The 226,223-nt window shown below is 70.8% G+C and carries 209 protein-coding genes, 1 tRNA gene and 2 pseudogenes (1 of these 212 running past the window's edge); 104 read left to right on the top strand and 108 right to left on the bottom strand.

The genetic code is table 11. The features are described from left to right. Together glp and galU are read right to left on the bottom strand one after the other, a co-directional pair. On the bottom strand, positions 1-501 hold the start of the coding sequence (gene glp / locus IQ210_RS23355) for a molybdotransferase-like divisome protein Glp (RefSeq protein WP_194081036.1). 822 nt of this gene lie to the left of the window's left edge; only the first 501 of its 1,323 coding nucleotides appear in the window; its start codon is at positions 499-501; its stop codon lies beyond the left edge, outside the window. 5 nt (positions 502-506) lie between these two features. Then, positions 507-1,409: a UTP--glucose-1-phosphate uridylyltransferase GalU gene (galU, locus tag IQ210_RS23350; protein ID WP_194081035.1), complete on the bottom strand. Its 903-nt coding sequence runs from the start codon at positions 1,407-1,409 to the stop codon at positions 507-509. A gap of 132 nt (positions 1,410-1,541) precedes the next feature. On the opposite strand from galU, the gene IQ210_RS23345 reads away from it, so the two are divergent. Continuing rightward, positions 1,542-2,141, top strand: a complete 600-nt coding sequence (locus tag IQ210_RS23345; protein ID WP_194081034.1) for a 5-formyltetrahydrofolate cyclo-ligase — start codon at positions 1,542-1,544, stop codon at positions 2,139-2,141. 130 nt (positions 2,142-2,271) lie between these two features. Here the strand turns inward: IQ210_RS23345 and IQ210_RS23340 are convergent, their stop codons facing one another. Continuing rightward, complete coding sequence (locus tag IQ210_RS23340) at positions 2,272-5,028, bottom strand: penicillin acylase family protein (protein WP_194081033.1); 2,757 nt, start codon at positions 5,026-5,028, stop codon at positions 2,272-2,274. Between the two features lie 242 nt (positions 5,029-5,270). Between IQ210_RS23340 and IQ210_RS23335 the strand changes: the two genes are divergently transcribed. From IQ210_RS23335 to mscL, 6 genes are all read left to right on the top strand, one after another. Next, the gene (locus IQ210_RS23335; protein ID WP_194081032.1) at positions 5,271-6,806 is read left to right on the top strand and encodes a potassium/proton antiporter; all 1,536 of its coding nucleotides are present in this window, start codon (positions 5,271-5,273) and stop codon (positions 6,804-6,806) included. A 352-nt stretch (positions 6,807-7,158) separates the two neighbouring features. Continuing rightward, a complete protein-coding gene (locus IQ210_RS23330; protein WP_194081031.1) occupies positions 7,159-8,451 on the top strand; it encodes an MFS transporter in 1,293 nt (430 codons plus the stop codon). 68 nt (positions 8,452-8,519) lie between these two features. Beyond that, positions 8,520-8,834 (top strand): FmdB family zinc ribbon protein, encoded by a 315-nt coding sequence (locus IQ210_RS23325; protein ID WP_194081030.1) that lies wholly within the window; start codon positions 8,520-8,522, stop codon positions 8,832-8,834. A 102-nt stretch (positions 8,835-8,936) separates the two neighbouring features. After that, positions 8,937-9,770 carry an S-methyl-5'-thioadenosine phosphorylase gene (locus IQ210_RS23320; RefSeq protein ID WP_194081029.1) on the top strand — a complete coding sequence of 278 codons (834 nt, stop codon included), beginning with the start codon at positions 8,937-8,939 and terminating at the stop codon, positions 9,768-9,770. A gap of 153 nt (positions 9,771-9,923) precedes the next feature. Then, positions 9,924-10,460, top strand: a complete 537-nt coding sequence (locus tag IQ210_RS23315; RefSeq protein WP_194081028.1) for a hypothetical protein — start codon at positions 9,924-9,926, stop codon at positions 10,458-10,460. Positions 10,461-10,598: 138 nt separating this feature from the next. After that, complete coding sequence (gene mscL / locus IQ210_RS23310) at positions 10,599-11,072, top strand: large conductance mechanosensitive channel protein MscL (protein ID WP_194081027.1); 474 nt, start codon at positions 10,599-10,601, stop codon at positions 11,070-11,072. Between the two features lie 46 nt (positions 11,073-11,118). Here mscL and IQ210_RS23305 read toward each other — a convergent pair whose 3' ends face one another. The 3 genes from IQ210_RS23305 to pflB are packed head-to-tail and all read right to left on the bottom strand — an operon-like array spanning position 11,119 to position 14,500. After that, positions 11,119-11,295, bottom strand: coding sequence for a hypothetical protein (locus IQ210_RS23305; RefSeq protein ID WP_097265274.1), 177 nt, complete (start codon positions 11,293-11,295; stop codon positions 11,119-11,121). Positions 11,296-11,353: 58 nt separating this feature from the next. Beyond that, a complete protein-coding gene (gene pflA, locus IQ210_RS23300; RefSeq protein ID WP_194081026.1) occupies positions 11,354-12,190 on the bottom strand; it encodes a pyruvate formate-lyase-activating protein in 837 nt (278 codons plus the stop codon). A gap of 12 nt (positions 12,191-12,202) precedes the next feature. Beyond that, a complete protein-coding gene (gene pflB, locus IQ210_RS23295; RefSeq protein WP_194081025.1) occupies positions 12,203-14,500 on the bottom strand; it encodes a formate C-acetyltransferase in 2,298 nt (765 codons plus the stop codon). Between the two features lie 228 nt (positions 14,501-14,728). On the opposite strand from pflB, the gene IQ210_RS23290 reads away from it, so the two are divergent. From IQ210_RS23290 to IQ210_RS23275, 4 genes are all read left to right on the top strand, one after another. After that, complete coding sequence (locus tag IQ210_RS23290) at positions 14,729-15,967, top strand: low temperature requirement protein A (RefSeq protein WP_194081024.1); 1,239 nt, start codon at positions 14,729-14,731, stop codon at positions 15,965-15,967. Between the two features lie 82 nt (positions 15,968-16,049). Beyond that, the gene (locus IQ210_RS23285) at positions 16,050-17,081 is read left to right on the top strand and encodes a P1 family peptidase (protein WP_194081023.1); all 1,032 of its coding nucleotides are present in this window, start codon (positions 16,050-16,052) and stop codon (positions 17,079-17,081) included. A 242-nt stretch (positions 17,082-17,323) separates the two neighbouring features. Continuing rightward, positions 17,324-18,541 (top strand): L,D-transpeptidase, encoded by a 1,218-nt coding sequence (locus IQ210_RS23280; protein ID WP_194081220.1) that lies wholly within the window; start codon positions 17,324-17,326, stop codon positions 18,539-18,541. Positions 18,542-18,798: 257 nt separating this feature from the next. After that, positions 18,799-19,545: a DUF6227 family protein gene (locus IQ210_RS23275; RefSeq protein ID WP_194081022.1), complete on the top strand. Its 747-nt coding sequence runs from the start codon at positions 18,799-18,801 to the stop codon at positions 19,543-19,545. A gap of 46 nt (positions 19,546-19,591) precedes the next feature. Here the strand turns inward: IQ210_RS23275 and IQ210_RS23270 are convergent, their stop codons facing one another. The 5 genes from IQ210_RS23270 to IQ210_RS23250 form a co-directional block, all read right to left on the bottom strand. After that, positions 19,592-19,843 (bottom strand): hypothetical protein, encoded by a 252-nt coding sequence (locus IQ210_RS23270; RefSeq protein WP_194081021.1) that lies wholly within the window; start codon positions 19,841-19,843, stop codon positions 19,592-19,594. A gap of 179 nt (positions 19,844-20,022) precedes the next feature. After that, a complete protein-coding gene (locus IQ210_RS23265) occupies positions 20,023-22,233 on the bottom strand; it encodes a PTS fructose transporter subunit IIABC (protein ID WP_194081020.1) in 2,211 nt (736 codons plus the stop codon). Positions 22,234-22,666: 433 nt separating this feature from the next. Continuing rightward, the gene (gene pfkB, locus IQ210_RS23260) at positions 22,667-23,614 is read right to left on the bottom strand and encodes a 1-phosphofructokinase (RefSeq protein ID WP_194081019.1); all 948 of its coding nucleotides are present in this window, start codon (positions 23,612-23,614) and stop codon (positions 22,667-22,669) included. Further along, entirely contained in the window at positions 23,611-24,372 is a 762-nt protein-coding gene (locus IQ210_RS23255) for a DeoR/GlpR family DNA-binding transcription regulator (RefSeq protein ID WP_194081018.1), read from the bottom strand. Before IQ210_RS23255 ends, pfkB begins: the two co-directional genes overlap by 4 nt. A gap of 253 nt (positions 24,373-24,625) precedes the next feature. Next, a complete protein-coding gene (locus tag IQ210_RS23250; RefSeq protein ID WP_194081017.1) occupies positions 24,626-26,155 on the bottom strand; it encodes an MFS transporter in 1,530 nt (509 codons plus the stop codon). Between the two features lie 62 nt (positions 26,156-26,217). Between IQ210_RS23250 and IQ210_RS23245 the strand changes: the two genes are divergently transcribed. After that, positions 26,218-27,183 (top strand): helix-turn-helix transcriptional regulator, encoded by a 966-nt coding sequence (locus IQ210_RS23245; protein ID WP_194081016.1) that lies wholly within the window; start codon positions 26,218-26,220, stop codon positions 27,181-27,183. A gap of 201 nt (positions 27,184-27,384) precedes the next feature. Here the strand turns inward: IQ210_RS23245 and IQ210_RS23240 are convergent, their stop codons facing one another. From IQ210_RS23240 to IQ210_RS23230, 3 genes are all read right to left on the bottom strand, one after another. Next, a complete protein-coding gene (locus IQ210_RS23240; RefSeq protein WP_194081015.1) occupies positions 27,385-28,005 on the bottom strand; it encodes a TetR/AcrR family transcriptional regulator in 621 nt (206 codons plus the stop codon). Positions 28,006-28,514: 509 nt separating this feature from the next. Continuing rightward, entirely contained in the window at positions 28,515-29,513 is a 999-nt protein-coding gene (locus IQ210_RS23235) for a sigma-70 family RNA polymerase sigma factor (protein WP_194081014.1), read from the bottom strand. A gap of 465 nt (positions 29,514-29,978) precedes the next feature. Beyond that, positions 29,979-30,794 carry a dioxygenase family protein gene (locus IQ210_RS23230; protein WP_407699716.1) on the bottom strand — a complete coding sequence of 272 codons (816 nt, stop codon included), beginning with the start codon at positions 30,792-30,794 and terminating at the stop codon, positions 29,979-29,981. 133 nt (positions 30,795-30,927) lie between these two features. Here IQ210_RS23230 and IQ210_RS23225 point away from each other — a divergent pair, with 133 nt between their 5' ends. Next, on the top strand, positions 30,928-31,419 hold the full coding sequence (locus IQ210_RS23225; RefSeq protein ID WP_194081013.1) for a MarR family winged helix-turn-helix transcriptional regulator: 492 nt from the start codon (positions 30,928-30,930) through the stop codon (positions 31,417-31,419). Positions 31,420-31,513: 94 nt separating this feature from the next. On the opposite strand, the gene IQ210_RS23220 is transcribed toward IQ210_RS23225, so the two are convergent. Both IQ210_RS23220 and IQ210_RS23215 read right to left on the bottom strand, forming a co-directional pair. Continuing rightward, entirely contained in the window at positions 31,514-33,055 is a 1,542-nt protein-coding gene (locus IQ210_RS23220) for an MFS transporter (protein ID WP_194081012.1), read from the bottom strand. 122 nt (positions 33,056-33,177) lie between these two features. Next, on the bottom strand, positions 33,178-33,819 hold the full coding sequence (locus tag IQ210_RS23215; protein WP_194081011.1) for a TetR/AcrR family transcriptional regulator: 642 nt from the start codon (positions 33,817-33,819) through the stop codon (positions 33,178-33,180). 268 nt (positions 33,820-34,087) lie between these two features. On the opposite strand from IQ210_RS23215, the gene IQ210_RS23210 reads away from it, so the two are divergent. The 6 genes and pseudogenes from IQ210_RS23210 (at position 34,088) to IQ210_RS23190 (ending at position 39,645) form a co-directional block, all read left to right on the top strand. Continuing rightward, positions 34,088-35,368: a M6 family metalloprotease domain-containing protein gene (locus tag IQ210_RS23210; RefSeq protein ID WP_194081010.1), complete on the top strand. Its 1,281-nt coding sequence runs from the start codon at positions 34,088-34,090 to the stop codon at positions 35,366-35,368. A 234-nt stretch (positions 35,369-35,602) separates the two neighbouring features. After that, the gene (locus IQ210_RS23205) at positions 35,603-37,294 is read left to right on the top strand and encodes an IclR family transcriptional regulator domain-containing protein (RefSeq protein ID WP_194081009.1); all 1,692 of its coding nucleotides are present in this window, start codon (positions 35,603-35,605) and stop codon (positions 37,292-37,294) included. Between the two features lie 357 nt (positions 37,295-37,651). After that, positions 37,652-38,116 carry a hypothetical protein gene (locus IQ210_RS23200; protein WP_194081008.1) on the top strand — a complete coding sequence of 155 codons (465 nt, stop codon included), beginning with the start codon at positions 37,652-37,654 and terminating at the stop codon, positions 38,114-38,116. A 30-nt stretch (positions 38,117-38,146) separates the two neighbouring features. Continuing rightward, a complete protein-coding gene (locus IQ210_RS23195; protein ID WP_194081007.1) occupies positions 38,147-38,611 on the top strand; it encodes a hypothetical protein in 465 nt (154 codons plus the stop codon). An 82-nt stretch (positions 38,612-38,693) separates the two neighbouring features. Then, positions 38,694-38,963, top strand: a pseudogene (locus tag IQ210_RS48630) (hypothetical protein); the annotation flags it as partial. 181 nt (positions 38,964-39,144) lie between these two features. Next, positions 39,145-39,645 (top strand): hypothetical protein, encoded by a 501-nt coding sequence (locus tag IQ210_RS23190; protein ID WP_194081006.1) that lies wholly within the window; start codon positions 39,145-39,147, stop codon positions 39,643-39,645. A 15-nt stretch (positions 39,646-39,660) separates the two neighbouring features. Here IQ210_RS23190 and IQ210_RS23185 read toward each other — a convergent pair whose 3' ends face one another. From IQ210_RS23185 to IQ210_RS23170, 4 genes are read right to left on the bottom strand one after another with little or no spacing between them, the layout of a single operon-like run. Next, entirely contained in the window at positions 39,661-40,023 is a 363-nt protein-coding gene (locus IQ210_RS23185; RefSeq protein ID WP_194081005.1) for a hypothetical protein, read from the bottom strand. Further along, positions 40,020-40,799: a hypothetical protein gene (locus IQ210_RS23180; RefSeq protein ID WP_194081004.1), complete on the bottom strand. Its 780-nt coding sequence runs from the start codon at positions 40,797-40,799 to the stop codon at positions 40,020-40,022. The genes IQ210_RS23185 and IQ210_RS23180 overlap by 4 nt, the downstream gene beginning before the upstream one ends. Continuing rightward, positions 40,796-42,820, bottom strand: a complete 2,025-nt coding sequence (locus IQ210_RS23175) for a hypothetical protein (RefSeq protein WP_228048214.1) — start codon at positions 42,818-42,820, stop codon at positions 40,796-40,798. Before IQ210_RS23175 ends, IQ210_RS23180 begins: the two co-directional genes overlap by 4 nt. Beyond that, positions 42,817-43,254, bottom strand: coding sequence for a hypothetical protein (locus IQ210_RS23170; protein ID WP_194081003.1), 438 nt, complete (start codon positions 43,252-43,254; stop codon positions 42,817-42,819). Before IQ210_RS23170 ends, IQ210_RS23175 begins: the two co-directional genes overlap by 4 nt. A gap of 202 nt (positions 43,255-43,456) precedes the next feature. Here IQ210_RS23170 and IQ210_RS23165 point away from each other — a divergent pair, with 202 nt between their 5' ends. Both IQ210_RS23165 and IQ210_RS23160 read left to right on the top strand, forming a co-directional pair. Continuing rightward, positions 43,457-44,341, top strand: a complete 885-nt coding sequence (locus tag IQ210_RS23165) for a DNA-processing protein DprA (RefSeq protein WP_194081002.1) — start codon at positions 43,457-43,459, stop codon at positions 44,339-44,341. Between the two features lie 12 nt (positions 44,342-44,353). Further along, the gene (locus IQ210_RS23160; protein WP_194081001.1) at positions 44,354-45,109 is read left to right on the top strand and encodes a hypothetical protein; all 756 of its coding nucleotides are present in this window, start codon (positions 44,354-44,356) and stop codon (positions 45,107-45,109) included. Between the two features lie 12 nt (positions 45,110-45,121). On the opposite strand, the gene IQ210_RS23155 is transcribed toward IQ210_RS23160, so the two are convergent. Both IQ210_RS23155 and IQ210_RS23150 read right to left on the bottom strand, forming a co-directional pair. After that, positions 45,122-45,463, bottom strand: a complete 342-nt coding sequence (locus IQ210_RS23155; RefSeq protein WP_194081000.1) for a helix-turn-helix domain-containing protein — start codon at positions 45,461-45,463, stop codon at positions 45,122-45,124. 389 nt (positions 45,464-45,852) lie between these two features. Continuing rightward, positions 45,853-46,182, bottom strand: coding sequence for a hypothetical protein (locus IQ210_RS23150; protein ID WP_194080999.1), 330 nt, complete (start codon positions 46,180-46,182; stop codon positions 45,853-45,855). 69 nt (positions 46,183-46,251) lie between these two features. On the opposite strand from IQ210_RS23150, the gene IQ210_RS23145 reads away from it, so the two are divergent. From IQ210_RS23145 to IQ210_RS23130, 4 genes are all read left to right on the top strand, one after another. Then, positions 46,252-46,449, top strand: coding sequence for a hypothetical protein (locus tag IQ210_RS23145; RefSeq protein ID WP_194080998.1), 198 nt, complete (start codon positions 46,252-46,254; stop codon positions 46,447-46,449). 191 nt (positions 46,450-46,640) lie between these two features. Next, entirely contained in the window at positions 46,641-47,330 is a 690-nt protein-coding gene (locus IQ210_RS23140) for a helix-turn-helix domain-containing protein (protein WP_194080997.1), read from the top strand. Between the two features lie 324 nt (positions 47,331-47,654). Further along, a complete protein-coding gene (locus tag IQ210_RS23135) occupies positions 47,655-48,602 on the top strand; it encodes an integrase (RefSeq protein ID WP_194080996.1) in 948 nt (315 codons plus the stop codon). Then, a complete protein-coding gene (locus IQ210_RS23130; protein WP_194080995.1) occupies positions 48,595-50,085 on the top strand; it encodes a hypothetical protein in 1,491 nt (496 codons plus the stop codon). Before IQ210_RS23135 ends, IQ210_RS23130 begins: the two co-directional genes overlap by 8 nt. A 187-nt stretch (positions 50,086-50,272) precedes the next feature. Here the strand turns inward: IQ210_RS23130 and IQ210_RS23125 are convergent, their stop codons facing one another. Beyond that, positions 50,273-51,067 (bottom strand): alpha/beta fold hydrolase, encoded by a 795-nt coding sequence (locus IQ210_RS23125; protein ID WP_194080994.1) that lies wholly within the window; start codon positions 51,065-51,067, stop codon positions 50,273-50,275. 158 nt (positions 51,068-51,225) lie between these two features. On the opposite strand from IQ210_RS23125, the gene IQ210_RS23120 reads away from it, so the two are divergent. Further along, a complete protein-coding gene (locus IQ210_RS23120) occupies positions 51,226-51,855 on the top strand; it encodes a TetR/AcrR family transcriptional regulator (RefSeq protein ID WP_194080993.1) in 630 nt (209 codons plus the stop codon). Here IQ210_RS23120 and IQ210_RS23115 read toward each other — a convergent pair. From IQ210_RS23115 to IQ210_RS23105, 3 genes are all read right to left on the bottom strand, one after another. Next, the gene (locus tag IQ210_RS23115; RefSeq protein ID WP_194080992.1) at positions 51,842-53,038 is read right to left on the bottom strand and encodes an SMP-30/gluconolactonase/LRE family protein; all 1,197 of its coding nucleotides are present in this window, start codon (positions 53,036-53,038) and stop codon (positions 51,842-51,844) included. The two genes, IQ210_RS23120 and IQ210_RS23115, sit on opposite strands and share 14 nt — an antisense overlap. Further along, on the bottom strand, positions 53,035-53,190 hold the full coding sequence (locus tag IQ210_RS47275) for a hypothetical protein (protein ID WP_322656544.1): 156 nt from the start codon (positions 53,188-53,190) through the stop codon (positions 53,035-53,037). The genes IQ210_RS23115 and IQ210_RS47275 overlap by 4 nt, the downstream gene beginning before the upstream one ends. Positions 53,191-53,396: 206 nt before the next feature. Next, entirely contained in the window at positions 53,397-54,929 is a 1,533-nt protein-coding gene (locus IQ210_RS23105; protein ID WP_194080991.1) for an aldehyde dehydrogenase family protein, read from the bottom strand. A gap of 305 nt (positions 54,930-55,234) precedes the next feature. Between IQ210_RS23105 and IQ210_RS23100 the strand changes: the two genes are divergently transcribed. Beyond that, the gene (locus tag IQ210_RS23100; RefSeq protein ID WP_194080990.1) at positions 55,235-55,690 is read left to right on the top strand and encodes a MarR family winged helix-turn-helix transcriptional regulator; all 456 of its coding nucleotides are present in this window, start codon (positions 55,235-55,237) and stop codon (positions 55,688-55,690) included. A 66-nt stretch (positions 55,691-55,756) separates the two neighbouring features. Here IQ210_RS23100 and IQ210_RS23095 read toward each other — a convergent pair whose 3' ends face one another. After that, positions 55,757-56,269 carry a MarR family winged helix-turn-helix transcriptional regulator gene (locus tag IQ210_RS23095; protein ID WP_228048213.1) on the bottom strand — a complete coding sequence of 171 codons (513 nt, stop codon included), beginning with the start codon at positions 56,267-56,269 and terminating at the stop codon, positions 55,757-55,759. A gap of 102 nt (positions 56,270-56,371) precedes the next feature. On the opposite strand from IQ210_RS23095, the gene IQ210_RS23090 reads away from it, so the two are divergent. The 9 genes from IQ210_RS23090 to IQ210_RS23050 all read left to right on the top strand — a co-directional run bounded on the left by IQ210_RS23090 (position 56,372) and on the right by IQ210_RS23050 (position 63,697). After that, the gene (locus tag IQ210_RS23090; RefSeq protein WP_322656541.1) at positions 56,372-57,424 is read left to right on the top strand and encodes an ABC transporter permease; all 1,053 of its coding nucleotides are present in this window, start codon (positions 56,372-56,374) and stop codon (positions 57,422-57,424) included. Positions 57,425-57,713: 289 nt separating this feature from the next. Then, positions 57,714-58,169: a MarR family winged helix-turn-helix transcriptional regulator gene (locus tag IQ210_RS23085; protein ID WP_194080988.1), complete on the top strand. Its 456-nt coding sequence runs from the start codon at positions 57,714-57,716 to the stop codon at positions 58,167-58,169. 175 nt (positions 58,170-58,344) lie between these two features. After that, the gene (locus IQ210_RS23080) at positions 58,345-59,256 is read left to right on the top strand and encodes an alpha/beta hydrolase (RefSeq protein WP_194080987.1); all 912 of its coding nucleotides are present in this window, start codon (positions 58,345-58,347) and stop codon (positions 59,254-59,256) included. A 36-nt stretch (positions 59,257-59,292) separates the two neighbouring features. Further along, positions 59,293-59,892 carry a flavodoxin family protein gene (locus tag IQ210_RS23075; protein ID WP_194080986.1) on the top strand — a complete coding sequence of 200 codons (600 nt, stop codon included), beginning with the start codon at positions 59,293-59,295 and terminating at the stop codon, positions 59,890-59,892. A 49-nt stretch (positions 59,893-59,941) separates the two neighbouring features. Next, a complete protein-coding gene (locus tag IQ210_RS23070; protein ID WP_194080985.1) occupies positions 59,942-60,331 on the top strand; it encodes a nuclear transport factor 2 family protein in 390 nt (129 codons plus the stop codon). 26 nt (positions 60,332-60,357) lie between these two features. Continuing rightward, positions 60,358-61,056, top strand: a complete 699-nt coding sequence (locus IQ210_RS23065) for a type 1 glutamine amidotransferase domain-containing protein (RefSeq protein ID WP_194080984.1) — start codon at positions 60,358-60,360, stop codon at positions 61,054-61,056. 150 nt (positions 61,057-61,206) lie between these two features. Next, a complete protein-coding gene (locus IQ210_RS23060; RefSeq protein WP_194080983.1) occupies positions 61,207-61,650 on the top strand; it encodes a PPOX class F420-dependent oxidoreductase in 444 nt (147 codons plus the stop codon). 97 nt (positions 61,651-61,747) lie between these two features. Continuing rightward, positions 61,748-62,617 carry a helix-turn-helix domain-containing protein gene (locus IQ210_RS23055; RefSeq protein WP_194080982.1) on the top strand — a complete coding sequence of 290 codons (870 nt, stop codon included), beginning with the start codon at positions 61,748-61,750 and terminating at the stop codon, positions 62,615-62,617. Positions 62,618-62,764: 147 nt separating this feature from the next. Continuing rightward, a complete protein-coding gene (locus IQ210_RS23050; RefSeq protein WP_194080981.1) occupies positions 62,765-63,697 on the top strand; it encodes a quinone oxidoreductase family protein in 933 nt (310 codons plus the stop codon). A 354-nt stretch (positions 63,698-64,051) separates the two neighbouring features. Here IQ210_RS23050 and IQ210_RS23045 read toward each other — a convergent pair whose 3' ends face one another. From IQ210_RS23045 to IQ210_RS23020, 6 genes are all read right to left on the bottom strand, one after another. Then, positions 64,052-64,717, bottom strand: coding sequence for a TetR/AcrR family transcriptional regulator (locus IQ210_RS23045; protein WP_194080980.1), 666 nt, complete (start codon positions 64,715-64,717; stop codon positions 64,052-64,054). Between the two features lie 16 nt (positions 64,718-64,733). Next, entirely contained in the window at positions 64,734-65,492 is a 759-nt protein-coding gene (locus IQ210_RS23040) for an SDR family NAD(P)-dependent oxidoreductase (RefSeq protein WP_194080979.1), read from the bottom strand. A gap of 266 nt (positions 65,493-65,758) precedes the next feature. Next, positions 65,759-66,721 (bottom strand): SDR family NAD(P)-dependent oxidoreductase, encoded by a 963-nt coding sequence (locus IQ210_RS23035; RefSeq protein ID WP_194080978.1) that lies wholly within the window; start codon positions 66,719-66,721, stop codon positions 65,759-65,761. A 57-nt stretch (positions 66,722-66,778) separates the two neighbouring features. Beyond that, positions 66,779-68,017, bottom strand: coding sequence for an MFS transporter (locus tag IQ210_RS23030; RefSeq protein ID WP_228048212.1), 1,239 nt, complete (start codon positions 68,015-68,017; stop codon positions 66,779-66,781). 112 nt (positions 68,018-68,129) lie between these two features. Beyond that, entirely contained in the window at positions 68,130-69,524 is a 1,395-nt protein-coding gene (zwf, locus tag IQ210_RS23025) for a glucose-6-phosphate dehydrogenase (RefSeq protein ID WP_194080977.1), read from the bottom strand. 40 nt (positions 69,525-69,564) lie between these two features. Then, on the bottom strand, positions 69,565-70,830 hold the full coding sequence (locus IQ210_RS23020; protein WP_194080976.1) for an MFS transporter: 1,266 nt from the start codon (positions 70,828-70,830) through the stop codon (positions 69,565-69,567). 234 nt (positions 70,831-71,064) lie between these two features. Between IQ210_RS23020 and IQ210_RS23015 the strand changes: the two genes are divergently transcribed. Next, complete coding sequence (locus IQ210_RS23015; RefSeq protein WP_194080975.1) at positions 71,065-73,113, top strand: MDR family MFS transporter; 2,049 nt, start codon at positions 71,065-71,067, stop codon at positions 73,111-73,113. A 63-nt stretch (positions 73,114-73,176) separates the two neighbouring features. Here the strand turns inward: IQ210_RS23015 and IQ210_RS23010 are convergent, their stop codons facing one another. Together IQ210_RS23010 and IQ210_RS23005 are read right to left on the bottom strand one after the other, a co-directional pair. Beyond that, positions 73,177-74,046, bottom strand: coding sequence for a helix-turn-helix domain-containing protein (locus IQ210_RS23010; protein WP_194080974.1), 870 nt, complete (start codon positions 74,044-74,046; stop codon positions 73,177-73,179). 98 nt (positions 74,047-74,144) lie between these two features. After that, positions 74,145-75,023, bottom strand: coding sequence for a helix-turn-helix domain-containing protein (locus IQ210_RS23005; RefSeq protein ID WP_194080973.1), 879 nt, complete (start codon positions 75,021-75,023; stop codon positions 74,145-74,147). Positions 75,024-75,326: 303 nt separating this feature from the next. On the opposite strand from IQ210_RS23005, the gene IQ210_RS23000 reads away from it, so the two are divergent. The 7 genes from IQ210_RS23000 (at position 75,327) to IQ210_RS22965 (ending at position 81,424) form a co-directional block, all read left to right on the top strand. Further along, the gene (locus tag IQ210_RS23000) at positions 75,327-75,659 is read left to right on the top strand and encodes a carboxymuconolactone decarboxylase family protein (protein WP_194080972.1); all 333 of its coding nucleotides are present in this window, start codon (positions 75,327-75,329) and stop codon (positions 75,657-75,659) included. A gap of 253 nt (positions 75,660-75,912) precedes the next feature. Then, a complete protein-coding gene (locus tag IQ210_RS22990; RefSeq protein ID WP_194080971.1) occupies positions 75,913-76,929 on the top strand; it encodes a zinc-dependent alcohol dehydrogenase family protein in 1,017 nt (338 codons plus the stop codon). Next, complete coding sequence (locus IQ210_RS22985; protein ID WP_194080970.1) at positions 76,926-77,378, top strand: nuclear transport factor 2 family protein; 453 nt, start codon at positions 76,926-76,928, stop codon at positions 77,376-77,378. Before IQ210_RS22990 ends, IQ210_RS22985 begins: the two co-directional genes overlap by 4 nt. Further along, positions 77,375-77,746 (top strand): DUF2255 family protein, encoded by a 372-nt coding sequence (locus tag IQ210_RS22980; protein WP_194080969.1) that lies wholly within the window; start codon positions 77,375-77,377, stop codon positions 77,744-77,746. The genes IQ210_RS22985 and IQ210_RS22980 overlap by 4 nt, the downstream gene beginning before the upstream one ends. A gap of 67 nt (positions 77,747-77,813) precedes the next feature. Then, complete coding sequence (locus IQ210_RS22975; RefSeq protein ID WP_194080968.1) at positions 77,814-79,400, top strand: Na+/H+ antiporter; 1,587 nt, start codon at positions 77,814-77,816, stop codon at positions 79,398-79,400. A gap of 55 nt (positions 79,401-79,455) precedes the next feature. Then, the gene (locus IQ210_RS22970) at positions 79,456-80,418 is read left to right on the top strand and encodes an amidohydrolase family protein (RefSeq protein WP_194080967.1); all 963 of its coding nucleotides are present in this window, start codon (positions 79,456-79,458) and stop codon (positions 80,416-80,418) included. A 19-nt stretch (positions 80,419-80,437) separates the two neighbouring features. Then, a complete protein-coding gene (locus tag IQ210_RS22965) occupies positions 80,438-81,424 on the top strand; it encodes an aldo/keto reductase (RefSeq protein WP_194080966.1) in 987 nt (328 codons plus the stop codon). Between the two features lie 8 nt (positions 81,425-81,432). On the opposite strand, the gene IQ210_RS22960 is transcribed toward IQ210_RS22965, so the two are convergent. Next, the gene (locus tag IQ210_RS22960) at positions 81,433-82,338 is read right to left on the bottom strand and encodes an NADP-dependent oxidoreductase (protein ID WP_194080965.1); all 906 of its coding nucleotides are present in this window, start codon (positions 82,336-82,338) and stop codon (positions 81,433-81,435) included. Between the two features lie 467 nt (positions 82,339-82,805). On the opposite strand from IQ210_RS22960, the gene IQ210_RS48255 reads away from it, so the two are divergent. The 3 genes from IQ210_RS48255 (at position 82,806) to IQ210_RS22945 (ending at position 85,114) form a co-directional block, all read left to right on the top strand. After that, positions 82,806-84,083, top strand: a complete 1,278-nt coding sequence (locus IQ210_RS48255; RefSeq protein ID WP_194080964.1) for a helix-turn-helix transcriptional regulator — start codon at positions 82,806-82,808, stop codon at positions 84,081-84,083. A gap of 110 nt (positions 84,084-84,193) precedes the next feature. Continuing rightward, positions 84,194-84,568: an antibiotic biosynthesis monooxygenase family protein gene (locus IQ210_RS22950; RefSeq protein ID WP_194080963.1), complete on the top strand. Its 375-nt coding sequence runs from the start codon at positions 84,194-84,196 to the stop codon at positions 84,566-84,568. 45 nt (positions 84,569-84,613) lie between these two features. Next, positions 84,614-85,114 carry a hypothetical protein gene (locus IQ210_RS22945; protein WP_194080962.1) on the top strand — a complete coding sequence of 167 codons (501 nt, stop codon included), beginning with the start codon at positions 84,614-84,616 and terminating at the stop codon, positions 85,112-85,114. Positions 85,115-85,191: 77 nt separating this feature from the next. Here the strand turns inward: IQ210_RS22945 and IQ210_RS22940 are convergent, their stop codons facing one another. Further along, entirely contained in the window at positions 85,192-85,548 is a 357-nt protein-coding gene (locus IQ210_RS22940) for a hypothetical protein (RefSeq protein ID WP_194080961.1), read from the bottom strand. 174 nt (positions 85,549-85,722) lie between these two features. Between IQ210_RS22940 and IQ210_RS22935 the strand changes: the two genes are divergently transcribed. Together IQ210_RS22935 and IQ210_RS22930 are read left to right on the top strand one after the other, a co-directional pair. Next, entirely contained in the window at positions 85,723-86,934 is a 1,212-nt protein-coding gene (locus IQ210_RS22935) for a helix-turn-helix transcriptional regulator (protein ID WP_194080960.1), read from the top strand. Positions 86,935-87,091: 157 nt separating this feature from the next. Continuing rightward, positions 87,092-88,216: a glycosyltransferase gene (locus IQ210_RS22930; RefSeq protein ID WP_194080959.1), complete on the top strand. Its 1,125-nt coding sequence runs from the start codon at positions 87,092-87,094 to the stop codon at positions 88,214-88,216. A 49-nt stretch (positions 88,217-88,265) separates the two neighbouring features. On the opposite strand, the pseudogene IQ210_RS22925 reads toward IQ210_RS22930, so the two are convergent. Both IQ210_RS22925 and IQ210_RS22920 read right to left on the bottom strand, forming a co-directional pair. Further along, positions 88,266-91,402: pseudogene (locus tag IQ210_RS22925) on the bottom strand (amidohydrolase family protein). A gap of 409 nt (positions 91,403-91,811) precedes the next feature. Next, entirely contained in the window at positions 91,812-92,855 is a 1,044-nt protein-coding gene (locus tag IQ210_RS22920) for an alpha/beta hydrolase (protein WP_194080958.1), read from the bottom strand. A 1,226-nt stretch (positions 92,856-94,081) separates the two neighbouring features. Here IQ210_RS22920 and IQ210_RS22915 point away from each other — a divergent pair. Then, a tRNA-Arg gene (locus tag IQ210_RS22915) sits at positions 94,082-94,154 on the top strand. A gap of 66 nt (positions 94,155-94,220) precedes the next feature. Here the strand turns inward: IQ210_RS22915 and IQ210_RS22910 are convergent. From IQ210_RS22910 to IQ210_RS22895, 4 genes are all read right to left on the bottom strand, one after another. Then, positions 94,221-95,315 carry a substrate-binding domain-containing protein gene (locus IQ210_RS22910; RefSeq protein ID WP_194080957.1) on the bottom strand — a complete coding sequence of 365 codons (1,095 nt, stop codon included), beginning with the start codon at positions 95,313-95,315 and terminating at the stop codon, positions 94,221-94,223. 471 nt (positions 95,316-95,786) lie between these two features. After that, positions 95,787-96,683, bottom strand: coding sequence for a hypothetical protein (locus tag IQ210_RS22905; RefSeq protein ID WP_194080956.1), 897 nt, complete (start codon positions 96,681-96,683; stop codon positions 95,787-95,789). Between the two features lie 404 nt (positions 96,684-97,087). Next, positions 97,088-98,035 (bottom strand): sigma-70 family RNA polymerase sigma factor, encoded by a 948-nt coding sequence (locus IQ210_RS22900; protein WP_194080955.1) that lies wholly within the window; start codon positions 98,033-98,035, stop codon positions 97,088-97,090. Then, entirely contained in the window at positions 98,032-98,265 is a 234-nt protein-coding gene (locus tag IQ210_RS22895) for a hypothetical protein (protein WP_194081236.1), read from the bottom strand. The genes IQ210_RS22900 and IQ210_RS22895 overlap by 4 nt, the downstream gene beginning before the upstream one ends. Positions 98,266-98,875: 610 nt before the next feature. On the opposite strand from IQ210_RS22895, the gene IQ210_RS22890 reads away from it, so the two are divergent. Both IQ210_RS22890 and IQ210_RS22885 read left to right on the top strand, forming a co-directional pair. Beyond that, positions 98,876-99,571, top strand: a complete 696-nt coding sequence (locus IQ210_RS22890; protein ID WP_194080954.1) for a glycoside hydrolase family 11 protein — start codon at positions 98,876-98,878, stop codon at positions 99,569-99,571. Between the two features lie 64 nt (positions 99,572-99,635). Beyond that, a complete protein-coding gene (locus tag IQ210_RS22885; RefSeq protein WP_228048211.1) occupies positions 99,636-100,559 on the top strand; it encodes a polysaccharide deacetylase family protein in 924 nt (307 codons plus the stop codon). A 57-nt stretch (positions 100,560-100,616) separates the two neighbouring features. On the opposite strand, the gene IQ210_RS22880 is transcribed toward IQ210_RS22885, so the two are convergent. Genes IQ210_RS22880 through IQ210_RS22870 form a run of 3 tightly spaced genes read right to left on the bottom strand, consistent with a single transcriptional unit; the run spans position 100,617 to position 101,849 of the window. Then, a complete protein-coding gene (locus tag IQ210_RS22880; RefSeq protein ID WP_194080952.1) occupies positions 100,617-101,000 on the bottom strand; it encodes a peptidase inhibitor family I36 protein in 384 nt (127 codons plus the stop codon). Between the two features lie 13 nt (positions 101,001-101,013). Continuing rightward, a complete protein-coding gene (locus tag IQ210_RS22875) occupies positions 101,014-101,484 on the bottom strand; it encodes a hypothetical protein (RefSeq protein WP_194080951.1) in 471 nt (156 codons plus the stop codon). After that, a complete protein-coding gene (locus tag IQ210_RS22870) occupies positions 101,481-101,849 on the bottom strand; it encodes a hypothetical protein (protein WP_194080950.1) in 369 nt (122 codons plus the stop codon). The genes IQ210_RS22875 and IQ210_RS22870 overlap by 4 nt, the downstream gene beginning before the upstream one ends. Before the next feature lie 129 nt (positions 101,850-101,978). Between IQ210_RS22870 and IQ210_RS22865 the strand changes: the two genes are divergently transcribed. Then, positions 101,979-102,200 (top strand): S1 domain-containing protein, encoded by a 222-nt coding sequence (locus IQ210_RS22865; protein WP_194080949.1) that lies wholly within the window; start codon positions 101,979-101,981, stop codon positions 102,198-102,200. Here the strand turns inward: IQ210_RS22865 and IQ210_RS22860 are convergent. After that, positions 102,154-103,392, bottom strand: a complete 1,239-nt coding sequence (locus IQ210_RS22860; protein WP_194080948.1) for a DegT/DnrJ/EryC1/StrS family aminotransferase — start codon at positions 103,390-103,392, stop codon at positions 102,154-102,156. The genes IQ210_RS22865 and IQ210_RS22860 overlap by 47 nt on opposite strands. A 48-nt stretch (positions 103,393-103,440) precedes the next feature. Beyond that, the gene (locus IQ210_RS22855) at positions 103,441-104,556 is read right to left on the bottom strand and encodes a GNAT family N-acetyltransferase (protein ID WP_194080947.1); all 1,116 of its coding nucleotides are present in this window, start codon (positions 104,554-104,556) and stop codon (positions 103,441-103,443) included. Between the two features lie 271 nt (positions 104,557-104,827). Between IQ210_RS22855 and IQ210_RS22850 the strand changes: the two genes are divergently transcribed. After that, positions 104,828-106,765 (top strand): tetratricopeptide repeat protein, encoded by a 1,938-nt coding sequence (locus tag IQ210_RS22850; RefSeq protein WP_194080946.1) that lies wholly within the window; start codon positions 104,828-104,830, stop codon positions 106,763-106,765. 4 nt (positions 106,766-106,769) lie between these two features. Then, the gene (locus IQ210_RS22845) at positions 106,770-107,237 is read left to right on the top strand and encodes a MarR family winged helix-turn-helix transcriptional regulator (protein WP_194080945.1); all 468 of its coding nucleotides are present in this window, start codon (positions 106,770-106,772) and stop codon (positions 107,235-107,237) included. On the opposite strand, the gene IQ210_RS22840 is transcribed toward IQ210_RS22845, so the two are convergent. Continuing rightward, positions 107,212-108,408: an MFS transporter gene (locus IQ210_RS22840; RefSeq protein ID WP_194080944.1), complete on the bottom strand. Its 1,197-nt coding sequence runs from the start codon at positions 108,406-108,408 to the stop codon at positions 107,212-107,214. The genes IQ210_RS22845 and IQ210_RS22840 overlap by 26 nt on opposite strands. Before the next feature lie 80 nt (positions 108,409-108,488). Here IQ210_RS22840 and IQ210_RS22835 point away from each other — a divergent pair, with 80 nt between their 5' ends. The 3 genes from IQ210_RS22835 to IQ210_RS22825 all read left to right on the top strand — a co-directional run bounded on the left by IQ210_RS22835 (position 108,489) and on the right by IQ210_RS22825 (position 111,003). Beyond that, entirely contained in the window at positions 108,489-109,484 is a 996-nt protein-coding gene (locus tag IQ210_RS22835; RefSeq protein ID WP_194080943.1) for an ArsR/SmtB family transcription factor, read from the top strand. A gap of 57 nt (positions 109,485-109,541) precedes the next feature. Continuing rightward, on the top strand, positions 109,542-110,048 hold the full coding sequence (locus IQ210_RS22830; protein WP_194080942.1) for a glutathione peroxidase: 507 nt from the start codon (positions 109,542-109,544) through the stop codon (positions 110,046-110,048). A 103-nt stretch (positions 110,049-110,151) separates the two neighbouring features. Beyond that, positions 110,152-111,003: a MerR family transcriptional regulator gene (locus IQ210_RS22825; protein WP_407699715.1), complete on the top strand. Its 852-nt coding sequence runs from the start codon at positions 110,152-110,154 to the stop codon at positions 111,001-111,003. Between the two features lie 6 nt (positions 111,004-111,009). Here the strand turns inward: IQ210_RS22825 and IQ210_RS22820 are convergent, their stop codons facing one another. Next, the gene (locus IQ210_RS22820; RefSeq protein ID WP_194080940.1) at positions 111,010-112,902 is read right to left on the bottom strand and encodes an MFS transporter; all 1,893 of its coding nucleotides are present in this window, start codon (positions 112,900-112,902) and stop codon (positions 111,010-111,012) included. A 172-nt stretch (positions 112,903-113,074) separates the two neighbouring features. Then, positions 113,075-116,035 carry a D-alanyl-D-alanine carboxypeptidase gene (locus IQ210_RS22815; RefSeq protein ID WP_322656522.1) on the bottom strand — a complete coding sequence of 987 codons (2,961 nt, stop codon included), beginning with the start codon at positions 116,033-116,035 and terminating at the stop codon, positions 113,075-113,077. A 269-nt stretch (positions 116,036-116,304) separates the two neighbouring features. Here IQ210_RS22815 and IQ210_RS22810 point away from each other — a divergent pair, with 269 nt between their 5' ends. From IQ210_RS22810 to IQ210_RS22800, 3 genes are all read left to right on the top strand, one after another. Next, positions 116,305-117,063 (top strand): GOLPH3/VPS74 family protein, encoded by a 759-nt coding sequence (locus tag IQ210_RS22810; RefSeq protein ID WP_194080938.1) that lies wholly within the window; start codon positions 116,305-116,307, stop codon positions 117,061-117,063. 332 nt (positions 117,064-117,395) lie between these two features. After that, positions 117,396-118,253, top strand: coding sequence for a helix-turn-helix domain-containing protein (locus IQ210_RS22805; RefSeq protein ID WP_194080937.1), 858 nt, complete (start codon positions 117,396-117,398; stop codon positions 118,251-118,253). Between the two features lie 241 nt (positions 118,254-118,494). Further along, the gene (locus IQ210_RS22800; RefSeq protein WP_059196003.1) at positions 118,495-118,686 is read left to right on the top strand and encodes a DUF397 domain-containing protein; all 192 of its coding nucleotides are present in this window, start codon (positions 118,495-118,497) and stop codon (positions 118,684-118,686) included. A gap of 128 nt (positions 118,687-118,814) precedes the next feature. On the opposite strand, the gene IQ210_RS22795 is transcribed toward IQ210_RS22800, so the two are convergent. Further along, the gene (locus IQ210_RS22795) at positions 118,815-119,654 is read right to left on the bottom strand and encodes a hypothetical protein (RefSeq protein WP_194080936.1); all 840 of its coding nucleotides are present in this window, start codon (positions 119,652-119,654) and stop codon (positions 118,815-118,817) included. Positions 119,655-119,743: 89 nt separating this feature from the next. Here IQ210_RS22795 and IQ210_RS22790 point away from each other — a divergent pair, with 89 nt between their 5' ends. Continuing rightward, positions 119,744-120,532, top strand: coding sequence for an SDR family oxidoreductase (locus IQ210_RS22790; RefSeq protein WP_194080935.1), 789 nt, complete (start codon positions 119,744-119,746; stop codon positions 120,530-120,532). Positions 120,533-120,659: 127 nt separating this feature from the next. Beyond that, on the top strand, positions 120,660-122,201 hold the full coding sequence (locus IQ210_RS22785) for a sodium:solute symporter family protein (RefSeq protein WP_194080934.1): 1,542 nt from the start codon (positions 120,660-120,662) through the stop codon (positions 122,199-122,201). Between the two features lie 248 nt (positions 122,202-122,449). Here the strand turns inward: IQ210_RS22785 and IQ210_RS22780 are convergent, their stop codons facing one another. Beyond that, positions 122,450-123,565 (bottom strand): ADP-ribosylglycohydrolase family protein, encoded by a 1,116-nt coding sequence (locus IQ210_RS22780; RefSeq protein ID WP_194080933.1) that lies wholly within the window; start codon positions 123,563-123,565, stop codon positions 122,450-122,452. Between the two features lie 136 nt (positions 123,566-123,701). Next, positions 123,702-124,340, bottom strand: coding sequence for a nucleotidyltransferase domain-containing protein (locus IQ210_RS22775; RefSeq protein ID WP_194080932.1), 639 nt, complete (start codon positions 124,338-124,340; stop codon positions 123,702-123,704). An 87-nt stretch (positions 124,341-124,427) separates the two neighbouring features. On the opposite strand from IQ210_RS22775, the gene IQ210_RS22770 reads away from it, so the two are divergent. Next, a complete protein-coding gene (locus IQ210_RS22770) occupies positions 124,428-124,934 on the top strand; it encodes a DUF2165 domain-containing protein (protein ID WP_194080931.1) in 507 nt (168 codons plus the stop codon). A gap of 1 nt (position 124,935) precedes the next feature. Here the strand turns inward: IQ210_RS22770 and IQ210_RS22765 are convergent, their stop codons facing one another. From IQ210_RS22765 to IQ210_RS22750, 4 genes are all read right to left on the bottom strand, one after another. Next, positions 124,936-125,475 carry a DUF4760 domain-containing protein gene (locus IQ210_RS22765; protein ID WP_194080930.1) on the bottom strand — a complete coding sequence of 180 codons (540 nt, stop codon included), beginning with the start codon at positions 125,473-125,475 and terminating at the stop codon, positions 124,936-124,938. A 47-nt stretch (positions 125,476-125,522) separates the two neighbouring features. After that, entirely contained in the window at positions 125,523-126,086 is a 564-nt protein-coding gene (locus IQ210_RS22760; protein ID WP_194081215.1) for a hypothetical protein, read from the bottom strand. Positions 126,087-126,166: 80 nt separating this feature from the next. Then, a complete protein-coding gene (locus IQ210_RS22755; protein WP_194080929.1) occupies positions 126,167-128,758 on the bottom strand; it encodes a bifunctional FO biosynthesis protein CofGH in 2,592 nt (863 codons plus the stop codon). An 80-nt stretch (positions 128,759-128,838) separates the two neighbouring features. Then, positions 128,839-129,672, bottom strand: a complete 834-nt coding sequence (locus IQ210_RS22750; protein ID WP_194080928.1) for an LLM class F420-dependent oxidoreductase — start codon at positions 129,670-129,672, stop codon at positions 128,839-128,841. Positions 129,673-129,803: 131 nt separating this feature from the next. Between IQ210_RS22750 and IQ210_RS22745 the strand changes: the two genes are divergently transcribed. Next, on the top strand, positions 129,804-131,303 hold the full coding sequence (locus tag IQ210_RS22745; RefSeq protein WP_194080927.1) for a CehA/McbA family metallohydrolase: 1,500 nt from the start codon (positions 129,804-129,806) through the stop codon (positions 131,301-131,303). Between the two features lie 25 nt (positions 131,304-131,328). Further along, positions 131,329-132,198, top strand: coding sequence for a YwqG family protein (locus IQ210_RS22740; protein WP_194080926.1), 870 nt, complete (start codon positions 131,329-131,331; stop codon positions 132,196-132,198). 6 nt (positions 132,199-132,204) lie between these two features. Here the strand turns inward: IQ210_RS22740 and IQ210_RS47935 are convergent, their stop codons facing one another. Together IQ210_RS47935 and IQ210_RS22730 are read right to left on the bottom strand one after the other, a co-directional pair. Further along, positions 132,205-132,702 (bottom strand): protease inhibitor I42 family protein, encoded by a 498-nt coding sequence (locus IQ210_RS47935; protein WP_194080925.1) that lies wholly within the window; start codon positions 132,700-132,702, stop codon positions 132,205-132,207. Positions 132,703-132,831: 129 nt separating this feature from the next. Continuing rightward, positions 132,832-133,656: an endonuclease/exonuclease/phosphatase family protein gene (locus IQ210_RS22730; RefSeq protein ID WP_194081214.1), complete on the bottom strand. Its 825-nt coding sequence runs from the start codon at positions 133,654-133,656 to the stop codon at positions 132,832-132,834. A gap of 37 nt (positions 133,657-133,693) precedes the next feature. Between IQ210_RS22730 and IQ210_RS22725 the strand changes: the two genes are divergently transcribed. Next, positions 133,694-134,086, top strand: a complete 393-nt coding sequence (locus IQ210_RS22725) for a nitroreductase/quinone reductase family protein (RefSeq protein WP_194080924.1) — start codon at positions 133,694-133,696, stop codon at positions 134,084-134,086. Between the two features lie 17 nt (positions 134,087-134,103). Here the strand turns inward: IQ210_RS22725 and IQ210_RS22720 are convergent, their stop codons facing one another. Together IQ210_RS22720 and IQ210_RS22715 are read right to left on the bottom strand one after the other, a co-directional pair. Next, positions 134,104-134,523, bottom strand: coding sequence for a DUF4267 domain-containing protein (locus IQ210_RS22720; protein WP_194080923.1), 420 nt, complete (start codon positions 134,521-134,523; stop codon positions 134,104-134,106). Between the two features lie 39 nt (positions 134,524-134,562). Beyond that, positions 134,563-135,009 carry a DUF1772 domain-containing protein gene (locus IQ210_RS22715; RefSeq protein ID WP_194080922.1) on the bottom strand — a complete coding sequence of 149 codons (447 nt, stop codon included), beginning with the start codon at positions 135,007-135,009 and terminating at the stop codon, positions 134,563-134,565. 116 nt (positions 135,010-135,125) lie between these two features. Here IQ210_RS22715 and IQ210_RS22710 point away from each other — a divergent pair, with 116 nt between their 5' ends. Both IQ210_RS22710 and IQ210_RS22705 read left to right on the top strand, forming a co-directional pair. Beyond that, positions 135,126-135,704: a TetR/AcrR family transcriptional regulator gene (locus IQ210_RS22710; protein WP_194080921.1), complete on the top strand. Its 579-nt coding sequence runs from the start codon at positions 135,126-135,128 to the stop codon at positions 135,702-135,704. 98 nt (positions 135,705-135,802) lie between these two features. Then, complete coding sequence (locus IQ210_RS22705) at positions 135,803-136,294, top strand: SDR family NAD(P)-dependent oxidoreductase (protein ID WP_194080920.1); 492 nt, start codon at positions 135,803-135,805, stop codon at positions 136,292-136,294. Positions 136,295-136,388: 94 nt separating this feature from the next. Here IQ210_RS22705 and IQ210_RS22700 read toward each other — a convergent pair whose 3' ends face one another. The 6 genes from IQ210_RS22700 to IQ210_RS22675 all read right to left on the bottom strand — a co-directional run bounded on the left by IQ210_RS22700 (position 136,389) and on the right by IQ210_RS22675 (position 143,638). Then, the gene (locus IQ210_RS22700) at positions 136,389-136,619 is read right to left on the bottom strand and encodes a ferredoxin (RefSeq protein WP_194080919.1); all 231 of its coding nucleotides are present in this window, start codon (positions 136,617-136,619) and stop codon (positions 136,389-136,391) included. Beyond that, complete coding sequence (locus IQ210_RS22695) at positions 136,616-138,871, bottom strand: MMPL family transporter (protein ID WP_194080918.1); 2,256 nt, start codon at positions 138,869-138,871, stop codon at positions 136,616-136,618. Before IQ210_RS22695 ends, IQ210_RS22700 begins: the two co-directional genes overlap by 4 nt. A 250-nt stretch (positions 138,872-139,121) precedes the next feature. Continuing rightward, positions 139,122-140,015 (bottom strand): SDR family NAD(P)-dependent oxidoreductase, encoded by an 894-nt coding sequence (locus tag IQ210_RS22690; protein ID WP_194080917.1) that lies wholly within the window; start codon positions 140,013-140,015, stop codon positions 139,122-139,124. 40 nt (positions 140,016-140,055) lie between these two features. Continuing rightward, on the bottom strand, positions 140,056-141,045 hold the full coding sequence (locus IQ210_RS22685; RefSeq protein ID WP_228048209.1) for an aldo/keto reductase: 990 nt from the start codon (positions 141,043-141,045) through the stop codon (positions 140,056-140,058). 136 nt (positions 141,046-141,181) lie between these two features. Next, positions 141,182-142,396: an MFS transporter gene (locus IQ210_RS22680; RefSeq protein WP_194080916.1), complete on the bottom strand. Its 1,215-nt coding sequence runs from the start codon at positions 142,394-142,396 to the stop codon at positions 141,182-141,184. Positions 142,397-142,414: 18 nt separating this feature from the next. After that, complete coding sequence (locus tag IQ210_RS22675) at positions 142,415-143,638, bottom strand: cytochrome P450 (protein ID WP_194080915.1); 1,224 nt, start codon at positions 143,636-143,638, stop codon at positions 142,415-142,417. A gap of 36 nt (positions 143,639-143,674) precedes the next feature. Between IQ210_RS22675 and IQ210_RS22670 the strand changes: the two genes are divergently transcribed. Next, positions 143,675-144,613: a helix-turn-helix transcriptional regulator gene (locus IQ210_RS22670; protein WP_322656512.1), complete on the top strand. Its 939-nt coding sequence runs from the start codon at positions 143,675-143,677 to the stop codon at positions 144,611-144,613. A 3-nt stretch (positions 144,614-144,616) separates the two neighbouring features. On the opposite strand, the gene IQ210_RS22665 is transcribed toward IQ210_RS22670, so the two are convergent. After that, the gene (locus tag IQ210_RS22665; RefSeq protein ID WP_194080913.1) at positions 144,617-145,483 is read right to left on the bottom strand and encodes an SDR family NAD(P)-dependent oxidoreductase; all 867 of its coding nucleotides are present in this window, start codon (positions 145,481-145,483) and stop codon (positions 144,617-144,619) included. A gap of 210 nt (positions 145,484-145,693) precedes the next feature. Here IQ210_RS22665 and IQ210_RS22660 point away from each other — a divergent pair, with 210 nt between their 5' ends. The 7 genes from IQ210_RS22660 to IQ210_RS22630 all read left to right on the top strand — a co-directional run bounded on the left by IQ210_RS22660 (position 145,694) and on the right by IQ210_RS22630 (position 153,183). After that, positions 145,694-146,689, top strand: coding sequence for a phosphotriesterase family protein (locus IQ210_RS22660; protein ID WP_194080912.1), 996 nt, complete (start codon positions 145,694-145,696; stop codon positions 146,687-146,689). A 9-nt stretch (positions 146,690-146,698) separates the two neighbouring features. After that, positions 146,699-147,058: a cupin domain-containing protein gene (locus IQ210_RS22655; protein ID WP_194080911.1), complete on the top strand. Its 360-nt coding sequence runs from the start codon at positions 146,699-146,701 to the stop codon at positions 147,056-147,058. After that, a complete protein-coding gene (locus IQ210_RS22650; protein WP_194080910.1) occupies positions 147,055-147,744 on the top strand; it encodes an HAD family hydrolase in 690 nt (229 codons plus the stop codon). The genes IQ210_RS22655 and IQ210_RS22650 overlap by 4 nt, the downstream gene beginning before the upstream one ends. Further along, entirely contained in the window at positions 147,741-149,378 is a 1,638-nt protein-coding gene (locus IQ210_RS22645) for an FAD-dependent monooxygenase (RefSeq protein WP_194080909.1), read from the top strand. Before IQ210_RS22650 ends, IQ210_RS22645 begins: the two co-directional genes overlap by 4 nt. 47 nt (positions 149,379-149,425) lie before the next feature. Continuing rightward, complete coding sequence (locus IQ210_RS22640; RefSeq protein ID WP_194080908.1) at positions 149,426-150,463, top strand: ScbA/BarX family gamma-butyrolactone biosynthesis protein; 1,038 nt, start codon at positions 149,426-149,428, stop codon at positions 150,461-150,463. Continuing rightward, positions 150,460-151,491, top strand: coding sequence for an NAD-dependent epimerase/dehydratase family protein (locus tag IQ210_RS22635; protein ID WP_194080907.1), 1,032 nt, complete (start codon positions 150,460-150,462; stop codon positions 151,489-151,491). The genes IQ210_RS22640 and IQ210_RS22635 overlap by 4 nt, the downstream gene beginning before the upstream one ends. A 93-nt stretch (positions 151,492-151,584) precedes the next feature. Next, positions 151,585-153,183 carry an FAD-binding oxidoreductase gene (locus IQ210_RS22630; RefSeq protein WP_194080906.1) on the top strand — a complete coding sequence of 533 codons (1,599 nt, stop codon included), beginning with the start codon at positions 151,585-151,587 and terminating at the stop codon, positions 153,181-153,183. Positions 153,184-153,207: 24 nt separating this feature from the next. On the opposite strand, the gene IQ210_RS22625 is transcribed toward IQ210_RS22630, so the two are convergent. The 6 genes from IQ210_RS22625 to IQ210_RS22600 form a co-directional block, all read right to left on the bottom strand. Then, positions 153,208-154,689 carry an aldehyde dehydrogenase family protein gene (locus tag IQ210_RS22625; RefSeq protein ID WP_322656507.1) on the bottom strand — a complete coding sequence of 494 codons (1,482 nt, stop codon included), beginning with the start codon at positions 154,687-154,689 and terminating at the stop codon, positions 153,208-153,210. Further along, the gene (locus tag IQ210_RS22620) at positions 154,686-156,410 is read right to left on the bottom strand and encodes an N-acyl-D-amino-acid deacylase family protein (protein ID WP_194080905.1); all 1,725 of its coding nucleotides are present in this window, start codon (positions 156,408-156,410) and stop codon (positions 154,686-154,688) included. Before IQ210_RS22620 ends, IQ210_RS22625 begins: the two co-directional genes overlap by 4 nt. Before the next feature lie 97 nt (positions 156,411-156,507). Then, positions 156,508-157,626: an LLM class flavin-dependent oxidoreductase gene (locus IQ210_RS22615; protein ID WP_194080904.1), complete on the bottom strand. Its 1,119-nt coding sequence runs from the start codon at positions 157,624-157,626 to the stop codon at positions 156,508-156,510. 87 nt (positions 157,627-157,713) lie between these two features. Next, entirely contained in the window at positions 157,714-158,484 is a 771-nt protein-coding gene (locus IQ210_RS22610) for an SDR family NAD(P)-dependent oxidoreductase (RefSeq protein ID WP_194080903.1), read from the bottom strand. 11 nt (positions 158,485-158,495) lie between these two features. Further along, the gene (locus tag IQ210_RS22605; RefSeq protein ID WP_194080902.1) at positions 158,496-159,413 is read right to left on the bottom strand and encodes an LLM class F420-dependent oxidoreductase; all 918 of its coding nucleotides are present in this window, start codon (positions 159,411-159,413) and stop codon (positions 158,496-158,498) included. After that, positions 159,410-160,651 carry an amidohydrolase family protein gene (locus IQ210_RS22600; protein WP_194080901.1) on the bottom strand — a complete coding sequence of 414 codons (1,242 nt, stop codon included), beginning with the start codon at positions 160,649-160,651 and terminating at the stop codon, positions 159,410-159,412. Before IQ210_RS22600 ends, IQ210_RS22605 begins: the two co-directional genes overlap by 4 nt. A 207-nt stretch (positions 160,652-160,858) precedes the next feature. On the opposite strand from IQ210_RS22600, the gene IQ210_RS22595 reads away from it, so the two are divergent. The 4 genes from IQ210_RS22595 to IQ210_RS22580 all read left to right on the top strand — a co-directional run bounded on the left by IQ210_RS22595 (position 160,859) and on the right by IQ210_RS22580 (position 165,694). Continuing rightward, positions 160,859-163,819 (top strand): AfsR/SARP family transcriptional regulator, encoded by a 2,961-nt coding sequence (locus IQ210_RS22595; RefSeq protein ID WP_194080900.1) that lies wholly within the window; start codon positions 160,859-160,861, stop codon positions 163,817-163,819. A gap of 204 nt (positions 163,820-164,023) precedes the next feature. After that, positions 164,024-164,236: a hypothetical protein gene (locus tag IQ210_RS22590; protein WP_194080899.1), complete on the top strand. Its 213-nt coding sequence runs from the start codon at positions 164,024-164,026 to the stop codon at positions 164,234-164,236. Between the two features lie 179 nt (positions 164,237-164,415). Beyond that, positions 164,416-164,562, top strand: a complete 147-nt coding sequence (locus IQ210_RS22585) for a hypothetical protein (protein WP_194080898.1) — start codon at positions 164,416-164,418, stop codon at positions 164,560-164,562. Between the two features lie 193 nt (positions 164,563-164,755). Further along, positions 164,756-165,694: a hypothetical protein gene (locus tag IQ210_RS22580; RefSeq protein WP_194080897.1), complete on the top strand. Its 939-nt coding sequence runs from the start codon at positions 164,756-164,758 to the stop codon at positions 165,692-165,694. A 74-nt stretch (positions 165,695-165,768) separates the two neighbouring features. Here the strand turns inward: IQ210_RS22580 and IQ210_RS22575 are convergent, their stop codons facing one another. Next, a complete protein-coding gene (locus tag IQ210_RS22575) occupies positions 165,769-167,340 on the bottom strand; it encodes a FadD3 family acyl-CoA ligase (RefSeq protein ID WP_194080896.1) in 1,572 nt (523 codons plus the stop codon). Positions 167,341-167,435: 95 nt separating this feature from the next. Between IQ210_RS22575 and IQ210_RS22570 the strand changes: the two genes are divergently transcribed. From IQ210_RS22570 to IQ210_RS22560, 3 genes are read left to right on the top strand one after another with little or no spacing between them, the layout of a single operon-like run. Beyond that, positions 167,436-168,590, top strand: coding sequence for a lipid-transfer protein (locus IQ210_RS22570; RefSeq protein WP_194080895.1), 1,155 nt, complete (start codon positions 167,436-167,438; stop codon positions 168,588-168,590). Positions 168,591-168,594: 4 nt separating this feature from the next. Further along, positions 168,595-169,014, top strand: a complete 420-nt coding sequence (locus tag IQ210_RS22565; protein WP_194080894.1) for a Zn-ribbon domain-containing OB-fold protein — start codon at positions 168,595-168,597, stop codon at positions 169,012-169,014. Then, positions 169,011-169,781 (top strand): enoyl-CoA hydratase/isomerase family protein, encoded by a 771-nt coding sequence (locus IQ210_RS22560; RefSeq protein ID WP_194080893.1) that lies wholly within the window; start codon positions 169,011-169,013, stop codon positions 169,779-169,781. The genes IQ210_RS22565 and IQ210_RS22560 overlap by 4 nt, the downstream gene beginning before the upstream one ends. On the opposite strand, the gene IQ210_RS22555 is transcribed toward IQ210_RS22560, so the two are convergent. The 3 genes from IQ210_RS22555 to IQ210_RS22545 all read right to left on the bottom strand — a co-directional run bounded on the left by IQ210_RS22555 (position 169,768) and on the right by IQ210_RS22545 (position 173,699). Continuing rightward, positions 169,768-170,262, bottom strand: a complete 495-nt coding sequence (locus IQ210_RS22555) for a hypothetical protein (protein WP_194080892.1) — start codon at positions 170,260-170,262, stop codon at positions 169,768-169,770. The genes IQ210_RS22560 and IQ210_RS22555 overlap by 14 nt on opposite strands. Before the next feature lie 199 nt (positions 170,263-170,461). Further along, the gene (locus IQ210_RS22550) at positions 170,462-172,801 is read right to left on the bottom strand and encodes an outer membrane protein assembly factor BamB family protein (protein WP_194080891.1); all 2,340 of its coding nucleotides are present in this window, start codon (positions 172,799-172,801) and stop codon (positions 170,462-170,464) included. A 169-nt stretch (positions 172,802-172,970) separates the two neighbouring features. Then, on the bottom strand, positions 172,971-173,699 hold the full coding sequence (locus IQ210_RS22545) for a VOC family protein (RefSeq protein ID WP_194080890.1): 729 nt from the start codon (positions 173,697-173,699) through the stop codon (positions 172,971-172,973). A gap of 123 nt (positions 173,700-173,822) precedes the next feature. On the opposite strand from IQ210_RS22545, the gene IQ210_RS22540 reads away from it, so the two are divergent. After that, entirely contained in the window at positions 173,823-174,470 is a 648-nt protein-coding gene (locus IQ210_RS22540; protein WP_228048206.1) for a TetR family transcriptional regulator, read from the top strand. Positions 174,471-174,557: 87 nt separating this feature from the next. Here IQ210_RS22540 and IQ210_RS22535 read toward each other — a convergent pair whose 3' ends face one another. Next, positions 174,558-175,010: an Lrp/AsnC family transcriptional regulator gene (locus IQ210_RS22535; protein WP_194080889.1), complete on the bottom strand. Its 453-nt coding sequence runs from the start codon at positions 175,008-175,010 to the stop codon at positions 174,558-174,560. 82 nt (positions 175,011-175,092) lie between these two features. On the opposite strand from IQ210_RS22535, the gene IQ210_RS22530 reads away from it, so the two are divergent. Further along, positions 175,093-175,698: a LysE family translocator gene (locus tag IQ210_RS22530; RefSeq protein ID WP_194080888.1), complete on the top strand. Its 606-nt coding sequence runs from the start codon at positions 175,093-175,095 to the stop codon at positions 175,696-175,698. Here IQ210_RS22530 and IQ210_RS22525 read toward each other — a convergent pair whose 3' ends face one another. Further along, positions 175,699-176,166, bottom strand: coding sequence for a nitroreductase/quinone reductase family protein (locus IQ210_RS22525; RefSeq protein ID WP_194080887.1), 468 nt, complete (start codon positions 176,164-176,166; stop codon positions 175,699-175,701). Further along, entirely contained in the window at positions 176,163-177,392 is a 1,230-nt protein-coding gene (locus IQ210_RS22520) for an acyl-CoA dehydrogenase family protein (protein ID WP_194080886.1), read from the bottom strand. Before IQ210_RS22520 ends, IQ210_RS22525 begins: the two co-directional genes overlap by 4 nt. Positions 177,393-177,490: 98 nt before the next feature. On the opposite strand from IQ210_RS22520, the gene IQ210_RS22515 reads away from it, so the two are divergent. Next, complete coding sequence (locus IQ210_RS22515; RefSeq protein ID WP_194081210.1) at positions 177,491-178,642, top strand: thiolase C-terminal domain-containing protein; 1,152 nt, start codon at positions 177,491-177,493, stop codon at positions 178,640-178,642. A 12-nt stretch (positions 178,643-178,654) separates the two neighbouring features. On the opposite strand, the gene IQ210_RS22510 is transcribed toward IQ210_RS22515, so the two are convergent. Next, the gene (locus tag IQ210_RS22510; RefSeq protein WP_194080885.1) at positions 178,655-179,077 is read right to left on the bottom strand and encodes a hypothetical protein; all 423 of its coding nucleotides are present in this window, start codon (positions 179,075-179,077) and stop codon (positions 178,655-178,657) included. Positions 179,078-179,131: 54 nt separating this feature from the next. After that, positions 179,132-180,478, bottom strand: a complete 1,347-nt coding sequence (locus IQ210_RS22505; protein WP_228048205.1) for a COG1361 family protein — start codon at positions 180,476-180,478, stop codon at positions 179,132-179,134. A gap of 113 nt (positions 180,479-180,591) precedes the next feature. Here IQ210_RS22505 and IQ210_RS22500 point away from each other — a divergent pair, with 113 nt between their 5' ends. After that, on the top strand, positions 180,592-181,257 hold the full coding sequence (locus tag IQ210_RS22500) for a pyridoxine/pyridoxamine 5'-phosphate oxidase (protein WP_194080884.1): 666 nt from the start codon (positions 180,592-180,594) through the stop codon (positions 181,255-181,257). Here IQ210_RS22500 and IQ210_RS22495 read toward each other — a convergent pair. Genes IQ210_RS22495 through IQ210_RS22475 form a run of 5 tightly spaced genes read right to left on the bottom strand, consistent with a single transcriptional unit; the run spans position 181,209 to position 184,330 of the window. Continuing rightward, entirely contained in the window at positions 181,209-182,120 is a 912-nt protein-coding gene (locus IQ210_RS22495; RefSeq protein ID WP_194080883.1) for a GNAT family N-acetyltransferase, read from the bottom strand. The genes IQ210_RS22500 and IQ210_RS22495 overlap by 49 nt on opposite strands. Continuing rightward, on the bottom strand, positions 182,117-182,719 hold the full coding sequence (locus tag IQ210_RS22490) for a hypothetical protein (protein WP_194080882.1): 603 nt from the start codon (positions 182,717-182,719) through the stop codon (positions 182,117-182,119). Before IQ210_RS22490 ends, IQ210_RS22495 begins: the two co-directional genes overlap by 4 nt. After that, positions 182,716-183,444 carry a GNAT family N-acetyltransferase gene (locus IQ210_RS22485; RefSeq protein ID WP_194080881.1) on the bottom strand — a complete coding sequence of 243 codons (729 nt, stop codon included), beginning with the start codon at positions 183,442-183,444 and terminating at the stop codon, positions 182,716-182,718. Before IQ210_RS22485 ends, IQ210_RS22490 begins: the two co-directional genes overlap by 4 nt. Before the next feature lie 44 nt (positions 183,445-183,488). Beyond that, positions 183,489-183,884, bottom strand: a complete 396-nt coding sequence (locus tag IQ210_RS22480; RefSeq protein WP_194080880.1) for a Zn-ribbon domain-containing OB-fold protein — start codon at positions 183,882-183,884, stop codon at positions 183,489-183,491. Next, entirely contained in the window at positions 183,884-184,330 is a 447-nt protein-coding gene (locus IQ210_RS22475) for a DoxX family membrane protein (protein WP_194080879.1), read from the bottom strand. Before IQ210_RS22475 ends, IQ210_RS22480 begins: the two co-directional genes overlap by 1 nt. Before the next feature lie 213 nt (positions 184,331-184,543). Here IQ210_RS22475 and IQ210_RS22470 point away from each other — a divergent pair, with 213 nt between their 5' ends. The 5 genes from IQ210_RS22470 to IQ210_RS22450 all read left to right on the top strand — a co-directional run bounded on the left by IQ210_RS22470 (position 184,544) and on the right by IQ210_RS22450 (position 192,348). Continuing rightward, a complete protein-coding gene (locus tag IQ210_RS22470; RefSeq protein ID WP_194081208.1) occupies positions 184,544-186,142 on the top strand; it encodes a subtype B tannase in 1,599 nt (532 codons plus the stop codon). Positions 186,143-186,377: 235 nt separating this feature from the next. After that, positions 186,378-187,589: a flavin-containing monooxygenase gene (locus IQ210_RS22465; protein WP_194080878.1), complete on the top strand. Its 1,212-nt coding sequence runs from the start codon at positions 186,378-186,380 to the stop codon at positions 187,587-187,589. 172 nt (positions 187,590-187,761) lie between these two features. Then, entirely contained in the window at positions 187,762-189,231 is a 1,470-nt protein-coding gene (locus IQ210_RS22460; RefSeq protein ID WP_194080877.1) for a flavin monoamine oxidase family protein, read from the top strand. Positions 189,232-189,337: 106 nt separating this feature from the next. Beyond that, positions 189,338-191,563 (top strand): acetate--CoA ligase family protein, encoded by a 2,226-nt coding sequence (locus IQ210_RS22455; RefSeq protein WP_194080876.1) that lies wholly within the window; start codon positions 189,338-189,340, stop codon positions 191,561-191,563. Further along, positions 191,554-192,348 (top strand): enoyl-CoA hydratase/isomerase family protein, encoded by a 795-nt coding sequence (locus IQ210_RS22450; protein WP_194080875.1) that lies wholly within the window; start codon positions 191,554-191,556, stop codon positions 192,346-192,348. Before IQ210_RS22455 ends, IQ210_RS22450 begins: the two co-directional genes overlap by 10 nt. Positions 192,349-192,354: 6 nt before the next feature. Here IQ210_RS22450 and IQ210_RS22445 read toward each other — a convergent pair whose 3' ends face one another. Then, entirely contained in the window at positions 192,355-193,284 is a 930-nt protein-coding gene (locus tag IQ210_RS22445) for a hypothetical protein (RefSeq protein ID WP_194080874.1), read from the bottom strand. An 81-nt stretch (positions 193,285-193,365) separates the two neighbouring features. Here IQ210_RS22445 and IQ210_RS22440 point away from each other — a divergent pair, with 81 nt between their 5' ends. Then, the gene (locus IQ210_RS22440) at positions 193,366-193,962 is read left to right on the top strand and encodes a flavin reductase family protein (RefSeq protein WP_194080873.1); all 597 of its coding nucleotides are present in this window, start codon (positions 193,366-193,368) and stop codon (positions 193,960-193,962) included. A gap of 8 nt (positions 193,963-193,970) precedes the next feature. Here IQ210_RS22440 and IQ210_RS22435 read toward each other — a convergent pair whose 3' ends face one another. After that, positions 193,971-195,296: an MFS transporter gene (locus IQ210_RS22435; RefSeq protein WP_228048204.1), complete on the bottom strand. Its 1,326-nt coding sequence runs from the start codon at positions 195,294-195,296 to the stop codon at positions 193,971-193,973. A gap of 59 nt (positions 195,297-195,355) precedes the next feature. On the opposite strand from IQ210_RS22435, the gene IQ210_RS22430 reads away from it, so the two are divergent. Next, positions 195,356-196,399, top strand: a complete 1,044-nt coding sequence (locus tag IQ210_RS22430) for a GlxA family transcriptional regulator (RefSeq protein WP_194080871.1) — start codon at positions 195,356-195,358, stop codon at positions 196,397-196,399. Here the strand turns inward: IQ210_RS22430 and IQ210_RS22425 are convergent. From IQ210_RS22425 to IQ210_RS22410, 4 genes are all read right to left on the bottom strand, one after another. Further along, positions 196,307-197,575 (bottom strand): MFS transporter, encoded by a 1,269-nt coding sequence (locus tag IQ210_RS22425; RefSeq protein ID WP_194080870.1) that lies wholly within the window; start codon positions 197,573-197,575, stop codon positions 196,307-196,309. The two genes, IQ210_RS22430 and IQ210_RS22425, sit on opposite strands and share 93 nt — an antisense overlap. A 121-nt stretch (positions 197,576-197,696) precedes the next feature. Continuing rightward, a complete protein-coding gene (locus tag IQ210_RS22420; protein ID WP_194080869.1) occupies positions 197,697-198,746 on the bottom strand; it encodes a Zn-dependent alcohol dehydrogenase in 1,050 nt (349 codons plus the stop codon). Further along, positions 198,746-199,894 carry an acyl-CoA dehydrogenase family protein gene (locus tag IQ210_RS22415; RefSeq protein WP_194080868.1) on the bottom strand — a complete coding sequence of 383 codons (1,149 nt, stop codon included), beginning with the start codon at positions 199,892-199,894 and terminating at the stop codon, positions 198,746-198,748. Before IQ210_RS22415 ends, IQ210_RS22420 begins: the two co-directional genes overlap by 1 nt. 135 nt (positions 199,895-200,029) lie before the next feature. Then, positions 200,030-200,941: an SDR family oxidoreductase gene (locus IQ210_RS22410; RefSeq protein ID WP_194080867.1), complete on the bottom strand. Its 912-nt coding sequence runs from the start codon at positions 200,939-200,941 to the stop codon at positions 200,030-200,032. A gap of 85 nt (positions 200,942-201,026) precedes the next feature. On the opposite strand from IQ210_RS22410, the gene IQ210_RS22405 reads away from it, so the two are divergent. Beyond that, positions 201,027-201,953, top strand: a complete 927-nt coding sequence (locus IQ210_RS22405; RefSeq protein ID WP_194080866.1) for a cyclase family protein — start codon at positions 201,027-201,029, stop codon at positions 201,951-201,953. 344 nt (positions 201,954-202,297) lie between these two features. Here IQ210_RS22405 and IQ210_RS22400 read toward each other — a convergent pair whose 3' ends face one another. The 4 genes from IQ210_RS22400 to IQ210_RS22385 all read right to left on the bottom strand — a co-directional run bounded on the left by IQ210_RS22400 (position 202,298) and on the right by IQ210_RS22385 (position 206,504). Next, positions 202,298-202,771: an ATP-binding protein gene (locus tag IQ210_RS22400; protein WP_194081207.1), complete on the bottom strand. Its 474-nt coding sequence runs from the start codon at positions 202,769-202,771 to the stop codon at positions 202,298-202,300. A gap of 508 nt (positions 202,772-203,279) precedes the next feature. Further along, a complete protein-coding gene (locus IQ210_RS22395; protein WP_194080865.1) occupies positions 203,280-204,170 on the bottom strand; it encodes an acyl-CoA dehydrogenase family protein in 891 nt (296 codons plus the stop codon). Positions 204,171-204,174: 4 nt separating this feature from the next. Further along, positions 204,175-205,308, bottom strand: coding sequence for an acyl-CoA dehydrogenase family protein (locus tag IQ210_RS22390; RefSeq protein ID WP_194080864.1), 1,134 nt, complete (start codon positions 205,306-205,308; stop codon positions 204,175-204,177). Next, on the bottom strand, positions 205,308-206,504 hold the full coding sequence (locus tag IQ210_RS22385) for an amidohydrolase family protein (RefSeq protein WP_194080863.1): 1,197 nt from the start codon (positions 206,502-206,504) through the stop codon (positions 205,308-205,310). Before IQ210_RS22385 ends, IQ210_RS22390 begins: the two co-directional genes overlap by 1 nt. A gap of 60 nt (positions 206,505-206,564) precedes the next feature. On the opposite strand from IQ210_RS22385, the gene IQ210_RS22380 reads away from it, so the two are divergent. Next, positions 206,565-208,121, top strand: coding sequence for a class I adenylate-forming enzyme family protein (locus tag IQ210_RS22380; protein ID WP_228048202.1), 1,557 nt, complete (start codon positions 206,565-206,567; stop codon positions 208,119-208,121). On the opposite strand, the gene IQ210_RS22375 is transcribed toward IQ210_RS22380, so the two are convergent. After that, positions 208,105-208,617, bottom strand: coding sequence for an EF-hand domain-containing protein (locus tag IQ210_RS22375; RefSeq protein ID WP_194080861.1), 513 nt, complete (start codon positions 208,615-208,617; stop codon positions 208,105-208,107). The genes IQ210_RS22380 and IQ210_RS22375 overlap by 17 nt on opposite strands. A gap of 188 nt (positions 208,618-208,805) precedes the next feature. Beyond that, positions 208,806-209,186 (bottom strand): STAS domain-containing protein, encoded by a 381-nt coding sequence (locus tag IQ210_RS22370; protein WP_194080860.1) that lies wholly within the window; start codon positions 209,184-209,186, stop codon positions 208,806-208,808. Between the two features lie 330 nt (positions 209,187-209,516). Here IQ210_RS22370 and IQ210_RS22365 point away from each other — a divergent pair, with 330 nt between their 5' ends. Both IQ210_RS22365 and IQ210_RS22360 read left to right on the top strand, forming a co-directional pair. Further along, positions 209,517-210,098 (top strand): sigma-70 family RNA polymerase sigma factor, encoded by a 582-nt coding sequence (locus IQ210_RS22365; protein WP_194080859.1) that lies wholly within the window; start codon positions 209,517-209,519, stop codon positions 210,096-210,098. Further along, positions 210,095-211,510, top strand: coding sequence for a maleylpyruvate isomerase N-terminal domain-containing protein (locus IQ210_RS22360; protein WP_194080858.1), 1,416 nt, complete (start codon positions 210,095-210,097; stop codon positions 211,508-211,510). Before IQ210_RS22365 ends, IQ210_RS22360 begins: the two co-directional genes overlap by 4 nt. 167 nt (positions 211,511-211,677) lie before the next feature. Here the strand turns inward: IQ210_RS22360 and purU are convergent, their stop codons facing one another. Together purU and IQ210_RS22350 are read right to left on the bottom strand one after the other, a co-directional pair. Further along, complete coding sequence (gene purU, locus IQ210_RS22355; RefSeq protein ID WP_194080857.1) at positions 211,678-212,559, bottom strand: formyltetrahydrofolate deformylase; 882 nt, start codon at positions 212,557-212,559, stop codon at positions 211,678-211,680. 46 nt (positions 212,560-212,605) lie between these two features. Further along, a complete protein-coding gene (locus IQ210_RS22350) occupies positions 212,606-213,106 on the bottom strand; it encodes an SCO4402 family protein (RefSeq protein WP_079310506.1) in 501 nt (166 codons plus the stop codon). 117 nt (positions 213,107-213,223) lie between these two features. Here IQ210_RS22350 and IQ210_RS22345 point away from each other — a divergent pair, with 117 nt between their 5' ends. Beyond that, complete coding sequence (locus IQ210_RS22345; RefSeq protein ID WP_194080856.1) at positions 213,224-214,531, top strand: ABC transporter substrate-binding protein; 1,308 nt, start codon at positions 213,224-213,226, stop codon at positions 214,529-214,531. A gap of 10 nt (positions 214,532-214,541) precedes the next feature. On the opposite strand, the gene IQ210_RS22340 is transcribed toward IQ210_RS22345, so the two are convergent. Continuing rightward, entirely contained in the window at positions 214,542-216,308 is a 1,767-nt protein-coding gene (locus tag IQ210_RS22340) for a hypothetical protein (protein ID WP_194080855.1), read from the bottom strand. 202 nt (positions 216,309-216,510) lie between these two features. Next, a complete protein-coding gene (locus tag IQ210_RS22335; RefSeq protein ID WP_194080854.1) occupies positions 216,511-217,896 on the bottom strand; it encodes a transcriptional regulator in 1,386 nt (461 codons plus the stop codon). 284 nt (positions 217,897-218,180) lie between these two features. Between IQ210_RS22335 and IQ210_RS22330 the strand changes: the two genes are divergently transcribed. From IQ210_RS22330 to IQ210_RS22320, 3 genes are read left to right on the top strand one after another with little or no spacing between them, the layout of a single operon-like run. After that, on the top strand, positions 218,181-218,843 hold the full coding sequence (locus IQ210_RS22330; RefSeq protein WP_194080853.1) for a bifunctional DNA primase/polymerase: 663 nt from the start codon (positions 218,181-218,183) through the stop codon (positions 218,841-218,843). A gap of 41 nt (positions 218,844-218,884) precedes the next feature. After that, positions 218,885-219,658, top strand: coding sequence for an ABC transporter ATP-binding protein (locus tag IQ210_RS22325; protein WP_194080852.1), 774 nt, complete (start codon positions 218,885-218,887; stop codon positions 219,656-219,658). Further along, a complete protein-coding gene (locus IQ210_RS22320) occupies positions 219,655-221,247 on the top strand; it encodes a transporter (protein WP_194080851.1) in 1,593 nt (530 codons plus the stop codon). The genes IQ210_RS22325 and IQ210_RS22320 overlap by 4 nt, the downstream gene beginning before the upstream one ends. A gap of 92 nt (positions 221,248-221,339) precedes the next feature. Here IQ210_RS22320 and IQ210_RS22315 read toward each other — a convergent pair whose 3' ends face one another. Together IQ210_RS22315 and IQ210_RS22310 are read right to left on the bottom strand one after the other, a co-directional pair. Beyond that, entirely contained in the window at positions 221,340-222,284 is a 945-nt protein-coding gene (locus IQ210_RS22315) for an alpha/beta fold hydrolase (RefSeq protein WP_194080850.1), read from the bottom strand. 579 nt (positions 222,285-222,863) lie between these two features. Beyond that, the gene (locus tag IQ210_RS22310; protein ID WP_004000347.1) at positions 222,864-223,556 is read right to left on the bottom strand and encodes a metal-dependent transcriptional regulator; all 693 of its coding nucleotides are present in this window, start codon (positions 223,554-223,556) and stop codon (positions 222,864-222,866) included. Between the two features lie 239 nt (positions 223,557-223,795). Between IQ210_RS22310 and IQ210_RS22305 the strand changes: the two genes are divergently transcribed. After that, positions 223,796-224,551: an SIS domain-containing protein gene (locus IQ210_RS22305; RefSeq protein WP_194080849.1), complete on the top strand. Its 756-nt coding sequence runs from the start codon at positions 223,796-223,798 to the stop codon at positions 224,549-224,551. Positions 224,552-224,665: 114 nt separating this feature from the next. On the opposite strand, the gene IQ210_RS22300 is transcribed toward IQ210_RS22305, so the two are convergent. Next, entirely contained in the window at positions 224,666-226,072 is a 1,407-nt protein-coding gene (locus IQ210_RS22300) for a PAS domain-containing protein (protein WP_194080848.1), read from the bottom strand. Between the last annotated feature and the right edge of the window lie 151 nt (positions 226,073-226,223).

The raw sequence follows: 226,223 nt of genomic DNA, 5'->3' as shown, positions 1-226,223 counted from the left end.
GCGTACGTGCGCGCGTGCCTCGGCGGGCCGGTACACGTGCACGTGCCCTTCGGCGCCCTCGGGGGCCAGCGCGCGGGCGCGCATCCCGGTCACGGGCCCCTCGCCGAGGCCCCCGTCGGTCCATTCCACCGGTACGACGGTTTCGGCGCCGGGTGGCAGGGGGGCGCCGGTCATGATGCGGGCGGCCTGGCCGGGGCCCACGTGGAGCAGCTCGGCCTGGCCCGCCGCGACGTCCCCGACGACGTCCAGGACGGCGGGGAACTCCTCGCTCGCGCCCGCGACATCCGCGACCCTCACCGCGTACCCGTCCATGGAGCTGTTGTCGAACGGCGGCAGTGAGACCGGCACCGTGACGTCCTCGACCAGGACGCAGCCCTGGGCGTCGAGGAGTTGCAGCTCGATGGGTTCGAGGGGGCGGACGGTCGCGAGGATGTCCTCCAGGTGTTCGTCCACCGACCAGAGGTGGTCCTGGCCGGTGGTGCGGGGCGCGGCGCTGCTCAACGTTGCTACATCTCCTCGGCTACGTAACTGCGAAGCCAGGTCCGGAAGTCCGGGCCCAGGTCTTCACGTTCGCACGCGAGTCTGACAATGGCACGCAGATAGTCGCCACGGTCGCCGGTGTCATAGCGGCGGCCCTTGAAGACGACGCCGTGCACGGGGCCGCCGACCTTCTCGTCCGCCGCGAGCTGCTGGAGGGCGTCGGTGAGCTGGATCTCGCCGCCGCGGCCGGGCTCGGTCTTGCGGAGTATGTCGAAGATGTGCGGGTCGAGGACGTAGCGGCCGATGATCGCGTAGTTGGACGGGGCGTCGGCCGGGGCGGGCTTCTCGACCAGGTCGTGGACCTTGACGACGTCACCGTCGTCGGTCGGGTCGACGGCGGCGCAGCCGTAGAGGTGGATCTGCTCGGGAGCGACCTCCATGAGGGCGATGACGCTGCCGCCGTGCTGCTCCTGCACCTCGACCATCCGCTTGAGCAGCGGGTCGCGCGGGTCGATCAGGTCGTCGCCGAGGAGGACGGCGAAAGGCTCGTGCCCCACGTGCGGGGCCGCGCACAGCACGGCGTGGCCGAGGCCCTTGGGGTCGCCCTGGCGGACGTAGTGCATCGTCGCGAGGTCGCTGGACTCCTGCACCTTCGCGAGCCGGCTGGCGTCGCCCTTCTTCTGAAGGGCGGATTCCAGCTCGTAGTTGCGGTCGAAGTGGTCCTCGAGGGGCCGCTTGTTGCGGCCGGTGACCATGAGGACGTCGTCGAGGCCCGCGGAGACGGCCTCCTCGACCACGTACTGGATCGCCGGCTTGTCGACGACCGGCAGCATCTCCTTGGGAGTGGCCTTGGTGGCCGGCAGGAACCGGGTGCCGAGGCCTGCTGCTGGGATGACAGCCTTGCTGATCCGAGGGTGCGACTGAGTCATGCCCGCAACCTTATCCGGTGCCTTTGCAGGGAATCTGAGGCTCCGGTTAATTAGCTCTGATATGAGCGTATTGAAAGGATACGGGAGCGACCTTTGAGTCACATCGGACGTCCTGACGAGCCTGACAAGCGAATGTTGCGGCGAGAGTTCCTCTCGGTGAGAAGCAGGTTGACGGCCGATGACCTGCGGGGAACGGCGACCGCGCTGGCGGAGCGGGCGCTCGAGCTGCCCGAGCTGGCGCGGGCGCGCACGGTGGCGGCGTACGTCTCGGTGGGGAGCGAGCCCGGCACGCTCGCGCTGCTGGACGCGCTGCGCGCGCGGGGCGTGCACGTCCTGCTCCCCGCGCTCCTGCCCGACAACGACCTGGACTGGGGCGCGTACGCGGGCGAGGGCTCTCTCGCCCGCGTCCGGCACGGCGGGAAGATGGCCCTCTTCGAGCCCGCGGGCGAACGCCTGGGCCCCGACGCCGTCACCGCCGCCGACGTGGTGCTGCTGCCGGGCCTCGCGGTCGACGCGCGCGGCATGCGGCTGGGGCGTGGCGGAGGGTCGTACGACCGCGTGCTCGCGCGTCTGGAGCGTGCGGGTGCGCATCCCGCGCTGGTGGTGCTGCTCTACGACTCCGAAGTCGTCGAGCGCGTCCCGGAGGAGGCGCACGACCAGCCGGTGGACGCGGTGGTGACGCCGTCGGGCGTGCGCCGTTTTCGTGGTGAGGCGCGGGCCGCGGATCGCTGAACGCCCAGGGGGCGTACGGCGGTTGCTTCACGCCCCGTGCGCGTGCGTCCCGCCCGGCGTGCGCGAAGGGCCCCTCCACACGCGCGTGGAGGGGCCCTTCGGTTGTTCGCGTTCAGCGCGCTTCAGCGGTTCACGGCTTGAGCACCAGGGTGTCGCTCGTGCTCTTGTCGACCGCGTCCTTCGTGAAGGACCAGTCCAGCAGCTCGCCCTTGACCCACTTGCTCGTCTGGTCGGTGTAGTGGGCGCTGTAGGCGTGCCCGGAGGCGCCGGTGAGGTTGATCCACTTCGACTTGTCGAGGTCGCCGAGGTTGACCACCATCCGCATCGACGGCACCCAGACGACGCCGTAGCCGCCGGCGGCGTTCCAGCCGGTCGCGTTGACCGTGGCCTCGCCGCCGCTGAGCTTCCAGGGGCCGCGGTTGAGGATGTACTGGATGATCCCGGGGCCCTCGGTGCCGAGGGTCTGGTTCTTCAGGAACAGGCGGTGCAGCCGGCCCCAGCTCCAGGTGTCGATGTCCTTGCCGAGCTTGGCCGTCAGCTCCCAGCGGGCGTCGATCATGGCGCGCTTGAACAACTGGTCCCGGTTGGTGGCCGCGGGGCGGTCCCCGACGCCCTTCGGCGTCTTCCACCAGTCGCTCTTCTCGTCATCCATGAGGTTGCGCACCACCTCGAACCAGCGGTCGCCGCCGTCCGGCTGCGCCTGGTCGGGATCGCGCTGGCCGCACTCGCGGACCTCGGTCTCCTCGTCCACCGGGCCGGTGCTGTCGGCCTTCTCGACCCACAGGCACTGGCCCTCGACGCGGAGCTCCTTGGGCAGCTTGTTGCCGAAGGCGAGCTTGAGGATGTTGCGCCAGACCGCGTTGAAGTAGGCGGCGGCCGCGGAGTCGGCGTCCTGGGTGTAGTCCCAGCCCTCCAGCAGCTTCTGCGCCTCGCGGACGTCCTTGTCGTCGATGTCGATCTTCAGCAGCGTAGGCACGAGGAGCTTGGCGATCTCGCTGCTGTTGTCGACCTGCATCTGCCGCATGTCGTCGGTGGAGATCTTGCCGCCGTCGTCGATCTTCGACTGGATCAGGTCGGTGATCCGCTGGCTGCGGGTGCCGTAGCCCCAGTCCGTGGTGAGCGTGTAGGGGTACTTGTCCGGGTCGATCACGGCCTGGTTGGCGGTGACGATGTAGCCGCGCGACGGGTTGTACTCGTAGGGCAGTTCGTCCTGCTGGATCCAGCCGGTCCAGCGGTACTTGGAGTCCCAACCGGGCTGCGGAATCGAGCCGTCGACGCCCTTCGCGCGCGTGGGGATCCTGCCGGGCAGCGTGTAGCCGATGTTCTTGCTGTCGGCGTAGACCAGGTTCTGCGACGGCACCTCGAAGAGGGCGGCCGCGGCCCGGAAGTCGTTCCAGTTCGCCGCCTTGTCCATGGCGAAGACGGCGTCCATGGTGGTGCCCGCCTGGAGGGCGGTCCAGCGCAGGGCGATGCCGTAGCCGTCGCCGCGATCGGGTGCGGCGGCGTCGACGGTGGCCTTCTTGCCGACCTTGACGAGTTCGTCGTCGCGGTCGGAGAGCAGGGGGCCGTTGTTTGTCTCGCGGACGACGATCGTCTTGGACTTGCCGCCGGCGACCTTGATGGTCTCCTCGCGCGTGGTGAACGGCACCGTCTTGCCGTCGTACAGGTAGCCGTTGCCGCTGAGCTTCTCCAGGTAGAGGTCGGTGACGTCCACACCGGAGTTGGTCATGCCCCAGGCGATGTTCGCGTTGTGGCCGATGACGACGCCGGGCATGCCCGCGAAGGTGTAACCGCTCACGTCGTACTGGCACTTGCTGGAGACGGTGCGGCAGTGCAGGCCCATCTGGTACCAGACGGACGGCAGCGAGGCCGACAGGTGCGGGTCGTTGGCCAGCAGCGGGCTGCCGGTGATCGTGTACTTGCCGGCGACGACCCAGGCGTTGGAGCCGATGCCGTTGCCGTTCACGCCGACGGCCGCGGGGACGTCGTCGAGGACGTCCTGGAGGCCCGCCAGCTGGCTCTGGAGGGCCGTGGAGGCCGAGGAGGTGCCGCTGGTGCCCGTCGCACCGCTCGTGGAGCCTGAGGCGGATGTGGAGCCGCCCTGCTCGAACGTCTGGGTGAGCTCGTCGTACTGGCCCTCCTGGACGATCGCCTTGTTGCGGCTGTACGGGTAGTCCGGGTACAGGTCGGCGATCTGCTTGGGGCCGAGGCGGCTGGTCATCAGGGCGCGGTCGATCTCGTCCTGCATGTTGCCGCGCAGGTCCCAGGCCATCGCCTTCAGCCAGGAGATCGAGTCGACGGGCGTCCACTGCTCGGGCTTGTAGTCGTTGGTGAAGCCGAGGGCGGCGTACTCGAGGGAGATCTCCTTGCCGTCCTTGCCCTCGAGGTAGGCGTTGACTCCCTTGGCGTATGCCTGGAGGTACTTCTTGGTGGAGGCCGACAGCTTGGTGTCGTACTCCTTCTTCGCGATGCGGTCCCAGCCCAGGGTGCGCAGGAACTCGTCGTTGTCGACCTGCCCCTTGCCGAACATCTCCGACAGGCGCCCGGACGTCATGTGGCGGCGCACGTCCATCTCGTAGAACCGGTCCTGCGCCTGGACGTAGCCCTGCGCCATGAACAGGTCCTCGTCGGTGGAGGCGTAGATCTGCGGGATGCCGTAGCTGTCGCGCTTCACGTCGACGGGTCCGGATAGGCCCTCGAGCGAGATCGAGCCCTTGGTCTGCGGCAAGGAGGCGCGGACGGTGCTGATGGACCAGTACGCCCCGTACGCGATGCCCCCGATGATGGCCAATACCAGGACGAGGACGATCAGACGGGCTTTGCGCCCCTTTTTCCTGCCGGACTTGCCGGGCTTCTGACCCGATGAGGCGGTGGTGTTGGGGGGCATCGCTGTCCTTGCTGTCCTAACGCGAGCGGCAGGGCGGGCTGTCCTTTTGAATGAGCGCTGGAGCAACCATAGGCGCAGGGCCCGACGCCACTTGACGCGGAGTCGGCAACCCGAATGGCCGGGCGTTCGATCTTGCCTTGAGGAGTGTCAAGAAATCGTCAAGAGTTAGGTAAGGTAACGAAGTACTTGGGTGCGGAGACCCGCCGCTTCGTGTCCTATGTACGTGAGCCCACGCGCGCGTGATGCCCGTGGGCCAGGGAAGGGAACAGCCGCTGACCGTCCACGACCTCAACCAGCTCCTGCTCGTCTGCTCGCTCGTCCTGCTCGTCGCCGTCGCAGCGGTCCGGATCTCCTCGCGCAGCGGGCTCCCCAGCCTGCTCGTCTACCTGGGCATCGGCATCGCCATGGGCCAGGACGGCATCGGCGACATCAAGTTCGACAACGCCGAACTGACCCAGGTCATCGGATACGCGGCCCTGGTCGTGATCCTGGCCGAGGGTGGCCTGGGCACGAAGTGGAAGGAGATCAAGCCGGCGCTGCCCGCCGCGTCCGCGCTGGCACTGGGCGGGGTCGCGGTGAGCGTCGGGGTCACGGCGACGGCCGCGCACTACCTGATCGGCCTCGAGTGGCGGCAGGCGCTGATCATCGGGGCGGTGGTGTCCTCCACGGACGCGGCGGCGGTCTTCTCGGTCCTGCGGAAGATCCCCCTCCCCGCGCGCGTGACGGGCACGCTGGAGGCCGAGTCCGGCTTCAACGACGCCCCTGTCGTCATCCTCGTCGTCGCCTTCTCCACCGCGGGACCCGTGGAGCACTGGTACGTGCTGATCGGCGAGATAGCCCTGGAGCTGGCCATCGGCGCGGCCATAGGTCTGGCGGTCGGCTGGCTGGGCTCCTGGGGGCTCAGGCACGTGGCCCTGCCCGCCTCCGGTCTCTATCCGATCGCCGTCATGGCGATCGCCGTGACGGCGTACGCGGCGGGCGCGCTGGCGCACGGCAGCGGCTTCCTCGGCGTCTACCTCGCCTCCATGGTGATGGGCAACGCCAAGCTCCCGCACTGGCCCGCCACGCGCGGTTTCGCCGACGGGCTCGGCTGGATCGCCCAGATCGGCATGTTCGTCCTGCTCGGCCTGCTCGTCACCCCGCACGAACTCGGCGACGACGTGTGGCCGGCGCTCGTCATCGGGCTCGTGCTGACCATGGTCGCGCGCCCGCTCAGCGTCGTGCTCTGCCTGGTGCCGTTCCGGGTGCCGTGGCAGGAGCAGACCCTGATGTCCTGGGCCGGGCTGCGCGGCGCCGTGCCCATCATCCTGGCGACCATCCCCATGGTGAACGGCGTCGACGGCAGCCGCCGCATCTTCAACATCGTCTTCGTCCTGGTCGTCGTCTACACCCTGGTCCAGGGGCCGACGCTCCCCTGGCTCGCCCGCAAGCTGCGGCTGGGCCAGGATGCCGAGGCCGCCGACCTCGGCATCGAGTCGGCGCCCCTGGAGCGGCTGCGCGGGCATCTGCTGTCCGTCGCGATCCCCGAGGCGTCGAAGATGCACGGCGTCGAGGTCAACGAGCTGCGACTGCCGGCCGGGGCCGCCGTCACCCTCGTCGTCCGCGATGGAAAATCGTTCGTTCCACTGCCCACCACAGTGCTGCGCCGCGGGGACGAACTGCTCGTGGTCACCACGGACCCGGTCCGGGACGCGGCGGAGAAGCGCCTGCGTGCCGTGGGGCACGGGGGCAAGCTGGCCGGCTGGCTGGGCGCGAACGGCGCGGCGCCGGGGCGCTGACGGGGTCGGGGCGCGGCTGGGCGTGCGCGGGGCGCCCGGACAGGGCGTGCGCGACCCGCTTCCGGCGCACCCCCTGCCATTAAGGGCGTGTTTCGCACAGTTCACACCCTTCTTAATCGCAGGTGAACGCCGTCCATGGTGCTCGTTTTCACAGGAGCATCAGCTGTTGATCCCTGTACGATGAAGGCGCACCCTGATCGAACCAACTCTGCCTGACGCAGAGCTGGCGCGACCGTATGGCGGCCGGGACACCCTCGCAGTGGGCGCCGGTATCTACCGCAGTTCCGCGCATGAGGACAGCTCTCGGCGCCCCCGCACGGGCGCGCTACCAGGCGGCAGAAAGGCACGGGCCGTGGCATCCACGGTCACCACCGAGCCGTCGAAGGACTCGTCGGCTTCCTCCCGCCCCGGATACGGGCAGCTGCTGCGCACGCGCGGCGCCTGGACGTTCCTGCTTCCCGGCTTCGCGGCGCGGCAGCCGTTCGCGATGCTGACGATCTCCATCGTGCTGCTCGTGCAGCACACCACCGGCTCGTACGGCGCGGCGGGCGCCGCGGCTGCTGTCACCGGTGTCTCCATGGCGCTGTTCGCGCCCTACAGCGGCCGTCTCGCCGACCGCTACGGCCAGCGCACGGTGCTGATCCCCGGCGTGCTGGTGCACGCGCTGTCGGGTCTGACCCTGACGGCGCTCGCGCTCTCCCACGCGCCCCTGTGGGCGCTGTTCATCGCCGCCGTGCCCACGGGCGCCTCGGTGCCCCAGATCGGCCCCATGGTGCGCGCCCGCTGGGGCGTGAAGCTCCAGGGCTCTCCCCTCATGAGCACCGCGGCGGCCTTCGAGTCGGTCACGGACGAGCTGACCTTCGTCGTCGGCCCGCTGCTGGCCACCGCCCTGTGCACGGCCGTCGACCCGGCCGCGGGCCTGATGACGGAGGCCGCGCTGACCCTGATCGGCGGTCTGCTGTTCGCCGCGCAGAAGGGCACGCAGCCCCAGGTCGCGGTGGACGGGCACGCGCGCGTGGAGCACGCCTCCGCGTTGCGCGTCCCCGGCGTGCGCGTGCTGATCGTGGCGTTCCTGGGGATCGGTTCCGTCTTCGGCGGCATGCAGGTCTCGCTGGCCGCGTTCACCGAGTCGATCGGCGAGCCGGGTCTGAACGGTGTCCTGTACGGCGTCTTCGCCGCGGGCAACATGCTCTCCGGCATCGCGTGCGGCGCCATCGCGTGGAAGGTCGCCCCGCAGCGGCGCCTGGTGGTCGGATACGTGGCGCTCGCGCTGACCGCGTCCGGCCTGTGGGCCGCGCACTCCGTGCTCGCGCTGGCCGGGCTCGGCCTTCTGGTCGGCATGTCCATTGCGCCCGCACTGATCACCGGCTACACGCTGGTCGAGAGCCTGGTGCCCGCCGATGCCCGGACCGAGGCCTTCACCTGGCTGACCGGAGCGGTGGCGCTCGGCCAGGCCGGTGCCGTCACGGTCGCCGGGCAGCTGGAGGACCGCTTCTGGGACGGTGCAGGATTCCTGGTCCCGATGGTCGGCACACTGCTCGCCCTGGCGACGCTTCTGACCCTGCGTTCACGGCTCGTGGCGCGCCCCCGGAGCCGTACGGTCGCACGTGGCGTCGGTCACCGCGTGCCGGTGACGGTGGACTGATCCTCAGGAATACGTCACTATGGACCGTCGTTAGCACTCATTGAGTGAGAGTGCCAGGAGGAAGACAAGTGCCGACCTACCAGTACCAGTGCACCGAGTGCGGCGAGGGCCTCGAGGCGGTGCAGAAGTTCACCGACGACGCCCTGACCGAGTGCCCCAACTGCGGTGGCCGCCTGAAGAAGGTGTTCTCCGCGGTCGGCATTGTCTTCAAGGGCTCCGGCTTCTACCGCAACGACAGCCGCGGCTCCTCGTCGAGCAGCTCGCCGGCGTCGTCGTCGAAGTCGACGTCCACCACGTCGTCCTCGTCCACCTCGACGTCGTCGTCCTCGGACTCGAAGTCGTCGAGCAGCGGCACCTCCTCCAGCAGCAGCTCCGCCGCTTAAGGACTCGCGCTCGCGGGACCCTGTCGTCGTACGACGGCGGGGTCCTCGGTGTTTTCCTGAGCCCGGTCCGGCCCGCTGACCGGGGCGGCTACTGTGCTGGTCATGGCGAACGCAGAGATCGGCGTAATCGGCGGCTCGGGCTTCTACTCGTTCCTCGACGACGTGACCGAGATCCAGGTGGACACCCCCTACGGGCCGCCCAGCGACTCCCTCTTCCTCGGTGACGTGGCGGGCCGACGCGTCGCGTTCCTGCCCCGGCACGGACGCGGCCACCACCTTCCGCCGCACCGGATCAACTACCGCGCCAATCTGTGGGCCCTGCGGTCGGTGGGCGCCCGCCAGATCCTCGGGCCCTGCGCCGTGGGCGGGCTGCGCCCCGAGTACGGGCCCGGCACGCTGCTCGTGCCGGATCAGCTGGTCGACCGTACGAAGTCCCGGGCGGGAACGTACTTCGACGGGCTCCCGCTGCCCGACGGCAATGTGCCCAACGTGGTGCATGTGTCGCTGGCCGACCCGTACTGCCCCGTCGGCAGGACCGCGGCGCTGAAGGCGGCGCGCGGGCGGGACTGGGAAGCCGTGGACGGCGGGACGCTGGTCGTGATCGAGGGGCCGCGTTTCTCGACCCGTGCCGAATCGTTGTGGCACCAGGCACAGGGCTGGTCGGTGGTGGGCATGACCGGCCATCCCGAGGCGGCGCTCGCCCGTGAACTCGAGCTCTGCTACACCTCGTTGACGCTGGTCACGGACCTCGACGCGGGCGCCGAGACCGGTGAGGGCGTCTCGCACGACGAGGTGCTGCGGGTCTTCGCGGCCAACGTCGACCGGCTGCGGGGCGTGCTGTTCGACGCGGTGGCCGCACTGCCGGCGAACGAGGAGCGGGACTGCCTGTGCACAACGGCCCTCGGCGGGATGGATCCGGGCTTCGAACTGCCCTGACGCAGCATGGGCAGTAGATCTGAAGGGCGGAACTGCCCGTTCGGGTGAGGGAGTTGTCCACAACCAGTCGGTCGTCCACCTGTCTCGGCGGGATTCGGCGCGAGGCCTCATCGTGGCCTTGCAAACCGGTCCCTCGTCACAGGTGGTGGTCCCGTGTCCTTCGCTCCCTCTCCTTCTCCTCTTGTCCCGCGCCCGCCGGGCACCGATGCCCCCGCCACGTGCGAGGTGCCGCACTTCGCTCCCGTGCGGGTGCGGGGCGGGCGTTATCAACTGGCCAGGCTCGTACGGCATCGCAGGCGGGCCATCGCGGCGGGCCTCGCCGTCACGGCCGCCGCACTGCTGGCCGTCGGCCCGGACGAGGCGGACGGGGCGCGCGGTCACCCGTCGGCCGCGCCGGTACGGGAACAGCGCGCCGTCGAGATGGTGACGGCGCCGGTGCGGATCGCCGACGGGGCCACGGTTCTGCTGTTGCGGCCGGGCGACCGGGTCGACGTGATCGCCGCCGAGTCGACGGCGACGGGCGGTGACGCGCGGGTGATCGCGCGCGGGGCGCGGGTGAAGAAGGTGCCGGAGCCGCTGGAAGGCGCTGCCGAGAGCGGGGCCCTGGTCGTGCTCTCGGTGCCGCGGCCCGTCGCGGCACGCCTCGCGGGCGCGAGCGCGACGGCACGGCTGGCGGTGACGCTGTGTTGAGCCATGCGATCCGGCTGTTGCGCGGATTTCTGTCAAGTCGCCCTTTCGAGCTACCCAATTGGACAGGGTCACCGCACGTTGACGTAGGTTGCGGAGCTGTTTGTTCCACAACCTGTGCGTGCGAGGAGAGTCCCCTAGGTGAGCGAGAAGAAGCCGAACGTCTGGGATGGCTTCAAAGCCTTCCTGATGCGCGGGAACGTCGTCGACCTGGCCGTCGCGGTGGTCATCGGCGCGGCCTTCACCAACATCGTCAACTCGGTGGTGAAGGGCGTGATCAACCCGCTGGTCGGGGCGATCGGGACCAAGAACCTCGACAGCTACAGCTCGTGCCTGAAGGACCCGTGCAAGGTGACCGCGGACGGGACCGTGGTGAGCGGCATCCCGATCAGGTGGGGCACCGTGCTCGGCGCGACGCTGAGCTTCGTGATCACCGCGGCGGTCGTGTACTTCCTGATGGTGCTGCCGATGTCGAAGTACCTGGCGCGTCAGGAGGCCCGCAGGAAGGCCAAGGAGGGGACGCACGAGATCATCGAGGTCACCGAGCTGGAAGTCCTCAAGGAGATCCGCGACGCGCTGGTCGCACAGCGCGGCTCGGGCCACGACGAGCGGTAGCCGCCGCCACGGCCGGCCGGCTGTGGCGGGCTGTGCAACGAACGGCTCAGAGGTGGTGGGGCGGCTTCTCGTCGAGGAAGCGCTTCAGGTCCGCCGCGCCGTCCGTGCCGGGGCGTTCGCCCCAGCCGCGGTCCGTGTCGTCCGAGGACTGCTGGTCCAGCGGGTCGTCGAAGATCAGCGACGGCTTGGGGGCGCGCGGCTCGGGGTCGGGGGCGGTGCTCATGCGTCCAGGGTACGGCCCCGGCGGCCGCCGCCCTGGCCGGTCCGGTCCCCTTACGGGGTCACACCGCGTACAGCCCGTGGGCCTCGAAGACGCCCCTGGCCGAGGTGACCTGCTCCGGGGTGGGGCAGGGGGTGTCGTGCAGGCCGAAGGGCCGGCCCAGTGCCTGCCACTTGGCCTCGCCCAGCTTGTGGAAGGGCAGGACGTCGACGCGGCTGACGTTGCCGAGCGAGGCGGCGAATGCGGCGACACCGGCGATGTTGTCGGGTGCGTCGGTGAGGCCGGGCACCAGGACGAAGCGGACGTGGACCGCCTTGCCGAGGTCGGCCAGGCGCCGCGCGAAGTCCAGGGTGGGGTCGAGCGGGCGGCCGGTGACCTTGCGGTAGGTGGCACGGTCCCAGGACTTGATGTCGAGCAGGACCAAGTCGGTGTCGCGCAGCAGGGCGTCGGTGGCCCGGACGCCGAGGAAGCCGGAGGTGTCCAGGGCGGTGTGCAGGCCGAGTTCGTGCTTGAAGCGGTGCAGCAGCTCGCCCGTGAAGACGGGCTGGAGCAGCGGCTCTCCCCCGCTGACGGTGGCACCGCCGCCGGCCGCCGCGATGAACCGCGTGTACTTGCCGGCCTCGGCGACCACGTCGTCGGCGGTGGTGCGCTTGCCGTCGCGCATCCGCCAGGTGTCGGGGTTGTGGCAGTACAGGCAGGTCAGGGGGCAGCCGGACAGGAACGTGACGAACCGGGTGCCGGGGCCGTCGACACCGGTCGACAGGTCCCACGAGTGGACCGAGCCGACCACCGGGCGCCGCGTCGCCGCGGCGGCGGGGGTGGCGGGGGTGGTCGCCGCGGCGCAGGCGCCGCCGCCCGGCGCCGGCGTGGTCGGCGCGGGCGGAAGAAGCGTGGTCATCGCCCTGCTCCCTTAAAGCGATCCGTGGAAGGTGCGGTTGATGACGTCGAGTTGCTGCTCGCGCGTGAGGCGGATGAAGTTGACCGCGTATCCGGAGACCCGGATGGTCAGTTGCGGGTACATCTCGGGGTGCTCCATCGCGTCCTCGAGGGTCGCCTTGTCGAGCACGTTGACGTTCATGTGGAAGCCGCCGCTCGCCATGTAGCCGTCCAGGACGCCAGAGAGGTTGGCGACGCGCTCCTCGGGGGCGCGGCCCAGGGCGTCCGGGGTGATGGTGTTGGTCAGCGAGATGCCGTCCTCCGCGTCGTCGTACGGAAGCTTGGCGACGGAGAGGGCCGAGGCGATGTACCCGTGTTCGTCGCGGCCGTTCATGGGGTTGGCGCCGGGCGCGAAGGGGGCGCCCGCGCGGCGGCCGTCGGGAGTGTGGCCGGTCTTCTTGCCGTAGACGACGTTCGAGGTGATCGTCAGCACCGACTGGGTGTGCACGGCGTCGCGGTACGTCGGGTGGCGGCGGACCTTCTCCATGAACTCGTGGACGATCCAGCGGGCGAGCTCGTCGGCCCGGTCGTCGTTGTTGCCGTACGCCGGGTAGTCGCCCTCGACGACGTAGTCGACGGCGAGGCCCGTTTCGTCCCGGACGACCTTCACGCGTGCGTGCCGAATCGCGGACAGGGAGTCGGCGGCGACGGACAGGCCGGCGATGCCGCAGGCCATGGTGCGCAGGATCTCCCGGTCGTGCAGGGCCATTTCGAGGCGCTCGTAGGCGTACTTGTCGTGCATGTAGTGGATGACGTTGAGCGCGTGGACGTACGTCTTGGCGAGCCAGCCGAGCATGGCGTCGTAGCGGGCGAGGACGGTGTCGTAGTCGAGGTACTCGTCGGTGATGGGCTCGAAGCCCTCGACGACCGGCTTGCCGGAGACCTCGTCGCGGCCGCCGTTGATGGCGTACAGCAGCGCCTTGGCGACGTTCACGCGGGCGCCGAAGAACTGCATCTGCTTGCCCATGGCCATCGCGGAGACGCAGCAGGCGATGGCGGTGTCGTCACCGTACTTGGGGCGCATGAGGTCGTCGGACTCGAACTGCAGGGCGCTGGTGTCGATGGCGACCTGGGCGGCGAACGACTTGAAGGCCTCGGGCAGGCGCGGGGACCAGAAGACGGTGAGGTTGGGTTCGGGGGCGGGGCCGAGGTTGTAGAGGGTGTTGAGGGCGCGGAAGGTGGTGCGGGTGACCAGGGGGCGCCCGTCCTCGCCGAGGCCCGCCATGGACCAGGTGACCCAGGTGGGGTCGCCGGAGTAGAGCTCGTTGTACTCGGGGGTGCGCAGGAAGCGCACGATGCGGAGCTTGATGACGAAGTCGTCGATGAGTTCCTGGGCCTCGGTCTCGGTGAGCAGGCCGCGTTCGATGTCCCGCTGGAGGTAGATGTCGAGGAAGGCGTCGATGCGGCCGATCGACATGGCGGCACCGTTCTGCTCCTTGACGGCCGCGAGGTAGGCGAAGTAGAGCCACTGGACGGCCTCGCGGCCGGTGCGGGCGGGGCCGGAGATGTCGTGGCCGTAGGAGAGGGCCATGGCCTTGAGTTCTTCGAGGGCGCGGATCTGCTCGGCGACTTCCTCGCGTTCCTGGATCACCTCCGCACTCGGCCACTCGACTTCGAGTGCGCTTTTGTCCGCTCGCTTCGCGACGATGAGCCGGTCGACGCCGTAGAGGGCGACGCGGCGGTAGTCGCCGATGATGCGACCGCGGCCGTAGGCGTCCGGCAGGCCGGTGATGATGCCGGAGGAGCGGCAGGCGCGGATCTCGGGGGTGTAGGCGTCGAAGACGCCGTCGTTGTGGGTCTTGCGGAACTTGGTGTAGATCTCCCGGACGGCCGGGTCGGCCTCGTACCCGTAGGCGTTGAGGGCGCCCTCGACCATGCGCCAGCCGCCGTTGGGCATGATGGCGCGCTTGAGCGGGGCGTCGGTCTGGAGGCCGACGATCAGGTCGAGGTCGGGGTCGATCCAGCCGGGCGCGAAGGCGTCGATGCGGGACGGGGTGCTGACGTCGACGTCGTGGATGCCGCGCGCGATCTCCTCGGGGAACATCGCGAGGAGCTTGTTCCACACCTTGGTGGTGCGCTCGGTGGGGCCGGTGAGGAAGGAGGCGTCGCCCTCGTAGGGGGCGTAGTTGCTCTGGACGAAGTCGCGGACGGCGATGGCGTCGCGCCACAGGCCGCCGCGGAAGCCGGCCCAGGCGTCCGCCGGCGCCGGCGTGGGCTGGGCCGCCTCTTCGGTGGGAGTGACGGTCGTGGTCTCCGCAGGGGTGGCAGTCATGGCCCGCACCTTCCACATCGCTTCGTCGGTACGGCTCCATTGCACGCCCGTGCGGGCGGCTCCGCGGCCCGCGTTGGTCCCGATCTGCGGGACCAACGTCCCGACGCCGCCCAGCCCAGGAGGCGGCCGGGCTGGCTGACCTGGCGTTTTCGCCGGGCCTTTGGACCTCCGCCCGCTTGTGAATCCGTTCACAAGAATTTCTGGCCGGTATCTGGTCTGCTTGGACGCATGACGTCCAGTTCGACTCCGCCCAAGGCGCCCTCCGAAGCGCACACAAGCCGGAGCCCCTTGCGCAGGCTCAGCGCCCGCGGGCGCGACGAGGCGCATCGGGTCGCCTCGCCCCTGGAGCTCTTCTTCGACCTCTGCTTCGTCGTGGCCATCGCCCAGGCCGGCGTGCAACTGGTGCACTCCGTCGCCGAGGGGCACGCAGGCGAGGGCATCCTCAACTACGCGATGGTCTTCTTCGCCATCTGGTGGGCCTGGATGAACTTCTCCTGGTTCGCCTCGGCGTACGACAACGACGACGTCCTCTACCGGGTCGTCACCCTGGTCCAGATCGCCGGCGTGCTGGTGCTCGCGGCGGGGGTGTCCCGAGCCTTCGAGGACCACGAGTTCCTGGCCGTCTGGCTGGGCTATGTGATCATGCGGCTCGCCATGTCCACGCAGTGGATACGCGTGGCCATGTCCACCGAGGGCGCGGAACGGACGATGGCCCTGCGGTACGCCGGCGGCGTGCTGCTCTGCATGGTCGGCTGGCTGGGCCTCGTGGTCCTGCCCGAGGAGGCCCGGCCCTGGGTGTTCCTCGTGATGGCCATAGTCGAGATGTGCGTGCCGGTGTACGCGGAGAAGGACTTCAGCTCGTCCTGGCATCCGCACCACATCTCCGAGCGGTACGGGCTGTTCACGATCATCGTGCTCGGCGAGACGATCGCCGCGGCCACGGTCGCCGTGAAGTCGGCCGTCGACGAGAACGACGCGCTCGGCGAGCTGCTGCCGATCGCCACGGGCGGGCTGCTGATCGTGTTCGCGGCGTGGTGGATCTACTTCGTCGTGCCGATCCACGGCAGGCTGCGCACCAACAAGCAGGCGTTCCTGTGGGGCTACGGCCACTACCTGATCTTCGCCTCGGCCGCCGCGATCGGTGCCGGGCTGGAGGTGGCGGTCGAGCAGGCGGTCGGCAAGGCGCACATCTCGACGCTGGCCGCGTCGGCGGCCGTGACGTTGCCGACGGCGCTGTATCTCCTCACCGTCTGGGCCTTGCACTCGCGCTACTTCAAGGTGGGCACCGCGCAGCAGCTGGTGCTGCCGGTCACGGCGCTGCTGGTCATCGCCTGCACGTTCCTGGGCGACTGGGCGGTCCTCGCGGCCGGCATCGTCTCGGCGCTCGCGGTGGCGACGGGGACGACGCTGACGGCGCGCATGGTGGCTCGGGAGCGCCGAGAGGCGGCAGCGGCACCGGCCGGGTGATGTGCCGGTGCCGACGGCGGCGTTGGTGCCGGGTGCCGCGCGGATGGGCCTGTGCCGGTGCGGCCTGGACGAGACTGGTGGCATGACAGTTGACGCTCTGACAGACGTCGCCGGTGTGCGCGTGGGACACGCGACGCGCACCGGCGACGGTTGGCTGACCGGCACCACCGTGGTGCTCGCCCCGGAGGGCGGCGCCGTCGCCGCCGTGGATGTGCGCGGGGGCGGGCCCGGCACCAAGGAGACCGACGCCCTTGACCCGCGCAACGTCGTGCAGAAGGTCGATGCGATCGTCCTGACGGGCGGCAGCGCGTACGGGCTCGACGCGGCGACCGGCGTGATGGCGTGGCTGGAGGGGCAGGGGCGCGGGGTGCGAGTCGGGGTGGATCCGGCGCACGTCGTCCCCGTCGTACCGGCCGCCTGCGTCTTCGATCTCGGGCGGGGTGGTGACTTCCGGGCGAGGCCGGATGCGGCGCTGGGGCGGGCGGCGGTGGAGGCGGCCGCGGCGAGCGCGCCCGGGGCGCGCGTACGGGAAGGGGGCGTGGGCGCGGGTACGGGCGCCGCTGTCGGGCCGATGAAGGGTGGGATCGGCAGCGCGAGCGTCGTGCTCGGGTCGGGGATCACGGTCGCCGCGCTGGTGGTGGCGAACGCGGCGGGGTCCGTGACGGATCCGGAAACGGGCGTTCTGTACGGGGAGTTGTTCGAGGGGCGCGTGAACTACCCGGAGGCGCACGTCCACGAGGCCGCGCGCCGGCGCCTTGCCGAGACCGCGGCGAAGCACGCGCCTCCCCCGCTGAACACCACCCTCGCGGTCGTCGCCACCGACGCGGACCTGTCGAAGGCGCAGGCGCAGAAGCTCGCAGGCACGGCACACGACGGCATCGCGCGCGCCGTGCGGCCGGTCCACCTCCTGAACGACGGCGACACCGTGTTCAGTCTGGCGACGGGGCAGCGCGCGCTCGACGCCGAGCACCCCCTGGCGCTGAACGAACTCCTCGCGGCGAGCGCCGACATGGTGACGCGTGCGATCGTGCGCGCCGTGCGTGCGGCCGAGTCGGTGAACGGGCCGGGTGGGGAGTGGTTGTCGTACGGGGAGTTGTACGGGGGGCGGCGGTGACGGGGCGCCCAAGCCGCAGGGGGTGAGGGGGCCGCGCGGGAGCGGGGGCGCGAAAACGGGTGATGAGGGGGCACGGGCGCGCACCCTCCTGCCTCGGGGTGGCTCATTTCGTGTGGGGATTGTCCCGGTTGTGTCACGTGATGGCGTTCACCACGGTCGCAGGGAACCCGACCGGCCATGGATGCGCTCTTTCTCCACGGACTGGAGCGGATCACGCACATCACATGAACCGGGAGCAGCTCGTGACAACGCCGGACATAGCAACGCGGCGCGCACTGGGGGCCTGTGCCGTCCTGGCGGTCGGCGCCCTCACCCTGACCGCCTGTGGCGGCGGCGCCGACGGCAAGAACGACGGCAAGGGCGCCGGGGACTCCCCGAAGACGTCGGCGGCCAAGATCGTCATCTCGGCGAAGGACGGTTCGACGGGCGCGTCGATCAACACCACGGGGGTGAAGGTCAGCGGGGGTGCGCTGACCGGCGTGAAGATGAAGGTGGCGGGGACGGGGCAGGACGTGCCGGGCACGCTCGCCGCGGGCGGGGGGAGTTGGACGCCGAAGGAGCAGTTGGAGCGGGGCACGAAGTACGAGATATCGGCGACCGCGAAGGACGCCGACGGTCGTGCCGCCTCCGCGGACTCGACGTTCACCACGGTCAGCAAGGCGAACAGCTTCGTCGGGACGTACACGCCGGACGGCGGTACGACGGTGGGGGTCGGGATGCCGGTGTCGTTCAGCTTCGACAAGGCGATCAGCGACAAGAAGGCCGTGCAGTCGCACATCACGGTCTCCTCCAGCAGTGGGCAGCAGGTGGTCGGGCACTGGTTCGGGTCGCAGCGGCTCGACTTCCGGCCGCAGGAGTACTGGAAGGCCGGCTCCAAGGTCACGATGAAGATCGACCTGGACGGCGTGAAGGGCGCGAACGGCGTCGTCGGGGTGCAGAAGAAGACCGTCACCTTCACGATCGGGCGGTCGCAGGTCTCCACGGTCGACGTGAACACGCAGACCATGACGGTCGTGCGTGACGGCAAGACCCTCAAGTCGGTGCCCATCTCGGCGGGCAGCGCGGAGTTCACCACGTACAACGGGCAGATGGTGATCTCGGAGAAGTTCCCGAAGCTGCGGATGGACAGCCGGACGGTCGGGCTCGACAACGCCTACGACATCCCGGACGTCCCGCACGCGATGCGTCTGACGCAGTCGGGGACGTTCATCCACGGCAACTACTGGTACAACAAGGCCAATCCGCCCTTCGGCCAGACCGGCACCAGCCACGGGTGCGTGGGGTTGCAGGACGTGCAGGGCGGCTCGGGGGCGACGAACGCCAAGTGGTTCTACGACAACTCCATCCTCGGCGACGTCGTGATCGTCAAGAACTCCCCCGACAAGACGGTGGCGCCGGACAACGGGCTCAACGGCTGGAACCTGTCGTGGGGCGAGTGGACCGCGGGAAGCGCCGCGTGAGTTCGTGCGCGGGTGCGGTGTGAGCGCCGGCGAGGCGTACGGGCGCCCCTCGGGCGCCCAAGCGCCCTGCGGCTGCGACAGGGCGCCAAGTAGCTTCTGACCGGCGGGTTTTGACGGATCTTCGGGCCGCGTGGGAACTTCTCACGCGGCCCGGGCGTTTTCTGTGCGCACGTTTTCTCGGTTCCCGGACATGATGTCCGACCGAGGGGCTACGGTATGCACCCACAAGGTGACATGCAGCAACGCCGGGAGAAACCTTGAGCGTTCCGTACGAGACGGCAGCGTACGAGCCACGCGAGTCGCCCGAGTCTCCGGAGGAGCACCTCGCGCGGCTCCTCGGCCGCGCGCTGAACTCCTTCGAGCTGCCCGACGAGGTGATACAGCGCCTCGACTGCGCGCTGGCGCACGACAGCTCGCTGCACTCCGCGCACCACAGCGCTGGGCTGCACCGCGAGACGTACCGCCACGCCTGGCTGCTCGCCGACGGTTCCGCGCTCACGCTCTGGGAGCTCGTCCACAACACCGCGCCGGGCAGCGACCCGCAGCACGAGGTGTACGTCGACGAGGAGGAGCTGCGCGCGGCCACGGCCCGGCTGCCGTTGCCCGCGGACACCCCCGACTTCGAGCTCCCGGTGACGGTGCAGCTGTCGCCGATCCCCGTGCCCCGGCACGCGTACGTGCCCGACGACTCCGCGGACCACGCGCGCCGGCTCCTGCGCCGCGCGGAGAACCCGGACCGGCCGGGCGCGGAGACGGCGGCGCTGCTGGCGAACGCGTTCGCGCACCAGATCACGCAGGCGTTCGGGCGGCCGTGCCGCGCGGGGCGTATCGGGCTGTGCTTCTCGCTCTACGAGCACGCGTTCCTGCTGCGCGACGGCGAGGAGATCTCCCTGTGGGAGGTCGAGCACACGGCCACGCCCGACGGGCGGCACATGTGCGAGGTGTACGTCTCCGAGGACGCCGCCCGGGACGCGATGGAGCGGCGGGCAGCGCGCGTCTCGTGACGCGCGCCGGCGTGCCGAGCGGGTGAACGCTGGGGCCGCTCGGGTGTCAGCGGCCGTCGCTGAGCTGTCGTACCAGGCCCGCGAAGGCGTCCCGCTCCGCCGGGGTCAGCTGGACGGACTCCAGGTCGGGGCCGGTCTGCCGCTGGTACGGAAGGCCTCGGAGGGTGTGGGCGGACCCCCACAGGGCGGCCTCGCGGCCGCGGCGCAGGACTCGGGTCAGGCCGATCGCCCAGACGACGGTCGCCAGGGCGAGGACGGCCATGCCCGTCAGCTGGAAGATCGAGACGTGCTCAGGCATGCGCCCCAGTAGACACCACAGTCCGGGACTTTGGTCCCGGACCGTGACGTATCTCGCAGGTGCCGTGAACAACTCACAGCGACCGAAAGGGACATGCGCGTGGTCTCGAACGGCTGCGGTCGGCCGCAGCCCCGTCCCGCCAGGGCTGCGGCCGACCGCCGTCGGCGCCGGTGCCTCCGTTACGCCGCCACCGGCTGCTTCTGCTCGGCCGCCGGAGCGGACGCGGGGTCGTCGGAGGCGGGGGCCGCGCCTTCCGGGGCCGTCTTGCGCAGGCCCTTGAGGAGGATCACCAGGCCCGCCGTGACTGCTGTACCGACCGCGATGGCCAGCAGGTAGAGGAACGGCTTGCCGATGAGGAAGGTGACCCAGATGCCGCCGTGCGGGGCGCGCAGGGTGGAGCCGAAGGCCATGGTCAGCGCGCCGGTGACCGCGCCGCCCGCCATGGAGGCGGGGATGACGCGCAGCGGGTCGGCCGCGGCGAACGGGATGGCGCCCTCGGAGATGAAGGAGGCGCCGAGGACCCAGGCCGCCTTGCCGTTCTCGCGCTCGGCCGGGGTGAACAGCTTCTTGCGGACGGTGGTGGCGAGGGCCATACCCAGCGGGGGCACCATGCCGGCGGCCATCACGGCGGCCATGACCTTCATGGCGGAGTCGCTCGGGTCCTGTACGGCGATGCCGGCGGTGGCGAAGGCGTAGGCGACCTTGTTGACCGGGCCGCCCAGGTCGAAGCACATCATCAGGCCGAGGAGGATGCCGAGCAGGATGGCGTTGGTGCCGGAGAGGCCGTTGAGCCAGTCCGTCATCGCCTTCTGGGCCTCGGCGATCGGCTTGCCGATCACGATGAACATCAGGAAGCCGACGACGATCGACGAGATCAGCGGGATCACCACCACCGGCATGATACCGCGCAGCACCGGTGGGATCTTGACCTTCTGGATGGCGAGGACGACACCACCGGCAAGCAGACCGGCGACCAGACCGCCGAGGAAGCCGGCGGCGATGTTGACGGAGATCATGCCGCCGACGAAGCCGGGCACGAGGCCGGGGCGGTCCGCCATGCCGTAGGCGATGTAGCCGGCGAGGACAGGGATCAGGAAGCCGAAGGCGACGCCGCCGATCTGAAAGAGCAGGGCGCCCCAGCTGTCGACCTGGCCCCAGTCGAAGTGCTCCATGACCGGCTTGGCCTCGTTGATCTGGTAGCCGCCGATCGCGAAGCCGAGGGCGATCAGCAGACCGCCCGCCGCGACGAACGGGACCATGTAGCTCACGCCGGTCATCAGCCACTTGCGGAGCTTGGTGCCGTAGCCGTCGCCGGCGTCGCCCGCGCGCTCGACCGGCGTGGAGCCGGTCCCGGGGGCGCCCGTGACCTCGCCGCGCGCCGCCTTCCCGCGCACCTCGGTGATGAGCTCGGCGGGGCGGTTGATGCCCGCCTTCACGCCGACGTCGACGGTCGGCTTGCCGGCGAAGCGGTCCTTGTCGCGTACGGGGACGTCGTGGGCGAAGATCACGCCGTCCGCCGCCTCGATGACGGCCGGGTCGAGCCGGGTGAAGCCGGCCGAGCCCTGCGTCTCGACGACGAGTTCGACGCCCGCCTCGCGGCCCGCGTTCTCCAGGGACTCGGCCGCCATGTAGGTGTGGGCGATGCCGGTCGGGCAGGAGGTGACGGCGACGATACGGAAGGGGCGCGCAGCGGCGGCGTCCGCCCCCATCGCGTCCGTGGCGCCCGGCGCCGGAGCGGTCGTGCCGCCCGGCGCCGGGGCCGCGGTTCCCGTGGCGGTGTCGGCGGAGGCCGCCCCCGACACCGCCACGGAGTTCGAAGAGGCGCTCGCGGGGGCGCCCGCGGCGACCTTCGCGCCCTCGGCGGCGCTGCTCGCACCCGCCGAGGCACCCGCCGAGGCGCCCGCGGAAGCGCCAGCCGTGTCAGCCACGCCGGACGCGTCCGCCCCCGGCGCGTCCCCGCGAATGAGCGCCGCCGCGGCCGCCGCGTCGCCGACCGCGCGCAGCGCGTCGGTGAACTCCGTGTTCATCAGCTGCCGCGCCAGCGACGACAGGATCGTCAGGTGGGCGTCGTCGGCGCCGGCCGGCGCGGCGATGAGGAAGATCAGGTCGGCGGGGCCGTCCGCCGCGCCGAAGTCGATCCCGGCGGCGCTGCGTCCGAAGGCGAGCGTCGGCTCGGTGACGTGGGCGCTGCGGCAGTGCGGGATGCCGATGCCGCCGTCGAGGCCGGTGGGCATCTGGGCCTCGCGGGCGGCCACGTCGGCGAGGAAGCCGTCCAGGTCGGTCACCCGGCCCAGGGCCACCATGCGCTCGGCGAGGGCGCGCGCCGCCGCTTCTTTGGTTTCGGCGGACAGGTCGAGATCGACCAGGTCCGCGGTGATCATGTCGCTCATCGCGGGCTCCTTCGCACGCGTATCGCCCGGGGAGTGGAGTGGGCGGGGGCGGGGACAGAGGTGGGGACGGGGGTGCGGTGGGGGGTCATGGGGGTGAGCTCGGGGGTGAAATCGAGGGTGAGCTCGGGGGTGGTGGGGGCGAGGCCGGGGAAGCCTCGCCCCCAGCGGGCGGCAGGGCGGCTCAGGTGGCCCTGCCTCCCGCAGGCCGCGACGAGCAACGGGGAGCCTCGCCGCTTCATGGCCGGTCCACTGGGGAGTGCCGGGGGCGTGGACGACGCCGAGTGAGCCGAGCCGGGCGCCGTCACCGCCGTAGAAGCAGAGGCGGAGCCGCGAACCGCCGGCGCCTTCGCTTCCGGCGCCCTCACTGCCGCAGAAGCAGCGACGGAGCCTCGCGCCCCCGGCGCCCTCACCGTCGTAGGAGCGAAGCCGTTCGTCATGACACCGGCTCCTTGAGTACGCGGTCCGTCGGTACCTCCGCCGTCACCGTCACCGCGGCCGGGTCCAGGTCGGACGGGGTCGGCATGACGCTGCCGGGGAGTTGTACGGCGGCGGCGCCGTGGGCGACCGCCGAGGCGAGGGCCTCCGGGCCGCTGCCGCCCGCGATCAGGAATCCGGCCAGGGACGAGTCTCCGGCGCCGACATTGCTGCGGACGGCGTCCACCTTCGCGCTGCCGAACCACGTGCCCGAGCCGTCCACGAGCAGCTGCCCGTCAGCACCCAGGCTCGCGAGCACGGCGCGTGCGCCCATCTCGCGCAACTCCTCGGCCGCCTTCACCGCGTCGCCCACCGTGGACAGGGGGCGCCCGACGGCTTCCGCGAGCTCCTCGGCGTTCGGCTTCACCACGTCGGGGCGTTCGCGCAGCGCCTCCAGGAGCGCACGCCCCGAGGTGTCCAGCGCGATCCGCGCGCCCCCGGCGTGCGCCCGCGCGACCACATCGGCGTACCACGACGGCGCGAGCCCCCGCGGCAGGCTCCCGCAGCACGCGATCCAGTCCGCGTCCCGCGACTGCGCCCGCACCGTCTCCAGGAGCAGCTCCTGCTCCTCCGCCGACAGTTCGGGGCCCGGCGCGTTGATCTTCGTGAGTACGCCGTCGGACTCGGCCAGCGCGATGTTGGAGCGGGTGGCGCCCGCAACCGGGACCGGCGCGACCTCGATGCCCTGCGCGTCGAGCAGATCCGCCACGAGCGCCCCCGGCGCACCACCCAGGGGCAGGACCGCGACCGTGCGCCGGCCCGCGGCCGCCACGGCGCGCGAGACGTTCACGCCCTTGCCGCCCGGGTCCATGCGTTCGCCGGTGGCGCGGATGACCTCGCCGCGCTCCAGGGAAGGGACCTCGTAGGTGCGGTCCAGGGACGGGTTCGGGGTGACGGTGAGGATCATGCGCGCACTACTTCCGTGCCGCCGCGCTCGATGGCGGTGGCGTCTTCGGGGCTCAGCCCGCTGTCGGTGATCAGCAGGTCCACGTCGCTCAGGTCGCCGAAGCGGGCGAAGTGCTCCTGGCCGTGCTTGGAGGAGTCGGCGAGCAGCACGACCCGGCGGGCGGCGGCGATCGCCGCGCGCTTCACCGCGGCCTCGGCGAGGTCGGGGGTGGTCAGGCCATGGTCGGCGGAGAAGCCGTTGGCTGCCACAAAGAGGACATCTGCCCGGATCTCGCCGTACGCGCGGAGCGCCCAGGCGTCGACGGCGGCGCGCGTGCGGTGTCGTACGCGCCCCCCGACGAGGTGGAGCTGGATGCCGGGGTGGTCCGCGAGGCGGGCCGCGATCGGCAGGCTGTGCGTGACGACGGTGAGCGCGGCCTCCAGCGGGATGGCGCCGGCCAGGCGGGCGACCGTGGTGCCGGCGTCGAGGATCAGGGTGCCCTCGGTCGGCAGTTCGGCGACGGCCGCCTTGGCGATGTGGTCCTTCTCGTCGGCCGCCGTCGACTCGCGCTCGGCGAGGTCCGGCTCGAAGTCGAGGCGCCCGGCCGGAATCGCACCGCCGTGCACCCGGCGCAGCAGGCCGGCGCGGTCGAGGGCCTTGAGGTCCCGGCGGATCGTCTCCGCGGTGACCTGGAACTCCTCGGCCAGCGACACCACGTCCACTCGCCCGCCGTCACGCGCGAGCCGGAGGATCTCCTGCTGCCGCTCCGGTGCGTACATGTCCGCTCGCCTCCGACTCGATGTCCGGCCGTTTCCGACCGGTGCCCGAACTTGTGGTTTCGCCTGGAGGCTACGCCCGGATTTCCGGAAAGTAAACAGGTTCGGGCCTCATTCGGGCATGAACGGACTTCCGGCCTGGTGAAGGCGTACGAAGGACCCGCAGCAGACATGCGGAAGGCCCGGCGCACCCAAGGCGCCGGGCCTTTCTCCACCTTCTCGGGTCAGAGGGTCAGAGGGGTAGAGGGTCAGAGGGTCAGACGAGCTCCGGCTGCTTCTCGCCCGTGCTCGCCGGCTCCTCCCCCGCCCCCTCCAGATGCTGCGCCCCCCGCTTGGGCAGCGCGAACATCAGCAGGAAGATCAGGGCCATGATCGCGGCGACCCAGCCGAGGGCGTGCTGGAAGGCGTCCACGAAGACCGGGCCCACCTGCTCGCGGCGCAGCACGTCCGGGATCTCGTTGAAGAAGACGACCGAGACCAGGCCGAGCCCGAGCGCGTTGCCCATCTGCTGCACGGTGTTGATGAGGCCGGACGCCGAGCCCGCGTGCTCGCGCGGTACGCCCGAGAGCACCATGTCCGTCAGCGGGGCGAAGATCAGGCCCATGCCGAGGCCCATCACGATCAGCGGGAGGGCCATCTGCCAGGGGGCGATGGCGGTGCCGTACCGGCCGGCCTCCCAGAGGTAGAGCAGGACGCCCGCGGCCATGGTCAGCGCGCCGGACTGCAGGACCGTACGGCCTCCCACGCGCGGGACCAGCTTCTGCACCGACAGGCCCGCCGCCGTGGAGACGGCGATCGAGAACGGCACCCCGGTCAGGCCCGCCTTGAGCGGCCGCCAGCCCAGTCCGACCTGCATGTACAGCGTCCACACCAGGAAGAAGATGCCGAGACCGATACCGAAGACGGTCTGGACGGCGACGCCCGCCGCGAAGCTCTTCACGCGGAACAGGGAGAGCTCGATGAGCGGGGAGCCGTCGCGGGCCGTCTTGCGCTTCTCGTACGTCACCAGCGCGGCGAGGACGACGAGCGCGCCGGCCATCGACACGTACCCCCACAGCGGCCAGCCCAGCTCACGGCCGCGGGTCAGCGGGTAGAGCAGCATGAGCAGGCCCAGGGTCACGAGGGCGACGCCGACCAGGTCGAGCTTCAGGGCGCGCGGCGCCTTGGACTCGGTGATGTACCGGCTGCCGAGGATCAGGCCCGCGATCCCGACCGGGAGGTTGATGAGGAAGATCGGGCGCCACTCCAGGCCGAAGAGGTTCCACTCCGTCAGCAGCGCGCCGAGCAGCGGGCCGGACACCGCGCCCAGACCGACGATCGCGCCGAACAGGCCGAAGACCTTGCCGCGCTCCTCCGCCGGGAACGTCGCGTGCACGATCGACAGCACCTGCGGCACCATCAGCGCCGCCATGCCGCCCTGCAGGAACCGGGAGGCGACCAGCATCTCCGGGTTCGCGGCGAGGCCGCACAGCGCGGAGGCGAGGGTGAAGCCGCCGATGCCGATGAGGAACAGCCGCTTGCGGCCGTGGATGTCTCCGAGGCGTCCGCCGGTGATCAGACCGGCGGCGAAGGCGAGGGCGTAGCCGGCCGTTATCCACTGGATCTGGCTGACGCTCGCGCCCGCCTCGGCCTGGATGGACGGGATGGCGATGTTGACGATCGTGACGTCGACGAGGTCCATGAAGGCCGCGGTCATCACGATCGCGAGGGCGAACCAGCGACGCCGGTCGGGCGTGGACGCGGAAGGCGGAGAGAGCGGTGAAACCACGGTTTCGGTGGAGGTCATGTGCTCAAGCTACGACCGCATTAGGTCAGATCGTGTCCTAGATCTACGGCATCCTCGAACTCATGACGACGGATACTCCGGCCCGGCTTCTCCAGCTCCTCTCCCTCCTCCAGACCCCGCGGGAATGGCCCGGCGGCGAGCTCGCCGACCGGCTCGGGGTGTCCCGCCGTACCGTGCGGCGGGACATCGACCGGCTGCGGGAGCTGGGCTATCCCGTGCAGGCCAGCAAGGGGTCCGACGGCGGGTACCGGCTCGTCGCGGGCAAGGCGATGCCGCCGCTCGTCCTCGACGACGAGGAGGCGGTCGCCATCGCGGTCGGGCTGCGGGCGGGCGCCGGGCACGCGGTCGAGGGGGTCGACGAGGCGTCGGTGCGGGCGCTGGCCAAGCTGGAGCAGGTGCTGCCGTCCCGGCTGCGGCACCGGGTCTCCACGCTCCAGGCCGCGACGACTGCGCTGACCAGCGGGGACGGGGCGAGCATCGCGCCCGAGACGCTGACGGTCATGGCGTCGACCGTCGCGGGGCACGAGCGGCTGCGGTTCGGTTACCGCACGAAGGACGGGACCGGGTCGCGGCGGGTCGTGGAGCCGTATCGGCTGGTCTCCACCGGGCGGCGGTGGTACCTCGTCGCGTACGACCTCGATCGCGAGGACTGGCGTACGTTCCGGGTCGACCGGGTGAGCGAGCCGTTCGCGACGGGGGCGCGGTTCGCTCCGCGGGAGTTGCCGACGGGGAGTGCGGCGGAGTATCTGCGGCAGTCGATGTACCGGCGGCAGGAGACGTACGAGTTCGCCGTCACGTTCGCTGCTTCGGCGGAGGTGGTCGGGGCGCGGGTGCCGGGGTGGGTGGGGGTGCCGGAGGCGGTGGCTGAGGGGCGTTGCCGGTTGCGGGGGGAGTCGGGGGACGCGGTGGAGTGGCTGGCGATCCGGCTTGCGATGACGGGCGTTGACTTCACTGTGGAATCGCCGGAGGAACTGGTGGAGTGCGTACGGGGGTTGGGGGAGCGGTTGGTTCGGGCTGCGGGTGGGTGAGGTGTACGACGGCGGGTGCTGGTGCGGGTTGCCAGGTGCCCGGGGTGGGGGCTGGGCGGGGGCGGGTTTTCGCTCGCCCGCGCTGGCGGGGTGCCGCTGCGCCCACCCGTGCCGCCCCAGCGGCACGACTGCCCGCAGCTACGCATGGAGGCGGTGCGGCTGCACGCCCAGCCGCGTGGCGACACAGGTGCCCGACCGCTGCTACGCCCCCTCCCACGGAAACCCCTCCAACACCCCCAGATTCCGCAACGCCAACCCCGCCGGGCCCCCCGGTCCGCTCGTCCTCGCGTCGTCGGCCACCCATGCCTCCACCGCCGTCCGCACCGCCGCGCTCGCCACCGCCGCGGCGAAGCGCAGCTCGGCGGTGACGACGGGAGCGGCAACGTTGTCGGCACCGTCAGGACCCCGCCCCACCCGCTCCCCTCGCACCCGCTCCCCCAGCACCTCCCCCAACACCCGCTCCGAATCCCGGCACACCTCCGCCCACACCTTCCCCAGCGCCGGGCTGGAGTCCGCCAGGCGGATCAGCGTGCGGACCCATTCCCAGGACGCGGCGGAGACCCCGACGCCCGGTGTCAGCGTGTGCCGTACCGCGTGTTCCAGGGCCTCCGGCACGGACAGTTCCGCCGGTGCCTCCCGTACCGCTTCCGCCCAGCGCTGGGCGCCTGCCGCGTAGAGCGGGGCGACGGCCTCCTCCTTCGTCGCGAAGTAGCGGTAGAAGGTGCGCGGCGCGATGCCCGCGGCCTGGGCGATGTCCTCGGCGCGTGTGGCACGCAGCCCGCGGCTGACGAAGAGCCCCGCCGCCGCCCTGGCGATGTCCATCCGCGTCTCGGCTTTTCGCCGCTCGGTCAGCGAGCCCGGAGCGGGACGAGAGGCGGAACGGGAGGTGGAACGGGAAGTGGAACGCGGTGCTGGGGTGGGGCTGCTCACATCGGCAGGCTATGCCCATGTGACACAATCTGCCATCCGGCGGGCCACCCCGGGGTTCAGGTACGGGGTGACCCGCCGTCCAGCATGCCCTGCCGTCGGCCGGCCTGCGCTCCCGGGGTTCCGCGAACCCCGTGGGCGAACAAAGGCAGAGCCGGACCCCAGCGCCCGGGGGGAGGGCGCCGGAGTCCGGCTCTCGGGAGAGTCCCGGCGCCGGGGGGAGTGCGTCGGGACTTGGCTCTTGAAGCGACTTGGCTCTTGAAGCGCGGACGCTTGGCCGAAGCTTGTTTCACATGTTCGAACTCATGGGCCCTGAAAGGTTGTTCCCAGGCCCCCGCCCGTTGAAGCGGCCCAACTCCGCCATGTTCGCGCCGCCTTGCGGCACCCGGCGTACGCGGGGAGCCTTACGCGGCCGCGTCGAAGCCGGTGTCGCGGGCCAGCTTCTTCAGTTCCAGCAGGGCGTGCTTCTCGATCTGGCGGATGCGCTCGCGCGTCAGGCCGTGCTCCTTGCCGACCTCGGTGAGCGTGCGCTCCCGGCCGTCCTCGATGCCGTACCGCATCTTGATGATGGACGCCGTGCGCTGGTCGAGGCGGCCGATCAGGCCGTCCAGTTCCTCGCTGCGCAGCAGCGTCAGGACGGACTGCTCGGGCGACACCGCGGAGGTGTCCTCCAGAAGGTCGCCGAACTGGGTGTCGCCGTCGTCGTCGATCGACATGTTCAGCGAGACCGGGTCGCGGGCCCAGTCCAGGACGTCCGTCACGCGCTCGGGCGTGGAGCCCAGCTCCTGCGCGATCTCGGCGGGCTCCGGGTCGCGGCCGTTCTCCCGGTTGAACTCGCGCTGGACACGGCGGATGCGGCCGAGTTCCTCGACGAGGTGGACGGGGAGCCGGATCGTGCGCGACTGGTCGGCTATCGAGCGGGTGATCGCCTGCCGGATCCACCAGGTCGCGTACGTCGAGAACTTGAAGCCCTTGCGGTAGTCGAACTTCTCCACCGCGCGCACCAGGCCCGCGTTGCCCTCCTGGATCAGGTCGAGCAGGGGGAGGCCGCTGCGGGGGTAGCGGCGGGCCACCGCGACCACCAGGCGGAGGTTGGACCGGATGAAGATGTCCTTGGCCCGCTCGGCCTCGGCGACCAGCGCCTCGAGCTCCTCACGGGTGGCGTCCGCCTTGGACTCCTCGTACCCGTCGAGGACCTGCCGCGCGAACACACCCGCTTCGATCATCTGGGACAGCTCGACTTCCTTGGCGGCGTCGAGCAGCGGCGTGCGCGCGATCTCGTCGAGATACATGCCGACCAGGTCGCGGTCGGCGATCTCGCCGGCGTGGGCGCGAACGCTGCGTGCCTTGTCGACGGCCTCGCCGGAGGCGGACTGACGACGGGCGACGGCACGGGTTGCCATGCGTGTGCTCCCTTGCGATGTGGGCTGGCGGGTGGTCCTTGGAGGCCTGGTCCCGATGCGGTCCGACACTGTCCGGTCCGGACTCTCCTCGGGTGCCCTGCTTCCGATGGAAACAACGACTGGAATCAGGACAGAATTCCCAACCCGTCCCCCTATTTTTCTGATCATGCAGTATCCTGCGCGGCCACACGGTCCGCGGCGGTGCCGACCGGCTCGGCAGAGGTGCAGGTCAGGCCGTGAGTCGAGACCGGTCCCGGGCTCCTCATGAACCCCTCCCCCCTCCGCGTCCGCGAGACGCCCGTCACATCCGGCCGCGCTCGCGCTCCCCCGCGAAGGCCGCCGTCGCCGGCCGCCCTCTGCCCCAGAAGACGGCCGACGCCCCTTGATGGTTGCCAGGTCAGCGGACTCCCAGGGAATTCACAGCGACACCACATCCAGCCCTTACGCCGGGGCAGGGCACCCGTCTCAGCCGAACTGCACCGACCGCTTGGCCATCCCCATCCAGAACCCGTCGATCACCGACCTCTGCGCGTCCAGCTCTCCGGAGACCTCGGCGGCACCCATCGTCACGAAGAGGGGTGCGAAGTGCTCGGTGCGCGGGTGGGCGTAGCGGCCGGCCGGGGCCTTGTGGAGGAAGTCGAGCAGGCCGTCCCAGTCGCGCGCCTCCAGGGCCCGCCGGCCCCAGTCGTCGAACTCGGAGGACCAGGTCGGCACTCCCCCGCCGGTGTGGCGGAGGGCTGCGAGGTTGTGGGTGAAGAAGCCGGAGCCGACGATCAGGACGCCCTCGTCGCGCAGCGGCGCGAGCTTGCGGCCGATCTCCATGAGCTTGACGGGGTCGAGGGTCGGCATGGAGATCTGCAGGACCGGGATGTCGGCCTCGGGGAACATCTCGACGAGCGGGACGTAGGCACCGTGGTCGAGGCCGCGGTCGGGGATGTCCTGGACGGGGGTGCCGGGGGCGCGCAGCAGCTTGCGCACGGACTCGGCGAGCGCGGGCGCGCCGGGGGCGGCGTACCGGACCTGGTAGTAGTGCTCGGGGAAGCCCCAGAAGTCGTAGACGAGGGGGATGGTCTCGACGGCGCCGAGGGCGAGCGGGGCCTCTTCCCAGTGGGCGGAGACCATGAGGATCGCTTTGGGGCGCGGGAGGTCGGCGGACCAGGCGGCGAGTTCGCCGGGCCAGATCGGGTCGTCGGCGAGCGGTGGAGCGCCGTGGCTGAGGTAGAGCGCGGGCATACGCTCCCTGGTCGCGTGCCGAGTTGCGTCCTGGGTTGCGGCCGACATGGCGCTGCTCCCTCCGAAAGGTGTTATATGAACACAGTTTTTCGAGCGTTACTTGAAGTCTAAAACTTCCGACCCTGTGAACATACCTCCAACTTGTTTAACTTTCAAAGAGCCTTCTCGTACAGTGGAAGACATGGCCGAAGAACCCGTCTGGCTCACCGCCGAGGAACAGCGCGTCTGGCGCTCCTACATGCACGCCACCACTCTTCTGGAGGACCACCTCGACCGCCAGTTGCAGCGGGACGCGGGCATGCCGCACATCTACTACGGGCTGCTCGTCGGCCTCGCCGAGGCGCCGCAGCGCCGACTGCGGATGACCGAGCTGGCGATGAAGGCGAAGATCACCCGTTCCCGGCTCTCGCACGCCATCGCGCGGCTGGAGAAGAACGGCTGGGTGCGCCGCGAGGACTGCCCCTCCGACAAGCGCGGCCAGTTCGCGATCCTCACCGACGACGGGTACGAGGTGCTGTGCCGCACCGCCCCCGGCCACGTGGGCGCCGTACGCCAGGCGCTGTTCGAGCGGCTCACCCCGGAACAGCAGAAGTCCCTCGGCGAGATCATGGAGATCGTCGCCGAGGGACTTCAGCCCAACGAAGCGGGTGCGGACCTGCCCTGGCTCCGCTGAGCCAGGGCAGGTCCTCAGATGTCGTACGTGCGGAGCGTCCCCATCCCCGTACGTACGACGAGCACGAAGGGGTATGACCGGACGGTCGTCGTCGTCAGTGGGCGACGACCGGGACCGGCACCTCGTCCTCGGCGCCCTCCGCGGAACCGGCCACGGCACTCGTGTCCGGGCGGCCGGCGTTGACCAGGGTCACCACGATGACCGCGGCGAGGACCAGCATGCCGACGGCGAACCAGATCGCGTTGGTGTAGCCGTGCACCTGACCCTCGAGCGCCACCAGCTGCTGCTGCGACTTGGAGGTCGCGGAGCCGATGTGGTCCTTGATGTACGCGGTCGTCGCGGACGCGGCGATCGTGTTCAGCAGGGCCGTACCGATCGCGCCGCCCACCTGCTGCGAGGTGTTGACCATCGCGGAGGCGACACCGGCGTCCCGGGGCTCGACGCCGAGCGTGGCCAGGGACATGGCCGGCATGAACGCCGTACCCATGCCGAGACCGAGCAGCAGCATCGCGGGCAGGATCGTCGAGGCGTACGACGAGCCGATCTCCAGCTGCGTCATCAGCAGCATGCCGACCGCGGCGACCAGGAAGCCCGGGCCCATCAGCATGCGGGCCGGCAGCCGGGTCATCAGACGGGTGCCGATCTGGGTCGAGCCGACCATCATGCCGACGATCATCGGCATGAACGCGAAGCCGGTCTTGATCGGCGAGAAGCCCTTCACGACCTGGAGGTAGTAGGTCAGGAACAGGAAGGTGCCGAACATCGCGATGATCGCGATACCGAGCGAGAGGTAGATGCCGCCGCGGTTGCGGTCGGTCACCACGCGCAGCGGCAGCAGCGGGGCCTTGACCTTGGCCTCGGTGATGACGAAGGCGATCAGCAGGACCGCGGAGGCGACGAACATGCCCACGGTCACGGAATCGCCCCAGCCGTTGGACTCGGCGCGGGTGAAGCCGTAGACCAGCGCGACCAGACCCAGGGTGGAGAGCAGGACGCCGGGGATGTCGAGCGGGTTGCGGTTGCGGCCGCCCTCGGGCTCACGGATGACGAAGTACGCGCCGAGCGCGGCGACGATCGCGAACGGGATGTTCACGAAGAAGGTCCAGCGCCAGTCCATGTACTCGGTCAGCACACCGCCGAGGATGAAGCCGACGGCACCGCCACCACCGGCGATGGCGCCGTAGATGCCGAACGCCTTGGCGCGCTCCTTGGCGTCCGTGAACATCACGGCGAGCAGCGAGAGCGCGGCGGGCGCGAGCAGCGCGCCGAAGACACCCTGGAGGGCGCGGGCGCCGAACATCATGGCCTCGTTGGTGGCCGCGCCACCGAGCGCGGAGGCGCCGGCGAAGCCGATCAGGCCGACGACGAAGGCGTTCTTGCGGCCCCACAGGTCGGCGATCCGGCCGCCGAAGAGAAGGAGGCCACCGAAGGCGAGGGCGTAGGCCGTGACGACCCACTGCCGGTTGCCGTCGGAGATGCCGAGGTCCACCTGGGCGGACGGCAGGGCGATGTTCACGATGGTGGCGTCGAGGACGACCATCAGCTGGGCGAGCGCGATGAAGACGAGCGCCTTCCAGCGGTTGGCGTCACCGGACGTGGCCGGTGCGCCGGGAGCCTTGGAGGCTGTTTCGGACATGAGGGTACCCACTTCGGGACTTCGTGACGGAAAAAAGGAGTGGTGAGGGGACGGCCCGTCGTCGGTGACGGCCGGTGAGACTCGCTGCGTTATGGACTGCGGTGGCGATCTGAACTAATCGGTCAGGCTCGGCGGAGGTCCTCCATGTTCAGGGCCGTGCCCGGCAGGGTGGAGCGGGCCGGGGCCCGCAATCCGTCGAGAAACAGCTGGAGCGTGCGGTGCAGGAAACGGTCGGCGACGCCGCAGCCGGTGCCGGCCGGGGGCCGGGACAGCTGGGAGACGGCGACCATCACGTCACCGACGCTCACATCGGCACGGAGCTGACCGGCCGTCCTGGCCCGGTCCATGAGCTCCTCGACGAGTTGCTCGATCCGTTCCCGTGACGCCACCAGGTCGGGGTGGTGCTGGTCGAAGGTGCTCTGCACCATCGGGCACAGGGCGGCGATCCGCTCGTCAGCGGACGCGTGCACGAAGCGTTCCAGTGCCTCGAAGGCGTCCCCGGTCGCGGCGAGCGCGACTTCGGCCGCCTCGGACGTCCGGTCCATGACGGAGCAGACGACCTCGCGGACGAGCGCGTCGCGGTCGGGGAAGTTCCGGTACACCGTGGCGTTGCCGACACCGGCGCGGCGGGCGATCTCGTCGAGCGGCACATCGGGGCCGAACTCGGTGAACATCTCCCGGGCGGCGGTGACGATCCGCTCCCGGTTGCGCAGGGCGTCGGCGCGGGGCCGGGTCACCTTCTTCTGCACAGTGGTCGCGGTCACGGCGTACTCCTCGGAGTGGGGGGTGCTTCGGCTGACTCGGCGATCCGGGGACCTGCTCCCCGTTTCGCGTGAACACCCTTCTAAACGGGGAGACGCTCCCCGGTTATTTCGGGTTGAGGAGAAGATTTGATGTGACCTGAGTCACACCTTCTCGTCCGAGAAACCCACGTTCGGCCTCTCCAGCGCGCGCCCCCGCACCCCTCGACACAGGGTGATCGAAAGGGTGCAGTCCGTGGACCTGCGGCTGCCTGGACGGAGAGGGCCGTGCATGCAGCAGACCAGCCGTCGGATACGCCCGCGCCGCGTCGCCGCCCTCGTGTCCGTGACCGCGCTGACCCTCGTGGTCAGCACCTCGGCCGGCACGAGCCACCGTACGGCGGCCCCCGCACCCGCGGGCGCCGGACCGATCGCACTGGCCCGCACCTCCGCGCACGGCCCCTGTCTGATCCGCGGCGGCGCCGCGATCCAGATGTCCGAGGGCGTCCCCACCACCGGCGGCTACTCCCGCTCCACCGGCACCGTCCGCGCCCTCACCCTGATGATCGACTTCTCCGACGCGCCGGGCCGCGGCCCCGCCCTCGACCGCTTCCGCGAGTTCTTCCCGCAGACCCAGGAATGGTTCCGCACCAGCTCCTACGGCCGCCTCGACTACCGCCCCGAGACACCGATCCCGACCTGGCTGCGGATGCCGAAGCCCTTCGCGTCGTACGGCATAGAGCGCGGCGCGCCCTTCGACCCCGGCTACCGGGACCTCGTCCAGGACATCGTGGCCGCGGCCGATCCGCGGGTGGACTTCCGGTCGTACGACTTCCTGAACGTGCTGGTCACCCCGAACGCCGGGCCCTCCGCGCTGGACACGGTGCTGTCGGTGACCTTCGCCGGGAACCCGGACGCGCCGGTCGCCGACGGGGTGCCGGTCGCCAACGCGTCCTTCGTCTACTCCCGCCAGGACGACGGCTCCGGCTCCTTCGCGCAGACCGGCTACCGGGTGCTGCCCCACGAGAACGGCCATGTCTTCGGCCTGCCCGACCTCTACACGGCGGACGGCGGCGGCGCGGTCGGGCACTGGGACATCATGAGCGAGGACTGGGGCGCCAACAACGACCTCCTCGGCTGGCACAAGTGGAAGCTGGGCTGGCTGGACGCCTCGCAGGTCACCTGTGTGACGACGCCGGGGACGACCGAGTACACGCTCACCCCCATGGCCCGCACCGGCGGCTCCAAACTGCTCTTCGTCCCGGTCAGCGGCCGCACCGGGTACGCCGTGGAGCTGCGCACCCGCGAGGGCAACGACGAGACGGTGTGCCGGCCGGGGGCGCTGATCTACAGGGTGGACGCGGACGTCGACACCGGGATGGGCCCGGTCAAGGTGTACGACTCCCGGCGCGACAGCGGCGGCTGCACCCGCAGCCCCAACGTCCACGCGGAACTCTCGGACGCCCCCTTCGCCCCGGGCCAGGTCTTCCAGGACCGGAAGCGGCACGTCCGGATCGAGGTGGCGGGGGTGGACCTGTCGGGGGACTACCGGGTGCGGGTCACCCGGGGGTGAGGGAGCGGGGTCTTCGGCGGGTGCGGTCACGCGGGGGTGAGTGAGCGGGGCCTTCGGCGGGTGAGGTCACGCGGGGGTGAGTGAGCGGGGCCCTCTTGCGGGGGCGGGTCAAGCGGGGCTGAGGCTCCGGGCCGGACGGGTACGGCTCGGACGGGTACGGCTCGGACGGGTACGGCTCGGACGGCGTCCGCCGGATTACCGTAGGGCTCCCGTGACTGCCGTACCGGAGAGCCGATGCCCGCGAAGACGACCCCGACCATGGATGACGCCGTGGATGTGAGGGACCCTGCCGTCGTGCCGGCGGAGGCGGTCGCGCCGCTGATCCGTGGCGTCGCCGTGCTGCGGGAGCTGACCGAGGCGGGCGGCACGCTGAGCCCGAGCGCGCTGGAGCGGGCGACCGGCCTCGCGCGCTCCACGGTCGACCGCATCACCGCCACCCTCGCGCGCATGGGATACGTCCGTCTCGACGGCCGGGACGTGGTCCTCACCCCCCGGCTGATGGAACTGGGCAACGCCTATCTGGCCGCCCTGCGGCTGCCCGCGCTGCTGGACGCGCGCGCCGACGAACTGGCCGACGAGCTCGACGAGTCGGTGTCCCTGGCGGTCGCCGACCGCGACGGCATCCGCTTCATCCACCAGGCCACCCGGCGCCGCGCGATGTCCCTCAGCTTCCGCATCGGCGACCTGCTCCCGGCCGAACGCACCGCGCCCGGCGCCCTGTTCGCGACGGAGTGGACGGACGCCGACCGGCGGGCGTGGCGGGCGCGCCGGGCGGCGGACCCTCAGGACCGGGGCTTTCCCGCCGTACCGCCCCGCGAACACCCCTGGCCGGACGAGGAGTTCGAGCGCCGGGCGGCGCAAGCGGCCGTGGATGGCTGGGCGTTGGACGACCAGCTGATCGAACCGGGCCTGGTGGCGGTCGCGGTGCCGGTGCGCGATCCGCACACCGGGCGGATCGCGTGCGCGGCGAGCGTCGTCAGCCACACCAGCCGGCACACCGCGGCCGGTCTGCGCGAGACGCTGCTGCCGCGGCTGCGGGTGGCGGTGGCGGACATGGAGCGGGAGCTGCGGCAGACGCCCGCGCCGGAGCCGGGGTCCGGCCCTTCGGGCCTGGCGATCTGGACCGGGGCCTCCAAGCAGGAGCTCGGCCGGGGGTTCGTGGAGTCCCTGGCCCGCGGATTGACCGTGCTGACGGCGTTCGGCGAGGGCCGGGCCGCCCTGACCCTGACGGAGGTCGCGAAGGCGACGGGCCTGGCCCGGGCGACAGCTCGCCGCGCCCTGATCACCTACGAGCACCTGGGACTCGTCACCGCGACCGCGCACCGCACCTTCACCCTCACCCCCCGGGTGCTGTCCCTGGGCTTCCCGGCGCTCGCCCGGACCTCACTGGCCGAGATCGCGACCCCGCACCTGGCGGACCTCTCCTCCCGCATCCACGAGTCGGCGTCCCTGGCGGTGCTCACCCCGGCCGGCGACGAGATCCAGTACACCGCCCGCGTCGCCACCAACCGTGTGATGAGCGTGAACCTCACCGTCGGCACCCGGCTCCCGGCCTACGCGACCTCCATGGGCCGGGTCCTGCTGGCCGACCTCCCGCGGACCCGCCGCTCCCTGGGCGAACTGCGCCCGCTGACCCCGCGCACCCTCACCGACCCCGCGGCCCTCGACCGGCTCCTGGCCGAGGTCCACGCCCAGGGGTACGCCCTGGTCGACGAGGAACTGGAGGCGGGCCTGCGCTCGATCGCGGTGCCGGTCCGCGACCACCGGGGCCGGGTGGTGGCGGCCCTGAACACCGCCATGCACACCACCCGCCGTACCCCCGCGGAGTGCGTGAGCGACCTGCTGCCCGAACTCCGGGCCACCGCGACGGCGATCGAGCAGGACTTCCACACGGCGGACCGCTTCACCCGCGTCCCCACGGCCTGACCTGCGAGAAGAGGAACCTTCCCATCCCCCTTCCCTTATCCGCTAGGCTGGTCGCGGATCTCACCGAGATCCATGTCGCGTCCTCGCCTTCGTGGGGCTTGTAGAAAACTCCGTCGCCGCAGGTCAGCGGTTGGCCAGGAGATCACTCCGGAACGCAGACCCGCCGATTCGGAAACGCTCAGCTGATCGCTGCAGGTCAGGGCCTGTCCTCAGTTCGCGCCGGTGGTCTGCCCAGCAGCAGTAGCCAGACGCCGCAGCAGGCAGGCTCCGCTTCAATGAACGGCCTGGTCTTTCTCGCCTTCATCCCTTTCCGTCCCAGCGAGAGCGCATAAGCCGATCCTGACGAACGCTCAGGGCATGAGGACCGCATCCCGAAAGAATTCGCGACGCACCGCACTGGCTGTGATCGACCACGAAGAGCGGGTATTGCTGTGCAGAGTCCATGGCGATTTTTCCTGGCGGCCAGTCACTGCTCGGGTAATCCGCATCCAGCCGTCAAGGTTCGCCGTCATCCATGTCCTGGATTCGCTCTTCTCCCACTGGTTCCTTGCGCGCACCCCGGTGATCGGCAGATACCACCCGCTGGCGGAACGAGACGGCCGAGATGAATCGACAGACATCTTTGTCGCTCGTCACAGCAGAATCAGGTCGATCAGCCTTCGCGCCCGCTCGCGCTCCGTCGTGGATACCGATTACGCCTGGCATCCGTTGTCGGCCGTCGAGGACGAGGCCTTTGATGTTTGTCCACGCGAGCTCGGGCCATTTCTGCGTGGCTACCTCGAGGGCTGGATTCCCGACGGCGTCATCACTCTCGTCGAATGAACAGGTTTCGCGACCAAGGAGCGTGTCATCGTGACCAGTGCTCAGCATCGCCTCCAGCCTCCAGGCCGCGGTCCACTCAGGTTGGAGATCCGGACGATTCTGGCAGCCGCCGGCCTCCCCGAAGCGGACAGCGACGACCGCTACCGTGCCCACGGTGTCGTGGTGACCGATCGCGGTGAATCGGTCGGCGTGGAGTGGTTCGTCTCCCGCAGTCTGCGCCGCGCTGCCGCCGACGAGCAGCTGAGGGGCTGGCCGATGGCCGCGGCGGACCGCGCGCAGGAAGCCGCTCGACGTCATCTGCACGCGGCCTTGTTCGGCATCCTGACGGAGGTGGGTTACCTGGTGGAGGCCGATCCGCCTGACACTCCGGGCGCTTTGTCCGTTCGAGTCGGCAGGATCTTCACACCCGCGACATTGGCGGCGGACATCCGGCGGATCCTGGCAGACCTCCGCGGCCCGGCGGACAGTTCAGAAGACCCCGGCCTGTCGCCGTGAGTGGACCAATCCCTCCGCAGACTCTCAGCACAGCTCCTCACCTCCCGCAGCTGACGTCTTTCACGCCCAGTACGCGGGACGCTTGCAGAGATTGCTCGGAGAGGTTGCCGGTCCGGTACAGGGTCACGTCGAGTTTGCCACTGCACGTCGCGTGGTCGGGTCTGCGTTCCTACGACCTCGACAGGCCCCGGCAGCGGATGAGTCTTGGCGGCGTCGTTCTGGCGCAAGGCAGCGCGTCCACCTCGTCGCCTTCCTCGATCGCGACCTGCTGCCCGCCCAGTGGCCTGACCTGCGCAGGCTGATCAGCGGGCACATCCGCGAGATCTGGGAAAATGCCTTCCCTGAGCTCGTCCGCGGGGCGTCGGGCCCCGGGACAAACCACATCAACATCACACTGCGGGGGGCGACAGAACGTGGAGAACCGGTTCGCTGGCGGGTGCGCGTTATGTTCTGTGTGGGTGGCGCCCGGTGGCGGTTTTCTGCAGCGGGGCGAGGGTGGCGCCTGGGAAGTGCAGTGCGCGACGTGCCGGTTCGTGGATGAACTCGCCCAGTCCGAAGACTTCGATCCGGACGAGATCGAGCTGCCCACGACGCCACCTCCCGGGAGCGCGCCCACCGTCCCTGTTCGGATTCTCGCGATGACTCGCCGATGCTGGAAGTGCGGCAGGGACACGATGTGCATCGTCGGCATGTATCCGGCCCGGCCCAGCCGCGGCTACTGCGGGCTCTTCACCACGGAGACCGGCCGGACGATGACGCTGGCCGTGCGGCTCCTGGAGCGGAGTGGCCGAGGGGACCTGGCGGCCACGGTGAAGTACCGGTACAGCCAGACCGCACGGAAGCAGCAGTTGACCAACGGCTGTCAGCACTGCGATGCGCTTCAGGGCAACTTTCCTGTGCAGGAGGACGCTTTCGCACGTGTTGTGTCGGCCGGTGGACCGGATGGGCTGGACACGCTCCTGGTCGCCGACTGCCCTGTCCTGGAATGGCAGGCGGTCGTGCACGACGGCGGTAGGAGCGTGATCGTCGTCTGATGCCACGCTGCGGGCTCATGGCCGGTGATCGGGAGTTCCCCAGTCGACGACGCGTATTCCTGTCCTCTTCAGGAGTTCATCGGGTATCTCCAGCATCTGGATGGGGGAACGGCGGTGGCGTAACAGCCAGCGATTGCGGCGTTCGCGTTCCTTGTCGGTCAGTCCCCTCCAGTCGTCGTAGGAGAGACCTGCCTCGCCGGGGTCGTCGGATTCTCGTATCCACTGTTGTACGAAGGTGGCTTCCAGCGGGGCGTTGGCCAAGGTGATGAGCGCCCATGCGGTTGGGTAGCCGAGGGATGGACCGTGCTGGGCCATCAGGCGGCGGGTCCGCCATTGGCGTATCGGGGCGAGGAGCCAGCGCCGTTGGTGCAGATTCATGCGGAAGCACTCCCGGAGTCCGGTGCGGCGGCATCGAGCCACTGGGCGGCCGCGGCCTGAAGTTCGGTCCTGCCCAGGACGTGCAGGGTCTGGGCGAGCGCGCGAAGAAAGACTTCGCGCTGCTGTGGTGTGCGGATGTCTGCGAGCAGCTGGTCCACGAATCTGACGACCTCGTCGCGCAGGACGTCGTGTGAGGGGTCGTGTGGTGGTTTGAGGTCCTGCAACGTCGTTTTCACATCGCGCAGTTCGTTGATGCGGTCGGGATGGCGGTCGATCCACCACACGAGACGCAGGTCGGGGTCGGACATGACGCGCTGGAGAAACGTGAGACGGCCGAGGGTTTCCTGCTGGTCGAGAGACCGGGCCCGGTCCTGGCGCAGGTGCTCCTCGGCGAGTGCCTTGTCCTGCGCCTCCACGGTCAGCCGTACGGAACCCCGGATCTCCAGCCCGGGCTCGGCGCTGTGCCACCCGGTGATGTCGGCGTTGACGGCGTCCTGTGCGGCGGCCGCGTCGAGCACCGTGTAGAACACGAGGGTTCGGCGTACCTGTTCGCGCAGTTGGTGTCGTGCGAGCACGGCGAGGTTCACGTCCTGCGACAACTCGTTCTCGCATGGACGCCATACGCCGTCGATGCGGACGGTGAAAAAGACACTCGGGTCGCGGCTCGGCAGCCGGTCGCCTCTCACTTCGACGGCCCTGCTGGCGGACGCGGGGACCTCCGGCGTGGCTTCGTCCGTCGGTCCCTGCGATCTGCGCCAGCGGGCGAACATGGTCACGCTGCGGTCGCGGTCCGTTGCTCCTGTTCCTGTTGTTCGTCAGGCTCTTCGGCCGGTGCCGCGACCGCGTGCAGCAGTCGGTCGAACAGTGCCCTTCGGCGTCGGCGGCCCACGGCGGTGATCGCGTCGGATCCCACCAGGAGATCCGCTACGCCCTTGTCACCCAGGTGGCCGGTGAGCACCGCGCCCGCGATGTCGATGACCTGTTCGTCGGACACCTCGGCCGAGTCCAGCCAGGCCGCCAATGAGGCCTGTGCCTGAACGGCGGTGGCCTCGTGACGCCAGGCCGCGCGCCAGCCGCGTACAAACAACGGGTCCTCCGGCGCCACGTCGGGCTCCCCGCCCAGTTCGGCCGCCAGGGACAGCGAGATGGGTTCCTCACCGGTCAGGTCGGTGAGGGCGAGGAAGGCAGTTGCCCCGGCCTGGCGCATGACCGGGTCCTCGCTCTGGGCCCATTCCACTATCTCGCCCAGGACGAGGACCCGGCGGTCTGGCCTGGCGGCCAGTACACGAACGGCTTCCGCGACCTCGGCCGCCCCCCGTTGATCGGTTCGTGCGGCCAGAATCCTGAGCCGCGTGAGCGCGACACGGGGATACTCGCTGCCCAGCGCTCCGGCACAGACTTTCGCGATGGCCTGCGCCAGGGCTTCGCTCGTGTTCTTCTGCCCGGCCCAGTCGTACAGGTACTTGCGGACAGCCGCACCGATGACGGGGTGGACCGCCATGCTCTCCAGCAGGCCGACGGCGAGCCGGCGATGGGGCTTGCTGTCCGTCGCCGTCCATTTGGTGACGATCTGGAGTACGGTCCCGCCGTTGGGCCCGGCGGCCAACCGCGTGACGCTGTCGGCGATGTGTTCCAGGTACTTCACGGCGATGCCGCCCGGGGCGCTGAGTTCCGAGGCCCAGTTCAGCAGCACGCGCCGCAGCTGCGGACGCTGTTGCCACACATGCGTGAGGACGGATTCATGCAGGGCGTGCCGCTCTTCGCTCAGCGAGATCCGGTCGCCGTCGACACGGCTGGCTCCGATGGCATCCAGCCTTTTGTCGAGGTCGAGGCCGGCCAACGCACCCCCCGGAGGGACGGCGCCCTTCACCCGCTCGAACAACCGGTCTGCAGCGTTCATGACGATGTCGGCAGGAAGCCTCTCCAGAAGTGCCGCCGCGATCAACAGGGCCCTGTCGCGGAGTTCCTCGCTGCTGTTGTGCTCCTCGAACCAGTTGAGCAAGTAGGTGTTCCAGTTCAGGTACTCGCTCTTGGCGTCGTCCACCTTCTTGATCTCGGGATTGGCGATGATCCGAGCGAGTCGCGCGGCCGCCTCGGGTGAGGTGGCACCACCGAGCAACTCCGCCAGTTCGTCGAGCCAGTTCTCTCGATGCGCGGCCAAGTGCCGGACAAGCGCTCTGGCGACCTCGTCCGCCGATGGACCCACGCACTCCACGGCGGGCGTCGCGACCGCGCTGCCAGGCTTCCAGGTCTCCGGTGTGACGAGGACGACCAGGTACGCGTCCCTTTTCGCGGCCTCCCGCTGGTAGTCGATCAGTCCTTCGTAGAAGTCCTTCGGCAGACTCCTGTACGCGGACAGGTCCAGGATGAAGCCGTCCCCCGGGGTGCTGGGAATCTGGGCTGTGCGGGGCCGGTCCCAGTCCAGCACCAGGTTGAAGATGGCCTTGCCACTCACTCCCACGTCCAGCAGGACGCGCAGTGCCGTGGCGGCGCGTCCCGTCCCAGGACGACCGACCAGGACCACGACATTGCGCTGCCCCAACGGCCTCTTGAGGGCGTTGACTGCCCGCTGGACCGGCTGTGCCACGCCGTCGTCCCTGGTGGTGTGGACATACGCCTCTTCCACCAAGCGGATCTCGTCCTCACCGACGCCGACAGCGCTCAGGTACTCCCAGCCGCGAACGTAGTTGTGGTGGTGTTCCGCGTAGTCGCCGGCCACCTGTGTGACGACGGCGTGGTCGGATGCCTCTGCCTCCATCTGCGGTCGCTCGGACGCGGCCTCGTCCCCGGCGGTCATGATCGCTCCGGGCGGATGATGGTCTGATTGCCGCCAACCTGGGTGATGCGGGCCCGGCCACTCCCCTTGGCGTTCTGCTTGACGACCGCTGCCGACCGGGCAGCCTCAGGATTCTCCGCCCGCCACCGAGTCACCCACTCCAACAGTTCTCGGCCCGCGTCCTGGTCCATATCGGCGATGTCCTGCAACCGGACGGCCCAGCCCGCGGCAAGATCGCGTGCCAACTGTTCCTCGTCGTCGGCTCGCGCGGTCGATAACGCTTCCTGGTCCCGGTCCAGACGGGTGAGGTGATGCACTTCGGTCTCCGAGTGCCCTCTCCCGAGCCATTGCCCGAACCATGTGCGAACACCACGCCACGAATCGGCCGTCATCGCTGTGACCAGCGCCAACGCACTGGCCGTCCCCACGGTCGCCAGCTCCCCGGACACGTCCACGACTGCCCCTCCCCGTACTTACGACAGTGACGAGACCGATCCATTCCCTCCCTAATCCCGTATTCATGAGCACTGGGAACAGATCGGCTCATTCACAGCGCAACATGTCCGAGAAGTCGTCACCCTCCGCGATCGTGTCGATACTCGAAACGGGTCGCTCCGTTCCTCGTCCCACGAAGGTCGCCCTTCCTATACTTGCGACATGGACCAGGAGCTGGAGCGAGCCGCCCTCGTCGCACTGCTGCGGCGCGGCGATCGTTCCTGGCCGGAACTCACCGACCAAGTCGAAACCGTGGGGAGCGCCCGCGAGGTCCTGGACAGCGCGCTCGACGCCTCGGGACAAGGTGCGCTCTTCGACACCGAGCCCACCGTGGACCTGGAGGCCGTGGCCGCCGAGATCGCCGCCTGGGAACGCGAGGGCATGCGGTTGGTGACCATCTTGGACGAGGAATACCCGCTGTATCTGCGGCTGGTCCACCAGCGACCGCCGTTCCTGTTCCTGCGGGGAACCGCACGTGGGAACGATCTGCGGGTCGCGGTCGTCGGTACCCGCAACCCCACCCCGGAGGGTGTCGCGCACGCGCGCGCGATCGCGGGTGGGCTCGCCGAGCGCGGCGTGACCGTGGTCAGCGGCCTTGCCGCCGGCATCGACACGGCCGCACACGGCACTGCCCTCGCCGTCGGCGGCCGTACGGTCGCCGTCATCGGCACAGGCCTGCGCCGCTCCTACCCTGCCCAGAACACCCGTCTCCAGCAGGAGATCGCCGAGCGGGGGTTGCTCATCTCCCAGTTCTGGCCGGACTCGCCACCCTCGAAGGCGTCGTTCCCCATGCGCAATGCCGTGATGAGCGGCTACAGCCTGGCCACCGTCGTGGTCGAGGCCGCCTACCGCAGCGGTGCCCGCATGCAGGCCCGTCTCGCCCTGGAGCACGGTCGACGCGTTTTCCTGATGCGTTCCCTCATGACCCACGAATGGGCACGCGAGTACGCGTCCAGGCCCAACACCACCGTCATCGACGGACCGGACGACGTCTTCTCCGAACTCGACTCCCTCGTCCCGGCCACGGGCGAGCTCACCTGGGCATAACGGGCGGCCCGGGTGGCAACCGTCGGCGAACTGTCGGCCCGCTACACCAACTTCCTCGTCCACCCACCGCTGCCCGGCCCCGGCGTCTGCCAGGTCTGCCGAGGCATGGCGAACAACGGATACCCCACGTGCTGGCCCTGCCAGCAGGCGACAAAGATCCTCGGAACCGAGGTCGCCGACGCCGTGGTCTCCGTGAGCCTGGCCCTCAAGGGCGAGCAGTACGCCAACGAACTGTGGCGCTACAAGAACACTGTGGGGCCGCAGCAGGAGTACTTCCGTATGGGATTGGCAGCCGTGCTGTGGCGCTTTCTCGCGCTGCACGAAGCCTGCGTCGCAGCGCACTGCGCGGTACCCGCCTTCGACACCGTCACCTCGGTGCCCAGCACCAGCGGACGCCCCACCCATCCCCTACGGGACATCGTCGCCGACATGGTCGCCGTCACCCGAAGCCGTCACCGCGACCTGCTCAGCCCGACGCCGGACGCAGCATCTCTCGGCCGCGCTGCTTCCTCCCAGCGCTACACATCATCGGCGTTGTGGGGCAACAATGTGCTGCTCATCGACGACACATGGACCACCGGCAACCATGTCCAGTCAGCGGCGGCAGCTCTGAAGTCCGCGGGCGCCGGCAGCGTGGCGGTCGTCGTCCTCGGACGTCATCTCAACACCTCCTACGGCGACACCGCAGCCCATGTGCACCAGGCGCGTCTGCGCCGCTTCTCCTGGGCCGCCTGCACACTCAAGCCCTGGCACCACGCACAGGCCTGACCCGCTCCCACCTCATCGACCCAAAGTCCCTGGAATCGAGACCGCGGCCGACCGCACCGCGGAAGGTCCCGGCCAGAGCTGATGGTCGAGGGCGTCCTCCAGGCGTGTGAGGGTGCCGATGTCGGGAAGCACGTCACCGTTGACCACGCGGGCGACGGTGGAATGGGCGACACAGGCGACCTCGGCGAGTCCCCGCAAGGACAGATCACGTGACCGCATCGTCCGGCGCAGGTCTCGCGCCAGCAACAGGCCGCAGTGAGCGCTCAGCGGAGCATCCGCGGCGAGGGTCACCTCAGGCCAGGTGCCGTCCGCCACATAGAACAGAGGGGGCTTGTCGTTGTTGCTGCGTGGCATGGCCCGATCGTGCCACGCGCAGCACCGCCCCTGGGCAGGCTGTGCGAGCGCTGCAACCCGTCGAAATACGGTCCGGACCCGGGATGCCTACGCTCATCGAGGGGCGCCTGCGGCGCCTGAAGACATCCCTCCGGGTCACGCGCGACGACTGGATATATACGTCTCCTCTCCTCTTGTACCTGTCGGCGCACCTGGCCCTACACCTACCAACCTCCTGTAAAACTAAGTGACTTGCCACTACGCATCGCTCATCTGATGCATCAACTCTCCTTACTGACTAGCAAGTTGGACGCAACGCGCTGACGCAAGTGGCCTTAGATCACCACCAATCCGACCACCGGACCTGAGCAGACGAACCATCAGATGCGTTTTGCTCACGGAGCATTCAGCTACTTGCTGCAGTTGGCTGCGCCGCCAGGGAGGGTGATCCACAAGTCGCTCCGGAAGCAGCCGAGGAGGGTGTGGTGGCTAACGCGACGAGCACTTCTGCTCAGCCGCTCATCACTCGTCTCCGGGAACTGGCAGATGTCGAGCGAGCCCGTCACGAAGCGGCCGATCTGGCCGTAGCGGAAGCCGAGCGCGTGCTGCAGGAAACCCAACACCTTCAGCGTGTCGCGGCCGAGCGCCATGCCGCTGTCCTGGCGACCGTCGAGGCCGCCGAAGCATACGTGGGGCAACAGGCACAGGACGCATCGGACATTGGTTCCCGCGACGAACAAACGGAGCAGCCTGGCGCGGACGCGGCTGACGCTCCGAGTGCTCCAGGGCGCTCCCTGAAGCACCTCGTGGTGGACGCACTCGACATCGGAGAGATCACTCCACTGACGCTGATCTACGAGCGCGTACGAGAGGTCCGACCGGACTCGACCGCAAGTGCGATCCGCGCCGCCCTGGCGGCTCTGCACAAGAGGGAGACGGTGGAAATCGTCCGCCGGGGCGCCTACCGACTGCTGGTGATCCCGGAGGCGTACCGCACAGACACCTAGAGATTGCGACCTCACACCCAGCAGCAACGTGCGCGTGGCGCCGCCAGAGAGTACTTGGCCGTTCTCCTCCAGCGGCGCCGGTGACACGTCAGCTGAGGGCCCGTTATGCCATTCCTGGCGCTATACATCAGCAAATGTCGCTCCTCCGCGCTGCCCACGACCCGCCGCGCCTTGCGTGCAGGAGGTGCGTGATGACGCCCTCCGACTCCTCGCGATCGCGGATCTTTCCGACCGAGCGCCTCACCCCGCGCCGGCAGCTTGAAGTCATCGACGCCATAGCCGAACTCGGCGGCCCCGGCCGGTCTGCTGTCAGGGCCACTACCGTCGGGAAGCGGCTCAATATCGCTCCCAGGTCCGTCAGCGGGACGGCAGGTTTCCTTGCCCAGGCCGGGATCTTCCGGGCCGACCCCGGCTCCTTGGCACTGACCGAGCTCGGCTTCGCCCTCGCTCAGTTGCGCAGCACCGATTCGGCACGTGCGCGGCTTCTGCTGCGGGACAGCTGGCAGGGCCAGTGGTTCCAGCGATCCGCCGTACAGCACCTGTCCTCCGGGCCGTTGGAGGAGGCCGAGCTGGCCCGACGACTCAAGGCCGGCGCTCCTGGCCCCGCGGAACGCGGCCTCTATCTCACGGAGTGGCTCGTGTACGCCCTGCTGGTTGACCGTGACGAGCTGGGGCGATGCACGCTCCCCGCCGAAGAGGAGCGTCCCACGGCCTCCGCGCCGAAGGAGCAGGAGTCTTACGGAGTCCTGGACCCCTTGATGAGTGCCACTCCCGCGCAGATCTCCGCGCTGCCCGATGACCAGTTCATCGCGCTGATGGGCGCCTATCAGACCGTCTTCGCCTCGCTGTCCCCACGGATTCGACAGCAGACCACCGGCTGAGCGAGCCCGTTTCCCGGCGCCGCGTGGCTTCTCGGCCGTGGCGCCGCTTCACCCGCCTGCACTCGTTGAGCCAGGCGGTCAGCGGTCGCGCCACCACGGAGCCGTTACGTCGGCGCAGCGCCTGAGCCTGTCTGCGTCCTGCCCGGGCGGCCGCTGCGTCTGTCACCCCGTTTGCCTCCCTCCTGTTGCCGCGGAGATCATCCATGCCCAAGGTGTCGCATGTATGGAACACCACGATCCGTTTCGATCCCTTCGTTCGCGCATCCTGTCGTTGTGGGATCAGAGCCGGTTGTGCTGGTGCCACCCCGGCGAAGGGCCCTCACTGTGGGAAGCGACCCCTCTCTCACATACGCGTTCGACCGTGTCCAGGACGCCTGGCAGACCATGGCCGCCCGCGGCGAATTCACCGAGCAAACCCTCGACAAGTTCGGTCTGTTGCTCAAACGCTGCGAGCGCTACATGCAGCTGCGGGGCGTCGTGGTCCTCGGCGATGTCACCGCCGATCTGGCAGAGGACTTCGTCACCGCCCGGGGCCGCAGCCGCCACGGCCGCGTCACCGACTCCGCGGCGGCCACGATGCGGCTACGCCGCTCAGTAGTCCGTACCGCCTACCGAACCCTGCGAGAACTCGGTCTGAGCGATGCCGACCCTGCTCGGGACATCGTCCTGCCCGCCCGTGCGATCGGTGGTGTCCGGCCGCTGGCTGAGGACGAGGTCATCGACCTGCGCCACCGCGCCTCGTTCGTCACGCGCCCCAGCCGTCATGGCGCCGCCGCCGCGCTCGCGCTGGCGGGCGGCCACAGCGGGGAGATCGGGCACATCCGCGTGCGCGACCTCGACGTGAACCGTCGCCGTGTGTGGATGCACGGCTCCACCAAGGTGGACGCACGCTGGTGCCCCCTGGACGACTGGGGCCTCAACGTCCTGACCAGCCGCGCCAAGTTCGTCAGCGCACGGCAGCTCCGCAGGGAGTCCGCGCCGAACGCCCGCCTGGCCGTGTCCGACCGCCACGGCTCCGATGCCTACTTGCAGGCACGTGCCTGTGTCGCCCTGGGCGACCTCCTTAGACGCATCGGCCTGGGCGACGAGGAGGATGTCAAACCGTCCTCGATCACCGCCTGGGCGGCGGTCGCGGAGTTCGAACGCACCGGGCACATCGAGGACGCAGCCCGTCGCCTCGGCCTGCGTTCCCTGGACCGAGCCGCAGCCGTCGTCGGCCACACGTGGCGCAGTCCCAGCGCTGAGGACGGGCAGGAGGCGGTCGGTGCCTGACGACGTCTTCGGCGACCCCGTCCCTCAGGAACTCCGGCCCAGCAGAAAGCGTCAGCTCAGCGACTCGGAACAACGCACGCAGCCGCAACGGATCGCGGACTGCCTCGATGAGCCCCTCATCTATGAGATGGCCGAACTGCTGCCAGCGCCGGCCAGCCGCGGCTGCCCCCGCCAGTACCCAGCCGTCGTCTATGTCCTGCTGGCCGCTCTGATGACCGTCACCGGTTCCAAACGCTCCGCCGTCGGCACCCTGGACACCAGACAGTGGCGCGCCGTCCGCGCGTCCATACGGCGCAACGCCGGACGCACGGCAGCAGCCCTGCTGCCGGTCACCCCGCCGAGCCGTGGTCAGTACCTGTACGCCGAAGAGAAGCTCCTGGCCCCGAGCATCGAGTTGCTTCAAGACCTCTTCGAGCAGCGAGCCGTCCAACAGGCCCTGCACCAGGGCTTGTTCCCAGTAGGTGCCGCACGCAACTGGGTGAGACCCGAACGCCGCCAGCTCCTCGTCGGCGACGCCACTGTCCCCAAAGCGCCCTCCAAAGCGGAACACGCCTTCACCGTCGACACCGCCACCGGGGAGATGCGCAGGCACCGAGTGGATCCCGCCGCCCGGCTCTACTACGAGAACGGCGAGAAGGAGAAGCGCCTGGCAAGGGGTACGAAGTGGTTCTTCGCCTCGGCGCGTGACGACGGCTACTGGCAGCGCGTGATCCTCGCCGTCCGGCACGTCGCCGGCGGCGACTACGAGGACGAGGCCGCCGTCGCCGTGCGCTCCTTCAGCCAGCTGAGCAGGCAGCTTCCCGGTTGCATGGGCGTGATCTACGACGGAGCGTTCCGTGGCGTCCACCGCGACGCCCTCGCCCGTCTCGGGTTGCTGGTCATCAACAAGCAGCACGGCTCGGTCAAACCCCGTGCCTACGAACTCCTGCGCTTTGGGCGCTGCCGCCACGACCTGTGGTGCGACCAGGGCCGCATCGTCGAACGTGTCCTTCTCGACGACGGCACAAGCACCCTGCTCCCGGTACCCGTCAGCCGCCTGGAACACCGGCAGGGCCGTACGAAGTCACGCTGGTACCACCTGCCCCTCATCCCCTGCCGCCACGGCGCCCACCCGTATCGGGTCCAGGTCGGGATCACCACGACCCCCAATGACCGCATCGGCACGGACCCGGCTACCGGCCGCAGATTCAGGAGCGACTCCGAACGCGATTTCCACCGCGCCGAGTACCTTCAGCAGATACCGGAGTCCACCCTCACTCACCAGCAGCTTTACCCCTATCGCAGCGACTCCGAGTCCGTGCACAGCCAGTTCGACCAGAGCTTGTGGAACAACCGCATGATCTCCTACGGACTCGAACGCCAGAAGGTCTTCGCCCTGAGCTTCGCCCTCGCCCAGAACGCCACCAGCAGACGTGTCTTCCTGGAGCGATCAAGAGCCATGCAGGCGGTGGGTGCGGGCCGGAAGCGGGCGGAGTACTGCTGAGCAGTCCGGCCGCTCGATCGCCGCCTGCCCGTCACCGATTCACAAAGCACACGCCGGTCGACTGTCCTCAGCAGGCCGAGGCGGTGAAGCGGACCCGTCAGGTGCCGCCACCGTGATCCGCGGTCGGAGGGGCTGCGACGGACGTGCCGCGACGCTGGGCCGCGCGGTGCCGCGGCACGTCCCCCTTTCAGGCTTCGTACTTGCCGAGGAAGTCCGTGATGAGTCGGAGCCACTCGTCGGCCCGTTCGAGCATCGGCAGATGGCCGGTGGCGATCTCCACAAGCTCGGCGCCGGGGATGGTGTGGGCGAGATGGTGGTGGAGGGCGGTGGAGGTGAGCCGGTCGTCGGTGGTCGAGATGACCAGGACAGGGACGTTGATGGCGGCGAGGTCGTCCCGCACGTCGACCCGGCCGACAAGATCGGTCTGCTCAGGACCGCCTTCGGCCGCGGCGGCAGCCGTGTAGCCGAGTACCTGCCGCAGTTGCTCACCCGGCATCGACTCCAGCCCCTGAGTGCCGAGGGCCATCAAGAGCATGAATTCCGCGAGCAGTTCACCGTTCCCGGAGGCGGCGATCTTGTTCCAGACCGAGGAGGCAAGTGCGAGCCGGTTGTCACGGTGCGCGAAGGCGGCGGTCAGAACGAGCGCGGTGACGCGCTCGGGATAGCGGGCGGCGATACGGATGGCGACCGCGCCGCCGAGGGAGTAGCCGGACACGGCGAACCGGTCGAGGCCCTCCGCGTCTGCGGCGGCCACGAGTTGGTCGGCGAGGTCGTCGACCGACAGCGGGGCGGTCGAGCGCGGTGTTTCACCGCTGCCCGGATAGTCGACACCGACGACGGTGTGGCGTGCGGCGAGACCTTCGAGGATGGGGCCGTAGGTGTTGGCCAGGCTGCTGCCGGCGCCGTGGGCGAGGAGCAAGCCGGGGCCGGAGCCAAGGTGCGTTCGGGCGAATGCGGGCTCGGGCACGGTGTGTGACGTCATGGCTGACTCTCTTTCAAGGGTGGCAGGGGGACCTGGGCCCCCTCTTGTAAATCATCCAATGAGTATGATTACTCCCTCGCCAGTATCACACGCAATGGATGATTCTGATGGGCGACCTAAATCACACACGGCGTATGACACGCAAGTAGAGTGATGCCATGAAGGAGCCCCTCCACCGCCGTCGGCCGGCCCCGGACAATCCGCGCGTGCAGCGCACCCGCAACCGCGTGCTGGCCGTAGCGCGAGAACTGCTGCCCCAGGTGGGGCCGGAAGGGCTGACCTACGCCCTGCTGGCCGAGCAGGCGGACGTCACACGGCAGACCCTCTACCGTCACTGGCCCACCCGCGCCGCCCTGCTCTTCGACCTCGTCCTCGAGGGCCCCGACCTCGGCAGCTACCCCGAGCCGAGCAGTGACGTGGGGGCAGTCGCCACCGCCTGGTTGAAGAGCCTGCGCTCGGGTGTCAGCGTGCCGGCCGTACGCACCGCTGCCCTGGCCGTCGCCGCGCAGGCCGACCACGACCCGGACAGCGCCCGAGCGCTCACTCGCATCGGCGAGGACCGCCGGGCCGATTTCAACAGGCTGCTGGAGCCTTCGGGCATCCAGGTCGGCGACGACGAGTTCACCCTGCTCTACGGCCCCGTCCTCGCCCGGCTCTTCCTGGACCGCGGAACGGTCACCAACGCCTTCATCGACTCCGTCGTGACCCAATGGCTGGCCACCCTCGATCGCGCCGGCGCGCACCGCGCCGGTCCCGACCGTGACCGCAGCCCCCTCAACTCAGCATGATCCCCACGGCGAGGGGGCGCAGTTGACATTCCACGGGCGTCGATCGCCGCGGCGAGCTGCCGATCCCGGCCTGAAGGACGGCGGGTTGTTCGCTGTGGGCCGACCGGCGGCGGCGTGGGTCGTGCAGGTCGTCGAGAGTGTCGTTGCCGCGGAACAGGCCGGGCCGGTCACGGTGCAGTTCGTCGGCGTCATCATGAGGACGGCCGAGCCGGGTCCGGGATCGCGTCGATGGAGTAAGTGGTTTCGCGGGGTCGGTGGCGGAGAAGCGGCCGTTGGTTATGTAGAGCTTGCTGCCGACGCGGATGACGTTGGTGGCGCAGTCGAACCGCGGATCGGTCACCTCGATGGTGAGCCGCCCCTTCGTGCCGGCCTTGTTGAGCTGCAAAACGGCGAGCTTGTTGGGTTCGTTGCGCGTCACGTAAAGCTTGGTGCCCTCCAGGAGCATGCCGTCGCCCCAGCTCAGGGCTGCGCCACCGACATCGACCGGCGTGGCCTGGCCGGTGGCCCGGTCCACCCGGTACAGCACGCCGGTGTTGGTCTGGATGACCAGGAGCGCCTTGCCGTCGGGGGTGGGCGTGATGCCGTTGGCGTTCCAGCCGCCGTTGTCATTGGTGTAGGTCATGCCCTTGAGGGGGATGGCCTGTACCTCGCTCTGCTCGGGCAGCCCGCCTCCCTTGCCCAGGGGCAGCCTGTAGAGATACGGGGAGAAGGAGTCTGTGACATATAGGGCCCCGTCGAGGAATGTCATGTCGTTGACGGCGGTGTTGGAGTCCTTGGTGAGCTGGTAGGTGGCCAGCACCTTGCCGGTGCGGGAGTCGATCACCCGGAGGTTTCCGGCGTAGCCGCCGGCGACCCATAGGCGTCCATGGCTGTCGAGCCTGAGGCCGACCGATGCGACTCCAGTGGCCGGGGTGAGCAGCTGCCACTTCCCGGTGCGCAGGTTGACGCGCCAGATGCTGCCGTCCGTGAAGGAGGCGGCGTAGCCGGCGGCGCCCGAGACCGCCAAGCCTTCGGGCCGCTCCCCCCTCGGCAGCGGCAAGGTGGTAGGCCACTGCGTGGAGACGGCAGCGGTGACCTGACTTGCCGAGTGGGTGTGGGGGAGCTCCGTGGCGAGGGCGCTCGGTCCGGCGGACAGGGCCAGGGCGGTGATGAGGCCGACGGGGAGGACAGTGAACAGCTTCATGATTCGGATTCCTTGTCGTTGTCGCTGCTTTCCAGATCAGCCGTCTCATCGCCGTTCTCGCGCACGGCCTGAGCGATCCGACTCAGCCAGCTGCCGTGCTCACAGGGCGAACGGGCCTTCCAAGCGAGGTGCGCCGCAGGGGCCCCTCGCACGGCCAGGTCTACTTCTTGTCACCGGCGCCCTGGACGACCGCCGACGGGGAGCCGGTCGCGGGGTTGTCCACGGTGGATGAGAGCGACCGCCGGCCTCGAAGCCACCGCCGTGGTGGCGTCGGCGCGGCCGGGTCCGAGGTGGTGCGAGAGCCCCGGACCCGGTGCCGAACCAATAGGCGGTGCCCGTCAGCTGACCGCCGGGTCCGTCAGTCGTTCTGACCGTCCTCGGCCAGAATCCTGTCGCGTACGGCGGCGAGGGCTCCCGCCAGCGCGCCCGCGGGCCTGCCGAACGTGGTGACCGGGAACTGGGCGGGGCCGGTCTTGGCGGTGAAGGAGTGCGGGTAGGCGAACTCGCGGAGTCCTTCCTCGCCCTGCTTGCGCCCGTATCCGCTGTCGCTGCGGCCGCCGAAGGGCACCGCCGGGTTCATGGAGAACACCAGGACGTCGTTGATGCTGGTCATGCCCACGCGCAGGCGGCGGGCGATGGCCTCGCCGCGCTCACGGCTGAAGACGGCACTGCCGAGTCCGTACCGGCCGGCGTTGATGTGGGCGACGGCCTCGTCGGTGTCGGCGACCTTGACGACCGCCAGGGTGGGCCCGAACGTCTCGTCCGTCACCGCCAGGGAGTCGAGGCTCACGCCGACAAGGATGGTCGGCGCGACGAAGTGGTCTCCCACCGCGTCGGGACCACCGACGGTGGCCGTCGCACCGCGCTGCAGAGCGTCCTGGATGTGCTCCCGGATGATCGGGATCTGAGTGGGCAGGGGCACCGGGCCGATCTCCGCGTCCTCGTCGCTGCCGACGCGCACCTGCCGGGCGAGGTGGCTGATCTTGTCGACGAACGCGTCGTGGACCGACTCGACGACGTAGGCCACTTCGAGGCTGATGCAGCCGTGTCCGGTGTTCTGGACGGCACCCCACAGGACGTGCGCGGCGGCTTCGTCGAGGTCGGCGTCCTCGGCGACGATCACGCCGTCCTTGCCTCCGAGTTCCAGGAGAACGGGGGTCAGGGTCTGCGCGCACTGCGCGGCCACCTTCTTGCCAGTGGCGACGCTGCCGGTGAACGCAAGTTTGTCCAGGCCGGCTTCGATGAGCGCGCCACCGGTGGCCCCGTATCCGTTCAGGTTCTGCAGGACGGCCGGCAGGTCCGGAACGGCCCGCTGCCAGGTCCGGATGAGCCACTCGGCGACGCCGGGCGTGATCTGACTGGGCTTGAGGATGACGGCATTCCCGGCCGCGAGCGCGTCGGCGAGGATGGCGGCCGGGGTGAGCAGCGGGAAGTTCCACGGGCCGATGACACCGACGACGCCGTAGGGCTGGTACTCGACCCAGGCCCGCTGGTTGGGCACGGTCGGGCTGCCCGGGACCTCCCGGCCGCCCAGCACACGCGCGGCGTTCCCGGTGACGTACTCCAGGTGCTCGAGCGTCCCGAGCACCTCCACGCGGGCCTCCTCCAGGGGCTTGCCGTTCTCGGCGTGAATGAGCGCGGCGCCCTCCTCACCGCCGAGGGCCAACTCCCGCCGCCACGCCCGCAGTCGCTCCGCCCGGCCCTCGAAACCGAGGTCCCACCAGGCGGCGGTGACCGAACGGGCAGCGGCGACGGCCGTGGCCGCCTCTTCCTTGCCGGCCACGGGATACCGGGCGAACTCGGCCCCGGTGGCCTGGTCGAAGGTGACTATCTCGGCGGCGTCGTAGCCGAGGACGCCGTCGCGTGTGATAGTCGCATCGTTGCTGGTCATGGGGTTCTCCCACTCTTCCTGCGCCGTCCGCGTGCGGCACCCCGGGGCGATGACCGGGGGCGCACGTGGCGCTCGGCGCGAAGGGACGGTGAATGCCGGCGAATGACACGCCGAGCTGGATGACTTCTGGGGCGAGGAGCCGAGGAGATCCGGCGCAACGCCTGCGGTTCGAAGACGCATCGGCCCCTACCAAGCAGGGGCACGGGGGCCGTGACGAGGATCAGAGTATCAACCATCTGGCGACTGTCAAACGCTTGATAATTAGAAAGCGGGTGACAGGAGTGAAGCCCCGTATGCTTCTCCACGTGACGCGAAATGACGAGGATCCCGTCGCGCTCGACGCCCTGGACCGGGTGACCTGGGCGCTACGCCGTGCGGAGCTGGCGGTGCTGGCACTCAAGGAGCAGCGCCTGCGCCCCTTGGGCATGGCGGCGGCGCACTACACGCTCATGATGTCCGTCCACGCCGAACCAGGACTGGCCGGAGCCGAGTTGGCCCGCCGCCTCAACGTCACCCCGCAGGCCATCGCCTCCCTGGTGACCCGCCTGGAAGGTCGCGGACTGCTGGAACGGCGCGAGCACCCCCGCCACCGGCATGTGCAGGAACTGCACCTCACCCCCGCCGGCCGCGAGGCGCTGCGCGCGGCCGACGCGGTGATCGCCGACGTCGAACGGCACGTCACCGACGACCTCGGCTCCGACGGCACCACGGAACTGCGGGCATTGCTCAACCGGGTGGCCAAGAGGGCTCGCGAGGCCTGAGAGAGGCCCAGAACCGGGGCCCAGAACCGGCCACCGCGACCCCGCCCGGCGATCAACACCGGACGCTCACCGCGCCGGAAGGGCGGAATGCGACGCCTTCGCGCCGGATGCGGGGCCACGGGAGTCCGTCGGCGGCAGAGCCGCCGGATTGAGTTCGGCCAGCATCCGGTACAGCAAGGCATGGACCGCGGACCGCTCAGCAGGGGTGAGAACCGCGAGCGCTTCGCTGTCGAGACGCCCCACCACGTCCCGGGCCCGCGCGGCGAGCTCCGCTCCCTTGTCCGTGATGGCCAAGGGGACGGTTCTGCGGTCGGAAGGGTCCTCGCGCCGCACCAGAAGCCCGCGGCCGACCAGGTCGTTCACGGCGGTACCCATGGACTGGGGAGTGAAGCCGGTCCGGCGCGCTATCTCCGCGGCGGAGCTTCCCGGCGTCCAGACGAGGTGCTGGAGAGCGTTGTGCTGCGCGGTCGTGAGGCCGAGCGAACGCAATGCCCTCTCCAGACGCGCCCCCATCACGTGAGTCACCTGCCACGCCAGATAGCTGGTCCGCGCTGACGGGTCCCCCCGCATGCCGCTCATGAACCCTCCAAAAGTAAGGTGCCTGATATTTTCATGCTAGAAATAGAAGCTACCTTACTGTTGTTGTCGCCCCTGTCGTTGTCGTCAGGCATGGAGAAGCCCGTGTCCACATCACCGCCCACTTCCGTCGAGCCCCGCCACGCTCATCACCACCACGCCCTGGACTCCGCCCCCGCACAGCAGGGCGCGACCGGCCTGAAGGGGGTTCTGCTGCCGGCCGTGATCGTTCTCGTCAGCGGTTCGATCTTCGTCAGCGTCTTCCTGTCGGCCTTCCACGCCCCGCGCCCTCATGACCTCCCGGTCGCCGTCGTGGGCGCGACCGAACAGGTCGAGCAGGTCACCGGAGCGCTGGAACTGGGGCTGCCCGGCGGCTTCGACGTGAAGCGCTACGCCGACAAGAACGCGGCCCGCCACGCTCTGGTGAGCCGCAAGGTGTACGCCGCCTACATCACGGACCCCGGGAAGTCCCCCGAGCTCCTCTACGCCGGCGCCAACGGGCCTTCCGTCACCTCGACGGTCACCGGCGCCTTCTCCGCGGTCGCCCAGCAGGGCGGCGACCGTCTGACCGTGCGGGACACCGTGCCGGCCCCGGCGGGAGACACCCGCGGGATGTCGGTGTTCTACGCCGGGTTCGGAGTCGTACTCGCCGGGTTCCTGTTCGGCATGATGACCTACCAGATCGCCCCCCGCCTGGAGTACCGGTGGAGGCTGGCCAGTCTGGCCGCCTTCAGCGTCGCCGCCGGGCTCCTGGTCGCGGTGATAGCCGGGAGCGTGGGCTTCTCGGCGCTGCCCGGACCCTTCCTCGGCATCTCGGGGATCATCGCCCTGATGGCCGCGGCCGTCGGCAGCGCGACCATGGCGTTCATGCGCCTCTTCGGGCGGGCCGGTATGTCGCTGGCCGCGGTGGTCCTGTTCACCTTCGGCAACAGCACCAGCGGCGGCACCCTGCCCACGGCCTATCTGCCGGGCTGGCTCCATCCGTTCTCGGAGATCCTCCCGGTGGGCGTCGGCGTCCGCGCCATCCAGGGCCTGTCCCACTTCCGCAACGACGGCCTGACCGCGGGCGTCATCGTCCTGGTGGTCTGGATCCTGATCGCCGCCGCGGCCCTGTACTGGCGCGACGCACGCGGGACACGCACCCAGCCGGCCGCCTGACCTGGGTCCCCGCGCGTGGCTTCGTGGACCGACTCGTCATCGGGTACGGCACAGCCGGCCACGACATCGGGTACGGCACGGCCGGCCACGACAGCCGCCCGTACGACGATTCGCCCCGGCGAGACCAGTCGCGTGCCGCCACGCGCAAGCCGTGCGCGTCGCGGGCGGGAGCGAGCGGGCGGGCGGAAGGCCACCAGGCCGGCGCCCGGGCCGGCGGATCGTGCGCTGCAGCAGGGCATCGGCCGACGCTGCCGAGGGCGGCCGGAAGGCGTTCTCGTAAACTGCCGACGTGACCGACGCCGCGTTCCCCACCACCGGATACCTGGCCTGGCAGTTCTCGCAGATCGTGGCAGGTCGGCTGGAAAGGGCACTGCGTGCGGAGGACCTCACGCTGGCCCAGCACAACGCGCTGCAGCACGCCGCCCTGACACCAGGGGTGTCCGCGGCGGAGATCGCCCGCCGGACCGGCTTCACTCCCCAGTCCATGGGAGCCGCCGTGACCCAGCTCGTCGAACGCGGACTGCTGCGACGCGAGCCCCATCCGACCAGCCGTCGCAGCATGCGCCTGTACGCCACCGTCGAAGGGCACTCGGTGGCCGCTCGCGCGGCGTCCATCGCCGGTCGCGTCGAGGCGGAGACGACGTCACCGCTCGGCGTGGACGACAAAGACACCATCCACCGTCTGCTCCACCGCCTGGTCGAGCAACTGAACCCGGACGCCCTCACCGTCGACAGTCCCTCCTGACCCGGGGCTGTGCGGAACGCACCCGCGGAATGAGAAGGGACCGGGTTAACCCGGTAATTCATATCCAGGGGACGGTTTCTTCCCCCCATCGCGAGTGGACATCACTTCGCCACGGGCGAATCATGGTGTGCGGACCGCCAATCGGCGGAACAGGAGCGAAAAGGGGACAGGCGCCATGGTCGAGGTCGTTTCGTTCAAGAACAAAGAAGTAGAAATCGCGGGACACCTTCACCTGCCGGAAGAATTCGACGAGAAAAAGAAGTATCCGGCCCTGGTCGGAATTCACCCGGCCGGTGGCGTGAAGGAGCAGACCATCGGTCAGTACGCGAAGCGGCTGGCCTCCCACGGATTCGTCACCGTGGTCTACGACTCCTCTTACCAGGGTGAAAGCGGCGGCGAGCCGCGCCTTCTGGAGGATCCGACGACCAGAGTGGAGGACGCCCGCTGCGCGGCGGACTTCCTCACCACTCTCCCGTACGTCGACACCGACCGGATGGGCGTCTTCGGCATCTGCGCCGGCGGCGGCTACGCGATCAGCGTGGCGCAGACCGAACGCCGCTTCAAGGCGGTGGCCACGGTCAGCGCGGCCCCGATGGGCGAAGGCTCCCGGGCTTTCCTGGGGCACCCGTCCCCGGTGTCCGAGCAGATCAAGACCCTGGAACTGGCCGCCCAGCAGCGCACGGCCGAGGCGCGGGGGGCGGACCCTGTCTACGCCCCGTTCGTTCCGGAGACGCTGGAAGAGATCGACGACAACACACCGGACCTCCTGCGTGAGGGATACGACTACTACCGGACTCCGCGTGGTCAGCATCCCAATTCCAAGGGCCGTTTCCTGCTGACCAGCCTGGACAAGATGTACGCCTTCTCGGCGTTCGACCAGATTCCTCAGCTCCTGACCCAGCCGCTGCTTCTCATCGCCGGGAGCAAGGCGGACACAAAGGTGTTCAGCGACCAGGCCTACGAGCTTTCCAACGGCCCGAAGGAACTGTTCGTGGTCGACGGCGCGACCCACATCGCCATGTACGACGTGCCCGAGTACATGGACCAGGCGCTCACCAAGATGGTGAAGTTCTTCGCCGTCCTTTAGTCCCGCCGAAGAAATCATTCAAGGAGAAAGATCACCATGTCCCATCCCGGCGGGCCCACCGTCGCCATCGCCTTTCATTCGGGCTACGGCCACACGGCCGTCATCGCCGAAGCCGTGGCGCGCGGTGCGGCCGAAGCCGGCGCCGAGGTCGTCTCGATCTCCGTCGACACCATCACCGACGAGCAGTGGGCACAGCTGGACGCCGCCGACGCGATCGTCTTCGGCGCGGCGACCTACATGGGCACCGCATCCGCGGCCTTCCACGCCTTCGCCGAGGCCAGCAGCAAGCGCTGGTTCCCCCACGCCTGGGTGGACAAGCTCGCCGCGGGCTTCACCAACTCCGGCGCGAAGAGCGGCGACAAGTCGTCCACCCTGAACTACTTCGCCACCCTCGCCGCCCAGCACGGCATGCACTGGATCAGCCTGGGCCTGCTGCCGGGCTGGGACTCCACCAAGGGCAGCGAGGACGACATCAACCGGCTGGGCTTCTTCCTGGGAGCCGCCGCCCAGAGCCCGACCGACGCCGGCCCCGAGGCAGTCCACAAGTCGGACATCGCCACCGCGGAGCACCTCGGCGCGCGCGTCGCCCGCCAGGCCGCGATCTTCCGTGCCGGGCTGGCCGCCCTCGCCGCCTGATCACAGGACCCCTCTTCTGCTTGACCCACCCCCCGCAAGGAGCACCCCTATGTCCGATTCCCCGACCCTCGCCCTCATCCGCCGGGTCTACGACTCCCGAATGGCACCCGAGGTCACCAAGGAGGTGATGGCGCCGGACTTCGTCTGGGACATCACCCCCGGCTTCCCGAACAGCGGGGTCTACCACGGCTGGAACAGCGTGGCCACGGACTTCTTCGGCAAGATGACGGGCTACGAGTCCTTCGGCGCGGTGCCCGAGGAGTTCTTCGCCGACGAGGCCGGCCATGTCTTCGTCTACGGCCACTACCACGCCGAGACGAAGACCGGAAACACGGCCGACGTCCGGTTCCTGCACCTGTGGACCGTCCAGGACGGCCAGGCCGTACGGATGCGCCAGATCGCCGACAGCCACGTCCTCCAGGAAGCCCTCAAGGGCTGACCCTCCCCTCATCAGGAGAAACCCCCATGGCGAAGATCCTCTTCGTGATCACCGCGTCCGACCACTGGACGCTGGCCGACGGAACCCGCCAGCCGGCCGGTTTCTGGGCCGAGGAGGCCATCGGCCCCTACCAGGTCTTCAAGGAGGCCGGATACGAGATCGCGGCCGCGACGCCCGGCGGTGTGCCGCCGACCGCCGACGCGCTGAGCCTCACCGCCGACTTCAACGGCGGCGAGGAAGGCGCCGAGCGCATGCGCACCGCCCTGCGCGAGGCCACCGAGCTGGCACACCCGATGCGCATCGAGGACGTGCACATCGACGACTACGTGGCCGTCTTCTACCCCGGCGGCTGGGGCCCGATGGAGGACCTGCCCGACAACGCCGCCTCCGGCAGGCTGCTCACCGACTGGCTCGCCTCCGGCAAGCCCGTCTCCCTGGTCTGCCACGGCCCCGCGGCCCTGCTGGCCACCATCGGCCCCGACGGCACGTCCCCCTTCTCGGGCTACCGCCTGACCGGGCTGTCCAACGCCGAGGAGAAGCAGAACGGTCTCGCCGACCGGGCCAAGTGGCTGCTCCAGGACCGGCTCGTGGCCGACCTCAAGGCCGACTACCGCGAGGCCGACCCGTTCACCCCGCACGTCCAGGTCGACCGCACCCTCTACACCGGCCAGAACCCGTACTCGGCCGTCCCCCTCGCCCAGGAGCTGGCCAAGGCGCTGAGCTGACGGGCTGACGCAAGCGCGGTCCTGACCCGGCAGCCGAGTGCACATGGTGTCCCTCGGCTGCCGAGTTCCGTTGCGCCTGCCTGCCCTTTCGGCGACCCGAATTCAAATGCACGCGTACAAATGCACACGCATACAACCATGGTGGGCCCAATGACGACTTCCTCCGCCCTCTCCTCTCCGTCCTCCTCCGCGGACGGCCATCCTTCCCTCGACGGCTGGGTCCGTGCCCTGCTCGACGGCAAGAACTACGCCACCGTCGCCACCATCGGCCGCGACGGGTCCCCGCAGAACTCGGTGGTCTGGATCAAGGCCGAGGGTGACACGGTGCTCTTCTCCTCCCTCGACCACCGCCAGAAGGTGCGCAACCTGCGCCGCGACCCTCGTATCAGTGTCTCGGTCTATGACCTGGCCAACCCTCACACCGCCGTCGAGATACGGGGCAGCGCCGAGATCGTCCCGGACGAGGGGAAGCGTCTCCTGGCTGAGCTCTGGCGCAAGTATCTCGGCGTCGACCTGCCCGCCGCGAAGAACGACGAGGACCGCGTGATCATCCGCGTCGTGCCGCGGAAGATCATCGGTGTTCCGGGGGCGTGAGGCTCCCACCCGAGGGGCGGTAAATCCCCTGGCCGATCAGCCAGGGGAGGAATCCGTACCCCCCACAAGATGCCGCGTTTGTGTCAGTCTGCAAGTCATGAACCGCAACCCGCATCTGAACGAGCTGGGTGAGTTCCTCAAGGCGCGTCGCGCTGAGCTCACCCCCTCCGATGTCGGCCTCCGCGGCGGGCCGCGTCGGCGTGTGAAGGGGCTGCGCCGCGAGGAAGTGGCGCTCCTCGCGGCGATCAGCACCGAGTACTACACCCGGATCGAGCAGGGCCGGCTCCAGGCGTCGGCGCCCCTCCTCGACGAGATCGCCCAGGCGCTGCGCCTGAACGCCGACCAGCGCACCTATCTCTTCGACCTTGCGGCGAAGGAGAGGGTGCGCCCGGCCGCGTACCGCGAGCGCCAGCAGGTGGACCCGCAGCTGCAGCGGATGCTGGACGACCTCAGCGCCTCCCCGGCCTTCGTCATCGGCCGGTGCACCGACATCCTGGGCTGGAACCGGCTCGCCGCCGCCCTGTGGACCGACTTCGGCCGCTACCCCGTTCAGGAGCGGGTGTTCGTGCGGCTGCTGTTCACCGAACCCTGGATGCGTGAGCTGTACGTGGACTGGGAGGAGGTCACCCGGCTGGCCATCGCCCAGTTGCGCATGGAGAGCGCGCGCTACCCCGACGACCAGCCCCTGACCGCGCTGGTGGAGGAACTGTCCGCCCGTGACGCGCAGTTCCGGCAGTGGTGGACCGAGCACGACGTCGCGATGCGCGGCAACGGCGTCAAGAAGCTGCGCCACCCGGTGGTGGGCGAGCTGACCCTCGACTGGAACACCCTCACCTGCGGCACGGATCCCGACCAGCACATCATCGTGTGGAACGCCGAACCCGGCAGCGCCTCCCACGACGGGCTGCGCCTCCTCGCGTCCTGGGCCGCCGACCAGAAGCCGACAGCCTCCGACGCGGCGACCTGAACACGCCTACGGAGGCCTCTATGGGGGGAAGGATGCGTCCCCCCTGTGGCCGTATCCCCGCCAGGATTCCTCCCCTTTTCCGTGCCCGCACGAGGCGGAAAGGTCGGACACCTCAGTGACCGTCTGTCAGACAACGAGGTGCTTCGCATGAAGGCTGTAGGTTTCACGGAATTCGGTGGGCCGGAGGTGCTTCAGGTTCTTGAGCTGCCTGTTCCGGATGCCGGTCCGGGCGAGGTGCGCATCCGGGTGAGTGCCGCGACCGTCAACGCGGTCGACGCCCTCCAGCGCAGGGGGCCCGCCCGGTCTCCGGACGCCCGTCCTCCGTTCGTTCCGGGTATGGAGGCCGCCGGCGTCGTGGACCAGATCGGCGCAGGTACGGACACGGACCTGCGCGTCGGTGACCAGCTGACAACGATCGTGCTGGCCGACGGTGCGCACGGCGCCTACGCCGAGCAGATCGTCGTACCGGCGGAGTCCGTGGTGCGCGCACCTCACGGCGCGAGCGACGTACAGGCCGCGACCCTGCCGATGAACGGTCTGACCGCTCGCCTGGCGCTGGACACGCTCGGCCTGGAGGCCGGGCAGACCGTCGCCGTCACCGGAGCGGCCGGTGCCGTGGGCGGCTATGCCGTCCAGCTGGCCAAGGCGGACGGGCTGCGGGTGGTGGCCGACGCATCGGAGCAGGACGAGACCCTGGTCAAGGAACTCGGCGCCGACATCGTTCTGCGACGCGGCGCCGAATACCCCGACCGCGTACGGGCGGAGGTCCCGGAGGGGGTCGACGGACTCCTCGACGCGGCTTCGCTCGGTGCCCTCACCGCCCGGGCGGTCCGCGACAAGGGCCGGGTGGTCACTCTCCTCGGCTACGACGGCCCCGGCGAACGAGGCATCGTCTACCAGCCGATCGTCGTGTTCCGCTACGCCCGCGAGCACGCCAAGCTGGACCGGCTGCGGCAGCAGGTGGAGGACGGCCGGCTCACCCTCCGAGTCGCCAGGACGTTCCCGGCGGAACAGGCCGCCGAGGCACACCGGGTCCTCGCCGCGGGCGGAGTACGCGGCCGACTGGTCCTGACCTTCTGATGCGGGGCGCCTAGAGGCGCTGAAGGCGGCCCTCGACCGCATCACGCGGGTGCGGCGCGGGGAGTTGCCGGTGGCGAGGGCCACCGAAGGTCCAGAGGACGATGGAGACCACGATCGCGGGCCCATCCCCATCCCGGCGGCGGGCACAGCAGGGCACGAACGCGCCATGCAACCGGGGATCACTGGGCAAGCAGTCGCGAAACGGGGGGTACCGCGGGTCGGGCGTTGGTGTCGGACGGCGTCCGCTTGCCGTGCGCGGCCCAGGACGCCAGGAGACGCAATGCGTCTTGGGAGGAAGACCGGGGCGGCCGTCCACCCGGTGATGCTCTGCTCAGGGTCTCGGGATCGCCGAGGTCAGCTTTCCGGCATGTTCCACAGTTCCCGGAGCTCCCTCCATTGCGGTCCCGGGCCGTGCAGGGTCATGGGCTGCCCGGGGGCCGGGGGGCGCAGCCCGGCGAGGACCAGGTCGAGGTAGCGCAGGTGCAGCGAGGTGGCACGCTCGCCGGTTACGGGGATCCGAGGGGCGAGGTGTTCGAGCAGCAACGGGATGTCGGCGGATGTGAAGTCGGCGCGCAGTACGCCTGCCCGATGAGCGCTGTCCACGAGGTCGACGAGAGCGGCCCGCAGTCGCTCCGCGGCGGTCCGCACCTCGTCGGTGGCCGGCAGGCGGCCACCGACCAGAGGCAGGAGCGGACCGCCCGCCCCCTGGTCGGTCAACGCGTCGCGGAAGAAGCGCACGAGGGCGGCCCAGGGATCAGGCTCCTCGGCGAGCGCCGTGCGCACCTGAGCGACGAGTTGCTCCATCCCCGCGATCCGCATGCGCTGTGCCAGCAGCTCCTTGCTGGGATAGCGGCGGTAGAGACTGCCCATGCCGATCCCGGCCCGGCGGGCGATCTCAGAGACCGGAGCGTCCCAACCGCGCTCTGCGAAGACCTCGCGCGCGGCCTGGAAGAGGCGGGCGTCGTTGCGGTCCGCCTCCCGCTGTCGACCGCGCGGCTTGCCTTCGTACGTCTCGCCCATGACGCGCCATTCTCCCTCAGCGGCGTCCCACCCCGTGCCCGCCGTCGACCGTGACGACAGCCCCGGTGACGAACCCGGCGTCCTCTCCGGCGAGCATGGCGATCGCCCGGGCCACGTCCTTCGGGTCCGCGACTCGTCCGAGCGGGGTGTGCTCGATCATGCGCTGCTGGAACTCCGCCGCCTGCCCGGCGCTGGCCTCGGTGCGCACGAAGCCGGGCGCGACGACGTTGACGTTCACGCCGAGGGGGCCGGCCTCGTGGGCGACGAAGCGGGCGAAGGTGTTGAGCGCGGCCTTGGAGGTGCCGTGCGCGGCCATGCCCACCGCGGGTGGGCCGTCGGCCACGACGCTGGAGACGTACACGATCCGGCCCCCGCCCTGGGCAGCCATGAGGGTCAGCGCCTGCTGGGTGAGGGTGTAGACGGAGGCGAGCTCGTTCGTCACCTTCGTGTGGAAGTCCTCCCAGGACAGACTCTGGAGCGGGGCCGGGGTGAAGCGGGCTCCGGCGTTGCAGACGAGGACCGCCAAGCGCCCGTCGACCGCGGAACGCTTGAGCAGTTCGGCCGCCTGCCGGGGGTCGTGCACATCGGCCTGCACGGCAAAGGCTTCGCCGCCGTCGGCCTCGATCTGTTTGACCACCTGGTCGGCGGCCTCGCGGTTCGAGAAGTAGTTGACTGCCACGCGGTAGCCGCGGGCCGCCAGTTCGCGCGAGGTGGCCGCGCCGATGCCCCGGCTGCCGCCGGTGACCAGCGCGGTCGGCTTGCTCGTCGTCTTCATGCGTCCTCCGAGTCGGCAGAACAATGCGTTCTACACCCAACTTATCGGAGCGGAGCGCTCCGCTCAAAATGAGCAATGGTGTCTGCGGCACACGATGCGCGAGTTTTCAGCCATGGCTCCCGAGGGGCATCAGGGAGGCCTGCCCTCTGCCGTTCGCGGAGGCCGCGGCAGCAGGACGACTGCATGTCACGACCGCGTCCAGCCACTCGCCGAGCAAGGCCGCCCAGGTGTGTGGCCGGACGTCGTGCGACGCCCGGCCACACGCACTACGCGGCGAACGCGTTCACACCCGTCAGCTCCGCCGACAGCTCCCACAGGCGTGCCGCCTGCCCGGGGTCGGTCGCCCAGTCCTTCACACCGCGCATCTCGCCGTCGGCGGGAGCGGGCTCGGCCACGTCGCAGTCCTCGAGGTAGAGACCGCCCAGACCGGCCAGCTGAGGGGAGTTCGCGGCCCACACCTGCGTGGCCGCGCCCTGCTGAGGCGTCTTGAAGAAGTCCGGGTCGCGCAGGTTGCCGTCCTCGTCGAACCAGCCGAACTCCACCCTCTCAGCCTCGGGCACGTGCCGCAGGAGGGGTGTGACGATGACGCCGGGATGCACGGCGAAGGCGCGGACGCCGAAGTCCTTGGCGAGTCTGTCCAGGTGCACCGCGAAGAGCGCGTTCGCGGTCTTCGCCTGCCCGTACGCCTGCCACTTGTCGTAGCCCCGCTCCCACTGGACGTCGTCCCAGCGGATGCCGGACATGTGATGGCCGCCGGAGGAGACGGAGACGACCCGTGCACCGCCGGGTTCGAGCGCCGGCCACAGACGGTTGACGAGGGCGAAGTGACCGAGGTGGTTGATCGCGAACTGCGCCTCCCAGCCGGGCCCGACCCGGGTTTCGGGGCACGCCATGATCCCTGCGCTGTCGATGACGAAGTCGACACTCCTGCTTGAGGCGAGGAACCGCTCCGCGAATCCGCGCACACTGTCCAGGTCGCCGAGGTCCAGCTCGTCCACCTCGACGCCCAGGACCCCGTCCAGCGCGCCCCGCGCATCCGCGGGCCTGCGCGCGGGGACCACGACGTGGGCGCCGGCCCGGGTGAGCGCACGGGTGGTCTCCAGGCCGATGCCCGAGTAGCCGCCGGTGACGATCGCGAGCTTGCCGCTCAGGTCGATGCCCTGGAGGACGTCGTCGGCGGTGCTCCTGGCGTCGAATCCGGAGCCGATCTTGTGCTGTGCGGTGGTCATGTGCCCTCACTCCTTACTAGAGCAGCGGAAGAAAACCTGACGTTCGAGGGAGGGTGCTCAGCCGGTTCGCGCTGAGCGGAGCGGCCCGCGGCGGCCGAGGGCCCACACGAGGAGTCCGACGCAGGCGAGACAGGCGCCGGTCAGCGCGACGGCCGTCCAGCCGCCGACGGACCACAGGACGGAGGCGGCGGCGGAGCCTGCCGCACCGCCGAGGAAGTTGCAGGTGACGAAGGCCGTGTTGAGGCGGCTCCGGGCCTGGGGTACAAGCGCGAACAGCCGTGTCTGGTTGAGGATGTTCACGCCCTGTACAGCGATGTCGAGCAGCACGACAGCCACGACGATCCCGACGACGGAACGCTCGGCGAAAGCTGCGACGACGAACGAGACCACGACCGCCGCCCACCCCCACCCGGTCGCCGGCATGGACCGGCCCCGGTCGTGGAGTCGCCCGGCACGACGGGCGGCCAGCGCCCCGGCCAGGCCGATGAGGCCGAACAGACCGATCACGGAGACCGAGTAGGAGAACGGCTCCGCGCTGAGCAGGAAGGTCAGCCCGGTCCAGAACAGGGTGAAGACGCCGAAGGCGGTGGCGCCGAGGAACAGTGTCCAGCGCACCGCCCGCTCCTGCCGGATCACCTGCCACACCGAGAGCAACAGCCGTGAATAGGGCAGGTGGGCCTTCGGGGCGATGGGAGGAATCGCGCGGCCGAGGAGCAACGCGAAGGCGAGAGAGACCGCTGCGGCGCCGAAGTAGACGGCGCGCCATCCGGCCGCGTCCGCAAGGAGCCCGCTGATGGTGCGGGAGGTGAGGATGCCGATGAGCAGCCCGGAGACCACCGTGCCCACCACTCGCCCCCGGTTGGTGTCATCGGCGAGGTCACCGGCGAGCGGGGTGAGCAACTGGCCGCTGACGGTCGTGAACCCGAGGAGCGCGGTGGCCACCAGCAGCGCGTCCTGGGAAGGAGCTGTGGCGCAGGCGATGAGCGCGAGGGCCGCGCAGAGCATCATTCCGGGGATGAACCGGCGCCGGTCCAGGACATCGCCGAGCGGGACCAGCAGCAGTGCTCCGGCCGCGTAGCCGATCTGGGTGGCTGTCACGAGCCAGCCCGCCGACGCGGTCGAGGCGTGCAGGTCACCGCCGATGAAGTCGAGCAGCGGCTGTGCCCAGTAGAGGTTGGCGACGGCGGTGCCGCCGGCGATCGCGAACAGCAGGGTCAGGCCGCGGCTCATCCTGTTCCCGTCCGCTGGGGCGGGGGCGCTCGCGGTGGGCGGCGTGGGGGTGTCCGGAGTAGCCATGGTCGGGTGTCCAGGTGAGTACGGGCCGGTCGGCGGTATCGCCTTGAGGTGAAGTGGGCCTGTCCGATGGGGTGGTGGCAGAAATCCAGCAGGCCTTCCGCGCGATGCCGGGCTACGCCTGTTCCAGTGGCAGCCAGCGGTCGTCGGTGGCCAGGCGGTCGGCCTCCGCCGGACCCCAACTGCCGACGTCATAGCGGTGGGGCGCACCGGGCAGGTCGAGAACGGGCCCGACGATGCGCCAGAGCTCCTCGACCATGTCCATGGTGGTGAAGCGGCGTGGGTCACCGGTGATCGCGTCGGCCAGGACATGGGTGTAGGCGACGGAGTTGCTCCCCGTGAGATGGGCGAAGTCGACCGTCGCGGCTACCTGGTCGACCTCGCCGGCCTCTCCCTCGTGCTGGGCGAGCAGATCGAAGGTGACGCCCGCACGGGGGCTGATGCGAAAACGCAGCCCGTTCGCGGGGGCCTGTTGAGCGCTCGTCGTGTGGTGGAAGCCCTCGACGGGTCGGTTCAGTTCGACGACGATCTCGATGGCGGTGGTCGCCATCGCCTTGCCCGCCCGGATGGTGAAAGGGACCCCGGCCCAGCGGTCGAGGTTCACCCAGGTGCGCAGGGCGCAGTAGGTCTCGGTGGTCGACCCCGCTTTGACACCCTGGACGTCGAGGTAGCCGTCGTACTGACCGCGTACGAAGTCCTCGGGCCGCACGGTACGGACGGCGCGCAGGGCACGGATGCGTTCGTCGAGGACGTCGGCGGCGGAGCCCGTACGCGGTGCTTCCATCACGAAGTAGGCGAGCATTTGCAAGAGATGGTTCTGGACCACGTCGCGCAGGCATCCGGTCGCGTCGTAGAAGCCGCCGCGGTCGGCCACGTCGAAGTCCTCGGCCATGGTGATCTGGACGCTGCGCACGAAGCGGCGGTCCAGGACGGCGTTGACGCTGGTGTTGGCGAAGCGGAAGGTCAGCAGGTCCTCGATCACGTCCTTGGCGAGGAAGTGGTCGACGCGGCGGAGTCGTTGCTCGGGGAAGTACCGGGTCAGTTCGCTCTGCAGGGCCCGGGCGGAGTGCAGGTCATGGCCGAAGGGCTTCTCGACGACGAGCCGGGCGTTGTCGGCCAGGCCTGCCTCGGCGAGCCGCTGGGCGATGACGGGGTAGGTGGACGGCGGCAGGGCGACGCAGTGCGTGAGGAAGCCGTGCGGACGGACCCGGTCGGCGAGTGCGGTGAAGCTCGCGGGGTCGTCGTAGTCGACGCGGGCATAGCCCAGCAGGGCGGCGAACTTGTCGAACACCCCCTTGTCCAGGGGGACTTCCGCGGCGCTCAGCACCTCGCGAGTATGTCGGCGCAGCCGTTCGTCGTCCCAATCGCTGCGGCCGACGCCGATCACCGGCACGTCGAGGAAGCCCTGGCGGGTCAGGTCGTACAGAGCGGGCAGCAGCATCTTCTTGGCGAGGTCGCCGGTGATGCCGAAGAGGACGAGGGCGTCCGCGCGGGAGGTGGGGGTGGTCATGGTCGCTCCTGGGGTGGTGAGGGTGGCGATCCGTGCGCCGTCACTTGACGCCGCGTACGCCCGCGAGGGAGGCGATCGCGAGGGCCGAGCAGAGGGCACCGACGACGAAGAGCGGCGGATAGTTGTCGTGGGAGCCGACGATGAGCGATCCGTACAGCGGTATGAGCATCTGCGGGACGACGAGGGCCAGGTTGTAGACGCCCAGTTCCTGCGCCGCGTGCTCGGGATCGGGCAGGACGCGGCTGACCATGGGCAGGTCGACGGAGAGGTAGCCGCCCTGGGCGACGCCGATGAGCGCCATGCCCGTCAGGAAGATCCCGAACGAGCTGTCGACGCACATGACCAGGAGTCCGCCCGCCGAGGCAAGGGCGGCCAGGCGGAGCCAGGGCTTGAGGCGGCCGGTACGGTCGTCGAGCATGCCGAAGAGCAGCGAGGCCACCAACGAGCCGGCGCCCAGCAGCAGGGTGGACTGGAAGACCCGGCCGGCGGTGCTGTCGCCTCCGTATCCCACGCGGTCCGAGACGATGTACGTCTGGTAGGTGAGGATGATGAAGACGCCGGAGAACATCAGGAACCGGCTGGCGAACGCCCAGGCGTAGGCGGGGTAGCGGCGCGGGTTCACGTAGAAGCTGGCGAAGAACTCCCGTGGCCCGTAGGGCGGGAGGGTGCTCTTGTCGGCGGGTGCGTCAGGGACGACGGCGACGAGCAGTGCCGCACCGGCCACCCCGATCAGGCCGGGGACCAGCAGCATCAGCGCGGGACTGAAGTCCAACAGGCTGACCAGCAGGGTCGCGGCGACCATCGCGACGGGCATGGCCGGGCCCATCAGCCCGCTGACCCGGCCCCGCATGCCGGGTTCGATGCGCTCGGTCAGCACGGCCTGCGCCGCCATCAGCGTGCCCGACCAGCCGGCCTGCGCCAGCACCCAGCCCACGACCAGCAGCCACACCGCGCCACCGAGGCCGATGCAGGCAAGTCCGGTGAGTCCGACGAGTGGGCCGATCACCAACCAGGTCCGGCGCTTCCCGAGGCGAAGCGTGGTGCGGTCGGAGAGGGCGCCCAGGAGCGGGGAGGCGATCGCAGCGGCGAAGGCGCCGACGGACAGCACGGTGCTCAGCGTGGAGACTCGCTGGCCCTCACCGACCACGTCACGCACGCGCAGCGCCATGCTGATCGTGGGCGGGGACATCACCGCGATGTAGGCACCGTAGTAGGCGGCGACCAGCGCGACGGGCAGCAAGAGGCCGGCCCGTGCCGTGGGGGCCGGGGCGACGACCTGACTCGACGCGGGCGTGGCTCTGGTCATCCGTGACTCGCTTCCTTCGGCCGAGGCTGCGACAGAGCAGTTCTGAGTTGGACAATAAATTTCCCGGCGTCGAGGAAAAGAAAAAGGGGCCCTTTTCTTCCCCGGCATGAATGACCCAGGGGACGAATTCCTCCCCCCATACACCGGTGCCCACGTGGAGGCCCCGCGGATATGGTCAGCGGCGCGGCCCGGGCGGAGGTATCACGTCCGATTACCTGTACCGGAGGGAACGGAATGGTGGTCCAGGACGTAGGCGGACAAGTGGTGGATCCGCCGTCGGCGGCGGGAAACCGGCACCGGGTGCGGGTGTCCATCGGCGCATTGCTGCTCGGCATGCTCATCTCGGCGCTGGACCAGACCATCGTCTCCACCGCTTTGCCGACGATCGTCAGTGACCTCGGCGGAATGAGCCACCTGTCGTGGGTCGTCACCGCCTACCTGCTCGCCTCGACCGCCGCGACCCCACTGTGGGGCAAGCTGGGCGACCAGTACGGGCGCAAGAAGCTCTTCCAGGCCGCGATCGTCATCTTCCTGATCGGATCGGCGCTGTGCGGTCTGGCACAGGACATGCCGCAGCTGATCGCGTTCCGCGCGCTCCAGGGGCTCGGCGGCGGTGGCCTGATGGTCCTGTCGATGGCGATCGTCGGCGACATCGTGCCGCCCCGGGACCGGGGCCGCTACCAGGGCCTGTTCGGTGCCGTCTTCGGTGCGACCAGCGTGCTGGGGCCGTTGCTCGGCGGGCTGTTCGTGGACCGCCTGAGCTGGCGCTGGGTCTTCTACGTCAACCTGCCCGTCGGCGCCGTCGCCCTCGTCGTGATCGCCGCCGCGCTGCGGATCCCGGTCCGGTCGCAGAAGCACCGGATCGACTACCTGGGGACGCTGCTGATCGCGTCCGTCGCCACCTGCCTCATCCTGGTGACGTCGCTCGGCGGCAGGACCTGGGGATGGACATCGGCCCCGCTGATCGGGACCGCGGCCCTGGGCGCCGTACTGCTCGCGTGGTTCCTGACCGTCGAGCGCGGGGCAGCCGAACCCGTGCTGCCGCTGAAGCTGTTCCGGATCCGTACGTTCGCGCTGTCCTCGGCGATCAGCTTCGTGATCGGCTTCGCGATGTTCGGTGCGATGACCTACCTGCCGACGTTCCTCCAGGTCGTGCGGGGAGTGTCGCCCACCATGTCGGGTGTGCACATGCTACCGATGGTGCTCGGGCTGCTGCTGACGTCCACACTGTCCGGCCAGGTCGTCTCCCGTTCCGGACGCTGGAAGATCTTCCCGGTGCTCGGCACCGCCGTCACCGCAGCGGGGCTGTTGCTCCTGCACCGGCTCACGGAGTCATCCGGCGACCTCGAAATGAGCCTGTGCTTCTTCGTGTTCGGCTTCGGGCTCGGCCTGGTCATGCAGGTGCTCGTACTGATCGTGCAGAACGCGGTGTCGTACGAGGACCTGGGTGTCGCCACCTCAGGGGTCACCTTCTTCCGGTCGATCGGCTCCGCGTTCGGCGTCGCCGTCTTCGGCACCGTCTTCACCAACCGGCTCGACGACAAGCTGCACGACGTGTTCACCGGGTCGGCCCGGTCCCGGTCAGCCGCCCTGCTCGAGGCCGACCCCCGTGCCATGGACCAACTTCCGCCCGCACTGCACCCGTCCGCGCTGCACGCCTACGCCACATCGATCACCGACGTGTTCCTCTACGCGGCCCCGGTCGTCCTGCTCGCCTTCGCGCTGACCTGGCTCCTCAAGGAGGACCGGCTGCGCGGCTCGGTCACCGCGCCCGACATGGCGCAGACCCTCAGCGTCCACCCTGTGCACCGCACCTCGCGCGAGGAGGCGCAGCGGGCCCTGTCCGTCCTCGGGTCACGAAACGGGCGGCGCGGCATCTACGAGAAGATCACCGCTGTGGCCGGGTACGACCTCCTGCCCGCCTCCAGCTGGCTACTGCTGCGGGCACTGCGACCGGACAGGTCTCTGCCGCCGGCGCGGCTCGCCGAGTACAGCCAGGTGCCGCTGCCGGTGATCCAGGCCGCCCTGCAGCAGATCGAGCAGCGGCAGTTGGCCACGATCGAGGGCACGGATCTGATCCTCACCGAGGCGGGCCGCCAGGCCGCGGCCAAGCTGTCGGTGGCCCGCCGGGAGTCTCTCGCCGAGCTGCTCGGCGACTGGTGGGGGCCCGACCGGCCGACGGACCTGGTCGAACTGGTCGACGAGTTGTCGTCGCAGCTGTCCGGCTCCGACGGGGAACGACCGCACGTCCCGGCGCCCCGGGTCCGCGCCCGGCGCACCTGATCCCGCGAGGGACACGCCGTTCCGCCGGGGCGGGCGGCGTCTCTCCCCGCGCGCCCTGGGACCTCAGGCTGCCGCATCCTGTGCGGGCCGGCCCGGGTCCGCCGTCCACGACGCCAGGAACAATAGCCCGTCGTGGGACGGGGCCCCGGGATCGGCGGTCGCGATGAGCAGCTTCTGTGTGGGGTCGGCTGTGCAGGTCAGGCTGTCCCAGTCGAGGGTGAGGTCGCCCACGATCGGGTGGCGCAGCCTCTTGGTGCCCATGCGCAGGCCGTTCATCTGGCGGCCCGCCCACCACTGCCGGAAGTCGGCGTCGGCGACCGACAACTCGCCGACGAGTGCGGCCAGCTTCGGGTCTCCGGGGTACCGGGCGGCCTCCAGGCGCAGATGGGTCACGCAGATGCGGGCGTTCGTCCTCCAGTCGAGGCAGAGCTCGCGGAAGGCGGGGTCGGTGAACATCAGCCGCGCGAGGTTGCGCCGGTTCGCGGGGAGCTCGTCGAAGTCGGTGAGCAAGGCGGCTGCCAGCGGATTCCAGGCCAGGATGTCCAGGTGTCGGCCCAGGACGAGTGCGGGGGTCGTGGACAGTTCGTCCAGGATGCGTCTGAGCTGCGGGTGGACCTTCTGCGCCGGCCGGCGACGCGGTTCGCACGTGGCGCTTGCCGCCAGTTCGAACAGGTGGTCGCGCCGGGCGTCATCGAGGTGCAGGACGCGGGCGAGCGTGGCGAGCACGGTCCTCGGCACGGGGGTGCGCCCCTGTTCCAGCCGTGCGTAGGCGCGGGTGCTGATGCCCACGAGTTGAGCGACCTCCTCGCGGCGCAGCCCGGGTACTCGCCGGGGCGTCCCGGATTCGGGCAGGCCGACGGTCCGCGGGCTGAGCTGGGCCCGGCACACCTTGAGGAATTCTCCCAGTTCGGACAAATGTGCTTCGGTGTACATAGCAGCGAGTGTCGCAGTATCCAGTCGAATTGTGAGGGGGAGAGTTTTGTCCCCGGTCTGCCGTCTGGCGAATCGCGGGGGCCGCCGAAACCGTCGTATCAGCCGGTCTCATGGGTCTGACCGGCCGTGAGCCCGCCGGGCCGACCGGTGGCCCGCGAGGCGAGGGCGCTCAGACCGTCGTACGACGGCGTGCCCGGCTCCGCCGTCCAGACGACGAGTTCCTGGTCGGGGTCGCCGCCGCAGACGAGGGTGTCCCAGTCCAGGACGAGTTCGCCCACGACGGGATGGTGGAACCTCTTGACGCCCGCCCTGCGCGGCGGCGCGTGACGGCTTCCCCACCATCGACCGAAGTCGCTGTCCTCCACGGAGAGTTCCCCGACCAAGCTGATCAGCTGCGGATCCTCGGGATGTCTGGCGGCCTCCGTGCGCAGGTGGGACACGCAGTCACGGGCGACGGCCCGCCAGTCCGCGTAGAGCGTCCGCATGGAGGGATCGGTGAAGAGGATGCGGACGCTGTTCCGCCTGCCTTCCGGCACCTTCGCGAAGTCGGTGAAGAGGGCGGTGGCGAGCGGGTTCCAGGCCAGGATGTCCAGACGGCGGCCGATCACCACGCCGGGGCTCACGGTGAGGTCGTTGAGCAGGCGGAGCAGCTGCGGATGCGCCTTCTGCGCGGCTGGTCGGCGATGACGTGCCCGTTGCCGGCCGGCCAGTTCGAACAGGTGGTCACGCTGGTGGTCCGACAGGCGCAGGACGTGGGCGAGAGCCGCCAACACCGACCCGGACGGCTGCATACGGCCCTGCTCCAGCCGTGCGTAGTAGTCCGTGCTGATGGCGGCGAGCAGGGCCACCTCCTCTCTGCGCAGGCCGGGCACCCGTCGGCCGCCGGTGTCGGGCAGACCGACGGTGCGCGGGCTCAGCTCGGCCCTGCGCGCCTTGAGGATTTCTCCCAGCTCATTCAGATGCGCGTCGCCGACCATGACGCCATTGTGGCATCGCTCTGTCACCGGAAGGGGGGTAAGGATTTCTCCCCTGGATAAGGGATTCCCCGGATGGAATTCTCCCCTTTGCGGGTTTCCGTGAAAGTGGCATGGTCGGTGCAAGACTGATTTTCCGGATGCCACCGATATCCAGTTTTCCTGCGGCAGACGGGGGAGGAGAGGTGAGCCAGTGCGGACGATTGTCCCCTGCTTCGGCAACGGCTTGGCGCTCAGCGGTCCCCCGCAGGCTCCCGAGCACGGCCAAAGTCCCCCCACCCGAAACACGCCAGGAGCACCACCTCAATGTCCGAACGGAAGAAGTTCGCGCCGCCGGCCATCCAGGAGTTCGCCCCCAAGCTCGCGGAGGTGACCGACACCGTCCTGTTCGGTGACATCTGGGAGCGGCCGGGCCTGTCCCCGCGCGACCGCAGTCTCGTCACCGTCACCGCTCTGGCCTGCCTGTACCGGACCGACCAGATCGGCTTCCACCTCGGCAAGGCCTTGGAGAACGGTGTCACCAAGGACGAACTGGTCGAGGTCATCACCCATCTGGCCTTCTACGCCGGATGGCCCAACGCCATGACCGCGATGACGCAGCTCAAGGAGATCGTGGAGAAGGACGACCGGTCCGGCTGAGGCCGCTTCGCCCGGACCCACCACCCCAGAGGGACGACACCCCATGGAATCGCTGAAGCAGCCTGCCACGACGAAGCGTCCCGCACTGGCACGGCGCCGCGCCAGACCGGTTCATGACCCGTCTCGCCCTCTGGGAGACGGACGACGCCACCTGGCTCGAACACGTCACCGACGACGTCTACGACGGCCTGCGCGTCACCGCCCGTGTCCGCCCCTGACACCACGAAAACACGACGAGAGCTGGGAAAGCACCATGCGAGCAACCATCATTCACGCGCCCGGTGACATCCGGGTGGAGAACGCCTCCGAGCCGAAGATCACCGCGCCGACGGACGCGGTCATCCGCACCGTCGCTGCCTGTGTGTGCGGCTCCGACCTCTGGAGCTACCGGGGCGTCATGCCGGTAGCCGAACCGCAGCCGATCGGCCACGAGTACGTCGGCATCGTCGAGGAGGTCGGCAGCGACGTCTCCACCGTCCGGCCGGGCCAGTTCGTCATCGGCTCCTTCGTCGCCTCCGACAACACCTGCCCGATCTGCCAGGCCGGCTACCACACCTCCTGCCAGCACGCGCAGTGGGTCAACGGCGCCCAGGCCGAGTACCTGCGTGTCCCCCTCGCCGACGGCACCCTGGTCACCACCCCCGAGCAGCCGGCCGACGAGCTGATCCCGAGCCTGCTCACCCTGTCCGACGTCATGGGCACCGGCTGGTACGCCGCCAAGGCCGCCGAGGTCAAGCCCGGTTCGACGGCCGTTGTCGTCGGTGACGGCGCGGTCGGCCTGTCCGGGGTCATCGCCGCGAAGGAGCTGGGCGCCGAGCGGATCATCGCCATGAGCCGGCACGAGTCCCGGCAGAAGCTGGCTCTGGAGTTCGGCGCCACCGACATCGTCACCGAGCGAGGGGCGGAAGGCGTCGCCCGCGTCAAGGAACTGACGAACGGCATCGGCGCCGACTCGGTGCTCGAGTGCGTCGGCACGCAGGAGTCGATGCACCAGGGCCTGCAGTCCGCGCGCCCGGGCGGCAACGTCGGCTTCGTCGGCTTCCCGCACGGCACGCAGATCGACGGCCAGGAGCTCTTCTTCTCCCACGTGGGCCTGCGCGGTGGTCCCGCCCCGGTGCGTGCCTACCTTCCCGACCTGATCGACCGTGTCTTCAACGGCCGTATCAACCCGGGCAAGGTCTTCGACCTCACCCTTCCCCTGGACGAGGCCGCCGAGGGTTACAAGGCCATGGACGAGCGCCGGGCCATCAAGACACTGCTGCGTCCGTGACCGTGGAGAACGGCCCGACAGCCATGACCAGCCAGGCGATCGTCACCGTCGAGGCGTACCTCGATGCCTTCGGCGCGCGCGACATGGAGCACATCCTGTCCCACTTCTCACCCGAGGCGACCTGGACGATCCCGGGCGATCCGGCTCTGACCGCCTGGGCCGGGAGCCGCACCGGGCCGGAAGAGATCCGGAAGTCCCTCAGTGCCTTCTTCGCGGCCGTCGAGCCGCTCGCGTTCGAACTGGGGACCATGGTGGAGGCGGACGGACGGGTCCTGGCACCGGGCCGGTACACCTCCCGGTTCCACCCCTCGGGGCAGGTACTCGACAGCGAGATGATCATGCGTTTCGCCGTCACGGACGACCTGATCACCGACTACCGCGTCTTCGAGGACTCACTCGGCATCACCCGCGCTCACCTCGGTCACAAGGATGGGAAGACACACCGATGACGACCTGGACGAGCGACGAACTCGACCGCATCGCCGGGGCCGACGAACTGGAGATGGCCCCGGTCCGGGGTGACGGTACGCTGCGCGAGCCGGTGCCGATCTGGGTCGTCCGCGACGGCGACGACCTGTACGTCCGCTCCTTCCGCGGTGAGCGCGGAGGCTGGTGGCGCACGGCCCGCGCGACCCATGTGGGACACGTCCGCTCCGGCGGGGTCGACAAGGACGTCACCTTCGCCGAGGTGCCGGACCCGGGCATCAACGACCGTATCGACACGGCGTACCGGAGCAAGTACGGCCGTGTCGGCGACGCGTACGTCGGTCCCATGGTGGCGGCACGCGCCACGACATTGCGGCTGCTGCCCCGATGACCAGGAAGATCCCCGTCGAACCCGCTGTGCCGTCACCGCCGGCCGCCCCCGCACCGGAGTAAGTGTCATGCTCGGTCTCGAACTCGTCGTCGTCCTGGGTGCGGCCGTGCTGGCGGGGAACTTCCTAGGGCAGCGCTTCCGCATCGCGCCGCCCGTCGTGCTCCTGGTCCTGGGCGCCCTGATCGGCCTCGTCCCGGCCGTGCGCCAGACCCAACTCCCGCCCGAAGTGGTGTTGTTGCTCTTCCTTCCCGTACTGCTCTACTGGGAGAGCCTGACCACCTCGATGCGGGAGATCCGGACGAACCTGCGCGGCATCGTCCTGCTCAGCACCGTGCTGGTCATTTTCACCGCGGGCGCGGTGGCGGTCGCCGGGCACGCGCTCGGGCTGCCGTGGGGGCCGGCATGGGCCCTGGGCGCGGCGGTGGCGCCCACCGACGCCACGGCGGTGAGCGCCCTGGCGGGCTCCCTGCCACGCCGTCAGATCACGGTCCTGCGCGCGGAAAGCCTCGTCAACGACGGCACCGCACTGGTGATCTACGGCCTGGCCGTCGGTATCACCGTCGGCGAGGAACACCTCACCGTCCCGCACGTCGGCGCGCTGTTCCTGCTGGCGTACGGCGGTGGGGCCGTGGTCGGTGTCGCGGTCGCCTGGGTCAACATGAACCTGCGGCGCCGGCTGGACGATCCCCTGCTCGGCAACCTGGTAATGATCCTGGCGCCGTTCACGGCGTATCTGCTGGCAGAGTTGATTCACGCCTCGGGTGTCCTCGCGGTCGTGGTGAGCGGCCTGATCATGGCTCAGGTGGCGCCCAGCCTCATCCGGGCCGAGCACCGCCGCCAGGCCCTGGCCTTCTGGCCGCTGGCCACGTTCATCATCAACGGCACCCTGTTCGTCCTGGTGGGAGTGGAACTCCAGTACGCGCTAAGGCACTTGAGCCGGTCCGACCTCAGGGACGCCCTCATCGCGATCGGCGTGGTCAGCGTGGTCCTGGTCGCGGTCCGGTTCGCGTTCCTCTTCTCCTCCGCCTACCTGATCCGCGCGATCGACCGGCGCCCCGAGCAGCGCCTGCGGCGGATGAGTGACCGGGCACGAGTGGTCAGCGGGCTGGCGGGCTTCCGGGGCGCGGTGTCACTGGCCGTGGCGCTGTCCGTGCCGGAGACCCTCGACTCGGGCGAGCCGTTCCCCGGCCGCGCGTTCATCGTCTTCGTCACCTCCGGCGTCATCGTGGTGACCCTCGTGGTGCAGGGGCTGCTGCTACCGGGCGTGGTGCGCTGGGCCCGGCTCCCCCGGGACACCTCCGTCGACGAGGAGCAGATCCTCGCCGAGACCACGGCGACCGAGGAGGCCATCAAGGCGCTCCCGCAGCTCGCCGCCGAACAGGGGACCACTCCGAAGGTCGTGGAGTGGCTGCGCCAGGAGTACGAGGCCAACCTGGCGACCGTACGGGCCAGGGGCGCGGGTACCGACGACGATCCCGCCCTGCTCCACAACCGTCACTACACCGACCTCCGCCTCGCCCTCATCGCCACGAAGCGCGCGACCGTCGTCCGGCTGCGGGACGAGGCGCGGATCGACGACACCGTGCTCCGCCGGCTCCAGGCCGCCCTGGACAACGAAGAGGTCCGGCTGGCCGGAGGCGAGCAGGTGGAGTAGCGGCGGCGACCGCCTGGCCACCACGTCCCAGCCCACGAGAAGGAAGCCCGCCGACATGACCTCCGACCTCATCGACGTCCACGCCCACCACCTGCCCGACTTCTACGTCCAGCAGGCGACCGCGGCGGGCCACGCCCACCCCGACGGCATGGCCGGATGGCCCACCTGGTCCGTGCGAGACCACCTGGACCTGATGGACCGCAACGGCATCGGCACCGCGATGCTCTCCCTGTCCTCCCCCGGCGTGCACTTCGGCGACGACAAGGCGGCCCGCCTCCTCGCCCGCCGCGTCAACGAGTACACCGCCGAACTGGCCCGCGACCACCCCGGCCGCTTCGGCTCCTTCGTCTCGCTCTCGCTGCCGGACGTGGACGGCGCGCTGGAGGAGATCGCCTTCGCCTTCGACCAACTCGGCGCTGACGGGGTGGCGTTGCTGACCCACACACAGGGTGTGTACCTGGGCGACGAACGCCTGGAACCGGTGTTCGCGGAGCTGGACCGCCGAGGGGCCGTGGTCTTCCTGCACCCCACCTCCCCCGTGTGCTGGGAACAGTCCGCTCTCGGCCGGCCGCGTCCAATGGTCGAGTACATCTTCGACACCGCCCGCACGGTCACGGACCTGGTGATGGCGGGCGTCCTGACCCGCCATCCGAACCTGCGGGTGATCGTCCCGCACTGCGGTGGCGCGATCCCGGTCCTGGCCGACCGCATCAACGAGTTCATGCGGCTCTTCGTGCCCTCGCAGGAGGCACCCCCGCTCGACGCCGTCCAGCAACTGCGCGGCCTGTACTACGACCTCGCGGGTACCGCCTTCCCGCGCCAGGCTCCCGCACTGCTGAAGCTGGTGGACCCCGATCGCGTGCTCTTCGGCAGCGACTACTGCTGGACGCCACCACCCCTCGCCGACGCCCACATCGCGGCGATCGACACGGCCGCCCCACCGGCCGAAGGCACCACGTGGCGATCGCTCACCGTAGCCAACGCCCTGCGGCTGTTCCCGCAGGTTCCGCCGCGGTGACACCCCCCAAGGAGGAAGAATGCACACGCGCACTCTCGGACGCGACCTGCGGGTCTCCGCCATCGGCCTCGGCGCCATGGGCATGTCCCAGAGCTACGGCCCCAACCCGGGCGACCGGAGCGACATGATCGCCGTACTCCGCGGCGCCGTGGATCTGGGGGTCACGTTCTTCGACACCGCGGAGGTGTACGGCCCGTACGTCAACGAGGAACTCGTCGGGGAGGCCCTGGCCCCGGTCCGCGACCAGGTGGTCATCGCCACCAAGTTCGGCTTCCGCATCGAGAACGGTGCGTCCGTCGGGCTCAACAGCCGTCCCGAGCAGATCCGTTCCGTCGCGAACGCCTCGCTCAAGCGGCTGGGGGTCGAAAGGCTCGACCTGTTCTACCAGCACCGCGTCGACCCGGACGTTCCGATCGAGGATGTCGCCGGCACGGTGGGCGAACTGGTGCAGGAGGGCAAGGTCCGCTGCTTCGGGCTCTCGGAGGCCAGTGCGCAGACCATCCGACGCGCCCACGCCGTCCACCCCGTGACGGCGGTGCAGAGCGAGTACTCGTTGTGGACCCGGGACCCCGAGCCGGAGGTCCTGCCGACGTGCGCGGCACTCGGCATCGGATTCGTGCCCTTCAGCCCGCTCGGCAAGGGGTTCCTCACCGGGGCAGTGGACGCCTCGACACCCTTCGCGGCCGACGACGTACGCACCACCATCCCGCGGTTCACGGCCGAGAACCGGGCGGCGAACCAGGCCCTCGTCGAGCACATCGCCGCTCTCGCGACGGCCAAGGACGCCACACCGGGGCAGGTGGCCCTCGCCTGGCTGCTCGCCCAGCAGCCGTCGATCGTGCCGATCCCCGGGACCCGGCGCACCTCGCGCATCGAGGAGAACGCCGGCGCCACGCGTGTTCCGCTCTCCGCGGACGAGCTGTCGGACCTCAACGAACTCGCGGGACGGGTCGGGGTCAAGGGAGACCGCTACAACGAGCACCACATGTCACTGGTGAACAAGTAGGAGACCGCTCACGGGCGTAGGAGCACCTTGCCGCGCGCGTGGCCGGACTCGATCAGCTCGTGCGCCCCGGCCGCGTCGACGAGCGGGAAGCCGCGGTCGACGCGCACGCGCAGCCGGCCTTCGGCGGCCTGGCGGGCGTAGTCGGCGAGCTGTGGTCCGAACCGTCGGCCGCCGATGGAGAAGGTGATGCCCATCTCGAAGGCGCGTGCGTCGTTGACGGTGACGATGCGGTCCGTGGTACCGCCGCGCAGTTCCACGGAGACGTCCAGCGCGTCGATGCCGGCGGCGTCGTAGACGGCGTCGATGCCGTGGCGGGCGACCGTGCGGACCCGGTCGGCGAGTCCGTCACCGTACGCCACGGGGACCGCGCCGAGTGAGCGCAGGAAGTCGTGGTTGGCCTCGGACGCCGTGCCGATCACGGTGACTCCGCGGGCCACCGCGATCTGCACGCCGACGGAACCGACCACGCCTGCGGCCCCATGGATCAGCAGGGTCTCCCCCCGGCCCACCGCGAGTTCGCCCAGCACACGGTCGGAGGTCTCGACGGCCACCGGCAGCGCGGCGGCCGTCTCCCAGTCCAGGCCGGCCGGTTTGAGCGCGAAGTCGGAGGCCAGGGCGTACTCGGCGTAGGAGCCGGTGTCGGTCCAGACCATCACTTCGTCGCCGATCGACACACCAGTGACCCCTGGTCCCACCTCGTCGACGATGCCGGCGCCCTCCAGGCCGGGGACGGAGGGGAGGGTTGCGGGGCCCATCTGCGGGGCCCAGCCCCGGCGGATCTTGAAGTCGATGGGGTTGACGGCGGCGGCCACGATCTTCACGCGCACCTGCCCGGGCCCGGCGTGCGGCTCCGTCACCTCCGCCGGCCGCAGAACCTCCGGACCGCCGTACTCCGCGTAGGAGATGGCCTTCATGCCTGTCACTTCCCGTCGTACGAATGGCTCGGGGTTCCAAAACTGGCCGAAAGAAGGATGCGGCGGGAAAGGCATGCTGGGCTCCGCCCGACGGCACATCCGGCAACCGCACTCAAACTTTTCCCGGACCGGGAGAGACACCGGTCAGCAGACCCCGCAGCCGGGCGGCGGGGGCGGGGGGTAGATCCCGCCTGCGAAAGCCGGTGTCTGGGACAGGAACATGGCCCCGAGTACGGAACTCACGACCAGGGCTGTCACTCCGACCTTGCGGAGCCGCCTGAAGACGCTGCTCACATTCTCTCCTCAAATGCTCGATGTCGGCTTTCCGGACGGCTGCACGATCAACGCCCGTTTCCGGTACCTCCAGCCTCTCCTGTGGAAGCTCGGATTCCACTGTCCCTCCGGGCAGTTCCAACTGACCGAAAGGCTGATCCGGCGGAAGAGTTCCGCTGCCTACGCTGACGGACATGGACCTGATGTCGGCAGTCGAGCTGATCCAGGCCCCGCTGTCCGAGCACCTGGCACGTCTGTCCTCCGTCCTCGCGAAGACGATTCCGCACCGGGAGATCGCCCAGCTGGCCGGAAACTGCTCGTACACACCGTTCAAGATCATCGGCGGGACTCCCGGCCGGGCCGGCGGCCCCATCACCGCCACCGAGGTGGCCGCCCTGCGGCCGCTGGTGCCGGCGAAGGGAGGCTGGCAGGGGCGGGCCCGGCTGGCCGGCGTCGACGTGCCCGTGCTGGCTCTGGCCAGCGACATCACGGGGCAGGGCGCGCTGCTGGTCCTGGTACGCACCGAGGACACCCCGGTACCGGGCGAGCATGTGATGTCCGCCCAGGCGCTGTGGGACCTCGTGACGGCGTACCGGGAGGGTCTGCGCAGTGAGCCGCTGCCCGGTTCGCTGGCCGCCTCGCGTGCGGCCGCGGCCGCCCGTGCCGTGGCCATCGCCGAACTCCGCGACGCACACGGGGCCGCGTTGACCACGCTCCTCGGCGTCCTGCGCGACCGCACCCTGGACGACGCGAACGCCCGTACGCGCGCCGTCGACCTCGCCGTCTCCGCCCTCGCCGAACTGCGCTCCCGGGTCGAACTCGACCGCGTGCTGATGGAGGAGCGGGCCGGGGACGCCTTCGAGCGGCTGACGGTGTCGCTGCGCCGGATCCTGCGCGCCCGCGGCGTGGGGCTGGAGCTGGGACCGCCCCACGCGGAGGACGGCACCGACCGGCTGCTGCCCGCCGACGTCACCCACACGGCACTCGCCGTGGTGCGGGCCACCGTGCACGCGTTACTGGACGACCAGACACACGGTCCCGACGACGGAGAACACCGCGTCCACATCGGCTGGAAAATCGGTGCGGACGAACTGCGCGCCACCGTGCGGGACAACGGGCCCGGCACCCTCTCCCGCGGCGCTCTCGACGCCCGCCGCGTCACTGAACGACTGGCACCGCTCGGAGGACGGCTCGACCTGGACGCCGTACCGGGATGGGGCACGACGGTGAACCTCGACATCCCTCTCGCCTCGTCCAGCACACCCCGTCAGGACCCGCTGACCGCGCTCGGCGCACGGGAGTTGGAGGTGCTCGGGCAGCTGGCCCGGGGCCGCCGCAACCGGGACATCGCCCAGGCCCTGCACATCAGCGAGTCGACGGTGAAGTTCCACGTCGCCAAGATCATCGGCAAGCTCGGCGTCAGCACCCGCGGGGAGGCGGCCGCACTCGCCCATCAATGGGGCGCCGCATAACCAGACGTACGCGACGAAGTCGTCACTACGACCCCCTCACCGAACCGTCATCCATGTCCACGGCGGTTTCGCGTTTCCTCGATTCCACTCCCCCACCTCATGGAGAAACCATGCTCAACTTCGGCAGCCTCGACGAGTCCACCCAGTTCCTCGACCAGCAGGAGGGGAACACCGGACCGGTCACCATCATCAACACGTTCGTCGCCCCGGAGGGCAAGGAGGACGAGGTGCTGGCCGCCTGGACGGACGACTCGGCGTACATGATGAAGACCGGGGGTCTTCTCTCGGTGCAGCTGTATCGCGGTATCGCCGGCAGCCGGCTCTTCACGAACGTCGCGGTCTGGAAGTCCACCGAGCACCTGCGCACCGCGTTCCACACGCCGGAGTTCGCCTCGCACCTCGACCACTATCCGGCCGGTACCGTCGCCTACCCGCACCTGTACCAGAAGTTCGCGGTCGAGGGCGTCTGCGAAGGCGAACAGTGACCGCTCTCAGTAACCCCACGCATCGACCTCAAGAGGGCTGAACAGGTGTCATCGATCAACCACCGTTTCCGGGGAGCGACTCTGGCGCTCACCGCCGCACTGGTCGGCGTCGGCGTGGCCGGCGCCACCCCCGCCCTGGCGAACACGGCCCCCGCCGCCTCGACCTCGACGCCCGCCCCGGCTCCCGTCGACTTCGCGGACGCACCCGCCAGGGCGCTCCCCGCGGCGGGTCAGTCGCACACGTTCACGGTGTCCTACCGCAACACCTCCACTGTCGACCAGGTCGTGGCCCCGCAGATCCTCGTGGAGTCACCTGACACCGGCCCTTACCTGGCGCCCGCGGACATCCTGGTCGAACGGCGGAACGCTGCCGGTCAACGGGAGATCGTGCCGGTGGCCAGCCAGACCGGGACGCTGTTCACCGACCTCGTGGCCGCCCAACGGACCCTGCGTCCGGGCGAGACCCTCAACGAGCGGTACCGGGTCACAGTGATCACTGAAGGCGCTGCGGGAACAGTCCAACCGCGCGTGGCGCTGTACGGCTGACCTCGGCTCACGCCACACAGACAAAGGGGCGGACGTCCATGACCGGACGTCCGCCCCTTCTCCGTGCGCCGCTGTGCCTACGGCGTGACCTTCTCGATCTTCATGCCGCCGACGCCCACGGTCGCCCCGCCGGCACTTCGCAGCCGCACCTCGGCAAAGACCTCGCGGCCCGCGGACGGAGCTGCCGCGACGGTGACGTCGGCGGACGCTGTCGTCGAACCGCCCGTGCCGAGCTTCACCGACGGCGGGCCGTGAACCGTGACCGAGCCGATCGCGCTGGAGAAGTACGTTTCGTGGTAGTCGTACGCGGTCGAGCCCGACGGCACCGAGTAGCCCATGACCTCGACGGTGTACGTACCGGCGACGGCGACGCGTTCCTCCCAGGGCACGATGCCCGCCCCACGCTCCTCATTTCGCCGGGATATCTTTCCCATATGTTCGAACATGCGCCACATCTCCGTTTGGTGGGGGGTGAGAGTCGCGCAGCAGGATGTCGGCCTGGAAGCAAGCACTGAAGAAGGCGCGCGACAGCATGATGATCACATCGCGCCCGGGAGAACCTGGCTGCTCCTTGGGAGAGTTTGCCTAGCTGATGGAGCAGGGAGGTCATGGTGACCGAAGACTGGGCACTGGTACTCGCCACAACCAGTGCCGAGGAGATACTGCCGCGCCTGTCTGCGGCGATCCGCGACAAGGTCCCCCACCGCTGGGCCGCCGCCCTGGTCGCCGGAGAGATCAGCGTGACACCCGCCGCCGACGGCGACGGGCCGAGTGCCGACGAACTGGCCGCGCTGGCCGAGCTGGCGGTACCCGGCCGCCCCTGGCACAAGCCGGTCGTCATCGGCGGCACCACCCGCCCGACCATCGTGGCCGCGACCGTGGGACCGTGGGCACCCGGCAGCCTCCTCGTCCTGGTTGACGCCACCGACCCGGTGGACACCGAGCACGCCTACCCGGCGGTGCAGGGCGGGTGGGAACTCGCGGCGGCCCTGCTATCCCGCTCCGGCCCGGCGCCGTCCACAGCGGCGGAGCGCTTCTTCGCCGGGGAGCACGCCAAGCAACTCCTCATCGCCCGCAACACCCAAGCCGTCACGCTCCAGGCCCTGCTCGCCACCCTTCGCTCCAAGCGGCTGGACGACGCCCAGGCACGTCAGGCGGCCACGGACATCGCCTCGACCGCCCTGACCACTCTGCGCACCGCCTCCGCCGAACAGGAGTGCACCGCGGAACGCGCCTTCACGCTGCTCACCGAGCAACTGCGGCCGCTGGTGCTCCACACCGACGTGGACCTGGAGACAGTGCCCCCCGTGGCCGCCGACCGGCTGCTTCCGACTCTGGTGGGCGAGGCCGCGACCGCCGTGGCCCGCGGCTGCGTGCTGGCGATGCTGGAGCACACCCGCCCCCGGCGGATCCGCGTGGCCTGGCAGGTGACCGACGACCGGCTGGTGCTGGAAGTCCGTGACGACGGCGACTGCGCCTCGTTCCCGCGGCATCAGGGCGAATACCGGATGCGTGAGCGCCTGGCGCCGCTCGGCGGCGACTTCAGCATGGACACCGTGCCAGGCTGGGGCACCACGCTCACCGCCCGCATTCCACTCGTCCTGCCGCCCAGCACCGACGTAGAGCTGCTGCGCGAACTCAGCTCAAGGGAGCGTGAGGTGATGGTGGAACTCGCCCGCGGCCGGACCAATCCGCAGATCGCCGAACACCTGCATGTCAGCGAACACACCGTCAAGTTCCATGTCCGGCAGATCCTGTCCAAACTGGGCGTACGTACCCGGGGAGAGGCCGCGGCCCTGGGCCGCGCGGCACGCCTGTGAGAGAGCGTCCGTGACGACACCGTCCGACGCGCGGATCCATGGCGGCCGCCCTTCGATCAACCCTCCCTTGCCGGAACGCGTCCTTCCCTTTGAAGGGGCGCTCACCCCATGCGACGCCGACAGCAGAGCGGCGCCCCGCAGCAAGGGAGTGCACACCGTGCGAATCCTGTTCACCGGCCCGTCCAGAGCCGGTCACGTCTTCCCCATGATCCCGACCGCCCAGGCCCTGCGATCGGCCGGACACGACGTCCTGTTCGCCGGTCAGATCCCGGTCGACGACCTGACTCCGACAGGTTTTCCCGTGATCGCGGTGGGCGACGGGTCGACCCTGACCGACGCCCTCGTGCGCGCCAACGGCCGTGGCCTCCCCTTCGTCTCCGGCGAGCGCACGGAGGAGGAGACCTGGCGCATGGCCCTGGCCGGCTACGCCGAACTCAGCCGGTCCACCATCGACGATCTGTTCCGGCTGGCCGAGGCCTGGCAGCCGGACGTCGTCGTGCACGCGACGATGCAGGCCGCCGCACCACTCGTCGCGGCCCGGCTGGACATCCCCACCGTGGTGCACCACTTCGGGGTGTCCGCGGCTCTGCCCATCGTCGACAGCATGACGGCCACCCTGGCCGACGAGTACCAGGCCCGCGCGGTGATCGGGCCACCCCGGCGCACCGTCCTCGACGTGGTCCCGGCCTCGCTCGGCGGTGACGGCTCGGGCCGGCGGGTCAGGTACGTCCCGTTCAACGGCGGCGGGCTGGTGCCGACGGATCTCACCGCACGCGGCGGTCGGCGGAGGGTCGCCGTCACGCTCGGCACGGTCATGAGGGGACCGGCCCTTCTCGAGTTCGTCGCCCGGCTCACCGAACAGGCGGCCACGGCCGACGCGGAATTCCTGCTCGCCGTCGGCGCCACCGACCTCACCCCGCTCGGCAAGCTGCCGTCGAACGTCCGACCGCTGACGCCATGGGTGCCCCTGGCCCCCCTGCTGGACACCTGCGACGCGGTGATCCACCACGGCGGCGCGGGCAGCCTGATGACGGCAGCCGCCGTCGGGGTGCCGCAGCTGATCGTGCCGCAGGGCGCCGACAACTTCTCCAACGCCGCCGCGGCCGTGACCCGGGGCATCGCCCTGCGGGCCGCGGCCGTGGAAGCAGAACTGCTCGACACCCTCCTGAACGACACAGGGCTGCGCAAGGCGGCCCTCGCCACGCAGGACGAGATCGCCGCCCTGCCGTCGCCGGCCGCGCTGGTCGCCGATTTCGAGGACCTCGCGACCGCTCACCGCTGACCGGGCGCGACCCGCAGGGCAGTGAGCCGGGGCCCGGCAGCCGGGCCGGTCAGGTCGCGCAGCAGCCTTCGCGTCGGATGATCTGGCCGACCTCGTGCCAGTGGTGCTCGCTGTCACCGTTCGCCGGGTCGGCGGCCAGGTGGTGAGGGCCGACCAGGTCCTCCTGGCGGTGGACGATGCCGTCGCGCATCACCCAGGCGACGCGTGTCAGGTCGGTGAAGTCCTGGAAGGGGTTGCCGTCGATCACCGTGAGGTCGGCCAGCTTGCCGGGTTCCGCGGTGCCCAGATCGTCCTCGACGCCGAACATCCGGGCGGGCACGACAGTGGCGGTACGCAGGGCTTGGGCGGGGGAGAGACCGGCGTACCGGTGGAGGGCGCGCAGGCCGAGGTGGACCTGGAGGCCGATGGGAGCGAGGGGGGAGTCGGTCCCCATGGCGAGCGTGCCGCCGTCGGCGACGATCCGCCGATAGGCGGTCATCTCCAGGCGCAGTTCCCGCAGTTGTTCCTCGGTGGGCCGGGCCTTGGCCAGGGCTTTCACGGTGGCGGTGTCCCACGGGGGCATGAGGGTGGTCACCCGGGGGTCGTCGGCGAGGGCCGGGTCGTCTCCGAGCAGGTAGAGGGCGTTGAAGGGGGTGATGATGATCCCGAAGCGGCCGTCGCGGTAGATGCCCTGGACGTCCTCGTAGGTGTGTCCGGTCGCGGACGCGGAGCGGCCGTACTCCTGGCGCTGGGTGGCCGTCAGATGCGTCGTCAGGTCCTGGCCGACCTGGATGCCGGGCGTCAGCAGGTGGCTTCCGGCGGGGACACCGAGCTCGTGGGCCGTCCGGGCCGCCTCTGCCATGATCCAGGCGGGGGCGCGGACGTAGGTCTTGACGAAGTCGTAGTCGAGCGCGACGGCCCGTTCGAGGGTCCGCCGCAGGCCGTCGGGGGTGTTGTGGGCACGGCCCATGCTGTACGCGACCCGGCTTCCGTCGATGAGTTCGCCGGTGGTGAGCAGCCGGGGGCCGGCGATGGCGCCGCTGTCGGCGGCTTCGCGCAGGCGGGCCTGCTCGTAGGCGAAGCCGCCCAGGGACACGTTGGTGGTGATGCCGTAGGCGAGCATGAGGCTGGTCTGACGGCCGCCGTAGATGTTCTGGTACGGGTGGGTGTGCGAGTCCCACAGCCCGGGGACGACGGTGGAGTTCGAGGCGTCGATCCGGCGCTCTCCCGCCCGCCCGGCACCGGAGCGGTGCGGTTCGACAGCGGTGATGCGGTTGCCGGTGATGACGATGTCGACATCCTCGTGGACGGTGTTCCCGGTGCCGTCCCACAGCCGTCCGGCGTGCACCCGGGTCACGTCGGTGCCCGGCGGCAGGCGGCGGGCGGTCGCCAGCCGGACCGGGAGGGTACGGCGGCCGGTGCCGTCCCGGTTGATCAGCCGCAGTCGGCCGCCGGAGAGGTAGAGCAGGCGGCGGGAGTCGCCGGACCACGACGGATGGTCGGCCGGTTCATCGGTGATCCGCTGCGGCCGGCCGGCGGGCGTGCCGTCCGCGCCGACGGGCAGGACCCACAGCGCGGACTCCACGACCAGCGCCAGGGACGTCCCGTCGGGTGGCCAGACCGGTCCGCTGTCGCAGCGGTCGGACACCGAGGTGTGGGGCAGCGGCAGGAAGGCTCTGGAGGAACCGTCCCGGGTGTCGATCACCCGGATCACGTTGTAGCCCTCGCGGAACCGCTGGTTGAGCCGGTTGCGGTCGCACAGGGCGATGTACCGGCCGTCCGGGGACCAACTGGGGCGGCCCGGCAGGCCGTTGCCGCCGAGGGGCGCGGCGAGCTTGGTCTCGGTGCCCGAGGCGACGTCGACGAGGAGGAGGTTGCCGGTGGTGTCCTGACAGGCGAGCCGGTCCCCGTCGGGCGAGAGGGCCGGGTTGAGGCGGCCGCCGCTGGCCAGGACGGTGTCCTCACCGGTGCCGGGGAAGAGCCGGTGGACGGCGGCCAGACCGTCGCCGCCGGCGTCACCGTCGTACGAGTAGACGATGCTCTTTCCGTCCCTGGCCCACGAGGGCATCTGCACATACGCGGAGGGGGCGGCCCGGAACAGCCTGCGGGGCCGCGCGCCGACGGGCATCAGCCACAGGGCGTTCAGGGCAGCGAAGACGACGGATCCGCCGTCGGGTGAGAGCGCCGGGAGGTGGACGCCGCGCACCGACCTGCGGGCGGTGGAGTCGAAGTCGCGTACCTTGCGGCGGTACGCGGGCCTGGGGACGCCCAGTGAAGCGGTGAACGGGATGTCCCGGCCGGTTCCAGCGTGGCGTTCAGGGCCTTGAGCCGGCCGTCGGCGAAGTAGAGCAGGCCGCCGTCCGGTGTCCAGCAGGGCGGAAGCGGCGAGACGTCCTCGGTGCCCGAGACCGTGGGGCCGTCCACGACCAGCGCCGATGTCGCGGCAGCGAACTGGGTACCACCGGCGGTCCACACGAAGGCCAGACGGCCGTCCTTGGAGACGGCGGGACACATCAGCGTGCCGGAGTCCACCGTGCGTACCGTGGTGACCTCGCCGCCGGCGGCCGGTACGGAGGCGATGGTCCGTGCTCCGGCGGCGTCCGCGCGTACGAACAGGATCCGGTCGCCGTCCGGGTGCCAGGCGGGGTCGTAGTCCTCGACGTCCGGCCGACCGGTCAGGCGGGTCAGCTCACCGGTCGCCACCTCGACGGTCCAGATGTCGTACGAGCTGCCCCGCACCGGGTCCCCACCGCGCTCGGAGGCGAAGGCGATCCGCGTGCCGTCGGGCGACCACGACGCACCCCGGTCGTCCCATGGACCGGAGGTGAGTCGACGCGGGTTCGAGCCGTCCGGGGCCATCGTCCACACGTGGAAGCCGCCGCCCTTGTAGGAGCAGAAGGCGATCGCCGAGCCGTCCGGCGACCAGGCGGGACGGGTCGGTTCGAGGTCTGGGGCGGTCAGCGCGGTCGCCGTTCCCCCGTGGCGGGACAACGCCCACAGCACCCCCTGCACCTCGATGACGAGCCGGTCCCCGTCGGGCGAGACCGTCGCGGAGGCGTTGGTGGCTGTGGTGAACGTCAGCGTCCGGGTATACAGGCCCCGGGCATAGGCTCCGTCCGGCGAAGGGGCGGAGGATGCTGCCGCTGCAGGAGACGCCGAGACCGGAACGAACGCTGCACCCACGCTGCCCAGAGCCGCCGCGCCCAGGAACCCCCGCCGGGAGACACCTGAGGGGAGCCGTCCAGCGAGCGTCCCGCCGGGTCCGTCTGCGTAAAGGTGTGCGGGCGTGCCCGTCACAGGGTCGGTCTGCTGTTCGTCGGAGGGATCGCCGGGGAGTCCCTGGGCTGTGGTCACGAGTAAAACTCCGGAGGTGGGGGGTTCTGACCGGCATTCACATGCCTTGGATGCCCAAACGGAGGGCCGCCAAGGAAGGCAGCCAGGCCTCTGCCCTCGACAGCACTGGAGAAGCCGCTCGCGTCCGGACCAAACGGGGCCACGGCGAGCAGGCCCGCTCCTCGGTAGAGCGGGCACGCACGTGGCCCGGTGGACCGGGTCCGGTCTGCGCGGCAGGACGGTGAGTGCCGGCCAGTGAGTGTCCGGGCCGTCGACGACCGTGTCAGGGGCGGATCTTCCTGGACAACCATGTGTCGATGAAGGCGGTGGTGGTGTCGGCGTTGCGCTGCAGAGCCAGATCATGACCCGCGTCGGGGACGACCTTGGTGTCGGCCTCGGGGCTGGCGGGGTAGGCATGCGGCTCTTCGGCGACGGCCTTGGGACGGTCGGCCGGGTCGAAGAAGAACAGGTCGTGTTCGCCCACGGCCGCCAGCACCGGGACCGTGACCTCCTTGGCGAACGTGTCGTCGTTCTGCTCGGTGACAAAGCCCGTCACCTCGCTCGCCGTGGTGGTCTGCTTGGCGGCGGCGTCGGCTTCGACGGTCCTCAAGTCGGCGTTGAACGGCCAGTAGAACAGATGGCGCAGGCCGTCCCGGGTGGTGAGGTAGCCGGCGGGTACCGTCGAGCGGTCGGTGAACTCGGGGTCCTCGGCGGCGGGGTGCAGCAGGGTACCCAGCAGTCCGCCGGCGGCACCGCTGTGGTGGAGGAACCCTGTCGTGACAACGGCGTCGACGTCTTTGTAGTGCGCCGCCTCCTCGATGGCGATCGTGCTTCCCAGGGAGTGGCCGACCAGCGCGACCGGCAGGTCCTTGTAGATGGTCCTGAGCTTGGTGACGAGCTGATGGATGGTCGCGGCGTGGGTTGCGCCGTTCAACTTGTCGGCGGCCGGTTGGCTGGACCTGCCGGTGCCGAGGCGGTCGACGGCGACGGCGATCCAGCCGTCCTCGGCCGCCTCACGCGCCTGCGAGACGCGGGAGTTCAGGTCGTAGTACCGGTGGTCGTAGGTGGCGCCGGGGATCATCACCTGGATCCCGCGGGCCCGCTGGTCCTTCGGTTCGTAAACCACGGCGCTCAGAGTCTGGTCGGCGGGCCCGTCGTCGGTGAGTGCGACCTTGTGGCTGATCGTGTGCCGGACCACGTCCGGTCCACCGCTGCTGGCATCGGCCGTTCCCGGCAGCGTGACGGCGAGAGCGGTGACGATCGAAGCGCCGACCACTGCCAGGGCGGCCATGCGCCGTACGGGGAGACCGAAGTGGTTGTTGGACATGTGAGGGTTCCTTTGCATGCCGGGCATGCCGTGCACGTGGTCGCTCGGCATCAATTGGTTCGTGGGAGTGGGGGAGCCGACGCGGCTTCAGCCGGCACCGTGGCGGAGTGACCAATTGACCGATCGTGAAGTCACAGGCGATGTCTGGGCACGAGAGGGACATCCGACAACGGCCGAAGCGCACCAGGTATGCCGCTCTGTCTCCTTCATCGTCAGGAACGGTCTTGTCGCCAGTCCTGACGGCGTCAAGGAGGCCCGGTACGGCCCCGCCGCGACAGCCAACGGCCGCTGAGGTCGCCCCCGAAGAGCGTCGGGATGCGGTTGCTGGTAGACAGGTCGTCGCCGACGCCATGACCGCCTCCAGCGGCGCTCTCTCGTCGGAACGTACTCACCCAGCGCGACCCACTGATGCCCGGTCATGTGCTGACGGCCGTGTCCTTCCACAGGGGTGGGAGCGTGCGTCCACACCATGAGAGTGCCGGTCTTGGCCTTGACCCTTCTGGCCGCACACCGGCGGTTCCGCTTTCATTCTGGGACGAGAGAGCTAAACGCCCGGCTATCCTTTCTGACGATTCCGCCTGGCCAGACGGGCAGACCGCCCGGCCACAACGCACGTGCCCTGGGCGATGTACCGGTCCCGTCGGTCGGCGACAACACCAACTCCTAGGGCGCCGCGCCCTCCCGCATCTTGCATTTGGCCATCAAACTTTCCGGATGCCAATTAGAACCAGCGCCGTTTCGCTCAACCCTGTATTTGGCCAGCCCGGAAAAACACGCCGCCACCCTCTACATTCACACTTGATCACCGCCGACAGGCCGTCCTTGCAATTCACTAGAGCAAGTCGGACTCCGCCTCCACTCGGCCGATGGCTTGCCATGCCAGACGCCAGGTTGACCTGGCCAAGTGGCCCCACAAGATGACGCAGGGAGCAGAACGGTCGAACCGCCCGGGTCCCCTACCCCTCGGCTCCCACCTGCATCGCGCAGCGGGTCACAGAGACAGCAGGTCAGAGGCACCCCAGCTCACGACCCCGATCTCCTACCCCGATACGGAGGCCGCTCGGTGGCACGCATCCGGTACGCTGTTCCTGGTCAGTCGTCGGCACGTCGCGTTGTCCGCTCAGGTAGTAGTGCGGCACACGTCAAACCGCGTCTGGCCAGCGGGCTTGTACTCCTCACCGAAGATCCACACCCTGGGTTTTCAGCAAGGTTTTCTACAAGCCCCCGCCTTCGTAGCTCAGGGGATAGAGCACCGCTCTCCTAAAGCGGGTGTCGCAGGTTCGAATCCTGCCGGGGGCACGCGAACGAAGAGCGCCCATGGATGTTCGTGGGCGCTCTTCGGCGTCGTGTGCGGACGTCGTGTCGTTACTTCAGTTCGTCCTCGGTGAAGTAGTCGTCCTTGATGAGGACGTCGTAGTTGGTCTTGTCGACGCTCGTCGGCTGGAGGAGGACGGCGGGGACGGCCTTGACGCCGTTCTTGTAGCCGACGGAGTTGTCCACCCACGGCACCCGGTCGTTGAGGATGTCGTCGACGACGGTCACGGCGGCGTCGGCGAGCTGGCGGACGTCCTTGTAGACGGTCTGCGACTGCTGGCCCGCGATGATCGACTTCACGGACTCCAGTTCGGCGTCCTGACCGGTGACGATCGGGAGGGGCTTGGCGGCGGTGCCGTAGCCGTCCGAGTGCAGCGCGGCCAGGACGCCGCGCGAGATGCCGTCGTACGGCGACAGGACCGCGTCGACCTGCCGGCCGCCGTACCCGGCGAGGATCTTGCTCATGCGCTTCTCCGCGGTGGGGCCGTCCCAGCGGAGGGTGGTTATCTTGTCCAGCTCGGTCTGGCCGGAGGGGACCACCAACTGCTTGTCGTCCAGGAACGGTTGCAGGAGCGCCATCGAACCGGCGAAGAAGTACTTGGTGTTGTTGTCGTCGGGAGAACCGGCGAACAGCTCGATGTTGAACGGGCCCTTGTTGCCGTCCTCCAGACCGAGCTTCTCGATGATGTAGTGGGCCTGCATCCGGCCGACCATCTCGTTGTCGAACGAGACGTAGTAGTCGACGTTCTTGGTGCCGAGGATCAGGCGGTCGTAGGCGATCACCGGGATCTTCGCGTCGGCGGCCTTCTTCAGCACGCCGTTCAGGGACCTGTTGTCGATGGCCGCGATGATCAGCGCGGAGACACCCTCCTCGATCAGCTTCTCGATCTGGGCGACCTGGGCCTTCGGGTCGTCGTCGCCGTAGACCAGCTTGGCCTTGTATCCCTTGGCCTTGAGGTTGCTGACGACGCTCTTGCCGTCGGTGAGCCAGCGATCGGAGGCCCGGGTCGGCATCGCGACGCCGACGGTGGCGCCCTCGGCACCGCTTCCGGAGCCGGCCTCGGAGGCGTCGCTCTCGAGGCCGCAGGCGGACAAGGTGAGGGCCAGGGAGGCTACTCCGGCCAGCAGGGCTCTTCGATCGAACACGGTGATGGTTCCTTGTCCTTCTCGTCGTTGAGGGGATGACGGCGTATCAGGTGTCGAGGGGGGTGTGGTGCGGGCGCCTGGGCCGAGCCCTCGCCGAGCCGCGCACAGCCGCCGAGGTCGTCGGGGTCGTGGTGCGCGGGTTTCCAAGGTGGTGCACAACCGGCAGGGCGCGCCCGGAGGTTCGGGGCAGGCCGGTCCGCCGGGACGTCGCCCGAGTCGGTGCTCTGGTGCCTCGGCGCCCTGCGGGCGGCCGGTCAGTGCCGTGCTACGGCGGGGCGTGCGGGGCTCGTCAGCTCCCGTGCTCCCGGTGCCGGTGGGTGTGCACCCACCTGTACGTCTGGCGGTGCCACGGCGTTCAGGTCACCTACGGGCTGATCCCGGCAATGCACAGGGCACGCGCCTTTCGAGCGTTCGAAATCTCGACAGATGTGCGGAATGTTGGCGTGACGGTAAGGGGAGGTGTGCATGGTGTCAACGGTGCGAACTGGAACGGTTACAGAAAGGTGCGAATGCGGGGAGCGTGTGAGGGAGGCGGGTCGGGAGGGCCGGGTGGAAGGTGCCTCGCCCCCTCGCCTTCGACGTCCCGGTGGCCGTGGTGGTTATGTCCGTGGAGCCCGGGGTCATGTCCGTGGAGCCCGCGGCCATGTCCGTGGAGCCCGGGCCTCCCGTGGTGGCCAGGATGAGGGTGACCCTGTCGGCGAAGTGCGGCTCCGGGACCGGGATCTCGACCGTGGGGTGCCTGGCGTAGCCGTGGGTGACGGCCCGGGCGACGTAGTCGGTGATGGTGGCCGCCCGGGGGGTGCGGCGGCGCCGGCCCTCGGGGAGGAGGCGGCTGAGGACGCGCAGGACCGTGGGGACGCTGGCGTCGAAGCGGAAGGTGTTCAGGGCCGGGCCGACCCCGGTGACCGTGAACGACTCGGAGTCGGTCGGGGCGTCGAGGCCGGTCTGGTCGTACCAGAAGGCGGCGGCGTGGGACTCACCGCGGGCCAGGTGGTGCAGGGAGAGGCAGTAGGAGGCGGCGGTGTGGCCGGCGCCCGCCGCGTACTGCCACCAGAAGCGCGACTCCTCGACGTCGGCGAGGTTCAGGACGCAGCCCAGCAGCCAGGCCCCGGAGGGCTCGGGCAGCTGGTCGGTGAGGAACTCGAGCGTGGTGACGTCGACGAGGGTCACGACCGCCTCGCACAGGGTGCGCAGATGGCGGGCGGCACCCTCGTCGGCCGTCGGCTCGGCGGCGAGCGGGGCGGTGGGGTCGGCGGCGAGGTCGGCGTAGGCGAGGTCCGCGTAGTCCTCGTGGGCGACGGTGTCGTCGGGCACGGCGGGGTCGCGGCGCAGGCGGGCGCGGGCGAGAAGCTGGTCGACGGAGGTCATGGCTGGCGGTTTCACTCCCGGGGGTGCGAGCGGCGGGGCAGGGCGGGTCAGGTCGGGGGGAGCAGGGGGGGCAGGAGGCGCAGGAGTGCGGTCCCGTGTCGCCCGGTGGCCACGAGGCGATCGGCGCGTCGTCCGGCGCGTGCGATCGGCGTCGTCCGGCGCGTGCGATCGGCATCGTCCGGCACGCGCGATCGACATCGTCCGGCGCGTGCGATCGAGTCGCTCGGTGCGTGCAATCGCGCCGCTCGGCGCCTGCGACCGGCCTCGCTCGGTACCTGCGATCGCGTCGTCCGGTACCTGCGATCGGCATCGTCCAGCACGTGTGACCGGCATCGTCCGGCACGCGTGACCGGCATCGTCCGGCGCCTGCGATCGTCCGCCGGACGAAGGCCCTCGCAGCGGAGCTACGTGGCCCCATGGCCGATCCGGCGAGCGTGCGGGCCGAGGGGCGCGGGGGCGTGCCCCTGCTCCCCCCGGCCCGCCTCTCCTTCGAGCGCGCCGCGGGCGTGGTGGTCGATGGCGTGGGTCATGGCCGGGGTCAGGCCGACGACGGAGGCGACGGCGTCCAGGGGCATGCCGCACAGGTGGCGCAGGACGGCGACGTCCCGCTGGTCGTAGGGCAGGGCGGCGATGGCGTCGAACAGGTCCACCAGTTCCGTGAGGACGACGAGGTGGCCGGGGGCGCCGGCCTGGACCTCCAGGGTGGAGAAGACGGCCGCGCGCAGGTCGGGGTGACCGTCGCGGTGCCGGTCGACGCGGGCCATGACCCGGGAGCGCAGCAGCCGCCACGCGTACCGGCGCAGGTCCTCGCTGACACTGGCGTCGGACCAGCACAGCCAGAGCACGTCGAACGTTTCTGCAACGACCCAGCGGGCGCGGCGGTCGGTGAGCAGGAAGGCGCGCGCGTAGTCCGTGTAGGGGCCGCAGACGTCCTCGACGAAGGCCTGGTGGGCCAGGGGCGGCCGCTCCGGCTCACCGACGGCGACCTGTTCGATGCAGTGCTCTATCCAGCCCTGCTCCTTGCGCGCCTCCCGCGCGGCCGCGGTCCACAGCCGCCGCATGGGCTGCGCGGGCAGGCCCAGGGCGCGGATCACGCTGAACGTGATCTCCCAGGCGGGGTAGTAGCCGTTGCCGCGCAGCAGTTCGCTGATGCGGGTCTTGGAGTAGCCGGAGCGGTCGACGAGGTCGTTGAGGGTCAGACCGCTGGCGAACAGGACGTTGCGGACCGGCTCCAGCCAGGCGCGGTGGGAGGGGCTCGCGGTCTCCGCTATCGGCGCGGGCCTGCGGCCCCGCCGGGTACCGCCGTCCGGGGCGTCCGGAGGGGGGTGTTCGGCGTCGGGGGTCCAGATCATCGGCGTACGTCCTCCCCGTCCGAGGAGGCGGGCTGCGCCGAGGGTCGTGAACCGTCGGACGTGCGTGGCCCGTCGGGGGCCGTCAGGGCCTGGACGATCTGCTGCACGAGCAGGCCCAGAGACGGGAGCAGGGCGGCCACGGCCGCGACCTGTCCCAGCACGGTCATCACCGTGCTCCACGTGAGGACCGTCACCAGCACGGCGACGGTCACCACCTTCTTGCTCGACATCGCATCCGGTTTCTGTGAGGGATTGCGCGCAGGTGAGGCGTGCGCGCACATCAACAGCCCTTCCTCACAACGGTGCTGAAGCGCTGTCAGGAAGGAGCGCCAGCATGGCCCCCCGGCCCGTCGTCGCGCCACGTGATCATGGGATTACGGAACAATGCCGCCGCCCCCGCCGGCCCGCGCTACCCTCCGCCACCCTCAACCGCAGCCGGTACGGGGCAGATTCAGCCCCTTGAGGGACGAACACCGCGTCTGTACGCCGTCACGCGCACGCCCGCCCATGATGGGAGGCCGAGGCGCCATCCGACGCCGCACCTCCCTGTGAGGGAGAACCGCGCGGCCCCCTGTGCTGAAGCGACATCCAAGAGGGGGCCGCGTGGCGTGCGTTCCACGTCCGGTAATTCTGCGAAACATTCGACGCCTTCGATCGAAAGTTGATCTCGCCCAGCAGCCGCTCATTTCACCCCGCCGCACTTCAGCTACCTGCGATTGTTTCGCCAACTCCGTCGAAACCATTGACACTTGTCGGGGACAGACCAACACTGCATGCGTTGACGGGGCTCCCCCCTCCGGCCCCCCACCGCCCTCTGTGAGGACGAGGAGGAACACGTCCATGAACGACGCACCCGCACCCGGCACCAACTCCGCCCCCACCCGCCGCAACGTCTGCGCGCTGCTGCTCGGTACCGGCGCCGCGCTCGCGCTGCCCGGGACCGTCGGCACCGCGCACGCCGCCACGGTCGTCACCACGAACCAGACCGGCTACAACAACGGCTTCTACTACTCCTTCTGGACCGACGCCCAGGGCACCGTCTCGATGACCCTGAACTCCGGCGGGAACTACAGCACTTCCTGGCGCAACACCGGCAACTTCGTCGCCGGCAAGGGCTGGGGCAACGGCTCCCGCAGGACCGTGACGTACTCGGGCAGCTTCAGCCCGTCCGGCAACGCCTACCTCGCGCTCTACGGCTGGACCTCGAACCCGCTCGTCGAGTACTACATCGTCGACAACTGGGGCACCTACCGGCCCACCGGCACGTACAAGGGCACGGTCACCAGCGACGGCGGCACGTACGACATCTACCAGACCACCCGCTACAACGCCCCGTCCGTGGAGGGCAACAAGACCTTCAACCAGTACTGGAGCGTGCGCCAGTCGCGGCGGACCGGCGGCACCATCACCACCGGCAACCACTTCGACGCCTGGTCGCGCGTCGGGATGCCGCTCGGCAGCTTCAACTACTACATGATCATGGCGACGGAGGGCTACCAGAGCAGCGGCAGCTCCAACATCACCGTGAGCGGGTGACGGGATGGGCCGCAGGGCTTCTCGTTCCGTCCGTTCCCTGTTCAGCAGATTGGCCGTCCTCGCCATGGCAGCAGCGAGCACCCTCACCGTCCAGGCCGCCGCCCCGGCGCACGCCGCCGCCTGCACCGGGTACGTCGGGCTCACCTTCGACGACGGGCCGTCCGGCAACACCTCGGCCCTGCTGAACGCCCTCACCCAGAACGGGCTGCGGGCCACCATGTTCAACGAGGGCCAGTACGCCGCCGCCAACCCGTCACTCGTGAAGGCCCAGGTCAGCGCCGGCATGTGGGTCGCCAACCACAGCTACACCCACCCCCACCTGACCTCGCTCTCCCAGGCCCAGATCGACTCGGAGATCTCCCGCACGCAGTCGGCGATCGCCGCGGCCGGCGGGGGCACGCCGAAGCTGTTCCGGCCGCCGTACGGCGAGACCAACGCCACCGTGAAGGCGGTCGAGGCCAAGTACGGGCTGACCGAGATCCTGTGGAACGTGGACTCGCAGGACTGGAACGGCGCCAGTACGGACGCCATCGTCGCGGCCGCCGGACGGCTCACCGACGGCCAGGTCATCCTCATGCACGACTGGTCCGCCAACACGCTCGCCGCGATCCCGCGGATAGCGCAGGGGCTGGCGGCGCGCGGACTGTGCGCCGGGATGATCTCGCCGGCCACGGGCCGGGCCGTGGCCCCCGACGGCGGCAGCGGCGGTGGCGGTGGCGGCAGCGGCTGTACGGCCACCCTGTCCGCCGGGTCCTCGTGGAGCGACCGGTACAACCTCAACGTCTCGGTGTCCGGGTCGAGCAACTGGACCGTGACGATGACCGTGCCCTCGCCCGCGAAGATCCTCTCCACCTGGAACATCACCGCCAGTTACCCCAGTTCACAGGTGCTGACCGCCAAGCCGAACGGCAGCGGCAACAACTGGGGCGTCACCATCCAGCACAACGGCAACACCACCTGGCCGACGGTCACCTGCACCACGGCCTGACGCACGAAGGCGCGGCGACCACGCCGACGGTCGCCGCGCCTTCCTGTCGGGAACCGGCTAACAGCCCATCGCCCACACGTGGGCGTCGCCGCGGTCGTTGGCGACCCCGTTGTAGCCGACCTCCTGGCCCGGCGTCAGGCAGATGGTCATGGAGCCGCCGGTGGACGGGAACTGGATGGCGGACTCGTAGACCTTGACGTGGTCCTTGACGCCGGGGCCGGAGATGCCGTGGTTGGCCCACGACGAGTCGTTGTCGGCGATCCAGCTCTCCCACCACTCGTCGTCACCGGACGCGTTCATCCGCTGCCCGCCGAAGTTGGCGTCCGTCCAGGCGCAGAAGTTGCCGCTCGGACACTCGGCGGCCGCGGCGGGCGAGGCGGTCGCCAGCCCCGTGCCGGTGGCGAGGAGGGCGGCGACGAGCAGGGAGACGTACTGCTTCACAAGTAGGGCCTTTCTAGCGGTGGTTGTACGACGCGCTGAGCAACGCCCTTGCCTCGGTGAGGCCGTGGGCGCGCAGCTCCTGATAGGCGGCGCGGTCCTCGCGCGGCGCCCGGGACTTGAGGTTGTTCACGAGCGTGACGGCTCGGAACCAGCGCCGCTGGTCGCCGTAGAGGCGGCGCTGTGCGGCGGCGAGACAGCCGTCGGTGTGCTGGCCGACGACATGGCCGCTGGGCAGTTCGAGCGTGAGCTCGGCGCGGCCGGTGCCGAACAGGGCGTGGTCCACGGCGGTGGAGGCGGGCGGCCCGCCCGGGCGCGGCGGCGTGAGGCCCTGCCGGGTCAGGCAGCGGTCGGTGAGCAGGACCTGGGCCGCCTTGAGGGTGTCGTCGGGGCTGAGCGACACCGCCGGTTCACGCGGCCCGCCGCAACCGGTCACCCACGCGGCCAGACACAGCGCGGCGAGGGCGCGCCGGGTGCGGCGGCTCATCCCGGCTGGCAGTCGGAGTGCGGGACGGTGTCGATCGCGTCGGCCTTGTCGGCCCACTCCCAGTTCTCCGAGTAGTCACCGCCGTAGACCGTGCGTTGCAGACAGCCGCCCGAGCGGGGGAAGTGCAGGACGTACGTGGTCCGGTCGACCTGGGAGCTGAAGGACTTCGCGTTCCTGCGGACGGTGGCGTCGAGTTCGGCGTACCCGCCGCGGCCCGCGTCATAGCACCAGCCGCCGCCCATCTCCCCCGGCTGCGGCCAGAAGCACACATGCCCCGGCAGGACGGCCGCGGAGGCGGACGGGGTGGGCGTGAGCGCCGCGAGTGTGGCGGACAGCGCGAGGGCAAGGGTGACGGAGCGTCGCAAGGGGGACCTCTGGGGACGGTGACGGGAGGATGCTCACGCTGCCTTCCCCGTGCTGACCTGGACAAGCGCGGAGACCGCCGACGTCACCCATGACAGTGAGTAGTCATACAGACCGGCTAGGGTTCGGCCATGGTGACAGCGACGGTCCGCGACTGGTACGACGAGGAAGGCTGGGGCGTCCTCGACTCCCCCGAGACCCCGGGTGGCTGCTTCGGCCACTACTCCGACATCCAGTCGGACGAGGGCGCCTTCCGTACCCTCACCCCCGGCCAGCGAGTGCAACTCACCTGGGAGGCCCCGGGGTTCAAACAGGACGGGTACGACTATCGCGCGGTGTCGATCGTGCCGTGAGTGCTGGGCCCGGTTCGGCCGGCCGGGTTCGTTCCTTTGTCAGGGCCTTGGTGACTCTGCGGGCCAGCAGCGGGTCCACCGGCAGTACATGGGAGGCGAACCAGCGGGCGGGTTCCGGGTCCGGGGCCGGGTCGACGAACTCCGCGCCCGCGTAGTCGTCGAGCGGCGGGTCGTAGAGATAGCCGGAGACCACGCCGTGCCCGACCAGGCGCTCCACGAGGGCGTCCCGGTCGTCCACGAGGAGCGGCACCCGGAAGAGCGGCAGCGGCCCCTCGCCCCCGGCACGGTCGCGCACCGCCGGGGAGGCCCAGGGGGTGCCCGCGAGCAGCGTGACGCCCGCCCTGCGGTGGGCGAGGTCGGCGTCCAGACGGTTGAGGCGCAGGTTCAACTGGGCCCGCACGAACGCCCCGTGGCGGACCCGGTAGTCGTGCAGGTCGACGCGTATCCAGGGGTCGTACGGCGACAGGCTCGGCGCCTCGTGCGCGGCCAGGGACAGCCGTGGCGCGTGCAGGGGCATCCGGAAGGAGTCGGCGTCGCGCTCGATGAGGCCGAGGCGTCGCATGGCCCGCCAGGTGGGGCGTACGAGGTGCAGGGCCTTGACCGTCGAACGGGCCAGGGGGCGCAGGGTGACCGCCAGGTCGGCGCGGAGCCGGGCCGGGGTGAGGAGGTCGTCGCGCAGGATCTCCAACTCCCGCCTGGTACGGGCGTCCTCGACCGCGAGGAAGCCGCCCGCCATCGCCGCCACGTGCTTGGAGAGGCTGAAGGCGGCGGCCTCGCCGAAGGTGCCGACAGGCTGCCCCGCGACATGCGTGCCGATGGCATGGGCCGCGTCCTCGATCAGCGGGATGCCCAACTGGTCGCAGCGCCTGCGGAGTTCGGTGACGCGGTCGGGGATGCCGTAGAGGTTGGTGGTCAGGACGGCGTCCAGGGAGCGCCAGGTGGACTCCGGTACGGCCGCCGGGTCGATGTTGCCGTCCCAGGGGGAGACCGGCGCGGTCACGGGGCGCAGGCCGGCGGCGAGGACGACGAAGAGGATCACGTCGTCGTTCACCGGGGACATCAGGACCCGGCCGCCGGGGCGGCACCAGCGCCGCAGGGCCAGGTACAGGGCCAGCCGGGCCGAGGGCGTGTAGACGCACTCCCGGCCGAGCCGCCGTGTCATCGTCGCGGCGAGCCGCGATCCGTACGCCATCGTCACCTCGTCTGTAGATCTTCGGATCCGCGGAGGGGTCTTCGTCGGCTACTTCGCCGGCGAGGAGGTGCGCAGGCCGCCGATCGTCTTCAGCAGGCGGTCGGCCGGATCGCGGAGCCAGGGGTGGGCGTTGACCGTGTTGCGCAGGCCGCGGACCGGGCGGCGCCACATGCGGTGGGCGGCGGCCACCGGGTGCGGGCGGACCGCGAACCCCTCGCCGACCCGCAGTTCACGGGTCTTGAGCCAGTCCTTGTACTCCTTGTCACCGCGCCCGAGATCCAGCACCCGCACCCCTTCGCGCCCCGCGGCCTCGGCCATCCGCAGATGCATGAGCAGGCCCGGGGAGTAGTAGCGCAGTTCGGGGTCGTACGCCGTGAACCAGGCGGCGAAGACGGTGCGCGAGGTCGGGCCGAAGTGGGCGGCGACGGGGCGGTCCCCGGCGTAGACGACGGAGAGCACGCCGGTGAAGTGGTCCTCGCGGACGCCGAAGAGGTGCTCGGTGAGGTCGACGATCCAGGGGCGGGCGAACCGGTCCATGCGGCCCGTGCGCCGGTACTGGGCGGACTTCCAGCGCATCAGCTGGCGCAGCACCTCCGGGTCCCGCTCGTCGAAGACGAACCGCACCTCGCCGTGGTCGCGGGCGAGCCGGCGTTCCTTCTTCAGGACCGTCTTGGCCAGGCCCGGGTAGGTGGCGCGCAGCCACTCCGGGTAACTGCCCTCGGCGGCCTTCAGATCGACGACCGGCGAAGCGAACGTCCCCGTGACATGACGGCCGAAAGGCTTCTGCTCGTCGACGAGGTGATCGAACTCGAACACGGACAGCCCGCAGGCCTTCAGCAACTCGCCGGTGTCCCAGGTGACTCCGGAACGGTGGACGAGAGCCTGGCAGTCGGAGAGGCCGAGACCGATGGCCCGCCCCACCCCGAACGCCCCCCGCTCGTACGGGAAGAAGCCGACCGCCTCCGCGCCGTCGTGCAGCACCGCGACCCGGGCCCCGCCCCGGTACCGGCCCACCCCGACCGCGAACTCCGGGGCCAGGAACGGGTTCCCGAAGTCGGGCGACTCGTCCATGATCCGGTGCCAGGCAGCGCGGAGCGTGCCGCTGAGCTCCTCCGGTCTGTGGATCGTGATCTGGTTCCTCATGGAGTTGCTCATGGATCGCATGGGCGATCGCTCCCCCCAGTTCCCCCCATGACGCGCCGGCCGCGTCCCGCCACTTCCTCCGCCATGTGCCCGTCCGCTCCCGTGCCCATTGTGCGGTGGGGCTCAAACGTCGCGAAACAGTACGCACGCTGTCAAGGGTGCCTGTCGTAACGGAACCGTGCGGATTGGGCACTCCCCGTCCGGCTGCGCTCCCCCGCCTGTATTACTGCCTCCATGACGGCATCCTCGTAGGAGCGAGGAGAGTCACGTACGGAGGGAACGGGGGCCGGGGATGGCGGGGGCGTCCGGGGAGCGGGCCATCGCGGTCGGTGAGTCGATCGGGGTGGCGGTCAACGGGGACAACGCGCGGATCGTCGTACTGCCCGCGGATGCCGTGCGCTGGGCGCGGACGGTGGAGGCGCCGCAGGGAGCGGGCTTCCTGCCGGGGTCGGCGTCCGGGGTGTTCGTGGGCCGGGAGGACGAACTCGCCGAGCTGCGGGCGATGTTGACCGATCACGGTACGGCGGCGGTACGGGCGATCCACGGGCTCGGCGGGGTGGGGAAGTCCACGCTGGCGTTGCAGTACGCGGCGCGGTACCGGGACGCGTACACGCTGGTGTGGTGGATCACCGCGGAGACGGCGGAGTCGATCGTCACGGGGCTGGGCGGGCTGGCCATGGCGTTGTGCCCGCAGTGGGCGGGGGCGGCGGGGCCGGACGAGCGGGCCGCGTGGGCGTTGCTGTGGCTCCAGGAGCACGCGGGGTGGCTGCTGGTCTTCGACAACGTCGAGGATCCGGGGGTGTTGCGGCCGTATCTGGGGACGCTGCACCGGGGACACCACCTGGCGACCAGCCGCAAGGCGACGGGCTGGCACGCGGTGGCTCCGTCCATGGCGTTGGGGCTGCTGCCGTTGCCGGAGGCGGTCGACCTACTCAGCCGGTTGGCGTTCCCGGGGCGGGCGCCTACGCGGGAGGAGTGGGCCGCGGCAACGGAGTTGGCGCGGGTGCTGGGGTGTCTGCCGCTGGCTCTGGAACAGGCGGGGGCGTACGTCTACGAGACCGGGACCGGGTTGGAGGAGTACCGGCGGTCGCTGGGGCTCGTGCTGGACGAGGTGAGCGAGGGGATCGACCCGGAACGGACGATCGCGCGGATCTGGGACCAGACGCTGGGGGCGATCTCGGGGCGCGATCCGTTGGCCGTGCGGTTGTTGGAGGCGATGGCGTGGATGGCGCCGGACGACATTCCGCGGGGGTTGTTGGAGCCGCTGGCGCCGGACGCGGTGGCGTTGAACCGGGCGTTGGGGGTGCTGCACTCGTACAACATGGTGGGGTTCAGCGGGCGGTCGTTCGTGGGTGTGCATCGGTTGGTGCAGGCGGTGTTGCGGGGGCGGGCGGTAGGGCGGGCGGATGCCGAACGAGTGCTTCAGGAAGCGGTGTTGTCGCTCGACGAGGACGAGGAATCCACAGCGGACCAGTGGCAGCAGGTCCTGCCCCACATCGATGCCCTTGCCGAGAACTCACCCGAGGGGAGCGTTCCGTCGCGGACGATGGCCGACGCCTACTTGGCCGCCGCTCAGTACCTGTACGAGCAGCAGCGAGACGGCCAGACCGTCACCCTGCGTCGGCTCGTCCTTGCTCAATGCTCAGAGTCGGGCGGTACCCATCTCAACACCCTGACCGCCATGAACAACCTCGCCAGCGCCTACACCGATGCCGGGTGCCCCCAACTGGCCATCCCGCTACTGGAGACCGTCGTCGCCCGACGCGTAGAGACCCAGGGCAGCGCACATCCCGACACCATCACCGCCCGCCAGAACCTCGCCGTCGCCTACAACGAGGCCGGGCACCTGGAGCAAGCCACCTCACTCTTCGAAACAACCCTCACCCAGTACGAACAGACCCTCGGCGACAGCCATCGCCACACCCTCATCTGCCGCCACAACCTCGCCTACGCCTACCGTTTGGGCGGACACCTGGAACGAGCTATCTCCCTCCTGGAGACCACCCTCGCCCAATACGAACAGGCCGTCGGCGACAGCCATCCCCGCACCCTGACCTGCCGTAACAGCCTCGCCGTCGCCTACGCGCAAGCCGGAGACCCGGAACGAGCCGTCCCGCTCCTGGAAACGACCCTCGCCCAGCGAGAACAGGTTCTCGGTCACACACACCCTCACACCGAGGCCACCCGCGAGAACCTCGCAGCAGCGCGGCGAGCCGCCGGGCTAGGCTGACCGAATGCCCAAACCACCCCCCGCCACCACCCTGGGCATAGTCCCCGCCCTAGTCCGCTCCGCGTTCCTCATCAACGCCGTCTACGCCGACTCCAGCCGCGCCTTCCACATCACCCCCCAACAAGGCCAGCTTCTCTGCGTCCTCATGCCCCACCCCCAGGGCATGACCGAGCTCGGCGAAACCCTGGGCCTCGCCAAGTCCAGCCTCACCGGGCTCGTGGACCGGACCGTCCAGCGGGGCTTGGTGCGCCGTGAGCCCGATCCCCGTGACCGGCGTGCCGTCCGCGTAAGTCTCACCGAGCACGGCGCCGAACTCGCCGCGGAGTTCTACGAGGAGACTTGCCGCCGCATCGACGCGCTGCCCGCCGGTCTCACCCCCACCGAGCGCGACCGGCTCGCCGCGCTCCTCTCCCGTGTCGTCCTCGACAACAAGGTGCCGGAAGTGTTCAGCGAGCCAGACCCGGCGCCGTAGCCGCCACGGCGTCCGGCTGCCGTCGGCCCGCCACCGCCAGCGCCAACGTCACCAGCACCGACGCCCCCGCCGTCATCGACATCGCCGCCGCCGGGGACGTCACCTGGGCCAGCGAACCGGCCAGCGCCGCGGCCACGCCCTGCATGGTGAGCATCCCGGCGGAGCGCAGCCCGAGGGCGTGGCCCGCCATGTCGTCCGGGGTGAGGGACATCAGCCGCTCCTGCTGGACCAGGCTCGCGGCGAACCCGACGTTGGAGAGGCACACCGCCATCGCCGCCCACACCACGTCCGGCCGCAGCGCGAACAGCAGATACGGCGTCGCCAGCAGCAGGAGCAGCGGCGTGGCCAGGCGCCCGCGCAGGGCCGGCGGTACGAAGCGGCCCACCAGCACGTCGCCCATGAACATGCCCAGCGCACCCGACGCGAACAGTGCGCCTGCCGCCTCCGGGGCGTAGGAGACGTACAGGGAGTCGCAGCCCACAACCAGGCCGTTGGGGAGCCACAGGCCGAGGTACGTCAGGCGGCGGCCCCGCGAGGACCACAGGAAGGCGTTGTTGCGCCAGGTCGCCCGGACCGAGAGGCGGCCGGAGGCGCGGGGCGGGCGGGCGGTCAGGCCGACGCGGTAGCTCACGGCCTGCGTCAGATACAGCACCGCCGCCAGGAGCAGACAGGTCCGCGGGGACAGGAGCGCCAACAGCGCGCCGCCCAGCGCGAACCCGAGCACCTGCATCAGGCCCGACGCCATGTTGAACACCGAACGGCCCAGTACGAAGCCCGACTTGGGGAGGATCTCGTTCAGCAGGCCCCCGGTCACCCCGCCGCCCAGCGACGCGATCAGGCCCTGGACCAGGACGACGACGAAGACTCCCCAGACCGGGAGTCCGGGCAGCGCCAGCACCGCCGTCAGGGTCGCGAAGGCCAGTCCCGACCAGACCAGCGTCGAGCGCGGACGCAGCCGGTCGGCTCCCGAGAGCAGGAAGGTCGCGCCCAGCACCTGCGCCAGCTGCGGGCCGAACATGCTCAGCGCCGACAGCAGCGGGGAGTCGGTGGCCCGGTAGACCATCGTGGCGAGGGACAGTCCGCCGATCGTCAGGGCCGCGTTGAAGGCGGCGTAGGAGAGGAAGAAGGGGGTGAACTCCGGGGTGCGGAAGAGCTCGCGGTAGCTGCGCATGGAGGGATTCTCGGAGGGGGCGGGCGGCGATCGTTATTGTTTCGCGCGTCGGCGAAAGCCACACGGCAGCAGGGGGGCTCATGGGGTGGTGGCAGCTCGACGCCGACACCCTTGCCCGCAGCCGGTTCGTGGTCTCGCCGTTCGCGGAGACGTTCGCGAGTCTGTGGCTGCTGCGCAGGGGGACCGCCGCACATCCGGGCGAGGAGGCGTGGCTGCGGGCGCATCTGCCCGGCTATCGCGCGTTCCTGGCCGCCGACCCGGTGGCCGAGGCCCTCGTGGACGCCGCGCTCAGGTCCTGGATCGCCGACTTCGTCTGCCCCACCCCGATCGCCGGGGAGACCTTCGAGGAGACCGTGGCCCGGGTGCGGACGGCCGCTTCGGACGCGGCCCGCGCCAACCTCCGCGTCTCCCTCGCCGGACCGCTCCCCGCCCTCCTGGAGCACGACGACCTGCCCGAGCGGGCGACCGCGCTCCTCACCCACGTCTGGGAGGAGACCGTACGGCCGTACTGGGAGCGTCGGCGGCGCGTCCTGGAGGCCGACGTGGTCGCACGGACCGCGCAGGTGAGCCAGGGCGGCTGGGCGGCCGTACTGGACTCGCTGCGGCCCTGGACCCGCTGGCTCGGCGAGAGCCGGTTCCAGGTCAACCTGCACGAATACCCGCCGCGGGAGGTCGCGTCCGGCGCCGAGCTGTCCTTCATCCCGGTGACGACGGGCAACGGCTGGGTGTCGTGGGAGGGGCGGGAGCGGTACGCCGTCGTCTACCCGTGTCTCGGGGTGCTCGCCGAGGACCACCGGCGGCGGCCCGTCCCGGGCGGGCTCGGGGCGCTCGTCGGGGCCGCGCGGGCCGGGCTGCTGGTGCTGCTCGAAACGCCGATGAGCACGACCCAGCTGGTCGCGGTGACCGGCCACGCCCTCGGCTCCGTCGGCCGCCATCTGCGCGTGCTGCTGGACGCCGGGCTGGTGGAGCGGCGGCGGGCGGGGCGGTCGGTGCTGTACGAGCGGACGGCGGCCGGGACGGTGCTCGTCGAGGCGTCCCGGAGCGAGGAGGCCCGTGCCAAAGAGACCCCGCATTGAGTCGTCCGCACCGAGGCCGCACGTCGGCCCGACACTTACCGGAGTTAGCATCCGCTTATGACCACTGCTGACAGCAACTCCCCCCTCTCCGTCGAGATCGGCACCCTCCAGGGCGGCGCCGCCGACCTCTCCCAGTACGCCGGCCAGGCCGTGCTGATCGTGAACGTGGCCTCCAAGTGCGGGCTGACCCCGCAGTACACGGGCCTGGAGAACCTCCAGAAGAGCTACGCCGACCAGGGCTTCACCGTCCTCGGCGTGCCCTGCAACCAGTTCATGGGCCAGGAGCCCGGCAGCGCCGAGGAGATCGCGGAGTTCTGCTCGGCGACGTACGGCGTGACCTTCCCGATGACCGAGAAGGTCGAGGTGAACGGCGAGGGCCGGCACGCGCTCTACGAGCGGCTGGTCGACTTCGCCGACGGCGACGGGCACACCGGCGACATCCGCTGGAACTTCGAGAAGTTCCTCATCGGCCGGGACGGCACCGTCGTCGCCCGCTTCTCCCCGCAGACCGAGCCGGAGGCGGCGGAGCTCGTGGCCGCCGTGGAGGCCCAGCTGGCCCGTTGACCTTGCCCCCGGGGGCCCGTTGACCTTGCCCCTGGGGCAGGGAAGAGCCTCCTCGTCACCGGGCGGAAAGACCCGTCCGGTGACGGAGGACGAGGATGGTCCGGTGACCGACGACGACCTGCTCACCATCGGCGCGTTCGCCGCGCGGGCCCGCCTCTCGGCCAAGGCTCTGCGGCTGTACGACCGGCTCGGACTGCTGACCCCGGCGCATGTCGACGAGGCCAGCGGCTACCGCTACTACCGGGCCGGCCAGGTGGAACGCGCCCGGCTGGTGGCGATGCTGCGGCAGCTCGACATGCCCCTGGCGCGGATCGCCGAGGTGGTCGAGGCGGGCGGGGCCGCGGGCGCGGACGTGCTGGCCGCCTACTGGGCCGAGGTCGAGACCCGGCTGGCCGGGCAGCGGACGCTCGCCGAGTACCTCCGTGGACGACTGTCGGGGAGGAGCTCCGAGATGTACGGGAAGTTCGTGGTGGAGACGGTGGAGCTGCCGGAGCAGGTGGTGATCACCGAGACGCGGCACGTGCTGGCCGACGAGCTGCCGGCCTGGATCGGCGCCTCGCTGGGCCGCCTGGAGGAGGGCGCGCGGGAGTGCGGGGGCCTGACCGCGGCCCCGTTCGTGCGCTACCACTCCGAGGTGTCCATGGAGAGCGACGGGCCCGCCGAGTCCTGCGTGCCGGTCGCCGACGAGGCTGCCGCGCGGGCGTGGGCGGCGGCGCAGGGCCGGGTGCGGGGGACGGAGGTCCGGGTAGAGCCGGCGCAGCGGTTCGCGTACACCCGGGTCACCAAGGCGCAGGTGGCCCATCCCCAGCTGATGGCCGCCTTCGAGGCGGTGGAGGAGTGGATCGCCGGGCAGGGCCTGGAACAGGCGGGGCCCTGCCGGGAGATCTACTTCGCGGACTGGGACGCGGCGGGGCCCGAGGACCCCGTCTGCGACGTCGCCTTCCCCATCAGGTAGGCGGCCCTACTTCAGCTCGTCGGGGCACGGCGTGCCCCGCGGCAGCTGATAGGGCGCCGCCAGCCGGTACGTCCCCGCCTTCGGCGCGATCAGCTCCGTCCACTTGTCGCCCTGGGCGTCCTCCTCCGTCTCCATCAGGCAGCCGTTGACGTTGTCGTACGTCTTCGGCTCCCCGTCGGCCCGGTCCTTGGAGGCGTCCGTCTCCTGCGGCGGCTTGAGGCTCTTGCCGTCGGCGTCGACGATGCTCAGCCACGGCGAGTACGGGATGCGGATGAGGATGCGGCCGGCCTTCCTCACCTGGAGGGTCATCTCGCCCTGCTCGGCGCGGTCCACGACCGCGTTGGGCTCGGCGAGCGGGGTCGGGTCGGTCACCTGGAACAGCTGCCAGTTGGCGTCGCCCCAGACCTGCTTCAGATACGGCATCCCCCGCTGGACGAGGTCCCGCTCCCGCTTCGCCCCGTCGCCGTCCGGCTCGTCCTTGGAGACGACCACGAAGTGCACGGCCCAGCGCTTGACCCACTCGTGGTAGTTCGCGGAGTTGAGCGTGTCGTCGTAGAAGAGCGGGTTGCGCTCCATGTCGGCCTGGCGGTTCCAGCCGCGGGCGAGGTTGACGTACGGGGCGAGCGCGGACGCCTCCCGGTGGGAGCGGGCCGGCACGACCTCGACGCGGCCCTTCTCGGCGCCGACCTCCTGGAGCTCGTTGACGAGCGGGGCGAGCTCGCGGGCCCAGGAGGCGGCCGGGGTGGTGTTGAGGACGTCGTCGACCGACTTGAAGCCGATCCAGCCGCCGAACCCGGCGATGGCCACCACGATCGCGTACCACTTGCGGCTGCGCGGCACCGTGAACGGCAGCGCCGCCACCAGCACCGTCCCGGCGAACAGCATCGGCAGCCGGGAGATGTTCGACCCGATCTGCGAGCTGATCAGCCAGACCAGGACGACGGCGAGCGCGTACACCGCGGCCGTCAGCCGGACCGTCCGCCACCCCTTGGGGACGAGGACGAAGACGAGCGCGCCGTAGAGGAACGGCAGGATCACCGAGCCGAAGATCATCGGCTGGGTGCCGGAGAACGGGAACAGCCACGCCGACACCGCGACCACCACGGTCGGCGCGATGCCCAGCGCCCAGGCGCCGGGCCGCCGCTTCTGCAGGAACAGCGCGACCGCGACCAGCCCCACGAACAGGCCCGCGACCGGCGAGGCCATCGTGGCGAGCGCGGCCAGCGGCGCGGCGCACAGCGCCTTCGCCCACCGCTTGTAGCGCCAGCGGTACGGCCAGCAGAACACGACCGCGACCGCGCCGAGCGCGAACATCGTGCCGAGACCGAAGGTCACGCGCCCCGAGACGGCATTGCAGAAGAAGGCGATCACACCCGCGAGCGAGGCCCACAGCGGGTTCTTCACGGACCGGCTGCGCAGCAGGATCAGCGTGAGCAGCCCGGCCGAGACGGTGCCGGCGATCATCATCGTCGTACGGACACCGAGGACCGACATCAGATACGGCGAGACGACGCTGTACGACACCGGGTGCATGCCGCCGTACCAGGCGAGGTTGTACGCCGAGTCCGGGTGCCGGCCGACGAACTCCGCCCAGGCGTCCTGGGCGGCGAGGTCACCGCCGCTGTTGGCGAACAGGAAGAACCACATGATGTGGAGCCCGCCGGACAGCGCGGTGAAGGAGAGCACGGGGTGCCGCAGGATCCGCTCGCGCAGAGCGAGGAAGGCGGTGAGGAAACGGGAGGGCACCGGGGACGGCTCAGGGGTGACCGGGTCGTCGGTACGACTGCTGTCGGCTGACCTTCCGGCACTCTCTGTGCGCGGTGCGGGCACACGTATTCGCGGGCTCGTCCCCGAGTCCGGATCGGCGTCGTCTGCGCGTGTCGGCTCCGCAGTGGCCACCTGAAGGCAACTCCCCGTGTCCCGTCTTCTTTTCTCGGCCGTGTGATGTTCCGGCCTCGTTCACGGTCGCGTTGTGGGCGACCGGCGACCTGCCCCGATTCGTGACGCTAGCACGCAGCCCGCCGCCGGGCCCCCGGGCGGGGGCGTCGGCGGCGGGGATGCGTACGGGAACTCAGCTGACGCGGGTCAGCTTGTCCGTGAAGCCCGGTTCGACGAGGTCCTCCTGGAGCGCGACCGGGACCGAGACGGCACCGGCCGAGGCGTCACCGACCGTGAGCGTGCCGACCTTGGTGCCGGCCTTCGCGGTGTGCGGTACGTCGTCGGCGGCGAACGTCAGCTTCACGGTGAGGCCGGACCAGCCGACGGCGGTGACGTCCTTGGTGGCGACGACGGCCGTGTGCCCGCCGAGCCCGTCGTCCACGTACCCCACGACATCGCCCTTCTTGATGATCGTCGCGGACTTCAGGGCGCCCTGGGCGGCCCGGATCAGCTGGTCGCCCGCGGTGAGGGCGGCGCTGAGGATGGTGTTGTCCACGCCGCCGGCGGGCTGGCGCAGCACCGCGCCGACGATGGTGCGGGTCTCGCCGTTCACCTCCTTCTTCGCGGCGAACACGAGGTTGCCGAGGGCGGAGGTGGTGGTGCCGGTCTTGATGCCGACGACGTCGTTCTTGCCGACGAGCTGGTTCCAGTTGGGGTGGTTGGTGCCCTTGTAGTCGTCGTACGACATCATCGCGGCGACCTCGCGGAAGGCCGGGTACTCCATGGCCTTCTTGGCGAGCTTCACCTGGTCCACGGCGGTGGAGACGGTGGTGTTGTTGAGCCCGGACGGGTCGGTGTACGTCGTGTTCGTCATCCCGAGGTCGTCGGCGGCGTCGTTCATCTTCTCGACGAAGGCCTTCTCGGAACCGGCGTCCCAGCGGGCCAGGAGACGGGCGACGTTGTTCGCGGACGCGATCAGGATGCTCTCCAGGGCCTCGCGCTGGGAGATGCTGTCGCCGGCGGTGACGTCGACGGTGGACTCCTGACCGGCGTCGGCCTGGTCCTGCGCGGTCTGGTCGATCTTGATGTTCGGACCCTTGGCACCGCTCTTCAGCGGGTGGTCGCGGAGGATGAGATACGCGGTCATGACCTTGGCGACACTGGCGATCGGTACGGGCTTCTGCTCGCCGGAGGAGCCGAAGGAACCGATGCCCTGGACGTCGAGGGCGGCCTGGCCGTCGGAGGGCCAGGGGATGTCGACCTTGCCGCCGTCGAAGGAGTAGCTGTCCTCGGCGGTGAGCTGGAGGGTGGGGGTGGGCAGCGGGCGTACGGACTGTACGACCGCAAAGACGATCGCGAGGAGGAGGACGAGGGGCGTCCAGATCTTCACGCGCCGGACGGTGGTGCGGAGGGGGGTCTCCGGGGGCGGCGGCGTGTTCGTCAGCTCGGCCAGGAGGTCCAGCGGGGGCTTCGGCGGAAGCGGCTGCTGGGTGGTGCGCTCGGGGCCGATCTGGGGGACGGGGGTGGTGACGTCGGGCTTGAGCGCGACGAACTTGCTGGTGCGCTCCGCGGCGGGCGGGAGCTTGAGCATGGTGGTGGGCTGATCCACAGGACGCTCGGCCTCGGCTTCGCCGCCGGCCCCGGTCTTCTTCCCACCCGCACCACGCGTGCGGCTGTCGTCGCCGGGTGCGGGTGCCCCGGGGGCCTTCTCCCCCTCGGCGGCTCGAGGTGCGCCCGCCGCGGCACGGGGGTCGACCTTCGGGACCGCCCCACCGGGCTTGTCGCCGGGCGCGACGGCCTTGAGGAGCCTGGTGGAAGCGTCGGTGGGTCGGGGGGCCTCGGCGGCGTCGGCGGGTCCGGTACCACCGCGCACGTCACGCGGCTCGTCGACAGGCTCAGCAGACGCGGTGGCAGCCTGCGCGTCCCGCGGCTCATCGGCCGGCTCCGCGGCAGCGTGCGCGCCATGCGGCTCATCGGCAGGCTCAGCGGCGGCGTGCGCGTCACGCGGCTCATCGGCAGGCTCCGCGGCAGCGTGCGCGTCACGCGGCTCATCGGCAGGCTCCGCGGCGGCGTGCGCGTCACGCGGCCCATCGGCCGACCCAACAGACGCGGTGGCAGCCTGCGCGTCATGCCGGTCGTCAGTGGGCTCCGTCGTGCCGTCCGCGGCGCGGGGTGCGTCGGTCGGGGTCGAGGGGTCTTCGGGCTGCGTGCGCTCCTCGGGGGCCGTGGACGCGGCCGTCTCGGGCTCGTCGACGTCTCGCTCGGCGGCCTTCGACCCGGCGTCCCCGTCCGTGCCTGACTTCGCGGACCCGTCCGCCGGCTTCCCGGTATCGGCAGCCCCGGGGGCCTCAGCGTCCGTCTCAGGCTCGCCGGGGGCCTTCGGGGCCTCCTGGGGCCCCTTCGCCGTCTCGGCGCCGCCGTCGGCCTCCGCAGCCGCGTTCTCGACGTCAGCGTCGGACTCGTCGCCGGGCTCCGTCCCGTCGTCGGCATCAGTATCAGCCTCGGCCCCGGACTCAGACCCGGACCCGGACTCGGACTCGTCCGGCGTACCGTCGCCCGAGCGGACCCACGCCGCCACCGCGGCCCGCAGCCGCGCGTCGCCGCCCGTGTCCTCGGACGCAGCGCCCTCCCGCCCCTCGGCCTGAGAGCCCTCAGCCTCAGGTGCCTCCGCGTCCTGCGCACCGGCGTCCTGAGCCTCGGCGTCCTCCGCGTCCGTCCCAGGCCGCTCCTGACCGTCCTCCGCATCCGACGCCCCGGCGTCCCCGGACCTCGAGCCACCCGAACCCTCGGCGCCCGCCGAGCCGGCGGCAACTCCGGAGCGCCCAGCGTCCCCGGAACCCGCGGACCCCTCTGCCCTCGCGGAACCTCCGGAAACCCCAGCACCCCTGGCGTCGCCCGAGTCCCCGGCCGCCCCGGTCTCCGCCCGTGCCGCGGACTCCCTGGCCTTCGCCACGTCCCGTACCGAGAACACGCGCGTCGCCGTGTCCACGCCGCCGCCGCCGGACTCCGCGCCCGGGCCGTCGGTGTCCCGTGCCACCGCGAGCCGTGGATCGCGTGTCTCGGTCCTGGCCTCGGGAACCGGACCCGCGCTCCCCGGCGTCGGTTCTGCCGACGACTCGCGCTGCTTCGACCTGTCGGGGAACTCGCCCGCCACCGATGCCTCCTCAACCATGAACCGTGAACACGTGATCCTGTGGACCGTCGACCGTGGACCCTGGACCGTGAATTTGTATCCGACCGCCTGCCCCGGTCACCGGTCCACCGCACTGTCCGAACCGTGTACCAGTGTCCTGTGTGAGGGCTTGGCTCCTGCGGTAGACGAGAACGACATACCTACTGGTTCCACTACAAACAGGTCACGCACCCTCGACAGACCAATGTGAGAGGGGTCACCCTGTCATTCATCCACGCGGGGAGGCATGGATGGGCAGGAGCCGCAGAACACTTCCGGAGGAGCTTCTGCTGCTGGCGTTGGACCCGACCACGGGTACCACCGCACAGCCGCAGTCGCTCGACCTCGGTCTGGCCGGAGCACAGCTAGTGGAGCTGGCGCTGGCCGGACGGATAGCCCCAGACGGGGATCGTATCGCCGTGGTAGTACCACGGCCGACTGGAGATCCGACGCTGGACTGCGCGTTGGAGTTGCTGCGAAGGCGTGGCGCTCCCGTGCGGGCAGTGAACTGGATTGGCGGGCCTCGCCTGGGGCTGCGCCAGACCTACCTCTCGCATCTCGAGCGGTGCGGCATGGTGCATGCCGTCGCCGGTCAGATGTGCGGGGTGTTGCCGACGACTCGCTATCAGGCGACGGACAACGCCATCAGCCGGGAGATCAGGGCCCGGCTGGACTCGGCGATCCGCACCGGCGTACCGCCGGACCCGCGGACCGCGGCGCTGGCCGCCCTGGCACACGCGGTCGGCCTCGGCAAGCATCTGTACCCGGGCAACGAGGGCAGGTCCTCGCGGTCCCGGCTGCGGGACCTGATCAGGCACGACCCCATGGGCGGTCTCGTCGCGCACGCCGTGATGGACGTCCAGAACGGTGTGGCGGCCCAGCCACGCCGTAGCCCCGCTCCGGCGACCGGCCGTCCGGCCGCACCCGGTGGCAGGGCGGCAGCGGAACCCGCTCGCGGTGTTCCGGTGCAACCGCGCCGCGGTTCCATGGCGCGTGTCGTGGCCCACTGAGCCGCAGTTCCCACGACACCACCGCAGGAACCGAGCCGCACCCAACGCACTGCCGGCGCAGCACCGTACCCGGAATCGGGAGCCGCTGGTCCGCGCGGGGCGGCGGGACCGTGTGTCCGGACGACACCACGGTCCCGCCGTCCCGCGCGCTTTTTTCGTGTCCACACCCTCACAACGGCACGCGGCTCACCGCCGTTCACCGCGAACCGGCGCCTGTGCAGCGCATATCCACGGTTTCCCAGCGGTAGAAAGCACCTTGGTGGCAGTCTGCTCAACAGCAGATACGCAAAGTGGCAATTTTCGAAGGCACGCAGCCGGAGGTGCACGTTCTCGTGGCGTCCAATGTCAATCCCACCGTCAGGCGGCGCCGGCTGGGCCAGGAGCTGCGCCGGCTCCGCGAGCTCAAGGGCATGACCGCCGAAGAGGTCGCCGAACGGCTGCTGGTGTCGCAGTCGAAGATCAGCCGTCTGGAGAACGGGCGGCGCAGCATCAGCCAGCGTGACGTCCGCGACCTGTGCGGGGTGTACGAGGTCGAGGACCACCGGATCGTCGACTCGCTCATGCAAATGGCCAAGGACAGCCGCCAGCAGGGCTGGTGGCACTCCTTCGGCGACATCCCCTACTCCGTCTACATCGGGCTGGAGACGGACGCGGCGAGCCTTCGCGTGTACGACCCCCAGGTCGTCCCCGGTCTCCTCCAGACCCGTACCTACGCCGAGTCCCTCATCTCCGGTGCGCTTCCCGAGGCGACGCCGACCGACATCGACAAGCGTGTCCAGGTGCGCGTGCGCCGACAGGAACGTATCTCTGCCGCCGACAACCCGCTGCGCCTGTGGGCCGTCCTCGACGAGGCGACCCTGCGCCGCGAGGTCGGGAACAAGCAGGTGATGATCGAGCAGCTGGAGCATCTGATCGAGATGTCCCAGCTGCCGCATGTCACCGTGCAGTTGATCCCGTTCACGATGGGCGCGCACCCGGGAGTCAGCGGTCAGTACGCGATCCTGGAGTTCCCGGACGCGGCCGACTCCAGCGTGGTCTACATCGAGGGCGTCACCAGCGACCTGTACCTGGAGAAGGCGCAGGACGTGCAGAAGTACAGCGTGATGTACGAGCATTTGCGGGCACAGGCCCTCAACGCGGACCAAAGCCGCGACTTCATCTCGAAGGTGGCCAAGGAGTACGCCCGCTGACCGCGCAACGGCCCACTCTGTAAGACGGGCGCCGAAAGGTACACCTAAGTCCGGTCAAGATGGAAGACCCCACTGGAATATGCCACCCGGGCGGGTGAATACCTTCCCCGCACTCCGATGTTGGCGAGTAGCGTCGATCACGCCATCGAGGCAACAACGTTGGCGCAAACCGTGTCGTGCAGACGGAGACAAACGCACACCGCGGTGACAGCAACTCAGCAACTGGCTAATCGGAGCGAACATGGCAATCAAGCAGGGCGTCACGGACGAGTGGGTCAAGTCCTCCTACTCCCAGGGCAATGGCGCGTGCGTCGAGATCAAGTCCCCGGTCCTCGCGGCGATGGCCGTCCGGGACTCGAAGGTCACGGACGGCCCCACCCTGGCCTTCCCCGCGGACGCGTGGACCGCCTTCGTCGGCTCGGTCAAGGCGTAAGCAGGTCGAGCGATCGAGTGATCGGTTCCAACACAACTTCACAAGCACCGTCCAAGAGCCCTCTCGTCCAGCTCGCCGTCCTTGCCGAGGGGGCTCGGCTTGTGCCCGGGCACGGACCCGAGGAAGGGTCAGCGCAGTAGGTCCACGTACCTGTCCGTCCCCGGCACCGTCGGTACGAACGGCGCGACCAGCTCCACCCGCCCCAGACCCGCCTCCGCCACCGGCCCGTCCAAGCCCGTGAAGTACGCCTCCCAGCAGTCCCGCGGATCGGCCTCCAGGAACCACAGCAGGGTCAGCCGGGTGTCGACGCCCTCGACCTGCTTCACGTACGTCATCCGGTCGCCGGGCAGGGGCGTGGGGCGGAACACGGTCACCATCGCGGCCGGTGAGCCCGCGACCCGCTTCGGCAGATGACGGGAGCGCAGCCACTCCAGCAACTCCGCCCGCTGCTCGGTCGATTCGGCGTCGATCACCTCGACCACGAGCCCCGCGTAGGGGTGGTCGAGGGCGTGGTAGTCGCGCGGGCCGGCCGCCCCGTCCCGGTACACGGTCGCCTCGTGATCCTGGAACGCGGTGAAGACATGGGTCCGGTCCTGGTAGACCCGCCCGTCCCGGTTCAGGCGCTTGTTGATGCCGACGGTCCACTTCATGTGGTCGGCGTAGCGGCCGTCGGTGATCCAGTACGTCGAGATGTAGCACCCGGCGGTGACCGGCTGGGCGACCGCCGACTTCTCGGGATAGCGCAGGAGTTGGAGATCGCGGGTGGCGACCCAGCGCCGCCCGGCGTACATCCAGGGCATCGCCATCGCGCCGGCGTAGTAGTGGTCGTCCTCGTACCAGCGATTGTAGGCGTACTCGTGACCCGGGTGCGGTTCGACCATGGTGATCAGGGCGTGGCCCGGACGGACTCCGTACGGCCCTACGGCGGCCAGCTCGGCGTACGTCTCGCTGCGGGTGTCGTCGCTCATGCGGTTCCCCTTTCCTGCGGTCGCCCTTACTCTGACGCCCCGTCAGATAATGCGCCAGAGCCGGAGTCGAGTCGCCTGGAGGGTCATCCATGTCATCGCTGCTCTCAGGGAAGACGGTCGTGGTGTCGGGCGTCGGGGCCGGGCTCGGGCATCAGGTCGCCGCGGCCGTCGTACGGGACGGCGGGAACGCCGTGCTCGGGGCGCGTACGGAGGCGAACCTGGCGAAGTCCGCCGCCGACATCGACCCAGACGGGGCGCACACCGCGTATCGCTCGACGGACATCACCGACGAGCAACAGTGCGCGGCGCTCGCGGAGTTGGCGGAGGAGCGGTTCGGGCGGATCGACGCGGTGGTCCATGTGGCCGCCTGGGACAGCTACTTCGGCGGGCTGGAGGACGCGGACTTCACCACCTGGCAGTCGGTGATCGACGTGAACCTGCTGGGGGCGCTGCGGATGACGCGGGCCTGTCTGCCGGCGCTGAAGCGGGCCGGGGGCTCGGTGGTGTTCATCGGGACGCAGTCCTCGGTCGCGGCGCCCTCGCAGGTGCGGCAGGCGGCGTACGCGGCCTCCAAGGGCGCGCTGACGAGCGCGATGTATTCGCTGGCACGGGAGTTGGGCCCGTATCGCATCCGCGTGAACACGGTGCTGCCGGGCTGGATGTGGGGCCCGCCGGTGCAGGCGTACGTCCAGTTCACCGCACACACCGAGGGGGTCGAGGAGCCCGAGGTGCTCAAGCGGCTGACGGACCGGATGGCGTTGCCCGATCTCGCCACGGACGGGGATGTAGCGGACGCGGCGGTGTTCCTGGCGTCGGACCGGGCACGATCCATCACGGGACAGTCGTTGCTGGTCAATGCGGGGGAGCTGATGCGATGACGTTCATGTAGATGAACAAGAACCAGCATGCCGAATGAATTTACCTCCCCTTGACCTTACGCCCGCTTGTCGTGTTCACGCGGGAGCGCCCACGATGAGCGCCGGGTCGAACCCTGGGAGGGCGCACATGAACGGTCTCGACTGGGCCGTGCTCATCGGCTATTTCGGCGTGATGGTGGCGATCGGCGTGTGGTCGCACAAGCGCGTGGACAACGTCAGCGACTTCTTCACGGCCGGCGGCAAGATGCCCTGGTGGCTCTCCGGCATCTCGCACCACATGTCGGGCTACAGCGCGGTGATGTTCACCGGGTACGCGGGCATCGCGTACACCTACGGCGTCACCTCCTTCGTCACCTGGTCCTTCCCCATCGCCCTGGGCATCGCGATCGGCTCCAAACTCTTCGCGCCGCGCATCAACCGCCTGCGCTCCCGCCTCCACGTGGCCTCCCCTCTCGAATACCTGAAGAACCGCTACGACCTCAAAACCCAGCAGGCACTGGCCTGGTCCGGCATGCTGCTGAAGATCGTGGACGTGGGCGCGAAGTGGGCGGCGATCGCCACCCTGTTGTCGGTGTTCACCGGGATCTCCCTCAACCAGGGCATCCTCATCACCGGCTCCATCACCGCCGTCTACTGCACGATCGGCGGCCTGTGGGCGGACGCGCTGACCGAACTCGGCCAGTTCGTCATCCAGTTGCTGGCCGGTGTGGCGATGCTGATCGCGGTGGTCCTGGAGCTGAACGACAAGGGCATCGGCTTCTGGGGCGCCTGGGACGAGCCGCAGCTGAAGGGCCACGGCGAACCGCTGGTGGGCCCCTACGGCACGGTCTTCCTCCTCGCCTTCCTCTTCATCAAGCTCTTCGAGTACAACGGCGGCATGCTCAACCAGGCCCAGCGCTACATGGCCACGGGCAGCGCGTACGAGGCGGAGCGCTCGGCACGGCTCTCCGCCGCCCTGTGGCTGATCTGGCCGGTGATCCTCTTCATCCCGATGTGGCTGTCCCCGCTGCTGGTGCAGTCACAGAAGCCGGACGGCTCCGACGCGTACGGCCTGATGACCGAACAGCTGCTGCCCCACGGCCTGTTGGGCCTGGTGATCGTCGGCTTCTTCTCGCACACGATGGCGATGTGCTCCTCGGACGCCAACGCGATCGCGGCCGTCTTCACCCGTGACTGCGCGCCGGTGGTCTGGCGCCGCGCCCGGGCGTGGAGCGAGGGCCAGGGCCTGCGGGTCGCCCGTATCACCACGGTCGTCTTCCTCGGCCTCTCCATGGCGGCGGCGACACAGGTCAACTCCCCGACCTTCAAGGACATCATCACGGTCGTCATCAAGTGGGTGGCGGGCCTGATGGGCCCGATGGCCATCCCGATGATGCTGGGCCTGCTCCGCCCGTTCCGCCGCTCGGGCCCGACGGCGGCGCTGACCAGCTGGTCGATGGGTCTGCTGGCCTTCTGGCTGGTCAACTACCCGATCAACTGGAACGTCGACGGCGGCGTCCCGCTCCAGTACCAGGTCTCGGTGCCGCTCGCGGTGTCCCTGATCCTCTACATCCTGATCGGCTTCATCAAGCCGGAGGACACCCCGGAACGCCTGGCGATCATCGAGAAGATCAACACGGACGGCGACGGGGTCGCTGCGCGGGCTGAGCCGGTGCCTACGGAGGCGTGACCCGGGGACCGCTGGCGGGTGCGGGTCCGTGGGGGCTGGTCGCGCAGTTCCCCGCGCCCCTGGCGGCACGACCCGCACCCGGGTTCGGACGTGAGGGGACGTGTCGGGGGGTGTCCGCCCGCAGCGGTTGGCGCGTCAACACGGGAGCCCTGTTATAGCTGCCCGATTCCGCGCCGTTCCGAGGACGGACACCCCCCGGCGCGGCCCCGACCCACAACGAAACCGCACCGCACGAACGCGAACCGCACTCAGCCCCGCGGATACCGCGCCAGCCAGCCCGGCGACGACCCCGCCGGGCCGTGCAGAGCCGGCCCCTGGGTCATCTCCATCGCGAAATCGTCAGCCAGTTCCAGCAACGTAGGACGGCCCTCCAGCTCGGCCAGCCAGGCCGGCGGGAGGGCCGTTTCGCCGTGCAGGGCGCCCAGGAGGCCGCCGGTGAGGGCGCCGGCCGCGGCGGAGGGCCCGTCGTGACTGACGGCGAGGCAGAGCCCATGCCGTACGTCCTCGCTCACGAGGGCGCAGTAGACGGCGGCGGCCAGCAGCCCCTCCGCCGTCCCCGCCCCGACCAGCTCCGCCACCCTCGCGGGCGTCGGCATCCCCTGCCGTACGGCACCCAGCGCATGCTGCAACGCGTCCGACACGGGCTGGTGTCCGGGCCGGGCGGCGACGAGGGCGAGGGTCTGCTGGACGGCGGCGTCCAGGCTCTCGCCGCGGGCGAGCCCGTGCACGATCGCGGCGTACGCGCCCGCCGCGAGGTAGGCGACGGGATGCCCGTGGGTCTGCGCCGCGCACTCCACGGCGAGCTGCACGACGAGCTGCGGCTCCCAGCCGACGAGCAGCCCGAACGGCGCGGAGCGGGCGGCGGCCTCGGGCCCGGCCTCGCCGGGGCTCTTGGGGGCGTCGAGGGTGCCCATGGTGTCGTCCCCGAACCCGATGAGGAGCGACCGCGCCGGATCCCGCCGCGCGTACAGCCACTCCTCCCGCGCGAGCCAGCCGTCCTCCTTGCGCCGCTCGTCGGGCCCCCAGTCCCGCTGGGTGGCGGCCCACCGCAGATAGGCGCGATGCAGATCGGTGGGCGGATGCCAGGCGCCGGTGTCGCGGCGGACCTGGGCGCGTATGAGCCCGTCGACGGAGAACAGGGTGAGCTGGGTGAGATGGGAGACGGCACCGCGCCGCCCGTACCCGGGGACGAGATCGACGATCCCCTCAGCCCCGTACGCCTCCCGGATCTCCTCCAGCGAGAGCCCATCGACCGGCGCCCCCAGCGCGTCCCCGACGGCGGCCCCGAGCAGCGTGCCCCGCACCCGGCTCCGGAAGTCCTGCTGTTCGACCCGCCCCCAGACGGCCCCGGCTGTCACACCCACCAAGACCTCCCCAACGGCACCACCCGGACGCACGACAGCTCAGCACTGTAATCGACCGGGAACGGTCAGTTCAGGGGGCCGATCGGTATGCGGAATGTGTGCGGAGTGGTCGTTATTGGGCTGGGGTGGTCGGTTGTCACCCGTACCAGGTCGTCAGCCACGGATGCCCGGGGTGCACCCGCCGCAACCACTCACCGAGCCGCTCGCGCCGCGACCGGTCCAGCAGCGGAAGCACCCCCTCGAAGTCCGCCTGGTCCTTGGGGCGTGACCCCTTGGCCTTGAACAGCAGGACCAACTCCGGCGCCAGGTAAGGAATCCCGTCCGGCGTCCGCTCGATGACCTCGTCGTACGGCAGCCGCAGGCTCTCGTCCCGCCGGCAGACCCACATCCCGCCCTCGTGCGGCTCACGGAAGACGTCGAACAGATACCGGCCGCTGACCGGATCACGAAGCCAGGTCTGGTGCGTGGCCGCAAGGACCTCGTGGCCCGCCCCCTCCCAGACCCGCCCCCAGCCCACCGCGTCCCAGGCGTGCCCGGCGAAGCGGTCCCGGAGCTCCGGGAAGCGCGCCACGGGCACCGCGATCTCCAGGTCGCCGTGCGGCCGTGACTGCTCCCCGCGGAAGAGGTCCAGCGCCCATCCCGCCGCGACGCACCAGGGAGCGTCGATGCCGTCCAGCCGGTCCGCGACTTGTTCCGGCCGCCACGCGTCCGCCCATCTCGCGTCTGTCTCGTCCGCGTCGAGCACCACACCACCGGGCGGCAAAGCATCGTTCATCGACCCAACCTATCCCGGTCTCCGGTGACTGGATTCTGGCTCAATGCCATACGGTCCTCGCCGTCTCCGGCGGGAAAGATGATCGCCATGGCCACCACACCCCCACGCACCGCACTCCACCTCACCGCCACCCTCCTCACCGCGACCGTCGCCCTCTACATGGCCCTCGTGGCCTTCGGGAACATCACGGACTTCGGGACGAACCAGCAGTTCGTGCGGCATGTTCTCGCGATGGACACCACGTTCAAGGACGACGACCTGATGTGGCGGGCCGTCACCAGCAAGGGACTTCAGGACACGGCGTACGTCGCGATCATCGTCTGGGAGACGGTCTCGGCGCTGGTCCTGATCTACGGCACCTGGCTCTACGCGCGGCGCAACGATCTGCGCGCTCGGCGCTTCTCGACGTACGGACTGCTCATGGTGCAGCTGCTCTTCGGCGCCGGGTTCATGGCGATCGGCGGGGAGTGGTTCTCGATGTGGCAGTCGGCGGACTGGAACGGGCTGGACGCGGCGCTGCGGGTGTTCGTGCTGAGCGGGGTCGTGCTGATCGTCGTACACCTGCCGTCCGGGACTGGGACGCGGGACTCCTGACTCAGCCCAGCCCGCGGAGGCGTCCGCGCCGGGACGCGGTCAGGCGGGCACGGACGTGCTCCGGCGGCAGGTCCGCCGCCAGCCTCGCGAGCTCCTCGAAGATCGACATGTACGTGCCGCCACCGGCCTCCCCGCGCAGCTCCCGCTCGCGTTCCACGAACGGCCGGACCGCCTCCCAGACCGAGACGATCCGGGTGCGCAGGACCGTGGCCAGCAGGGTCTCGTCGAGCAGTCCGAAGACGGCGAGGTTGGCGAAGGACTGGTAGTAGTACACGACGCTGTAGAAGGCCGCCCTGGGTTCGGCGGGCAGGCCGCGCACTCCGCCCGCCGGATCACACTCCGCTCCCAGGCGCGTCGTCACGTAGTCGTGCTGCTCGTGGAACTCCACCGACCGGAACTCCGCGAACAGGTCCATCATCACGGATATGTGGTTGGCGTGCTTCGCGATCCGGGCCTGCCGGGCGCCGAACACGACGGAGGTCACCACGGCGACGACCGCGATGGCCGCGGTCACGATGTTGAAGACGACAGAGCTGTCCATCCGGTCACCGTACGGAGCCGGACGGGTCAAGTACACGCCGTACGCGGCTACTTGACCACGACCACCGCCGTGCCCGTCTCGCCGAACGTCCACAGCGCCGACCCGTCCGCCTTCTTCATGCGGATGCCGCCGGTCTGGGTGCCCGCGGCGGGCGGAGGCGGGGAGGAGCCGTCGACGGCGTTGGAGAAGGCGATGTTCTTGCCGGACTTCACGGCGAAGTAGACGACGTGCTCGATCCTGACCCCGTCGGAGCCGGTGATCGGGTCGCCGGAGCGGGTCCCCACCGTGTAGTCACCCGGGTCGGGGGAGAGCGTCCCCGGCCACACCACGAAGGTGCGGCGGGCCGCGTCGCTCGCGTCGACGAGCCACACCCGCTTCTCGCCGAGCGAGTAGACGATACGGCGGCCGGTGCCCGAGTCGTCGGGCACGGCGGTCGCCGCCGGCTTCGTCGCCCCGGCCGAGGGGGACGCGGACGCCGTCGCGCTCGGGCGGACGCCCGTCGCCTCGGGCTTGGCGCCCTTGTCCGCCTGTACGGCGAGAGCGGCGACCACGGCTATCGCTCCCACCGTCAGACCGGTCACCCAGACCTTCGGGGCAGGCACGGCACGTATCTCCTCAGCTCACCGACAGGGTCGGATCATCGTACTGCCGTGCGCCCGCCCTCTTCGTCCAGCAGTCTCAGGCCAGAACGTCAGTCCAGCACCGGCAGCAGCTCCGGCAGATGCCCGTCGGACACCGCCGCCGCCTGCTGCCGCTCCTCCGGGACCTCGCCGTACAGCGTCGTACGGGGCCGGGCCGGGCGGCCGGCCGCCTCGGCGACCGCGATCAGGTCCTTCACCGACTTGTAGGAGCCGTAGGAAGAGCCGGCCATGCGCGAGATGGTCTCCTCCATGAGCGTGCCGCCGAGGTCGTTCGCGCCGGAGCGCAGCATCTCCGCCGCGCCCTCGGTGCCGAGCTTGACCCAGCTGGTCTGGATGTTGGGGATGTGCGGGTGGAGGAGGAGGCGGGCCATCGCCGTGACCGCCCTGTTGTCCCGCATGGACGGGCCGGGGCGGGCGATGCCCGCCAAGTAAACCGGGGCGTTGGTGTGGATGAACGGGAGCGTCACGAACTCGGTGATGCCGCCCGTCTGCTGCTGGATGCGGGCCAGGGTGCGCAGGTGGCCCAGCCAGTGGCGGGGCTGGTCGACGTGGCCGTACATCATGGTCGAGGTCGACGGGATGCCCACCTCGTGGGCCGTCGTGATCACCTCGATCCAGGTGGCCGTCGGCAGTTTGCCCTTGGTGAGGACCCAGCGGACCTCGTCGTCGAGGATCTCGGCGGCGGTGCCGGGGATGGAGTCCAGGCCTGCCTCCTTCGCCGCCGTCAGCCACTCGCGGATGGACATTCCGGTGCGGGTGGCGCCGTTCACGACCTCCATGGGCGAGAAGGCGTGCACATGCATACCGGGGACGCGCTCCTTCACCGCCTTCGCGATGTCGAAGTAGGCGGTTCCGGGCAGGTCGGGATGGATACCGCCCTGCATGCACACCTCCACCGCGCCGACCTCCCACGCCTGCTGGGCGCGGTCGGCGACCTGGTCCAGGGAGAGGGTGTAGGCGTCGGCGTCCGTGCGGCGCTGGGCGAACGCGCAGAAGCGGCAGCCCGTGTAGCAGACGTTGGTGAAGTTGATGTTCCGGGTGACGATGTACGTCACGTCGTCGCCGACCGCCGCCTTGCGGACGTCGTCCGCGATGCGGGTGAGGGCGTCCAGCGCGGGGCCGTCCGCGTGCAGGAGGGCGAGGGCCTCGGCGTCGGTGAGTTTGGTGGGGTCGTCGGCGGCCGTCGCGAGCGCCTGGCGTACGTCGGTGTCGATGCGCTCCGGCACCATGCCGGGCGCCGCCGCCTCACGCAGGGCGCCCCAGTCGCCGTACACAAAGTCGAAGTCGTCGCGGCGGTCGTTCGTACGGCCCTCGGTGTCGATGGTGGTGTGCAGGTCGGTGCGGCCGGAGGGGACGAAGACCTCCTCGGGCTCCTGCCACGGGTGTCCCTCGACGACCGCGTCCTCGCGCGCGAGGCCGGTCTCCCCGTCCGCGAGGGCGCGGACGTGCGGCAGCAGGCGGGGGTCGAGCCAGGGTTCGCCGCGCTGGACGAACTCCGGGTAGACGCAGAGGCGTTCGCGGAGCTCGAATCCGGCCGCGGCCGACTTCGCCGCCAGTTCCTCGATCTGCGGCCAGGGGCGTTCGGGGTTGACGTGGTCGATGGTGAGCGGGCTGACACCGCCCCAGTCGTCGATGCCGGCCGCGATGAGCCGCTCGTACTCGCTGTCCACCAGGTTCGGCGGGGCCTGGATGTTGCCCGCCGGGCCCATGACGATCCGGGCCACCGCCACGGCCGCGACCAGCTCGTCCAGCTCCGCGTCCGGCATGCCGCGCATCGCGGTGTCCGGCTTGGCGCGGAAGTTCTGGATGATCAGCTCCTGGACGCCGTGGTAGGCGCGGGCGATCCTGCGCAGGGCGAAGAGGGACTCGGCCCGCTCCTCGTACGTCTCACCGATCCCGATGAGGATGCCGGACGTGAACGGGACCGAGGAACGGCCCGCGTCCTCAAGGACGCGCAGGCGTACGGCCGGTTCCTTGTCCGGGGAGCCGTAGTGGGGGCCGCCGGGCTCCGACCAGAGGCGGGTGGCGGTCGTCTCCAGCATCATGCCCATGCTGGGCGCGACCGGCTTGAGCCGCTGGAAGTCCGTCCACGACATCACGCCCGGGTTGAGGTGGGGCAGCAGGCCCGTCTCCTCCAGGATGCGGATCGATATCGCGCGGACGTAGGCGATCGTGTCGTCGTAGCCGTGCGCGTCGAGCCACTCGCGCGCCTCCGGCCAGCGGTCCTCGGGCTTGTCGCCGAGGGTGATGAGGGCTTCCTTGCAGCCGAGGGCCGCGCCCTTGCGGGCGATGTCCAGGACCTCGTCCGGGGACATGAACATGCCGTGGCCGGCGCGGCGGAGCTTGCCGGGGACGGTGACGAAGGTGCAGTAGTGGCACTTGTCCCGGCACAGGCGGGTCAGGGGGATGAAGACGCTCTTGGAGTACGTGATGACCCCGGGGCGGCCTGCCTCCGCGAGGCCAGCGTCGCGGATGCGGGCCGCTGTCGCGGTGAGGTCGGTGAGGGCCTCGCCGCGGGCCTGGAGGAGGACCGCGGCTTCGGTGACGTCGAGGGCCACGCCGGTGCGGGCGCGTTTGAGGGCGCGGCGCAGGGAGTTTTCGGTGGGGCCAGAGCCGTTTCCGGAGGTCGCGGAAGTCGTCATCTCTTGAGCATACGTTCGGGGGGATTGTCGGGTGCGGGTGCGTTGTGGCTGGTCGCGCAGTTCCCCGCGCCCCTAGGGGGTTACAGGTACTCGGCGTATTTATCCAACGTCCGCAGCACCTCCGCCTCTCCCGCCGGGGGCAGCTGGACCACGACCTCTTCGATGCCCAGTTCTGCGTAATGTGCGAGCTTGCCCGGTGATGGATAGACCGCGTAGGGCACGACCTGCAACGCGGCCCCCTCCCGCCCCGCCTCCGCCCACGTCGCCCTCAGTACCGGCAGCGTCTCCGTCAGGCCCCTGCCGCCGATCGGCATCCAGCCGTCGGCGTACTCGCAGATGTGGGTGAAGAGTTTCGGGCCGGCCGCGCCGCCGATGAGGGTGCGGGGGCCCAGGTGGGCTCGGAGTGGCTTGGGGTGGGCGTGGCTGGGGCGTACGCTGCCGAACTCGCCCTTGTAGGCGGTCGGTTCCGCCGACCACAGGGCCCGCATCAGCGCCATCCGGTCCCGGACCAGCTCGCGTCGGGTGCGCCACTCGACGCCGTGGTCGGCGGCCTCCTCCACGTTCCAGCCGAAGCCGAGGCCGAGCGTGAAGCGGCCCCCGGAGAGGTGGTCGAGGGTCGCGATCTGCTTCGCGAGGTCGATGGGGTCGTGCTGGGCGACGAGCGTGATGCCGGTGCCGAGGCCCAGGTTCTCGGTGACCGCCGCCGCCTGGCCGAGGGCCACGAAGGGGTCGAGGGTGCGGCCGTACTCGGGGGGCAGGTCGCCGCCCGCCGGGTACGGGGTGGTGCGCTCGACGGGGATGTGGGTGTGCTCGGGCAGGTACAGGCCCGCGAACCCCCGCTCCTCCAGCTCACGGGCGAGCCGGGTCGGGGTGATGGTCTCGTCGGTGAGGAAGATCGTGACGGAGATACGCATGACCGCATCCATACCGCGCCGAGGGCAATATGTCCATACCGACTGGTCGGCATCGGCGGGAGAAGTGTTCGGTCGTCTCTGATTCCCTTTTCTTCCACGGGAGTTCACTGTCGTCCCCGAGAGTGGGACGCATGTGTGAGGACGAGCGCCACATCGGAAGACGCACACTCGTCGTGACGGGAGCCGCCGCCGCGCTTACGTTGGGAAGCGTGACCTTCGCTTCAGCGGCGGACGGCGAGACGGAGACGACGACGATCCGGGGCACGCTGCCCACCGGGTCCCCCGATTTCGTGTACGTGCCGGTCGAAGTCCCGTCCGGCGTACGGGAGATCAAGGTCGCCTACACCTACGACCGCCCGGCCGTCCCGGCGGGCACCGCCGGCAACGCCCTCGACATCGGCATCTTCGACGAGCGGGGCACCGAGCTGGGCGGCGAGGGTTTCCGGGGCTGGTCGGGAGGGGCCAGGACCGAGTTCTTCATCCGGGCCGACGACGCGACGCCGGGGTACGTCCCGGGGCCGGTGCGCGAAGGCACCTGGTCGATCGCGCTCGGTCCCTACACGGTGGCGCCGCAGGGGCTGTCGTACGAGATCACGATCGCGCTGACGTACGGCGAGCCGGGTGAGGTCGTCGAGCCGGTCTATCCTCCGGGGCGGGCGAAGGGGCGGGGGCGGGCCTGGTACCGCGGCGACTGCCATCTGCACTCCTGGTACTCGGACGGGCGCCGCACACCGGCTGAGATCGGGGCGCTGGCGCGGGCCGCGGGGCTGGACTTCATCAACACCTCCGAGCACAACACCCATGCGGCGCACGCCCATTGGGCGGACGTGGCCGGGGACGACCTGCTGGTGATGCTGGGTGAGGAGATCACGACGAGGAACGGTCATGTGGTCGCCCTCGGCACGGACCCCGGCACCTTCGTCGACTGGCGCTACCGGGCCCGTGACAACCGCTTCGGCCGGTTCGCCCGCCGTATCCGCAGGGCCGGGGGTCTGGTCGTCCCGGCCCATCCGCACGCCACCTGCGTGGGGTGCGGGTGGCGGTTCGGCTTCGGGGAGGCGGACGCGGTGGAGGTCTGGAACGGGCCCTACACGCCCGACGACGAGGTGGCGCTGGCGGACTGGGACAGCATGCTGGTCGCGTCCGCGCGGGAAGGGCGGGACTGGATTCCGGCCATGGGCAACAGTGACGCGCACCGGGACCCGGACGTGGTGGGCTCACCGCAGACGGTGGTCCTGGCCGACGACCTGACCCGGGAGGCGATCCAGGAGGGCATCCGGGCGGGACGGTCGTACATCGCCGAGTCCTCGCGGGTCTCGCTGGACTTCAGTGTGGTCGGCAGTAAGGGCGAACACGCGGGGATCGGCGGCCGGTTGAAGGCGGCGGACACCCCGGTGACCGTCCGCCTTGAGGTGACGGGGGCGCCGCGCTGCACCGTCCGGTTCGTCACCGACCAAGGGGTGCTGTTCACGAGCGCGGCGCTGCCGGTGTCCGGCTCTGGTGTCGTGGAGTGGCGGACGACTCCGGCCTACACGGCGTATGTCCGGGCGGAGTTGCGGCACGAGGCGGCGGCGGGACCCCTGCCGGGCGCGCTGGCGGCCTTGACCAACCCGATCTTCCTGGGGCGGTGAGGAGCGCAGCGCCTAGGGTCGCGGCATGATCCTCACCACCGGCCCCGCCTCCCACGATCCCGCCCGTGACATCCCGGAGTTGGCGCCGCACGCCCGCACGACGGTACGGCTGCACCCGCGCCGGGGTGTGCCGGGGATTCGGGACAGTCATATCGGCGGGCCGCTGTGGTGGCCGGCGGCCGAGCCGTGGCCGTCGTGCGCGGAGCACCGGGACGTGAACGGGCGGCAGTTGGGCCCGTACCCGCTGGTGGCGGTGGCCCAGCTGACGGCGGCGGACTTCCCGGAGATCCGTTTCCCGGACGGTACGGATCTGGTGCAGCTGCTGTGGTGCACGGACTGGCACAACCAGCCGCATCCGGAGGGGTGGGGGCAGGCATGCCGGCTCTTCTGGCGCCGGGCGGACGACGTGACCGACCCGCTCGGCGCCGGCGACCAGCCGGACTCCGGTGAGGACGAGGACATGGTCCCGAGGCCGTGCGTACTGCACCCCGAGCGGCTGACGGAGTACCCCTGGCACGAGGAACTCCCGCCGGGCCTCGCGGACCGCCACGAGGCCTCGCTGGCGGAACGCGGGCTGCACGACGACGTCTCGACGATCCCCGGCTGCAAACTCGGCGGCAGCATGGGCTGGGCCGTGACGGATCTGCCGGGGACGATGGAGTGCGGGGAGTGCCGGGCGCCGCTGGAACTGTTCCTCCAACTCGACACGTCCGAGTACGGCATGGAGGCGGGAGATCGCTTCCGGCCGTTGCAGGAACGGGGGTTGGACCCGAGGAGCGAGGCGGGGTGGGCGGCACGCGAGCCCACGGGGATGACGGTCGGGCGGGGCGGGCACGCGGGCCTGTACGTCTGCGCCGCCGACCCTCGCCACCCGGCGTCGCTCTTCACGCAATGACCGCGCTCAGCGGACGGTGATCTCGTACCGGAAGTAGGCCGGTTCGTCGGCGGGTTCGTCCGTCGTGGCGGCCGTCGGCACCGGCGGGCTGGTCGCCTCGGCCGACGCGACGCCGCTGCACCGGGCCATGGGGCAGTGCAGCAGGGTGACGGTGGTCGTGCCCTTGGCGCGGGCGGTGAAGTCGAAGTACGCGGTGCCGTCGCCACCGCCCGCGATGTCGTCGTCGGTGCCCTCGATCTCCTCGCGGGTGCCCCTGTAGCCGAGGACGTCCGCGTCCGGCTCGCCGGCGAGGTACCAGTGCTCCCCCATCCAGGGTCTGGCGGGGACGGTGAGGGTGAACTCGTCGCCCGCTTCGACGGAGATGGTGCGTTCGTCGGTGCCGTACTCGGCGGGGCCGAAGAAGCCGGTGAGGGCGAGGACGGTCACCAGGGCGAGGGCGCCGAGGGCGGCGACGGTCAGGGCTCGGGCGGTCTTCGAACGGGGTATGAGGCGGCGGTTGATCATGGTCGCGGGAAGTTAGCACACGGGCGGTGGCTCGGCCCTGACACCGGCGGTGGCTCAGCCCGACACGGGCGGCGGTGGCTCAGTCCGACACGGGCGGCGGTGGCTCAGTCCGACACGGGTGGCGGTGGCTCAGTCCTGGAGGTCGGCGACGACCGCCGCGTGGTCCGACGGCCACACCCCGTCGACGGGCCCGTGTCCGGCCCGCTGTACCCCTCGTACCGTGCCCTCGCCGTCCGGGCCCGCCGGGCCCCCTACGTGGATGTAGTCGACGCGGACGCCCGGGCCGAGGCCCGGATGGACGTACGGGTTCTCCGGGCTCCACGTCGCTCCGGGGGCGCCCGGTTCGGCGTACTCCCACGCGTCGAAGAACACCTGGCCGGGGACGACCGGGGCCGTGCGCGTGCCGCCGAAGACGCGGATCTCGTCGGAGTCGGGCCAGGCGTTGAAGTCGCCGGTGACGACGGGCGGGAAGGGGGTGCCGTCTCGGCGTTCGGCCACGAACTCGGCCAGCGCCCTGACCTGTTGGACGCGGACCGCCGAGGCGTGGAGGGGGGACGTGAGGTGCGTGGTGAAGAAGGGGACTGCGCCGCCCGGTGCGTCGAGACGGGCGTAGAGGGCGAGGCGGCCGTCGTCCAGCTCCTCCGGCGCGGGGAGGCGCAGGGTCGCCCGGTCCGTCACCGGCCAGCGGCTCAGGACCGCGTTGCCGATGTCCACCGAGTCGTCGGCGATACGGCGTCGCCAGCGTTCGGGGGCGGGGGACGGGGCCCAGGCGCAGTGCAGGTCCAGCTCGGCGCCCAGCCATTTCGCCAGGTTCTCGCCGGTCGTCCTGTCCGCCCACACCTCCTGCAAGCCGACGACATCCGGCCGTAGTTCACGCAGTACGGCGAGAATCGCCTTCTGGCGCTCGGCCCACGGGCCGAACCGCCACCACAGGTTCCACGTCACCACCCGCACGGCCACCTCACCAGCCCCTCCACGAGACTTGGTAACCATGCCCCGCCACAACGAACGCAAGTATCGGATCGTCGCCGCCTTCCAGCGCCGGCTCAACGCCGTCATGCGCCGGCTGCCGACCCAGACCCTCCTGGAGACCACCGGCCGCACCTCCGGCCTGCCCCGCCGCACCCCGCTCGGCGGGCGGCGGGTCGGCGACTCGTTCTGGCTGGTGTCGGAGTTCGGGGAACGGTCGCAGTACGTCCGGAACATCAAGGCCGATCCCCGGGTACGGGTCCGGCTGCGCGGGCGCTGGCACAACGGCGTCGCCCATCTGCTGCCCGACGACGACCCGGTCGCGCGGCTGCGCGGGCTGCCCCGGGTGAACAGTGTGGGCGTACGGGCCATGGGGGCGGGGTTGTTGACCGTGCGGGTGGATCTGACCGACTGACACGCGCCGGCGTGCGGTCAGGCCGGCTGCGGGGCGGGCACCGCGGGCGCCCCGACCTTGCGGGTCTCGTGCAGGAACAGCAGGCCGTTGGCCGCCATCAGGGTCGCGGTCAGGCAGTGGACAGCAAGCGCGGTGGCCACCGAGCCGTGGTGGGCCAGCACGGTGGTCATGTCGCCGTACGCGGCGAGGGACTCCACCAGCAGCGCCCAGCCCAGCGCCCGGCGGTGGCCCGTCAGCAGCAGGACGGCCAGGACCAGGGCCAGGACGACGTCACGGATTCCCTTGACGATCAGGAAACCGCCGCCGTCGCCGGACGCGGGGTGCGGCAGGCCGAAGCCCTGCGCCGACGTCTCCGGGTCCAGGATGAACCCCGTCCCGAACCAGAGGATGAAGAGGATGAAGGCGGCGGCCAGGACTGTGTTGATCTTCTTCAGCATTGTTCTTCTCCCTGTTGTCGTTGTCCTTGTTGTCCTTGTTCAGACGAGGGCCGCGGCCAGCAGGACGAAGGCGCCGACGATGACCGCGACGCGGACGTAGTGCCAGCGCAGCCAGCGGTTGAGCTGCTGCTTCCAGTCGGCGGGGCGGTTCTCGGGGGTCCACGTCCTGTTGCGGTTGTTGATCGGGACCAGCAGCAGGATCGACATGATCACGCTGAGGATCAGCAGGGCTCCCGCGGCGACGACCAAGCCGGTGCCGTGGTCGTGCCGTCCGGCGACGGCCCACCCCGCGACCAGGGCGACCGAGCCGATGTACCAGACCGGCATCACCGCGCCGAGCATCCGGCCCCCGTGGGCGTGACCGAGCTGACCGCTCTCCTCGGGGAGGGCGTTGAGGATCGGGTTCATGACGAAGGCGACGGCGAACTCCACCCCCACCATCACGCCGACGACCACGACCGTGACGACCTCGAGTGTGCTGAGCATGACGACCCCCTGCTGAGAAGCGGAATCCGGCACCGCCAGAAATCTAGCGTTGCTAGCTGTTGAGGCAACGCTAGACCTACTGCCGCTCGATTGTCTAGCGGTGCTAGGATCGAGTCATGTCGGTACAGGAACGCAAGCAGCGCGAACGGGCGGAGCGCGAGCGCCTCATCGTGGCGACGGCCCGCGAACTCGCCGAGCAGCAGGGCTGGGACGCGGTCACCACCCGCCGGCTCGCCGAGCGCATCGAGTACAGCCAGCCGGTCCTCTACAGCCACTTCCGCGGCAAGCGGGAGATCATCGGTGCGGTCGCCCTCCAGGGCGCCACCGAGATGGCCGTCGCGATGCGGGCCGCGACCGCCACCGCGGACGGCCCGCGCGCCCGGGTCACCGCCCTCGCCCGCGGCTACCTCGACTTCGCCGAGCGCAACCCCGCGGTCTACGACGCCCTGTTCCAGCTCGACGGCGGCCTGCCGTACGCGCAGGAGGACACCCCGGAGCCGCTGAAGGACGCCTTCGCCGCGCTGCTGGAGACCCTCGCCGAGGTCGCCGGGGACGGAGTCGAACCGGGGTTGTTCACCGAGTTGTTCTGGGCGTCCCTGCACGGGATCGCGACCCTGACCCGCACACGGAGGCTGCCGCCGGAGGACACCGGGCGGAGGGTGGAGCTGCTGGTCGACCGGCTCGCCGTGCTCTGAGCCATCGTCCCGCGCCTTCTGTTGCCGCTGCGGGAACAAGCCTTCCCCCGGCGGGAGTTGACCTTCGCAGCGGTCGGGACCGGGACGAGGGGGCTTTCATGACGTCAGCGGTGGTCATCGGGGCGGGGCCGGGGATCGGGCTCGCGGTGGCCCGGCGGTTCGCGCGGGAAGGGTTCGCTCTCGCGCTGGTCGGCCGGAACAAGGAGACGGTGACCGGCGTGGCCGACAGCCTGGAGGGCGTACGCGCCCTTCCGCTCGTCGCCGACAGCAGCGACGAAGTCGCCCTCACCGCCGCCGCGCACACCGCGCCGGGCATGGCCGAGCGCGGCCACGGCACCTTCGTCGTCACCGGCGGCATGCCCGAGCCGAAACCGGAGTACGTAAGCCTGTCGCTGGGCAAGGCGGGCGTACGCGCGCTCGTCGATCTCCTCGACCGGCAGTACGGCCCGTCCGGCGTGCACGTCGCCACCGTCACCGTGAGCGGCCCGGTCGCACCCGGCACCGCCTGGGACCCGGACGAGATCGCCGAGCAGTACTGGCGGTTGCACACCCAGCCGCGGGCCGAGTGGGAGCGCGAGATCGTGGTCTAAGTGCCCTGGTGGGTCTACGACATGACCGATGCCCGGGCCAGGGGGGCGGTCCGGGCATCGGGGTCGGGCAGGGAGGTCGCGGCGCTGTGGGAGTTCAGGGCGCGAAGATCTCCTTGCCCTCCTCCGCCGTGCGGAGTGTGATGGCCGCCGCGGGGCAGTTCTCGGCGGCTTCGAGCACGTCGGGGTCGGCCGGGACGGGGGACTCCGGTGCGGTCGCGCGGCCGGCGGTGTCGAGGGTGAAGGTCCTTGCGGCGCTGCCCGCGCACAGGCCCGAGCCGACGCAGACCGCGGAGTCGATCTCGATGGTCCAGTGCTCCCCCGTCATACCGGCTCCTCCGTCCTGTGCGTCCTCGGTACGGCGACCGGGGCCGCCGGCGGCCCGCCCTCGCTGATGCCGAACCTGCCGTGCAGGCGCCGCAGGGGGCCGGGCGCCCACCAGTTGGCGCGGCCCAGCAGCCGCATCACCGACGGGACCAGGACACCGCGGACCACGATCGCGTCCATCAGGACGGCCAGCGCCAGTCCCAGACCGAGCATCTTCATGTTGGTGATCTGGGACGTGCCGATGGCCACCAGGACGACCGACAGGACGGCGGCGGCCGCGGTGACGACACCGCCGCTGCGCTGGAGGCCGAAGACGATGGCCCGGGTGGTGTCGCCGGTGCGGTCGTACTCCTCCTTGATGCGGGACAGGACGAACACCTCGTAGTCCATGGAGAGTCCGAAGGCGACGCAGAACATCAGCACGGGCAGGGTGGCCGGGATGAAGCCGGTGACCGTGAAGTCGCCGAGCAGGCCGCTGAGATGGCCGTCCTGGAAGACCCAGACGAGCGCTCCGAAGGTGGCGGACAGGCTCAAGGTGTTCAGGACCACCGCCTTCAGGGGGACCACCACGCTGCCCGTCATCAGGAACAGCAGGATCATCGTGACGCCGACCATCGCGAGCAGCGCGTACGGCAGCCGGTCGGCCAACGTGTCCTGGGTGTCGACGAGTTCGGCCGCGCCGCCGCCCACGAGGACCGGGAACGGGGACGGTACGTCACGGATCGCGCGGACCAGGTCCTGGCTCTCCGGGGAGACGTCCTCCAGGGACGGCTCAACGGCCAGGTAGGAGGCGCCGGTTGTGGTGTAGCGGGCGTGGGCCGGCCCCGGCTGCTGCACCAGACGGCCCTCGGCATACGTACCGGCCGAGGAGTTGACCCGTACCACCCCGTCGAGGCGGGACAGGGTGGTCGCGTACGACGCGATGTCCGTGGTGCGGCTCTTGCCGTCCACCCCTTGCGCCACCACGTCGAGTTCGCCGGTCGGCCGGGACGTGAAGCCGTCGCGGATCACCTGGTGGACCTGGTGCGCCTCGGCGTCCTTGGGGAGTTGGCGGTCGTCGATGTTGCCGAAGGTCACGCCGAGGAAGGGGGCGCCGAGCGCGACGAGGAACGCGACCGCGGTGACGGCGAAGACGACCGGGCGTTTGACGACGGCTTCGCCGATACGGCGCCAGCGGCGGCCCGAGGCGTCCGGTGCGGTGCCCCCGGCGGCCGGGCGGCGGCGGAAGATCCGGGTCAGGTCGAGGGCGTCGATGCGTTTGCCCAGGACCAGGAGCAGGGCGGGCAGGACGACGAGCGCCGCGGCGGCGGCGATGAGGACCACCGAGATACCGGCGTAGGCGAAGGAGCGCAGGTAGTACATGGGGAACAGGAGCATCGCCGAGAGCGCCACGGCGACGGTGAGCGCGGAGAAGGCGACCGTGCGGCCGGCGGTGGCGAGGGTGGTGCGTACGGCGGTCGTGGGCGGGGCGCCGCCGTGCAGTTCCTCGCGGTAGCGGCGGACGATGAACAGGCCGTAGTCCACGGCGAGTCCGAGACCGAGCGCGGTGGTGAGGTTGAGTGCGAAGACGGACACGTCGGTGAAGCCGGTGATCACGCGCAGGCTCGCGTTGGTGCCCACGATGGCGATCAGGCCGATGATCACGGGCAGCAGGGCGGCGACGGCACTGCGGAACACCAGGACCAGGATCAGCAGGGTCAGCGGCAGCGCGATGACCTCGGCGCGGGCCAGGTCCTCCCGGCTGGTGTCCTGCACCTCGGCGCGGATCTGGGCGGCGCCGCCGATGGAGACGTCGACCGGGCCGTGGCTGCCGCGGTAGTGCGGGGCGAGGGCCTTGAGGGTGGCGTCGGCCTCGGTCTCGGTGCCGGTGACGCGGGCGACGACGAGGCCGTAGCGGCCGTTCTCGCTTCGCAGTGCCGGGGACTTGGCCTGCCAGTACGAGGTGACGCCCTGGACGTCGTGCTCGGCGGTCAGCCGCTCGGTCAGCCGCTCGGCCTCCGCGGCCACCGCCGGGTCGTCGACGCCGGCGTCCGCCTTCACGAGCAGCGCCAGATTGGGGCGGCCCGCGGCGAACTCTCGGTCGAGGAGGCGGGCGGCCTGCGAGGACTCGGCGGCGGGGTCGGTGGTACCGCCGCCCTGGAGCCGGTCGGCCACTCCGCCACCCAGCACGACGGCGCCCGCGGCGAAGAGCAGCGCCAGGAACAGGATGAGACGTGGCCGCGCCGTGGTCAGCCTGGCCAGACGCTCGAACATGGTGGTGGGTCCCTCCGGAGGTGACGCGGTGTGGTGCGGGAGTGATCAGCGGGGCGCGGGAGCTCGGGGCGCGGTGGGGGTGGTGGGTCGGCGCCGGCGGTGGGTGCGGCGGCGGTTCGGGCTGAGCTCGGACGGGTGTCGCTCGCCCATGCCGACGGGTGCCTGCGAGCCACCGGTGCCTGGCTCCCCCGTCGGGCCCCGCGCCGGACGGCACGCATGCCCGCCGGCGAGTCGGCGCCCGGGTGGTCGGTCAGCGGGCGTGGGCGGATTCCGTGGGCTTCGGGAAGCTCGCGCGGCTCAGGCCGAGGGTGCGCAGGAGCAGGCCGTCGCGGAAGCGGTCGGGGAGGATGCGCAGGAAGGACAGGGCGCGGGCGTCCTGGCCGATGAGGTAGCGGGTGGCCGGGCGGCGGGCGGTGATCGCCTTCGTCAGCGTCCCGGCCGCCTTCTCCACCGGCGTGGCCTTCTGCTTCGCCGCTGCCGCCTGGGCGTCGCCGAGCGCCTTCACATAGCGCTGCCGGGCCTCGGTCTCGCCGGCCCAGCCGTCGTCGGCGGCCGACTTCTCCGCCTTGTGGAAGATCTCCGTCTCCAGCGCGCCGGGTTCGACGAGGACGACGTCCACGCCGAGGAACCTCAGCTCCAGGCGGAGGGTGTCGTTGAGGGAGGCGAGGGCCGCCTTCGACGCGGCGACCGGGCCGAAGAACGGCACGGCCGTGCGGGCGGTCACCGCGCCTACGTTGACCACCCGGCCGCCGGCCCGGCGGAGCGCCGGCAGGAACGCCTGGGTGACGGCGATCTGCCCGAGGACGTTGATCTCGAACTGGCGGCGCAGCGCGTGCGGCGGTACGAGTTCCAGGGGGCCCTGCACGATGACGCCGGCGTTGTTGACCAGCGCGTCGAGGCCGTGGTCGGCGAGGACGGGGGCCACGGTGGTCGCGGCCGCGTGGATCGAGTCGGGGTCGGTGACGTCGAGGACGACGGGGGTGACCGAGGCGAGGCCGAGGGGCAGTGCGCCGAGCGCCTCGGGGGTGCGTACGGCGGCGATCACCTGCCAGCCGGCGTCCGACAGCTTCTTGATCGTCGCACTGCCGAGACCACCGGCCGCACCGGTGACGAGGGCGACGGGGGCGGACGAGGTGGGGCTCATGAGGGCCTCCGGGTTCGTGAGGGGGTCGGGGTGGGGGCGCTCACTCGTCCTCCACCAGATGCATCAGCCCCGCAGGGAACCGCTCCCCCGCGAACGCCCCCGGTGGGGCGATGGACTCGATGCGGGCCAGGTCCGTGTCCGTGAGGTCTACGTGCAGGGCCGCGGTGTTCTCCTCGAAGTCGCGGCGGGTCTGGCTGCCGGGGATGGGGACGACGCCCTGGGCGACCAGCCAGGCCAGGGCCAGCTGGGCGGTGCTGCACCCCTTCTCCAGGGCGATCTCGCCGAGCCGGGCGACGATCGTGCCGTTGACCGCGAGGTTGTCCGGCTCGAAGCGCGGCAGGAAGCGGCGCAGATCATCCGTGGCCAGGTCCTCGTCGGTGAGGATCTGGCCGCCGAGCAGCCCCCGGCTGAGCGGGCCCCAGGCGACGAAGCCGATGCCGAGCTCCCGGCAGGTGGGCAGGATCTTGTCCTCCACGCCACGGCTGGCCAGCGAGTACTCGGTCTGGAGGACGGAGACGGGGTGCACGGCGTGGGCCCGGCGCACGGTCTCGGCGCCCGCCTCCGACAGGCCGATGAACCGCGCCTTTCCGGCCCGCACGATCTCTGACAGCGCGCCCACCGACTCCTCGACCGGCACCCGCGGGTCGATGCGGTGCAGGTAGTAGAGGTCGACGTGGTCCGTGCCGAGGCGGGCCAGGCTCGCGTCGATCGCCTTGTGGAGGTGGGCCGGTGAGCCGTCGAGCTCGACGCCGGTCGGGGTGCGGATCATGCCGCCCTTGGTGGCCAGGACGACCTTGTCCCGCAGTCCGCCGCCACCGCGCAGCGCCTTGCCGACGATCTGCTCGGAGACCCCGTCGCCGTACATGTCGGCGGTGTCGATGAAGTCCACGCCGAGTTCCACGGCACGGTGGATCGTGGCGACGGATTCCGGGTCGTTCCGGTCGCCGTAGAATTCGGCCATTCCCATGCAGCCGAGCCCGAGTGCGGACACTTCGAGGCCCTTCGCGAGTTCGCGACGCGGCACATCCATTTGCTACTCCAGTCGTCTCGGAAGAAGCCGAACTCCCGGCTTTTCAGCGCACGGGCCCCGGCTTTTCAGCGTATGAGCGGGAACTCGGGGGCACAATGGTGGAAAAACTAATAGCAGTCCCGCCACCAGCGGCCCGTCAGCGCCGGATCAGGTGAAAGAGCCAGGTCAGAGCCGCCACACCGGACAGCGCCGCACCCAGCACGCACACCGCCGTCCAGCCGGAAGCGGAATAGGCGAGAGCGGCTCCGGAGGCGCCCGCGGCCCCGCCCAGGAAATATCCGGTCATGTAGACCGACGTGACTCGGCCACGCATTTCCGGGGGAACCTGGTAGATCGCGCCCTGATTGGCGATGTGCGCGCCCTGGACCGCGAAATCCAGCGTGAATGTGGCGAGGACGAGAAATACCAGGGATGTTTTCCCGAGGGCGGCCGGAAGAAAGGACAGGCACACCCCGGCGAGCAGGATTCCGGTGAGGGGCGTGCCGCGTCCGCGGTCCGTGGCCCGGCCCGCCAGCCCCGCGGCGACGACCCCACCGACGCCGACGAGGCTGAGCAGCCCCACCGCGCCGGCGCCGTACCCGTACTCGGGTCCGGCGAGCAGGAACGGCAGCGGGGTCCAGAACGCGGTGAACGCGGCGAAGCACAGGGCGCCGTACAGGGTGCGGCGGCGCAGCGTGCGGTGGGCGGCGACCAGTCCGGGGAGGGAGCGCAGCAGCGTCCCGTAGCCGAGGCCGGTCACCACGGGCGGGGCGGCGCCGGCCCGGGGCAGCCGGCCGCGCAGGACCAGCACCAGGAGGCCGGCGCAGGTCGCGGCGCCGTAGTAGACGGGCCGCCAGCCGGTGCGGTCGCCGACGACGCCGGACAGGAAGCGGATCAGCAGCGAGCCGACGAGGACCCCGCTCATCACCGCGGCGACCACCCGGCCGCGCTGGTCCTCGGGTGCCAGGGACGCGGCGAACGGGACCATCACCATCACCGCGACCGAGGCGAGGCCGATCAGGGCCGCCGCCGCGTAGAGGACGCCGATGCCGGGAGCGGTGGCGGCGAGCAGCAGCGCGGCCGTCTCCGCGGTGAGGAGCGTGAGGATGAGCCGGCGCCGGTCGAGGAGGTCGCCGAGCGGGACGACGAGGACCAGGCCGAGCGCGTACGCGGCCTGCGTCGCCACCACCAGCAGGCTCGCGGCGAGATGCGAGCGGCCGAGGTCGGCGGCGATGGTGTCCAGGAGCGGCAGGGCGAGGTAGAGGTTGCCGACGGTGAGGCCACTGGCGAGGGCGAGCAGCCGGACCGGGGCGCGGGGGACGGGGGCGGCGGCGTGCCGCCGGGGTGAGTCGGGGCGTACGGACGAGGCCATCGGGGGCGTCCGCGGCCGTCAACCGGCCGCGAGCGGCAGGGACTCCACGCCGCGCAGGGTCAGCCGGGGCCGGAAGACGACCGTGTCCGCGCCGCCCGGGCAGTGCAGCCCGGGGAAGCGGCGCAGCAGGGTGGAGAACGCGATCTGGGCCTCCATGCGGGCGAGGGAGGCGCCGAGGCAGTAGTGGATGCCGGAGCTGAACGACAGCACCGGGGCGTCGCCGCGGCCCACGTCGAAGCGGTCGGGGTCGGGGAAGCGGCGGGGGTCGCGGTGGGCGGCGCCGACCAGGGCGACCACGGAGGAGCCCTCGGGGATCACGGTGCCGGCGATCTCGACGGGCGAGTCGGTGACCCGGTTGCCGAGCTGGGTGGGGCTGTCGTAGCGGAGCATCTCCTCTACCGCGCCCGGTATCAGCTCGGGGTGGGCGCGCAGCCGGTCCAGCTGCTCGGGGTGGCGCAGGAGGGCGAGCATGCCGTTGCCGAGGAGGTTGGTGGTGGTCTCGAAGCCCGCGCCGAACAACAGGTTGCACATGCCGATGAGTTCGCCCTGGCTGAGCTGGTCGGCGCCGTCCTTGGCGGCGATGAGGGCGGACAGCAGGTCGTCGCCGGGGTTCTTGCGGCGCTCCTCGACGAGCTCGCTGAAGTAGTCGTCGGTGAACTGCGCGCCCTTGTCGCAGGCGGCCAGGTCGTCGGGGGTCAGGCCCAGTTCGTAGATGTCCTGGAAGGCCCGCATGGGTTCCTGGAGCGAGGGCAGGTCGGCGTCGGGGATGCCGAGCATGCGGCCGGTGGCCATCGCCGGGAGGGGGAAGGCGAAGTCCTTCATGTAATCGATGGCGCCGTCGCGTTCGAGCTTGTCGGCGAGGCTCTCGACCATGGCGGTGATCTGCGGGCGCATGGCCTGCACGGCACGGTTGGTGAAGGCGAAGCCGGCGAGTTTGCGCAGCCGGGTGTGGTCCGGCGGGTTGGCCCACAGCATGATGTTCGGCAGCCGGCGCAGGGCGGCGTGCTCCTGCCACTCGTCCTTGCCGACCCAGGGCGCGAAGACCCGGTACGGGTCCTTGAGCGCGTGCTGGCTGCGGAGGAAAGTGTTCACGTCGTCGTAACCCGTGACCACCCAGTGACCGAGTGCGGTGCGATGTACTGGGGTCAGATCCCTGACCCGCTCATAGAGCGCATAGGGTTCGCGCAGGCCCTCGGGCGTGAGGAAGAGCTGGGCGAGCAGCTCGTCCGCGTCCGTTTCCATGAGGTGTCCTCTCTGTGTATTCACTGACTCCCCTTCATGATTGAGCACGTTTTCGCGATGAGGGAGAGTAGAGTCACTGCTAGTGGTTTCCGCACCACGAATCCGATCCCACGGGGGCTTTTGATGGGAAATTTGAAGGATGAACAGAGCCGGAAGGAACTCGGGGACTTCCTGAGGTCCCGGCGCCGGAAAGCGGACCCGAAAAAGAGCGGACTGATTAATTCCGGAAACGAGGTGAGCAGGCGCCGAATTCAGGGGCTGCGCAGGGAGGAGGTCGCCCAGCTCTCGGGCGTGAGCCTCACCTGGTACACATGGCTGGAGCAGGGCCGGGACATCAACGTCTCGCGGCAGGTCCTCGGCGGGATCGCGCGCGCCCTGTCGCTGGACGCCGTGGAGCGCAGCCATCTGTTCCGGCTCGCGGGCGAGGTGCCGCCGGACACCGCGGCCGCCGGCGACGAGCAAGTCGCCGGACCCGAGATCCAGACCTTCCTCGACCTGCTCGACCCGAACCCCGCCTACGTCATCACCCGCTGCTTCGACGTGGTCGCGTGGAACCGCGCGGAGGCCGCCCTCATGGGCGGTTTCGATCATCTGCCCGTCCACGAACGCAACGCGCTGTGGCTCATGTTCAACGCCCCCGAGGCCCGCGAGCTGCTGCCCGACTGGGAGCGCGAGGCGCGCTGGCTGGTGGGGCTGCTGCGGGCCGAGTCGGCGCACGAACTGGGCAGCCCGCGCTTCATCGAGGTGGTCAGCAGCCTCCAGAGGTCCAGCGAGCTGTTCAGCGAGTGGTGGACCTCTCATGACGTACAGGCGTTCGCCCCCTCGGTACGCCGCTTCAAGCACCCGGTCGTCGGAGAGCTGGAGCTCAACTACGTGAAGCTCTCCGTGGAGGGCGGCCACGGGCTCAGCGTGGTCTCCCACTTCGCGACCGCGGGCTCGGAGACGGCACGGCGGCTGAGCTCGCTGATCGACTGACATTCACGCCGTCAGCAGCTCGACGGGGACCTCGTCCGGCCGGCCGATGACGCCCGACTGCTCGAGGGCCACCTCCCACAACCGCCGCCGCCCCGCCGCGTCCTGCGCGAACGGGTTCGGTTCGATGCGCCGCCGCTCGTGGAAGTAGACGCCGCTGGCGTTCTCCAGCCGCGGATCGGTGACCAGGCGGACGATGTTCCGGGCGCCGTACCCCGTCCGATGCGGGGCCAGCACGAACGTACTGCGCACCATCTTCGTGGCGCACATGCCCGGATGGAGACTGTTGGCCCGCACCCCGTCGGCCCGCAGCCGCCGCGCGTACTCGTTGGTGAACGCGGTCAGCGCCAGCTTGGACTGCGCGTACGCGGCCATACGGTCCCAGCGCCCCGCCATCTGGAGATCGTCCCAGCGCAGTTGCCCCCACCCCTGGGCGACCGAGCTGACGTTGACGACCAGGGCGGGCGCGGAGCGGGCGAGCAGGCCCGACAGGCGCAGGGTCAGGGCGAACGGCGCGAGGAAGTTGACCTGCCACTCCAGTTGCAGCCCGTCCGCCGTGACCCGGCGGGTGCGGGCGCTGCGGTTGGGCGTGGCCACGCCCGCGTTGTTGATCAGGGCGTCCAGCCGGCCGTGGACGGCCAGCACCTCGTCGGCGAGCGCGTGCACCCCGTCGCGCCGCGACAGATCGGCGACGAGAGAACTGCCCCGGCCCCCTCCCGCCGCCCGCACCCCGGCGAGGGCCTTGGCCACCCTGCGCGGATCACGGCCGTGCACCACCACGTGCCAGCCCTCCTCCGCCAGGAGTCGTGCGGTCGCCTCCCCGAGGCCGCTCGTGCTGCCGGTCACCAGAACGACCCGTTCTGTGCTGGTCACGTCCTGCTCCTTCACGGCCGAATCCTCAGACATATTCGCGCGATCGGTTTTCTCCAAGCTTTACGCTCCCCGTCCCACGGCCGCCGGACAAGATTACTGAAACCACTAGTGGCACTGGCACCACCGTCCGGCCAAGTATTCGTTGACAACGAGACCGCCGGGTGTGGATTGTTGCTGCAGGAGTGAAAGCCACGCCCCGGGGAGGCGATAATGGCAGCAAATTCCATTGAACCCGTCATAGTCGAAACCGCTAAAGGCGGCATTCCGCTGGACCGGCTCGGCGTCACATTGATGCATGAGCACGTCTTTGTCCTCAGTACCGAAATACAGGAGAACAATCCTCAGCTTTGGAATGAGCAGGAGCAGATCGACGGCGCCGTCGCGAAGCTGAACGCGGCCGCCGAGCGCGGGGTCGACACCATCGTCGACCTGACCGTCCTCGGCCAGGGCCGCTACCTGCCCCGCATCAAGAAGGTGGCCGAGCGCGTGGCGCTCAACATCGTCGTGGCGACCGGCGTCTACACCTACAACGACGAGCCCATGTACTTCGCCTTCCGCGGCCCCGGCCGGGTCTTCGAGGGCCCCGACCCGATGGTCGAGCTGTTCGTGCGCGACATCACCGAGGGCATCGGCGACACCGGCGTCAAGGCGGCCGTCCTCAAGTGCGCCACCGAGACCGAGCACCTGCCCGAGGGCGTGGAACGCGTCCTGCGCGCCACCGCCCAGGCCCACCGCGAGACCGGCGCCCCGATCCAGACCCACAGCAACGCCCTGGTCCGCAACGGGTTGTTGCAGCAGAAGGTGTTCCGCGAGGAGGGCGTCGACCTCAGCCGGGTCGTCATCGGGCACTCCGGCGACAGCGACGACCTCGACTATCTGCGCGCCCTGCTCGACGCCGGCTCGTTCCTCGGCATGGACCGCTTCGGCATGGAGTTCATCGCCCCGCTCGACCAGCGCGTGGAGACCGTCGCGCAGCTGGTCCGCGAGGGGTACGCCGGGCAGCTCGTCCTCTCCCACGACTGCCCGTGCTTCCTGGACTACCTCACCACCGACCAGCGCGAACTCGTCGCCCCCTCCTGGGACTACACGCACATCCACGACGACGTCCTGCCCGCGCTGCGCAAGGCCGAGGTGAGCGACGAGGACCTGCGCACCATGCTCGTCGACAATCCGCGCCGCTTCTTCGCGGCCAACGCCCCCTACTAGGAGGCTTCCGTGACCCACAGTCCCGTCACCGCGCAAGGCCCCTGGGAGGAGCTCGGCGCACCCCTGTGCCTGGACACCCCCTGGGTGAAGGCCTGGGTCGAGCAGGTCCCGCCGGGCGGCACCCGCCCCCTGCACACCCACCGCAAGCCCTGGGCGACCGTGGTGCTCAGCGGCGCCAAGGTCCGCTCCCTCGGCCCCGAGGGCGAGGTCATCCGCGAGGGTGAACTCCCCGACGGAGTCGTCCTGTTCAACCCGGCGGACGAACCCCTGTGCCACCAGATGCACAACATCGGCGACACCGAACTGATCATGGTCGGACTCCAGTGGGAGAGCGGCCCGGCGACCCCGGCGGAACCGGAGGCGTCATGAGCGCCGAAGCCACCAACCCGGCCGGCCTCGCAAAAGTCGTCGTCGTCGACTACGGCGGTGTCCTCACCAACCCGCTGGCCGAGACCTTCTGCGAGTTCGCCGCCCTGACCGGCCTCGACACCACCGTCCTCGCCGAGGCATTCCTCGCCGCCACCGAGAAGCACGGCGAAACGCCCATGGCCGCCCTGGAGATCGGCGCGATCAGCGAACGCCAGATGGCCGACCGCATCCTCGCCGAACTCCCGCCCGGGTCCGAGAAGGTCCTGGACGACCACGAGTTCGGGGAGCTGTGGTTCCGCGGCCGACGCCCCAACCAGCCCTTCGTCGACTTCCTGCGCGAACTGCGGGCGAACGGCCGCCGCCTCGCCCTGCTCACCAACAACGTCCGCGAGTGGGAGCCGCGCTGGCGCGCCCAGCTCCCCGTCGACGAGCTCTTCGAGGTCGTCGTCGACTCGCACAAGGAGGGCGTCCGCAAGCCGGACCCCAAGATCTACCGGATTCTGCTGGAGCGGCTCGGCATCGAAGCGCACCAGTGCCTGTTCGTCGACGACACCGAGGAGAACTGCGCCGCCGCCCGCGAACTCGGCATCCGGTCCGTGCTGTTCACCGACACGGACACCGCCGTACGCGAGGTGCTGACCTGCCTGGAAGGCAACGCACCGGATTCCGAAGGGACTTCACCATGACCGAGGACATCCTGATCGTCGGCGCGGGCCCCACCGGTCTGACCGCCGCGTGCACCCTGCTGGGGCTCGGCGTGCCCTGCCGGATCGTCGACCGGCGCGACGGACCGGGCGGCGCGCCCAAGGCGCTGGTGCTGTGGAGCGGCGCACTGGAGTGCCTGAGCCGCGTCGGTGCCGCCGGGCCGATCGTCGAGGCGGCGCTGCCGCTGGCCGGCGCCACCTACTGGTCACGGAAGAAGCAGGTCGGCGGCATGCGGTTCGGCGGCCTCGACGGCACCGCCTTCCGGCACCCGCTGTGCGTCCCGCAGCCCGTCACCGAGGCCGCCCTGTACGAGCGGCTGCACGCGCTGGGCGGCGAGGTCGAGTGGGAGACGGAGGCCGTGGGGCTCACCGTCGCCGGCGACAAGGTCACGGTGGCGCTGCGGACCGTGCAGGGCCGGGTGGAGCGCGGGACGTACCGCTATGTGGTCGGCGCGGACGGCACCCACAGCAGGGTCCGGGACGCCGTCGCCATCCCCTTCGAGGGGCACACCTACGACCGGGTGTTCCTGCTGGGCGACGGCAGGCTGGAGGGGCCCGCGCCCGAGGACGAGGCGCAGTACCACATCACCCCCGAGGGCGTGCTGGTCCTCGTACCCCTGCCGGACGGCGGGCACCGGGTCTTCTTCGACACCGCGGCCGACGGGAACACCCGGCCGCCGTCCGACGAGGAGCTGCAAGGCCTGCTGGACGAGCGCGGGCCCGGCGGGCTGCGGCTGCGCGAGACCTGGTGGTCCAACCGGTTCCAGGTGCACGCCAAGGTCGCCCCCGCGTTCCGCGCGGGCCCGGTCTTCATCGCCGGGGACGCCGCCCACGCGCACAGCCCCGCGGGCGGCCAGGGCCTCAACACCGGGGTCCAGGACGGCTACGACCTCGGCTGGAAGCTCGCCTCCGTGCTGCGCGGCGCCGCTCCCGAACTGCTCGACAGCTATGAGCCGGAGCGCCGCCCGGCCTCCGTGCAGGCGGTGCGCAACGCCGACCAGCAGACCCGGATGTGGCTGCTGCGCAACCCCATGGCCCGGGCCATGCGGGACGCCACCATGCAGTCCTTCTCCCGGCGGGGCCTGCTGGAGAAGCAGATGCTGCCCCAGCTCGCCCAGCTCGACCTCGACCACTCGGCCAGCCCCGCCGTCGCCGACCTGCCCGGCGCCGCGGCCGTGCCCCGCGGAGTGAAACTGGGGCGCCGCGTCCCGGACACCCCGCTGGTCCCGCTCAACGGCACGAAGGCCGACTCGCTCCACCAGTACCTGACGGCCGGACGGCACACGGTTCTCGCGTACGGGGACCAGGCCGCCGGCGACATGGCCGTCCGGGCCGTGGCCGCGCTGCGGGGGCGCGGTGTGGACGACATCACGGACGTGCTCTGGGTCAGGCCTGCGGGCGACAGCTCCGGGGCCGGGCGCGCCGGCGGCGCCGCCGATGCCCGCTGCGACACCGCGCGCGTGTCCGGCCCCGGGTTCGGCAAGGAGGACGGCACGCCCTGGCTGACCTACGTACGCCCCGACGGCACGGTCGGGGCACGGGCCGGCATCCCGGGCGTCCTCGAACTCCTCGACCGGCTGCCCTCGCAGCGGGCCGGCACCCCCGAGGCGGCCTGAACCGTGGACCGACACCCACTCCATGTCGGAAAGGACCCGCACCGACCATGACCCTGCCCGAGACCCAGCCCACCGACCTCGACACGGAGAACACCGAAGACGCCGCCGGCGCCGTGCCGGACGCCGCCGCCGAGGCCGCCGCCCGGCTGCGCTACGACGCGACCGTCTCCCGGACGCTGGTGCACCGCACCTCCGTCGCCGAGGTGTTCGTCACCGACTCCGCGGCGATCGGCGAGGAGACCTTCCTCGTCGCCGCCCAGCTGCCGCGCGGCCACCTCATCGGCGAGAACGCGCCGATGTACGACTACACGCTGCTCATCGAGGTGGTCCGGCAGGCCGGCGTCCTGGTGGCCCACGAGCACCTGGACGTGGAACTGGGCTCCGCGTTCATCTTCCGCAGCCTCAACCTCCGTACGGTGGGCCTGACCCAGCTGCGGATCGGGGCGACGCCCGCGCACGTCCTCGTCACGATGACCGTCCATCCCCGGCGCAACAAGGCCGGCCGGATACAGGGGTTCACCTTCAGCGGGAACGTCGCCCTGGACGGCCAGGTGGCGATGTCCGGCAACGGCGCCCTGCTGATCGTGTCCCAGCGCGCCTACCGCACCCTGCGGGCGAAGCGCCGTACGGCGGCGACGGATCTCGCGCTGCCGCGCTTCACCCCGGCGGCGCCGTCCGCCGTGGGCCGCAGCGAGGCCCGCAACGTCGTGATCACCGCTCCGGTGGTGGCGAGCGAGGCCCGGGTGTCGGCACAGCTGGTCCTCGACGCCAGCCACCCGCACATGTTCGACCACCCCCTCGACCACGTCCCCGGCCATCTCCAGATGGAGGCGGCCCGCCAGCTCGCGATCGCCGCGGTGGCCCAGCTGCACGGGCTGTCCCCGCAGACGCTGACCATCTCCGCCATCGAGACCGAGTTCACCGACTACGCGGAACTGGACCAGGTGACCGAACTGCGGGCCACCGTCCAGGGGTTCCGTCGCCAGGACGACCTGCGCACGCTCGCGGTACCCGTCGTGATCGACATCCGCCAGGAAGGGGCGGTGACGACGACGATCCGGCTGGAAGTGGTGCAGTGGACATGACCGATCCGCCGTTGCAGCGGGTGCTCGTCACCGGTGCCACCGGTCTGCTCGGGAGCAATGTCGTACGACAGCTGCTCGACGTCGGCAGCGCGGTGACGGCCGTGGTCCGCGACCCGGAGCGGGCCAGCGCCCTGCTCCCCGCGCACGATCAACTCACCGTTCTCCAAGGGGACGTACGCGATCCGAGCACCATCGCCCCGTCCCTCCCAGGGCATACGGCGGTGATCCACACGGCCGCGTACTTCCGTGAGTACTACGCCCCCGGAGGGCACTCCGAAAAGCTCCTGACCGCCACGAACGTCGACGCCGTCACCGGACTGCTCGACGCGGCGGCCGGGGCCGGGGTGCCGGTCGTCGTGCACACCAGCTCCATCGGCACGCTCGGCACCCGCCCCGACGGTCGGCCCTCGGACGAGGACACCTCGGAGGGGCGCGGCTCCCGCGCCAACGGCTACTACGCCAGCAAGCTGCGCTCGGAGGAGGCGGTCCGCGCCTTCGGCGCCGAGCGCGGGGTACGGGTGCCGATCGTGCTCCCCGGCTGGATGTGGGGGCCGGGCGACGCCGGCCCGACCTCCGCCGGGCGGCTGTTCGCCTCGGTGGCCGAGGGCCGCCTCGGCGGCGTCCCCCGGGCGGGCAACCACGTGGTGGACGCCCGTGACGTCGCGGACGCCTGTGTCCGCGCCGCCGCCAAGGGCGAGCACGCCCGCCGGTACATCGTGGCCGGCGACTGGGTCCCGCTCCCCGAGGTCTGCCGGATCGCGGCGCGAGCCCTGGGGGTCGCGCCGCCGCGCGAGGTCCCGGCCCGGCTGGCGCTGCTCATGGCCGCCGTACTGGAGACCGGCGGCCGGCTGCGGGGTGGCACGCCGACCGCCACCCGGGAGGGAGTGCGGGCCCTGCTGGAGGGGGACCGCCGCCGCGTGACCTCCGCCCGTGCGGAACACGAACTAGGCGTGGAGTTCCGCCCGTTGGAACGCACCCTGCGGGACCAGGCCGACTGGTACCGCGCCCACCGCGACGCCGTCCACTGACCTCACGAGCCCCGGGACCGGGGCGGTCACGTCCCCCGGCCGCCCCGGTCCCGGCCTGCCCTTCTTCCACCACGCGAGGAGACCGACCCAGCCATGCCCGAGATCAGCAGACGCAGCCTGATGACCGGGGTGTCCGCCCTGGCCGTCGCCGAGGGCGTCCTCACCCCGACCGACGCGAACGCGGCCACCACAGGGCCTTCCGTGACCGTCGGCCCCGGTGACGCCCGGTACGCGGAGCTCGCCACCGGCGTGAACAAGCGGTGGGCGGCCACACCCGAAGCCATCCGCCTCGTCGGCTCCACGGAACAGGTGGTCCAGGCGGTGACGGAGGCCGTCCGTGCCGGCAAGCGTGTGTCGGTGCGCAGCGGCGGTCACTGCTACGCCGACTTCGTCCACCACCCCGACACCGACGTCATCATCGACACGTCCGCGCTGAACGGGATCGCCTACGACCCCGCCCGCGCCGCCTTCGCCATCGGCGCAGGGGCCCAACTGGGGCAGGTCTACGAGGCGTTGTACAAGGGGTGGGGGGTGACGATCCCGGGCGGCGCGTGTCTGACCGTGGGGATCGGCGGGCATGCGAGCGGCGGCGGGTTCGGGCCGCTGACGCGGCGGTTCGGGCTGGTGGCGGATCACATCGAGGCTGTGGAGATGGTGGTGGTCGACGCCTCGGGGCGGGTGCGTACGGTCGTCGCGTCGCGCGCGCCCTCGGACCCGCACCGAGACCTCTGGTGGGCCACCGCGGGTGGCGGCGGCGGGAGCTTCGGCGTCATCACCCGCTACTGGTTCCGCTCCCCCGACGCGACCGGAACCACGCCGGGCCTGCAACTGCCCGCGCCGCCCCGCGAGGTGCTGGTCAGCCTGGCGGAGATCCCGTGGAGCCGCCTGGACGCCCCGTCGATGGCCCGCCTGGTCCGCAACTTCTGCGCCTGGCACGTGGACAACGGCGCCACCTCCTCCCCCTTCATCTCCCTCTCCGGCTATCTGCTGATGCGCCAGGGAGCAACGGGCGGCGTGGCCCTGTTCACCCAGGTCGACGGCACGGACCCGGACGCCGACCGGCTGCTCGCCGACTACGCCACTACCCTCACCGCCGGGACCGGCCTCGCCGCCTCCTTCCCCGCCCGCCGCGTCCCGTGGCTGGCCTCGACGAAGCTGCTCGGCACCAGCAGCCCGGTCCTGCTGTACGACCACACGCTGCGCAGCGCGGTGAAGACGGCGTGGCTCAAGGGGAGTTTCACTGACGCCCAACTCGCCGTCATGTACCGTCACTTGACCCGCACCGACTACACAAACCCGAACGCCGTGATCTCCCTCAACGGCGGAGGCGGCCGTACGAACGACACCGCCCCCGGCGCCACGGCGATCCCGCACCGGGACGCGGCCCTGATCGCCCTCTACGAGAACTTCTGGATCGACCGGCGCGAGGACGACCGGCACCTCGCCTGGCTCCGGGACCTGTACCGGGAGTCGTTCCAGGACACGGGCGGCGTCCCCGTCCCGAACGACCTGACCGGCGGCTGCTACGTCAACGACCCCGACCCCGACCTCTCGGACCCGGCCTGGAACACCTCGGGCGTGCCCTGGCACACCCTGTACTGGCGGGAGAACTACGCCCGCCTCCAGCAGGCCAAGGCCCGCTGGGACCCCACGGACTTCTTCCGCCACGCGCAGTCGATACGCCTCCCGTAGGGCGGAAAACCACTCGAAGGCCGCTCACCCCGGCCAGACGATCGCCTGCACCTCGCTGTAGGCGTGCAGCGCGTACGACCCCACGTCCCGGCCCACCCCGCTCTTCTTGAACCCCCCGAACGGCGCCTCCATGTTCCGCCCGACGGTGTTCACGCCGACCCCGCCCGCCCGCAGCCGCCGGGCCACCCGGAAGGCGCGGGCGACGTCGCCGGACCAGACGTAGTCGATGAGGCCGTAGTCGGAGTCGTTGGCGAGGGCGATGCCCTCCTCCTCGTCGTCGAAGGGGATGACGGAGACGACCGGCCCGAAGATCTCCTCGCGGGCAACGCGCATGGCGTTGGTGCAGTCCGCGAGGAGGGTGGGGGCCACGTAGAAGCCGCGCTCGTACGGCGGCCGTTCGCCGCCCGCGACGAGCGTCGCGCCTTCCTTGCGGCCGAGTTCGACGTACGACTCCACGCGCTCCCGGTGCCGGTCGGAGATCACCGGTCCGACCACCGTGTCCGGTTCGCGCGGGTCCCCGACCTTCAGCCGCCCGGCGTAGCCGGCGAGGCCCTCCACCAGCCGGTCGTACACGCCCCGTTGGGCCAGCACGCGCGTCGGCGCGGTGCAGATCTGCCCGCTGTAGAAGGAGAAGGTCGTCCCGATCCCGGCCACCGCCGAGGCGACGTCGGCATCGTCGAAGACGACCGCCGCGCCCTTCCCGCCGAGCTCCATCAGCTGCCGTTTCATGCCGCGCCCGCACACCTCGGCGATGCGCTGGCCGACGGCGGTGGAACCGGTGAAGGACACCATGTCGACGTCGGGCGAGTCGACGGCGGCCTCACCGACGTCGACCGAGCGCCCGGAGACCACGCTGAGCACGCCCCTCGGCAGCCCGGCCGCCTCCAACGCCTCCGCCATCCGGTAGACGGACAGGGGGTCCTGCGGGGCGGGCTTCACGACGACGGTGTTGCCCATCGCGAGGGCGGGGGCGATCTTGCCGGCGGGGTTGGCCCAGGGGTTGTTGTACGAGGTGATGCAGGTGACCACCCCGACGGGCTGGCGGACGGCCAGCGCCCCCATGACCCCGGCCTTCCCCATCGGCCCGGCCTCGTTGATCTGCGGCGGGATCGCCCACTCGGCGCTCTCCACGCGCGCGTACCGCCGGAACCGGGCGACCCCGACCCCGACCTGCATCGCCCGCGCAGTACCGGTCGTCGCCCCGGTCTCCGCCTGGGCGAGTTCGGCGTACGGCACGAAGCGGCTGCCGATCACGTCGGCGGCCCGGGCGAGGATCGCCGCCCGCTCCTCGGGCGCCGTACGCGACCATGACCCGAAGGCCTCGCGGGCCGCGGCGCAGGCCGCGTGCACCTGATCCAGCGAGGCCTCCGGCGCCCACCCGACGGTCTCCTCGGTGGCCGGGTCGACCACGGCGTAGTGCCCACCGTCCGGCTGGGTCCACTCGCCCCCGATGAACAGCCGCTCACCCGACCGCTCGCCCGACCGCTCACTCAGCCGCTCCTTCACCGGGTGCTCACCGTCCGGGTGTCCCGCCCCGAGCGCAGCACCTTCCCGGGCACCGCCCCGCTCACCGCGTCGTCGCGGATCGCCTCGACCCCGTTGACCCACACGGCCCGTATCCCGAGCGCCTTGGAGTCCAGCCGCGGGCTGTCACCCGGCAGGTCGTGCACCAGGGTGGCCGTGCCCGCGTCGATCCGCTCCGGGTCGAAGAGCACGAGGTCGGCATGCCAGCCCTCCCGTATCTGCCCCCGCTCGCGCAGCCCGAAGAGCCGCGCCGGGTCGTCGGTCAGCATCTTCACCGCCTGCTCCAGCGTGGCGAGTTTCCGCCCGCGCAGACAGTCCCCGATGAACCGGGTCGTGTACGGCGCCCCGCACATCCGGTCCAGATGCGCCCCCGCGTCGGAGCCGCCGAGCAGCACGTCCTCGTGCTGCCAGGTCTCGGCGCGCAGCGCCCAGGAGGCGGGGTCGTTGTCGGTGGGCATGGGCCACAGGACGGTACGCAGGTCGTCGGCGGCGCAGATCTCGACGAGACACTGGAACGGGTCCTGCCCCCGCTCCTCCGCGATGTCCCGCACGACCCGTCCGCTGAGCCCACGGTTCGCCTCGCTGTACGTGTCGCCGATGACGTACCGCCCGAAGTTCGCCAGCCGCCGGAAGACGCCGGCCTCCTTGGAGTGGGCGCGCTCCAGCATCCCGGCCCGTACGTCCGGGTCACGGAGCTTCTCGATCCGCTCGGGCACGGGCAGGCCGAGGATCGGGCCCCAGCCGGGGATGAGGTTGAGGGCGCAGAAGGTCCCCAGGGACATGTTCATCGGCGTGAGGATCGGCATGGTGAGGGCGACGATCCGCCCACCGGCCTTGCGCGCCTGCTCACTGGCGAACAGCTGGCGCGGGACACGTTCGGGGACGGTGGCGTCGATGGTGAGCACGTTCCAATTGAGCGGCCGCCCGGCCGCCGCGCTCATCTCCACGAACAACTCGATCTCGGCGTCGCTGAACTGGTCGAGACACCCGGCGACGATGGCCTCGATCTGCGTCCCCTCGTGCTCGCCCACCGCCTTGGAGAGCGCGACGAGTTCGGCGGGCAAGGCATGCCGGGAGGCGACCGGTTGGCCATCCCCATCGGAGTGCGTGGTCGACTGGGTGGTGGACAGCCCCCACGCCCCGGCGTCCATGGCCTCATGGAACAGCCGCAGCATGGCGTCGAGCTGCTCGTCACTGGGCTGCCCGCCCACGGCATCCGGCCCCATCACATACCGCCGCAGCGCACAATGCCCCACCATGAACCCGGCGTTGACGGCGATCCGCCCCTCAAGGGCATCGAGGTACTCCCCGAACGACTGCCAACTCCAAGGCGCCCCCTCCTCCAGCGCCACCAGGGACATCCCCTCGACCTTGGACATCATGCGCCGCGTGTAGTCGGCGTCCCCCGGCTTCAACGGGGCAAGCGTGAACCCGCAGTTGCCGGCGGCGACGGTGGTGACGCCATGGTTGAGGGAGGGCGTGGCGTACGGGTCCCAGAACAGCTGGGCGTCGTAGTGGGTGTGGGGGTCGACGAATCCGGGGGCGAGGACGAGGCCGTGAGCGTCCTCTGTGGTGACGGCTTCGCCGGTGATGTCCGCTCCGATCGCGGCGATACGACCATCACGAATGCCGACGTCGGCAACGAAGCCGGGCGCTCCGGTGCCATCGACGACGGTGGCGCCCTTGATGACGTGATCGAACATGCCGGTTGCCTCCTGGAGGTGCGCTCCGGTGATCTGCCTTTAGGGGCGCGGGGAACTGCGCGACCAGCCACATCGGACCCGCACCCCGCAACGGCGCTTACACGGCCGCCCGGAACCGGGACGTCCGATGCACAGGATCCGTGTCGATCTTCGGAATCACGTGCTCCCCGATCAACCGAATCGTCTGCAACGTCTCCTCCTTCGGCACCCCCACCGGCAACCCGAAGCTCAACTGATCGGCCCCGGCCTGCTCCCACCGCTTGCACTGCGTGAGCACCTCCGCCGGGTCCCCACAGATCAGCAGTTCCTCCTCGATGAGCAGCTCCACGAACTCGGGGGTGTACTCCGGCAACGTCTCAGGCCAGACAGGGAACCCCTCGGGCCGCGGGAAGGTGTCGTGGTACCGGAACACCAGCGAGGGCAGATAGTGCAGCCCACCATTCACCGCGATCTCGATCGCCTCCGCGTGCGTGGGCGCGCAGATCGCGGTCGTCGTCACCATGACGTTGTCGTTGACGAAGTCCCCGACCGGCTCGGCGTTCACGACGGAGTTCTTGTACTGCTCCAGCACCCACTCCATGTCGGACACCTTCTGGATGCTGAACCCCAGCACCCCGAGCCCCTTCTTCGCGGCCATGGCGTACGACGGCGGCGACCCGGCCGCGTACCACATCGCCGGGTGCGACTTCCCGTACGGCTTCGGCAGGACCTTGCGCGGCGGCAGCTGCCAGTGCTTGCCCTGGAAGCCGACGTACTCGTCCTGGAGCCACATCTTGGGGAACTCGGCGATGGTCTCTTCCCAGATCTCCTTGGTGTAGTTCATGTCGGTCACCCCCGGTATGAACCCGAGGATCTCGTGCGAGCCCGCCCCGCGGCCCGACCCGAACTCGAAGCGCCCCTCGGAGAGATGGTCGAGCATGGCGACCTTCTCGGCGACCTTCACGGGGTGGTTGACCTGGGCGAGGGGGTTGAAGATCCCGGAGCCGAGATGGATGCGCTCGGTCGCGTGCGCGAGGTAGCCGAGGAACACGTCGTTGGCGGAGAGGTGCGAGTACTCCTCCAGGAAGTGGTGCTCGGAGGCCCAGGCGTACTTGAACCCGGACTTGTCCGCCTGGATGACGTACTCGGTCTCCTCCATCAGCGCCTTGTGCTCGGCGAGCGGGTCGGTCTCGGCGCGCTTGCCCACGTATCCCTGTACAAAGAGCCCGAATTCCACGGCGGTTCACCATCCCAAGACAGGTGGGTCTGCTGAGTGCTACGACTTTCTGACGTACCGTCAGAAAGGTCAATACCTGACGACCAGTCAGGCGACACTGACCCCCGCCAGCCACCCGCCGTCGATCACGAACGGCTGCCCGGTGATGTACGACGAGTCCTGGCACGTCAGGAACAGCGCGAGCCGCGCCACCTCCTCCGGCCGGCCGATCCGCCCGAGCGGCACTAGCTTGCGGTACAGCTGGTCGAGGGCCCGGCTCATCCCCTCCACGTCGGCCCCGGGGTCCAGTTGGGCCGGGTTGGACATGGCGGTGTCGATGGCGCCGGGGCACAGGGCGTTGACGCGGATGCCCCGGCCGGCGAGTTCCAGGGCGGCGACCCGGGTGAGGCCGAGGACGGCGTGCTTGCTGGCGGCGTAGCTGCCGACGGCGGCCATGCCGGTCACGCCCGTGTAGGAGGCGGTGTTGACGATGGTGCCGCCGTCCTCCATGACCGGCGCGACGGTCTTGATGCCGAGGAAGCAGCCGACCTGGTTGACCCTCACGATCTGCATGAACTCGTCGAGGGGCGTGTCGACGAGGGAGTTGAAGCGCAGGATGCCGGCGTTGTTGACGAGCCCGTCGACGCGCCCGAAGGCGTTCTTGACGACACTCACGGCGTCCCGCCACTGCCCTTCGTCGCCGACGTCGAGATGGACGTACCGCGCGCCGATGTCCGTAGCGAGCGCTTCCCCCTGTTCGTCAAGAACATCGGCGAGGACGACCTCCGCCCCCTCCTCCTTGAACAGCCGCGCCTCCTGCTCCCCCTGTCCGCGTGCCGCGCCGGTGACGATGACGACGCGTCCGTCCAGCTTGCCCATCCGGCATCTCCTCAGAGGTGGGGCGCCACTTCGGTCCCGAAGGCCGCCATCTGGTCGGTGAGTTCGGTACGGCTGCGGCTGCGGAACCGCACCTGGATCTGGTGCACGCCCATCGCCCGATAGGCCCGCAGGGACTCGGCGAGCGCCTCCGGAGAGCCGGTGAGGGCACGGCGCCCGACGTCCCACGCGGGCCGCCCGATGTAGAGGGGCTCGACGATGGCTCCGATGGTCAGCGGCGCCTCGATGCCCGCCTCCTCGCGTATCCGCGTCAGCTCGGCGATCTGCGCGGGCAGCCGGTCCCGCGGATCGCCCTGCGGCAGCCAGCCGTCCCCTTTGAGCGCGGCCCGCCGAACGGCGGCGGGCGAGGACCCGCCAACCCAGAGGGGAACGCGCGGCTGGGCGGGCCGTGGCCGCTGCCCCAGCCCCTGGAAGTCATAGAACTTCCCGTGATGCTCGGGAAACTCATCGGCCCCCAGCGCGACCCGCAACGCGTCGAGGCACTCATCCAGCAAGGCACCCCGCTGCCGGAAGTCCAACCCCAACACCTCGAACTCCTCCGCCACATGCCCGGCCCCGACCCCGAGGATCAGCCGCCCCCCGCTGAGGTGATCGAGGGTGGCGTACTGCTTCGCACTGAGCAGCGGATGCCGCAGCCCCACGACGGCGACATGACTCAGCAGCCGAATCCGCTCGGTCACGGCGGCGAGGTGGGCGAGCGTGGCGACGGGGTCGTACCAGACGGTACTCATCGCGGAGGCGAGCCGCCGCGGCACGGCGACGTGATCACAACTCGCGACGTACGCGAACCCGGCACTCTCGGCGGCGCGGGCCACGGCAACGAGATCCTCCGGCCCGGCGGCGGCCTCCCAGGGCTCGGCGTAGATGGTGCTCTGGGACTGGACGGGGAGTTGGATGCCGTACTCGATCACCGGGGACCGTCCCACAGTCCGTCGGGCGTGAGCCCGAGCAGGTCGATGGCGTTGCCTCGCACGATCCGTTCGATCGCGTCCGGCTCCAGGTGGCCCATCTGGGACTCGCCGACCTCCCTCGACTTCGGCCAAGTGGAGTCTGAGTGCGGGTAGTCGGTCTCGTAGAGGACGTTGGCGAGGCCGATGGCGTCGAGGTTCCTGAGGCCGAAGGCGTCGTCGAAGAAGCAGCCGTAGACGTGTTCGGCGAAGAGTTCGGACGGGGGGCGGTGGACCTTGTCGGCGACCCCGCCCCAGCCGCGGTTCTCCTCCCACACCACGTCGGCGCGTTCGAGGATGTAGGGAATCCAGCCGATCTGGCCCTCCGCGTACATCACCTTCAGGTTCGGGAAGCGCTCGAACTTGCCGCTCATCAGCCAGTCCACCATCGAGAAGCAGCAGTTGGCGAAGGTGATGGTGGAGCCGACGGCGGGCGGGGCGTCGGCGGAGGTGGAGGGCATGCGGCTGGAGGAGCCGATGTGCATGGCGATGACGGTGCCGGTCTCGTCGCACGCGGCGAGGAAGGGGTCCCAGGCGTCGGTGTGGACGGAGGGCAGGCCGAGGTGCGGGGGTATCTCGGAGAAGGCGACGGCGCGGACCCCCTTCGCCGCCATGCGGCGGACCTCGGCGGCGGCCAACTCGGCGTCCCAGAGCGGGATGAGGGTGAGCGGGATGAGCCGCCCCCGGGCCGCGGGGCCGCACCACTCCTCCACCATCCAGTCGTTGTACGCCTGGATGCACAGCAGCCCCAGCTCGTGGTCCGCGGCCTCGGTGAAGGTCTGGCCGCAGAAGCGCGGGAAGGTGGGGAAGCAGAGGGCGGACTGGACGTGGTTGACGTCCATGTCGGCGAGGCGGGACGGAACGTCGTACGACCCCTGCCGCATCTGCTCGTACGTGATGATCTCGAGCTTGATCTCGTCCCTGCTGTAGCCGACGGCGGTGTCGAGGCGGGTGAGCGGGCGGTGCAGGTCCTCGTACACCCACCAGTCGCCGATCGGGCCGTCGGTCTGCCCGGGGGTGCCCATGACGGGCTTGAACCGCCCGCCCAGGAAGGTCATTTCCTTCAGCGGGGCGCGGACTATGCGGGGACCGACGTCCAGGTACTTCTTCGGAAGCCGGTTCTGCCAGACGTCGGCGGGCTCAACGGTGTGGTCGTCGACGGAGATGATCAACGGGAAGGTGTTTCCGGTGGTGGTCTCCATGGGGGCCACGGTAGCGCCGATCTGATGACCCGTCAGCTACGGCGACCATGCCCGGTCATGATGGTTTGTGCGCGGAATTGTGCGGAGGGGGCGTGAGGGCCTTGTGATTTACCGCGCGCCTACCTGTGATCAGCCTCTCCACAGCTGACGCATCTGCCATGAACAAGGCAAACTGGCGGGGTTGCTCACTGTGTTTAGGGGGACGCGATGGACGGTGTACCGCGGGTGCCTGAGCAGCGGCGTCCCGGCTCCTCGACGGAGCCCGTACCGCCGCTGCGCTTCAGCGTGCTCGGACCGGTGCGCGCCTGGCGCGGCGAGGAGCCCCTGGCGATGGGCTCGCCCCAGCAACGGGCCCTGCTCGCGGCCCTGCTCCTGCGGGAGGGCCGTACGGCCACCGCGGCCGAGCTGATCGACGCCCTGTGGGGGGAGGAGCCCCCGTCGCAGGCCCTCGCCGCGGTCCGGACGTACGCCTCCCGGCTGCGCAAGGTCCTGGACCCCGGCGTGCTGGTCAGCGACGCGGGCGGCTACGCGATCCGTTCGCTCGGCGAGGGCGCGCTGGACGTGACGGTGGCGCAGGAGTGGGCGACGGAGGCGGAGAAGGCGCGCGGCGCCGGGGACCTGTGCCACGCGCGTGAAGTGCTCGCCCGCGCCCTGGCGTTGTGGGACGGCGAGGTGCTGGCGGGCGTGCCGGGCCCGTACGCGTCCTCGCAACGGGTACGTCTGGAGGAATGGCGCCTCCAACTCCTCGAATCCCGCCTCGACATGGACCTGGAGCAGGGCTGCCACGCGGAGGCGGTCTCGGAACTCACGGCACTGACCGCGGCGCACCCACTGCGTGAACGCCTGCGCGAGCTGCTGATGCTGGCGCTGTACCGCAGCGGCCGGCAGGCGGAGGCCCTCGCCGTGTACGCGGACACGCGACGCCTGCTCGCGGACGAACTGGGCGTCGACCCGCGACCCGGGCTGAAGGAACTCCAACAGCGCATCCTCCAGGCGGACCCCGGCCTCGCGGAACCGTCGTCCCCGCGGGCGGAGCCCGCCGCGACCCCGGTCCGCCCGGCCCAACTCCCGGCAACGGTCCCGGACTTCACGGGCCGCGCGTCCTTCGTGGCCGAGCTGGGCGAGGTCCTGGCGTCCTCCGAGGGTCGTGTGATGGCGGTGTCGGCGCTGGCGGGCATCGGCGGCGTGGGCAAGACGACCCTCGCCGTCCATGTCGCCCACCAGGCCCGCTCGGCGTTCCCCGACGGCCAGTTGTACGTCGACCTCCAGGGCGCCGGGCAGCGGGCGGCGGAACCTGAGACGGTCCTGGGCGCGTTCCTGCGGGCGCTCGGCACCGCGGACTCGGCGATCCCGGACTCGCTGGAGGAGCGGGCGGCGTTGTACCGCTCGGTGCTGGACGGCAGACGGGTGCTGGTCCTGCTGGACAACGCGCGGGACGCGGCACAGGTCCGCCCGCTGCTGCCCGGCACGGAGGGCTGCGCGGCGCTGGTGACGTCCCGGGTCCGGATGGTGGACCTCGCCGGCGCGCACCTGGTGGACCTGGACGTGATGTCCCCCGACGAGGCGCTCCAGCTCTTCACGAGGATCGTCGGCGAGGAACGCGTGGCCTCCGAACGCGAGGCGGCACTGGACGTGGTGGCGGCCTGCGGCTTTCTCCCCCTGGCGATCCGCATCGCGGCGTCCCGCCTGGCGGCCCGCCGCACGTGGACGGTCTCGGTCCTGGCGGCGAAACTCGCGGACGAGCGACGGAGACTGGACGAACTCCAGGCGGGCGACCTGGCGGTGAAGGCGACGTTCGAGCTGGGCTACGGCGCTCTGGAACCCACCCAGGCCCGCGCGTTCCGCCTGCTCGGCCTGGCCGACGGCCCGGACATCTCCCTGGCGGCGGCAGCGGCGATGCTGGACCTGGCGGTGGAGGACACCGAGGACCTGCTGGAATCCTTGGTCGACACGTCCCTCCTGGAGTCGGCGGCCCCGGGCCGCTACCGCTTCCACGACCTGGTACGCCTCTACGCGCGTGCGTGCGCGGAACGGGACGAATGGCCGCCGGAGGAACGGGGGGCGGCGCTTTCCCGGTTGCTGGACTTCTATCTGGCGACGGCGGCCAGCGTCTATGCGATCGAGCGGCCGGGCGAACGCGTGCTGGACCACTTCGCGGAGACGGAGCATCCCGGCCTTGCGTTCCCGAACCGCGATCGTGCCCTGGAATGGCTCTTCAACGAGTCGAACTGCCTGTTGGCCTGCGCCCAGCAGTCGGCGGCCACGGGGATGCAGAGAAAGGCGGCCGACCTGCTGATGGCCGCGGTCGATCTCGGCGAGTCGGGTGCGAACCCGTTGCAGTACACCCAGGCCGCCACCGCCGTGAGCGCCGCCGCCCGAGCCGCCGGTGACCCCTGGGCGGAAGGCAGGGCTCGCACCATGCTCAGCCACGTGCACAGCGTGTGCGGGCGCTTCTCCGAGTCGGAGGAGGAGGGAAGGCGGGCGATGGACCTCGGGTTGGCCGCCAACGATCCCGTCGCCTGCGGGCAGGCCCCCAACCAACGGGGGATCATCGCCCTCTACGAGGGGCGCCATGCCGACGCGGAAGCCCACTTCGAACGCGCGCTTGAGGCTTTCCGGACAGACGGCAACCAGCCCGGCACCGCCTCCGCCCAGTGCAACCTCTCGCGCGTCCACCTGGCCACCGGACGCACGGAGAGCGCCGTGGCACTGGCACGGGCCGGAGTCGAGATCTACGAACAGGACCGTACGGGCCAGGCACTACGGCTCGCGAACGGGAAGTACGCCTTGGGCCTGGCTCTCACCAGCGCCGGGCGAACGACCGAGGCGCGCTCGGCCCTCTCCTCCGCACTGGAGGTGTTCCGCGACAGCAGGCAACTCCTCTGGCACGGCATGACGTTGTTCCGGCTGGCGGAGCTCCATCTCGCCGAACGTTCGCCCGCACTCGCTGCCTCCCACGCCGAACAGGCACTCGTCGTGCTGCGCGGCATCGGCGGCGAGTGGCGACGCGCCAACGTACTCACGACACTCGGCCGCGCCCTGCTGCTGATCGGGCACACCGACCGGGCCCAAGTGTGCTGGCGGGAAGCGCTGAACGTGTTCGACGAACTCGGCTCTCCCGAGGCCGACGGGGTCCGTGCCCTCCTGAACCCCGCCGCGGTCGCCTGACCTGCGGGGGCGGGGCGTTCATCGTTCGTTTATCGCGACCCGGCAGTCTCATCAGTGCCGGGGCGCCGCGTCGGGGGGCAGACGGCTCGGCACTGTGGCCACACCGTTAAGGTGAACGGCCTTGCGAACCCGTCCGGCGGCCCTCGGGGGAGTCGCCGGACGGGTCGCTTCCAGTCCTTCACGTACATCAGGGAGTTGACCGTCATGGCCGACACGAACGAGCTCAAGCCCAACGACGCCCACGCCACCGGCACGGAGGACGTCACCACGCTCGACGCCCACGCCACCGGCGAGACCCTGGTGACCACCCAGGATGCCCACGCCACCGGCGAGGAGCTCAAGCCGGAGGACGCTCACGCCACCGGCACGGAAGAGGTCACCACGCTCGACGCCCACGCGACGACCGAGCGCATCTGACCACCACCCCACGGGGATCGGCCGCGGCGGCGCGGAGGGGGAGCCGTCGCGGCCGAGCTGTATTCGAAACGATCAAGACAATCCGCGGCCGGATCCGTTCGCACCACTCGAACAGTCACCCGCCCGTCACTAGGGTCACTCTTCGTACGCAAGCCGTCGCTGACACCAAGGAGTTCGGGATGACCCGCGCCAAGAAGGTCCTCGTCACCGTTGCCATTGCCGTCGCCGCGGTGGGCGGTGCCGCAGCCTCGGCCTCTGCCAACGTCCACGCCACGAGCACGCCCGTGACCACGGACAACGTCCACGCCACGAGCGTCTCGGAGTAACGCGGCCCGGGCCACCACGTAATGGGGTCGAGTTCCTACTCGGCCCCATTACGCATGCCCCTGAGTCGCCGGCTGAACAGCCCGGAACCTGAGCACCCCCGGCCACACTCCGCGCCGTACCGCCCTCGATCTGCGGCTCGGCCGTTATCCACAGGGCCGAACGCACGGGCGTCAGCTCGGTGAAAGTGTCCGCATGCAGTCTGCGGAGTGGGGCGAACTGGCGACTCTGGCCGAGGACGGCGTGCTGCTCACCTCGCGGGCGTTGGCGGCCGGATGGTCCCGGGTTCCGCTCAGCCGGAGGCTGAGCGTGGAGGGCTGGACGCGGGTCCGGAACGGCGCCTGGGTCGAGCCGGGGCGCGAGGTGGACGTGCGCTTGCGGCTCAAGGCCTTCCAGCTCCTCGAACCGCGGCTCGTCGTGAGCCACCGTTCGGCGGCGCGGATCTGGCGCATCGAGGTCCTGGACACCGGCGTCGGACGCCAAGTACCGAAGCCAGAGGCGGAGTTCACCGACCCCGAGCGAACCTCTCAGCAGCGCGGCCCCAGGGTGCGCGTCCACCGTATCCCCGTAGCCGAAGCCGACGTCGTACAGCAGGCGGGTCTCCGCGTCACGGACGTACCCCGCACCCTGGCGGACCTCCTTCGCGCCGGCCCGCGGGACGACGCCCTCGTGGCCGTCGAGTCCGCACTCGGCTACCGAAGCGTCGACGGAGTCCGGCGCCCGCCACTCACCACCTGGGCTGCGCTCTCCATCTCACTCGAGCCACCCCTTCGCGGAGCGACCCGCGCGCGCCAGTGGCTGCGCCTCGCCGATCGCGGCGCCGGATCCCCCGCCGAGACGGTGGCCCGCCTACGCATGCTCGACGCCGGCCTGCGCCCCGAAACTCAGGCCGAGATCCACATCCCGGGAGGCCGCCGCCGCTTCCTCGACTTCTTCTTCCGAAGGGCGGGCCTGGCGGTGGAGATCGAGGGCTATGCCTACCACGGCACCCGCGAGGCCCACCGCCGAGACATCACCCGCTTCAGCGACCTCCTGCGCTCCCCCCAGATCCGCACCGTCCTCCGCTTCACAGCCGAGGACGTCTTCCACCACCCCACCCACATGCTCACCCAGATCCGGGCGGCCCTGGGCTGAGTCGGAGATTGGTGACTTTGTTTCACATGCCGCGCGCAAACCCGCAGGTCGGCAGAGCCTCGCGCGAAACAAACTCACCATTCACCCATCGCCCGCAGCTCCCCCTTCACCACCTTCCCGCTCGCATTCCGAGGCAGCTCCCCCACGAACTCCACCGCCCTCGGCACCTTGTAGTTCGCCATCTCCCGGCGCGCCCACGCGATCAGGTCGTCCGCCGTCAGGACGGCGCCCTCGCGCCGCACCACGTACGCCTTGCCGACCTCGCCCAGGCGGGCGTCGGGTACGCCGATCACCGCCACGTCCGTCACGTCCGGGTGCAGGGACAGGAGTTGCTCTATCTCCGCCGGGTACGCGTTGAAGCCGCCGGCGATGAACATGTCCTTCAGGCGGTCGGTGATGCGGAGGTTGCCGGCCTCATCGAGCACCCCGACGTCGCCCGTGCGCAGCCAGCCGTCCGGGGAGAGGACCTCCGACGTCGACGCCTCGTCCTCGAAGTAGCCCCGCATGACGTTGAAGCCGCGGACCAGGACCTCGCCGGGTTCGCCGAGCGGGGCCTCGACGCGGACCTCCGTGTCCGGGATCGCCCGGCCCGACGTCGAGGCGATGACCGACGGCGCGTCGCCGCGGCGGCACATCGTGACGATGCCGCTCGCCTCCGAGAGGCCGTACGCGGTCAGGACCGTCGCCACGCCGAGTTCGTCCCGCAGGCGTTCGACCAGGGTCAGGGGGACGACGGCCGCGCCGGTCACCACCAGGCGCAGCGCCGAGAGGTCGTACGACGTCCGGGCCGGGTGGTCCAGGAGGGACTGGAGGAGTGTCGGCGGGCCGGGGAGGACCGACACCGCCTCCGATGCGATGTTCGCCAGGACCGTGTCCACGTTGAACACCGGCTGCGGGATCATCGTCGCGCCCCGCATGAGGCAGGCGATCACGCCCGCCTTGTAGCCGAAGGTGTGGAAGAAGGGGTTCACGATGAGGTAGCGGTCGCCCTGGCGGAGACCGGCGAGGTCGCTCCAGATCTCGTACGCCCGCAGCGTCTGCGCATGCGTGATCACCGCGCCCTTCGGACGGCCCGTCGTACCGGAGGTGAAGACGATGTCCGACGGCCACACCCCCTCGACCGCCGCCGCCCGGTCCCGTACCTCCGCCGTCCCCACCCCTTCCCCGCTCGCCAGGAAGTCCTTCAGCGTCCGGTAGTCCGCCGGGGCGTCGTCCGCGAGCACCACCACCTGTTCCAGCGCCGGCAGACCCTCGCCCTCCCCCACCGCGCGCCGCAGCGACGCCACGTACGACGTCCCCAGGAACGTCCCCGTCACGAACAGCAGCCGCGCCCCGCTGCGGCGCAGTACATCCGCCGCCTCGGCGCCCTTGAAGCGGGTGTTGAGGGGGACGAGGACCGCGCCCGCCGACACCGCGCCCAGCGCGGCCACGATCCAGTCGAGGGTGTTCGGGGCCCAGATCGCCACCCGGTCACCGGGCTCGATGCCATGAGCGAGACAGGCCGCCGCCGACCGCTCCACCCGCGCGCCCAACTCGGCGTACGTCACTCGCGTACGGCCCTCCACCACCGCCTCGACGTCCGGGTACCGCTCGACCGCGGACCGGACCAGTCCCGGAACGCTGCCCCACTCCAGATCACCGCGCACAGCACGCCTCCCAACCCCGGAGCTGACTACCCGTCAGATTAGCTGTACCCTGACGGCCTGTCAGCAGCCCTTCAGCAGCGTGGAGGTGTGTGCGCATGGCCGGGATCAAGGACGCCACCGCGATCGTCGGGATAGGACAGACCGCCTTCGCCAAGCAACTCCCCGAGGACGAGCGGACGCTCGCCTGCCGTGCCGTGGTCGCCGCCCTCGACGACGCCGGCATCGACCCCGGCGAGGTCGACGCCCTCGCCTCCTTCACCATGGAGGAGACGGACGAGGTGGAGCTGGCGAAGGCCGTCGGGTTCGGCGACCTCACCTTCTTCAGCCGGGTGGGGTACGGGGGTGGCGGGTCGTGTGCGACTGTGGCCCACCTTGCCGCCGCCATCGCCTCCGGACAGGCGTCCGTCGGGGTCGCCTGGCGGTCGCGGAAGCGGGGCAGCGGGCCCCGGCCGTGGCGCAACACCGTCGCCCAACTCCCCACGCCCGCCCAGTGGACCCGGCCCTACGGCCTGCTCCGGCCCGTCGACGAGATCGCCATGCTCACGCGCCGGTACATGCACGAGTACGGCGCGACCCGGGACCATCTGTTCAACGTCGCGCTCGCCTGCCGGAACCGCGCCAACCAGAACCCGGCCGCCGTCATGTACGACCGCCCCCTCACCCGCGAGATGTACATGACCTCCCGCTGGATCAGCGAGCCCCTCTGCCTCTTCGACAACTGCCTGGAGACGGACGGGGCGTTGGCGTGTGTCGTGGTCAGCAGGGAGCGGGCGCGGGACTGCCGCAAGCCGCCCGTGTACGTCCACTCCGCCGCCCAGGGGCTGCCCGCCCAGCACCACGGCATGGTCAACTACTGGAACGACGACCCGCTGACAGGTCCGTCGTGGGCCGCCGCCCGACACCTGTGGAAACACGCCGACTTCACCCCCGAAGACGTCGACGTCGCCCAGATCTACGACGCCTTCACCGCCCTCATCCCGCTCTCCCTGGAGGGGTACGGGTTCTGCGGGCGCGGCGAGGGCGGCGCCTTCACCGAGCAGGGGGCGCTGGAGAGTGGCGGGCGGCTGCCGATCAACACCGGCGGCGGCGGGCTCAGCGAGGCCTACGTCCACGGGTTCAATCTGATCAACGAGGGCGTGAAGCAGCTCAGAGGGACCAGTACCGCTCAGGTGCCCGGTGCCGCCACCTGCCTGGTCACCGCCGGTGAGGGTGTCCCGACGTCCGCACTGCTGCTCACCAACAGGAGCTGACCCCATGCTGACCCCCGTCATCGACCCCGAAGGCGCCCCCTTCTGGCGGTATGCCGCCCAGGGCGAACTCCGCGTCCAGGCCTGCGCCGACTGCGGCGAACTCCGCTTCCCGCCCCGGCCCTGCTGTCCCCACTGCCGGTCCTTCGGCACCGAGTGGCGGCCCGTCTCGGGGCACGGCCGTGTCTGGTCGTACGTCGTCCCCCACCCGCCGCTCCTGCCGGACTACGCCGAGCGGGCGCCGTACAACGTGATCGTCGTGGAGCTGGAAGAGGCGCCGCACATCCGGCTGGTCGGGAACCTCGCCAGCGAGGCCGGGGCGCCGATCGACTCCTTGCCGGTCGAGCGCGTCCGCATCGGCGCCCGGGTGCGGTTCGTGCACGACCCGGTGAGCGGGCTGCCGCAGTGGGTGCTGGAGCGGCCATGAGTCTTCGGGTCAGCGCCGACAAGGACACCGGCGTCGCCGTCGTCACCCTTGACCGGCCGCAGCGCCTCAACGCCATCGACCTCGAGTTGAGGGACCAACTCGTCGATACTTGGCGCGCGTTGAGGTTCGACGACTCCGTCAACGCCGTCGTCCTCACCGGCAGCGGCGAGCGCGCCTTCTGCACCGGCATCGACCGGGACGCCGACGTGCCGCAGCCCAACTCCCCCTACATGGCGGACGATCCGCTCCTCCACCTCGGCCCCAAGTCCAACGATCTGTGGAAGCCCGTCATCGCCGCCGTGCAGGGCATGGCCTGCGGCGGCGCCTTCTATCTGCTCGGGGAGTGTGAGTTCGTCGTCGCCGATCCGGGCGCCACCTTCTTCGACCCGCACACCACCTACGGCATGGTCAGCGCCTACGAGTCGGTGCTCATGGCGCAGCGGATGCCGTACGGCGAGGTCGCCCGGATGATGCTGATGGGGACGGCGGAGCGGATGTCCGCGCGGCGGGCGTACGAGATCGGGCTGGTCTCCGAACTCGCCGAGCCGGGCGAGGTGTTGGCCCGGGCGACCGAAGCCGCCGCCGTCATCGCCGCGCAGCCGGCCGCCGGGGTGCAGGGCACCGTGCGGGCCCTGTGGGCGGCGCGGGAGGCCGCGCTCGCCGCCGGGTTCGCGCAGGCGCCGCATCTGATCTCGCTGGGCAACCTGCCGGGCGACCGGCAGGCGGAGCTGTTCTCCGCCCGCCGGCCGGAGTTCAGGACGCGCTGACGGCCTGCGCCTCGGACAGCTCGCAGGTGCCGTCCGCGGCGGTCGCGCCGGCCGCGGTGACGAGGACGGAGTCGGAGGCGCCCGGGGCGACGCCGAAGATGCCGCTGTGCTCGGTAGCGACCGTGGTGCCGGAGGCGTCCTTGAAGACGACCTCGATCATGTAGTCGTTCGTCGCGGTGGTGCTGCTGTTGGTGGCGCGGACGTCGGCGACCAGGCCCTGGTCCTCGACCCGGCACTCCTTGATCGTGACGTCCTGGGTCGACTGGCCCAGCGTGGTCTCGGAGACGCCGCCGCCCGAGCCCGAGACGGAGTCGTCATCGTCGTCGTGGTGGCTGCTGCTGCCGCCCGTCGAACTGTGCGACGAGCTGTCCGAGTTGGAGCTGTGTCCCGAGCATCCGGCCCCGGACGAGTGCCGGGCACCGGTCAGGGCGACCACCACTCCGACGAAGACGGCCAGCGCGCGGACATGGCGAAGCTTCACCACTGTTCCCCCGTAAAGAACAAGAAATGATCGTGAACACGTCACGCTAGCAGCCGCCGCATGGCGGCCCTCCCGCCCCGGGCGTAGCGTCGGGTGTGAGAGCCGTGAAGAAAGCATGATCCGCACGCTCTCGCCGAGTCGACGGCCGCCGTCCGGAACCCCTTCCAAGCGCTCGGTGCGACGGCCGTCCCGGGGTGACCTACGCGGTTCTGGCCGTTCCCGTGCCCTTCTCCGCGTCCAGCGCGTACACACAGCGGTCCTTGCTGCACGCGTACACGACGCCGTCCTTGACCACCGGGGCGCCGGTGATCTCGCCGCCGGTCGCCAGCTTCCAGCGCAGCCGGCCGTCGTCGGCCTTCAGGGTGTAGAGCAGGTGGTCGGTGGAGCCGAAGTGGATACGGCCCTCGGCGACCGCGGGGGCGCCCACGATGTCGCCGCCCGCCTGGAAGCGCCACTTGGGCGTGCCGGTCACCGCGTCCAGCGTGTACAGCCCCTTGCCGCTGCCCACGTGGACGTGGCCCGCGGCCACCAGCACCGGCTCGATGGAGGACCGCGCCTCGGTGGCGATGCGCCAGCGGTCGCGGCCGTCGGCGGCGTCGAGGGCGTACACGGTGCCGAGGTAGTCGGCCAGGTAGACCCCGCCGCCGGTGACCGCGGGGCCCGGCACGAAGGTGGGCGGGCACAGGAACACCGCCGGCGCCTCGAAGTGCCACTTCACCCGGCCGCTCGCCACGTCCAGCGCGAGCACGCGGGTGCCGGCGGAGACGTACACATAGCCGTCCGGCGCCTGCGTGACCCGGACCGGCACCCCGCCGCAGGAGGCCGCGTCGCCGATCGGGTACGACCAGCGCTCGTCGCCGGTGCGGGCGTCCAGGGCGCGCAGCCGGGCGTCCTGCCAGACGTACACCGTGCCCTCGTGGAGGGCAGGGCCCGCCTCGGGGGACTCGAAGTCGGTCTGGGCGCCGGTGATCTCCCAGAGTTTCTGCCCGTTGGAGGCCTCCCAGGCCTGCACGCCGCCGCCGCGGGTGCCGGTGACGACCGTGCCCCGGTCGGCCTTGAGCGAGTACACCCAGGCGTCCGTCTGGAGTCGCCACAGGTCGCCGCCCTCGCGGGCCTCCAGGGCGAACAGGGTGGGGCCGTCGGAGGCGTGGATACGGCCGTCCGCGACCGCCATCGACCAGGCGACGTCCCGCGTCTTGAAGCTGCGCCGGCCGGTCGCCACGTCCAGCGCGTGCACCTCGAAGGAGGTGACGTAGACGAGGTCACCGGCGACGGACGGGGTGCCCCACACGTCGTTCGACATACGGAAACGCCAGGGGCGCCAGCCGGAGGCCGTCTCGGGGGCGAGCGGGGGCGGGGCCGGTACGGCGGGGTCGGCGCCGTTGACTCCGGGGCGCGGCTTGGACCAGCTGGCGACCAGGCCCGCCTCGGGCGGCGGTGCCTTCACGGCGGCGGCGCGGGCGTCGGCGACGCGCGGGCCGGGGCCGATGGGCACCGGGGCGCCCGCGAGGCGTACGGGGCCGGTGTCGGGGGCGCCGACGGGGACGCGGGCCGGGACGACCGGATCGTGCGAGGGCGGCGGGGGCACGGGGGCCGGCCGGCCGCCGCCGCTGCGTCCGCCCTGGCCAGGCTTCACGGCCGGGCGGCCGTTGCGGCGGGCCTCGATCAGGCTGACCGCCCGCTCGGGCAGCCAGGCCGACGCCGTACCGCTGTCGTCGGAGCCGGAGCCGAAGAGATGGGGGGCCAACTGGGCCTGGAGGTCGGCCGGGTTGGGGCGGCCCGCGGCCTCCATCTGCATGCAGGACTCGATGAGCGGGCGCAGCTCGTCCGGGAGGCCTTCGAGGTCCGGGCCCTCGCGCAGCAGCATGAAGACCGTCTCGACCGGGTTGGCGCCGTGGAAGGGCGGGTGACCGGTGGCGGCGAAGACCAGCATGGAGCCGAGCGAGAAGACGTCGCTCGCGCCGGTGACGGAGCGCGAGTCCTTGGCCTGCTCGGGCGACATGTAGGCGGGGGTGCCGACGGCGACGTTCGTCATCGTCAGACGTGTGTTCGACACGCCGGAGGCGATACCGAAGTCGATCACCCGGGGGCCGTCCTCGACGACGAGGACGTTGGAGGGCTTGAGGTCACGGTGGACCAGCCCGGCGCCGTGGATCGACTGGAGCGCCTCCGCGACGCCCGCCGCGAGCCAGCGCACCGCCTGGGCCGGCATCGGCCCGCACTCGTTCACTATCTCCTCGAGGGAGGGCGCGGGGACGTACGCGGTGGCCAGCCACGGCACGGCGGCGCGCGGGTCGGCGTCGACCACGGCCGCCGTGTAGAAGCCGGAGACGGCCCGGGCCGCCTCGACCTCGCGCGTGAAGCGGACGCGGAACAGCTGGTCCTCGGCGAGCTCCGTCCGGACCGTCTTGATCGCCACGCGCCGGCCGGACGCCGAGCGCGCGAGATAGACCAGCCCCATGCCGCCGGCGCCCAGCCGTCCCAGCACCTCGAACGGCCCGATCCGCCGCGGATCGTGCTGCGTCAGCTGATCCACCACTTGCCTGCCACCTCCCCGTACGGGCCACGTCACATCCTTATGTACGCGACCCCGTGCAGCGTCTCACCACCGCACCGCCATGGCGGCACGCACCCCGATTCTTCCTGGCCGAGGCGCAGGTTGCGAACCCGGCCGCAAACCGGGATGTCTCACACCAAAACACCCGGAATCAGGGCTGTGGCCGCTCCAGTACGGCGAACGACGCCCCCTGATTGTCGGTGACGACGGCGACCTTTCCGTAGGACGTCTCGAAGGGTGGCGCCTGCACCCGCCCCCCGAGCCGCTGCACCGCCCCGAGCGCGGCCTCGCAGTCCTCGACCCCGAAGTGGACGAGGAAGTGCGGCGGCATCTCGGCCGGGAAGACGTCGGAGACGGGGGCGCGGCCGAAGTCGGGGGCGGCGTCGGGCCCGAACAGGGCGTCGTGGAAGAGCCCGCCATAGAAGGTGTTGGCGGCCTCGGTGTCGCGGGCGTACAGCTCGGCCCAGGCGAAGGTGCCGGCCTCGTGCCGGACGCCGAAACCGCTGTGGCTCTCCGGCTCCCACAGGCCGAAGACGGCACCGTCCGGGTCGGTGACCAGGGCGCTGGTGCCGAGGTCACCGACCGGCATGGGGGCGGTGACGACCTGTCCGCCGGCCGCCCAGATCCGGTCGGCCAGGCCCTCGATGTCGGGGGTGGCGAAGTAGACCGTCCACACGGTGGGCATCCGCCCGTCCGTCTTGCGGGTGAGCGCGGCGACCGGCTCGCCGTCGTGCAGGGCCCATACGGCCCCGCCGTACCGCTGCTCCTCGAAGCTCCACCCGAAGAGCTCACCGTAGAACCGCCTGCCCGCCTCGACGTCGGGAAGCTGCGCGTCCACCCAGCAGGGGACGCCCTCGCCGTATGCCCTGTTTTCGGCCATACCGCCAAACTAACGGCGACTCACGCACCCCGCAGGACCAGGCACACCCGTCTCGCGAAGCCCGTGCACCCCATTTGCAGTCGGCCGAATCGCGCTCCGATCACCCCTCGGTAAGCTGACGGCATGACAGGACAAGTGCGTACCGTCGACGGCCGCGTGGCCGGCCGGCGTGGGCAGGCGACCCGGCAGAAGCTGCTCGACTGCCTCAGCGAGATGCTCAGTTCCTCCCCTTACCGGGACGTCAAAGTCATCGATGTCGCCCGGAAGGCGGGGACTTCGCCCGCCACCTTCTACCAGTACTTCCCGGACGTCGAAGGTGCCGTCCTGGAGATCGCCGAGCAAATGGCCACCGAGGGCGGGCAGTTGACCGCTCTGCTGGAGGGCCGGTCGTGGGTCGGCAAGGCCGGCTGGACGACCGCGCAGGAACTCGTCGACGGGTTCCTGGAGTTCTGGCGCAAGAACGACGCGATCCTCAGGGTCGTCGATCTCGGTGCCGCCGAGGGCGACAAGCGGTTCTACAAGCTCCGCATGAAGATCCTGAACTCGGTGAACAACTCGCTGGCCGATTCGGTGGCCGAGTTGCAGTCCAAGGGCAAGGTCGACAAGGACGTGAACCCGGCGGCGGTCGCCGGTTCACTGGTCGCGATGCTCGCGGCGGTCGCCTCGCACCAGAAGGGCTTCCAGAGCTGGGGCGTCAAGCAGGCCGAACTGAAGCCGAACCTGGCGCTGTTGGTGCACCTGGGCGTGACCGGCAAGAAGCCCACGAAGTAGCAGCGCCGTTCCTTTATCAGGCCCCAAGTCCTGTCCGACAGGCGGTGGTTCGTCCGGCACGTCCCGGACGGACCACCGCCTGCCTCGCTATGCGGGCAGCGGCCGGTCCCGTACGACGTGCTTCATCACCAGCGTCGAGGTCAGCCGCTGCACACCCGGCAGGGCCGCCAGCCGTTCGTCGTAGAGCCGCTGGAAGGCGGCGAGGTCGGCGGTGGCCACCCGCAGCAGATAGTCGGGCTCCCCGAACAGCCGCTGGGCGTCGATCACATGGGGAATCCCGGCGAGCGCCTTCTCGAACTCGGCGACGGTGTCCCGGTCCTCCTGCCGCATCGACACGAAGACCAGCGCCTCGAAGGTCAGCCCCACGGCCCCCGGGTCCACCACGGCCCGGTAGCCGCTGATCGCCCCCGACCGCTCCAGCTCGCGCAGCCGCCGATGGCAGGGCGAGACGCTCAGGCGCACCCGCGCGGCCAGCTCGGTCACGGTCAGCCGCCCGTCCTGCTGGAGCTCGGCAAGAATCTTCCGGTCCACGTCGTCCATGAAGAAGATATTTGCTCAGACCCCGCGATCATGGGCAAACTTCGGCAACACTTTCGGGCCATTCACGCCTAATGTCCCCCTCATGGACACCGGACTGCTGTTTTCCTTCATCGCCCTCGACCTCCTGCTGGTGTGCGTGCCGGGCGCCGACTGGGCGTACGTCATCGCGGCCGGCGTGCGGGGGCGGTCGGTGGGCCGGGCGGTGGCGGGGCTGGTGGCCGGGTACGCGCTGCACACCGCGCTGGCGGTCGCCGGGCTCGCGGTGCTGGTCGCGAGCTCGCCCGGGCTGCTGACCGCCCTGACGGTGGCGGGCGCCGCCTACCTGGTGTGGCTGGGCTGGGGCGTGCTGCGCCGCCCGGCGGCCCCGGAGGCGGGCGGCGACGAGGGCGGTGCCCTGTTCCTGCGCGGGGCGGCGATCAGCGGCCTCAACCCCAAGGGCCTGCTGCTCTACCTCTCGGTGCTCCCCCAGTTCCTGGTGACGCGGGGCAGCCATCCGCCGGTGGCCGTGCAGACGGCCGTGCTCGGTGTCCTGCACATGGTGTGCTGCGCCGCCGTCTACCTCGCGGTCGGCACCACGGCCCGCACCCTGCTGACCGCCCGCCCCCGGGCCGCCCGCGCGGTCACCCGCACCTCCGGGGCGGCGATGCTGGGCATCGGCGCGCTCCTGCTGGCGCAGCACACCCTGTGACTACCGCCGCTCGATCCTGAACACCCGGATCTCCCGCTCCACCCGCGCCTGGTACGTCGCGTACGGCGGCCAGAAGACCAGCAGCCGCTTCCACACGGCCGCCCGCTCCTCCCCCGTCAGGAGATGGGCGGTGACGGCGATGTCGGTGCCCTTCCAGCTGATCTCCGCGTCGGGGTGGGCGAGGAGGTTGGCGGTCCAGGCGGGGTGGCCGGGGCGGCCGAAGTTGGAGCCGATGAGGATCCAGGTGCCGTCCGCCTCCGGCATGCAGGCGAGCGGTGAGCGGCGGGCCTGACCACTGCGGGCGCCCGTCGAGGTGAGGATGACGCCCGGCAGCATCTGGGCGCTGAGGATGACCTTCCCCCGTGTCAGCCGGTGCACGGCCCGGTCGAGGGCGGGGATGACGTGCGGGGCGACCTTGGCGAAGCCCCGCGTGGACGAAATGCGCTGCACCGTCTTCTCGCCGATCACACCGGCACCTCCGTCGCCGTGAACAGGGACGCCGCGTCCGCCGCGTGCGCCCGCAGCCGGTGGACCGGCCCGAACAGCAGCTCGTCGCCGGCGGCCCGCTTGAAGTACAGCTGGACGTCGTGCTCCCAGGTGAACCCGATGCCGCCGTGCAGCTGGATCGCCTCACCGGCGGAGCTTCTGAGCGCCTCCAGGCCCTGCGCGAGGGCGAGCCCGCCGACGCGCCCGCCCGTCTCCCGCCACCGCCCTTCCAGCGAGGCGCTGCGCGCCGCACCTCCTGATTCCTGTGCGGTCGCCCAGGCCGCGTAGTACGCGGCCGACCTCGCCGCCTGCACCTGGACGTACACGTCGGCCAGCCGGTGCTTGACCGCCTGGAAGGACCCGATCGCCCGTCCGAACTGCTCGCGCTGCTTCACGTACTCGACGGTCCGCTCCAGCACCCGGTCGGCGGCCCCGACCGCCTCGCAGGCGAGGACGGCGGCGGCGCCGTCGCCGGTGCGGGCGAGGGCGGCCGGTACGTCGGTGCCCTCGTCGGCGCCCAGCAACTCGGCCTCGACATCCCGTAGTTGGAGGTGCCCCAGCGGGCGGGTCGCGTCGAGAGCGGTGTGCCGGGTGCGGACGACTCCGTCGGCGTCCCCAGCGACCAGGAAGAGAAGCGTCCGGGAGCGGGCGAAGCCGCCGGTGTGCGCGGCGACCAGCAGGAGCCGCGCGCTGTGCCCGTCCGGCACCGGCCCGACCTCCCCGTACAGCGTCCATCCCGTCCCCGTCCGCCGCGCCTGCACACCCCCGGCGCGGCCGCCTCCCGCCCAGTCCCCGCGGTTGTCGCCGGTGAGGGCGAGGCCCGCGGCGGGGGCCGCGAGGGCGGCGGTGAGGGCGCCGGACGCGATCCGGGGCAGCAGGTCGGCGCGCTGGGCGTCGGTGCCGAGGGCCAGGACCAGCGGGGCGACGAGGACGGCGGTGGCGAGCAGCGGGGAGGGCGCCAGGACCCGCCCTGTCTCCTCCGCCGCGAGGGCGAGGTCGGTGGCGGAGCAGCCGATGCCGCCGTACACCTCGGGAAGGGCCAGTCCGGGCAGGCCGAGTTGTTCGGCCAGGGCGGTCCACAGGGCCGGGTCGTGGCCGGCGGGGGTGTCGACGGCGGCCCGCAGCTCCTCCGGACCGCACCTCTTGTGGAGCAGTTCGCGCAGGGTGCGACGGATCTCGTCCTGCTCGGCGGTGAAGCCGGCGTCCATGGCGACCCCTTCCCTCCGGATCTGACGGTCCGTCATATTAGGAGTGGCGGGTCGATAAGCACAGAGCGAGGGAGAGGTCATTCATGGCTGCCTCATTCATGCGGGCCGGCGCCCGGAAGGTCGCCGTGGTCGGTGTCGCCCTCGCCGACTGCGGCCGGGTGGACGGCGTGACGCCGTACACGCTGCACGCCCAGGCGGCGCGGCGCGCGCTCGCGGATTCGGGCCTCGACCGGTCCGTGGTGGACGGGTTCGCGTCGGCGGGCACGGGGGTGCTGGCGCCGGTGGAGGTGGCCGAGTACCTGGGGCTGCGCCCCACCTGGGTCGACTCCACGTCGGTCGGCGGCTCGACGTGGGAGGTCATGGCGGCGCACGCGGCGGACGCGATAGCGGCGGGGCATGCCAACGCCGTCCTGCTGGTGTACGGCTCGACGGCGCGGGCGGACATCAAGGCGGGCCGCCGCACCGGGAACCTCTCGTACGGCGCCCGGGGCCCGCTCCAGTTCGAGGTCCCCTACGGCCACACGCTGATCGCCAAGTACGCGATGGCGGCCCGCCGCCACATGCTCGAACACGGCACGACGCTGGAGCAGTTGGCGGAGGTGGCGGTGCAGGCGCGGGAGAACGCGGCCCGCAACCCGGAGGCGATGTACCGCACCCCGATCACGGTGGACGACGTCCTGTCCGCCCCGATGATCGCGGACCCCTTCACCAAGCTGCACTGCTGCATCCGCTCCGACGGCGGGGCGGCGGTCCTGCTGGCGGCGGAGGAGTACGTCCAGGACAGCCGCGCCGCCCCCGTCTGGGTCCTCGGCACCGGCGAGCACGTCTCCCACGCCACGATGTCCGAGTGGCCGGACTTCACGGTCTCCCCGGCGGCGGTGAGCGGCCGCCTGGCCTTCGAACGGGCGGGGGTGAGCCCGACCGACATCGAACTGGCGGAAATCTACGACGCCTTCACCTACATGACCTTGGTGACCTTGGAGGACCTCGGCTTCTGCAAGAAGGGCGAGGGCGGGGCGTACATCCAGTCCCGCGAACTCCCGGTCAACACGGACGGCGGCGGCCTCTCCGCCCAACACCCCGGCATGCGAGGCCTGTTCCTCCTGGTGGAGGCGGTACGACAACTACGGGGCGAAGCAGGCGACCACCAGGTCCACCGCCCGAACGGAACGGTCCCGGAACTGGCGGTGGCCTCCGGCACCGGGGGCTGGTTCTGCTCGTCGGGGACGGTGGTGCTGGGGCGGGGGTGAGGGCGGCCGGGGTCAGCTCACGATCAGGAGCAGGGACCACAGCACGCCCGCCAGTAAGGGAATCCCGTAGGCGATGAACAGCGCCGCCCGCGGGCCGCGCAGGCGCACGGCTGCCTGGGTCTCGGCGTAGTCCGGGACCCGGTCGGCCAGGCGTCTTCGCAGGTTGCCGGTGTAGCGGATCTGGCGGTGGCCCACGTAGAACCAGATGGCGGCCAGCGCCACACCGAACGACCCGATCACGCGGGCGGTGAGGAGGGCGCTGCCGGTGGGCGGGGCTCCGGAGGCGCGGCCGGCGGACAGGATCGCCGTGAAGGCCACGAGTTGGAGCGACTGGGCCACGAGGAAGAGGTTGCCGCGCTGCATGATCATGGTGTCCTCGTGGAGGTAGTACTCCCACAGCCGCGCCTGGGCGGCGGCCGTGCGTTGGAGCGTCACAGGGTCATCGGCCCGTTGCGTCATTCCCACGTGGTGCCCGAAGCGCCCTGCGGCCTAACTGCCGTCCGGCAGAACGGTGATGGTGGCGCTGTCATTGGCCGGATCGGGGTCCCGGCGGCCGGTGTCCCACGGGCTGGAGGGCTTCTTGTTCACGAGGCTCAGGGTGCCCTCGCCGGGGTCGCCGAGGAGGGCTGTGAACTCGAAGGTGCGGGTGTCGTCCGGTTTCACGTCTCCCACGTCGCAGGTGTAGGTGTAGCCGTTGCTCTCGCAGTAGGGCTCGTAGACGCCGTCGTCGTACTCCGTCATGGGCTGCTCGACCATCGTCGTGCCGAGCGGGGGCTCGAAGACGAGCTCGACCGGGGAGCCGACGTCGGCGGGGCCGTTGTTGCGGACCTTGATCTCGAAGGTCTTCTTGTCGCCGGGGGCGCCCTTGAGTTCCACGGCGGAGACCTCGTAGTCGGCGTAGGTGTCGAGGACTACGGTCGTGGAACCGCCGCCCGCCACGAAGGGGCCTTTCGCCGCGTCCTTGCCCACCGGCTCGGGTTCCAGTGTCGGGCCGTCGCCGTGGTCGCCGCCCTCGTGGACCGTCGCGTAATGCCCCGGGCCCATGTCCAGGGCCCAGACGTCCCGGCCGTAGGAGGTGTACATCTGGTCCTGCGGTGTACGGATGCGCAGGGCGGGGCGGAGGGTGACGGTCTCGCCGGGGTCGAGGGTCAGGTCCGGGAACTTGCAGACGGCGAGGTGTCCCTTCTGCGGCTCCGGGTAGCGGCAGTTGGCGTACCGCTCGTCGAACTCCGAGCCGTCGACGCCCAGTTCCAGGCCCAGGCCGCGGGCCGGGACCTCGCCCGTGTTGCGGACGACGACAGGTTCCGTCAGGTGGGAGCCGGGGCTCACCCCCCGCACCGACTCCGGCACCACCGCCTCGACGACGGGCTCGCCGACGACGAACCGGGTCCGCGCCGTGAGCTTCTTCCCGCTCTTCGTCGTGTACGTGTACGTCACGACGGCCGAGTCCCCGATCTTCGCCCCCTCGGCGGCGACCACCTTGGCGCGCGGCGCGTCGGCCCAGTTGCTGTAGTCGGCGTCGACCTCGCAGGTGACATGGGCCGAACTTCCGGTGCAGCCGCCGTACTTGCGGATCATCACGGTGTCCTCGGCGCCCTTGGGCACATCCGCGGTGAGCGTGCGCGTGCCCGGCCCTCCAGTGTCCTCGGCGACCAGGGAGTACGGCATCTTGTCGTGAGGGCCCGCCTTGTCGCCCTGGGGGCGCAGATAGAACACGTCCGGCGCGGTGATGAACGGCTTGCCGGGCTCGTCGTCGGTGACGACGGTGCAGGCGGTGAGCCCGCCCGCGAGCAGCACGACGGCCGCCGTCGCGGCACCCGCCCAGCGTTTCACCATGCCCCCTGCCCTCCCCGTGACTTGAGCCGTCGAACGCTCCTGGAGTCCCAGGAGTTCCACAGGAGACTGCCACGTCCGGCGTTCCGGGCCGACCCGCGCGCGACAATCACCCCATGGGAACCGATCTTCACGAGCTGCTGAGGTCGCTGCGGGTGTGGGACGACTCCGTCACCGACCTGCGGTCCTTCGACCCGGCGACCGCGCCCGAGGCACCGCTGGCCCTGTTCACCACCTGGTTCGCCGAGGCGGTCGCGGCCAGGCAGACCGAGCCGCACACCATGTCCCTCGCGACGTCGGACGCGGAGGGCCGGCCCGACGTACGGACCGTGATGCTGCACGGCGCCGACGCGGACGGCTGGGCCTTCGCGAGCCACTCCCACAGCCGCAAGGGCGGACACCTCGCGGCACGGCCGTACGCCGCCCTCGGTTTCTACTGGCCGGTGCTCGGCCGGCAGGTGCGGGTGCGCGGGCCGGTGACCGCCGCGCCCTCCGCGGAGGGACAGGCCGACCTGCACGCCCGGTCGACCGGCGCGCTCGCCGCCGCGCTGACCGGCCGGCAGAGCGAAGTGCTGGGCTCGGTCGAGGAGTTGGCGCGGGCCTCGGCGGCGGCCTGGGAGCGGGCGCAGCGGGAGCCGGACGCGCCGGTCGCCTCGTGGACGCTGTACCGGCTCGTCCCCGAGGAGGTGGAGTTCTTCCAGGGGGACGCCCGGCGGCAGCACGTACGGCTGCTCTACCGCCGTACCGGGGACGGCTGGGCGCGGGAGCTGCTCTGGCCCTGAGGCGGCGGCTGCGGGCCGGTGAAGTCGTAGACGGCGAAGTCGGCCACCCCGCGGTAGCCGACCCGCTGGTAGACGCCGTTGCTCGTCGGGTTGGCCAGGTCCGCGAACAGCAGCACCTCCTCGGCGCCGGCCTCCCGGGCGGCCCGGCTGACGGCGACGGTGGCGGCCGCCGCGTAGCCGTGTCCGCGCAGCTCCGGCGGCGTGTAGACGGGGCCGACCCGGACCTGTCCGGCGACCCTCGGGTGCGCCGCGGCCAGGGAGACGGGGACGCCGTCCGGGTTCTCCCAGAGCAGGGCCCCGCCGTGTTCGACGCGGGCGTCGGCCCAGGCCTCGGGGTCGCCGGCGCCGGTCTTGCCGACGTCGTCGAGAAAGCCGCGGAACCAGCGCACCAGCAGTTCCCGGTCCGCCTTGCCCGCGACCCGGGACCGGCCCGGCGGCATCGGGTCGGGCGCCGTCAACTCGCCCAGCCGGTAGAGGCGTTGGTGCTGCCAGAGGGTGACCTCGGCGCCGGTGCACCGCCGCCAGGCCTCGGCGAAGGCGACGGCGGTACCGCGGTCGGCGGAGACACCGGGGAGCGGATGCCCGAGGTCGGCGAGGTGCACGGCAAGGGCGGCGGCGTCTTCGGCCGCGAGCGGAGTGAGGGTCAGCCAGTGCGGCGGGGTGCGGAACCAGGCCGCCCGCACGGCACCGCCCCGCTCCAGCACACCGAACACCGGCGCCTCGTCCCCGTACGCCGCGCTCCCGTACGCCCGCAGCCGCTCGGTCACGGTCAACTGGACCGTGTGCAACACCGGCCGGGACCGCAAAAACCTTCCGGCACGGCCGAGGAAGCCGTCGAGATCCTCGGTGAGATACCAGGTCATCTGCCCTCCGTCGGATGCGGGGCGGCCGGGGCCGGATGAGGGGCCGGGTGCGGGGTCATGGCCGGGCGCTGGGTCGTGACCGGGTGCGGGGTCGTGACCGGGTGCGGGGTCGTGGCGGAGTGCTGGGTCGGGGCCGGGCGCTGGGCCGGGGCCGGGCGCTGGGCCGGGGCCGGGCGCGGGGTCGTGACCGGGTGCGGGGTCGTGGCGGAGTGCTGGGTCGGGGCCGGGCGCTGGGTCATGGTCAGGCGCGCGGTCGTGACCGGGTGCGGGGTCGTGGCGGAGTGCTGGGTCGGGGCCGGGCGCTGGGTCATGGCCAGGCGCGCGGTCGTGACCGGGTGCGGGGTCGTGGCGGAGTGCTGGGTCGGGGCCGGGCGCTGGGTCATGGCCAGGCGCGCGGTCGTGACCAGGTGCGGCATCGTGGCGGAGTGCTGGGTCGGGGCCGGGCGCAGGGTCATGGCCAGGCGCGCGGTCGTGACCAGGTGCGGCATCGTGGCGGAGTGCTGGGTCAGGACCGGGCGCAGGGTCATGGCCAGGCGCGCGGTCGTGACCAGGTGCGGCATCGTGGCCAGGTGCAGGGCCATACCCGGGCGCCGAGTCATCGCCGGTCCGGGGTCGTGGCGGCCTCGCCCGGTTCCGGGTCCGGGGTCATGGCGGCCTCGCCCGGTCCCGGGTCCGGGGTCGTGGCGGCCTCGCCCGGTTCCGGGTCCGGGGTCGTGGCGGCCTCGCCCGGTTCCGGGTCCGTCGTCAGGCGGGCGTGTAGGTGTACGTCGCGGAAGGCGTCCAGCGTGCCCGATTCGAACATCGCGCCTCGCAGGGTTCCCTCGTAGGAGAACCCGGATCGTTCGGCGACCCGGCAGGACGCCTCGTGGCCGAGGGCGTGGCCCAGTTCGAGGCGGTGCAGGCCGAGGTCGGTGAAGGCCCAGCGGGAGGTGAGACAGAGGGCGCGGGCGGCGACGCGGTGGCCGCGGGCCTCGGGCAGCACCCAGTAGCCGACGCGGGCGACGCTCATGACGGGGTCGATCGCGTTGACGCCGATGTGCCCCAGTGTCGTACCGCTCGCCGCGTCCGCGACGCGGAAGGACGCGCTCTCGCCGTCCGCCACGCGCTCCGCCACCGCCCGCAGGGAGGCGCGGGCGCCGTCGAGGTCGGTGACCGGCACCAGCGGGGTGTTCCAGCGCAGGAACTCGGGGTCGGCGCGGGCCCGCAGCCAGGTCGCGGCATCGGCGTCGGAGTCCGGGTCCCAGGGGCTCAACCGGAGGCCGTGACCGAGCAGTTCGGGGGCGGTGTGGTGATGACTCGGGGTCCGTTCGCGTGTCTGGGCCATCGGGCCATTGAATACCGCGGGCGCCGATATCGGGGGCCCGTCGATCATCCTCCGGGCCGGAACACCGGGATGCCGTCGCGGAAGCCGACCTGGAGTGCCATGCCCGCGCGCAGCGTCTCCGGCGGGGCGTCCACCACTTCCGTCATCATCCGCGGCCCCTCGGCCAGTCGGACGACCGCGGCCACGTACGGGACGCGTTCGCCGAACGGCGGCAGGTCGTTGCGGTGGACGACGGACCAGGTGTAGAGCTCGGCCCGCCCACTCGCCGGCCGCCACTCGACGTCCTCGCTCCAGCAGTGCGGGCAGAACTCGCGGGGGTAGTGGTGCGGGCGGTCGCAGGCCCGGCAGTGGCGGATCAGGAGCGTGCCGGCCGCCGCCGCGTCCCAGTACGCGCGCGTGAAGTCGTCCGCCTCGGGAAGGTCATGGCGGGCCGCGCTCATCAGAACCAACCCAGCGCGTTGTCCAGCGACCACGTCTGCCAGGACATCCCGAACAGGCCGACCACGGAGATCAGCGCCATCATCGAGTTCTGCCCCTGCTCCGCCCAGTCGTGGATCATGAGCGTGAAGTAGAGGACGTTGAGCAGCAGTCCGCCGACCAGCGCGACAGGGGTCAGCAGGCCGAGGATCAGGCCGAGGCCGAGTGCCAGTTCCGCGTAGGCGACGACGTACGCCATCGTCTTCGGACGCGGCCGCACGACCACCTCGAAGCCGCTGCGGACCGGCGTCCACCGGTGCTTGGCGGCGATGTCCGCGGCCCAGGTGATCCCGCCGCCCTCGAACCACGTCTTCTTGTCCTTGTGCCGCCAGCTCTCCAGCCACCACAGCCCGAGACCTATGCGCAGGACGGCCAGCCATTCCGCACCGGTGAGCCAGATCGTGTCCATGAGATCTGACGGTACGTCAGATACAGGGCCGCCGGAAGCCTTCGGTTTCCATGAGAAGCGGCTGTGCGCGGGCCATGAAACTGTGCGTCCCCCATGAATGACCTCAGATTGTTGGCAATTTTGTCGCCACTGAAGCTAGGTTCGCAGACGCAAGCCGAATTCCGAGGGAGTCGAACCGTGCAGCACAGGGCAGTCAAGCGCAGGACCGTCGTCATGGGCATCGGCGCGACGGCGGGGGTCGCGGCGGTCGGGGGCATCGCCCTGAACGCGAACGCGTCGAGCGAGGGCGGCGACGCCACCACCGACTCCGGCCTGGTCTTCGACCCGACGGCCTACACCGAGAAGACCAAGACGGTCACCGACACCGACGGCGACGACCACGAGGTGACGTACCGCTTCTGGCAGGCGATCACGTACGTGGCCAAGCCGGTCGACGAGACGTACCAGTGCCTGAACGTCAGCGTCCCGGTCGAGATCGACGGTACGGCGATCGACGCGAGCGACGCCCCGATCCTGTTCGCGAACTCCGTCGGCGGCTACATGCCCTCCTCCGTGGCGGACGCCACCGAGGTCGGAGGCGGCGGCATGAGCATGGGCGGCGGGGCCGGTGCCCCTAGCGGCGCTCCCACGAGCTCCGCCTCCGCCTCCGCGTTGCCCAACGCCAACGGGAACACCAACGCCACCGGCGGCGCGATGAACACCAACCAGCTCCTCGCGCTGGCCGCCGGTTACGTCGTCGTCGAGCCCGGCGCCCGCGGCCGCACCCTGAAGAACTCCGCCGGCGAGTACTACGGCACCGCCCCGGCCGCCATCGTCGACCTCAAGGCCGCCGTGCGGTACGTGCGGTCCAACAAGGGCCGTATCCCCGGCGACGTGGACCGGATCGTCTCCGCCGGGACCAGCGCGGGCGGCGCCCTGTCCGCCCTGCTCGGCGCCTCCGGCGACAGCAAGCTCTACGACACCTACCTGGCGGAGCTCGGCGCGGCCGACGCCTCCGACGCGATCTTCGCGACCGGCGCCTGGTGCCCGATCACCGACCTGGAGCACGCCGACGGCGCCTACGAGTGGAACTGGGGCGCCAACGCGCTCAGCACCGGCAAGCAGGTTGACCAGACCGTCTCCAAGGCGCTCCAGTCGCAGTTCGCCGAGTACCAGGCGGGGCTGAGGCTGCGCGGCCTGAACGGCTTCGGCACGCTCACCGCCCGCAACTACGACGCGTACCTCCTCAAGCAGTACATGGAGCCCTCGGCGACCGCCTACCTGGCCGCCCTGTCGGAAGCGGACCGCGAGACGTACCTGGCGAAGAACACCTTCCTCACCTGGTCCGGCGGCAAGGCGACCTTCACCTGGGCCGACTTCCTCACCCACGTCGGCGCCCGCAAGAAGGACGCCCCGGCCTTCGACGCCTTCGACCTGTCGGCCGGCGAGAACAACGAGTTCGGCGCGGGCACCACCCTCAGCCGCCACTTCACGGCGTACGGCGCGAAGAACGACACGACCGGCCTCAGCAGCAAGCGCGTCGCGAGCGACATCCCCGCGAAGCTCGACCTGATGAACCCGATGTACCACCTGGTGGAGAAGGTCAACGGCAAGCGCTCCAAGCACTGGTGGATCCGCCTCGGCACCAAGGACTCCGACACCTCGCACACGGTCTCCGCCAACCTCGCCGCCGCCGCGAAGGGCCTCGGCGACGACGTGAACCACCTCTACTACTGGGACGAGGGCCACGGCGCCAACACCGACCCCGGCGACTTCATCACCTGGATCGCCGAGGTGACCGGCTACAAGGGCCCCAAGACCAAGGCCAAGTAGCCCCCTGAACGCGGTGCCGGTTTCCCGTCATAAGAACCAGGCCACCGCACCCACGGCGCCGAGCCCCTCCCCCTGCGACCGGGCTCGGCGCCGTGGCACCTGCCCATCGGACCGCCACAACCAGGCGCCCTACGCCACGAGCCCCACCCACTCCTCCTACAGGCGTGATCAATCCGCAACCAATTCCGGTCTTGACCGAGACCCATCAACCCGGTGCGTGATTACGCTCGCGCACATGGCCGACTCCACAGCGTCCTCCACGCCCTCCGGCGCGGAGCCGAACACCGCCGCCCGCCCCGTCTACGTCATCGGCGGCGGCCCGGGCGGACTCGCCGCCGCGTACGCGCTGCGGGCCCAGGGCGTGCGCGCCGTCGTCCTGGAGAAGTCCGACCGCGTCGGCGCCTCCTGGCGGCGCCACTACGACCGCCTCCATCTGCACACCACCCGCCGCCTCTCCGGCCTGCCGGGCCTGGCGATGCCGCGCAGATTCGGGCGCTGGGTGTCCCGCGACAACGTGGTGCGCTACCTGGAGAAGTACGCGGAGTACCACGAGCTGGAGATCGTCACCGGCGTCGAGGTCTCCCGGGTCGAGCGCTCCGCCGACGGCACCGGCTGGCTGCTGCACGCCACCGGCGGCCGTGAACTGACCGGCGCCGCGGTGGTCGTGGCCACCGGCTACAACCACACCCCGCACCTGCCCGACTGGCCCGGCCGGGACGGCTACACCGGCGACCTCGTGCACGCCTCGGAGTACCGCAACCCCGAGCCCTACGCCGGCCGTGACGTGCTCGTCGTCGGTGTCGGCAACACCGGCGCCGAGATCGCCGTCGACCTGGTGGAGGGCGGCGCCTCCCGCGTCCGTCTCTCGGTGCGCACCACCCCGCACATCGTCCGCCGCTCGACGGCCGGCTGGGCCGCCCAGTACACCGGCGTGCTCGTACGGCGTCTGCCGGTCGGGCTCGTCGACCGGCTCGCCGGCCCCATGGGCAAGCTGAGCGTGCCCGACCTCTCCGCCCACGGTCTGCCCCGCCCCGACACCGGCCTCTACAGCCGGGTCACCGAGGGGTCCATCCCGGTCCAGGACGTCGGCCTCATCGACGCCGTCAAGGCGGGCAAGGTGGAGATCGTCGCCGCCGTCGACGGCTTCGAGGACGGCAAGGTCGCCCTCGCCGACGGCGACCGCATCGCCCCGGACGCGGTGATCGCGGCGACCGGCTACGTCCGTGCCCTGGAGGGCCTGGTCGGTCACCTGAAGGTCCTCGACGCCCGCGGCAAGCCGCTGGTGCACGGCGCCCACACCCCGCCGAACGCCCCCGGCCTCTACTTCACCGGCTACACCAACCCCATCAGCGGCATGTTCCGTGAGCTGGCGATCGACGCGGAGAAGATCGCGAAGGCGATCGCGCGGACGGGGTCGGCGGCCCGGCTGGACGCGGTGCGCACATAGCCGTACGTACGTAGAAGATCTCAACCTCCTTCAGTACGACGGCCGTTGCACATGTGTCCTATGTGACTCACGGGTCAGTCGGGGGAGCTGTTTTGCGCCACCGTGCGGGGCCAGAATGCGAGCACTGCTCATCTTTCCGGCTCCACCCCACCCCTCTCCTCGGAGGACGCACGTGGCAACCGAAAGACAGCTCTCCCGCCGTTCCCTGCTCGGTGCCGCCGGCGCCGGTGCCGTCGGCCTCACCGCCTCCGCCGCCGGGACGGCCGCCGCGGCCACCCGGACGGCCGACGTGTGCGTCGTCGGCGCCGGGCTCGCCGGACTCACCGCGGCCCGCGACCTGGTGGCCGCCGGCAGGACCGTGGTCGTCCTGGAGGCCCGCGACCGCGTCGGCGGCCGGGTCCTGAACCTCTCCCTGACCAACGGCGGCGTCACCGAGGGCGGCGGCGAGTTCATCGGCCCCACCCAGGACCGCATCAGGGCCCTCGGCGTCGCGACCTTCGCCACCTACAACACCGGCAAGAACCTCCTCTACAAGGACGGCAAGAAAACCCCGTACGCCACCGACGGCCTCCTCGGCTCGGTCCCGCCGATCGACGCGGCCGGCCTCGCCAACGCCGCGATCGTCCAGGCCACCCTCGACGACCTGGCCAAGCAGATCCCGGTCGACGCCCCCTGGACCGCCGCCAAGGCCGACGAATGGGACCGGCAGACCTTCGAGACCTGGCTGCGCGCCAACGCCGTGATCCCCTCGGCCAAGTTCCTCTTCGACGTGGCCTGCACGTCGATCTTCTCGGCCGAGCCCCGTGAACTCTCGTTCCTCTTCGTCCTGTTCTACATAGCCGCCGCGGGCAACGCCTCGAACCCGGGCACCCTGGAACGCCTCACCGAGACCGCGGGCGGCGCCCAGGAACTCCGCTTCGTCGGCGGCTCCCAACTGGTCCCGATCAAGCTCGCCGCCACCCTCGGCGACCGGGTGGTGCTGAACTCCCCGGTGCGCTCGATCGCCAAGTCCGGCTCCCAATACGTCGTGACGGCCGACGGCACCACGGTCACCGCCCGCCGGGTCGTCGTCGCCGTCCCCCCGCCGATCGCCGCCCGCATCACCTACGACCCGGCCCTGCCCGCCGCCCGCGACCAGCTCACCCAGCGCCTGCCGATGGCTTCCGTCGGCAAGGCGATCGCGATCTACGACACCCCCTTCTGGCGCGCCGACGGCCTCAACGGCCAGGTCGTCAGCGACTCCGGCGTGGTCAGCTCCACCTTCGACAACTCCCCTCCCGACGCCTCCTACGGCGCCCTCATGGGCTTCATCGAGGCCGACGAGGCCCGTAAGTTCGACGCGGCGAGCGAGGCGGAGGTCAGGGCCGCCGTGCTGAAGGACTACGCGACGTACTTCGGCGAGAAAGCCGCCTCCCCTTCCTCCTTCGTCCTGCAACGCTGGAACAACGAGCCCTACACCCGCGGCGGCCCGGTCTCCATCGCCGCACCCGGTGTGCTGACCCAGTACGGCCCGGCTCTGCGCACCCCGGTCGGCGGCATCCACTGGGCGGGGACGGAGACGTCCACGTTCTGGATGGGGTTCATGGACGGTGCGGTGCGGTCGGGCGAGCGGGTGGCCAAGGAGGTGCTGGGCGCCCTCTGACCCGTCACGCCCAACTTTGCGTGCACGGCCATTCCTGACACAGCGTCAGTTCCTTTAATCTGACACTGCGTCAGTTAATCGCTGTCACACAGGAGCGGGCGGACCGATGCTTGGATCAACCCACGGCACCCTCACCACCGACTCCCGCCGGGCCCGGGTCATCGCATGCGGCGAGCAACCCGGGCCCGCCGTCCACGGCCGGCCCGCCGACGTCGACGACCTCGACGTCAGTGGCCGCCCGCTGTACGGCGACGTCCCCGATCTGGACCGCTTCTTCCGGCCGGAGTCCGTCGCCGTGATCGGCGCCTCGGACACCGAGGGCCGGCCCAACACCGGCGTCACCCGGCAGCTGCTCGGCTGGGCCGAGCGCGTCGGGGCCCGGCTGCACCCGGTGCATCCCAGCCGTCCCTCCGTGTTCGGCATCCCCTGCGTGGCGTCCGTCGCCGAGCTGCCCGAGCAGGTCGACCTCGCCGTCCTGCTGGTCGCCGACCCACTTCCGGTGGTCGAGGAACTGGCCGAGGCCAAGGTCAAGTTCGCGGTCGTCTTCGCCTCCGGTTTCGCGGAGACCGGCGAGGCGGGCGCCGCCGCCCAGGACCGACTGGCCGCCGCCGTACGGCGGTCCGGGATGCGGCTGCTCGGACCGAACACCAACCTCAACGCCTTCGAACGGTTCCGTGACGACCTCGACGGGCCGGCGATCGCCCTCATCACCCAGTCCGGACACCAGGGACGCCCCGTCTTCGCCCTCCAGGAGCTGGGCATCCGCCTCTCCCACTGGGCGCCGACCGGCAACGAGGCCGACCTGGAGACCGCCGACTTCATCTCCTACTTCGCCGAGCAGCCGGACGTCGGTGCCATCGCCTGTTACGTCGAGGGCCTCAAGGACGGCCGCTCCTTCCTGCTGGCCGCCGACCGGGCCGCCCGCCGCAAGGTGCCGGTGGTCGCGGTCAAGGTGGGCCGCACCGAGACCGGCGCCCGCACCGCGGCCTCCCACACCGGCAAGCTGACCGGCGCGGACGCGGTGGTGGACGCGGCGATGCGGCAGTTCGGCGTGATCCGCGTCGACGGCCTCGACGAACTCCAGGACACCGCCGCCCTGTTGGCCCGGGCCCGCCCGCCACGCGCCGACGGGGTCGTCGTCTACTCGATCTCGGGCGGCACGGGCGCCCACTTCGCCGACCTGGCGACGGAGGCGGGCCTGCGGCTGCCGACGCTCTCCGACGCCAAGCAGGCCGAGCTGCACCAGTGGATACCGGAGTACCTGAGCGTGGCCAACCCGGTCGACAACGGCGGGCATCCCGTGGGCGACTGGCGCGGCCGGAAGATCATCGACGCGATCCTCGACGACCCGGCAGTGGGCGTGCTGATCTGCCCGGTCACCGGCCCCTTCCCGCCGCTCAGCGACAGGCTGATCCAGGACCTGGTGGACGCGGCCGAGGAGACGGACAAGCTGGTTTGCGTGGTGTGGGGCTCGCCGGTCGGCACCGAACCGGCGTACCGCGAGGTCCTGTTGGGCTCCTCCCGGGTGGCCACCTTCCGCACCGTCGGCAACTGCATCACCGCGGTCCGCGCCTACCTCGACCACCACCGCTTCACCGCCGCCTACCGCTCCCCCCTCGACGAGGCCCCCCGCACCACCTCGCCGTCCTTCCGCAAGGCACAGGCCCTGATGCGCCCGGGTCAGCAGCTGAGCGAGCACGCGGCGAAGCAGCTGCTGCGGGCGTACGGCATCCGCGTGCCGCGCGAGCAGCTGGTGACCAGCGCGGCGGCGGCCGTACGCGCGGCGGGCCTGGTGGGCTACCCGGTGGTGATGAAGGCGTCCGGCGCGCAGATCGCCCACAAGACCGAGCTGGGCCTGGTGAAGATCGGGCTCACCTCCGCGAGCCAGGTCCGCGACGCCTACCGGGAGTTGACCGACATCGCCCGCTACGAGGGCGTCTCCCTGGACGGTGTGCTGGTCTGCCAGATGGTCGAGCGGGGCGTCGAGATGGTCGTCGGCGTCACCCACGACGAGCTCTTCGGGCCCACGGTGACGGTCGGGCTCGGCGGCGTGCTGGTGGAGGTCCTGAGCGACGCGGCCGTGCGCGTGCCGCCCTTCACCGAGGAACAGGCCCGGGACATGCTGGGCGACCTGCGCGGGCGGACCCTGCTGGACGGGGTGCGGGGGCGGCCGCCGGCCGATGTCGACGCGCTCGTCGAGGTCGTCCTGCGGGTGCAGCGCATGGCCCTGGAACTCGGGGACGAACTGGCCGAGTTGGACATCAACCCACTGATGGTCCTGCCACGCGGGCAGGGCGCGGTGGCGCTGGACGCGCTGGTGGTGTGCCGGTGAGCGCCGACGTGCTGCACACCGTCACGGACCAGGTCTCGTCGATCACCCTCAACCGGCCCGAGGCCCTCAACGCCCTCAACCCCGACCAACGGGACCTCCTGATCCGGCTGTTGGCGGACGCCTCCGCCGACCCCGGGGTGCGGGCGGTGGTCATCACCGGGACCGGGCGCGGCTTCTGCGCGGGCGCGGACCTGCGGGGCGGTACGGGGTCCGGTGAGCGGGTCGCGGGTGATGTGGCGCGCATGCTCCGGTCGGGCGCCCAGCGCCTGATCGCCGCGGTCCTCGACTGCGAGAAGCCGGTGATCGCCGCGGTCAACGGCACCGCGGCCGGCATCGGCGCCCATCTCGCCTTCGCCTGCGACCTCGTACTGGCCGCGGAATCGGCCAAGTTCATCGAGGTGTTCGTACGACGCGGACTCGTCCCCGACGGCGGGGGCGCGTACCTCCTCCCCCGCCTCGTCGGACCCCAGCGCGCGAAGGAGCTGATGTTCTTCGGCGACGCGCTCACCGTCGCCGACGCCGAGCGCCTGGGTCTGGTCAACCGGGTCGTCCCGGACGGCGAGTTGGCGAAGACGGCCCGCGAGTGGTCCGAGCGCCTGGCCGCCGGCCCAACCCGCGCCCTCGCGCTCACCAAGCAGCTCGTCAACGCCTCCCTCGACACCGACCGCGCCACCGCGTTCGCCGCGGAGGCCGCCGCGCAGGAGATCAACATGACGACGGCGGACGCGAGGGAAGGGGTGGCGAGTTTCGTGGAGCGGCGCGGCGCGGAGTTCAAGGGGCGCTGACGGGCATCACTTCTTCTTGAGAATCCGCAGGTCGCCGGCGTCGGGGTCACCGAACAGCACGAACAGCTCCGGGTCGTGTTCCGTCCCGCCGATCGTCCAGTACGTCTGCTCACCGCAGCCGCCGTCCAGCCGTACGACGACCCCGTCCCGCTCCTCGGGCCCCTCCCCGGCGTAGGCGTCGCCCCGGTCGACGGTCCAGGTGCCGGTGCCGTCGCAGCGCACGGACTCCCAGCCGTCGGGGTCCTCGAGCGGGAGGTCGGTGAACTCGACCCGACCGCCCGCACGCAGGTTCAGGACCGCGCCGCCGTCGCCGTGCCAGACGCCGGTGAGCTGCTCGGCGGAGAGAGTCGGAGGCTCGTACTCCTTGAGCAGTCCGGCGAAGGTGGCCGCGATCGCGCCGCCGACGATCAGGACGCACAGCCCGAAGGTGGCGGCGGCCGAGCGGAGCCAGACGCCGAAGAACCCCCAGGCACGTCCCTTGATCCGGGCGCGGCGGCGGGCGTAGGCGACGGCCAGGAGGGGGAGGAGCGCGAACGCGGTCAGCATCCCCGTGGCGCCGAGCAGTGCCGGTACGGGCGCGGACCACCCGGCCATGACGAGCACCCAGCAGACGCTCACCAGGATCACGGCCCCGAGCTGCCACAGCCACTCCGGCCCGCGCAGCCGACGCGCGGCCACGCGCGCGAGGACGAGCGTCGGCATCGTGAACAGGGCCGCGTACAGGGTGGTGAGGAACGGCAGCAGGACGAGCACCAGCAGGAGGACGGCCCCGGCGAGCGCGTTGATGCCGCTGCCGTAGTCGTCGTCGTTGATCGTCGTCAGCCACGCGATCAGCCAGAACACCGGCACCTGAAGCGCGGCCGTCGCCGCCGCGGTGTGCAGCTCGGACCACTTCCAGGCGTCCGCGAGCTGCCGTCTTGTCTCTCCCCACCCCATGCCGGAAGGGTACGAAGGCCCTGCCGCCGCCTCACACCGCCCCTTCCCATCTGACACTCCGTCAGCTTCAATGGAGGGGTGATGGGACAAGCAGGCATGGCCGAGGCAGCCGTCCGCTATCTCAGGTCAACCGGATCGGCAAGGCCGGTGGAGCCGTTGCCCCGCCCTGACCTGCGCTGTGTCGGCGAGGACGAGCGGGCGCCGGTCGGGCCGGGCGAGTTCCGGCGGGTGCTGGGGAACTTCGCGACGGGCGTGGCCGTTGTCACCTCACCCGCCGCCGAGGGCGAGTCCGGCCCCGCCGGCTTCGCCTGCCAGTCCTTCTCCTCGCTCTCCCTCGACCCGCCCCTGGTCACGTTCATGGTCGGCCGTACGTCGGCGACGTGGCCCCGCATCGCCCGCGCCGGCGTCTTCTGTGTCAACGTCCTGGCCGCCCACCAGGGCGCCCTGTGCCGTGGCTTCGCGGTCAGCGGCGCGGACAAGTTCGCGGGCGTGGCGTACGACGCGGCGCCCTGCTCCGGCTCCCCGCGCCTCGCGGACACGCTCGCGTGGATCGACTGCACGATCCACGCGGTGCACACCGGCGGCGACCATCTGATCGTGGTCGGCCGCGTGGACGCGCTGGGCACGGGCGACGAGGACGCGGCGCCCCTGTTGTTCCACAAGGGGCGCTTCCTCTAGGCCGTACCTCAGGCCACCGCCGCCACCGCCGGCACCGGCGTCTGCTTCCGCCGGATCACCAGCGCCATCAGCGCCGCCGCCGCGCACAGCGCCCCGGAGAAGTACCAGACCATGTCGTACGACCCGAAGACGTCCCGCGCCACACCACCGAGGAAGGCCACCAGCGCCGCCCCGACCTGGTGCGAGGCCAGCACCCAGCCGAAGACGATCGCGCTGTCCTCGCCGTACTGCTCGCGGCACAGCGCCACCGTGGGCGGCACCGTGGCGACCCAGTCCAGGCCGTAGAAGACGATGAAGAACAGCATCGGCGGGTGGACGCTCGGGGCCAGCAGCATCGGCAGGAAGAGCAGCGAGACGCCGCGCAGCGCGTAGTACATGGCGAGCAGCCGGCGGGCGTCGAAGCGGTCGGTGAACCAGCCGGAGGCGATCGTGCCGACGACGTCGAAGACGCCGATGACCGCGAGCAGCGAGGCCGCCGCCTGGACCGGCATGTGCGCGTCGTGGGCGGCGGGCACGAAGTGGGTCTGGATCAGGCCGTTGGTGGAGGCGCCGCAGATGGCGAAGGTCCCTGCGAGCAGCCAGAAGGGGCCGGTGCGGGCGGCCTTGACCAGGACGGTGACCGCGCGGCGAGCGGCGCCCGGCACCGGTTCCGGCTTGGGCACGAACTCCTCGGCGCCGTACGGCTTCAGGCCCACGTCGGCCGGGTGGTCGCGCAACAGCAGCCAGACGAAGGGGACGACCGCGAGGGCGGCGAGGGCGACGGTGACGGCGGCCGGGCGCCAGTCGTGCTTCTCCACCATCCAGGACAGCACCGGCAGGAAGATCAGCTGGCCGGAGGCGGAGGCGGCGGTCAGGATGCCGGTGACCAGGCCGCGCCGCTCGGTGAACCAGCGGTTGGTGACGGTCGCCGCGAAAGCCAGCGCCATCGATCCCGACCCCAGACCGACCAGCAGGCCCCAGCACAGCATCAGCTGCCAGGCCGCCGTCATCCACACGGTCAGCCCGGACCCGACCGCGATCACCGTCAGGGCGACGGCGACGACCCGGCGGATGCCGAAGCGGTCCATCAGCGCGGCGGCGAAGGGGGCGGTGAGCCCGTACAGGGCGAGGTTGATCGAGACCGCGGCGCTGATCGTGCCGCGCGACCAGCCGAAGTCCTGGTGCAGCGGGTCGATGAGCAGCCCGGGCAGCGACCGGAAGGCGGCCGCGCCGATGATCGTCACGAAGGTGACGGCGGCGACGAACCACGCCCGGTGGATGCGCGGCTTCCTGGGGCTCGGGGTCTCCTGTGCGGCGGCTGCGGCCTCTCTCGTCTGAGTCACGCCATAGAGCATCGCGGCCGGATCTCATCGCATCGAGTGGCCCGAAGGACAGCATTCGTTAGGATCGGGCCATGAGCAGTGAGCCGAGCAGCGAACCGGGGTTCCGTCCGCACCGCATCGTCGTCCTCGCCATGGACGGCCTGCTCCCCTTCGAGCTGGGCATCCCGCACCGCATCTTCGGGCGCCCCCGGGACGCCGAGGGGCGGCGGCTGTACGAGGTCGTCACCTGCTCGGTCCGGCCGCCGGGCCCGGTCAGCACGGACTCCGACTTCGACGTCATGGTGCCGAACGGCCCGGAGATCCTGGCCACCGCCGACACCGTGATCGTCCCCGCCTCCTACGAGTTCGGCCCGGTCTACGACGAGGGTGTCCTCACCCCCGAACTGGCCGCCGCGCTCGCCCACATCCGCCCGGGCACCCGGCTCGCCTCCATCTGCACGGGCGTCTACGTCCTCGCCGCCGCCGGCTATCTCGACGGCCGCCCGGCCACCACGCACTGGATCGACGCCGAGCGCCTCCAGCGGCTCTTCCCGAAGATCAAGGTCGACCCGGACGTCCTGTACGTCGACGACGGCGACGTCCTGACCTCCGCGGGCGTCGCCGCCGGGGTCGACCTGTGCCTGCACATGCTGCGCCGCGACCACGGCACCGCGGTCGCCAACGCCGTGGCCCGCCGCACCGTCGTACCGCCGCACCGCGAGGGCGGGCAGGCGCAGTACATCCAGCGTCCGGTGCCCGAGCCGCAGCTGGCCACCACGACCGCGGCCCGCGCCTGGGCGCTCGACCGGCTGCACGAGCCGATCCAGCTGCGGGACATGGCCGAGCAGGAGTCGATGTCCGTACGGACCTTCACGCGCCGCTTCCGCGAGGAGGCCGGCATCAGCCCCGGCCAGTGGCTCACCCAGCAGCGGGTGGAGCGCGCCCGGCATCTGCTGGAGTCCTCCGACCTGTCCGTGGACCAGGTGGCCCGGGACGCCGGCTTCGGCACGGCCCAGTCGATGCGGCAGCACCTCCAGGCGGCGCTAGGCGTCACCCCGACGAGCTACCGGCGCACCTTCCGCGCGGGCGCCGAGGCCGGCGCCGGTGTCATCGCCCGCGTCCCCAGCGGTACTTGACGCCTTCGCCCGGGCCTCGCCGCGGACCTCTCCCCACCAGCCGAGCGCGGTGAGCAGGAGTCCCAGTGCCACGCCCGCCAGGATGGCCGTGGACGGGGCCACGACCTGGAGCAGCCCACCGGCGAGGGACCCCGTCGCCGCGTACCCCGCCCCCGCCGCCGCGTACATCACCGAGTACCCGGCGGCCGCGGCACCCGGCGGAACGGCCTCCCGCAGGGACAGGTTGCGCGTGATCAGCGCACCCGACTGGAGGGTGCCCGCGAGCGCCAGGGCGACCGCGATCCCGGCCGCGCCCGGTATCAGCGCGGCGAGGGCCACGAAGGCCGACATGCCGCCCATCAGCACCACACTGCGGTTGCGCAGCCGCCCCGGCCACGCCCGCAGCCCGTACAGGAACGCCCCCAGTCCCGCCGCCCCGGCCATGCCGGCCAGCATCGGCCCGGTCCAGCCGACGCCGATGCCGCGCTGTTCCAAGAGGGCGGGCAGGGTGAGTTCGGCGAGGCCCAGCAGGGTGAGGCTGGCCGCACCCGTGACGTACACCGGCCAAGCGCGTATCAGCACCCGGAAGGCCGAGGACCCGCCGTCCTCCCCCTGGTGCGTCTCCTCGTCCCAGCGGGCGGGAAGCAGCCACAGCCCCGCGACCGACGACGCCATCAGGGCGGCGGCGAGGAGCAGCGGGGCGCGCGGCGCGATGCCGAGGGCGAGTCCGGCGACCGCCACCGGCGACACGGCCCACACCCCGGACATCAGCATCGACTCGGTGGACAGCGCCTGCGCCACGGCGCGTTCCGGAACCAGCGAGGTCAGCAGCGTACGCAGCCCGCCGGTGACCGCCCCCGGCATGAACCCGGCCACGAAGGCCAACACCCCCAGCACCCCGCTCGGCGCGCCGGGCAAGACCCCCAGCCCCGCGAACGCCACCGCCCCGCCCAAGAGCCCGACGACCAGATGCCGACGCCCACGCGCAGGGTCCAGCCGCATCCCGAGCACCGGAGCGCCGATGATCTCGCCGATCACATAGGCCGCCGCGAGGGCCGCCCCCAGCGTGTACCCACCGGGCCGCTCCCGGACCAGGAAGACCAGCGCCAACGGCGCCATCGCGACCGGCATACGGGAGCCGACGGCCGTACAGGCCCAGATCAGCACCGACTTGGAGGCGACGTCGCGGTAGGTCATGCGAACGACCGTAGGCGGCGGCACCGACAACGCGGCAGTGATTTTCCGGGCCTGTGGATAACTCGGCGCCGACCGTCAGAAGGTGAGCACCCCCCGCCTCAGAAGGTCAGCATCCCTCGCCTCAGAAGGTCAGCACCCCCCGCGCCACCTTCCCCGCCTCCGCGTCCGCGACGGCCCGCTCGAACTCCTCCACCGGATACGTCTGCGTCACCAACTCATCGAGCAGCAACCGCCCCTCCCGGTACAGCTCGGCGTACAGCGGGATGTCCCGCTGCGGCCGCGACGAACCGTAACGGCAGCCCAGGATCGACTTGTCCAGGAACATGGACGCCACGACGAAGGACGCCTCCGCCCCGGCCGGCGGCATCCCGAGCAGGACCGCCTGCCCGTGCCGGTCCAGCAGATCGACGGCCTGCCGGACGAGCTCGACCCGCCCCACGCACTCGAACACATGGTCCGCCCCGGTCGGCAGCAACTCCCGCACGCCCTCCGCCGACGTCAGGAAGTCGGTCGCCCCGAACTGCCGCGCCACCGCCTCCTTGGCCGGATTGGCGTCCACGGCGACGATCCGCAGCGCCCCCGCGATCCGGGCCCCCTGGAGGACGTTGAGCCCGATGCCCCCGGTGCCGATCACGACCACACTGTCCCCCCGGTCCACCCGGGCCCGGTTGAGCACGGCCCCGACCCCGGTCAGCACCCCGCACCCGATGAGCGCGGCCGAGGACAGCGGGATGTCCTTCGGGATGCGCACCGCCTGCACGGCCTTCACCACGGTCCTCTCCGCGAACGCCGAGTTGGAGGCGAACTGGAACACCGGCCGTCCACCGCGCGAGAACGGCTGCCCCGGCCGCCCGATGGCCTGCCGGCACATGGTGGGCCGCCCCCGGTCGCACTCCGCGCAGGTCCCGCAGTTGGCGAGGGTGGACAGCGCGACATGATCACCGGCCGACACATGGGTCACGCCCGCCCCCACGGCCGCCACCACGCCCGCCCCTTCATGCCCCAGCACCACCGGCACAGGAAAAGGAATGGTCCCGTCCACCACGGACAGATCGCTGTGACACAACCCGGCAGCCGCGACAGCGACAGCCACCTCACCGGGCCCCGGCTCCCGCACCTCCAGGTCGTCCACGACCTCGAATCGCTTCCCGTCGAACAAGACGCCGCGCATCACACAACCCCCTTGGGTTCCCTGGGCAGCCCGAGCACCCGCTCGGCGATGATCGTGCGCTGGATCTGGTCCGAGCCGCCGTAGACGGTGTCGGCCCGGGAGAACAGGAACAGATGCTGGAAGGAGTCGAGTTCGTACGGCGACGAGGCATCCCACTCCCGCGGCCCGACGCTCCCCACGGCCCCCCGAACCGCCATGGCCAGCTCCCCGAGCCGCTGATGCCAGCCGCCCCACAGCAGCTTGGCCACGCTGGGCGCCCCCGCGTCCCCGGCCCGCCCGAGCGTGCGCAGCGCGTTCCACCGCATCACCCGCAGTTCGGCCCACTGCCGGACGAGCCTTTCCCGTACGACGGGATCGTCCACCGCCCCCGAGTCGACGGCGGCCCGCACCACCCGCCCCAACTCCTCCGCGAACCCGATCTGTTGAGCCAGCGTGGACACCCCCCGCTCGAACCCGAGCAGACTCATGGCCACCTGCCAGCCGTTCCCCTCGCCCCCGACGACATGCTCCGCACGCGCGCGTGCCCCGTCGAAGAAGACCTCGTTGAAGTCACTGGTCCCGGTCAACTGCCGTATCGGCCGCACCTCGATACGCCCCGGCTGGTCCATGGGCACGAGGAGCAGAGACAACCCTTGATGCCGCCGCGACCCGGCTTCGGTCCGGGCCAGCACAAAACACCAGTCGGCGTCCTGCGCGAGCGAGGTCCAGATCTTCTGCCCACTGACCCGGTAGCAGTCCCCGTCCCGCACGGCCCCGGTCCGCACCCCGGCCAGATCCGACCCGGCCCCGGGTTCGCTGTACCCCTGACACCAGAGCTCGTCCCCGGCGGCAATAGCGGGCAGAAACCGCGCCTTCTGCTCGGGGCTGCCATGAGCGATGAGGGTGGGCGCCAGCAGATTCTCCCCGATGTGCCCAGACCGAGGAGGAGCGCTCGAACGGGCATACTCCTCGGCCCAGACAACCTGCCGAGTAAGCCCAAGGGTCCGATTCCCGTACCCCTCCTCGGCCCACCCGATCCCGATCCACCCGGCGGCACCGAGCTCCCGCTCCCACGCACGCCGATCACCCGCGTCCGAGGCATGCGCAGCAAGCCAGGCCCGAGCCTCCCCACGGAAGCCCTCATCAGCGGCACTGAACCCAAAGTCCACGAACCTCACCTCTCAACACCGGGCATGTCGACTCCCTGAAGGGGCGCGGGGCTGTGTCGATTTGCGGCTCCGCCGCGTGGGCGCGACCAGCCACATCCGGCCCGCACCCGCAAAACAACAACTCCACCCGAGCTATTAGGCGTTAGGCCGAGCCCCGTCCCGCGCTGCCTCCTCCATCGCCGCCACCCGCGCAAGCATCGGCATCGGATCCACCCCAACCGCCCCCGGCAAAAACTCCGCAATCGCCTCCGGCGTCCACCCACCCACCGCATACGCCGCACGCAGCTCCCGCGGCTGAGCCCAAACCGCCAACTTCGCCCCCGCGATCGTGTACACCTGCCCCGTGACCCCGCCCTCCCGAGCCTGATCCGACAGCAGATACACCACCAGCGCGGCCACATCCTCCGGCTCCCCGATCTCCGCCAGCTCCATCGGAACCCCGGCAGACATCCGCGTACGAGCGACAGGCGCCACCGCGTTCGCGGTGACCCCGTACTTGTGCAATCCCAAGGCCGCACTCCGGACCAGCGAGATGATCCCGCCCTTCGCCGCGCTGTAGTTCGCCTGCGACACGGACCCCTGATGGTTTCCGCTGGTGAACCCGATCAGCGTCCCGCCCCGCTGCTTCCGCATCACCGCCGACGCCGCCCGGAACAGCGTGAACGTCCCCTTCAGATGCGTGGCGACGACCGAGTCCCACTCCTCCTCGGTCATGTTGAACAGCATCCGCTCGCGCAGAATCCCGGCGACGCACACGACCCCGTCGAGCCGCCCGTACGACGACAGGGCCACGTCGACAATCCGCTGCCCGCCCGCCATCGTGGACACGTCGTCGGCCACCGCGACGGCCTCACCCCCCGCCGCGACGATCTCCTTGACGACCCCTTCGGCGACCTCGCTGGTCGGCGAGGACCCGTCCACGGACACCCCGTAGTCGTTGACGACGACCCGCGCCCCCTCGGCCGCGGCCGCGATCGCCACCGCCCGCCCGATCCCCCGCCCGGCCCCCGTCACGGCGACGACCTTGCCTGCCAAGAAGTTCCCCACGACCGGCCCCTTCCCGCGGTTTCTGACGGACCGTTAGATTTTATGACCCGTCAGATACCCGGAGACAAGCCCCTGGGGAGCGCCGATGACATTGCCGGCCGAGTTCCACGACATCGCCAAGCGCGTGAACAACTGGGGGCGTTGGGGCGCCGACGACGAGATCGGCACCCTCAACCTGATCACCGACGAGGTGGTGCGGCAGGCCTCCGCCGAGGTCAGGACAGGTCGCCGCGTCCCCCTCGCCCTGCCGCTCCAACAGGACGGCGTGCAGACCGGCATGATCCCGGGCCGGGTCAACCCGCTGCACGCCATGGTGCAGATCAACCAGGAGATCTTCGGCCCAGGGACGGTGGCGTGCAGCGACGACGCCGTGACGATGGGCCTTCAGGCGGCCACCCACTGGGACGCGCTCACTCACGTCTCGCACTCGGGGAGGCTTTACAACGGCCGCCCGGCCGACACCATCACCCCGCACGGCGGCGCGCAGTTCAGCGGCATCGACAAGGCGCGGCACATCGTCTCGCGGGGGGTGCTCCTGGACGTGGCACGCGCGCGTGGCGTCGCCCGGCTCGACGGCGGCCACGCGGTCACCCCGGAGGACCTGGAGGCGGCCGAGGAACTCGCGGGCACGCGCGTGCGGGCCGGCGATATCGTGCTCGTACGGACGGGGCAGATCCAGGTCTATCTCGCGGGCGACAAGCACGCGTACGGCTATCCGTCGCCCGGGCTGTCGATCCGTACGCCGGAGTGGTTCCACGCGCGCGATGTCGCGGCGGTCGCGAACGACACCCTGACCTTCGAGATATTTCCGCCCGAGGTCGAGGACCTGTGGCTGCCCGTGCACGCTCTGGACCTCGTGGAGATGGGGATGCTTCAGGGCCAGAACTGGAACCTCGAAGAGTTGTCCACAGCCTGTGGAGAAGAGGGCCGCTACACGTTCCTGCTGTCGGCGATGCCCGAGCCGTTCATCGGCGCGACCGGAACTCCCGTGGCACCGGTCGCCGTTCTCTGAAGGTGGTCGGACGGCGGCACCGAGCACCGCCGTCCGACTCGGCGTACCCGCCCCGATTCCCAGGCCCCGAGGGGAACCGACGCCGAATCAACGACCCACACTCGGCGAGGGCTCCCGTCACCGAAACCCTCGTCGTCCCCTCGCGGCGAATCGCTTGCCACAAGCGTGAGCAAACGGACACACGGCGTCAATATCTGCCGGGGTTTTTATTACTTACGCCCTATTTGTGACGGGCGCGCACAGAAGCACATCACGGCGCACCACTCCCCGCCCGGAGGAGACGACCGGGGCACCGTGCAGCCGTGCACCGATCACGCGGCCCCTGCACCGCCCCTGCACCGCCTCTACACCGCCTCGTACGCGAAACCTTCGTAGCCCTCGAACGCCGAAGTCCCGCCCCCGAAGGCGGACGTGGCCGCGCGGCCGTCCTGCGCGCACCGGTCGAGTTCGCACCAGATGCGCTTGCCGGCACCCTCGGGGCTCCAGCCCCAGCGGTCGGCGAGGCCGTCGACCAGGGCGAGCCCCCGGCCGCCCGTGGCGTCCCCGTCGACACAACGCGGCACCGGCGCACAGCTGCTGGTGTCGGCCACCTCCAGGCGGACGGTGGCCTCTCCGGTCTCGGCACCGGGCAGCGACAGCCGGAGCACGGCCGGACAGCCGGTGTGCACCACGGCGTTGGTGACCAGTTCGGACACGAGCAGGATGAGGGTCTCGGCGAGCGGCTCGTCGGCCCCTATGCCGGACCCGGCGAGTCGCGACCGCGCCCACCTGCGGGCTCGTCCCACCTCAGCGGGGTCGGGCCGGATCTCCAGCTGCACTTGAAGCACCTGCACCGCTCACACCATCCGAACCGGCAGACACATAGCCTCGCGCCTCACGAGGGCCACGATCGTAGCCATTTTTTGCATGGCCAGAACAATGGCCAAAGCCGGGGTCACAGAACGTGAGTCCCTTACGAGACAGCATGGTTGACGTACAGTCACCCCAACAAGCGCTTCGGGCATATTCCAGCGCGAAGGAGTACGCGTGCGGCATACTGTGCGACGCTCGCTGCGGGGAGTCGAACAGGCGGGGGCCGACGGCCCTCCCACCCGGCGAGAAGCGGCGCGCACCGCCTCGTCCGGAGCCGCCTCGGAGGCAACACCGGCACGGCTCGTGCTCGGAACCACTCGCATCCCACAGAAGGTACCGGAGCGGGACACCGACTCCAGGCCGTGACGGGTCACGCATAGGACACAACCCGGTATCAACGCTCCGTGATTCCGGTATGCCACAGTCCGCGACATTTCCGGGCCGCGCCTCGGCCGCTGCGCAGACCAGGCCCTGTCAGGCCGTCAGCTCGGCCGCGAGCAACTCCTCACTCTCCGTACGTCCACCACCACGCTGCGCCCGCACCCACGCCCGCTTCAGCAGCAGATGCACCTCGGACTCCCAGGTGAAGCCCATGCCGCCGTGCACCTGGAGACAGTCGCGGGCCCCCTGCACGGCGGCCTCGTCGGCGAGCAGCCGCGCCGCCGCGATGTCGGCCGGCTCCGCGGTCACGGCCGCCGCGTACACCGCCGCCCGGGCCACCTCGACCCGCACCAGCTGCTCCGCGCACAGATGCTTGACGGCCTGGAACGCCCCGATCGGCTGCCCGAACTGCTCGCGGGCCCGGGCGTGTTGCACCGCCAGCTCGCACGCACGCGCGGCGGTACCGAGCTGCTCGGCGGCGGTGAGAAGGACGGCCACGAAATCGGTGGGCGCAGGAGCGGGCACCCGATGCAACGGCGTCAACGGGTCCACGGACCGCAACGGCACGGCCCCCTCAGCACCCGGCAACACGACATCAGCCTCATCCATCCACTCCACGAGCCGTCCGCTCACGGCAGCGACGACCACATCACCGGTATCCGCCCCGGGCACCACACCGGCGGCAAGATGAGTGGCAAGGAGCGGCCCGGGCACCAACGCCCGCCCGGCCTCCTCAAAGGCCAACACGGCTTCGGAAAGCCCGAGTCCGGCCCCGCCGTCGGCTTCGGCCAACCGAAGAGAAAAGAACCCGAGGTCTCCAAGAGCCCGCCACAGAACCCGATCAATGCCGGGATGGGCATCGCCGCTAAGGGGCGCGGGGAACTGCGCGCTCAACCCCCACGCGCCCGCAGCCGCCCGACGACCAACCGTGGCTCGCACGGCATCGCGCAAAGCCCGCTGCTCATCCGTCAGTTGAAACCGCACCCCCTCACCTCCCCTTCGGCAACCCAAGAATCCGCTCAGCCACGATGTTCCGCTGAATCTGCGAGGTCCCGGCCGCGATGGTGTACGACAACGACGACAACCGATCCACCACCCAGGGCGCCTCCAAATCCAACGCCCCCTCCCCCAGCACCTCCGCCGCAACGTCGTACAACGACTGCCGCACCTGCGAATACCGCAACTTGAAAACCGACCCCCCAACCCCCGGCCCCCCACCCCGCGCCTCCGCCTCGCTCACATTCCACTGCGTGAGCCGCCACAACGCCCGGAACTCGGCGTTGAGGGACCCCAGTCGCCGCCTGAGCGCCGGATCGTCCCAGCGCCCGTTCTTCCGTGCCTCCGCGGCGAGTTCACGCAGCACACGGCGACACGCGACGACCTCGCCCACGAAGGCCGTACCGCGTTCGAAGGACAGCGTCACCATGGTCACGCGCCACCCGTCGTTCTCGTCCCCGACCCGATTGCCGACCGGCACCCGCACCTCGTCGAGGAACACCTCGGCGAACTCGGCGGAGCCGGCAAGGGTCTTGAGGGGCCGCACGGTGATCCCCGGCGCGTCCATCGGCATCGCGAGCCAGCTGATCCCCCGATGCTTCGGCGCCGCCGGATCGGTCCGCACCAACAGCTCGCACCAGTCGGCGACTTCGGCGTGCGAGGTCCAGATCTTGGAGCCGCTCACCACGTAGTCGTCCCCGTCGCGCCACGCGCGCGTGCGCAGCGCCGCGAGGTCGGAACCGGCCTCGGGCTCGCTGAACCCCTGGCACCACACCTCGTCCCCGCGCAGGATCGGCGGCAGCCAGCGCGCCCGCTGCTCCTCCGTACCCTCGGCGGCTATGGTCGGCCCGGCGTGCAGCAGCCCGACGAACCCGGCGCCCACATAGGGCGCGCCGGCCTTCTCGGTCTCCTCCAGGAAGATCAGCCGCAGGGTCGGCGAGGCGTCCCAGTGCACGTCCGCGTACCCGGCGTCGTACAGCCTCCGCTGCCAGCCCATGTCGTAGGCGCGGCGCCCGGGCCAGTCGTCGGGGGACGGCTTGGCCGGCAGCGTGGGCAGTACGGTCCCCAGCCACCGCCTCAACTCCGCCCGGAACTGCTCCTCTTCCTCGGTGTACGACAGGTCCATTACTTGTCGAAGTCCAGGTCGAGCATGCGGATGGCGTTGCCGCGCATGAGCTTGTAGACGGTCTCGTCGTCGAGGCCCTTCACATGGTCGAGGGCGACCTCCTTGGTGTGCGGGAAGGTCGAGTCGACGTGCGGGTAGTCGGTCTCGAAGGTGGCGTTGTCGCGGCCGACGACGTCCAGGGACGCGACGCCGTGCTGGTCGCGGAAGAAGCAGCAGTACATCTGCCGGTAGTAGTACGTCGACGGCGGCTCGGGGATCGTGTCGCGCACACCGCCCCACGCGCGGTGCTCCTCCCAGACGTCGTCGGCGCGTTCCAGGGCGTACGGGATCCAGCCCATCTGTCCCTCGCTGTACGCCAGTTTGAGCGTCGGGAACTTCACCAGGACGCCGCTGAACAGGAAGTCCATCATCGAGGCCATGGCGTTGTTGAAGCTGAGGGAGGCCTGGACGGCGGGGGGTGCGTCGGGGGAGGCGGCCGGCATCTGGGAGCTGCTGCCGATGTGCATGTTGACGACCGTGCCGGTCTCCTGGCAGACCGCGAAGAACGGGTCCCAGTAGCCGGAGTGGATGGAGGGCAGCCCGAGGTAGGTCGGGATCTCGGAGAAGGTCACGGCCTTCACGCCCCGCGCGGCGTTGCGCCGGATCTCCGCGACGGCCAATTCGATGTCCCACAAGGGGATCAGGCACAGCGGGATGAGCCGCCCGCCGCTGCCGCCGCACCACTCCTCGACCATCCAGTCGTTGTAGGCGCGCACACAGGCCAGCGCGACCTCCTTGTCGTGCGCCTCGGCGAAGGTCTGGCCGCAGAAGCGCGGGAAGGAGGGGAAGCAGAGGCTGGCCTCGACATGGTTGAGGTCCATGTCGGCGAGGCGCGCCTTGGGGTCCCAGCAGCCGCGCCGCATCTCCTCCCGGGTGATGCCCTCCAGGGTCATCTCGTCCCGGTCGAAGCCGACGGCGGCGATGTTGCGTTTGTACGGGAACTTCAGGTCCTCGTAGATCCACCAGTCGGTGGGCGGGCCGTCCGGGTCCATCGTGATCTGGTACTTGCCGCCCACGTAGGCGAGTTCACCGATCCCGGCGGTGAGCGGCTGCGGCCCCCGGTCGCGGTACTTGGCGGGCAGCCAGGTCTCGAAGAGGTGCGCGGGCTCGATCACATGGTCGTCGACGCTGATGATGCGGGGCAGTTCGGTCGGCATGATCCCCTCCGCCGGACGGTGTTCACCTGACAGGCACAATCTGATGGATCGTCAGATAGCATGTCACCTGACGAGTCGTCAGCCAAGCAGGGGGCACACGTGAACGAGAGCCCGCACTCCCTGAGTTCCGCCCGCACCCTCTGGGACCTGGTCGCCCGCCGCGCCGATCTCACCCCCGACCGCCCGGTCCTCCTCCAGGACGACCGCACCCTGACCTTCGGCGAACTACGCGCGCGTGCCGAGCGGGTGGCGGCCGGGCTGTACGGCATGGGAGTACGCCCGGGCACGGTCGTCGCCTGGCAGCTGCCCACCCGTATCGAGACGGCCCTGCTCTCCTTCGCGCTGGCTCGCCTCGGCGCCGTCCAGTCCCCGGTCATCCCCTTCTACCGCGACCGCGAGGTCGGCTTCGCGCTCCGCGAGTCCAAGGCCGAGTACTTCGCCGTGCCCGGCGAGTGGCGGGGCTTCGACTACCCGGCGATGGCACGGCGACTGGGCGCCAAGGGCGTCTTCACGGCGTACGACGATCTCCCCGACGGCGATCCGGGCGCCCTCCCCGCACCACCCTCCGAGGGCACCTCGGTGCGCTGGATCTACTGGACCTCGGGCACGACCTCCGACCCCAAGGGCGTGCTCCACACGGACCGTTCGCTGATAGCGGGCGGCTCCTGCCTCGCCCACGCACTGCACCTCACCGCCGCCGACGTGGGCTCGATGGCCTTCCCGTACGCCCATATAGCGGGCCCCGACTACACGGTGATGCTGCTGCTGTACGGCTTCCCGGCGGTGATGTTCGAGCAGTTCGCGCTGCCGGACGCGCTGGAGGGGTACCGCAAGCACGGGGTGACGGTGGCGGGCGGGTCGACGGCGTTCTACTCGATGTTCCTGGCGGAGCAGCGCAAGCAGCCGGGCGCGAAGGTGATCCCCACCCTGCGGCTGCTCGCGGGCGGCGGTGCGCCGAAGCCGCCGGAGGTCTATCACGCGGTCGTGCGTGAGATGGGCGTCCAGCTCACCCACGGGTACGGCATGACCGAGGTGCCGATGATCACGATGGGCTCGCCGGACGACACGACGGAGAACCTCGCGACGACCGAGGGCAGGCCGCCGGAGGGCATGGAGATACGGATCGTGGACGGGGAGGTGCGGCTGCGCGGGGAGGCGGTCTGCCAGGGCTATCTGGACCCGGCGCAGACGGCCGAGGCTTTCGACGAGGAGGGCTTCCTGCGCACCGGTGACCTGGGGTTCCTCACGGAGACCGGGCATCTGGTCCTCACCGGCCGCTCCAAGGACGTGATCATCCGCAAGGGCGAGAACATCTCGGCGAAGGAGATCGAGGACCTGCTGGCCGCGCACCCGGCGGTGGGGGACGTGGCGGTCGTCGGACTGCCGGACGCGGAGCGGGGCGAGCTGGTGTGCGCGGTGGTGGAACGGGCGGCGGACGCCCCGGAGTTGGCCTTGCCTGACGTCGTGTCGTACCTCCGCGCGGAAGGGCTGTCGGTCCACAAGCTGCCGGAGCGGCTGGAGGTGGTGGACGCCCTTCCGCGGAACGAGACGCTGCGGAAGGTACTCAAGTACAAGCTGCGCGAGCGTTATTCGGATGCCGCTACTCGGGCACGGTGAAGTAGCGGGCGAAGGCGGGGACGATCTCGGCCTCGGCGATCTTGCCGTCGCCGTCGGCGTCCAGGGCTCCGGCGGCGGCGAGGGCGATGTCCTGTGCCACGCCGAGGGCCCTGAGCACGCGCGCGGTGTCCTCCACCGTCGCGGTCCCGTCACCGTCCCGGTCCGCCACGGTGAGGGCCGCGTGCAGGAAGGGGCGGGCGATCTCGGCGAACCGGTCGGGGTTGTCCCGCAGCCGCTTGACGGCACCGTTGACGAACTCGTCCCGGTTGATGCGCTGGTCGCCGTCCCGGTCCGCTATCCCGGCCATGCCCTGCCAGAACGCCTCCGCGCCGATGTAGAGGGCCTGCCCCTTGTCTGACCGGGCGGCGGTGCCGAACTCCGCGAGCAGCGCCTTGGCCGCCGCGCTGAAGTCCTCCCGGTCGATGTAGCCGTTGCCGTCCTGGTCGAAGGTGGCGAACCGGGCGGCGATCCTGCGCTCGTACTCGCTGCTGACCATGTCTCTTCCAGCCGCCTTACGTCACGTCGGGGTGCATCTGGTGCATCTCGCTCGGAGCGTACGACGCGCGGCCCGCTCCGGGCGGCGGAAAGCGGCGGTTGTGCCAAGACCGAGGGAATTTCGGGACAACGGTGTGGCACAGCGGAGACCCTTGTGGAACAGCGGAGACCTTTGTGGAAACGGGGCCCTTACGCCGACAGCGGGCCCGCCTCGTCCTCCGTCGCCGAGCCCACGTCGAGGTGGACGTCGAAGAGCCGCCGTACGCCCAGAGCGCCCAGCACCCTGTTGACGTGCGACCCCTCCGTCGCGCCCTGGGCCGGCAGTATCAGGCGGAGCCGGCCCTGGCAGGAGCGGATCAGGCGGCGGGAGGCGATGAGGACGCCGACGCCGCTGGAGTCGCAGAAGAAGACCTCCGAGAGGTCCAGGACGAGACTGTGGCGGCCCTCGGCCACCACGTCGTGCACCCGCTGACGCAGCACCGGCGACGTCACCAGATCCAGCTCGCCCGACACCCGCAGCACGGCCCAGTCTCCGTGCTCGTCGCCGGTCACGTTGAACGCCACCACCACGCCCTTCGCTCGCCGGAAACGGAAGCGATTCCTACGCTTCCTTGCAGCGCGGCTGCCCACCGGCGGTGCCCTGAAACACGAGCCGGGAAACGGAAACCGATCAAAAGAGGCTTGTTTTAGTCGCCTTCGATCCTGTTCGATCGGGGATGAGCACGAAACGGTGGGGTAGGCGAAGGTCCACTATCACCCCGCCGCTCCCCGGGGGCGCGCATTGCGACAAAGGGGCGTGCGCTGTCAGACGTGCCGACTACATTCGAGGAGACGGTGGGTTCAGGCTTGACGGGCACGGCGCCCGGCTCGACGGGCAGGCGAACAGGGTGAGGGGGCCGCATGGCGAAGAAGGACGCACCGCCCCGCTGGGACCGCAAGATGCAGCAGCGGCTCGCACGCGGTGAGGCGGCCGCCCTCGGCGAGCTCTACGACCGCTTCGCCTCCCTCGTGCACGGCCTCGCCCACCGCGTCCTCGGCGACGAGCGCGCCGCCGACGGCATCACCCGCGAGGTCTTCGCCCACGTCTGGCAGCACCCCGACGCCTACGACCCCAAGCAGGGTCCGCTGCGCACCTGGGTGGCCGGCCTGACCCACCGCCTCGCCGTGCAGCGCCTGCGCGCCACCGAGACCGCCGCCCTCGCCCAGGGCGGCGGCGGCTCCACCGAGGAACTGGAGCGCAAGGTCCGCCACGCCTCCGTCGCCGCCCGCGCCGACTACATCGTCACGTCCATGCCCGCCCCGCTGCGCGCCGCCCTGGAGCTGGCCTACTTCCAGCGGCGCGACTACCGCCAGACCGCCGCCGACCTCGGCGTCACCGAGGACGAGGCCCGCCGCCGCCTCCGCCTGGGCCTGCAACTGCTGTCCACGGCCCATGACGCGGGCGCACCCGGAGCCCCTCCGGGATACGGGGGTGCGGCGTGAACGAGCCGAACCGCTTCGAGGCGTACGACGAGCACGGGGGCCAGGACGACTGGGAGGGCCGGGAGAAGGACGAGGACCGCGGAGCCGGGAAGGGCCACGAGGAGACCGAAGGACACGGCCCCCACGACACCACGCCGCCCGGCCCCGGTAACGGTGACGGTCAGGGCGGCTCCGACGGCGGTGCGCCCGGCCCCGCCCAGAACCCCGACCAGCCGCCCCGCATACCGCTCCCCCGTGCCTCCGTCGAGGACACGGGACAGCCGCTGCCCCCACTGGAGGAGCTGCCGAAGCCGGCGCCGCTCGTCCTGGAGCACCCCGTTCTGAAGTCGCTGCTCGGCGCCTGGGCGCTGGCCGCCTGCTCGCCGGAGGAGACGGCCGCAGTGGAGGACCACCTGGGCGCGTGCGGCACGTGCGCGGACGAGGCGCTGCGGCTGCGCGAGGCGGTCGGCCTGCTCCACCCGCCCGAGAGCCTCGACCTCGACCCGGGCCTGCGCACCCGCGTCCTGGAGGGCTGCCTGGACCGACGCCCGCCCCGCATCCCGGTACCCGAGTGGGCGGCGCCGTACGACGCCGAGACCGCCCGGCTCGACGCCCTGCTGCGTGACATGGGCGACGCGGAGTGGCACGCGCCCGTGCGGCTGCGCTGGTTCGAGGCCGACGCGGCGACGAGCCGTCGTACGACCGTCGCCGGCGTGATCGCGCATCTGCTCACCGTCGACGGCCTGGTGGCACTGGCCCTCGGCCTCGACGACCCGCTGGGCGAGGTCACCGCGCAGGCGCCCACCCCGGCGGCCCGCACCGAGGCGTACTGGCGGGGCTCGCACTTCCCGCCCACCCGCTCCGTGCGCGCCCCCTGGCGCGAGCAGAGCCACGACCTGGTGCGCACGGTGTCGTTCACGGGCGGCGGCGCCGGAAAGCTGTCCGTCTCCTACGGCGACTTCGAACTCCCCCTGCACGACGCGATGCTGGACCGCGCCTTCGAGTGCTGGGTCCACGCGGAGGACATCGCCGAGGCCGTCGACTACCCGTACGAACCCCCGTCCCCGCGCCACCTCAACCGCATGATCGACCTCGCGGCCCGCATGCTGCCCACGGCGGTGGCCGTACGGCGCCAGCACGGGCTGGCGTCTCCCGTGCACGGCCGGCATCTGGTCACCGCGGGCGAACCCGGCCGCACCCTCCGCCTGGAGATCGAGGGCCTGGGCGGCGGCGAGTGGCTGATCCCCCTGGACTCCCCGGCGGCGGTGGGCTCCGCGGAGCACGAGGTGGCGCATGTGGCGCTGGACGGCGTGGAGTTCTGCCAGGTGGCCGCGGGCCATGTGTCGCCGGAGGAGGCGGCCGCCGGGCAGGTGGGCGACCGGGAGGCGATCAGGGATGTGCTGTTCGCGGCGGCGTCGTTGAGCCGGATGTAAGGGGCGGTTCTGTTTCGTCGGCGGCTGCGGGTGGTTCGTGGTTGCTCGCGCAGTTCCCCGCGCCCCTAAAGAAGGGCGTTCAGCTGACGTACTTCCAGGGGCGCGGGGAACTGCGCGACCAGCCCCCACTCACCCGCAGCCGCCCCACCACCCATGAACCCGAGCTCTTAGGCGAACACAACCGTCCGCCGCCCGTTCAACAAAATCCTCCGCTCCGCATGCCACTTAACGGCCCGCGCCAGCGCCTGGCACTCGACATCCCGCCCGATCGCGACCAGCTGGTCCGGCGTGACGTCGTGCCCGACCCGCTCGACCTCCTGCTCGATGATCGGCCCCTCGTCGAGGTCGGCGGTCACATAGTGCGCGGTCGCACCGATCAGCTTCACACCCCGCGCATGAGCCTGGTGATACGGCTTCGCACCCTTGAAGCTCGGCAGGAAGGAGTGGTGGATGTTGATGATCCGCCCGCTGAGCTGCTTGCACAGGTCGTCGGAGAGCACCTGCATGTACCGGGCCAGCACGACCAGCTCGACGTCCTGTTCCCGCACCAGCTGGAGCAGCTCCGCCTCGGCCTCCGCCTTGTTCTCCCGCGTCACCGGAATGTGGTGGAAGGGAATGTCGTACGACCCCACGAGCTCGGCGAAGTCCGTGTGGTTGGACACCACGGCCGCGATCTCCACGGGCAGCGCCCCGATCCGCGCCCGGAACAGCAGGTCGTTCAGGCAGTGCCCGAACTTGCTGACCATCAGCACGACCCGCATCTTGTCCTCGGCCCGGTTGATCTGCCAGTCCATGTGGAAGGAGTCACCGATCGCCGCGAAGGACGCCCGCAGCTTGTCCACGGTCACCGGCGCCTCGGCGGAGAAGTGGACGCGCATGAAGAACAGACCCGTGTCGTGGTCGCCGAACTGCTGGCTGTCCTCGATGTTGCAACCGGTCATGAAGAGGTAGCTCGACACGGCGTGCACGATGCCCTGCTTGTCGGGGCAGGACAGGGTGAGGACGTACTGCTCGGCCGGGGCCTCGGCTCGGGTGGACTGCGCGTTCATGCAGGACAGGGTCGCATATCCACCGGCGCCGCAGTGACCGAGTCCGTCACGCGGACCGGGTCATGATCTGCAGCACGTGCAGCGTGCGCGGCGGGGCGTCCGGGTCCTCCCCGTCGGCCGTCGCCATGCGGACGTGCGCGTCCCGTGCCGCCCGCACCGCCTCCGGCCAGCCCGGGTTCTCCATGTACACGGAGACGGGGGCGTCCGGGCCGACCTGGTGCATGATCCGCAGCACGCGCAGGACGGCGGTGTCGACGAGGGCGGCTTCCTGGGAGTCCCGGAAGATCGTGCCGACGTACTTCTCGGCGGACCAGTTGTCGAGCCAGGTGTCCTCGACGAGGCGGTACACGGCGTCGGTGACGTCCCCGTACCCCTCGACGCCGGCCAGCCAGACGTCCCGCTGGAACCCGGGGTCGGAGAGCATGTGCAGCGCGGAGCGCACATTGCTGCGCCAGCGCCACCACGGCATGTCGTTCAGTGGCATAGCGCCCATGGTGGATGAGCGACGGCCGCGACGGGAAGAGTTCTCCGAACCTTGCACGGTCATCGATCGTACGTTCCCCGTCACACCGGCTTCACCGACCCCCGCAATTCACCTTCGCGTCACCAACCGTTGACCGTACGTCACTCCCAGGTTGGCGGTGTGGCGGAAGCGTGTGTGCCCATGACCGGCAGGCGACGCACCCGCAGCACCTTCCTCCCCACCTTCACGCGGCCCGTCAGAGCCACCGCCCTCGCGGCGGGGGCCCTGGTGGGATGTGCGTCCCTGATAGCCGGCTGCGGGGTCGTCCCCGGTGTCACGGGGGGCGCCGGGGACGACCCGATCAAGATCATGACCTGGGCGCCGATGGACACGAACGCGACCAACAAGCCCGGCATGCCCGCCCTCGCACAGACGTACGCGCGCTGGATCAACTCCCAGGGCGGCATCAACGGCCGCAAGCTCTCCATCCTGGTCTGCAACGACCAGAACGACACCGTCGCCGCCGCCAAGTGCGCCCAGCGCGCGGCGGACGAGGGCGTCGTCGCGGTCGTCGGCTCCTACAGCCAGCACGGCGACGCGTTCTTCCCGACCCTGGAGAGCGCCGACATCCCCTATCTCGGCGGCTACGGCATCACGAACTCCGAGTTCGAGAGCCCGCTCTCCTTCCCCGTCAACGGCGGCCAGCCCAGCCTGCTGGCCGGCCTCGGCAAGGAACTCGCCGGCGCCTGCGGGCCCGTCGCCCTGGTCCGCCCCGACTCCATCGCGGGCGACGAACTGCCCGCCATGATCGACTCCGGTCTCAAGGCGGGCGGCCACCCCACCGCCGCGGACCAGCTGGCCGACGAGGACGCCACCGAGTACTCCGCGCAGTCCGAGCGCGCCCTGGACCACACCACCACCGACCCGGCGAAGAAGGGCTGCGTGGTGCCCGCCCTCGGCGACCACACCGGCACCTTCATGGACTCCTTCCGCCGCGCCCGCGAGAACTACCCGGCGGTGCGCACGGCCACCGTGCTCGGCAGCGTCGACCAGACGGTGATCGACGCCTCCGGCGGGCAGTCGGGGCCGTACGAGGGGTCGTACATCACCAGCTGGTACCCGGTCGCGAGCGACAAGCGCTGGGACGCCATGAAGCGGGTGATCAAGAAGGAGGCGTTCGGCGACAACCGCATCGACCCCGCGGACGCCGGGGTGCAGACCACCTGGATCGCCTACACCGTCCTGCGGGCCGTCCTGGAGTCGCTCGGCGACGGCGAGGTGACCGGCACCGCGATCCGCAAGGCCCTCGACGGCGGCCTGAAGGTCAGCACCGGCGGCCTCACCCCGACCCTCAACTGGGAGTACGAGAACGGCCTCGCCGCCATCGGCCTGACCCGCCTGGTCAACACCGACGTGACGCTCCAGGTCGTCCGCAAGGGCCGACTCGTGGCCGCCCACCCCGGCTTCACCGACGTCCGCAAGACACTGGAGAACGCCGAGGTCGGCTAGGGCCTGTCGGCTACAGCTGGGTGTAGGTGCGCTCGGTCAGGCCGTACTTCCTCGCGATCGCGTTCCACAGCCGGGCGGCCGTCTTCTTCTGGGTGGTCGCCTCGCCGCTCGCCTGGTTGCCGGCGATGGTCTGCGGGGTGGAGCGGGCCTGGCCCTTCTTGCAGCCCTTCTTGTTGGCGGCGACCTGATCCGCCCAGGCCGCGTAGTGGTTGTCGGCCGACGCGGACGCCTTCCACGCCTTGGTGAGGGCGGTGGTCAGCTCGGTGTGGCTCGGCAACTGGTCGACGGACAGCCCGGACAGGCTGGTGACCAGGTCGTTCCGCTGGGTCGCGGCGTCGCGCAGGTCGGTGGCCGCCTGACCGAGGTCCTTGCAGGCCTTCACATTGCCGACCGCGCTGATCACGGACGCCCTGCTGTCACCGCTGTCGGCGAGCAGCTTGTCCAGGGCGACCGCCTGCTCCTTCGCGGGGTCGGTGGACGGCGAGGCGGAACCGTCGGTCGCCGGGGCGGTCGCGGAGACGGGCTTGTTGTCGTCCCCCTTGTCGTCGCCCCCACCGCTCGCCAGCAGCGCGCCCGCGCCGATGCCGAGGACGGCGATCCCGATGCCGACGGCGGCGATGGCGGGCACCCGCGACCGGGTGGGCCCGCTGCGGTCCCGCTCGTCCGCCTGCGCGGCCCGCCGTCCGGTGCCGGTGGGCGGGATGTACGCCGGCTGCGGCTGGCCCTGCGCCGGCTCGAACCGCGGCAGCACCTGCGTCGCCCCGGCCGGGCCGTCCCCGCCGGGCCCGCTGCGGAAGAGGTTGTCGAACTCGGCGGGCGGCTGCCGCTCCCCGCCGTGCTGCCCGGGCACGGGCGCGATGTACTGCGTCGCCTCCGCGTCCGGCCCCGACACGGGCGGCATCGGCCCGGCACCCGGCGCCTGTCCCTGCGGCGGCTGCCCCAGGAACTGCCTCCGCTCGGCGGGCACCTCGGGCGGCAGCGCCCCCGGCGCGACCGGCGGGATGTACTGCGTGGCGCCCTCGTCGGCGGGCGGCAGGGGTACGCCGGTGGCGGCGCCGGGTCCGGCGGGGGCGCCGTACGGGCCGTCCGCGGGCGGCGTCGGCAAGGGCTGCCCCACGGGGGGCAGGTAGTAGGAGGTGGCCTGGTCGGCGTCGTAGCCGGACGGCTGCTGTGCCTGCGCCGGGGTGTTCTCCTGCGGCAGCGGCTGGGACGCGGGCGGGGTCTGGGCGACCGGCGGCAGGTAATAGGAGGTGGCCTGGTCGGTGTCGTAGCCGGGCGGCTGCGAGGCCGGGGTGCTCTCCTGCGGCGACGGTGGCGACGCGGGCGGCGTCTGGGCGACCGGCGGCAGGTAGTAAGAGGTCGCCTGGTCGGTGTCGTAGCCCGGCGACTGCGCCTGGTACGGGTCGGGTGCCTGCGCCTGGCCCTGGTACGGCCCCGGGGCCTGGGCCTGCCCCTGATACGGGCCAGGGGCCTGTGCCTGGTACGGGTCCGGCGCTCCCCACGGCTGGCCCTGCGACGCCCCCCAGCCCTCACCGGGGCCGGGCTGCTGCGGGGCCGGTACCTCCTGGTCGGGTCCCCACGGGGTGCCCCAGGCCTGGGCGCCCGGCGGCGCGGCGGGCGGTGCCGCCGGGGCGGGGGCCGGTATGTGACCGCCTGGGCCGCCCGCGGGAACGCCCGTCATGCCCGGCAGCAGCGGTTCGCCACCGTCCGAGGGCAGCACGATGCCTTCGCGCGCCACGCGCGGCGAGGGCTCCTCGCCCTGTCCACTCTGCGTCACCGGGACTCCTACTAATGGGGGACCTTGTGAATCGTCGGCTCACGCTACCGGGTCCCCCGAGCCCGGTGCCACGCAGCACGGGACGTGACCTGCGTCCCTGTGACCGCGGTAACAGAACCGGGCCCACATCCGCTCTATAAGCCCTCCTTTTCGCTCAAGAGCCTTCGTTTCCCGGGAGTTCACACCCCCGTACCCACAGATTTCACGCGGCTGCCTGGAGCTCCAACCGGGCCCCGAACTCCCGTACCACAGGCTCGTCCCGGAAGGGTTCGAGGCGCTGCTGGAAGTCGTCGAGGTACTCGGCGCCCCGATTGGACCGGACCGTCTCCAGCAACTCCACGGCCTTCAGGCCGGTGTGGCAGGCCTGTTCGATCTCGCGCTGCTGCACCTGCGCGGTGGCCAGCAGGACGTAACCGATGGCCCGGCGCCGCGCCTTGGTCTCCGGCAGCCCGTCCAGCGACTCCTGCGCCCGTCGCGCCGCCGCCTCGGCCTGGCCGAGGTCGCGGTGGCAGTGCGCCAACTCGTCGGCCAGATAGGCCTCGTCGAAGTGCGCGATCCACGCCGGGTCGTCCCCGGAGTTCGCGTCCGCCGACTCCAGCGCGCTCACCGCCCGCCCGGAGGCCGCCTGCGCCGCCCGCGCGTCGCCCAGCAGCGCGTGCCCGCGCGCCTCGGCCGCGTAGAACATCGCCTCCGCGCGCGGTGTCACGCGCCCACGCGCCCCTTCCTGCGCCGCGCGCGCCAACTGCGCGATCTCCCGCGGGTTTCCGAGCTGCGCGGCGAGATGACTCATGGACGCCGCGAGGACGTACCCGCCGTAGCCGCGGTCCCCGGCGGCCTGCGCGAGCCGCAGCGCCTGGATGTAGTACCGCTGCGCCAGGCCCGGTTGGCCGGTGTCGATGGCCATGTACCCGGCGAGCTCGGTCAACCGCGCGACGGCGGCGAACAGTTCACGCCCCACGGCCTCCCGGTACGACCCGGCGAGCAGCCCGGAGACGACGCTGTTGAGGTAGTGCACGACGACCGGCCGCACATGCCCGCTGCCGTACTGGTGGTCGAGGTCCACGAGGGCCTGGGTCATCGCCTTCACGGCCGCCACGTCCGACTGCCCCACCCGGGGCCCCGCCGAGCGCGCCACCTGCGAGTCCGGCGAGGAGATCAGCCAGTCGCGGCTCGGCTCGACGAGCGCGGACGCGGCCACGGACGAGCCGGACAGGAAGTCCCGCCGCCCCACGTCACTGCGCCACAGCTCGCAGACCTGCTCGATGGCCCCCAGTACGGTCGGCGAGAACTGGAGACCCACGCCCGAGGCGAGGTTCTTGCCGTTGGCCATACCGATCTCGTCGATCGTGACCGTACGGCCGAGTTTGCGGCCCAGCGCCTCCGCGATGATCGCCGGCGCCCGGCCCCGCGGCTGCTGGCCGCGCAGCCAACGCGCCACGGACGTCTTGTCGTAGCGCAGGTCGAGGCCGTGCTCCGCACCGCACATGTTGACGCGGCGGGCCAGCCCGGCGTTCGAGCAACCCGCTTCCTGGATGAGCGCCTGCAGTCGTTCGTTCGGCTGCCGCGCGACGAGAGGCCTTGCGGCCATGGCGTACCCCCTGTGGCTGCGGTGCCTGCCCACGCACCGAGTTGACGTGTCTTCCACCGAAAAAATCCGGCCGTGAAGATCAATGCCCCGCGAACCGACCGAAAATGCGAGGCTTGCGAGGATTGCCGGGGTAAAGGCGGTTGCCGCCCCCACAGCTGGCTACCCCGATCACGCCGCCGTTCCTCCCGCGCGCCCCCACACGTGCATCCATGCGCCCCAGATGCGGAATCGATGCCCCTCCCCCGCGCGCGCTACGCCCGTAACTCCAGGTGGGTGCGGGAGTTGTGTTCATCGTGGAAGAGACGATCGCGGGCACCGAAGCCGCTCAGATTCCGAAGCAGCGCGGCGAATCGCTGCTGGAGACAGCCGTACGCTACGCCGAGGAGCGCCACTGGGACGTCTTCCCCGGCACCTGGCTGGAAGCCGTCGACGGGGTGCAGCGCTGCTCCTGCGGCGAGGCGGCGTGCGCCGCACCCGGCGCGCACCCGGCGCGGGAGGACTGGGCGACGCAGGCGACCGGCAGTGCGACGGTTGCGCGCCGGTTGTGGCAGAAGCAGCCGCTGGCGTCGATTCTGCTGCCGACGGGGCGGACCTTCGATGCGGTGTCCGTCCCGGAGACGGCCGGGTTTCTCGCGCTGGCCCGGATGGAGCGGATGGAGTTGACGCTCGGGCCGGTGACGCTGTCGCCTGATCGTCGGATGCACTTCTTCGTGTTGCCAGGGGCGTCTGTGAAGGTGCCGGAGCTGGTGCGGAAGCTGGGGTGGACGCCGTCGTCTCTTGACCTGGTTGCGCTGGGTGAGGGGGCGTACGTAGCTGCTCCCCCTACTCGTTACGGATCGCGTGGAGCTGTGCAGTGGGCTTGTCGGCCCACCCCGGCGAATCGGTGGTTGCCGGATGCTGAGGAGTTGATCTCGCCGCTTGCCTATGCGTGCGGTCGGGATCGATAACCTGCGCGGTTCCTCGCGCCCCTTTTTGTAGGTTGGCATGCATGACGTCGGCCGTAAGTGTGCATGGGCTCTGGAAGCGGTTCGGGCAGCAGATTGCCGTTGCCGGGATTGATCTCGAACTGCCCGCCGGGAAGTTCATCGGGCTTGTCGGGCCCAATGGAGCCGGGAAGACCACCACCCTCTCCATGATCACCGGGCTGTTGCGGCCCGACCAGGGGTCCGTCTCGGTCGTCGGGCACGACGTCTGGCGGGACCCCGTCGAGGTCAAGGCCCGGATCGGGGTCCTCCCGGAGGGGCTGCGGCTCTTCGAGCGGCTCTCGGGGCGTGAACTCCTCGGCTACTCCGGGCGGTTGCGGGGGCTGCCCGGGGCCGAGGTCGACAAGCGGGCCGCGCAGCTCCTCGACGTCCTCGATCTCGCCGGGGCGCAGCACAAGCTGGTGGTCGACTACTCGACCGGTATGCGGAAGAAGATCGGGCTCGCGGCCGCGCTCCTCCACAACCCCGAAGTCCTCTTCCTGGACGAGCCGTTCGAGGGCGTCGACCCGGTGTCCGCGCAGACCATCCGCGGGGTGCTGGAGCGCTACACCGCCTCCGGCGCCACCGTCGTCTTCTCCTCGCACGTCATGGAGCTCGTCGAGTCGCTGTGCGACTGGGTCGCCGTGATGGCCGCCGGACGCATCCGGGCCCATGGCACGCTCGCCGAGGTGCGCGGCGAGGCGCCCTCGTTGCAGCAGGCGTTCCTGGAGCTGGTCGGGGCGCACGGGCGGGACGCCGGGTCCGATCTGGACTGGCTGGGCGGCGGGGCGGCGCGATGAGTGCCGACGTCACCGCCGTCGTCGTACGGCTGAAGCTGTCGCTGCTGCGGAACGGGCTGCGGCAGTCCGGTGGGCGGCGGGCCGCGTATGTCGCGTCGGCGGTCATCACGCTGCTGTTCGCGGCGCTGCAACTGCTCGGGCTGATCGCGTTGCGGGGCAACGCGCACGCCGTGTCCGTGGCCGTGCTGCTGGTGGCGGTGCTGGCCGTCGGGTGGGCGGTGATGCCGCTGTTCTTCCCGGGCGGGGACGAGACGCTCGATCCGACCCGGCTGGTGATGCTTCCGCTGCGGCCCCGGCCGCTGGTGCGGGCGCTGCTCGCGGCCTCGCTGGTGGGGATCGGGCCGGTGTTCACACTGTGCCTGCTGATCGGTTCGGCGGTGTCGGTGGCGCACGGCGGGGCGGCGTACGTCGTCGCCGTCGTCGGAGTCGTGTTGGCGCTGCTGGTGTGCGTGGCGCTCGCGCGGGCCGTGGCCGTCGCCAACATCCGGCTGCTGACCAGCCGCAAGGGGCGCGACCTGGCGGTGCTGAGCGGGCTGGTGATCGCGATCGGGGCGCAGCTCGCCAACTTCGGTGTGCAGCGCCTGGGTTCGAGCGGCCTGGCGCAGCTGGACCCGGCCGGGGACGTGCTGCGCTGGGTGCCGCCGGCGTCCGCGATCGGGGCGGTGGACTCGGCGAGTTCGGGGTCGTACGGCGTCGCAGTCGCCCAACTCGTGCTCAGCGCCGGTGCGTTGGTGGCGCTGGTCGCCCTCTGGTCGCGGCAGCTGACGCGGCTGATGATCTCGCCGGACGGCTCCACGCTCCAGGCCGCCACCGAGTCGGCCGCCCGTGAGCGGACGTCGACGGGGCTCGGGCGTCTGCTGCCGGGCGGGCGGACCGGCACGGTGGTCGAGCGCAGCCTGCGCTACATCTGGCGCGACCCGAAGACGAAGGCCGCGTGGGTGACTTCGCTGGCGATCGGGCTGATCGTGCCCGTCTTCAACGCCCTTCAGGGCACCGGCTCGATCTACTTCGCGTGCTTCGCCGCGGGGATGCTCGGCATCCAGATGTACAACCAGTTCGGGCAGGACACCTCCGCGTTCTGGATGGTCGCGACGACCATCTCCTCGCCCCGGGACGCGTACGTCGAGCTGCGCGGCCGCGCCCTGGCGCTGCTGGTGATCACCCTGCCGTACGCGACGCTCGTGACCGTCGTGACGACGGCGATGCTCGGCGACTGGGCCAGGCTGCCGGAGGCGCTCGGCCTGTCCTTCGCCCTGCTGGGCGCGATGCTGGCGACGGGCGCCTGGACCTCGGCGCGCTTCCCGTACTCCATCCCGCAGGAGGGCTACAAGAACGTGGCCCCCGGCCAGACTGGGCTCGCGTGGATCTCCATCTTCGGCGGCATGATCGCCGCCGCGCTGCTGTGCGCCCCGGTCATCACGCTGACGATCTGGCTGAACGTGATGCGGGACGGCGACCGGTGGAGCTGGGTGCTGCTGCCGGTGGGGGCGCTGTACGGGGCGGCGGTCACGCTGGCGGGGCTGCGGCTGGCGGCGCCGAGGACGGCGGCACGGCTGCCGGAGATCCTGGCGGCGGTCAGCAAGGGTTGAGACGGAGATCCTGGCGGCGGTCGGCAACGGCTACGGGCAGCAAGGGCTGACGGGCCGGCAAAGGACTGACGGGCCGGCAAAGGGGCTGACGGCTACCGCCCTGCGAACAGCCGGTCGATGAAGGGCTCCACGGCCGCGCGCCAGGCGTCCGGCTGGTCGTAGTGCACCAGATGCCCGGCGTCGGCCACTTCCGCGTACTCCCCCCGCGGCAGCACCCGCACCATCTCCTGCGCCTCCGCCCGCCCCAGCTCGCCGTCGAGGCCGCGGACGACCAGCGCGGGGCACTGGACCTGCGCCAGCTCCTCCCAGTGCGCGTCGAACACCCACGTCTCCCGGGACTTCAGCATCTGCTCGGGTTCGAAGACGGGCCGCCAGCCGTCCGGCGACTCGGCCATCACCTCGGCGTAGAACTCGCCGCGGGCGGGGTTCGGGCGCTCCACCCAGGGGTCGTCCTCGCCGAACCACTTGCGTACGTCGGCCAGGGTGGCGAAGGGGACGGGCCAGGCCTTGAACCAGTCGGCCCACTCCCGCTGCGAGGCCGCTCCGAGGGCGGAGGCCCGCATGTCGCAGATGATCACGCCGGAGACCAGGTCGGGCCGTTTCGCGGCGAGCTGCCAGGCGGTCAGGGCGCCCATGGCGTGGCCGATGAGGACGGCCGGGCCGAGGCCGAGCTGTTCGAGGGCCGCCTCGGCGTCCTCGACGTAGGCCTCGCGGGTGAAGGAGGCCTGCGGGGGCTTGTCGCTGCGGCCGTGGCCGCGCTGGTCGAGAGCGACGGCCCGGTGGCGTTCGGACAGCCAGCGGGCGGTGGGGGCCCAGTGGGAGGCGCGGCCCATGAGGCCGTGCAGTAACAGCACGCCGGGTGCGCGGTCGAGGGCGCCTTGGACGGTCCGCTGCCCGGCCCGCCGACCGGCGGCACCGCCCTGCTCCACGCCCAGCTCCGTCGGCTCCGCCGCCTGGTCGGGCTTGGGAGGGTCGCCGAACTCCCAGGCGGCAAGGCGTACGCCGCCCGCTCCGGTCACGTCGATGCGCCGCGCCATTGGTCCTGGCACCCCCCTAGCTCCGCTCGGACCGCTTGCTCCCGCTCAGCCGGCCGGTCCTGTGAACCATGTCTGCCTTGCCCTGCCTGACGTGCTCGCTGTCGCGCCGCCGCCCCTCCCTGAAGCGCACGTTCCGCCCGGCGTGTCACCCAAAGGCTATCGAATGCCTATTCGAAAATGCGTCCTCCGCCGCCAACACCCCTCATTCGAGTGACCTCACTCAAGGATTGATCGCCGTGACCGAGGGGAGATCTTCTGCGGGAGGCGGACCGCTCGGGGAAATCGGTCCGAGGGGAATGACCCTGAGAGCTCGGGGCTCCGGGTCAGCACAGGGGAGGACAGGCCCCGGCGCCACATGGCGCCGGGGCCCTCCACATGTCTGCGGCACATCATCCCGGCCCCCTCAGGTCATATGCCTCACGCGACAGCCTTGCACGCGGGGCGTCGGAGCGCTGCGATTCGACGCACTGAATCTTCGAATCGGCCACACACCGACGCCACACCGGCAGCCTCCCCCCGGGACGCCACAACTGCCCCTACAGCCACCGCAGTTGGAAAAACCCCAGGCCGACCGGCCGGTCAGCGCTTGGCGACGAACACATGCGAGGCGACGTCCGCCTCCAGCTCGGCCGCCTCACCGCCGCTGCCCACCAGCACCCCGCCCGCCGACTCCGTCACGCTCACCACCGAGCCGGGCTGCACACCCGCGCGCCGCAGCGTGTACATCAGCTGCGCGTCCGTCTGGATCGGCTCGCCGATGCGGCGCACCACGACCGTCTTGCCCTCGACGCCCGGGTCCAGGTCGGCCAGCGACACCATGCCCTCGTCGAGGAAGGGGTCGGCGCCGTCCTTCTCGCCGAGCTCCTCCAGGCCGGGGATCGGGTTGCCGTACGGCGACTCGGTGGGGTGGCGGAGCAGCTCCAGGACGCGGCGCTCGACGGCCTCGCTCATCACGTGCTCCCAGCGACAGGCCTCGGCGTGGACCTGCTCCCACTCCAGGCCGATCACGTCGACGAGCAGACACTCCGCGAGGCGGTGCTTGCGCATCACGCGCGTCGCCAGCCGGCGGCCCTCGTCGGTCAGCTCCAGATGCCGGTCGCTCGCCACGGACACCAGGCCGTCCCGCTCCATCCGCGCCACCGTCTGGGAGACGGTCGGCCCGCTCTGGTCGAGCCGCTCGGCGATCCGGGCGCGCATGGGGACCACACCTTCCTCCTCCAGCTCGAGGATGGTGCGGAGATACATCTCCGTGGTGTCGATCAGTCCGGACATACGTGCCCCTCGATTAGCTCTGCCGGAAGCGCGACCACTCCGCGGCGCGTGCGCTGGCCCTGACCTCAATTCTGACGCATAGCACTGACAACCGTGCCGCGCCGGTGAAACGAGCTGGTTTCGCGGGCCCGCGGACCGCCGCGGGACGCCCTTCCGGGGCCTTCGGCACGGCCGTATTGACACCGCACTGGTCCAGACCGCACGGTGATCCGCGACACAGCCAACCCGAAGGGGTTCGTATGAGCGACGGCACGCCCGCCGACCGGTTCTTCGACGCCGCCATCGGCCTGCTCCAGCGGGTCCGCGACGAGGAGGCCGAGCCCATCGCCGCGGCCGGCACGCTCCTCGCCGACACCGTCGCGGCCGGGGGCCGGCTGTTCGCCTTCGGCGCCGGGCACTCCTCGCTCGCCGCGCAGGACGTCGTCTACCGGGCCGGTGGCCTCGCGCTGATGAACCTCCTCGCCGCGCCCGGGATGGTGGGCGTCGACGTCATGCCGGCGACGCTGGGCTCCGCCCTGGAGCGCGTCGACGGCCTCGCGAGCGCCGTCCTGGACTCCTCGCCGCTCCGCGCGGGCGACGCCCTCGTGATCGTCTCCCTCTCCGGCCGCAACGCGATGCCGGTGGAGATGGCGATGAGCGCCCGCGCGCGCAGGGTGAAGGTCATCGGCGTGACATCGGTGGCGTACGCCACGGAGACCCGCTCCCGGCACTCCTCCGGCACCTACCTCAAGGACCACTGCGACGTCGTCCTCGACTCCAAGATCGCCATCGGCGACGCGGAACTCACCCTCGACACGGTCCCCGCCCCCTTCGCCCCCGCCTCCACGGTCGTGACGTCCGCCCTGATGCAGGCAATGGTGGCAACAGCGGCGACGTCCCTGGCGGAACGGGGCGTGGAGCCGCCGATGCTGCGGTCGGGGAATGTGGACGGGGGGCTGGAGTGGAACGAGCGGGTGTTCGAGGAGTACGGGGACAGGATCTTCTATCGGCGGTAGGCACCTAACTGCGGGCAGTCGTGCCGCTGGGGCGGCACGGGTGGGCGCAGGCGGCACCCCGCCGGCGCGGGCAAGCGAAACGCCCCTGCCCGCACCCGCAAACCGGCGCTCAGCTCACCCCCGCAACACCCCCGCCAGATCCAACGCCACAGCGATCCGCATCGCCACATCCTCCGCATAAGCCGCGTCGGACCGCTCGAACGAACTCCGCCCAGCCCCCCGGAGAAACGTCACCGCCCCCAACGTCCGCCCCCGACTCCGCAGCACCGCGCACAGCGCGTGCACCGCGTCCGGCGGCCACTGCCGGGCCAGCGCCCACTCCCGTGCCCGCTCCGCCGGTACCGAGCCCACGCTCGCCCGCACCGACCCGACCCGTTCCACGCACTGCAACGCCGGATGCCCCTCCGCGTACCGCACCGGAAACCCCGCCTGCCCGGTCAGCGGGCTCGGCCCCGGCGCCCCGGAGGGAGTCGCGGCGACCCGGACCAGTCGTACCGGAACGTCCGAGTCCCCGTCGGCCAGGGAGCCGTCCCCCGCCACCCGGTCGATCAGCGCGTGGTCGGCGAAGCCGGCGAGCGCGAAGTCCAGATGGATCGTTGCCGCCTCCGACGGGTCCTCGCACTCGGCGGCCGCGCGGGCCGCGCGATGCAGCTGGTTGCCGCGGAAGCGCAGCAGGGACGCCTCCTGCTCGGCCTGCTTGGCCGCGGTGACGTCGTTGAACAGCCAGCCCACGCCCAGCGGCACCGGCTCCTCCGCGAGCGGCGAGGCCAGCCGTACGAACCCGCACCGCCAGCAGCGCCGCTGCTCGCCCTCCGGTGTCCGCACGCTCACCCAGATCTCCGCCGGGGCGGGCGGCGCACCCTCCGCCAGCACATGCGTGAGCGCGCTCTCCAGCTCCTCCACGCCCTGCGCGAGCAGCTCGCCCAGGGGCCGCCCCAGCACGGACGTACGGCCGATGCCCAGCGCCCGCGCCGCGTGCGCGTTCACCACCGCGGGCCGCAGATCCGCGTCGACCAGCACGACACCCCAGCTGGCGTCCTCGAACAGCGCCTCGCTCAACGCGATCGACCGCTCCAGGTCGATCTGCGCGTGCACCTCGCTGAACGCGCAGTACACCCCGGCAGGCTTGCCGTCCGGACCGCGTACGGCGGCCGACTGCGTCCGTACGAGGACCCGGCCGCCGTCCTTGGTCAGCAGCGCGAACTCGTGCACCTGCCGGCCCGGGGCCTGCATGGCGGACATCAGCCGCCCCTCGACCTCCTCGGCGTCGGCCTCTCGTACGGCCCACCCGGCGAAGCCCTGCCGCCCCACGGCCTCGGCCGCGGTCCAGCCCAGAATCCGCTCGGCCTCGCGGTTCCAATGGGTGACGACGCCGTCCGCGTCGAAGGCGCACAGCGCCGCGTCCATGCCGTCGAGCAGGGCGGCGAGCAGATCCGCGCCGTCCCGGTCGGGCTGGTCGGGCTGCTCGGGCTCGTCCGGCCCCAGCTCGTCGGTGGTCCCACTACGCCTGGAAGCACTCACCTGGACCCCCTGCAGGCTGCGTCCGTACGTACGGCACGTCGGTTCGCTCACTTGCAATCATCTAACTGGAACGTGATGCAGCACACACCGAGTTCCCACAAGTTGGGGGAATCGTTGTACGCCGCTCCTGTATCTGCCGGTGCCGGCGTGC

This window comes from Streptomyces justiciae (genome assembly GCF_015163075.1).
Taxonomy (GTDB): domain Bacteria; phylum Actinomycetota; class Actinomycetes; order Streptomycetales; family Streptomycetaceae; genus Streptomyces; species Streptomyces justiciae.
This window is presented reverse-complemented; position numbering and strand designations above follow the sequence as displayed.

Bases quoted from the DNA above. Each gene is read 5' to 3' on its own strand.
- IQ210_RS22350 (WP_079310506.1), bottom strand. From the start codon at position 213,106: ATGACCGTGCAAGGTTCGGAGAACTCTTCCCGTCGCGGCCGTCGCTCA.
- IQ210_RS23115 (WP_194080992.1), bottom strand. From the start codon at position 53,038: ATGAAGCTGTTCACTGTCCTCCCCGTCGGCCTCATCACCGCCCTGGCC.
- IQ210_RS22345 (WP_194080856.1), top strand. From the start codon at position 213,224: ATGACCGGCAGGCGACGCACCCGCAGCACCTTCCTCCCCACCTTCACG.
- zwf (WP_194080977.1), bottom strand. From the start codon at position 69,524: ATGACCACCCCCACCTCCCGCGCGGACGCCCTCGTCCTCTTCGGCATC.
- IQ210_RS23320 (WP_194081029.1), top strand. From the start codon at position 8,937: ATGGCGAACGCAGAGATCGGCGTAATCGGCGGCTCGGGCTTCTACTCG.
- IQ210_RS22315 (WP_194080850.1), bottom strand. From the start codon at position 222,284: ATGGCGCGGCGCATCGACGTGACCGGAGCGGGCGGCGTACGCCTTGCC.
- IQ210_RS22745 (WP_194080927.1), top strand. From the start codon at position 129,804: ATGTGTGAGGACGAGCGCCACATCGGAAGACGCACACTCGTCGTGACG.
- IQ210_RS22725 (WP_194080924.1), top strand. From the start codon at position 133,694: ATGCCCCGCCACAACGAACGCAAGTATCGGATCGTCGCCGCCTTCCAG.
- IQ210_RS22900 (WP_194080955.1), bottom strand. From the start codon at position 98,035: ATGATCTGGACCCCCGACGCCGAACACCCCCCTCCGGACGCCCCGGAC.
- IQ210_RS22435 (WP_228048204.1), bottom strand. From the start codon at position 195,296: ATGCTCTATGGCGTGACTCAGACGAGAGAGGCCGCAGCCGCCGCACAG.
- IQ210_RS22660 (WP_194080912.1), top strand. From the start codon at position 145,694: ATGGCAGCAAATTCCATTGAACCCGTCATAGTCGAAACCGCTAAAGGC.
- IQ210_RS23125 (WP_194080994.1), bottom strand. From the start codon at position 51,067: ATGACGTCACACACCGTGCCCGAGCCCGCATTCGCCCGAACGCACCTT.
- IQ210_RS22690 (WP_194080917.1), bottom strand. From the start codon at position 140,015: ATGAGCCCCACCTCGTCCGCCCCCGTCGCCCTCGTCACCGGTGCGGCC.
- IQ210_RS22680 (WP_194080916.1), bottom strand. From the start codon at position 142,396: ATGGCCTCGTCCGTACGCCCCGACTCACCCCGGCGGCACGCCGCCGCC.
- IQ210_RS22465 (WP_194080878.1), top strand. From the start codon at position 186,378: ATGGCCGACTCCACAGCGTCCTCCACGCCCTCCGGCGCGGAGCCGAAC.
- IQ210_RS23165 (WP_194081002.1), top strand. From the start codon at position 43,457: ATGGACCAGGAGCTGGAGCGAGCCGCCCTCGTCGCACTGCTGCGGCGC.
- IQ210_RS22705 (WP_194080920.1), top strand. From the start codon at position 135,803: ATGACGTCAGCGGTGGTCATCGGGGCGGGGCCGGGGATCGGGCTCGCG.
- IQ210_RS22835 (WP_194080943.1), top strand. From the start codon at position 108,489: ATGGGGTGGTGGCAGCTCGACGCCGACACCCTTGCCCGCAGCCGGTTC.
- IQ210_RS48255 (WP_194080964.1), top strand. From the start codon at position 82,806: ATGGACCTGATGTCGGCAGTCGAGCTGATCCAGGCCCCGCTGTCCGAG.
- IQ210_RS22960 (WP_194080965.1), bottom strand. From the start codon at position 82,338: ATGAAGGCCATCTCCTACGCGGAGTACGGCGGTCCGGAGGTTCTGCGG.
- IQ210_RS23035 (WP_194080978.1), bottom strand. From the start codon at position 66,721: ATGACCACCGCACAGCACAAGATCGGCTCCGGATTCGACGCCAGGAGC.
- IQ210_RS22970 (WP_194080967.1), top strand. From the start codon at position 79,456: ATGACCTCCGACCTCATCGACGTCCACGCCCACCACCTGCCCGACTTC.
- IQ210_RS22545 (WP_194080890.1), bottom strand. From the start codon at position 173,699: ATGGCCGAAAACAGGGCATACGGCGAGGGCGTCCCCTGCTGGGTGGAC.
- IQ210_RS22455 (WP_194080876.1), top strand. From the start codon at position 189,338: ATGCTTGGATCAACCCACGGCACCCTCACCACCGACTCCCGCCGGGCC.
- IQ210_RS23335 (WP_194081032.1), top strand. From the start codon at position 5,271: ATGCCCGTGGGCCAGGGAAGGGAACAGCCGCTGACCGTCCACGACCTC.
- IQ210_RS23270 (WP_194081021.1), bottom strand. From the start codon at position 19,843: ATGCCTGAGCACGTCTCGATCTTCCAGCTGACGGGCATGGCCGTCCTC.
- IQ210_RS22700 (WP_194080919.1), bottom strand. From the start codon at position 136,619: ATGACGGGGGAGCACTGGACCATCGAGATCGACTCCGCGGTCTGCGTC.
- IQ210_RS22635 (WP_194080907.1), top strand. From the start codon at position 150,460: ATGACCGATCCGCCGTTGCAGCGGGTGCTCGTCACCGGTGCCACCGGT.
- IQ210_RS23010 (WP_194080974.1), bottom strand. From the start codon at position 74,046: ATGTACACCGAAGCACATTTGTCCGAACTGGGAGAATTCCTCAAGGTG.
- IQ210_RS23065 (WP_194080984.1), top strand. From the start codon at position 60,358: ATGGCGAAGATCCTCTTCGTGATCACCGCGTCCGACCACTGGACGCTG.
- IQ210_RS22325 (WP_194080852.1), top strand. From the start codon at position 218,885: ATGACGTCGGCCGTAAGTGTGCATGGGCTCTGGAAGCGGTTCGGGCAG.
- IQ210_RS22740 (WP_194080926.1), top strand. From the start codon at position 131,329: ATGATCCTCACCACCGGCCCCGCCTCCCACGATCCCGCCCGTGACATC.
- IQ210_RS23250 (WP_194081017.1), bottom strand. From the start codon at position 26,155: ATGACCTCCACCGAAACCGTGGTTTCACCGCTCTCTCCGCCTTCCGCG.
- IQ210_RS23245 (WP_194081016.1), top strand. From the start codon at position 26,218: ATGACGACGGATACTCCGGCCCGGCTTCTCCAGCTCCTCTCCCTCCTC.
- IQ210_RS22480 (WP_194080880.1), bottom strand. From the start codon at position 183,884: ATGAGCGCGGCCCGCCATGACCTTCCCGAGGCGGACGACTTCACGCGC.
- IQ210_RS23045 (WP_194080980.1), bottom strand. From the start codon at position 64,717: ATGGGCGAGACGTACGAAGGCAAGCCGCGCGGTCGACAGCGGGAGGCG.
- IQ210_RS23155 (WP_194081000.1), bottom strand. From the start codon at position 45,463: ATGCCACGCAGCAACAACGACAAGCCCCCTCTGTTCTATGTGGCGGAC.
- IQ210_RS22310 (WP_004000347.1), bottom strand. From the start codon at position 223,556: ATGTCCGGACTGATCGACACCACGGAGATGTATCTCCGCACCATCCTC.
- IQ210_RS23290 (WP_194081024.1), top strand. From the start codon at position 14,729: ATGACGTCCAGTTCGACTCCGCCCAAGGCGCCCTCCGAAGCGCACACA.
- IQ210_RS23255 (WP_194081018.1), bottom strand. From the start codon at position 24,372: ATGTACGCACCGGAGCGGCAGCAGGAGATCCTCCGGCTCGCGCGTGAC.
- IQ210_RS23000 (WP_194080972.1), top strand. From the start codon at position 75,327: ATGTCCGAACGGAAGAAGTTCGCGCCGCCGGCCATCCAGGAGTTCGCC.
- IQ210_RS23210 (WP_194081010.1), top strand. From the start codon at position 34,088: ATGCAGCAGACCAGCCGTCGGATACGCCCGCGCCGCGTCGCCGCCCTC.
- IQ210_RS23030 (WP_228048212.1), bottom strand. From the start codon at position 68,017: ATGGCTACTCCGGACACCCCCACGCCGCCCACCGCGAGCGCCCCCGCC.
- IQ210_RS22855 (WP_194080947.1), bottom strand. From the start codon at position 104,556: ATGCGATCCATGAGCAACTCCATGAGGAACCAGATCACGATCCACAGA.
- IQ210_RS23095 (WP_228048213.1), bottom strand. From the start codon at position 56,269: ATGAGCGGCATGCGGGGGGACCCGTCAGCGCGGACCAGCTATCTGGCG.
- IQ210_RS23040 (WP_194080979.1), bottom strand. From the start codon at position 65,492: ATGAAGACGACGAGCAAGCCGACCGCGCTGGTCACCGGCGGCAGCCGG.
- IQ210_RS23120 (WP_194080993.1), top strand. From the start codon at position 51,226: ATGAAGGAGCCCCTCCACCGCCGTCGGCCGGCCCCGGACAATCCGCGC.
- IQ210_RS22710 (WP_194080921.1), top strand. From the start codon at position 135,126: ATGTCGGTACAGGAACGCAAGCAGCGCGAACGGGCGGAGCGCGAGCGC.
- IQ210_RS22940 (WP_194080961.1), bottom strand. From the start codon at position 85,548: ATGGGAAAGATATCCCGGCGAAATGAGGAGCGTGGGGCGGGCATCGTG.
- IQ210_RS23005 (WP_194080973.1), bottom strand. From the start codon at position 75,023: ATGGTCGGCGACGCGCATCTGAATGAGCTGGGAGAAATCCTCAAGGCG.
- IQ210_RS22785 (WP_194080934.1), top strand. From the start codon at position 120,660: ATGAACGGTCTCGACTGGGCCGTGCTCATCGGCTATTTCGGCGTGATG.
- IQ210_RS23140 (WP_194080997.1), top strand. From the start codon at position 46,641: ATGACGCCCTCCGACTCCTCGCGATCGCGGATCTTTCCGACCGAGCGC.
- IQ210_RS22885 (WP_228048211.1), top strand. From the start codon at position 99,636: ATGGCAGCAGCGAGCACCCTCACCGTCCAGGCCGCCGCCCCGGCGCAC.
- IQ210_RS23175 (WP_228048214.1), bottom strand. From the start codon at position 42,820: ATGACCGCCGGGGACGAGGCCGCGTCCGAGCGACCGCAGATGGAGGCA.
- IQ210_RS22890 (WP_194080954.1), top strand. From the start codon at position 98,876: ATGAACGACGCACCCGCACCCGGCACCAACTCCGCCCCCACCCGCCGC.
- IQ210_RS22565 (WP_194080894.1), top strand. From the start codon at position 168,595: ATGCTGACCCCCGTCATCGACCCCGAAGGCGCCCCCTTCTGGCGGTAT.
- IQ210_RS22830 (WP_194080942.1), top strand. From the start codon at position 109,542: ATGACCACTGCTGACAGCAACTCCCCCCTCTCCGTCGAGATCGGCACC.
- IQ210_RS22440 (WP_194080873.1), top strand. From the start codon at position 193,366: ATGGGACAAGCAGGCATGGCCGAGGCAGCCGTCCGCTATCTCAGGTCA.
- IQ210_RS22810 (WP_194080938.1), top strand. From the start codon at position 116,305: ATGGGCAGGAGCCGCAGAACACTTCCGGAGGAGCTTCTGCTGCTGGCG.
- IQ210_RS22390 (WP_194080864.1), bottom strand. From the start codon at position 205,308: ATGGACCTGTCGTACACCGAGGAAGAGGAGCAGTTCCGGGCGGAGTTG.
- IQ210_RS22770 (WP_194080931.1), top strand. From the start codon at position 124,428: ATGGCCACCACACCCCCACGCACCGCACTCCACCTCACCGCCACCCTC.
- IQ210_RS22990 (WP_194080971.1), top strand. From the start codon at position 75,913: ATGCGAGCAACCATCATTCACGCGCCCGGTGACATCCGGGTGGAGAAC.
- IQ210_RS22875 (WP_194080951.1), bottom strand. From the start codon at position 101,484: ATGAGCCGCCGCACCCGGCGCGCCCTCGCCGCGCTGTGTCTGGCCGCG.
- IQ210_RS22405 (WP_194080866.1), top strand. From the start codon at position 201,027: ATGACATTGCCGGCCGAGTTCCACGACATCGCCAAGCGCGTGAACAAC.
- IQ210_RS22470 (WP_194081208.1), top strand. From the start codon at position 184,544: ATGGGCATCGGCGCGACGGCGGGGGTCGCGGCGGTCGGGGGCATCGCC.
- IQ210_RS22500 (WP_194080884.1), top strand. From the start codon at position 180,592: ATGGGAACCGATCTTCACGAGCTGCTGAGGTCGCTGCGGGTGTGGGAC.
- IQ210_RS22750 (WP_194080928.1), bottom strand. From the start codon at position 129,672: ATGCGTATCTCCGTCACGATCTTCCTCACCGACGAGACCATCACCCCG.
- IQ210_RS22375 (WP_194080861.1), bottom strand. From the start codon at position 208,617: ATGGTCAGCAGCGAGTACGAGCGCAGGATCGCCGCCCGGTTCGCCACC.
- IQ210_RS22905 (WP_194080956.1), bottom strand. From the start codon at position 96,683: ATGACCTCCGTCGACCAGCTTCTCGCCCGCGCCCGCCTGCGCCGCGAC.
- IQ210_RS23015 (WP_194080975.1), top strand. From the start codon at position 71,065: ATGGTGGTCCAGGACGTAGGCGGACAAGTGGTGGATCCGCCGTCGGCG.
- IQ210_RS22530 (WP_194080888.1), top strand. From the start codon at position 175,093: ATGGACACCGGACTGCTGTTTTCCTTCATCGCCCTCGACCTCCTGCTG.
- IQ210_RS23235 (WP_194081014.1), bottom strand. From the start codon at position 29,513: ATGGCAACCCGTGCCGTCGCCCGTCGTCAGTCCGCCTCCGGCGAGGCC.
- IQ210_RS23075 (WP_194080986.1), top strand. From the start codon at position 59,293: ATGTCCCATCCCGGCGGGCCCACCGTCGCCATCGCCTTTCATTCGGGC.
- IQ210_RS22365 (WP_194080859.1), top strand. From the start codon at position 209,517: ATGGCGAAGAAGGACGCACCGCCCCGCTGGGACCGCAAGATGCAGCAG.
- IQ210_RS22535 (WP_194080889.1), bottom strand. From the start codon at position 175,010: ATGGACGACGTGGACCGGAAGATTCTTGCCGAGCTCCAGCAGGACGGG.
- IQ210_RS23340 (WP_194081033.1), bottom strand. From the start codon at position 5,028: ATGCCCCCCAACACCACCGCCTCATCGGGTCAGAAGCCCGGCAAGTCC.
- IQ210_RS22515 (WP_194081210.1), top strand. From the start codon at position 177,491: ATGCGGGCCGGCGCCCGGAAGGTCGCCGTGGTCGGTGTCGCCCTCGCC.
- IQ210_RS22650 (WP_194080910.1), top strand. From the start codon at position 147,055: ATGAGCGCCGAAGCCACCAACCCGGCCGGCCTCGCAAAAGTCGTCGTC.
- IQ210_RS22920 (WP_194080958.1), bottom strand. From the start codon at position 92,855: ATGTCCAACAACCACTTCGGTCTCCCCGTACGGCGCATGGCCGCCCTG.
- IQ210_RS23070 (WP_194080985.1), top strand. From the start codon at position 59,942: ATGTCCGATTCCCCGACCCTCGCCCTCATCCGCCGGGTCTACGACTCC.
- IQ210_RS22630 (WP_194080906.1), top strand. From the start codon at position 151,585: ATGCCCGAGATCAGCAGACGCAGCCTGATGACCGGGGTGTCCGCCCTG.
- IQ210_RS22430 (WP_194080871.1), top strand. From the start codon at position 195,356: ATGAGCAGTGAGCCGAGCAGCGAACCGGGGTTCCGTCCGCACCGCATC.
- galU (WP_194081035.1), bottom strand. From the start codon at position 1,409: ATGACTCAGTCGCACCCTCGGATCAGCAAGGCTGTCATCCCAGCAGCA.
- IQ210_RS22620 (WP_194080905.1), bottom strand. From the start codon at position 156,410: ATGTTCGATCACGTCATCAAGGGCGCCACCGTCGTCGATGGCACCGGA.
- pfkB (WP_194081019.1), bottom strand. From the start codon at position 23,614: ATGATCCTCACCGTCACCCCGAACCCGTCCCTGGACCGCACCTACGAG.
- IQ210_RS22385 (WP_194080863.1), bottom strand. From the start codon at position 206,504: ATGCCGACCGAACTGCCCCGCATCATCAGCGTCGACGACCATGTGATC.
- IQ210_RS22675 (WP_194080915.1), bottom strand. From the start codon at position 143,638: ATGGAAACGGACGCGGACGAGCTGCTCGCCCAGCTCTTCCTCACGCCC.
- IQ210_RS22895 (WP_194081236.1), bottom strand. From the start codon at position 98,265: ATGTCGAGCAAGAAGGTGGTGACCGTCGCCGTGCTGGTGACGGTCCTC.
- IQ210_RS22800 (WP_059196003.1), top strand. From the start codon at position 118,495: ATGGCAATCAAGCAGGGCGTCACGGACGAGTGGGTCAAGTCCTCCTAC.
- IQ210_RS23105 (WP_194080991.1), bottom strand. From the start codon at position 54,929: ATGACCAGCAACGATGCGACTATCACACGCGACGGCGTCCTCGGCTAC.
- IQ210_RS22670 (WP_322656512.1), top strand. From the start codon at position 143,675: ATGATTGAGCACGTTTTCGCGATGAGGGAGAGTAGAGTCACTGCTAGT.
- IQ210_RS47935 (WP_194080925.1), bottom strand. From the start codon at position 132,702: ATGATCAACCGCCGCCTCATACCCCGTTCGAAGACCGCCCGAGCCCTG.
- IQ210_RS23240 (WP_194081015.1), bottom strand. From the start codon at position 28,005: ATGGACATCGCCAGGGCGGCGGCGGGGCTCTTCGTCAGCCGCGGGCTG.
- IQ210_RS22790 (WP_194080935.1), top strand. From the start codon at position 119,744: ATGTCATCGCTGCTCTCAGGGAAGACGGTCGTGGTGTCGGGCGTCGGG.
- IQ210_RS23205 (WP_194081009.1), top strand. From the start codon at position 35,603: ATGCCCGCGAAGACGACCCCGACCATGGATGACGCCGTGGATGTGAGG.
- IQ210_RS22610 (WP_194080903.1), bottom strand. From the start codon at position 158,484: ATGGGCAAGCTGGACGGACGCGTCGTCATCGTCACCGGCGCGGCACGC.
- IQ210_RS22695 (WP_194080918.1), bottom strand. From the start codon at position 138,871: ATGTTCGAGCGTCTGGCCAGGCTGACCACGGCGCGGCCACGTCTCATC.
- IQ210_RS22335 (WP_194080854.1), bottom strand. From the start codon at position 217,896: ATGGCCGCAAGGCCTCTCGTCGCGCGGCAGCCGAACGAACGACTGCAG.
- IQ210_RS22485 (WP_194080881.1), bottom strand. From the start codon at position 183,444: ATGGCCCAGACACGCGAACGGACCCCGAGTCATCACCACACCGCCCCC.
- IQ210_RS22765 (WP_194080930.1), bottom strand. From the start codon at position 125,475: ATGGACAGCTCTGTCGTCTTCAACATCGTGACCGCGGCCATCGCGGTC.
- IQ210_RS22595 (WP_194080900.1), top strand. From the start codon at position 160,859: ATGGACGGTGTACCGCGGGTGCCTGAGCAGCGGCGTCCCGGCTCCTCG.
- IQ210_RS22590 (WP_194080899.1), top strand. From the start codon at position 164,024: ATGGCCGACACGAACGAGCTCAAGCCCAACGACGCCCACGCCACCGGC.
- purU (WP_194080857.1), bottom strand. From the start codon at position 212,559: ATGAACGCGCAGTCCACCCGAGCCGAGGCCCCGGCCGAGCAGTACGTC.
- IQ210_RS22645 (WP_194080909.1), top strand. From the start codon at position 147,741: ATGACCGAGGACATCCTGATCGTCGGCGCGGGCCCCACCGGTCTGACC.
- IQ210_RS22580 (WP_194080897.1), top strand. From the start codon at position 164,756: ATGCAGTCTGCGGAGTGGGGCGAACTGGCGACTCTGGCCGAGGACGGC.
- IQ210_RS22950 (WP_194080963.1), top strand. From the start codon at position 84,194: ATGCTCAACTTCGGCAGCCTCGACGAGTCCACCCAGTTCCTCGACCAG.
- IQ210_RS23185 (WP_194081005.1), bottom strand. From the start codon at position 40,023: ATGAATCTGCACCAACGGCGCTGGCTCCTCGCCCCGATACGCCAATGG.
- IQ210_RS22445 (WP_194080874.1), bottom strand. From the start codon at position 193,284: ATGGGGTGGGGAGAGACAAGACGGCAGCTCGCGGACGCCTGGAAGTGG.
- IQ210_RS22845 (WP_194080945.1), top strand. From the start codon at position 106,770: ATGCCCAAACCACCCCCCGCCACCACCCTGGGCATAGTCCCCGCCCTA.
- IQ210_RS22540 (WP_228048206.1), top strand. From the start codon at position 173,823: ATGACAGGACAAGTGCGTACCGTCGACGGCCGCGTGGCCGGCCGGCGT.
- IQ210_RS22980 (WP_194080969.1), top strand. From the start codon at position 77,375: ATGACGACCTGGACGAGCGACGAACTCGACCGCATCGCCGGGGCCGAC.
- IQ210_RS23050 (WP_194080981.1), top strand. From the start codon at position 62,765: ATGAAGGCTGTAGGTTTCACGGAATTCGGTGGGCCGGAGGTGCTTCAG.
- IQ210_RS23305 (WP_097265274.1), bottom strand. From the start codon at position 11,295: ATGAGCACCGCCCCCGACCCCGAGCCGCGCGCCCCCAAGCCGTCGCTG.
- IQ210_RS22755 (WP_194080929.1), bottom strand. From the start codon at position 128,758: ATGACGACTTCCGCGACCTCCGGAAACGGCTCTGGCCCCACCGAAAAC.
- IQ210_RS22490 (WP_194080882.1), bottom strand. From the start codon at position 182,719: ATGACTCGGCGCCCGGGTATGGCCCTGCACCTGGCCACGATGCCGCAC.
- IQ210_RS22965 (WP_194080966.1), top strand. From the start codon at position 80,438: ATGCACACGCGCACTCTCGGACGCGACCTGCGGGTCTCCGCCATCGGC.
- IQ210_RS22475 (WP_194080879.1), bottom strand. From the start codon at position 184,330: ATGGACACGATCTGGCTCACCGGTGCGGAATGGCTGGCCGTCCTGCGC.
- IQ210_RS22860 (WP_194080948.1), bottom strand. From the start codon at position 103,392: ATGGCGTACGGATCGCGGCTCGCCGCGACGATGACACGGCGGCTCGGC.
- IQ210_RS22420 (WP_194080869.1), bottom strand. From the start codon at position 198,746: ATGCGCGGCGTCTTGTTCGACGGGAAGCGATTCGAGGTCGTGGACGAC.
- pflB (WP_194081025.1), bottom strand. From the start codon at position 14,500: ATGACTGCCACCCCTGCGGAGACCACGACCGTCACTCCCACCGAAGAG.
- IQ210_RS22840 (WP_194080944.1), bottom strand. From the start codon at position 108,408: ATGCGCAGCTACCGCGAGCTCTTCCGCACCCCGGAGTTCACCCCCTTC.
- IQ210_RS23230 (WP_407699716.1), bottom strand. From the start codon at position 30,794: ATGTCGGCCGCAACCCAGGACGCAACTCGGCACGCGACCAGGGAGCGT.
- IQ210_RS22720 (WP_194080923.1), bottom strand. From the start codon at position 134,523: ATGCTGAAGAAGATCAACACAGTCCTGGCCGCCGCCTTCATCCTCTTC.
- IQ210_RS23225 (WP_194081013.1), top strand. From the start codon at position 30,928: ATGGCCGAAGAACCCGTCTGGCTCACCGCCGAGGAACAGCGCGTCTGG.
- IQ210_RS22520 (WP_194080886.1), bottom strand. From the start codon at position 177,392: ATGGACGCCGGCTTCACCGCCGAGCAGGACGAGATCCGTCGCACCCTG.
- IQ210_RS22775 (WP_194080932.1), bottom strand. From the start codon at position 124,340: ATGAACGATGCTTTGCCGCCCGGTGGTGTGGTGCTCGACGCGGACGAG.
- IQ210_RS22585 (WP_194080898.1), top strand. From the start codon at position 164,416: ATGACCCGCGCCAAGAAGGTCCTCGTCACCGTTGCCATTGCCGTCGCC.
- IQ210_RS22570 (WP_194080895.1), top strand. From the start codon at position 167,436: ATGGCCGGGATCAAGGACGCCACCGCGATCGTCGGGATAGGACAGACC.
- IQ210_RS22715 (WP_194080922.1), bottom strand. From the start codon at position 135,009: ATGCTCAGCACACTCGAGGTCGTCACGGTCGTGGTCGTCGGCGTGATG.
- IQ210_RS22640 (WP_194080908.1), top strand. From the start codon at position 149,426: ATGACCCTGCCCGAGACCCAGCCCACCGACCTCGACACGGAGAACACC.
- IQ210_RS23055 (WP_194080982.1), top strand. From the start codon at position 61,748: ATGAACCGCAACCCGCATCTGAACGAGCTGGGTGAGTTCCTCAAGGCG.
- IQ210_RS23220 (WP_194081012.1), bottom strand. From the start codon at position 33,055: ATGTCCGAAACAGCCTCCAAGGCTCCCGGCGCACCGGCCACGTCCGGT.
- IQ210_RS22975 (WP_194080968.1), top strand. From the start codon at position 77,814: ATGCTCGGTCTCGAACTCGTCGTCGTCCTGGGTGCGGCCGTGCTGGCG.
- IQ210_RS22850 (WP_194080946.1), top strand. From the start codon at position 104,828: ATGGCGGGGGCGTCCGGGGAGCGGGCCATCGCGGTCGGTGAGTCGATC.
- IQ210_RS22495 (WP_194080883.1), bottom strand. From the start codon at position 182,120: ATGACCTGGTATCTCACCGAGGATCTCGACGGCTTCCTCGGCCGTGCC.
- IQ210_RS22685 (WP_228048209.1), bottom strand. From the start codon at position 141,045: ATGGATGTGCCGCGTCGCGAACTCGCGAAGGGCCTCGAAGTGTCCGCA.
- IQ210_RS23345 (WP_194081034.1), top strand. From the start codon at position 1,542: ATGTTGCGGCGAGAGTTCCTCTCGGTGAGAAGCAGGTTGACGGCCGAT.
- IQ210_RS23020 (WP_194080976.1), bottom strand. From the start codon at position 70,830: ATGACCAGAGCCACGCCCGCGTCGAGTCAGGTCGTCGCCCCGGCCCCC.
- IQ210_RS23265 (WP_194081020.1), bottom strand. From the start codon at position 22,233: ATGAGCGACATGATCACCGCGGACCTGGTCGATCTCGACCTGTCCGCC.
- IQ210_RS22600 (WP_194080901.1), bottom strand. From the start codon at position 160,651: ATGGAGACCACCACCGGAAACACCTTCCCGTTGATCATCTCCGTCGAC.
- IQ210_RS23080 (WP_194080987.1), top strand. From the start codon at position 58,345: ATGGTCGAGGTCGTTTCGTTCAAGAACAAAGAAGTAGAAATCGCGGGA.
- IQ210_RS23060 (WP_194080983.1), top strand. From the start codon at position 61,207: ATGACGACTTCCTCCGCCCTCTCCTCTCCGTCCTCCTCCGCGGACGGC.
- IQ210_RS22320 (WP_194080851.1), top strand. From the start codon at position 219,655: ATGAGTGCCGACGTCACCGCCGTCGTCGTACGGCTGAAGCTGTCGCTG.
- IQ210_RS22560 (WP_194080893.1), top strand. From the start codon at position 169,011: ATGAGTCTTCGGGTCAGCGCCGACAAGGACACCGGCGTCGCCGTCGTC.
- IQ210_RS22795 (WP_194080936.1), bottom strand. From the start codon at position 119,654: ATGAGCGACGACACCCGCAGCGAGACGTACGCCGAGCTGGCCGCCGTA.
- IQ210_RS22425 (WP_194080870.1), bottom strand. From the start codon at position 197,575: ATGACCTACCGCGACGTCGCCTCCAAGTCGGTGCTGATCTGGGCCTGT.
- IQ210_RS23285 (WP_194081023.1), top strand. From the start codon at position 16,050: ATGACAGTTGACGCTCTGACAGACGTCGCCGGTGTGCGCGTGGGACAC.
- IQ210_RS22865 (WP_194080949.1), top strand. From the start codon at position 101,979: ATGGTGACAGCGACGGTCCGCGACTGGTACGACGAGGAAGGCTGGGGC.
- IQ210_RS23200 (WP_194081008.1), top strand. From the start codon at position 37,652: ATGAGGACCGCATCCCGAAAGAATTCGCGACGCACCGCACTGGCTGTG.
- IQ210_RS22380 (WP_228048202.1), top strand. From the start codon at position 206,565: ATGTCACCTGACGAGTCGTCAGCCAAGCAGGGGGCACACGTGAACGAG.
- IQ210_RS22935 (WP_194080960.1), top strand. From the start codon at position 85,723: ATGGTGACCGAAGACTGGGCACTGGTACTCGCCACAACCAGTGCCGAG.
- IQ210_RS22505 (WP_228048205.1), bottom strand. From the start codon at position 180,478: ATGGTGAAACGCTGGGCGGGTGCCGCGACGGCGGCCGTCGTGCTGCTC.
- IQ210_RS22305 (WP_194080849.1), top strand. From the start codon at position 223,796: ATGAGCGACGGCACGCCCGCCGACCGGTTCTTCGACGCCGCCATCGGC.
- pflA (WP_194081026.1), bottom strand. From the start codon at position 12,190: ATGACCACGCTTCTTCCGCCCGCGCCGACCACGCCGGCGCCGGGCGGC.